206 protein-coding genes, 3 tRNA genes, 2 other RNA genes and 1 pseudogene (2 of these 212 only partly in view) are annotated in these 229,360 nt (G+C 67.5%); 101 read left to right on the top strand and 111 right to left on the bottom strand.

Annotation, left to right across the window (positions count from 1 at the left end; genetic code table 11):
- From mrdA to IFT71_RS08185, 3 genes are all read left to right on the top strand, one after another.
- Positions 1-2,015, top strand: partial view of a penicillin-binding protein 2 gene (mrdA, locus tag IFT71_RS08195; protein WP_192140140.1) — the 3' portion only. It extends 58 nt beyond the left edge of the window; only the last 2,015 of its 2,073 coding nucleotides appear in the window; its start codon lies beyond the left edge, outside the window; the stop codon is at positions 2,013-2,015.
- Positions 2,012-3,121 (top strand): rod shape-determining protein RodA, encoded by a 1,110-nt coding sequence (rodA, locus tag IFT71_RS08190; RefSeq protein ID WP_192140138.1) that lies wholly within the window; start codon positions 2,012-2,014, stop codon positions 3,119-3,121. The genes mrdA and rodA overlap by 4 nt, the downstream gene beginning before the upstream one ends.
- Before the next feature lie 117 nt (positions 3,122-3,238).
- Positions 3,239-3,314: transfer RNA gene (locus IFT71_RS08185), tRNA-Lys, on the top strand.
- A 758-nt stretch (positions 3,315-4,072) separates the two neighbouring features.
- Here IFT71_RS08185 and IFT71_RS08180 read toward each other — a convergent pair.
- Positions 4,073-4,249, bottom strand: coding sequence for a hypothetical protein (locus IFT71_RS08180; protein WP_192140135.1), 177 nt, complete (start codon positions 4,247-4,249; stop codon positions 4,073-4,075).
- Positions 4,250-4,623: 374 nt separating this feature from the next.
- On the opposite strand from IFT71_RS08180, the gene IFT71_RS08175 reads away from it, so the two are divergent.
- Positions 4,624-5,133 (top strand): DUF6265 family protein, encoded by a 510-nt coding sequence (locus tag IFT71_RS08175; protein ID WP_192140133.1) that lies wholly within the window; start codon positions 4,624-4,626, stop codon positions 5,131-5,133.
- 96 nt (positions 5,134-5,229) lie between these two features.
- On the opposite strand, the gene IFT71_RS08170 is transcribed toward IFT71_RS08175, so the two are convergent.
- The 6 genes from IFT71_RS08170 to IFT71_RS08145 all read right to left on the bottom strand — a co-directional run bounded on the left by IFT71_RS08170 (position 5,230) and on the right by IFT71_RS08145 (position 9,687).
- Positions 5,230-5,727, bottom strand: coding sequence for a hypothetical protein (locus tag IFT71_RS08170; protein WP_192140131.1), 498 nt, complete (start codon positions 5,725-5,727; stop codon positions 5,230-5,232).
- 147 nt (positions 5,728-5,874) lie between these two features.
- On the bottom strand, positions 5,875-6,567 hold the full coding sequence (locus IFT71_RS08165; protein WP_192140129.1) for a hypothetical protein: 693 nt from the start codon (positions 6,565-6,567) through the stop codon (positions 5,875-5,877).
- Between the two features lie 101 nt (positions 6,568-6,668).
- Positions 6,669-7,265, bottom strand: a complete 597-nt coding sequence (locus tag IFT71_RS08160) for a hypothetical protein (protein WP_192140127.1) — start codon at positions 7,263-7,265, stop codon at positions 6,669-6,671.
- A complete protein-coding gene (locus IFT71_RS08155) occupies positions 7,262-7,441 on the bottom strand; it encodes a hypothetical protein (protein WP_192140125.1) in 180 nt (59 codons plus the stop codon). The genes IFT71_RS08160 and IFT71_RS08155 overlap by 4 nt, the downstream gene beginning before the upstream one ends.
- A gap of 485 nt (positions 7,442-7,926) precedes the next feature.
- Positions 7,927-9,177, bottom strand: a complete 1,251-nt coding sequence (locus tag IFT71_RS08150; RefSeq protein WP_206757443.1) for a hypothetical protein — start codon at positions 9,175-9,177, stop codon at positions 7,927-7,929.
- Positions 9,178-9,432: 255 nt separating this feature from the next.
- Positions 9,433-9,687: a hypothetical protein gene (locus IFT71_RS08145; RefSeq protein ID WP_192140121.1), complete on the bottom strand. Its 255-nt coding sequence runs from the start codon at positions 9,685-9,687 to the stop codon at positions 9,433-9,435.
- 255 nt (positions 9,688-9,942) lie between these two features.
- Between IFT71_RS08145 and IFT71_RS08140 the strand changes: the two genes are divergently transcribed.
- Positions 9,943-10,935 carry a cellulase family glycosylhydrolase gene (locus IFT71_RS08140; protein ID WP_192140119.1) on the top strand — a complete coding sequence of 331 codons (993 nt, stop codon included), beginning with the start codon at positions 9,943-9,945 and terminating at the stop codon, positions 10,933-10,935.
- 62 nt (positions 10,936-10,997) lie between these two features.
- On the opposite strand, the gene IFT71_RS08135 is transcribed toward IFT71_RS08140, so the two are convergent.
- Positions 10,998-12,206, bottom strand: a complete 1,209-nt coding sequence (locus IFT71_RS08135) for an ROK family transcriptional regulator (RefSeq protein WP_192140117.1) — start codon at positions 12,204-12,206, stop codon at positions 10,998-11,000.
- Positions 12,207-12,601: 395 nt separating this feature from the next.
- On the opposite strand from IFT71_RS08135, the gene IFT71_RS08130 reads away from it, so the two are divergent.
- Both IFT71_RS08130 and IFT71_RS08125 read left to right on the top strand, forming a co-directional pair.
- Positions 12,602-14,086: a glycoside hydrolase family 125 protein gene (locus IFT71_RS08130; protein ID WP_192140115.1), complete on the top strand. Its 1,485-nt coding sequence runs from the start codon at positions 12,602-12,604 to the stop codon at positions 14,084-14,086.
- A 35-nt stretch (positions 14,087-14,121) separates the two neighbouring features.
- Complete coding sequence (locus IFT71_RS08125; protein WP_192140113.1) at positions 14,122-16,434, top strand: GH92 family glycosyl hydrolase; 2,313 nt, start codon at positions 14,122-14,124, stop codon at positions 16,432-16,434.
- A 21-nt stretch (positions 16,435-16,455) separates the two neighbouring features.
- On the opposite strand, the gene IFT71_RS08120 is transcribed toward IFT71_RS08125, so the two are convergent.
- On the bottom strand, positions 16,456-17,694 hold the full coding sequence (locus IFT71_RS08120) for an alanine racemase (RefSeq protein ID WP_197976056.1): 1,239 nt from the start codon (positions 17,692-17,694) through the stop codon (positions 16,456-16,458).
- Positions 17,695-17,815: 121 nt separating this feature from the next.
- Between IFT71_RS08120 and IFT71_RS08115 the strand changes: the two genes are divergently transcribed.
- Genes IFT71_RS08115 through IFT71_RS08105 form a run of 3 tightly spaced genes read left to right on the top strand, consistent with a single transcriptional unit; the run spans position 17,816 to position 21,004 of the window.
- Positions 17,816-19,261, top strand: a complete 1,446-nt coding sequence (locus IFT71_RS08115; RefSeq protein WP_197976055.1) for an N-acyl-D-amino-acid deacylase family protein — start codon at positions 17,816-17,818, stop codon at positions 19,259-19,261.
- Between the two features lie 12 nt (positions 19,262-19,273).
- A complete protein-coding gene (locus IFT71_RS08110) occupies positions 19,274-19,666 on the top strand; it encodes a RidA family protein (protein ID WP_037531717.1) in 393 nt (130 codons plus the stop codon).
- Entirely contained in the window at positions 19,667-21,004 is a 1,338-nt protein-coding gene (locus IFT71_RS08105; protein ID WP_192140109.1) for a GntT/GntP/DsdX family permease, read from the top strand. It abuts the gene before it with no gap.
- A 1-nt stretch (position 21,005) separates the two neighbouring features.
- On the opposite strand, the gene IFT71_RS08100 is transcribed toward IFT71_RS08105, so the two are convergent.
- The 3 genes from IFT71_RS08100 to IFT71_RS08090 all read right to left on the bottom strand — a co-directional run bounded on the left by IFT71_RS08100 (position 21,006) and on the right by IFT71_RS08090 (position 30,201).
- Positions 21,006-24,482, bottom strand: a complete 3,477-nt coding sequence (locus tag IFT71_RS08100) for a glycosyl hydrolase 2 galactose-binding domain-containing protein (protein ID WP_192140106.1) — start codon at positions 24,480-24,482, stop codon at positions 21,006-21,008.
- A gap of 30 nt (positions 24,483-24,512) precedes the next feature.
- The gene (locus IFT71_RS08095) at positions 24,513-27,098 is read right to left on the bottom strand and encodes a glycoside hydrolase family 3 protein (protein WP_192140104.1); all 2,586 of its coding nucleotides are present in this window, start codon (positions 27,096-27,098) and stop codon (positions 24,513-24,515) included.
- Between the two features lie 70 nt (positions 27,099-27,168).
- The gene (locus tag IFT71_RS08090; protein ID WP_197976054.1) at positions 27,169-30,201 is read right to left on the bottom strand and encodes a TonB-dependent receptor plug domain-containing protein; all 3,033 of its coding nucleotides are present in this window, start codon (positions 30,199-30,201) and stop codon (positions 27,169-27,171) included.
- Positions 30,202-30,740: 539 nt separating this feature from the next.
- Here IFT71_RS08090 and IFT71_RS08085 point away from each other — a divergent pair.
- The 4 genes from IFT71_RS08085 to IFT71_RS08070 all read left to right on the top strand — a co-directional run bounded on the left by IFT71_RS08085 (position 30,741) and on the right by IFT71_RS08070 (position 40,343).
- The gene (locus IFT71_RS08085) at positions 30,741-33,980 is read left to right on the top strand and encodes a TonB-dependent receptor (protein ID WP_192140102.1); all 3,240 of its coding nucleotides are present in this window, start codon (positions 30,741-30,743) and stop codon (positions 33,978-33,980) included.
- Positions 33,981-34,012: 32 nt separating this feature from the next.
- Positions 34,013-36,319 carry a beta-N-acetylhexosaminidase gene (locus tag IFT71_RS08080; RefSeq protein ID WP_244654804.1) on the top strand — a complete coding sequence of 769 codons (2,307 nt, stop codon included), beginning with the start codon at positions 34,013-34,015 and terminating at the stop codon, positions 36,317-36,319.
- Positions 36,316-38,451, top strand: a complete 2,136-nt coding sequence (locus IFT71_RS08075) for an alpha-L-fucosidase (protein ID WP_197976053.1) — start codon at positions 36,316-36,318, stop codon at positions 38,449-38,451. The genes IFT71_RS08080 and IFT71_RS08075 overlap by 4 nt, the downstream gene beginning before the upstream one ends.
- A gap of 68 nt (positions 38,452-38,519) precedes the next feature.
- A complete protein-coding gene (locus tag IFT71_RS08070) occupies positions 38,520-40,343 on the top strand; it encodes a diguanylate cyclase (protein WP_031396208.1) in 1,824 nt (607 codons plus the stop codon).
- Between the two features lie 45 nt (positions 40,344-40,388).
- On the opposite strand, the gene IFT71_RS08065 is transcribed toward IFT71_RS08070, so the two are convergent.
- A complete protein-coding gene (locus IFT71_RS08065; protein ID WP_197976052.1) occupies positions 40,389-42,959 on the bottom strand; it encodes a TonB-dependent receptor domain-containing protein in 2,571 nt (856 codons plus the stop codon).
- Between the two features lie 313 nt (positions 42,960-43,272).
- Here IFT71_RS08065 and IFT71_RS08060 point away from each other — a divergent pair, with 313 nt between their 5' ends.
- From IFT71_RS08060 to IFT71_RS08035, 6 genes are all read left to right on the top strand, one after another.
- Positions 43,273-43,881 carry an alpha/beta hydrolase gene (locus IFT71_RS08060; RefSeq protein ID WP_192140098.1) on the top strand — a complete coding sequence of 203 codons (609 nt, stop codon included), beginning with the start codon at positions 43,273-43,275 and terminating at the stop codon, positions 43,879-43,881.
- 289 nt (positions 43,882-44,170) lie between these two features.
- Positions 44,171-45,076 (top strand): ATP-grasp domain-containing protein, encoded by a 906-nt coding sequence (locus IFT71_RS08055; protein ID WP_192140092.1) that lies wholly within the window; start codon positions 44,171-44,173, stop codon positions 45,074-45,076.
- Positions 45,076-46,092: an LLM class flavin-dependent oxidoreductase gene (locus IFT71_RS08050; protein WP_192140090.1), complete on the top strand. Its 1,017-nt coding sequence runs from the start codon at positions 45,076-45,078 to the stop codon at positions 46,090-46,092. The genes IFT71_RS08055 and IFT71_RS08050 overlap by 1 nt, the downstream gene beginning before the upstream one ends.
- Positions 46,089-46,823 carry a methionine ABC transporter ATP-binding protein gene (locus IFT71_RS08045; RefSeq protein ID WP_192140088.1) on the top strand — a complete coding sequence of 245 codons (735 nt, stop codon included), beginning with the start codon at positions 46,089-46,091 and terminating at the stop codon, positions 46,821-46,823. The genes IFT71_RS08050 and IFT71_RS08045 overlap by 4 nt, the downstream gene beginning before the upstream one ends.
- Positions 46,820-47,482, top strand: coding sequence for a methionine ABC transporter permease (locus tag IFT71_RS08040; RefSeq protein ID WP_192140086.1), 663 nt, complete (start codon positions 46,820-46,822; stop codon positions 47,480-47,482). Before IFT71_RS08045 ends, IFT71_RS08040 begins: the two co-directional genes overlap by 4 nt.
- An 8-nt stretch (positions 47,483-47,490) precedes the next feature.
- Positions 47,491-48,285, top strand: a complete 795-nt coding sequence (locus IFT71_RS08035) for a MetQ/NlpA family ABC transporter substrate-binding protein (protein WP_056405600.1) — start codon at positions 47,491-47,493, stop codon at positions 48,283-48,285.
- On the opposite strand, the gene IFT71_RS08030 is transcribed toward IFT71_RS08035, so the two are convergent.
- From IFT71_RS08030 to IFT71_RS08015, 4 genes are all read right to left on the bottom strand, one after another.
- On the bottom strand, positions 48,255-50,375 hold the full coding sequence (locus tag IFT71_RS08030) for a phosphocholine-specific phospholipase C (RefSeq protein ID WP_192140083.1): 2,121 nt from the start codon (positions 50,373-50,375) through the stop codon (positions 48,255-48,257). The genes IFT71_RS08035 and IFT71_RS08030 overlap by 31 nt on opposite strands.
- A 176-nt stretch (positions 50,376-50,551) precedes the next feature.
- Positions 50,552-50,815 carry a hypothetical protein gene (locus tag IFT71_RS08025; protein ID WP_056405598.1) on the bottom strand — a complete coding sequence of 88 codons (264 nt, stop codon included), beginning with the start codon at positions 50,813-50,815 and terminating at the stop codon, positions 50,552-50,554.
- Positions 50,812-51,387 carry an SAM-dependent methyltransferase gene (locus IFT71_RS08020; protein ID WP_244654803.1) on the bottom strand — a complete coding sequence of 192 codons (576 nt, stop codon included), beginning with the start codon at positions 51,385-51,387 and terminating at the stop codon, positions 50,812-50,814. Before IFT71_RS08020 ends, IFT71_RS08025 begins: the two co-directional genes overlap by 4 nt.
- A 135-nt stretch (positions 51,388-51,522) precedes the next feature.
- Entirely contained in the window at positions 51,523-51,801 is a 279-nt protein-coding gene (locus tag IFT71_RS08015) for a hypothetical protein (protein WP_192140082.1), read from the bottom strand.
- Between the two features lie 177 nt (positions 51,802-51,978).
- Here IFT71_RS08015 and IFT71_RS08010 point away from each other — a divergent pair, with 177 nt between their 5' ends.
- Positions 51,979-52,941 carry a 2-hydroxyacid dehydrogenase gene (locus tag IFT71_RS08010; protein ID WP_192140081.1) on the top strand — a complete coding sequence of 321 codons (963 nt, stop codon included), beginning with the start codon at positions 51,979-51,981 and terminating at the stop codon, positions 52,939-52,941.
- A 6-nt stretch (positions 52,942-52,947) separates the two neighbouring features.
- On the opposite strand, the gene IFT71_RS08005 is transcribed toward IFT71_RS08010, so the two are convergent.
- From IFT71_RS08005 to IFT71_RS07980, 6 genes are read right to left on the bottom strand one after another with little or no spacing between them, the layout of a single operon-like run.
- Entirely contained in the window at positions 52,948-53,952 is a 1,005-nt protein-coding gene (locus IFT71_RS08005; protein ID WP_192140080.1) for a sugar kinase, read from the bottom strand.
- Complete coding sequence (locus IFT71_RS08000; RefSeq protein ID WP_192140079.1) at positions 53,949-55,394, bottom strand: mannitol dehydrogenase family protein; 1,446 nt, start codon at positions 55,392-55,394, stop codon at positions 53,949-53,951. Before IFT71_RS08000 ends, IFT71_RS08005 begins: the two co-directional genes overlap by 4 nt.
- On the bottom strand, positions 55,391-56,803 hold the full coding sequence (gene uxaC, locus IFT71_RS07995) for a glucuronate isomerase (protein WP_192140078.1): 1,413 nt from the start codon (positions 56,801-56,803) through the stop codon (positions 55,391-55,393). The genes IFT71_RS08000 and uxaC overlap by 4 nt, the downstream gene beginning before the upstream one ends.
- A complete protein-coding gene (uxuA, locus tag IFT71_RS07990; protein ID WP_197976051.1) occupies positions 56,800-57,969 on the bottom strand; it encodes a mannonate dehydratase in 1,170 nt (389 codons plus the stop codon). The genes uxaC and uxuA overlap by 4 nt, the downstream gene beginning before the upstream one ends.
- A gap of 19 nt (positions 57,970-57,988) precedes the next feature.
- Positions 57,989-59,272 carry an MFS transporter gene (locus IFT71_RS07985; protein ID WP_107045161.1) on the bottom strand — a complete coding sequence of 428 codons (1,284 nt, stop codon included), beginning with the start codon at positions 59,270-59,272 and terminating at the stop codon, positions 57,989-57,991.
- Positions 59,269-61,926: a glycoside hydrolase family 2 TIM barrel-domain containing protein gene (locus tag IFT71_RS07980; protein WP_192140070.1), complete on the bottom strand. Its 2,658-nt coding sequence runs from the start codon at positions 61,924-61,926 to the stop codon at positions 59,269-59,271. Before IFT71_RS07980 ends, IFT71_RS07985 begins: the two co-directional genes overlap by 4 nt.
- Before the next feature lie 543 nt (positions 61,927-62,469).
- Between IFT71_RS07980 and IFT71_RS07975 the strand changes: the two genes are divergently transcribed.
- From IFT71_RS07975 to IFT71_RS07965, 3 genes are all read left to right on the top strand, one after another.
- Positions 62,470-64,107: a ShlB/FhaC/HecB family hemolysin secretion/activation protein gene (locus IFT71_RS07975; RefSeq protein ID WP_244654802.1), complete on the top strand. Its 1,638-nt coding sequence runs from the start codon at positions 62,470-62,472 to the stop codon at positions 64,105-64,107.
- A gap of 69 nt (positions 64,108-64,176) precedes the next feature.
- Positions 64,177-66,837, top strand: coding sequence for a two-partner secretion domain-containing protein (locus IFT71_RS07970; RefSeq protein WP_192140066.1), 2,661 nt, complete (start codon positions 64,177-64,179; stop codon positions 66,835-66,837).
- 1 nt (position 66,838) lies between these two features.
- A complete protein-coding gene (locus IFT71_RS07965) occupies positions 66,839-67,534 on the top strand; it encodes a L,D-transpeptidase (protein ID WP_192140064.1) in 696 nt (231 codons plus the stop codon).
- Here the strand turns inward: IFT71_RS07965 and IFT71_RS07960 are convergent.
- The gene (locus tag IFT71_RS07960) at positions 67,528-68,238 is read right to left on the bottom strand and encodes a prolyl hydroxylase family protein (protein ID WP_192140062.1); all 711 of its coding nucleotides are present in this window, start codon (positions 68,236-68,238) and stop codon (positions 67,528-67,530) included. The two genes, IFT71_RS07965 and IFT71_RS07960, sit on opposite strands and share 7 nt — an antisense overlap.
- A 212-nt stretch (positions 68,239-68,450) precedes the next feature.
- Between IFT71_RS07960 and IFT71_RS07955 the strand changes: the two genes are divergently transcribed.
- Positions 68,451-68,897 (top strand): PA2169 family four-helix-bundle protein, encoded by a 447-nt coding sequence (locus tag IFT71_RS07955; protein WP_244654801.1) that lies wholly within the window; start codon positions 68,451-68,453, stop codon positions 68,895-68,897.
- A gap of 46 nt (positions 68,898-68,943) precedes the next feature.
- On the opposite strand, the gene IFT71_RS07950 is transcribed toward IFT71_RS07955, so the two are convergent.
- Positions 68,944-71,532 carry a PAS domain-containing protein gene (locus IFT71_RS07950; protein ID WP_244654800.1) on the bottom strand — a complete coding sequence of 863 codons (2,589 nt, stop codon included), beginning with the start codon at positions 71,530-71,532 and terminating at the stop codon, positions 68,944-68,946.
- A gap of 141 nt (positions 71,533-71,673) precedes the next feature.
- On the bottom strand, positions 71,674-71,943 hold the full coding sequence (locus IFT71_RS07945; RefSeq protein ID WP_031393553.1) for a GlsB/YeaQ/YmgE family stress response membrane protein: 270 nt from the start codon (positions 71,941-71,943) through the stop codon (positions 71,674-71,676).
- 170 nt (positions 71,944-72,113) lie between these two features.
- Between IFT71_RS07945 and IFT71_RS07940 the strand changes: the two genes are divergently transcribed.
- Positions 72,114-73,589: a helix-turn-helix transcriptional regulator gene (locus IFT71_RS07940; protein ID WP_192140058.1), complete on the top strand. Its 1,476-nt coding sequence runs from the start codon at positions 72,114-72,116 to the stop codon at positions 73,587-73,589.
- Positions 73,590-73,629: 40 nt separating this feature from the next.
- On the opposite strand, the gene IFT71_RS07935 is transcribed toward IFT71_RS07940, so the two are convergent.
- A complete protein-coding gene (locus IFT71_RS07935) occupies positions 73,630-74,748 on the bottom strand; it encodes a Gfo/Idh/MocA family protein (RefSeq protein ID WP_192140056.1) in 1,119 nt (372 codons plus the stop codon).
- A gap of 196 nt (positions 74,749-74,944) precedes the next feature.
- Between IFT71_RS07935 and IFT71_RS07930 the strand changes: the two genes are divergently transcribed.
- Complete coding sequence (locus tag IFT71_RS07930; RefSeq protein ID WP_192140054.1) at positions 74,945-75,787, top strand: glutamine amidotransferase-related protein; 843 nt, start codon at positions 74,945-74,947, stop codon at positions 75,785-75,787.
- A 96-nt stretch (positions 75,788-75,883) separates the two neighbouring features.
- On the top strand, positions 75,884-76,360 hold the full coding sequence (locus IFT71_RS07925; RefSeq protein ID WP_192140052.1) for a GAF domain-containing protein: 477 nt from the start codon (positions 75,884-75,886) through the stop codon (positions 76,358-76,360).
- Between the two features lie 10 nt (positions 76,361-76,370).
- Here IFT71_RS07925 and IFT71_RS07920 read toward each other — a convergent pair whose 3' ends face one another.
- The 5 genes from IFT71_RS07920 to IFT71_RS07900 form a co-directional block, all read right to left on the bottom strand.
- The gene (locus tag IFT71_RS07920) at positions 76,371-77,774 is read right to left on the bottom strand and encodes a PepSY-associated TM helix domain-containing protein (protein WP_192140050.1); all 1,404 of its coding nucleotides are present in this window, start codon (positions 77,772-77,774) and stop codon (positions 76,371-76,373) included.
- On the bottom strand, positions 77,774-80,155 hold the full coding sequence (locus tag IFT71_RS07915) for a TonB-dependent receptor family protein (protein ID WP_192140048.1): 2,382 nt from the start codon (positions 80,153-80,155) through the stop codon (positions 77,774-77,776). The genes IFT71_RS07920 and IFT71_RS07915 overlap by 1 nt, the downstream gene beginning before the upstream one ends.
- Positions 80,156-80,307: 152 nt before the next feature.
- Positions 80,308-80,733 carry a DUF2946 family protein gene (locus IFT71_RS07910; RefSeq protein WP_192140046.1) on the bottom strand — a complete coding sequence of 142 codons (426 nt, stop codon included), beginning with the start codon at positions 80,731-80,733 and terminating at the stop codon, positions 80,308-80,310.
- A gap of 9 nt (positions 80,734-80,742) precedes the next feature.
- A complete protein-coding gene (locus tag IFT71_RS07905) occupies positions 80,743-81,915 on the bottom strand; it encodes an endonuclease/exonuclease/phosphatase family protein (protein WP_192140044.1) in 1,173 nt (390 codons plus the stop codon).
- On the bottom strand, positions 81,916-84,366 hold the full coding sequence (locus tag IFT71_RS07900; protein WP_192140042.1) for a TonB-dependent receptor plug domain-containing protein: 2,451 nt from the start codon (positions 84,364-84,366) through the stop codon (positions 81,916-81,918).
- Positions 84,367-84,616: 250 nt separating this feature from the next.
- On the opposite strand from IFT71_RS07900, the gene IFT71_RS07895 reads away from it, so the two are divergent.
- Complete coding sequence (locus IFT71_RS07895; RefSeq protein ID WP_192140040.1) at positions 84,617-86,983, top strand: TonB-dependent receptor; 2,367 nt, start codon at positions 84,617-84,619, stop codon at positions 86,981-86,983.
- Positions 86,984-87,030: 47 nt separating this feature from the next.
- Here the strand turns inward: IFT71_RS07895 and IFT71_RS07890 are convergent, their stop codons facing one another.
- Positions 87,031-88,824, bottom strand: a complete 1,794-nt coding sequence (locus IFT71_RS07890; RefSeq protein ID WP_192140038.1) for an autotransporter domain-containing protein — start codon at positions 88,822-88,824, stop codon at positions 87,031-87,033.
- A 95-nt stretch (positions 88,825-88,919) separates the two neighbouring features.
- Positions 88,920-89,402 carry a hypothetical protein gene (locus IFT71_RS07885; protein WP_192140033.1) on the bottom strand — a complete coding sequence of 161 codons (483 nt, stop codon included), beginning with the start codon at positions 89,400-89,402 and terminating at the stop codon, positions 88,920-88,922.
- A gap of 358 nt (positions 89,403-89,760) precedes the next feature.
- On the opposite strand from IFT71_RS07885, the gene IFT71_RS07880 reads away from it, so the two are divergent.
- The 7 genes from IFT71_RS07880 (at position 89,761) to IFT71_RS07850 (ending at position 95,306) form a co-directional block, all read left to right on the top strand.
- The gene (locus IFT71_RS07880; RefSeq protein ID WP_192140031.1) at positions 89,761-90,342 is read left to right on the top strand and encodes an SRPBCC family protein; all 582 of its coding nucleotides are present in this window, start codon (positions 89,761-89,763) and stop codon (positions 90,340-90,342) included.
- Positions 90,342-91,520: a zinc-dependent alcohol dehydrogenase gene (locus IFT71_RS07875; RefSeq protein ID WP_037530290.1), complete on the top strand. Its 1,179-nt coding sequence runs from the start codon at positions 90,342-90,344 to the stop codon at positions 91,518-91,520. Before IFT71_RS07880 ends, IFT71_RS07875 begins: the two co-directional genes overlap by 1 nt.
- Before the next feature lie 14 nt (positions 91,521-91,534).
- Entirely contained in the window at positions 91,535-92,335 is an 801-nt protein-coding gene (locus IFT71_RS07870) for an SDR family NAD(P)-dependent oxidoreductase (protein WP_192140029.1), read from the top strand.
- A gap of 99 nt (positions 92,336-92,434) precedes the next feature.
- Positions 92,435-92,914 (top strand): MarR family winged helix-turn-helix transcriptional regulator, encoded by a 480-nt coding sequence (locus tag IFT71_RS07865; RefSeq protein WP_342212617.1) that lies wholly within the window; start codon positions 92,435-92,437, stop codon positions 92,912-92,914.
- A 98-nt stretch (positions 92,915-93,012) separates the two neighbouring features.
- Positions 93,013-93,273 carry a DksA/TraR family C4-type zinc finger protein gene (locus IFT71_RS07860; protein WP_031439716.1) on the top strand — a complete coding sequence of 87 codons (261 nt, stop codon included), beginning with the start codon at positions 93,013-93,015 and terminating at the stop codon, positions 93,271-93,273.
- Positions 93,274-93,328: 55 nt separating this feature from the next.
- Positions 93,329-94,201, top strand: coding sequence for an exonuclease domain-containing protein (locus IFT71_RS07855; protein ID WP_192140027.1), 873 nt, complete (start codon positions 93,329-93,331; stop codon positions 94,199-94,201).
- Positions 94,202-94,298: 97 nt separating this feature from the next.
- On the top strand, positions 94,299-95,306 hold the full coding sequence (locus IFT71_RS07850) for a zinc-dependent alcohol dehydrogenase family protein (RefSeq protein ID WP_192140025.1): 1,008 nt from the start codon (positions 94,299-94,301) through the stop codon (positions 95,304-95,306).
- A gap of 17 nt (positions 95,307-95,323) precedes the next feature.
- Here the strand turns inward: IFT71_RS07850 and IFT71_RS07845 are convergent, their stop codons facing one another.
- Positions 95,324-95,758 (bottom strand): DUF3291 domain-containing protein, encoded by a 435-nt coding sequence (locus IFT71_RS07845; RefSeq protein WP_192140023.1) that lies wholly within the window; start codon positions 95,756-95,758, stop codon positions 95,324-95,326.
- A gap of 126 nt (positions 95,759-95,884) precedes the next feature.
- Between IFT71_RS07845 and IFT71_RS07840 the strand changes: the two genes are divergently transcribed.
- From IFT71_RS07840 to IFT71_RS07830, 3 genes are read left to right on the top strand one after another with little or no spacing between them, the layout of a single operon-like run.
- Positions 95,885-96,757: an SDR family oxidoreductase gene (locus IFT71_RS07840; RefSeq protein ID WP_197976050.1), complete on the top strand. Its 873-nt coding sequence runs from the start codon at positions 95,885-95,887 to the stop codon at positions 96,755-96,757.
- Complete coding sequence (locus tag IFT71_RS07835) at positions 96,754-96,966, top strand: hypothetical protein (protein WP_037529043.1); 213 nt, start codon at positions 96,754-96,756, stop codon at positions 96,964-96,966. Before IFT71_RS07840 ends, IFT71_RS07835 begins: the two co-directional genes overlap by 4 nt.
- Before the next feature lie 38 nt (positions 96,967-97,004).
- Positions 97,005-97,919, top strand: a complete 915-nt coding sequence (locus tag IFT71_RS07830; protein ID WP_192140021.1) for a hypothetical protein — start codon at positions 97,005-97,007, stop codon at positions 97,917-97,919.
- A 24-nt stretch (positions 97,920-97,943) separates the two neighbouring features.
- On the opposite strand, the gene IFT71_RS07825 is transcribed toward IFT71_RS07830, so the two are convergent.
- Both IFT71_RS07825 and IFT71_RS07820 read right to left on the bottom strand, forming a co-directional pair.
- A complete protein-coding gene (locus IFT71_RS07825) occupies positions 97,944-98,750 on the bottom strand; it encodes a universal stress protein (RefSeq protein ID WP_107932523.1) in 807 nt (268 codons plus the stop codon).
- Positions 98,751-98,806: 56 nt separating this feature from the next.
- A complete protein-coding gene (locus tag IFT71_RS07820; protein WP_192140019.1) occupies positions 98,807-99,289 on the bottom strand; it encodes a potassium channel family protein in 483 nt (160 codons plus the stop codon).
- A 132-nt stretch (positions 99,290-99,421) separates the two neighbouring features.
- Here IFT71_RS07820 and IFT71_RS07815 point away from each other — a divergent pair, with 132 nt between their 5' ends.
- Complete coding sequence (locus tag IFT71_RS07815; RefSeq protein ID WP_192140017.1) at positions 99,422-99,994, top strand: cytochrome b; 573 nt, start codon at positions 99,422-99,424, stop codon at positions 99,992-99,994.
- Between the two features lie 16 nt (positions 99,995-100,010).
- Here the strand turns inward: IFT71_RS07815 and IFT71_RS07810 are convergent, their stop codons facing one another.
- The 3 genes from IFT71_RS07810 to IFT71_RS07800 are packed head-to-tail and all read right to left on the bottom strand — an operon-like array spanning position 100,011 to position 102,801.
- A complete protein-coding gene (locus tag IFT71_RS07810; RefSeq protein WP_192140015.1) occupies positions 100,011-100,586 on the bottom strand; it encodes a RidA family protein in 576 nt (191 codons plus the stop codon).
- Positions 100,587-100,621: 35 nt separating this feature from the next.
- Positions 100,622-101,194 carry a GNAT family N-acetyltransferase gene (locus IFT71_RS07805; RefSeq protein WP_244654799.1) on the bottom strand — a complete coding sequence of 191 codons (573 nt, stop codon included), beginning with the start codon at positions 101,192-101,194 and terminating at the stop codon, positions 100,622-100,624.
- Between the two features lie 5 nt (positions 101,195-101,199).
- Positions 101,200-102,801 carry a flavin monoamine oxidase family protein gene (locus IFT71_RS07800; RefSeq protein WP_274602312.1) on the bottom strand — a complete coding sequence of 534 codons (1,602 nt, stop codon included), beginning with the start codon at positions 102,799-102,801 and terminating at the stop codon, positions 101,200-101,202.
- 381 nt (positions 102,802-103,182) lie between these two features.
- Between IFT71_RS07800 and IFT71_RS07795 the strand changes: the two genes are divergently transcribed.
- From IFT71_RS07795 to IFT71_RS07750, 10 genes are all read left to right on the top strand, one after another.
- Positions 103,183-103,878 carry an endonuclease/exonuclease/phosphatase family protein gene (locus IFT71_RS07795; protein ID WP_031441229.1) on the top strand — a complete coding sequence of 232 codons (696 nt, stop codon included), beginning with the start codon at positions 103,183-103,185 and terminating at the stop codon, positions 103,876-103,878.
- 51 nt (positions 103,879-103,929) lie between these two features.
- Positions 103,930-106,218: a patatin-like protein gene (locus IFT71_RS07790; protein WP_192140013.1), complete on the top strand. Its 2,289-nt coding sequence runs from the start codon at positions 103,930-103,932 to the stop codon at positions 106,216-106,218.
- 110 nt (positions 106,219-106,328) lie between these two features.
- The gene (locus IFT71_RS07785) at positions 106,329-106,709 is read left to right on the top strand and encodes a LapA family protein (protein ID WP_192140011.1); all 381 of its coding nucleotides are present in this window, start codon (positions 106,329-106,331) and stop codon (positions 106,707-106,709) included.
- Positions 106,709-107,383, top strand: coding sequence for an orotidine-5'-phosphate decarboxylase (pyrF, locus tag IFT71_RS07780; RefSeq protein ID WP_192140009.1), 675 nt, complete (start codon positions 106,709-106,711; stop codon positions 107,381-107,383). The genes IFT71_RS07785 and pyrF overlap by 1 nt, the downstream gene beginning before the upstream one ends.
- Positions 107,384-107,475: 92 nt before the next feature.
- The gene (locus tag IFT71_RS07775) at positions 107,476-108,111 is read left to right on the top strand and encodes a phosphoribosylanthranilate isomerase (protein WP_197976049.1); all 636 of its coding nucleotides are present in this window, start codon (positions 107,476-107,478) and stop codon (positions 108,109-108,111) included.
- A 159-nt stretch (positions 108,112-108,270) separates the two neighbouring features.
- Positions 108,271-109,500 (top strand): tryptophan synthase subunit beta, encoded by a 1,230-nt coding sequence (gene trpB / locus IFT71_RS07770; protein WP_031441224.1) that lies wholly within the window; start codon positions 108,271-108,273, stop codon positions 109,498-109,500.
- The gene (gene trpA, locus IFT71_RS07765) at positions 109,497-110,324 is read left to right on the top strand and encodes a tryptophan synthase subunit alpha (RefSeq protein ID WP_031441223.1); all 828 of its coding nucleotides are present in this window, start codon (positions 109,497-109,499) and stop codon (positions 110,322-110,324) included. Before trpB ends, trpA begins: the two co-directional genes overlap by 4 nt.
- A complete protein-coding gene (accD, locus tag IFT71_RS07760; protein ID WP_031395022.1) occupies positions 110,321-111,172 on the top strand; it encodes an acetyl-CoA carboxylase, carboxyltransferase subunit beta in 852 nt (283 codons plus the stop codon). Before trpA ends, accD begins: the two co-directional genes overlap by 4 nt.
- A 44-nt stretch (positions 111,173-111,216) precedes the next feature.
- Positions 111,217-112,536, top strand: coding sequence for a bifunctional folylpolyglutamate synthase/dihydrofolate synthase (locus IFT71_RS07755; protein ID WP_192140007.1), 1,320 nt, complete (start codon positions 111,217-111,219; stop codon positions 112,534-112,536).
- A 68-nt stretch (positions 112,537-112,604) separates the two neighbouring features.
- Positions 112,605-113,057, top strand: a complete 453-nt coding sequence (locus IFT71_RS07750) for a DUF6628 family protein (protein ID WP_192140005.1) — start codon at positions 112,605-112,607, stop codon at positions 113,055-113,057.
- A gap of 6 nt (positions 113,058-113,063) precedes the next feature.
- On the opposite strand, the gene IFT71_RS07745 is transcribed toward IFT71_RS07750, so the two are convergent.
- Positions 113,064-114,395, bottom strand: coding sequence for an AmpG family muropeptide MFS transporter (locus IFT71_RS07745; protein WP_192140003.1), 1,332 nt, complete (start codon positions 114,393-114,395; stop codon positions 113,064-113,066).
- Between the two features lie 89 nt (positions 114,396-114,484).
- Positions 114,485-114,916 (bottom strand): response regulator, encoded by a 432-nt coding sequence (locus tag IFT71_RS07740; RefSeq protein WP_107932863.1) that lies wholly within the window; start codon positions 114,914-114,916, stop codon positions 114,485-114,487.
- 119 nt (positions 114,917-115,035) lie between these two features.
- On the opposite strand from IFT71_RS07740, the gene IFT71_RS07735 reads away from it, so the two are divergent.
- The gene (locus IFT71_RS07735; protein WP_192140001.1) at positions 115,036-116,649 is read left to right on the top strand and encodes a pseudouridine synthase; all 1,614 of its coding nucleotides are present in this window, start codon (positions 115,036-115,038) and stop codon (positions 116,647-116,649) included.
- Complete coding sequence (gene rsmD, locus IFT71_RS07730) at positions 116,649-117,185, top strand: 16S rRNA (guanine(966)-N(2))-methyltransferase RsmD (RefSeq protein ID WP_056680517.1); 537 nt, start codon at positions 116,649-116,651, stop codon at positions 117,183-117,185. Before IFT71_RS07735 ends, rsmD begins: the two co-directional genes overlap by 1 nt.
- Before the next feature lie 35 nt (positions 117,186-117,220).
- On the opposite strand, the gene IFT71_RS07725 is transcribed toward rsmD, so the two are convergent.
- The 4 genes from IFT71_RS07725 to IFT71_RS07710 all read right to left on the bottom strand — a co-directional run bounded on the left by IFT71_RS07725 (position 117,221) and on the right by IFT71_RS07710 (position 121,348).
- Positions 117,221-118,480, bottom strand: a complete 1,260-nt coding sequence (locus IFT71_RS07725) for an MFS transporter (RefSeq protein WP_107045145.1) — start codon at positions 118,478-118,480, stop codon at positions 117,221-117,223.
- 49 nt (positions 118,481-118,529) lie between these two features.
- Positions 118,530-120,176 carry an inorganic phosphate transporter gene (locus tag IFT71_RS07720; RefSeq protein ID WP_192139999.1) on the bottom strand — a complete coding sequence of 549 codons (1,647 nt, stop codon included), beginning with the start codon at positions 120,174-120,176 and terminating at the stop codon, positions 118,530-118,532.
- A 225-nt stretch (positions 120,177-120,401) separates the two neighbouring features.
- Positions 120,402-120,728 (bottom strand): UrcA family protein, encoded by a 327-nt coding sequence (locus IFT71_RS07715; RefSeq protein ID WP_037530699.1) that lies wholly within the window; start codon positions 120,726-120,728, stop codon positions 120,402-120,404.
- Positions 120,729-120,952: 224 nt separating this feature from the next.
- Positions 120,953-121,348 carry a GFA family protein gene (locus IFT71_RS07710; protein ID WP_192070049.1) on the bottom strand — a complete coding sequence of 132 codons (396 nt, stop codon included), beginning with the start codon at positions 121,346-121,348 and terminating at the stop codon, positions 120,953-120,955.
- A gap of 110 nt (positions 121,349-121,458) precedes the next feature.
- Here IFT71_RS07710 and IFT71_RS07705 point away from each other — a divergent pair, with 110 nt between their 5' ends.
- The 3 genes from IFT71_RS07705 to IFT71_RS07695 all read left to right on the top strand — a co-directional run bounded on the left by IFT71_RS07705 (position 121,459) and on the right by IFT71_RS07695 (position 124,779).
- Positions 121,459-123,741 carry an ATP-dependent helicase gene (locus tag IFT71_RS07705; RefSeq protein WP_056680943.1) on the top strand — a complete coding sequence of 761 codons (2,283 nt, stop codon included), beginning with the start codon at positions 121,459-121,461 and terminating at the stop codon, positions 123,739-123,741.
- Positions 123,742-123,851: 110 nt separating this feature from the next.
- Positions 123,852-124,142, top strand: a complete 291-nt coding sequence (locus IFT71_RS07700; RefSeq protein ID WP_107045143.1) for a hypothetical protein — start codon at positions 123,852-123,854, stop codon at positions 124,140-124,142.
- A gap of 82 nt (positions 124,143-124,224) precedes the next feature.
- Positions 124,225-124,779, top strand: coding sequence for a glycine zipper 2TM domain-containing protein (locus tag IFT71_RS07695; RefSeq protein ID WP_031440853.1), 555 nt, complete (start codon positions 124,225-124,227; stop codon positions 124,777-124,779).
- 152 nt (positions 124,780-124,931) lie between these two features.
- On the opposite strand, the gene IFT71_RS07690 is transcribed toward IFT71_RS07695, so the two are convergent.
- A complete protein-coding gene (locus IFT71_RS07690) occupies positions 124,932-127,019 on the bottom strand; it encodes a prolyl oligopeptidase family serine peptidase (RefSeq protein WP_192140265.1) in 2,088 nt (695 codons plus the stop codon).
- A gap of 147 nt (positions 127,020-127,166) precedes the next feature.
- On the opposite strand from IFT71_RS07690, the gene IFT71_RS07685 reads away from it, so the two are divergent.
- Entirely contained in the window at positions 127,167-128,582 is a 1,416-nt protein-coding gene (locus IFT71_RS07685) for an MFS transporter (protein ID WP_192139997.1), read from the top strand.
- Positions 128,583-128,594: 12 nt separating this feature from the next.
- Here IFT71_RS07685 and IFT71_RS07680 read toward each other — a convergent pair whose 3' ends face one another.
- The gene (locus IFT71_RS07680) at positions 128,595-130,355 is read right to left on the bottom strand and encodes a DUF885 domain-containing protein (RefSeq protein WP_192139995.1); all 1,761 of its coding nucleotides are present in this window, start codon (positions 130,353-130,355) and stop codon (positions 128,595-128,597) included.
- Between the two features lie 128 nt (positions 130,356-130,483).
- Here IFT71_RS07680 and IFT71_RS07675 point away from each other — a divergent pair, with 128 nt between their 5' ends.
- Positions 130,484-131,308: an alpha/beta fold hydrolase gene (locus IFT71_RS07675; protein ID WP_192139993.1), complete on the top strand. Its 825-nt coding sequence runs from the start codon at positions 130,484-130,486 to the stop codon at positions 131,306-131,308.
- 42 nt (positions 131,309-131,350) lie between these two features.
- Here IFT71_RS07675 and IFT71_RS07670 read toward each other — a convergent pair whose 3' ends face one another.
- A complete protein-coding gene (locus tag IFT71_RS07670; protein ID WP_042466854.1) occupies positions 131,351-131,683 on the bottom strand; it encodes an FtsB family cell division protein in 333 nt (110 codons plus the stop codon).
- A gap of 23 nt (positions 131,684-131,706) precedes the next feature.
- Positions 131,707-132,987: a phosphopyruvate hydratase gene (eno, locus tag IFT71_RS07665; protein ID WP_031393148.1), complete on the bottom strand. Its 1,281-nt coding sequence runs from the start codon at positions 132,985-132,987 to the stop codon at positions 131,707-131,709.
- A 153-nt stretch (positions 132,988-133,140) separates the two neighbouring features.
- Here eno and IFT71_RS07660 point away from each other — a divergent pair, with 153 nt between their 5' ends.
- The 5 genes from IFT71_RS07660 (at position 133,141) to IFT71_RS07640 (ending at position 135,123) form a co-directional block, all read left to right on the top strand.
- Positions 133,141-133,650, top strand: a complete 510-nt coding sequence (locus IFT71_RS07660; protein WP_192139991.1) for a hypothetical protein — start codon at positions 133,141-133,143, stop codon at positions 133,648-133,650.
- Between the two features lie 4 nt (positions 133,651-133,654).
- Entirely contained in the window at positions 133,655-134,008 is a 354-nt protein-coding gene (locus tag IFT71_RS07655) for a phage holin family protein (protein ID WP_244654797.1), read from the top strand.
- Positions 134,005-134,277 (top strand): hypothetical protein, encoded by a 273-nt coding sequence (locus IFT71_RS07650; protein WP_052149343.1) that lies wholly within the window; start codon positions 134,005-134,007, stop codon positions 134,275-134,277. The genes IFT71_RS07655 and IFT71_RS07650 overlap by 4 nt, the downstream gene beginning before the upstream one ends.
- Before the next feature lie 67 nt (positions 134,278-134,344).
- Positions 134,345-134,812, top strand: coding sequence for a hypothetical protein (locus tag IFT71_RS07645; protein WP_192139987.1), 468 nt, complete (start codon positions 134,345-134,347; stop codon positions 134,810-134,812).
- Positions 134,813-134,892: 80 nt separating this feature from the next.
- Positions 134,893-135,123, top strand: a complete 231-nt coding sequence (locus IFT71_RS07640; protein WP_192139985.1) for a DUF4170 domain-containing protein — start codon at positions 134,893-134,895, stop codon at positions 135,121-135,123.
- Between the two features lie 310 nt (positions 135,124-135,433).
- Here the strand turns inward: IFT71_RS07640 and IFT71_RS07635 are convergent, their stop codons facing one another.
- From IFT71_RS07635 to carA, 5 genes are all read right to left on the bottom strand, one after another.
- Positions 135,434-136,084, bottom strand: a complete 651-nt coding sequence (locus IFT71_RS07635) for a rhomboid family intramembrane serine protease (RefSeq protein WP_192139983.1) — start codon at positions 136,082-136,084, stop codon at positions 135,434-135,436.
- A 5-nt stretch (positions 136,085-136,089) separates the two neighbouring features.
- Entirely contained in the window at positions 136,090-136,566 is a 477-nt protein-coding gene (greA, locus tag IFT71_RS07630) for a transcription elongation factor GreA (protein ID WP_031394601.1), read from the bottom strand.
- A 73-nt stretch (positions 136,567-136,639) separates the two neighbouring features.
- Positions 136,640-139,972, bottom strand: a complete 3,333-nt coding sequence (gene carB / locus IFT71_RS07625; protein ID WP_192139981.1) for a carbamoyl-phosphate synthase large subunit — start codon at positions 139,970-139,972, stop codon at positions 136,640-136,642.
- Position 139,973: 1 nt separating this feature from the next.
- Positions 139,974-140,402, bottom strand: coding sequence for a hypothetical protein (locus tag IFT71_RS07620; RefSeq protein WP_192139977.1), 429 nt, complete (start codon positions 140,400-140,402; stop codon positions 139,974-139,976).
- Entirely contained in the window at positions 140,399-141,670 is a 1,272-nt protein-coding gene (gene carA / locus IFT71_RS07615) for a glutamine-hydrolyzing carbamoyl-phosphate synthase small subunit (RefSeq protein ID WP_192139975.1), read from the bottom strand. Before carA ends, IFT71_RS07620 begins: the two co-directional genes overlap by 4 nt.
- 140 nt (positions 141,671-141,810) lie before the next feature.
- Here carA and IFT71_RS07610 point away from each other — a divergent pair, with 140 nt between their 5' ends.
- The 5 genes from IFT71_RS07610 to IFT71_RS07590 all read left to right on the top strand — a co-directional run bounded on the left by IFT71_RS07610 (position 141,811) and on the right by IFT71_RS07590 (position 148,806).
- On the top strand, positions 141,811-142,263 hold the full coding sequence (locus IFT71_RS07610; RefSeq protein ID WP_031440182.1) for a GatB/YqeY domain-containing protein: 453 nt from the start codon (positions 141,811-141,813) through the stop codon (positions 142,261-142,263).
- A 239-nt stretch (positions 142,264-142,502) separates the two neighbouring features.
- On the top strand, positions 142,503-144,365 hold the full coding sequence (gene dnaG / locus IFT71_RS07605) for a DNA primase (RefSeq protein WP_192139973.1): 1,863 nt from the start codon (positions 142,503-142,505) through the stop codon (positions 144,363-144,365).
- A complete protein-coding gene (rpoD, locus tag IFT71_RS07600; RefSeq protein ID WP_031440180.1) occupies positions 144,365-146,392 on the top strand; it encodes an RNA polymerase sigma factor RpoD in 2,028 nt (675 codons plus the stop codon). Before dnaG ends, rpoD begins: the two co-directional genes overlap by 1 nt.
- Before the next feature lie 544 nt (positions 146,393-146,936).
- A complete protein-coding gene (locus IFT71_RS07595) occupies positions 146,937-148,064 on the top strand; it encodes an FRG domain-containing protein (RefSeq protein WP_192139971.1) in 1,128 nt (375 codons plus the stop codon).
- Positions 148,065-148,263: 199 nt separating this feature from the next.
- Positions 148,264-148,806, top strand: coding sequence for a pseudouridine synthase (locus IFT71_RS07590; protein ID WP_192139969.1), 543 nt, complete (start codon positions 148,264-148,266; stop codon positions 148,804-148,806).
- Positions 148,807-149,288: 482 nt separating this feature from the next.
- Here IFT71_RS07590 and rplS read toward each other — a convergent pair whose 3' ends face one another.
- Positions 149,289-149,681, bottom strand: coding sequence for a 50S ribosomal protein L19 (gene rplS / locus IFT71_RS07585; protein ID WP_031395442.1), 393 nt, complete (start codon positions 149,679-149,681; stop codon positions 149,289-149,291).
- A gap of 2 nt (positions 149,682-149,683) precedes the next feature.
- Complete coding sequence (gene trmD, locus IFT71_RS07580) at positions 149,684-150,409, bottom strand: tRNA (guanosine(37)-N1)-methyltransferase TrmD (RefSeq protein WP_166747793.1); 726 nt, start codon at positions 150,407-150,409, stop codon at positions 149,684-149,686.
- Between the two features lie 363 nt (positions 150,410-150,772).
- Between trmD and IFT71_RS07575 the strand changes: the two genes are divergently transcribed.
- A complete protein-coding gene (locus tag IFT71_RS07575; RefSeq protein ID WP_031439659.1) occupies positions 150,773-151,678 on the top strand; it encodes an NAD(P)/FAD-dependent oxidoreductase in 906 nt (301 codons plus the stop codon).
- A gap of 63 nt (positions 151,679-151,741) precedes the next feature.
- Here the strand turns inward: IFT71_RS07575 and rimM are convergent, their stop codons facing one another.
- The 3 genes from rimM to ffh all read right to left on the bottom strand — a co-directional run bounded on the left by rimM (position 151,742) and on the right by ffh (position 154,536).
- On the bottom strand, positions 151,742-152,284 hold the full coding sequence (gene rimM, locus IFT71_RS07570) for a ribosome maturation factor RimM (RefSeq protein WP_192139967.1): 543 nt from the start codon (positions 152,282-152,284) through the stop codon (positions 151,742-151,744).
- 233 nt (positions 152,285-152,517) lie between these two features.
- A complete protein-coding gene (rpsP, locus tag IFT71_RS07565; RefSeq protein WP_031439660.1) occupies positions 152,518-152,940 on the bottom strand; it encodes a 30S ribosomal protein S16 in 423 nt (140 codons plus the stop codon).
- 66 nt (positions 152,941-153,006) lie between these two features.
- The gene (ffh, locus tag IFT71_RS07560; protein WP_192139965.1) at positions 153,007-154,536 is read right to left on the bottom strand and encodes a signal recognition particle protein; all 1,530 of its coding nucleotides are present in this window, start codon (positions 154,534-154,536) and stop codon (positions 153,007-153,009) included.
- Positions 154,537-154,842: 306 nt separating this feature from the next.
- Here ffh and IFT71_RS07555 point away from each other — a divergent pair, with 306 nt between their 5' ends.
- From IFT71_RS07555 to IFT71_RS07540, 4 genes are all read left to right on the top strand, one after another.
- Positions 154,843-156,468 (top strand): putative bifunctional diguanylate cyclase/phosphodiesterase, encoded by a 1,626-nt coding sequence (locus IFT71_RS07555; RefSeq protein ID WP_192139963.1) that lies wholly within the window; start codon positions 154,843-154,845, stop codon positions 156,466-156,468.
- Between the two features lie 116 nt (positions 156,469-156,584).
- On the top strand, positions 156,585-157,832 hold the full coding sequence (gene mtaB / locus IFT71_RS07550) for a tRNA (N(6)-L-threonylcarbamoyladenosine(37)-C(2))-methylthiotransferase MtaB (RefSeq protein ID WP_192139961.1): 1,248 nt from the start codon (positions 156,585-156,587) through the stop codon (positions 157,830-157,832).
- Positions 157,829-158,764, top strand: coding sequence for a signal recognition particle-docking protein FtsY (gene ftsY, locus IFT71_RS07545; RefSeq protein WP_031396330.1), 936 nt, complete (start codon positions 157,829-157,831; stop codon positions 158,762-158,764). Before mtaB ends, ftsY begins: the two co-directional genes overlap by 4 nt.
- Before the next feature lie 46 nt (positions 158,765-158,810).
- Positions 158,811-159,422 carry a septation protein A gene (locus IFT71_RS07540; RefSeq protein ID WP_342212616.1) on the top strand — a complete coding sequence of 204 codons (612 nt, stop codon included), beginning with the start codon at positions 158,811-158,813 and terminating at the stop codon, positions 159,420-159,422.
- A 49-nt stretch (positions 159,423-159,471) separates the two neighbouring features.
- On the opposite strand, the gene IFT71_RS07535 is transcribed toward IFT71_RS07540, so the two are convergent.
- Positions 159,472-160,086 carry a superoxide dismutase gene (locus IFT71_RS07535; RefSeq protein WP_031396332.1) on the bottom strand — a complete coding sequence of 205 codons (615 nt, stop codon included), beginning with the start codon at positions 160,084-160,086 and terminating at the stop codon, positions 159,472-159,474.
- A 104-nt stretch (positions 160,087-160,190) separates the two neighbouring features.
- Complete coding sequence (gene pspF, locus IFT71_RS07530) at positions 160,191-161,252, bottom strand: phage shock protein operon transcriptional activator (RefSeq protein ID WP_192139959.1); 1,062 nt, start codon at positions 161,250-161,252, stop codon at positions 160,191-160,193.
- A 174-nt stretch (positions 161,253-161,426) separates the two neighbouring features.
- Between pspF and IFT71_RS21695 the strand changes: the two genes are divergently transcribed.
- The 9 genes from IFT71_RS21695 (at position 161,427) to IFT71_RS07490 (ending at position 164,561) form a co-directional block, all read left to right on the top strand.
- Positions 161,427-161,561, top strand: a complete 135-nt coding sequence (locus tag IFT71_RS21695; RefSeq protein WP_260171278.1) for a hypothetical protein — start codon at positions 161,427-161,429, stop codon at positions 161,559-161,561.
- A 39-nt stretch (positions 161,562-161,600) separates the two neighbouring features.
- Positions 161,601-162,266: a phage shock protein PspA gene (gene pspA / locus IFT71_RS07525; RefSeq protein ID WP_031396334.1), complete on the top strand. Its 666-nt coding sequence runs from the start codon at positions 161,601-161,603 to the stop codon at positions 162,264-162,266.
- Position 162,267: 1 nt separating this feature from the next.
- Complete coding sequence (gene pspB / locus IFT71_RS07520) at positions 162,268-162,576, top strand: envelope stress response membrane protein PspB (RefSeq protein ID WP_192139957.1); 309 nt, start codon at positions 162,268-162,270, stop codon at positions 162,574-162,576.
- 1 nt (position 162,577) lies between these two features.
- A complete protein-coding gene (gene pspC / locus IFT71_RS07515) occupies positions 162,578-162,961 on the top strand; it encodes an envelope stress response membrane protein PspC (protein WP_031396336.1) in 384 nt (127 codons plus the stop codon).
- A 27-nt stretch (positions 162,962-162,988) separates the two neighbouring features.
- Complete coding sequence (locus IFT71_RS07510) at positions 162,989-163,291, top strand: hypothetical protein (protein WP_192070161.1); 303 nt, start codon at positions 162,989-162,991, stop codon at positions 163,289-163,291.
- An 11-nt stretch (positions 163,292-163,302) separates the two neighbouring features.
- Positions 163,303-163,572: a hypothetical protein gene (locus IFT71_RS07505; RefSeq protein ID WP_031396338.1), complete on the top strand. Its 270-nt coding sequence runs from the start codon at positions 163,303-163,305 to the stop codon at positions 163,570-163,572.
- Between the two features lie 21 nt (positions 163,573-163,593).
- Entirely contained in the window at positions 163,594-163,833 is a 240-nt protein-coding gene (locus IFT71_RS07500; protein WP_031396339.1) for a hypothetical protein, read from the top strand.
- Positions 163,834-163,845: 12 nt separating this feature from the next.
- The gene (locus IFT71_RS07495; protein ID WP_192139955.1) at positions 163,846-164,085 is read left to right on the top strand and encodes a hypothetical protein; all 240 of its coding nucleotides are present in this window, start codon (positions 163,846-163,848) and stop codon (positions 164,083-164,085) included.
- 68 nt (positions 164,086-164,153) lie between these two features.
- On the top strand, positions 164,154-164,561 hold the full coding sequence (locus IFT71_RS07490; RefSeq protein WP_107932859.1) for a SufE family protein: 408 nt from the start codon (positions 164,154-164,156) through the stop codon (positions 164,559-164,561).
- Here the strand turns inward: IFT71_RS07490 and IFT71_RS07485 are convergent.
- Together IFT71_RS07485 and IFT71_RS07480 are read right to left on the bottom strand one after the other, a co-directional pair.
- Positions 164,558-164,908 carry a (2Fe-2S) ferredoxin domain-containing protein gene (locus tag IFT71_RS07485; RefSeq protein ID WP_342212615.1) on the bottom strand — a complete coding sequence of 117 codons (351 nt, stop codon included), beginning with the start codon at positions 164,906-164,908 and terminating at the stop codon, positions 164,558-164,560. The two genes, IFT71_RS07490 and IFT71_RS07485, sit on opposite strands and share 4 nt — an antisense overlap.
- Positions 164,905-165,444: a J domain-containing protein gene (locus tag IFT71_RS07480; protein ID WP_031439670.1), complete on the bottom strand. Its 540-nt coding sequence runs from the start codon at positions 165,442-165,444 to the stop codon at positions 164,905-164,907. The genes IFT71_RS07485 and IFT71_RS07480 overlap by 4 nt, the downstream gene beginning before the upstream one ends.
- A gap of 216 nt (positions 165,445-165,660) precedes the next feature.
- Here IFT71_RS07480 and IFT71_RS07475 point away from each other — a divergent pair, with 216 nt between their 5' ends.
- Both IFT71_RS07475 and IFT71_RS07470 read left to right on the top strand, forming a co-directional pair.
- Complete coding sequence (locus IFT71_RS07475; RefSeq protein ID WP_051916675.1) at positions 165,661-167,241, top strand: SulP family inorganic anion transporter; 1,581 nt, start codon at positions 165,661-165,663, stop codon at positions 167,239-167,241.
- Positions 167,238-167,876 (top strand): carbonic anhydrase, encoded by a 639-nt coding sequence (locus IFT71_RS07470; RefSeq protein WP_192139953.1) that lies wholly within the window; start codon positions 167,238-167,240, stop codon positions 167,874-167,876. The genes IFT71_RS07475 and IFT71_RS07470 overlap by 4 nt, the downstream gene beginning before the upstream one ends.
- 32 nt (positions 167,877-167,908) lie before the next feature.
- Here the strand turns inward: IFT71_RS07470 and IFT71_RS07465 are convergent, their stop codons facing one another.
- The 11 genes from IFT71_RS07465 to IFT71_RS07415 form a co-directional block, all read right to left on the bottom strand.
- A complete protein-coding gene (locus IFT71_RS07465) occupies positions 167,909-169,876 on the bottom strand; it encodes a hypothetical protein (RefSeq protein ID WP_192139951.1) in 1,968 nt (655 codons plus the stop codon).
- A 45-nt stretch (positions 169,877-169,921) separates the two neighbouring features.
- Positions 169,922-170,310: RNase P RNA component class A (rnpB, locus tag IFT71_RS07460), an RNA gene on the bottom strand.
- An 11-nt stretch (positions 170,311-170,321) separates the two neighbouring features.
- A complete protein-coding gene (locus IFT71_RS07455; RefSeq protein WP_081874152.1) occupies positions 170,322-170,954 on the bottom strand; it encodes an N-acetylmuramoyl-L-alanine amidase in 633 nt (210 codons plus the stop codon).
- A gap of 53 nt (positions 170,955-171,007) precedes the next feature.
- Positions 171,008-171,922: a DMT family transporter gene (locus IFT71_RS07450; RefSeq protein ID WP_031439674.1), complete on the bottom strand. Its 915-nt coding sequence runs from the start codon at positions 171,920-171,922 to the stop codon at positions 171,008-171,010.
- A gap of 60 nt (positions 171,923-171,982) precedes the next feature.
- On the bottom strand, positions 171,983-172,861 hold the full coding sequence (locus IFT71_RS07445; protein ID WP_244654796.1) for a CheR family methyltransferase: 879 nt from the start codon (positions 172,859-172,861) through the stop codon (positions 171,983-171,985).
- A 29-nt stretch (positions 172,862-172,890) separates the two neighbouring features.
- Positions 172,891-174,030 (bottom strand): chemotaxis-specific protein-glutamate methyltransferase CheB, encoded by a 1,140-nt coding sequence (gene cheB, locus IFT71_RS07440; protein ID WP_342212614.1) that lies wholly within the window; start codon positions 174,028-174,030, stop codon positions 172,891-172,893.
- A gap of 17 nt (positions 174,031-174,047) precedes the next feature.
- Positions 174,048-174,413 carry a response regulator gene (locus IFT71_RS07435; protein WP_031396352.1) on the bottom strand — a complete coding sequence of 122 codons (366 nt, stop codon included), beginning with the start codon at positions 174,411-174,413 and terminating at the stop codon, positions 174,048-174,050.
- An 85-nt stretch (positions 174,414-174,498) separates the two neighbouring features.
- A complete protein-coding gene (locus IFT71_RS07430; protein ID WP_031396353.1) occupies positions 174,499-174,930 on the bottom strand; it encodes a chemotaxis protein CheW in 432 nt (143 codons plus the stop codon).
- Positions 174,930-177,284, bottom strand: a complete 2,355-nt coding sequence (locus IFT71_RS07425) for a chemotaxis protein CheA (protein ID WP_192139947.1) — start codon at positions 177,282-177,284, stop codon at positions 174,930-174,932. The genes IFT71_RS07430 and IFT71_RS07425 overlap by 1 nt, the downstream gene beginning before the upstream one ends.
- Before the next feature lie 100 nt (positions 177,285-177,384).
- Positions 177,385-178,029, bottom strand: a complete 645-nt coding sequence (locus IFT71_RS07420) for a histidine phosphotransferase family protein (protein ID WP_192139945.1) — start codon at positions 178,027-178,029, stop codon at positions 177,385-177,387.
- Positions 178,030-178,133: 104 nt separating this feature from the next.
- Entirely contained in the window at positions 178,134-178,526 is a 393-nt protein-coding gene (locus IFT71_RS07415; protein ID WP_192139943.1) for a Mov34/MPN/PAD-1 family protein, read from the bottom strand.
- Positions 178,527-178,543: 17 nt separating this feature from the next.
- Between IFT71_RS07415 and IFT71_RS07410 the strand changes: the two genes are divergently transcribed.
- Genes IFT71_RS07410 through mtgA form a run of 4 tightly spaced genes read left to right on the top strand, consistent with a single transcriptional unit; the run spans position 178,544 to position 182,400 of the window.
- Entirely contained in the window at positions 178,544-179,491 is a 948-nt protein-coding gene (locus tag IFT71_RS07410; protein ID WP_192139941.1) for an RluA family pseudouridine synthase, read from the top strand.
- A 52-nt stretch (positions 179,492-179,543) separates the two neighbouring features.
- Positions 179,544-180,446, top strand: coding sequence for an RNA polymerase sigma factor RpoH (rpoH, locus tag IFT71_RS07405; RefSeq protein ID WP_031396358.1), 903 nt, complete (start codon positions 179,544-179,546; stop codon positions 180,444-180,446).
- Between the two features lie 4 nt (positions 180,447-180,450).
- On the top strand, positions 180,451-181,719 hold the full coding sequence (locus IFT71_RS07400; protein WP_192139939.1) for an FAD-dependent oxidoreductase: 1,269 nt from the start codon (positions 180,451-180,453) through the stop codon (positions 181,717-181,719).
- Between the two features lie 9 nt (positions 181,720-181,728).
- Positions 181,729-182,400 (top strand): monofunctional biosynthetic peptidoglycan transglycosylase, encoded by a 672-nt coding sequence (mtgA, locus tag IFT71_RS07395; RefSeq protein ID WP_183935314.1) that lies wholly within the window; start codon positions 181,729-181,731, stop codon positions 182,398-182,400.
- 27 nt (positions 182,401-182,427) lie between these two features.
- Here mtgA and IFT71_RS07390 read toward each other — a convergent pair whose 3' ends face one another.
- The 8 genes from IFT71_RS07390 to IFT71_RS07355 all read right to left on the bottom strand — a co-directional run bounded on the left by IFT71_RS07390 (position 182,428) and on the right by IFT71_RS07355 (position 188,151).
- Positions 182,428-182,751 (bottom strand): YbaB/EbfC family nucleoid-associated protein, encoded by a 324-nt coding sequence (locus IFT71_RS07390; protein WP_031395321.1) that lies wholly within the window; start codon positions 182,749-182,751, stop codon positions 182,428-182,430.
- A complete protein-coding gene (locus tag IFT71_RS07385; RefSeq protein WP_192139938.1) occupies positions 182,748-184,445 on the bottom strand; it encodes a DNA polymerase III subunit gamma/tau in 1,698 nt (565 codons plus the stop codon). The genes IFT71_RS07390 and IFT71_RS07385 overlap by 4 nt, the downstream gene beginning before the upstream one ends.
- Positions 184,446-184,825: 380 nt before the next feature.
- Positions 184,826-184,919: signal recognition particle sRNA small type (ffs, locus tag IFT71_RS07380), an RNA gene on the bottom strand.
- A gap of 70 nt (positions 184,920-184,989) precedes the next feature.
- Positions 184,990-185,226: a hypothetical protein gene (locus IFT71_RS07375; protein ID WP_031441523.1), complete on the bottom strand. Its 237-nt coding sequence runs from the start codon at positions 185,224-185,226 to the stop codon at positions 184,990-184,992.
- Positions 185,227-185,309: 83 nt separating this feature from the next.
- Positions 185,310-185,660, bottom strand: coding sequence for a hypothetical protein (locus IFT71_RS07370; RefSeq protein ID WP_052380984.1), 351 nt, complete (start codon positions 185,658-185,660; stop codon positions 185,310-185,312).
- A 139-nt stretch (positions 185,661-185,799) separates the two neighbouring features.
- Positions 185,800-186,105, bottom strand: a complete 306-nt coding sequence (locus IFT71_RS07365) for a 2Fe-2S iron-sulfur cluster-binding protein (protein WP_192139937.1) — start codon at positions 186,103-186,105, stop codon at positions 185,800-185,802.
- 13 nt (positions 186,106-186,118) lie between these two features.
- Positions 186,119-187,189, bottom strand: coding sequence for a cysteine desulfurase family protein (locus IFT71_RS07360; protein WP_192139935.1), 1,071 nt, complete (start codon positions 187,187-187,189; stop codon positions 186,119-186,121).
- A complete protein-coding gene (locus IFT71_RS07355) occupies positions 187,186-188,151 on the bottom strand; it encodes an aminotransferase class V-fold PLP-dependent enzyme (RefSeq protein WP_244654795.1) in 966 nt (321 codons plus the stop codon). Before IFT71_RS07355 ends, IFT71_RS07360 begins: the two co-directional genes overlap by 4 nt.
- Positions 188,152-188,295: 144 nt before the next feature.
- Between IFT71_RS07355 and IFT71_RS07350 the strand changes: the two genes are divergently transcribed.
- Positions 188,296-188,952: an alpha/beta hydrolase gene (locus IFT71_RS07350; protein WP_192139931.1), complete on the top strand. Its 657-nt coding sequence runs from the start codon at positions 188,296-188,298 to the stop codon at positions 188,950-188,952.
- A gap of 141 nt (positions 188,953-189,093) precedes the next feature.
- Here IFT71_RS07350 and IFT71_RS07345 read toward each other — a convergent pair whose 3' ends face one another.
- On the bottom strand, positions 189,094-189,273 hold the full coding sequence (locus tag IFT71_RS07345; protein WP_056405521.1) for a hypothetical protein: 180 nt from the start codon (positions 189,271-189,273) through the stop codon (positions 189,094-189,096).
- A gap of 110 nt (positions 189,274-189,383) precedes the next feature.
- Between IFT71_RS07345 and IFT71_RS07340 the strand changes: the two genes are divergently transcribed.
- Complete coding sequence (locus IFT71_RS07340; protein WP_197975088.1) at positions 189,384-189,983, top strand: hypothetical protein; 600 nt, start codon at positions 189,384-189,386, stop codon at positions 189,981-189,983.
- Positions 189,984-189,985: 2 nt separating this feature from the next.
- Here IFT71_RS07340 and IFT71_RS07335 read toward each other — a convergent pair whose 3' ends face one another.
- Positions 189,986-190,948, bottom strand: a complete 963-nt coding sequence (locus tag IFT71_RS07335) for a pyridoxal-phosphate dependent enzyme (protein WP_192139929.1) — start codon at positions 190,946-190,948, stop codon at positions 189,986-189,988.
- Between the two features lie 137 nt (positions 190,949-191,085).
- Between IFT71_RS07335 and IFT71_RS07330 the strand changes: the two genes are divergently transcribed.
- The 4 genes from IFT71_RS07330 (at position 191,086) to IFT71_RS07315 (ending at position 195,165) form a co-directional block, all read left to right on the top strand.
- Entirely contained in the window at positions 191,086-192,321 is a 1,236-nt protein-coding gene (locus IFT71_RS07330; protein ID WP_031440749.1) for a type III PLP-dependent enzyme, read from the top strand.
- Positions 192,322-192,453: 132 nt separating this feature from the next.
- Positions 192,454-193,515 carry a 1,9-bis(guanidino)-5-aza-nonane synthase gene (locus IFT71_RS07325; RefSeq protein ID WP_031396469.1) on the top strand — a complete coding sequence of 354 codons (1,062 nt, stop codon included), beginning with the start codon at positions 192,454-192,456 and terminating at the stop codon, positions 193,513-193,515.
- A 116-nt stretch (positions 193,516-193,631) separates the two neighbouring features.
- Complete coding sequence (locus tag IFT71_RS07320) at positions 193,632-194,057, top strand: MAPEG family protein (protein WP_192140259.1); 426 nt, start codon at positions 193,632-193,634, stop codon at positions 194,055-194,057.
- A gap of 73 nt (positions 194,058-194,130) precedes the next feature.
- Positions 194,131-195,165 (top strand): alpha/beta hydrolase, encoded by a 1,035-nt coding sequence (locus IFT71_RS07315; protein WP_183935307.1) that lies wholly within the window; start codon positions 194,131-194,133, stop codon positions 195,163-195,165.
- 22 nt (positions 195,166-195,187) lie between these two features.
- On the opposite strand, the gene IFT71_RS07310 is transcribed toward IFT71_RS07315, so the two are convergent.
- From IFT71_RS07310 to IFT71_RS07255, 12 genes and pseudogenes are all read right to left on the bottom strand, one after another.
- Entirely contained in the window at positions 195,188-197,074 is a 1,887-nt protein-coding gene (locus IFT71_RS07310) for an XrtA/PEP-CTERM system amidotransferase (RefSeq protein ID WP_192139927.1), read from the bottom strand.
- On the bottom strand, positions 197,075-198,580 hold the full coding sequence (xrtA, locus tag IFT71_RS07305; RefSeq protein ID WP_342212613.1) for an exosortase A: 1,506 nt from the start codon (positions 198,578-198,580) through the stop codon (positions 197,075-197,077).
- Positions 198,577-199,113 (bottom strand): annotated as a pseudogene (locus tag IFT71_RS07300) (glycosyltransferase); the annotation flags it as partial. The pseudogene IFT71_RS07300 and the gene xrtA, both read right to left, overlap by 4 nt.
- A gap of 1,178 nt (positions 199,114-200,291) precedes the next feature.
- On the bottom strand, positions 200,292-201,323 hold the full coding sequence (locus IFT71_RS07295; protein ID WP_192139925.1) for a FemAB family XrtA/PEP-CTERM system-associated protein: 1,032 nt from the start codon (positions 201,321-201,323) through the stop codon (positions 200,292-200,294).
- A complete protein-coding gene (locus IFT71_RS07290) occupies positions 201,320-202,147 on the bottom strand; it encodes an XrtA system polysaccharide deacetylase (RefSeq protein WP_192140253.1) in 828 nt (275 codons plus the stop codon). The genes IFT71_RS07295 and IFT71_RS07290 overlap by 4 nt, the downstream gene beginning before the upstream one ends.
- Positions 202,148-202,190: 43 nt before the next feature.
- A complete protein-coding gene (locus IFT71_RS07285; RefSeq protein WP_192139923.1) occupies positions 202,191-203,264 on the bottom strand; it encodes an ExeA family protein in 1,074 nt (357 codons plus the stop codon).
- Between the two features lie 12 nt (positions 203,265-203,276).
- Positions 203,277-204,929, bottom strand: coding sequence for a hypothetical protein (locus IFT71_RS07280; protein ID WP_192139921.1), 1,653 nt, complete (start codon positions 204,927-204,929; stop codon positions 203,277-203,279).
- Positions 204,926-205,957 (bottom strand): AAA family ATPase, encoded by a 1,032-nt coding sequence (locus IFT71_RS07275; protein ID WP_192139919.1) that lies wholly within the window; start codon positions 205,955-205,957, stop codon positions 204,926-204,928. The genes IFT71_RS07280 and IFT71_RS07275 overlap by 4 nt, the downstream gene beginning before the upstream one ends.
- Positions 205,958-205,967: 10 nt before the next feature.
- Positions 205,968-207,491 (bottom strand): XrtA system polysaccharide chain length determinant, encoded by a 1,524-nt coding sequence (locus tag IFT71_RS07270; protein ID WP_192139918.1) that lies wholly within the window; start codon positions 207,489-207,491, stop codon positions 205,968-205,970.
- 11 nt (positions 207,492-207,502) lie between these two features.
- Positions 207,503-208,147, bottom strand: coding sequence for an XrtA/PEP-CTERM system exopolysaccharide export protein (locus IFT71_RS07265; protein ID WP_192139916.1), 645 nt, complete (start codon positions 208,145-208,147; stop codon positions 207,503-207,505).
- A gap of 128 nt (positions 208,148-208,275) precedes the next feature.
- Positions 208,276-209,514, bottom strand: coding sequence for a pyridoxal-dependent decarboxylase, exosortase A system-associated (locus IFT71_RS07260; RefSeq protein ID WP_192140251.1), 1,239 nt, complete (start codon positions 209,512-209,514; stop codon positions 208,276-208,278).
- Entirely contained in the window at positions 209,514-211,040 is a 1,527-nt protein-coding gene (locus IFT71_RS07255; protein WP_192139914.1) for an acyl-CoA ligase (AMP-forming), exosortase A system-associated, read from the bottom strand. The genes IFT71_RS07260 and IFT71_RS07255 overlap by 1 nt, the downstream gene beginning before the upstream one ends.
- A gap of 77 nt (positions 211,041-211,117) precedes the next feature.
- Here IFT71_RS07255 and IFT71_RS07250 point away from each other — a divergent pair, with 77 nt between their 5' ends.
- The 3 genes from IFT71_RS07250 to IFT71_RS07240 are packed head-to-tail and all read left to right on the top strand — an operon-like array spanning position 211,118 to position 212,873.
- Positions 211,118-211,396 (top strand): acyl carrier protein, encoded by a 279-nt coding sequence (locus IFT71_RS07250; protein WP_031441379.1) that lies wholly within the window; start codon positions 211,118-211,120, stop codon positions 211,394-211,396.
- An 11-nt stretch (positions 211,397-211,407) separates the two neighbouring features.
- A complete protein-coding gene (locus IFT71_RS07245) occupies positions 211,408-212,070 on the top strand; it encodes a hypothetical protein (RefSeq protein WP_244654794.1) in 663 nt (220 codons plus the stop codon).
- Complete coding sequence (locus IFT71_RS07240) at positions 212,058-212,873, top strand: hydrolase 1, exosortase A system-associated (RefSeq protein WP_192139912.1); 816 nt, start codon at positions 212,058-212,060, stop codon at positions 212,871-212,873. The genes IFT71_RS07245 and IFT71_RS07240 overlap by 13 nt, the downstream gene beginning before the upstream one ends.
- A gap of 312 nt (positions 212,874-213,185) precedes the next feature.
- On the opposite strand, the gene trxB is transcribed toward IFT71_RS07240, so the two are convergent.
- Positions 213,186-214,154, bottom strand: a complete 969-nt coding sequence (gene trxB, locus IFT71_RS07235) for a thioredoxin-disulfide reductase (RefSeq protein ID WP_031395129.1) — start codon at positions 214,152-214,154, stop codon at positions 213,186-213,188.
- Positions 214,155-214,279: 125 nt separating this feature from the next.
- On the opposite strand from trxB, the gene IFT71_RS07230 reads away from it, so the two are divergent.
- The 3 genes from IFT71_RS07230 to fdhD are packed head-to-tail and all read left to right on the top strand — an operon-like array spanning position 214,280 to position 217,889.
- On the top strand, positions 214,280-216,568 hold the full coding sequence (locus tag IFT71_RS07230) for an FdhF/YdeP family oxidoreductase (protein WP_192139910.1): 2,289 nt from the start codon (positions 214,280-214,282) through the stop codon (positions 216,566-216,568).
- A complete protein-coding gene (mobA, locus tag IFT71_RS07225; RefSeq protein ID WP_192140247.1) occupies positions 216,565-217,080 on the top strand; it encodes a molybdenum cofactor guanylyltransferase in 516 nt (171 codons plus the stop codon). Before IFT71_RS07230 ends, mobA begins: the two co-directional genes overlap by 4 nt.
- Positions 217,077-217,889: a formate dehydrogenase accessory sulfurtransferase FdhD gene (fdhD, locus tag IFT71_RS07220; protein WP_192139908.1), complete on the top strand. Its 813-nt coding sequence runs from the start codon at positions 217,077-217,079 to the stop codon at positions 217,887-217,889. Before mobA ends, fdhD begins: the two co-directional genes overlap by 4 nt.
- Here the strand turns inward: fdhD and IFT71_RS07215 are convergent.
- The 4 genes from IFT71_RS07215 to IFT71_RS07200 all read right to left on the bottom strand — a co-directional run bounded on the left by IFT71_RS07215 (position 217,868) and on the right by IFT71_RS07200 (position 221,266).
- Positions 217,868-217,944: transfer RNA gene (locus IFT71_RS07215), tRNA-Met, on the bottom strand. The genes fdhD and IFT71_RS07215 overlap by 22 nt on opposite strands.
- 65 nt (positions 217,945-218,009) lie before the next feature.
- Positions 218,010-218,528: a 2'-5' RNA ligase family protein gene (locus tag IFT71_RS07210; RefSeq protein WP_192070151.1), complete on the bottom strand. Its 519-nt coding sequence runs from the start codon at positions 218,526-218,528 to the stop codon at positions 218,010-218,012.
- 138 nt (positions 218,529-218,666) lie between these two features.
- A complete protein-coding gene (locus IFT71_RS07205; RefSeq protein WP_192140245.1) occupies positions 218,667-220,514 on the bottom strand; it encodes a potassium transporter Kup in 1,848 nt (615 codons plus the stop codon).
- Positions 220,515-220,825: 311 nt separating this feature from the next.
- Positions 220,826-221,266: an Lrp/AsnC ligand binding domain-containing protein gene (locus IFT71_RS07200; protein WP_166747635.1), complete on the bottom strand. Its 441-nt coding sequence runs from the start codon at positions 221,264-221,266 to the stop codon at positions 220,826-220,828.
- Positions 221,267-221,393: 127 nt separating this feature from the next.
- On the opposite strand from IFT71_RS07200, the gene ald reads away from it, so the two are divergent.
- Together ald and IFT71_RS07190 are read left to right on the top strand one after the other, a co-directional pair.
- Positions 221,394-222,500 carry an alanine dehydrogenase gene (gene ald, locus IFT71_RS07195; protein WP_037532307.1) on the top strand — a complete coding sequence of 369 codons (1,107 nt, stop codon included), beginning with the start codon at positions 221,394-221,396 and terminating at the stop codon, positions 222,498-222,500.
- Positions 222,501-222,552: 52 nt separating this feature from the next.
- Complete coding sequence (locus IFT71_RS07190) at positions 222,553-222,771, top strand: DUF3072 domain-containing protein (RefSeq protein ID WP_031440730.1); 219 nt, start codon at positions 222,553-222,555, stop codon at positions 222,769-222,771.
- A gap of 78 nt (positions 222,772-222,849) precedes the next feature.
- Here the strand turns inward: IFT71_RS07190 and IFT71_RS07185 are convergent, their stop codons facing one another.
- The 9 genes from IFT71_RS07185 to gspN all read right to left on the bottom strand — a co-directional run.
- Positions 222,850-223,527 carry a tetratricopeptide repeat protein gene (locus IFT71_RS07185; RefSeq protein WP_342212612.1) on the bottom strand — a complete coding sequence of 226 codons (678 nt, stop codon included), beginning with the start codon at positions 223,525-223,527 and terminating at the stop codon, positions 222,850-222,852.
- Entirely contained in the window at positions 223,488-223,922 is a 435-nt protein-coding gene (locus tag IFT71_RS07180) for a cytochrome c-type biogenesis protein (RefSeq protein ID WP_192139906.1), read from the bottom strand. Before IFT71_RS07180 ends, IFT71_RS07185 begins: the two co-directional genes overlap by 40 nt.
- Complete coding sequence (locus IFT71_RS07175; RefSeq protein ID WP_031440727.1) at positions 223,919-224,446, bottom strand: redoxin family protein; 528 nt, start codon at positions 224,444-224,446, stop codon at positions 223,919-223,921. Before IFT71_RS07175 ends, IFT71_RS07180 begins: the two co-directional genes overlap by 4 nt.
- Positions 224,443-226,356: a heme lyase CcmF/NrfE family subunit gene (locus tag IFT71_RS07170; protein ID WP_192139904.1), complete on the bottom strand. Its 1,914-nt coding sequence runs from the start codon at positions 226,354-226,356 to the stop codon at positions 224,443-224,445. Before IFT71_RS07170 ends, IFT71_RS07175 begins: the two co-directional genes overlap by 4 nt.
- On the bottom strand, positions 226,353-226,799 hold the full coding sequence (gene ccmE / locus IFT71_RS07165; protein ID WP_031395338.1) for a cytochrome c maturation protein CcmE: 447 nt from the start codon (positions 226,797-226,799) through the stop codon (positions 226,353-226,355). The genes IFT71_RS07170 and ccmE overlap by 4 nt, the downstream gene beginning before the upstream one ends.
- A gap of 111 nt (positions 226,800-226,910) precedes the next feature.
- Entirely contained in the window at positions 226,911-227,636 is a 726-nt protein-coding gene (ccmC, locus tag IFT71_RS07160; protein WP_107932387.1) for a heme ABC transporter permease CcmC, read from the bottom strand.
- 106 nt (positions 227,637-227,742) lie between these two features.
- Positions 227,743-228,792 carry a Leu/Phe/Val dehydrogenase gene (locus tag IFT71_RS07155; protein ID WP_192007233.1) on the bottom strand — a complete coding sequence of 350 codons (1,050 nt, stop codon included), beginning with the start codon at positions 228,790-228,792 and terminating at the stop codon, positions 227,743-227,745.
- Between the two features lie 105 nt (positions 228,793-228,897).
- Positions 228,898-228,974, bottom strand: a tRNA-His gene (locus IFT71_RS07150).
- A gap of 74 nt (positions 228,975-229,048) precedes the next feature.
- On the bottom strand, positions 229,049-229,360 hold the final stretch of the coding sequence (gspN, locus tag IFT71_RS07145; RefSeq protein WP_192139902.1) for a type II secretion system protein N. Its footprint extends 453 nt past the window's final position; the window shows 312 of its 765 coding nt (coding positions 454-765); its start codon lies off the right edge, out of view; the stop codon is at positions 229,049-229,051.

The following is a 229,360-nucleotide window of genomic DNA, read 5'->3' as shown; positions in this document are numbered from 1 at the left end:
GTGCCTGGATGCTGGGCGCGGTGCAGGGTGGCGTCGGGCTGATGCTGGCCGGGCGGATGGCCTGGCTGTCGATCGCGCAGAACGAACGCTACACGATGCTGTCCGAGAGCAACCGCGTGAACATGACGCTGTTGCCGCCGCGACGCGGCTGGATCGTCGACCGCCACGGCGTGCCGATCGCGAACAACCGCACCGATTTCCGCGTCGACATCATCCCCGACCGGCTGCGCGACAAGGAACGCGTGCTGCCGCTGCTCGGCCGCATCCTCCAGCTGCCGCCCGAGGAGATCGAGCGGATCGCGATCGACCTCGATCATGCCGCCGGGTTCCAGCCGGTCCAGGTCGCGGAGAATCTCGACTGGGAGCGGTTCGCCGCGGTCAGCGTGCGGCTGCCCGAGCTGCCCGGCGTCGCGCCGACGCGCGGCTTTGCGCGCAACTATCCCGCGGGCGCCGCGGTCGCGCATCTGACCGGCTATGTCGGCGTGCCCAATGCCGAACAATACAAGAAGACGCGCGACCCGCTGCTCGTCACCCCCGGCTTCAAGCTCGGCAAGGACGGGCTCGAGAAGATGCTCGAACCCGCGCTGCGCGGCGAGGCGGGCGCGAAGCGGGTCGAGGTCACCGCGCGCGGCAAGCTGGTCGCCGAGCTCGCGACCAAACCCGACGTGCCGGGCAAGACCGCGCGGCTGACGATCGACGCGGGGCTGCAGGAATATGCCGCACGCCGGCTGGGCACCAATTCGGGGTCGGTGGTCGTCATCGACTGTCGCACCGGCGAGATGCTCGCGATGGTGTCGATGCCCGCCTATGACCCCAACAGCTTTTCGGACGGGATCAGCCATCTCGAATGGCAGATGCTGAGCGACGACGATCACGTGCCGCTGATGAACAAGGTGACGCAGGGGCTGTATCCGCCGGGCTCGACGGTCAAGCCGATGAACGGGCTCGCGCTGCTCCACGCCGGCGTTCCGGCCGACGCGCGGGTCAATTGTTCGGGCGCGATGCGGCTGGGGACGAGCGTGTTCCATTGCCACAAGCGCGGCGGGCACGGGCCGCTCGACCTCAAGAACGCGATCATGCAGAGCTGCGACATCTATTTCTACGAGATGGCGCGGCGGGTCGGCTATGCCGCGATCGCGCCGATCGCGCGGACGCTGGGCATGGGGCAGAAGTTCGACCTGCCCTTTTCGACGCAGCGGTTCGGGACGATGCCCGACCCCGACTGGAAGCTGCACAAGTACAAGCGGCCCTGGACGGTCGCGGATTCGCTCAACGCGTCGATCGGCCAGGGCTATGTGCTCGCCAACCCGCTCCAGCTCGCGGTGATGGCGGCGCGGATCGCGTCGGGTCGCGACCTGCAGCCGAGCATTCTTGCCAGCCAGGTCCACCGCGACGCGCCCGCGCTGGCGATCGATTCGGAAAATTTGGCGCGGGTGCGCGAGGCGATGTTCGGCGTGATCAACCAGGGCGGCACCGGCGGCGCGGCCAAGCTGCTGATCCCGGGCGTCGCGATCGCGGGCAAGACCGGCACCGCGCAGGTCCGCCGCATCACCATGGCGGAGCGGCGCTCGGGCGTGCTCAAGAACGGCCAGCTGCCGTTCAAGCTGCGCGACCATGCGCTGTTCATCGGCTTCGCGCCCGCGGACAACCCGCGCTACGCGCTCGCCGTGGTGCTCGAGCATAACGGGCACACGGTGCGCAACCTCGACACGCCGATGATCGGGCGCGACATCATGACCTATATGCTCGACCGCGAGCGCGCGCTGAAGACGCTCGCCGAGGTCGAACCGACCTGGGGCGGCGACATCAGGACGCGGATGGCGGCAACCGCGGCGAGCTATCGCGCGGCGCAGAGCGCCCCGCCCGCCGCGATCGCGACCAAGACCGACGCGACCGTACCGAGCGACGCCCCGGCGGTCGAGAACGCCACCGACGTCGCCAACCGGACGCAGGCGGATCTCGCAGGCGGCGGCGGCGGGGTCGCGGAAGACGGAACCACGGAGCGCGGCCAATGACATCGCGGATCATCCCCGAACAGCTTGCCACCCTGCCCTGGCGAACCTTGCTGCTGGTCACGGCGATCGGGACCTTCGGGCTGGTCGTGCTCTATTCGGCGGCGGGCGGCTCGCTGCGCCCCTGGACGCTGCCGCAGGGCATCCGCTTCTTCATCCTCCTGGCGGGCTCGGTCGTGCTCTCGCGCATCCCCGAGCGTGTCTGGAAGGCGGCGGCGTGGCCGACCTATGGTGCGCTCGTCCTCGCGCTCGTGCTCGTCGAGCTGCTCGGCGCGGTGCGTGGCGGCAGTCAGCGCTGGCTCGACCTCGGCTTCATCCGGCTGCAGCCGTCCGAATTGATGAAGCCGGCGATCGTGCTCGCCTGTGCGCGCTTCTACGACATGCTGCCGCCCAACGAGACGCGGCGGTTCGCGGCCGTCTGGCCCGCCGCGGTGCTGATCGGCATCCCCGCGGCGATCGTGATGAAACAGCCCGATCTGGGCACCGCGCTGATGATCTGCGCGGGCGGCGCGACGGTGATTTTCCTGGCGGGCATTCCACTCAGGCTGTTCGTCGGCGGTGCGGTGGCCGCGTCGGTCGCGATCCCGCTCGCGATCAACTTCGCGCTGCACGACTATCAGCGCAACCGGATCCTGATCTTCCTCGATCCCGAAAGCGATCCGCTGGGCACCGGCTATCATATCAGCCAGTCGAAGATCGCGATCGGATCGGGCGGGCTGTGGGGCAAGGGGTTCCTCAACGGCACGCAGAGCCATCTCGACTATCTCCCCGAGGGGCATACCGACTTCGTGTTCGCGACGATGGCCGAGGAATGGGGGCTGGTCGGCGGCTGCCTGCTGATCCTCGCCTTCCTGCTGGTGATCCGCTGGGGGATCGAGGTCGGCCAGCGCGCGCAGTCGCGGTTCGCGCGGCTGGCCGCTGCGGGGCTCGCCACGACGATCTTCTTCTATGTCGCGATCAACCTGATGATGGTGATGGGCCTCGCCCCCGTGGTGGGCATCCCGCTGCCGCTGTTCAGCTATGGTGGATCGTCGCAGATGACGGTGCTGCTGTGCCTGGGGATATTGATGTCGATCGACCGGGAAAATCGCAAGACGACCCGCTGGTAAGCAGAAAAAGACAGCAATTTGGACGAAAGGGGGTTGCGGCCCCCGATGAGTCTGCTAACAGCGCGCCTCCAGCAGCGGGGCGCCACACCAGGGCGCCACTCAAAACCGCCCCGGAATGGACGCATAGCTCAGTTGGTAGAGCAGCTGACTCTTAATCAGCGGGTCCTTGGTTCGAGCCCAAGTGCGTCCACCATTCTCCACCGCAGAAAACAAATGTTTTCCACTGCGGCGGAGTCATGTCTGTTCGACATGGCTGATCTGTCTTCCGACAGTTTCTCTCCCAGCTGAATGATATGCGCCCGTCGCGCGACCGCGATCTTTCGCGACTGTTCGCGATCGGCTCGCTGCAGGTTCGCATGACGTTGAGCATTGCGTGACCGGAGATCGGCCGTACGGCCGGGTTGGCCGTCTTGGACTGTATAAGGGGGCCTGCTCGCCTAGCTAAGCCCCTGCCCGCGCGATCGCGCGGCACCCGGTGCCTGTGACATCCTTGTAGCCGAATACGTCCCGGACGGGCCGGCAGCGGTCGCCGAGACGCGCTCATTTTTCAACAGTCCCTGCCCGTCCCAGCTGGGGCGGCATCGTGACGAGCAGGGAACCCTTGCGGGGAGGCGAGGCCTCATCGGCCGGATGAGGCTTTGTGGTTAAGAAATGGTTAACGCCGTGGGTCGAGGCGTCGTTTGTACGCACGGCGACACTGGTCGAAGGCCGCGGTCCCTCGGCACGGATCGACTTCGGTGATGTCCCGATCATGACGGGACAGATGATGTGGAGCGATAGGCTCTTGCGCACCGCTCATCGGGCATCCCTTGCGGGTAGTCGAAAGCATGCGTGCATGTCCGGCAATCACGATGGTTGAACCGCTTGTACGGCTCACCGTCGCTGACCTTGCCGATCTCTCAGATATGCGCCCGACGTCTGTTGCCAGTGACAGCCGAGCTCGACGTTGACTTAGATATAGGCCGGCGTCGTACCATGGCCCTGGTATTTCTCGCCTTTCACGCTGCTGCGATTGAACATGCCGAGATCTCGGTTGCCCGCCATCACACTGCTCGGCATCCGCTGGCAGTAACCACGATCCTGGTTTGCTGATCCAGCACCATGTGGTGTCGAGGCCTTGTCGCGCATCGTGAACTCCTATTAACCCTATTGTTTAACTCTTTTCACATTCGCGTTAATTGCGACGTAACTGAGTTCGTGAGAGTCCAAGAACTGAGCGGCGCATTGGTTCCGACCTAAAATTCCGGTAAATTTTGCGAGCAACCAAAGTACCATAGTGCCCTTGGTGCCGTGATACCCAGGGCCGAGGACGGGTTGGGCCGGGCATGGCCGAAAGGTCGCAACGAGCGCCTGTTTGAGCAGGCCGAGCATGCCGCGATCGACCCGGGGACAAATTTTCGCGTGATCGTGCTGGTCGACGCGGCCGCGTTCCAGGCACGAAAGACACGGTGGATTCCGTCGGCCGAGCCGCTAGGCTGCGCCTGATCACAGGGAGACGTGCCGTGATACGGACCTTGGCCGCAATTGGTCTTGCGATGGCCGTTCCAGCGACCGCGCAGCACACGCGCTCACTGGGGACCGGCACGTCGCCACCCGCGTCAATCGATCAACTGGCCTGGCTGGCAGGCAGCTGGGTCGGCACGGGAATGGGTTCCGACGTGACGGAAACCTACTCCGCGCCGCTGGGAGGCCGGATCACGGGCCATTTCGCGATGGCAGACGGCAAGGGCGGCGTATCGTTTACCGAACTCGTGGACTACGTCCCGCTCCGGGAATCGCTGGCCTATCGGGTTCGTCACTTCAGCCCGGACATGACGGGCTGGGAAGATGGGACGGGCAAACCCGTAATCTTCCCGCTGGTGGCGGTAGAGAAGGATCGATGGTTTTTCGACGGCATGACGATCGAACGCACGAGCCCGAGCGCGCTCACTATGTGGGTAAGGATCACCGAAAAGGGCACGACGAACGAGGTTCCCTTCAAACTGGTCCGGACGCGCTCGGTGGTTCGATAGGTTAGCGGGATTGGTGCTGGAGTGTCGGTGACGTCGATTTCGACAGATGTCTGTGTTGGGGCTGGAAGCGGAATGGCCGGGATTGGTGGAAAGCGGTCATACCTTCATGGATTTTGCCGTAGTTGCCACCGCTGCGAGCAAATGCTCAAATTCCTCGATTTCAACAGGTGAGACGCCAAACTTCGTCAATAAGGAAGATGTGGTTCGTATGCCGCCTACGTACGCATCCACTTGGTCATCGAACTCTCCACCGACGAATGTTTCATAATGGAGTTGCGGGGAGCAATCCAAAACTCGCTGTTTGATTCGTGCCTTCGAGCGCGAAGGATAGCGATCAAGCATTTCAGTCGGCATGATGACAGGAATGTAACGCAGGAGAAGCTCAACAGCGGCGAAGCGAGAGTTTCTCAATTGATGATTTAATAAGGGTTCGATTACACGGCGCACCGCCTCGCTCGCTTGATCGGCTGGTCCGTAAATCTCGCTCGACGCCCAAAATTCCACGACCGACTCCTGCAAAGCTTCCTCACCTTGTAGAAAAACGGGGATGTCCACAATTGGGCGTAAGCGGACGAGCAGGCTGGCATGATCCATCTCTGGAATCGGCTGACCATATTACGGCCTGCCGGTGCATCGGTAAGCTCCGTCGCGGCATAGGCTGCTTGCCGATCGCGAGTTGCTGTGAACTGTGATCGGCCGCGGCGGAGGGTGTCTCCGCCATGAGAGGGCAACGGCTCGCGATCAGTCGCGACGTCGGCGTGTCAATTTTCTCAGCTGGGCTTGATTGAGTTCCCGGGTCCGCTTGCGATCGGCGATCAACGCCCGCCGAAGCGCTGCACCGTGCAGAGGCTGTGCAATCCACCTTGACGACCGCGCGCGCGCAGGCCGTACCTTACGTTTCGCGGGCGAAAGCCTCCGTGCCTTTTTGGGCATTGCCGGTCGAGCCTGGCTCGGTGCGGCATTGGCCTTTGGCGCTACCGGAGTGTTGCCACCTTCAGCTGGAACTGCGGTCGAGATAGCGGCCGGCTGCGGCGTGACAGGCGGTGCGATGGGGGCATTTGGGGTTTGGGCGACGGGAGCCTTGACCAGAGCCGGGCGGGGATCTGCCTGGCGGGTGTAATAGGCTGCGCCAACCGTGCTCATGATCCCCAGAACGACCGCGGCGATCGCCGAATATCGTGCCGTACGGATGCTTCGTTGGTTACGGGCCGTGAGGACCGCCAAACGTTTGTCGATGTCCTGACGCTGGTTCGCGAGCGCCCAGAGCGCCGCGTTGCTCCCGATCCTTGCGCCGTAGTGCGAACCCGGAATCGTGCTCGCGGCGACCAGATATTCCCGATCGGCCGGCTCGATGGCCGGCGGTTGCAGGGGAGAATCGTCGGGGAGTGTTTCCGCAGACCGGGTTGCCGTTGAGGGAGATTCGCTGCTTGCCATGGAAAAGCTACGTATCAGATTGAATTAGGTTTTATGCAGCCAATCGGTCCCGACATAGCACACCGACGCCAATACTCCCCGGATGCAGGCCGGGTCCTGCTTCAGGCCGCGATCGATCCTCGTGGCGCGAGGCCATTCGGTCGCGACGTCTGGAGCTTGGGCGCGGTGGCCGCCATATAGCCAACCAGCATCCACAAGGGGGCGGCGACCTTCATCGAGAAGATCGCGGTGCCGCCGATCATCATGTTGGCGAAGAGATAGACCGCGGTCGCCCAGGCGCAGCGCTTCGAGGCGGTGTCCGTCGCACGCTGGCCGAGCGAGAAGAACAGCCAGATCGCGATGAGCCCGAAGATCGAACTCGACGCGGTGACATAGCCGAAGCCGGTGTCCATCAGATGCCGCGCCTTCATCGCATTCGCACCGAATATGGTCGGAATGTCCAGCTTGCGCAGCGCCTCGGTGGTGATGCCCAGCCGGCCGATCAGATCGTCGGTATGCTCAACATTGTCACCGACGACGAGAAACGCCAGCAGGACCAGGACCGGTGCGATCAGGAGGGTGAACCACCGCGACAGATGGGGAAATATGAAATATCCCATCATCGTCACCACCGCCAGCGCCGACGACGTCCGCGTGTTGTTCGAGAGCAGGATCAGCAGGATCGTCGCCACCATCGTCGTCCGGATGGCGACGCTCAACCGCCCCATGTGGCGACAAGGAACACGCAGAGGATACCGGCGAAGTTCGCGTTCGAAACCTGCTCCAGGAACACCGACGAGGTCCGCGCGCCCGAAAACACCCCAAAGGAAAAGCGCGATTCGAACCCCGCCGCGTTGTTGAACAGGCCGGTCTCGTTGAACTCGCTCACCTCCATGCCGCGCGTCGCCGCAACGCTCTAGAAGATGGATGACCTCGCGACGCGTCAAAGCATGCATTCCCAGGTTCGGAATTCGTATCTAAACCATAGGTACCGTGACTGATAGATATGTCGCCCGCTTTAACACCGAAGATACAATCCTATGCCGTAAGCTTATCGTCAAAAGGTCTTGTCAATTTTTATTCGGCATGCGCGCAGAACATACCGAAGGGATGCATGTTGCATATTCCAGTAATATCCGCCTTGATTACACCACGGACGATTGCATCATATTGCACTGCGTGCTGAGGAAGGTGCTGCTGGATCGGGCACAGATTGTTATGATCATCCCAGAGCCACACTGATCACCCTGGCAAGATTTTTGCGATACGGCGGGTCACCATTCTTGCTTCCCAAGTCAAATCCTTTGACTGAGCTGTTTGGTGCACAATTTTCGGTATCATCGCCATTTCCCGTTGGTAGGCAGCACCCGCCCGAACCAACTAAGACATTGCCGCCGCCGGCTTGATCGCAACCGTCGCTGACGGCTTACTCAAACAACCAATGAACGACCATAACAGTGCTGCAGTTTTTATCGAGAATGTCGCGGTTCCGCCCACGGTTAGCCAGGCAAGGATATAAATCGCGAGACTCCACGAAGCCCTTCGCTGCTCGTCGGTTTCATGCCTTGGATAATACACCAAAAACAGAAGGTAGGCAAAACCGCCAAACAAGCCGATTGAGGCCATGATAAAAGCATAACCACTATCAAACGTTTTCTCTACTACGAGCGGATTTCCTGCAAACAGGTCTGTCAACTTAACGTTGTCGAGAAGGCGATACGTGACACCTAGCCGGCCAGTTATATCGTCTCCAACAGCATTCTGAAGGTAAGAGGATAATGCGAATATTGTACCTACAATTACGAACGGTATTGCAAATATAAAATTACGATTAAGCCACGGAAATACAAAATATCCGATTGGCATAACCAGGCACATCAACGCGCCCATTCTCGCATTATTACTGGTAATAATGAGAATAATAGTCGCAATCTGCAAAGCCTTTTCCGCAAACGTCAGGCGACCCCACAAACCATTCAAAAATGCCATACAAACGATAGCGTATGAATTGATTGAAACCTGCTCAAGAAATATTGACGAGGTGCGGCGTCCAGAGAAAATCCCCAAACTGAAACGCCCCTCGAAAACAATAGTCCCTACGCTAAGGCCGGATTCGTCAAATTCGCTTCTCGCAGTCCCCCGCGTCAGCTCGTAATAGAGTGCTGGCGAGAAAAACGATGCATAGCTTTCCACGGATGCAATTTCCCATATCAAAACAACAAGGGTCATTGCAGATGCAATAAAAAAGGCCTTTCGAATGAAATTCATATCCATTCTCTGACCCAGCATACCAAAGACAGCTATCAGCGCGAAGTTTCGAATACTACCAATGTATATCTTATTAAAAGATATCGATGCAATTAAAGCAAGTGCGACAATAAACCAAAGCAGGGCGAGTGGCATAACGTCACGACTAGAAACACCAGTCGAAAGCGAAAGTGCCAAACAACTGAACGTTATCAAAACCTCAACCGCTGCTACACTGGAGTAGCCTAACGGCACACCTCGCGCGACCAATGTTGCTAAAACCGCATTGTATAAGACAGCTACCAGAATCAGCGCCACGGCGACATAATTGCCCTTGACGCTAAGCGGCATAGATTCGGCTGCAACCGTGCTGCCAACCGACACGTTTGATTGGACGCGCCCTGCCCTCACCATGGGTCGCACTCGACGGAAAGCCTTTTACCCTTCGACTTTTCCTGTCCACGGTTACAGGTTTCCGATCCGATCGGCGCGCGATCATCCGCAGCATTCTTATCAGAGAGTTTTCCGGGCCATAGGAACACCTTTCTGACCATTTCTCGGAATAGCATACCGGTCTCCAGCTGAGCCTAAAACACGCAAAGCGCTGTCCCCACCCCCTATGCCCTCCCCGTCTGCAGATCAACGACGCGACCCGATGGTCGCCAGAATACCCTCTCCTGACCAAGATGGTGAATGAGGCGAAAAGCCTCCGGCCTGGCAATCGCGTGTTGGCTGATAAAACGCTGGCATCGCCATGGGCCGCACCTCTTTGATCGTATCGACAGCTGCCGCGATGCGCAGCCACTCAAGGTGGCTGTAGATTATCTCATGAATTTTAACCAACCTGGACATCACGCACGCCTTCATCGCAACAGGTGCCACAACAAAGGCCACGGCTTTCCGCTTGGGTCACAGTCGCTCATCATCGAGGTATTCCGCGCGGGTCCTGCCACGCGAGAACACTGTCGGCATGGTTAACTTTAAAGCCTAAGTCATCGCCCCCCCCCGTATGAACATCTCTGACCTTAAATTCCGCGCCAACGTCTTGTTGCGGAAGAAAAATTTAACACAAATTGGCTATTGGAAGGATCGCACTGTGCTTCACATCGAGAGCACGGCATTCCATCCAAACCTCGTAGGTGAAGTAAGATGATTCTTCCTCGCGTCATCGCCGCTGCCACGGCCCTGCTGTCCTTCGCCACGGCTGCCGAGGCCGCGCCGCGGTTCGGCGTCAATCTCGCGGGATGTTCGTTCGTCGCGAACGGCGCCCTGTGCCCGACCGTCGCCGACGTCGCCTGGTACGTCGACAAGGCCGGATTTCGCAGCATCCGCCTGCCGTTCAACGGCAGCCAGATGAATGACCCCGTCGTCCTCCAGCGGGTGGTCGACGTGGTCAAGGCGGCCAGCGCCCGCAACGTGCCCGTGATCCTCGACCGCCATGACTATAAATGGCCGACGCCGGCCGAGCAGATCGCATTCTGGCTGCCGATCCTGCGCAAACTCGACAATTCCGAAATGGTCATGATCGATCTCATGAACGAGCCGCGCTTCTTTACCGATCCCGTGGTGACGAACGACTGGATGCAATGGGTTCGCGATACCAACCAGATCGTCGCGGGCATTCGCAAGGCGGGGTTCAAGCACCGCATCCTCGTCGAGTGGCCACAATGGTCCGCGTCATTCCGGTTCGACAAGAACGAACCGGCCAGCCGGGACTGCGAGAGCGCTGCATGCGCGATCGATCGCTCGGGTGGCCTCATCGATCCGCTGAACCGCATCGTCCTGTCGCCGCATCGCTATTTCGACACCGGTTCCAGCGGTACCAATGCCGAGTGCGTCAGCGAACCGGCGGGCGACGGCGGACTGAAGATCTTCGCCGCCGCTGCCCGGAAGCGGGGATATCGGGCGATCCTGGGCGAATATGCACTGGGAAGCTCGAAGGGGCTGCCCGCATCCTGCACCGCGATCGCGGCGAACGTCGTCAAGTCGATCAAGACCGATAGCGACGTCTGGCTCGATGCGATGGCCTGGGGCGGCGGTCGCGCGTGGACGGAATCCTATTTCTTCAAGATCGAACCGACCAAGGGCACGCGGGAATCGGTGCCGGTGGCGGCCTACACGAAGCTGATCGCGGGACAGTAATCCGCGGGGGCCCCTCCCTCGCAGACGCGGCGTGAAGGGCCGTATTCCGGCTCTTCACGCCCCTACCGGCCAACCTGCATCAGGATGGCGTCGGAGGGGAGCAGCTTGTCGAGGAAGGGTAGCAGCGCGGCGCCGATGACCGGTGCGTCGGCGGCGAGCGCGCCGCGGATGATCGTGGTCATCGGGGGCTGTACGGTGACCGCCAACGCGCCGGCGAGGCGGGCGATCAGGCGGTCGAGCAGCGCGGTGTCGAGCCGGCCGCCGATGACGATGGCGTCGGGATCGATCAGGCAGGTGATGTTGATCAGCGGCGCGATCAGCGCCTTGGCGGCGAGATCGACCCAGCGTTCGAGCACCCGGTCGGTCTGCGGATCGGCGGGCCGGATGTCCTTCTGGCTTTCGACATCGAGGCCGGCCTCCTTCAGCATCTGCAGCAGCGCCGAGATCGAGACGATGTCCTGCACGACCGCGCCCGGCGCCGGGTTGGTCGCGTCGGGCAGCAATCCCAGTTCGGCGCTGCGCTTGTTCGCGCCCTCGACGAAATGGCGGTCGATCATCAACCCGCCGCCGAGCCCGGAATTGATCAGGATATAGAAGAAGCTCGCCAGCGGTGACCCCGCCCCCGCCTGCGCCTCGCCGATCGCCGCCGCGGCGGCGTCGTTCTCGATCACGGTCGGCCAGGGCATGACCGGGGCGAGCAGCGCGGGGATCGAGAGGCCCGCCCAGCGATCATAATCCGACGGCCGCCCGGGCAGCGTGATGACGCCCAGATCATTGGGCACCGCGACCCCGACGCCGATCACGCGGTCGCGTCCGACCCCGGCCTCCGCGAGCAGCGATTCGAGGTTGTGCGCGACGAACGCGACGACGTCCTCGGGCATCGCAAAGGCGATATCCTGCGCGATCCGGCTGCGCACCTGACCCGCAAGATCGAGCGCGACCAGCGTCAGGTGATCGCGATCGATGTTGAGGCCGATCGCGACGCAGCCCAGCGGCTCGATCGTTAGCTGGATCGCCGGTTGCCCGCGCGGCCCCTGAAGGCGGCCGACCTCCTTCACCAGACCCGCGTCGATTAGCCGGCGCGTGATGTTGGCGATCGTCGGCGCGGTCAGCCCGGTCGTCCGGCTCAGCTCGACACGGCTGGTCTCCGGGCTGAGCCGGATGGCCTGCAGAACCACGCGCTGATTATAGTCGCTCGCACGCGCCAGGTTCGTGCCCGACAACGACACTGCGAGGCGCGCACCGCGCGCTTCCCGTATCGGTTTGTCCATCGTGATATGCCCCTCCGACGTATTCTTACACGTCCGGCGAAAGAAAAGTCGATGGGCCCGGCCGGGCTCATCGATCCGCCCGGGCCCTATCACGCGCCACCCCGCTGCAACTGCATGGAAAACCGACCGCGTGAAAGAAAATTAAATTTCTTAATCTGCTTGCGCCCCGGTATGTCGACCCCTAGCCTCGCCCCCAGCACATCAGGTCGCGCCGCCGTTCAATGGTGCGACAGTATCTTTCCGGCAATCCCGACGAGGACGCCGGCCCCGGACGTGTATTGGAGAGGCGCATTGGCAGCATCACGAGGCATCGCCTGCAAGGACAACGGGCGATTGGTGAAGCGTGTACGGAGCAATGTTCATCCCGGACTTGCGTGTGCGGAGATGTCGGCCGCATGATCGGGGTGTCATCTGCTGCACTACTTCGCCGCGACATGCTGAAGGCCGGCGCTGCGGCGCTGTGCACGGCAGCGGCGACGCCCGCGTTCGGGGTCGCGGCGGCGGCGCCCGTTGCTGGCGGCGCCCGGCCGCCGCGCGATCAGCGTCGCTTCGTCAGCCCGGCGGTCGAGCAGGAGATCGTGCGGGTGAAGGCGAGGATCGCGGATCCTGCGCTGCGCCATCTGTTCGAGACCTGTTATCCCAACACGCTCGACACGACGGTCCGGTTGGGGATCGTCGACGGCAAGCCGGACGGGTTCGTCATAACCGGCGATATCGAGGCGATGTGGCTGCGCGACAGCTCGGCGCAGATGCAGACCTATGTCCATCTCTGCCGCCGCGACCCGGCGCTGCGCCGCCTGTTCCACGGCGTCATCCAGCGCCAGGCGCGGTGCATCCTGATCGATTCCTACGCCAATGCCTTCATGGCGGATCCGCAGGCCAAGTCCAACCTGGGCGCGATCGACGATCTGACCGAGATGCGCGCGGGCGTTGCCGAACGCAAATGGGAGCTCGATTCGCTCTGCTATCCGATGCGGCTCGCCTATGGCTACTGGAGCGAGACGCGCGATACCGCGCCGTTCGACGCGCTCTGGGCCAAGGCGATGGCGCGGGCGGTGGCGACGATGCGCGAGCAGCAGCGCAAGACCGATGACGGCCCGTACCGGTTCGAGCGCGTCAATCGCCACGCGACCGAAACGCTGATGCTGAAAGGCGTCGGTGCGCCGACACGCAAGGTCGGGCTGATCCATTCGATGTTCCGCCCCTCGGACGATGCCTGCACGCTGCCCTTCCTGATCCCGTCGAATCTGTTCGCGGTGTCGGCGCTGCGCATGCTCGCCAAGGTTCATGTCGAGGCGCGGCACGACAGCGCGGCGGCGGCGGAGTGCGTTGCGCTCGCCGACGAGGTCGACGCGGCGCTGCGCACGCATGGCCGGATGGCGGATCGCGCAAGCGGCACGGGCGGCACGGGCACGGGCGGGGACGTCTGGGCGTTCGAGGTGGACGGGTTCGGCAATGCGATCTTCATGGACGATGCGAACGTGCCGAGCCTGTCGGCGCTGCCGCTGCTCGGCGCCGCGTCGCGCACCGATCCGCTGTACCGCCGGACCCGGGCAGCCGCTTGGAGCGCGCGCAACCCGTATTTCTTCACCGGCAGCGCGGCGGACGGGATCGGCGGCCCGCACAAGGGGCTGGGCATGATCTGGCCGATGTCGATCATCGTCCGCGCGATGACCAGCGATGACGATGCGGAAATCCGGCAATGCCTGCGCTGGCTCAAGACCACCGACGCGGGCACCGGCTTCATCCACGAATCGTTCAACAAGGATGACCCGAAACGGTTTTCGCGGCCCTGGTTCGCCTGGGCGAACGGGCTGTTCGGCGACCTGATCCTCGATCTCGAGCGGCGCCGCCCCGCCCTGCTGCGCGAGACCTTCTGATTCCCCCGACCGTCCGACCTTTAGGAGACCACCGCGTGATCCGCGCCACCCGTCGCGAGCTGCTTGCCGGCTCGACCCTTGCCGCGTTCGGCACGGCCCTTCCCCTTGCCGCACGCGCGCAGTCGCCGGCAGTCACCAAGCCCGACCTGTTCATCGGCACGGGCGGGCATGGGCACACCTTCCCCGGCGCGACCCTGCCGTTCGGGATGGTCCAGCTTTCGCCGGATACCAACAATCATGGCTGGGATGCCTGTTCGGGCTATCACCAGTCCGACCGTTCGATCATGGGCTTCTCGCACACGCATTTGTCGGGGACCGGGATCGGCGACATGCTCGACGTGCTGCTCGTGCCGACGCGCAAGCCGCTGAAGCTCGTCGCGGGGCCGCGCGAGACGCCGTCCAACGGCTATCGGCAACGCTATACCGACGAACATGCCGAGCCGGGCTATTACCGCGTCAAGCTCGAGTCGGGCGTGCTCGCGGAGCTGACCGCGACCGAGCGGACCGGGCTGCACCGCTACACCTTTGCCAAGGGTCCGGGGCATATCCTGATCGACCTGACGCACTGCAAGCAGGAGACCGCGGAGGAGGCGATCCGGATCGAGGACGCGTCGCTGTCGATCGGCGAGGACGGCCTGCTGACGGGCAGCCGCCAGGTCTTCCGCTGGGCGGAGGGGCGCCGCATCCATTTCGCGATGCAGCTGTCGCGCAAACCCGACCGCGTGCAATTCTATGGCGACGGCGACACGCCGGTCGCGGGCGGCGGGCGCGGCGTGACCGGGCACCGGCTGAAGGTTGCGCTGTTCTTCGACGATGCGGGCGCGGCACCGATCCTGGTCAAGACCGGCATCTCGGCAGTCGACGTCGCAGGCGCGCGGGGCGCGCTGGCCGAGGCACCGGGCTGGACGTTCGACGCGACCTGCGCCGCCGCGCGGCGGAACTGGGCGAAGGAACTGGACATGGTCCGGGTTGCGGGCGGGACGCCGGCGCAGCGGACGATCATGGCGAGCGCGCTCTACCACACGCTGATGGGCCCGACCTTGTTCAGCGACCGCGACGGTCGCTATGTCGGGCTCGACCAGCAGGTCCATACCCTGCCCGCGACCGAACGCGCGTACAGCGCCTATTCGCTGTGGGACACGTATCGCGCGCTGCATCCGTTGATGACGCTGGTCCGTCCCGACATGGCGGAGCGCTTCGTCCACGATCTCATCCGCCAGACGCAGCAGAGCCCCTATGGCCCGCCGACCTGGCCGTTGCAGGGGTTCGAGACCGGGTGCATGAACGGCTGGCATTCGGTCGCGGTGCTCGCCGAGGCGCATGCCAAGGGGATCAAGGCCGATTATGCGGCGGCCTGGCCCAATATCCGCCGGCGTGCCTTCGACCCGCAGTACAAGGACAGCCTCGCGACGCTCGGCCGCGATCATTACATGCGGCTCGGCTATATCCCCGCGGACAAGATCAAGGAGTCGGTCAGCCGGACGCAGGAATATGCGTATGACGATCATGCGATGGCGTTGCTCGCCGACGCGATCGGCAAGACCGACGATGCGGCGCTGCTCCGCAAGCGCAGCGGCAACTGGCGCAACGTGATCGACCCGAAGATCGGCTTTGCCCGGCCGCGCTTCGCCGACGGAAGCTGGTGGGCGGCCTATGATCCGATCCAGCTCGGCCACATGCCGCAGCCGCGGTGGCGGGACTATACCGAGGCAAATGGCTGGCAGGCGACCTTCCTGAACCAGCACGACATATACGGGCTGATCGCGCATTTCGGGGGCGATGCGGCGTATGACGCGAAGATCGATTCCTTCTTCAACGCACCCTCGACGCTGCCCGCCAACGCGCCACCCGACATTGCCGGGCTGGTCGGGCAATATGCGCACGGCAACGAGCCCGGGCATCATGTGGCGTATCTCTATGCCTATGTCGGGACGCCGTGGAAAACCCAGGCGATGGTCCGCCGGCTGTGTACGGAGATGTACAAGGACGATCCCGACGGCGTGATCGGCAATGACGATTGCGGCCAGATGAGCGCGTGGTTCATCCTGTCGTCGCTCGGCTTCTATCCGGTCGATCCGACAACGGGGATCTATGTCTTCGGGTCGCCGCTGTTCGACAGCGGCGAGATGCGCGTCGGCGCGGGCAAGACGCTCCGGGTGCGCGCGATCGGCAATGCGCCCGACCGGCCCTATGTCCAGTCGGTGCGCTGGAACGGCAAGCCCTGGACCCGCAACTGGATCGCGCATGCCGACCTGATCCAGGGCGGCGAGCTGGAATTCACGATGGGCGCGAAGCCGTCGCGCTTCGGCACGCGTGCCGAGGACCGTCCGCCCTCGGCGCCGCGCTGACGCCCGCTGTCGAGGTCGGGATCAGAAGAAGGTCTCGACCACCTCGACGCAGGTGAAATCGTCGTCGACCACCAGCACCCACCGCCATTTGTCGAAGGTGAGGCAGGGGTGCGAGATGTCGAAGGCGATGACGTCGCCGACCGCGATGTCATCGCCGGGGGTGATCGCCAGATAGGCATGCTGGTCCATCAGCCCGGTCACCGCCCAGTGCGCGGGGGCGTCGACCGGGCGGCTGTCGCGCGCCTTGCGGAACAGCGTCGCGGGCCGGGGAAGCCCGGCATCGAAGGCGACGTCGCGCTTGCCCATCGCGATGACCGCGCGCGCCGGATCGGGGATCGACTGCACCACCGCCCATACGCGCAGCGCGGGCAGCAGCGCGTCGCCAAAGCTTGGCGCGACCGGATTGCGCTTGAGGATCTGTTCCTGCGCGATGCGGTACAGGCCGTCGTCATGGCTGATGTAGCAGCCGGGGCGCAGCACGACCTGGACATCGCCGGCCTTTGCCAGCGCGGCGGTTTCCTCTGCGACCACGTCGTACCAGGCCGAGCCCGCCCCCGACAGGATCGCGGGCGTCCGCGCGATCCGCCCCGTCGCGAGCAGATCGCGCGTGATCGTGACCGCACGACGGATGAAGTGCCGGACCTCGGCCTCGTCGCTCAGCACCCCTTCGTAGAATTCGACCCCGGCGAGATGGAGATGCCCCGGCCAGCACGCGATCGCGTCGAGCACCCCGGCGAGCGCGGCGGCATCGCGGACGCCGGTCCGGAACCCCGACTGGTCGGGTTCGGGGGCGAGTTCGACGAGCAGGTCGAGCGACACGTCGGCAGCGCGGCAGGCCTCCCCGAGCAGCGCCACCCCGGCGGCGGAGTCGACGATGCAGATCAGCCGCAGCGCAGGATCGGCGAGCAGTTCGACGATCGCGGCGATATTGGCGTCGCCGACGATCTGGTTCGCGATCAGGATGGTGTCGATGCCATGCGCGGCCGCGACCTGCGCCTGCTGGCTGGTGGCGACCGTGATGCCCCACGCGCCGGCATCGATCTGGCGCTTGAACAGCGCGGGCGCCATCGTCGTCTTGCCATGCGGTGCGAGCGACACGCCATAGGCATCGATGAACGCGCGCATCCAGTCGAGATTATGCTGCATCCGCCGCGCATCGAGCACCGCCGCCGGAAACATGACGTCCCCCGCGAGCAGGTTCCAGCGCGCGGCCGCATCCCGACCGATACCCTTGTGCAGCTTCACACCGACGTCGCTCACGGCAGACCTCCCAGATAAAGAAAATTGTTTACATTATTTCGACCCGCGGTGACAGTGTCGATCCAGCCCGGCCACGACAGACGCGTGGCACTGACCTCTGGAACCTCTGGGAGGTGAAATGATGGCGACAGTCATTGCCGGTGTCGACGTATATGACGGCAGCGGCGGCGCGGCCTTCCGCGCCGACGTCGAGATAGGCGACGGGATCATCGCGCGGGTCGCGGCAGCCGCCGCGTCGCCGCCGCCGGGCGCGATCGACGGGCGGGGCCTGGCGCTCGCACCCGGGTTCATCGACGCGCATACGCATGACGATCTGGTCGTGATCGCGGCGCCCGCGATGACCGCGAAGGTGACGCAGGGCGTGACGACGGTGGTGGTCGGCAATTGCGGGATCAGCGCAGGCAGTGATCTGAGCGCGCATGCCCCCCTGCCCGACCCGCTGGTGCTGCTCGGCGGCGCGCACGAATTCCGCTATTCCGATTTCGCGGCCTATGCGCGGGCGGTCGACGCCGCGGTCCCGGCCACCAATGTCGTCGCGCTGATCGGCCATACCGCGCTGCGTGCGCGACACATGGACGGGTTCGACCGCGATGCGAGCGACGGCGAACGCGCGGCGATGCGCCGCGACCTGGAGGACGGGCTGGCGGCGGGGGCGTTCGGGCTGTCGACCGGGCTCGCCTATGCCAATGCCAACGCCGCATCGACCGCGGAGGTGATGGCGATCGCCGAGGCGTTGCGCGGTACCGGCGCGCTCTATTGCACGCATCTGCGCAGCGAGGCGGCGGCGATCGTCCCCGCGCTGGACGAGGCGTTCGCGATCGGCCGGCACGCCGCCGCACGCGTGATCGTGTCGCATCTCAAATGCGCGGGCGCACCGCAATATGGTCGCAGCGGCGAAATCCTCGCGATGATCGAGGACGCCGATGCGCATCAGCCGGTCGGGTGCGACTGCTACCCCTATACGGCAAGCTCCTCGACGCTCGATCTGAAGCAGGTCGTGCCGGAGACGCCGATCCGGATCACCTGGTCGGACGCCGAGCCCGCCCAGGCGGGGCGGATGCTCGCGGACATCGCGGCCGATTGGGGCGTCGACCTGCGCGCCGCCGCAACGCGGCTGCAACCGGCGGGTGCGGTGTATCACTGCATGACCGACAGCGATGTCGACCGGATCCTCGCGCATCCGCTGACGATGGTCGGGTCGGACGGCCTGCCCTGCGATCCCCGGCCGCATCCGCGGCTATGGGGCAGTTTCCCGCGCGTGCTCGGCCATTATGCGCGCGACCGCGGCCTGTTTCCGCTGGCGACCGCGATCCGCAAGATGACCGGGCTTCCCGCCGATCGCTTCGGCCTACACGACCGCGGCTATGTCCGCGAAGGGCTCGCCGCGGATCTCGTATTGTTCGACCCCGCGCGCATCGCCGACCGTGCGACCTATGACGAGCCGACGACCGCAGCCGATGGCGTGGTCGGTGTCTGGGTCAACGGCGTCGCGACGCTCGCGCTCGGCCGACCGACCGGCGCCCGCGCGGGCCGCCTGCTGCGCCGCGCAAACCCCATTACCCAGTGAAGGAATGATCAGATGACGGACGGACTCAAGCGTTATGGCGTCGAAGGCGGCAGCGGCACCGGTGGCCAGCATCTGCCGTTCGCGCGCGCGGTCGGCGCAGATGGCTGGCTGTTCGTATCGGGCCAGGTGCCGATGGTCGATGGCGAGGTGATCGACGGCGGCATCATCCCGCAGACGCATCAGGCGATCCGCAACGTGCTGAAGATCCTAGAAGAAGCCGGATACGGTCCCGAGCATGTCGTACGCTGTGGCGTATGGCTGGACGACGCGCGCGACTTCATGTCGTTCAACCGCGTGTTCAAGGAGTATTTCGGCGCGCATCCCCCCGCGCGCGCCTGCGTCGTGTCGCAGATGGTCGTCGACTGCAAGGTCGAGGTCGACTGCGTCGCCTGGAAGAAACCGTAAATGCAGCCGGGCGGCATGCTGCTGACCGAGGCGGCGATCGCGGTCGCCGCGCTCATCGTGCTGATCGTGCGGGTGCGGCTCAGCCCGTTCATCGCGCTGACGCTGGTGTCGCTCGCGCTCGCGCTGGTCGTCGGCATCCCGCTCGGATCGATCGTCAAGAGCTTCGAGGCGGGCGTCGGTGGTGCGCTCGGGCATATCGCGCTGGTCGTCGGGCTCGGCACGATCCTCGGCAAGATGATGGTCGAAAGCCGCGGCGCGGAGCGGATCGCCGACAGCGTGATCGGCTTTTTCGGCCCTGCGCGCGCCGACTGGGCGATGATGACGGTCGCGCTGATCGTCGGCCTGCCGGTGTTCTTCGAGGTCGGCTTCGTCCTGCTGGTGCCGATCGTCTTCACGCTGGCGCGGCGGCTCGGGCAGCATCCGATGCGGATGGGGCTGCCGATGGCGGCGGGGCTGTCGGTGGTGCATGCGATGGTCCCGCCGCACCCCGCCGCGTTGCTGGCGACGCAGGCGTATAATGCGGATGTCGGGCTCACCGTGCTGTTCGCGCTGATCGTCGGCATCCCGACCGCCGCGATCGCCGGACCGCTTTATGGCCGGCTGGTGATCCGGCACCTCGCACCGCAGCCGATCGCCCCCGCAGCGGTCGTCGAGGCCGAGGACACGCGGAGCCTGCCCGGCTTCGGCATCACGCTTGCGACATTGCTGCTGCCCGTCGTGCTGATGCTCGCCGGCAGCCTCGCGACGATGATCGCGCTGCCCGGATCGCGGCTCGACGGCATCCTGCGCTTCGTCGGCACGCCGGTCGTCGCGCTGCTCGCCGCGGTGCTCGTCAGCTACTGGACGCTGGGGCTCGCGCGCGGGATGAACCTCGGGACGATCCAGAAGTTCACCAACGACTGCCTCGCGCCGACCGCGATGATCACGCTGGTGGTCGGCGTGGGCGCAGGATTCGGCCGCGTCCTGATCGACAGCGGCGTATCCGACGCGATCGTCGCCGCAGCGACCAGCGTCCATATGCCGATCGTCCTGCTCGCCTGGCTGATCGCGGCGCTGATGCGCGTGGCGACCGGGTCGGCGACGGTGTCGATGGCGACCGCCGCGGGGATCATCGCGCCGCTGGCCGCGGCGAATCCCGGCATCCGGCCCGAACTGCTGGTGCTCGCGACCGGCGCCGGATCGGTGATTCTCAGCCACGTCAACGATGGCGGCTTCTGGCTCGTGAAGGAGTATTTCGGGCTGAGCGTCGCCGACACGATCCGCAGCTGGACCGTGTGCGAGACGCTGATCTCGGTGGTCGGGCTATTGCTGACGCTTCTGCTGTCGCTGGTCGTCTAGCCTATTTGCCCCCGATCGTCGTCGCGGGGCTGTTCCACCCGCGCAGCCGCACCGTGGCGACGCCGCGGTCGCCGGGATAGGCGACGGTGACGTCACGCGTCTCTCCGGGCAGCAGCGAGACGTAATTGTCGCTGAAATAGGCCGGCAGGATCTGCACGCCCTTGCCGTCGAACAGCGTCAGCTTGGTCTGCAATGCGGGAGTCGTACCCGGATTGGACAGCGTGACGCGGAGCGATCGCTCGCCCGCCGCCGCCGTTCCTGCCGCCACGTCAGCCCGGAGCGTGGCCTGCGGCATCGCCGACAGCGCGCGCAGATCCGTGGGGTTTGCCGCCTGCCAGTAGAAATTCTCCGACACGCGGCTCCCGTCGGAGGCGGATGCGTCGAGCCGGACGAGCACCGGCCCCTTCGCCAGCGCCGCATCGAGCGCCAGCGGGAAGAGCGCGACGGTGGCGTTGGCGGGCAGGTCGACGGTCTGCGCGTGGGTCGCGACGGTCGCGCCGGTCAGATCGGTGACCCGCGCGGTGGCCTTCACCCCGGTCAGCGGCTGGCGCGTGGTGTTGACCATCACGACCTGACGGCCCGGCTGGTTCATCTGGATATGAACCGGCTCCGCCCCCTTCTTGGTGCCGTAGAACGCGGCGTGCGTGTCATAGTCCGACGAGTAGATCTGGAAATCGCTCGAGGGCCAGGCAGGGTGCGTCATCCACAGCATCCGGGCGCTGTTGGTGGTCCACAGCCCGGCATTGAACCCTTCGAAGATCGCGCGGTGCGATTCGTAGTTGAGCATCTGCGCCTTGCGCTCGAAATCGGCGAGATCGCGGGCCGGACCGAATTCGGTGTCCATCGCGCGCACGAAGCTCGCCATCGAGACGCCGCGTTCCTGGTGCCAGTCGTGATAGACCCAAGTGTCGCTGATCGGCCAGCGATCCTCGACGGGAACGGTGCGCTGCCACGACTCCAGCGTCGGAAAGCTCGCCGTGCCGACCTCGATCGCGAAGCCGTGCGGATAGCCGGTGAAATAATCCTCCGGCGGGTGCCATTCATAGGGCCCCGATCCGCCGAGATTGATGACGCGCGAATTGCCCTTGTAGAGCCGGGTGCCGTCCTCCTGCCAGACCATGTCCTGCAGCGCGGTCTGCAGGATCGGCTGCGGCACGCCTTCGTTGCGGCCGAACCAGAGGATGATCGACGGGTGGGTGCGATAGCGCCGCACCACGTCACGCGCATTGGCGACGAACAGCGGCACGTCCTGCGCCTCCGCGTCATTGTCCTGCGTCGATTCCCAGAAGTCGTTGAGCACCATCAGCCCGTGGCGGTCAGCGAGCGCGTAGAACGCCTCTTCGGTGCTCTGCCCCATCCAGTTGCGGATGATGTTCATCCCCGCCTCGCGGTGGAGCCGGAAATAGGGGGTCAGCCGGTCGGTGCCGACCCGCTTCATCATGTCGTCCATGCCCCAGTTGCCGCCGCGCGCGGCGATGCGGACGCCGTTGACGCGCAGCACCATCTGCGGCGACAGCGGATCGTCGGGCAATGCAGTGACCGCAGGCGATGTCTCCGCCCCCGGCATCAGCGAATTCGCCCAGCCGCCACGGACCTTGCGCAGCGCCGGGTGGCGTTCGTCGATCACCGGCGTGCCGAGATCATGCGCGAGCGCGGTATCGACCAGCACACGCCGCAGCGCCCCCGCGGTGTCGAGCGACGACAGTTCATACGTCACGCTGCGCATCCCGAAATCAAGACTGCGGCGGTCGGACACGACCCGGTCGCTCGCCACCGTCAGATCGAGCCGGTGCAGCGCCGGGTCGCCATAGCCGTTGGGCCACCAGAGTTTCGGCTTCTGCACCGCGAGTTGCGGGAAGCTGCTAGGGGTGAAGCGCACGACCTGGCTGGCACCGGCCGGAAGCGTCACACGCTGTTCGACCGCGACATCGTCGAACGCCGCGCGCACGGTCGCCGAGGCCGGCGCGGTGCCGTGGTTCGTCACCGGGACCTCGATCGACACCTCTGCGACCGCATTGTCGGGCCGCGGCAGACGGGTCGAGACCGCCGGATCGCCGATCGTCACGAACCCGGTCGCAGCGAGATCTACACCCTGCCACAGCCCGGTGTTGCGATCGCGTACGCCGGGGATCCAGTCCCACCCCTCGCTTGCGCCGAAGGTCGGACCGTCGCTCATCAATGCGCCGCCATTGTCGCCGCGCCCGCCGGCGAGCGACTGTTCGTGCGCGATGCCGGGATGCGGCGGCGGCGCGACGAGCACCGCGATGCTGTTGCGCTGCCCGGGCCGGAGCCGGTCGGTCACGTCGAACCGCCCGCGGATAAAGGCGCCCTTCACGTCGCCGATCGCGGTGCCGTTGACCCAGACCTGCGCCGCATAGTTGACGCCCTCGAACGTCAGCGTCAGCCGCCTGGCGGGGGTCGCGGGCAGCGTGAATTCGCTGCGATACCACCAGGATTGCCGCGACAGGCTTTCGGGGATCGCCATGTTGTTCAGGCCGATCGTCGGATCGGGATAGACGCCGCGATCGACGAGCGTCGTCAGCACCGTGCCCGGCACGGTCGCGGCATGCCATGAGCCCGCATCGAACCCTGGCTGCGAGATCGCAGCCCCGTTCGCCGCCACGGTCGGCGCCGCGACCAGGCGCCAGGCGTTGACGGCGTAGTGCCCCTCGCGCGTCGGCGCGAGCGCGGGGGCGGTCGATACGGGGCTTGCGACGGGCTTCGAGAAGGGCGCCTTGCCGGTCGGGAGTTCCCAGGCCGGTTGCGGGGCGGTCAGGCCATATTGCGTCTTCACCTGCAGCGGCCAGGACCGGCTGGCATCCTCGAACCGGATCAGCGCCGCGTCGGGCTGACGCCGGGCGAGCGATGCGATCGCGGGTGCGCCGAGCAGCACGGGATCGAGCGCGAACGCAGCGATCCGCCCTGCAAACCCGGGCTGGCCGAGCAGGCGCGGTCCAAGCGCGACGACGCCGGTGGCCGGCGGCATCGCCGCGGCGGTGGCGGTGCCGACGAGCCGCCCGTCGACGAAGAAGCGCACCCGCCCCGCATCCGCGGTCGCGGTCAGCAGGTGCCAGGACTCGCGGGTGATCGCCGCAGCGGCGCGGATCATCGTCGCGCCCATCTGGAAAACGGGCTTGCCATCGTCGAGCGCGAACATCCGGGCGGCCGCGCCGGCGGGGTTGCCGATCGCCGCGACCGGCACGCGTCCCTTGGGCAGCAGCGTCGGGTTGATCCATGCGCGCATCGTCCATTGCGGCATCGGCGGCAGTGCCTCGTCGGCGGCATAGCCCTGTACCGGGCGTTCGAGACCGTCGGAGCCGGCGAGGAACACCGCGTTATACGGCCCGATCGCCGCCCGCTTCGGGTGCGCGATCCGCGACGAGGGCCAGTCGACCTGCTGTGCCGCCGCCTGCGCCGGCCCCTGCATGGCCGCGACGCCGGCGCACAGCGACGCCGTATAGATCCTGATGGCACTCATCTCGCAGGCTCCCCTTGGGTGTCGTTCGCGTTATTTCGGCAGCACGGTCCGCGTCCCGGTGATCGTCACGTCCGTCCAGATCCCCGCCGCGTCCCCGGGCTGCCCGCCGCCGACAAACAGCCGGTAGCGACCCGGCACGACGGCATGCGTGCCGTCATGCTCGACCATGCCGAGGCTGCGCGGGTCGATGGCGAAGTCGACGGTGCGGGTTTCGCCGGCGTGCAGCGGGATCCGGCGGAACCCGACGAGCTGGCGTTGCAGCACGGGAATCGTCCGCCCCTGTTCCTGCGCGTCGACGGGTGCGAGATAGGCCTGGACCACCTCGTCCCCGGCGAGCTTGCCGGTGTTGGTCACGGTGACGCTGACCGCCAGCGGCTGTCCCGCGGTCACACTCGCTGAAGGTGCCGTCCTGGGGGCGTAGGCGAAGCGCGTGTAGCTGAGGCCGTGGCCGAACGGGTAGAGCGGCGTACCACTGAAAAAGCGGTAGGTCCGGTTCTTCATGCTGTAATCGATATAGGCGGGCAGATCGCGCGTCGTGGCATAGACCGTCACCGGCAGACGCCCGCCCGGATTGATATCGCCTGCCAGCATCCGCGCGATCGCGGTCCCGCCGGACTGGCCCGGATACCAGGCGGCGACGACCGCATCGGCATGGTCCCTGCTCCACGGATCGGCGATCGCGGAGCCGGTCAGCTGCACGACCACGATCGGCTTCCCGGCGGTGGCGAGCGTTTCCAGAAGCGCGCGCTGCGGCTCGGGCAGTTCGATCGCGGTGCGGTCGCCGCCGAGGAAGCCCGGCACGTCGAGCCGCAGCGCCTCGCCCTCGAGCGTCGGCGACAGGCCGGTGAACACCACGACCACATCCGCACCGCGGGCGGCGGCGAGCGCCTCGCCGCGCTGCGCGTCGATCGGCGCGACCCAGCGCAGGCCGATCCCGCCGTCCTCGCTTGCGTGCACATAGTCGATGCGGAGGTCGTGCGGTTTGGCGTCGGTGACGGTGACCTCCGCCTCGACCGCGCTATCGCTGCCGTCGTCGGTGATCAGCGGCTTGCCGTCGAGCCACAGCTTCACCGGATCATGGCCTTCGCAGTCGAAGCAGCGGGGGACGTCGAGCCGCAGCCGGTAGCGGCCGGGGCCCGGCGGCGTCAGTTGCCCGGTCCAGCGGACACCGTAGCCTTTGCCCGACAATCCTGGAACGGGCGGCGCGCGATCCCAGTCGAAGTCGATCGTGCGATCCTGCCTGGTCGCGACCCGCCGGGTCATCGCGCCGTCGCTGAAATACTCGCCCTTCAGCCCCGGCCTGCCGTTCGCGGACAGGGCGGTTTCGGGGACGGGCAAGGCGACGCCCGCCGCCAGCCCGCTGCCCTGCGCATAGCTGACGCGATCGGCGCCGAAACGCGCGCGAATGCCCTGCAACGGCGTGACCGGCGCGCTGGCAGTGCCGTGGTAATTCGCCTCGAGCACGTCGAGCGAGTCGGCATTGGGCCCGATCACCGCGATCCGGGTCCCGGGCTTGAGCGGCAGCCGGTCCTTGTTGGTGAGCAGCACCAGCGACTTTTCCGCCGCGGTCTGCGCGAGCGCGCGGTGCGCGGGCGTGTCGACCTGCGACGGCGCGATGCGCGTCCAGGGGCTGCGCTGGCCAAAGGCGATGCCGAGCGCCGCGCGCGACGCGAGGACACGACGCAGCGACGTGTCGATCGCGGCTTCGGGTACCAGACCCTTGCGAACCGCGGCGGGCAGCGCATCATAGCTCGGCCCGCAATCGAGATCGGTGCCCGCCTGCAACGCCGCCGCGGCCGCCGAGGGCAGATCGGGGCGGTAATAATGGAAGACGGAGATATAGCCGACCGCATCGCAGTCCGACACGACCATGCCGTCGAACCCCCAGTCGCCGCGCGCGCGGTCGGTCAGCAACGCGGACGACGCGCAGGCGGGTACGCCGTGAAGCGAGTTATAGGCGCACATGATCGACTGCGCGCGGCCTTCGGTCACCGCCATGCGGAAGGCCGCCGTATAGGTCCCGGCCATGTCGCGCGGGGAGATATCCGCGTCGAAGCTGTTGCGCCCCGCCTCCGGCCCCGAATGCGCCGCGAAATGCTTCGGCGTCGCGATCGCCCTGGGATGCGCAGCGTCGGGCCCCTGGATGCCGCGAACGAACGCGACGCCCAGCTTGCCCGTCAGATAGGGATCCTCGCCATAGGTCTCCTGCCCCCGCCCCCAGCGCGGATCGCGGAAGATGTTCAAATTGGGCGACCAGATGTGCAGCCCCGCGAAACGCCGCCGGTCGCGCGTCGAGCGCACGCCGTTGTATTTCGCCCGCGCCTCGGTCGAGACGACCGTGCCGACCTGATCGAGCAGCGCGGTATCCCAGCTCGCCGCCAGACCGATCGCCTGTGGAAAGACGGTCGCGATCCCGTTGCGCGCGAGGCCGTGCAGCCCCTCGCTCCAGTAATCATATGCGGGCAGATCGAGCCTGGGCAGCGCCGGCGCGCTGCTGCCGAGCTGCGCGGCCTTCTCCTCCAGCGTCATCGCCGCGATCGCCGTCTCGACGGCGGGTGGCGTCGCTTGAAGATCAGGCGCCTGGATATCGGCGGCCATCAGCAGGAACGGCAGCATCGGCTTTCCCCAGTTAATCGGATCCGATGACCGACCCGGTCATGCTCAACGGCATACCGGGCCGGGGTCATCAGAAGTTCGCGCGCATGCCGACCCGAAACGCGCGTCCGACGACGTCGTAGAGACCGGGGTTGGTGATATCGCTGGGGACGGTGGCGGCGTCCTTGTTGAACATGTTGTCCACCTTGACATAGCCCTGCACCGCGTCGGTGAATTTGTACGAGGCGCTGATGTCGACGTAGAAGGCGCTATCGAGGTGATTGCGATCGATCGTCGGGTGATCGATCGTCGAGACCGGGCAGTTGGTCTGGCAGACGATATATTCGTTGCTGATCACGCCCGCGCTGATCCACCGCTCCTGCAGCGTCATGCTGAAGAGGTCGGTCGTCCAGTCCTGGACCGCGAGAACCTTCCAGCTCGGCGTCGCACCCTGCCCCAGATTCACGCCCGCACCCTGAATGGGGATCGTGTTGGGCAGACCGCGATCCGAGACGAAGTTCTTCACATGCGTCGCCAGACCACGCAGCGACGCCTGGCCGGGCAGGCCGATGCCCGACAACGGGACCTGGTAGCTTGCCTCGATGTCGAAGCCGTCGGTGAAGATCGACGCGAAGTTGAACGGCTGGACGGTCACCGACGCGTTGTTCGGATCGCTGATGTCGAAGCTGTTGCAGGTGAAGGTCACGCCGGCGAAGCAGAGGTTGATCTGGGTCTGCGCATCGAGCGCCGCGATCGCGCTCTTGATCTTGATGCGGTAGTAATCGACCGAGATGTTCAGCCGCGGCGCCCAGGACGGACGCGACAGGATCACGCCGAATTCGGTATTGCGCGCGACTTCGGGGCGCAGCGCGGTGTTCCCCGTGGTCGTCTGCAGCACGGTGAGCGTGCGACCCGGATTGAACGGATCGGTCGTGCCGGTGCGATTGCTCGTGACCGGCGCGGCGAAGAGCTCGCTGAGATTGGGCGCGCGGATATCGCGCGAGGTCACGCCGCGGAAACGGATGCCGTCGACCGGCGTGTCCCAGGTCGCGCCGACCTTCCACGTATAGACCGTCCCCGACGTGCTGTAGTTTGTCGCGCGCCCGGCGGCATTGAGGTTCGCCTTGCCGACCCCGTCCGAGTTGAACAGCGGGGCATTCACCTCGAGGAAGGATTCATAGACGCTATAGGCGCCGCGGCCGTCGCGGTAATTGCCCGCATACCAGTTGCCGCCCTGCGGGTTCAGCAGCGGGTCGCTGGGGTATTGCGCATCGTACGCGCCGCTGGTCACGACGCCGTTGCCGTAAGGATCGGCATTCACCTGATAGAATTCATGCCGATATTCGCTGCCGAACGCGACCGACAGCGCGCCGGCGGGCAGTTGCAGCGGCTCGCCGCTGACGGAGAAGCTCGCGACGTCCTGGGTCTGGCGCGTATGCTGATATGGTCCGTTGCCCGGAAGGATATAGGCGAGCGCCGCGGCGCTGGGCGTCTGGCCGCCGATGATGTTGAGCGGGACGCAGCCGCTGGCGACCGCGGCGGGATTGGCGCAGGTGATGCTGCCATCGGGCGCGCGGACCGCCTGGATCGCGGCATTGTAGCGCGGCATCAGCGGGATATCGCGGACGGTGATGTCGGTGATGCCCGTGCCGTGCTGATAATAGGCGTCATAGCGCCAGTCGCCGCCGAACGCCTGGATCTTGCCCTTCGCGCCGGCGACGAAGCGATATTGCTCGCGCTCGGTACGGACGCTGATCGAGTCGGGGAAGATCGCGTTGTCGACGCCGTAGCGGAACTGGGTGATCCCGTTCGCCGCGCAGGCCTCCTGGATCGAGGCGGGCACATAGGGGTTGGCGCATTGCAGCGTCAGGTTGCCGAACTGCGCGGATCCGACATTGGGAATATTGCCCGTCGTCACCCGGGCGACGTTGACGGTGGTGTAGAGTTCATTGTCGGGATCGATGTCGAAGCCGATCCGGCCATAGCCGCTGAGCCGCGTGATCGTCGACTTGAGCGAATTGGCGTTGGTCACGTTGCCCGACCGGTCGCCGCCTTCGCACACGCCGTTGTAGCAGCCGAGCACGTTGCCGTTCGCATCCTTCAGCGGCACGCCGTTCGAGCCATATTCGAACTGCCGCGGATTGCCGTTCACGTCGAACGCGGTGCCCTGAAGCGGGCCGGCGGTGATCAGCCCGTAGAGCGCGGTGTTGTTGGCCTGGGTGAAGCTGCGATCGAGATATTGCGGGCCGCCGTCATTGGTGATGCCGCGGTTGATCAGGTTGCGCGAGACCAGCCAGTTGCGCCCGCCCGGGCCGCTGCCGTCGGGGTCCGATCCGACACCGAAGCCGGCCGATCCGATCCCGTCCTCGTGACTGTATTCGCCGCTGCCGATGAGATGCAGCCGGTCGTTGAACAGCGATTTTCCGACCGCCGCTTGGACCGTGTAGTTGCCGTCATCGCCGTAGGTGCTGATGCCCGACTGAAGATTGGCCTTGAAGCCGGTGAAGCGGGTGTTGGTCACGAAATTGACCACACCGCCGACCGCGTCGGAGCCGTAGGAGGCGGAGGCACCCCCGGTCACGACGTCGACCCGTTCGATCAGCAATTGCGGGAACAGGCTGACATCGGCGACGCCGGTGACGTTCGCGCCGACGACCCGCTGGCCATCGATCAGGGTGAGCGTGCGGATCGGTTGAAGGCCGCGAAGACTGAGCGCGCTCAGCCCCTGCACGCCGGTCGAGGTGCCGTTGGCGCCGACGGTGGCGCCCGTACTGCCCTGGAGCGAGGGCAATTGCGCGACGGTCGTGAAGACGTTGGGCTGCGCGTTCTTGGCGATCGACTCGGCGCTCAGCACCTGGGTCGGGGTTGGTGCGGTGAAGCCCGACGAGATGATCCGCGAGCCGGTGACGACGATGTCGGACTGCGGGGTGGCGGGCGCAGGAGCCGCTTCGGTTGCGGGCGCGGCGTCCGGTGTCGGGGCCGCCTGCGCCGCGGGGGTCTGGCTCTCGGCGGGCACCGGCTTCGTCGCGTCCTGCAGCACGTCCTGCGCAAAGGCCGGTGTCGCCAGCATCGTCGATGCCGCCAGAACCGAGCGCAGCACTGCAAAATTGATCACTTGGCGCATCACATACTCCCCACATCAACCGGGGCGCTTGCTGGCCCAATGTCGTTTCGGGGGTCGGCTTAAGTCGATCAATGTCCCTGCGCAACATAAGTTTCATAAAATGTCTTTTTATATTTTGATCCGTCTTTTCAGGCTTTTTTGGTAATATATTGGTACCCTGCAACTGATAGTTGTCTGGAATTAACCTTATTTGTGAGCGGCTTGCAGCATGTTGTCGATACATAACATGGATTAGATATGTTCAGTCCGCTGCGGCGCGCGGTTGGCCTTTCGAGGGGCTAGATACGCCATCAGGATTCGGAAAATCGGGTGGCACGCTAACGATCAACCGATGTGCCAGACGGGACAGTATCGGGAGGGTGAACCCCGTCCTCATCCGTGCGAATGCGCCTTCCGTTAAGCGCACCGAAAAGACCAACAACAGACATAAACAATACCAGATCGACCCATCTGGATAAAAAGATTATAAAAATATCAATGTCGGTGAGCGTTTCGCAATGTCGCCCGTCATATTAGCGTAATAACAGGGGGGCGAGATCATGGTTGGGCATTCTTTCGGATCGATGTTGGTGCGGACCAGCGTCGTCGCAATCGCCGCGGTGGCAGCGACGCCGCTCGCTGCACAGTCGGCGATGGTCCGCGTCGACGTCGCGCCGCAGCCGCTGGCCCAGGCACTGCAGACGCTGGCGCAGCAGGCCCATGTCCAGGTCGTGTTCGATCAGGCGCGGGTGGGCACCCGCCGGTCGACCGCGCTGGCCGGGTCGATGACCGCCGCCGACGCGTTTCAGCGCCTGTTGCGCGACACCGGCCTTGCGGTCTCGCAGACCACGCAGGGCGTGTTCGTGGTGGCGGCGCAGGATAGCGCAGCCCCCGCCCCGCCCACCGGGTCCGCCCCCGTCACGCTCGACCCCACGTCCGAAACGCCAGCGCCGGCACCGGCGGACATCATGGTCACCGGCACGCGCATCACCCGGCCCAATCTGAAGTCGGCGAGCCCGATCACCAGCATCGGTGCCGCGGAGATCAAGGCGCAGGGCGCGGTCAATCTCGAGGAGGTGACGAACCGGCTGGGTCAGGTGCAGCCCGATGCGCAGCAGAATTATCAGCAGAGCAACGGCCAGCAGCGCGGCGTCAAATTGCGCGGGCTGGATTTCAACCGCACGCTGTCGCTGATCGACGGCCAGCGGATCGCCGGGACCGAATCCGTCGATACCAACCTGATCCCGGTATCGCTGGTCGAGCGCATCGACCTGCTGACCGGCGGCGCATCCTCGGTCTATGGGTCGGACGCGATCGCGGGCGTCGTGAACTATGTGATCCGACGCGATTTCGAAGGGTTGCAGCTGTCGGGCAATTACAGCTTCTACAATCACGACAACCGCGCCAACGCCTCGACACCCGTCGCCCAGCGCTACGGGATCGCCACGCCGACGGGGCTGACCAACGATGGCGGCCGCGCGGATCTGAGCGCGACCTACGGTCACAACTTCCTCGACGACCGGCTGAATGTCTCGGTCTACGGCACCTACCGGACCGCGGACGGCATCTTCTTTCGCGATCGCGACGCGTCGGGCTGTCAGCTGCGCCGCGACACGGGCAACCCGCTCAGGGTCAACAATCTGATCTGCGGCGTGACCGCGGCGTCGCCCAACGGGACGCTGACGGCGAACGGCGTGAATTATTCGAACGTCACCGGCAGCCCCGGCGTCTTCGCGCCCGCATCGACGATTCCGGGCTATGCGAACCAGGCGGACCGCCTCGCGGCGCGTGGTTATGAGCGCTTCAACGGCGGCGGCTTCATCAACTTCAAGGCGTCGCCCGCGGCCGAGTTTTCGGCGGGCGTGATGTACCTTCGCGATACATCGGAGAACCTGCTCTACGGCCCCTATGTCCAGGGCAGCTACCGGGTGAACTGCGACAATCCGCTGATGTCCGCATCGCAGGCGCAGACGATCTGCGGCGCGAATGCCGGGTCCGGCGCGTCGGCGCCGCTCGGCGTCCAGTACGGTTTTCCGGGGCTGGCCGGCGACCGCGACAAGGAAAGCTTCAGGAACACGCAGACGCGCATCAACGCGTCGGTCCGCGGCGAGATCGCCGAGGGCTGGCGGTATGACGTCGGCGGCGTCTACAGCACCAGCCGGCAATTATGGGAGCCCGGCGGCAACCCGGTCGCCGCCAAGGTCAGCCGCGCGCTCGACGTCGTCAACGTGAACGGCGTGCCGACGTGCCGGTCGGTGGTCAACGGCACCGACCCCGCCTGCGTACCGCTCAACGTGTTCACCGCCAACAATCCCGGCAGCGCCGCGCTCAGCGACTATCTGTTCGACGAGGGGCTCGGCGTGCAGGACCTGCGCGCCAAATTCTATGACGTGACCGCCAATCTGACGGCGGATTTCACGCGCTACGGCATCCGGTCGCCATTCGCCGAACAGGGCCTGGCGGTGGCGGTCGGCGGGGAATATCGCCGGCAGGAAGAGCGGACGACGCGCAACACCCGCTTCATCGAAGTCTATGGCGGCGTACCCGACAGCCTGACCACGCAGGACGTCGTCGAGGGCAATGCCGAAGCCCAGCTGCCGCTGGTGCAGAACGTGCCGTTCTTCAAACTGCTGCAGGTCAATGGCGGCTATCGCCTGTCGAAATACAGCACCAATCCCCAGACCTTCAACACATGGAAGATCGAGGCGGTCTATTCGCCGAGCGAGGACGTCACGTTCCGCGTCGGCCGGAACCGGGCCGCGCGCGCGCCCGGCCTGAGGGAGGCCGATCAGGTCGTCGGCTATCAGAATGCAACGATCGTCGACCCCTGTGCCAGCGTCAACGGCGTCGCACCAAGGGCCAGCATCGAGGCGTGTCGCCTGACCGGATTGCCCGACGCGCAATATGGCAATGGTCTGGCCGCGGGTATTCCCGGCAGCCTGCGCTGCGTCGACGATGTCTGCCGCCAGCGCAACAACGGCACGCCGATCGATCCCGAGGACGCGCAGACGCTGACCTATGGCCTGGTGCTGACGCCCCGGTTCCTGCCGCGGTTCAGCTTCTCGGTCGACCGGTACAAGATCCGCGTCGACAACGTGATCAGCTATCTGGGTGCAAGCTTTGCGGTCGATGGCTGCGTGATCACCGGCGACCCCTATTATTGCAGCCGGCTGGTGCGCGATCCGACGACCTATCAGCTGAACGGCACGGGCACGACGGCGGGCTATATCCAGGGCGGCAATCTGAATGCGTACCGGCTCTATGCGAGCGGCTATGATTTCCAGGCGCAATATTCGGCGCGGCTGGGCGGGACGGCGGGCAAGCTCGACTTCCTGATGAACGGCACGCTGACCACCGACCAGGGCGGCCAGGCCGCGCCCGATCAGCCGCGGACCAATTGCGTCGGCTATTTCGGCGGATCCTGCCCGCAGCCGACGCCGCGCTGGATCCATAATGTCCGCACCACCTATTCGAGCGACGACGGGATCTTCAGCGCGTCGGTCGCGTGGCGCTATATCGGTGGCACGACCGCGGGTCAGAATGGCGGCCCGAACTCGACGCCGGCGACCGAGGTCTCCGACTTCACGCGGATCCCCGCCTATCATTATTTCGATCTGTCGCTGGGCGTGAACATCGCCAAGCGGATGACGCTGACCGCGGCGGTCAACAACATCTTCGACCGCCAGCAGCCGATCCTGACGAACACCTATGATTACGCGCTGTCGCGCGGGAACACGATTCCCCAGCGTTACGACACACTGGGACGCCAGATCTCGATTTCGGCAACGACGCGCTTTTGATGCGCGTGGTCCAAGGGGCGGTCCGCCGGCGCATGGCCCTCGTCATCGCGCCGTGCGTTGCCGCGGCGCTCCTGCCGGTCGGCCAGCCCGCGGTTGCCGGCCCCTCCCCGCTGCTGCCGCTGCCCGCGCACGCGACAGCGGGTACGGGCAGCGTCCGCATCGACGATGGTGCGCGGATCCTCGTCCCTGCCGGCGACACGGGCGCTGCCAGTGCGGCGCGGCGCGCGGTCGAGATCGTCGCCCGGACGCGCGGCATCACGCTGAACGTGGCCGACCGCGGACCAGGGGCGATCAGTTTCGTGCGGCTGCCCGCCGCAAATGGGGGGAGCAGCGAGCGATACCGGCTCGACGTGACGCCCGCGGGGATCCGCGTCGCCGCGGCGACCGACGCCGGGCTGTTCTATGGCGCGATGACGCTGGCGCAGATGCTGTCCCCCGATGCGCGGTTCGGGACGGGCGTCGCAGTCCCCGTCGTGGCGATCGACGATGCCCCGCGCTTTGCGTGGCGCGGGGTGATGCTGGACGTCGCGCGCCACATGCAGCCGATCGCATCGATCGAGCGCGTCATCGACATGATGGCGCAGCACAAGCTGAACCGCCTGCAACTGCATCTGACCGATGACCAGGGCTGGCGGATCGAGATCAAGCGTCATCCCGAGCTGACGCGGATGGGCGCCTGGCGCGCCTCGTCCACGCCCAACGCGGGCGCGCCGGCGGGCCGCTATGGCGGCTTCTACACGCAGGACGAGCTGCGCGCGCTGGTCGCCTATGCCGCGGCCCGCGCGGTGACGATCGTGCCGGAGATCGACCTGCCCGGCCACGCACAGGCAGCGGTCGCCGCCTATCCGCAGATCGGCGTGACGGGGGACCGGCCGCCGGTGTCGGGCGACTGGGGCATCAACCCCTATCTGTTTAACGTCGACGATCGAACCATCACGTTCGTCAAACAGGTGCTCGACGAGGTCATGGCGATCTTCCCGTCGACCTATATCCATATCGGCGGTGACGAGGCACTGAAGGAGCAGTGGCAGGCGTCGGCCGCGGTCCAGGCGAAGATGCGCACGCTCGGCATCGCCGATGAAAAGGGCCTGCAGAGCTGGTTCGTCGGTCAGCTCGGCGCGCACCTCGCCAAGCGCGGGCGCCGCCTGATCGGCTGGGACGAGATCCTCGAGGGTGGGCTGCCACCGACCGCGTCGGTGATGTCATGGCGCGGCGAGGCGGGCGCGATCGAGGCGGCGAACATGGGGCACGACGTCGTGCTGTCGCCGGGCCCGGTCCTGTATCTCGACAATCTGCAAAGCGGGCGCGACGACGAGCCGCCGGGACGCATGGCGGTACAGACGCTCGCTGACGTCTATGCCTATGACCCCCTGCCCGCCGGGATCGCCGCGGCAAAGGCGCATCACGTGCTGGGGCCGCAGGCCAATCTGTGGGCCGAATATATGGTCACCCCCGCGCAGCGCGAACATGCGCTGTTTCCGCGCATCGCGGCGCTGGCGGAGATGGCCTGGTCGCCGCGCGCCGCGCGCGACTGGCCGGGCTTCCTCGCGCGGCTCGATCCCCAGCTCAACCGCTATCAGCGGCAGGGGATCGCCGCCGCGGACAGCGCCTTCGCGGTCGACTACACCGTGGTCGGCGGGGTCGGTCCGGCGGTGCGCGGCAAGACGGTCACGATCGGCATGGCGAACCAAGCCGGCTATGGCACGATCCGGTACACGACCGACGGCGCGGCGCCGTCATCGACCTCGCGCGCCTATGCACGACCGCTGAGCGTGGCGCCGGACACGGTGGTCCGCGCAGTGACGTTCGCACCCGACGGCCGCGCGCTCGCCGCCGTGCGCAGCTTCGATACCGCACCCGCCGCGCTGTTGACGCGGGCGAGTGCAAGCCTCGAAACCTGTGCCGGCGCGGGGATCCGGCTGCGCCTGCCGCTGACGCCGGATGCGACGGGCGGCGGGCCGGCGTACAGCATGAACATCTATGACGGCTGCTGGCTGTACCGCGCCGCGCCGCTCGGACAGGTCCGGGGCATCACGGTCTCGCTCGGTCGGCTGCCGCGCAACTTCGCGCTGCGCCAGCCGCAGCGACAGATGGTCGCGTGGCGCTACAACCCGACATATTTCGGGACGCTGATGGTGCATGCGCGGACCTGCGACGGGCCCGCGCTGGCGATGGTGCCGCTGCCCGATCCGGCGACCACGCCGAACCGGTTCACGCTGACCGCGCCGCTGGCGGGCGGCACGACCGACACGGACCTGTGCCTGATCGTCGCGCCGCCGGTCGGTGGACCGCTCTACGGCGTCGACACGGTACGCTTTACGCTGAAGGACATTCGATGACCGATCCCCTGCGCCCATCGCGGCGCGACGCAATCGCCTTCACGGCCGGAACGCTTGGCGCAGCGATGGCCTTTCCCGGCGGCACGTTCGCGACGACCATTGGCGCGGCGACCACCGGTGCGGCGCTCGTCCCCTTCGGTGCCACGCCGTCGAAGCGGCAACTGGCGTGGCACCGGCTGGAACAGACCGCGTTCGTCCACTTCACGATCAATACCTTCACCGACCGCGAATGGGGCTATGGCGACGAGGATCCCGCGATCTTCGACCCCAAGCAGTTCGATGCCGACCAGATCGTCGCCGCGGCAAAGGCGGCGAACCTGCGCGGCCTGATCGTCACCGCCAAGCACCACGACGGCTTCTGCCTGTGGCCGAGCAAGTTCACGAAACACAGCATCGCGAGCAGCCCCTACAAGAACGGCAAGGGCGACATCGTCGGCGAACTGGCCGCCGCATGCCGGCGGCAGGGTCTGAAGTTCGGGATCTACCTGTCGCCCTGGGATCGCAACCATCCGGACTATGGCCGGCCCGAATACATCACTTTCTTCCGCAACCAGCTGCGCGAACTGCTGACGCAATACGGACCGATCTACGAGGTATTCTTCGACGGCGCGAACGGCGGCGACGGCTATTATGGTGGTGCGCGCGAAGTGCGGAAGATCGACGCGGTCCCCTATTATGACTGGCCGTCGATCATCGCCTTCGTCCACGCGCTGCAGCCGATGGCCTGCACCTTCGATCCGGTCGGCGCGGACCTGCGCTGGGTCGGCAACGAGGAGGGCGAGGCCGGCGACCCGTGCTGGGCGACGATGGACGACAAGGGCTTCACCGAGGAAAAGGGCAATGCTGGCGTTCGCGGCGGCGCGATCTGGTGGCCGGCCGAGGCGGATGTCTCGACCCGCTATGGCTGGTTCTGGCACGCCTATGAGGACGGGCAGAGCCGCAGCCCCGCCAATCTGATGAAGATCTATTTCGAGACGGTCGGGCGCAGCGCCGGGCTGTTGCTCAACCTGGCCCCGGATACGCGCGGGCTGGTGACCGACGAGGATGTCGCGAACCTGACCGCGTTCGGCACGGCGATGCGCGCGATGTACGCCACCGACCTGAGCAAGGGTGCGATCGCCTCTGCGAGCAGCGTGCGCGCCGGGCATGACGCATCGCATGTGCTCGACGGCAATCCCGAAAGCTTCTGGGTCAGCGCCGATCGGGCGCCGGTCCCGACGCTGACGCTCGACCTGAAACAGCCACGGCTGTTCGACGTCGTCAGGCTGGCGGAGCATCTCCCGCTCGGGTTGCGCGTCGACCGTTTCGCGATCGACGCGCAGGGCCCGACCGGCTGGACCGAAATCGCCAGCAAGCAGGGCATCGGATCGCAGCGGCTGATCCGGCTCGACGCGCCGATCACCGCGCGGCGGGTCAGGCTGCGGATCACCGCAGCCGCCGCGGCGCCGGCGATCACCGAATTCGGCGTGTATCTCGCGCCCGTGCTACTCGATCCGCCGCACATCGTCCGCGACCGCGAGGGCGTGGTCACGCTGACCAGCGATTCCCCCGGGCTGGCGATCGCCTACACCACCGACGGCAGCGCGCCGACGATCGCATCGCCGCGCTACACGGCGCCGTTTACGATGCGCGATGCGGGGATCGTCCAGGCGATCAGCATCCACGCGGCCAAGGGTGCGGTCAGCAGCGTGGGGCGCCGCACTTTCGACATCCGCAAGAGCGACTGGAAAATCCTGCGGGCGAGCGCGCCGCTGGCCGAGCTGCTGATCGACGAGAAGAACCGCACCGACTGGGTCGCGCCGCTGACCGGTGCGGACGGCAAGCCGTGTTCGGTGACGATCGATCTCGGACGCAGCGTAGAGCTGCGCGGGTTCGTGCTGAAGCCCGGCTGGCACGCGCCGCAGGGGGCCGGCGACCCCGCCGCCTGGCGCGTGCGCATCGGCGACGACCCGGGGCTGGCCGACGCGCCGCAGGAGCAGGGCGAGTTCTCGAACATTGCCGCCAACCAGGCGCCGCAACGCCTCGCCTTCGCGCGGCCGCACCGTGGCCGCTACATCGAGATCGCCTTCACGCGGACCGCCAAGGGCGAGACGCGGCTGGCCATCGCGGAGCTCGGGGTATTGACGCAGTAGACCGTGCCCGGCGCGGCGTGTGATGGCGAGTAACCAAAAGCTAAGTCTTTGTTGTTTAACATAGCGCAATGTTCATATCGCTTACTGCGCGGATCGTCGCGATCGGCCTCATCGTGGTCCTGGCACTGGGGTCGCTGGCCGGGCTGCTCGCCGACGCCTCGTACCAGGCCAGCCAGAGCTTCCAATGGGCCGCCCATTCCGCGCAGGTCATCGAAACGACCGAGGCGGCGCTGAACGATCTGCGCGAGGCCGAATCGGGCCAGCGCGGGTTCGTCATCACGCGGGATCCGGCTTATGCCCGGTCCTTCGCCAAGCGCCTGGACAGCGCCGCCCGGACCATCGCGCGGGTTGCGGGCCAGACCCGCGACAACCCGCGCCAGCATGCCCGTGCGCGCGAAATGGCATTGCTGATGAAGGAGCGGTCCGCCTTTCTGCGCCAGCCGCTCGACCTTGCCCGCCGGGGCAATTTTGCGGGAGCGGTCACGATCATCGCCAGCGGCCGTGGTCGCGACCTGATGGATGCGATCAGCGTGCGCGGGGAGGCCTTTCTCGAAGAGGAACGCGCGTTGCAGACCACGCGGCAGGATGCGGCGGCGCAGCGCCTGCGCCGCGGCAAGCGGCTTGCCATCTTCGGCGCGATCGCCGTCGCGCTGATCGTCATCGGCGGCTTTACCTTGCTGGTGCAAGGTATCCGCCGCCCGCTGGAAACCATGTTGCGCGCGATGACCGCGCTCGGCAGCGGGGACGAGCAGACGCGGATCGATACCGCGATGGGATCGCGCGAATTCAACCGCCTCGCGATCGGCTATAATGCGATGGCCGACCGGCTGGAGGGCGCGGTTTCCGATCGGGGCACGAGCGAGCGCCAGCTGCAGGTCGTCAACGCCGAGCTCGAGCGCAATACCAAGACGCTGCGCGAACGCGGCGACGTGATCGAGCTGCTTGGCGGCATGGCGCATCGCATGCAGGCCGCGCGCACCGACGACGAGCTGGCCCAGATCATCCGGGTGTTCGTACCGCAGGTCCTGCCCGATATTCCCGGCGCGCTGTACGCGCACAACAACTCGCGCAACTGCCTGGTCCCGGTCGCCAGCTGGGGAGACATCGTCGTGCCGGACGACGGCTTCGCGCCGGAGCGGTGCTGGGCACTGCGCCGTGGCCAGAGCCATTCGGTCGTGGATCCGCGCCGCGACATCGTCTGCGCGCATGTCGCCGAGGGCGAGGTCTATCACTGCGAACCGCTGCTCGCGGGCGGCGAGGTCATCGGCGTGCTCTATCTGCGCGGCCGGATCGAGGCCGAGAACCGCTTTCGGATGAACGTGCTGACCGAGAACATTGCCTCGGCGCTGGTCAACCATCGCCTGCAGCGGTCGCTGCGCGAACAGACGATCCGCGATCCGCTGACCAGCCTGTTCAATCGCCGCTACATGGAGGAGGCGCTCAAGCTGGAGATCGCCCGCGCCTCGCGGTCGGGCAATCCGCTCAGCCTGGTCATGTGCGACGTCGATCACTTCAAGCGGTTCAACGACGAGTTCGGTCACGACGCGGGGGACGCGGTGCTCCAGCAGGTCGCGGCCGAGATGCGCAGCCGGTTCCGCGACGGCGATGTCGTCTGTCGCTTCGGCGGCGAGGAGTTCACCATCATCGCGCCGGGCACGACCGCCGAGGCGCTGGCCAAGCGTGTCGATATCGTCCGGCAGGCGATCTCCGAGATCGCCGTCCGCCACGGCAACCGCGCGCTGGGATCGACCAGCATGTCGTTCGGCATCGCGACCTGGACGGACATCATGGACCGGGAGGGCGCGACGCTGATCCAGGCGGCGGACATGGCGCTGTATCAATCCAAGCGCGACGGCCGCAACCGCGCGACGATCAGCGCGCTCGCGGCCTGATCAGGGCGCTCCGGAGATCGATATCCTCCGCCGTACCGGGCGGTGTCAGAAGAGCTTGCGCAGGCCCAGCCTGACGGACCGGCCGACCGGATCGATATACGCCGCCTGGAACCGGTTCGGCGTCCGCCCGAGCCGATCGCGAACCGCGATACGGTCGTTGAGCAGGTTTTCGACCGTCAGCTGCAGCGTCATGTTGCTTGCCCAGGGACGTTTGACGATCTGGTCGACCTTGAGCGAGCTATAGGGCACCAGCCAGGTACGGCCTGAAAAGCGCAGATCCGACGCCGCCAGGTCGCTGCGGATCCGGGTCGGCCCCTGAAGACGGCCGTACACGCCGATGCTCGCAGCCCCGAGCGATCCGCTGAGGTTCAGCTCGGTTTCCCAGCGCGGTCGTCCGCCGGTGCCGGTCAGCGTGTCGCCATCGAGGAGATCGAGTGCCGGCCCCCCGCTCCGCAACAACAGGCGATCGTCGAGCCGCCACGTCGTGGTCATCGACATGTTGAGGTGCGGCCGGGGCCGGGGTGGCGCCGGCGGTGGCACATCCTTCGCGGCGATGCCGACGGGCGGCGTCAGCGGCGCAGGCGCACGCCCGATCGGCGTCGACAGGCTGATCGTCGCCTGCACCTTCGTTTCGCGTTCGCGGGCGATGTTGACCGGCCGCAGATCGGCGCTGACGAGCTGTCCTGTTGCATCACGCTGGAACGCCCCGGCAAATGCGGTCTGGAAGGCCTGGGTGGCGCTGCCCAGCGTCGCAGTCTGATTGTCGATGCGCGTCTGGAGGTAATTGAGCGTGAGCCGCAGATCGCGGGCCTTGATCGGCGACACGGCGACACCCAGCGTGACGAGCCGCCGGCGTTCCGGGTCGAGCGCGGGATTCCCGCCGGCGATCGTCGTGACGAGCACGCTGGTGCCGGTGGTGAAATCGAAAAACGGCGTGTTCGGGGTGGTCACCGTCGGGTTGGTCAGCAGTGCGATTGCCGGCGGGGTCTGCGCGGCATTGACCGAGGCGATCAGCTGGACCGGCCGCACCGGCGACCATGTCAGGCCGTAGTTGGAACTGAGCAGCCGGCCGTAATCGGACACGTCCGAGACGCCGATCATGCCGTTGACCGACAGCTGTCCGAGAAACGCGAGAACGTCCTGATTGGCAGAGGCGATCGGCAGATCCGCGTTGACGCTGGCCCCCCCGGTGGTGCGCGTCAGATCGAGCGTCGTGTCGCGCAAGCCCGGCAGGCTGCCCGAACTGCTCGACCGGGCATAATCCCCCGAGAGCGTGATCTGCGCGTCGCCGGCCGGCAACCGGACCAGCGGGCCGTTTGCGACCGCCTTTGTCAGCAATGTGCCGGTAACGGTCCGGCTGCGATCGGCCAGCCGAAGCGCCGCCGCCTCGGGACTCACGCGCGCCAACGGATCGCCCCCCGCATCGATCGCGGCCTGCAGATCGTCGATCGGCACGCCGCGTTCGGACCGCGCCACCCCCTGCACCCGGTCATAGCTGGTCGTGACGTTCCACCCCCAGCGCCGGATACTGCCCTGGACCATGCCCGATCCATGCAGCGTCAGGCTGGTGCTCCGCTGCCGGAGCACCGCATCGGGCAGGTAGCGATAAAGCACGACATCATCCGCAAAGGGCAGCGCGCCGCGTCCTCCCGGCACACTCAACAGCGCGGGCGCCAGGCCGTTCACGCCGATGTTACGCTGCGCCTCCATCGACAGGTTGAGCGATCCGCTCATCGTCCGCCCGATCGGCGCCGCGAGCGTTCCGTCGACCGAAATCCTGTCGCTGCGCTGCTGGAGAGAGCGATAACGCCCGATATCGGTGACCGCGGGTGCGCCGGCGCCGGCGGCATAGCCCGCCAGAGTGTCGCGCCCCGCCGGGTCGTCCGGCACCGCGGCGATCGTGACCGGGGCCCCGACGAGCGCATCGAGCGCGGGATCGATACTGGCCCCGCCTATTCCCGTAACGGTGCCGCCAAGCGCATAGAGCGTGTCCGGATCGGGCAGGATCGCGCGTTCGCTCTGCAGGATCGGGTTGAGCCGAAGATGCGACAGCGTCAGCGTCGCGCGGCGCGGCCCGTCGATCCGCGCGGCGGTCACCTCGGCATAGCTTGTCTCGCCCCCGCCTTCGGTCGTGACCCCCGTGGCCTGCTGGTAGGTGACCGCGCGAAACCGCTTCTTGGTGATGAAGTTCATCACCCGGACGGTGGCCGGAAACCCGAAGCGTGCGGCCTCGGACTCGGGCAGGACCTCGATCTTCTCCATCGCCTCCTGCGGCAGGCTGTAGAGTTCGTTCATGCTCGACATGCGTCGACCGTTGAGCAGATAGACCGGATCGCCGCCGCTCGCCGACGTCGTCAGTGGTTTCAGGCGTTCGAGCAGCGTCTTGAGATCGGTCGCACCCAGCGACTGGATCCCGGCCTGATCGAGGGTCGCGGTCGGATCGATCGCCCCGACCGCGCTGCCCGCGCTCCGCTGGCCCGTGATGACGATGTCGTCGCCCGACGCCGATGCCGGCACGGGGATCGCCTGCGTCGATCCGGCCGCGGGACAGACCACGCCGCCCCCGAGGCAGACGAGCATCGACGGGTACAGGCGGACCGGCGCGTGAACCCTCACGAACGGCGGATCGGGATGGCGGGGGGATCGATCATCGTCACACTCTCACGCAGCGGGCGACATCGAGTGGAGCGGTATTATATGTCGGGAATAGGGCGGCTTACGAAAGCAGGCAGGGCAGAATGCTTGAAGGCAGCGCGGTCACGCTGCGGAGCGGGGCGTCGGGACGCGATCCGGCGCATCGGCGGCATGGGATGCCGCAAGACTATTGCCTATCGTCCGGGCCGGATTACGCTTCGTAACCGTAGCGCGAGACTGCGAGTCGGAGATCGATGGTCGCGCGCTGCTGCAGGTCTATCCGAGGTGATCCGCTATGGCCGTCAGGGACAAGGCTTCGATCGATACCCAGCATGCCGTGATCGTCGTGATCCGGGGCGATCCGGTCCCCGACGCCGCGATCCCGACGATCGAACTGGATCTCGCGAAATTTCAGAGCGGTCGCTGGGCGTTGCAGCTCGATGCGGCATTTGCCCGGCGCGAGGAGCCGGCGGTGATCCTGGCGCAGGGGGTCGCCTGTCTGGCGGTCGCGTGGTGGGCGCAATTGTCGCCGCGCAGCTATCTGCAGGCGATCGAGGGCGCGGTGCTGCTGTCGCCGCTGTCGGTCGGTTTCGGTCAGGAGGCGATCGCGGCGGCGGCGCGGCCAGGGCCGACAACGCGCCTGCCCTTCCCGTCGGTCGTCGCCTGTGCCCCGGGCCCGTTCATCGACCGGGTGCTGGCGCTGGCCGATCGCTGGGGCAGTCATTTCGTCGAGCGCGGATCGATCGCCGCTCCGGCGCCGACGACGCGCACCGCCACCCCGACCGAGGATGAGGCAAGGCTGATCGCGCTGCTCCCGCTGCTCGAGCACCGGGTGCCGGGCGATGCCTTCGCGCCCGGATCCCGCCCTTCGCGGCGCCTCCGCCGACCCGCCGCGATCGACTGAGCGCGCCGCAGACCAGCGGCGCCCTGCGCGACCGGAACCGGTCGCGGATCCACTCGCCGAACGGCTGGGTGAGCGCATCGGGATAGGAGAAGGTCGAGGCGGCAAGTCCGACGCAAGGTGGCAAAGCGTGCTGCGTCGAGATCGCGCAGGTCGATCCCGCGGATTGATTGAAGCGACGGTCGGCGCCGGCGCCGTTCGCTAAACCCAGGCTTGATCGGGCCAAAGCCGCTATCGATGGCGGTCCGCGCATCGGCGTGGCAGAGGGAGCGCTCAATTCATCCGAGGCTTCATGACCGATCTCGCCGTCCTTTACGAACATCCCGCCTGGTTCGTGCCGCTGTTCGCAGCGCTCGACGCGCGCGGCGTCGATTTCTCGCGCGCCACGCCGGACGGGTTCTGGAACCCCGCGGACCAGACTGCGCCGGCGCGCGTCGTGTTCAACCGCATCGCGATGTCGAGCTTCCTGCGCAGCGACGAGCATCCGATCTTCGACACGATGGCGATGCTCGATCACTGGCGCCGCACCGGTGCGCGCGTGATCAACGGCGCCGACGTGCTCGCGATCGACGCCTCCAAGGCACGGCAATTGTCGCTGATCGCGTCGCTTGGGCTCGCAATCCCCGAGACGCGCGTCGTCCACCGCGCCGCCGACGTCGTCGCCGCGGCGCAGACGCTGCGCTTCCCGCTGGTCGTGAAGGCCAATATCGGCGGTTCGGGCGCGGGGATCATTCGCTTCGACAGTCTCGACGAACTGCGCACCGCGGTCGCCGATAGCGGCCTGCCGAGCAGCGTCGACGGCGTGTTGCTGGTGCAGGAATATGTCCCCGTCCGGGGTGGCGCGATCACCCGGATCGAGACGCTCGACCGCAAGTTCCTCTATGCGATCGACGTCGCGGGCGGCGGCGCGTTCGATCTCTGCCCTGCGGATGCGTGCGTCGTCCCCGGCTCGGGGATCAAGATGGCCGCGGTCGAGCCGTCGCAGGTGCTGAAGGATGCCGCCGAGGCGATCGCGCGCGCGGTCGATCTCGATGTCGGCGGGGTCGAGGTGATGATCGACGACCGCGACGGCGTCGCGCGCTTCTACGACATCAACGCGCTGTCGAACTTCGTCGCCAGGCCGCTCGACGTCCTCGGCTGGGATCCGCATGACCGGCTCGTCGATTACCTGATCGAACAGATTGGGAAGAATCGTTGATGCGCTATGGCTATTGGACTCCGGTTTTCGGCGGCTGGCTTCGCAATGTCCCCGACGAGGGGATGGAGGCGAGCTGGGCCTATACCAAGGCGCTGACGCAGAATGCGGAGCGCTGGGGCTATGATCTGACGCTGATCGCCGAGCTGAACCTTAACGACATCAAGGGCGTAGAACAGCCCGCGCTCGATGCGTGGTCGACCGCGGCGGCGCTGGCGGCGGTGACCGACAGCATCGAGCTGATGGTCGCGGTGCGCCCCAATTTCCACCACCCCGCGCTGTTCGCCAAGGCGGCCGCCAATATCGACCGGATCTCGGGCGGGCGGCTCGCGCTCAACGTCGTGTCGTCCTGGTGGGCGGACGAGGCGAAGCAATATGGCCTGCAGTTCGACCAGCATGACGATCGCTATGCGCGGACCGACGAATGGCTGACCGTGGTCGACGGGTTGTGGACGCAGGACCGGTTCGACTTTGCCGGGCAGTTCTACACTACCGAGCAGGCGATCTGTTCGCCCAAGCCCGTCAAGCGCCCGACGGTCTATGCCGGCGGCGAGAGCGAGAAGGCCAAGGCCATGATCGCGGCCAAGTGCGACGCCTATGTCATGCACGGCGACCCCGCCGCGGCGATCGCGCCGAAGATCGCCGACATGGCAGCACGACGCGAAGCCGCGGGCGGTACGCCGATGCAGTACGGCATGGCCGCCTATGCGATCGTCCGTGACAGCGAGGCCGAGGCGAAGCGCGAGCTCGAGCGCATCACCAGCGTCACCGAACTGCCCGCGGGCTATGCCAATTTCGACCAGTGGCTGTCGGGCACGCAGCTCGAACGCGAGCTGAAGATCCAGGAATATTCGGTCTCCAACCGCGGGCTGCGCCCGAATCTGGTCGGCACCCCCGAACAGCTGAAGGAGCGGATCGCAGAATATGAAGCCGCCGGGCTCGACCTGCTGCTGCTCCAGATGAGCCCGCAGGCCGAGGAAATGGAGCGGTTCGCGGTGCAGGTGATGGGGTCCGCATGATCCGCCTGCGCGACGTTTCCAAAACTTACCGGGCCAGCGATGCGGCCGCACTCGACGGCGTGTCGCTGGAGATCCCGGCGCGCGGCGTGTTCGGGGTGATCGGTCAGTCGGGCGCGGGCAAGTCGACGCTGATCCGGCTGATCAATGCGCTCGAACGGCCGACGTCCGGGCGCGTCGAGGTCGACGGGATCGACGTCGCAGGCCTGTCGGCGGCGGAGCTGCGCGCACTCCGGCGGCGGATCGGCATGATCTTCCAGAATTTCGGGCTGCTCTCCTCGCGCACGGTCGCGGCGAACGTCGCCTTCCCGCTGGTGCTCGCGGGCGTCGCGAAAGCGACGCGCGAGAGCAAGGTCGCCGCCTTGCTCGACCGGGTCGGCTTGTCGGATCACGCCGCCAAATACCCCGCCCAGCTGTCGGGCGGGCAGAAGCAGCGCGTCGGCATCGCCCGCGCGCTCGCCACCGACCCCGACATCCTGCTGTGCGATGAGGCGACGAGCGCGCTCGACCCCGAAACCACGCGCTCGGTGCTGACGCTGCTGCGTGACCTCAACCGCGACCTCGGCCTAACGATCGTCCTGATCACGCACGAGATGGACGTCGTCCGCTACGTCTGCGACCGCGTCGCGGTGCTGGAACGGGGCCAGGTCGTCGAGACCGGCAGCGTCACCGATATCTTCGCCAACGCCGCGCATCCGGCGACCCGGCGCATGCTGGCGGCCCTCGCCGCATGACGTTCTTTTCGAACATAGACTGGTCCGATATCGGCCAGGCGTGCCTCGACACGCTCATCATGCTCGGCGGGTCGCTGGTGCTGACGATCCTGCTCGGCCTGCCGCTCGGCGTGCTGCTGTATCTGACCGGCAAGGGGCGGCTGATCGAGAACCGGCTTGCCAATGGCGCGCTCGGGATCGCCGTCAACATCCTGCGCTCGGTGCCGTTCATCATCCTGCTGATCGTGATGATCCCGCTGACCGTCCTGCTGGTCGGCACGTCGCTGGGCGTCGCGGGCGCGATCCCGCCGCTGGTGGTGGGGGCCGCGCCCTTCTACGCACGCCTTGTCGAGGGATCGCTGAAGGAGATCGACCGGACGACGATCGAGGCGGTGCAGGCAATGGGCGCGACGACCCGCCAGATCGTGACGCGCGCGCTGATCCCCGAGGCGATGCCGGGGCTGATCTCGGGCGCCACCGTCACCGCGGTCGCGCTCGTCTCGTTCACCGCGATGGCCGGCGTGGTCGGCGCGGGCGGGCTCGGCGATCTCGCGATCCGCTTCGGCTATCAGCGCTTCCAGACCGACGTGATGGTCGTCACCGTCGTCCTGCTGGTCGTCCTCGTCCAGATCATCCAATATGCCGGCGACGCGCTCGCCCGCCACTTTACCCGCCGCTAGGAAATGCCATGAACCGCCGCACCCTGCTCGCCTCGCTCTCGCTGCTCGCGCTCGCCGCATGCGGTGGCGCCAAGACGGATGACGGCACGGCGCTGACCGTCGCCGCGACCGCGGTGCCGCATGCCGAGATCCTCGAATCGATCAAGCCCGCGCTCGCCAAGCAGGGCGTCGACCTCAAGATCCGCGTCTTCAACGATTATGTGCAGCCCAACCTTCAGGTCGAGCAGAAGCAGATCGACGTTAGTTATTTCGAGACCAAGCCCTATCTCGACGAGTTCAATGCTTCGCGCGGCACGCATCTGGTTCCCTATGCGGGTGTCCATGTCGAGCCGCTGGGCGCCTATTCGCGCAAGTGGAAGACGATCGCGCAGGTCCCGAACGGCGCGACCGTCGCGATCCCGAACGAGCCGAGCAATGGCGGCCGCGCGCTGCTGCTGTTGCAAAAGGCCGGGCTGATCACGCTGAAGAACCCGACCAACCCGCTGTCGAGCCTCAACGACATCGCGACCAACCCCAAGAACCTCAAGTTCAAGGAGCTGGAGGGCGCCACCCTGCCCCGCACGCTCGGCGAGGTCGATCTGGCGCTGATCAACACCAACTATGCTCTCGATGCGAAGCTCAACCCGGTGCGCGACGCGCTCGCGATCGAGGACAAGAACAGTCCCTATGTCAATTTCGTCGTCGGCCTGCCCGGTGGTGACAAGGATCCCCGCGTCGTCAAGTTGATCGCCGCGTTGCGAAGCCCCGAGACGCGGCGCTTCATCGCGGACCGTTATGCGGGCGCGGTGCTGCCGGCGTTCTGAGCCGCGGTGACGAACGGATCGCTGCACGTCATCCGTCCGGGCGCGTCGACCCGCCCCGAGACACGGCGGCGATAGGTCGGCGCCGACGCCGCCGTGATCGTGACGTCGTACCAGCCATGGCTGTTGCGGAGCGGCCAGCGGTAGCGCGTGTCGACCAGCCCGGTCGTCAGCGCCGCCGCCCCGACGCGTTCGACCTGCGCGACCAGCCCGTGCGCGCGGTGTCCGGCGGGGAGCACTAATGCCAGCTCTGTCGGTGTCGTGCGCCAGACGAGCTGCGATACCAACGCGGCATCGTCACGATGCCCCGTGAAATGCCGATGGAATCCGTTGGGGCCGAGCACCCAGAGATCATAGCGACCGTCCGCGTCGAATCCCCATTGCCCGTCGAGCGTGCGCCCGGGCTCGACCGTGAAGCGGCGGGGCGGCTGGTCCAGGCCCCGGCGGTCATAGACGTGGAAGACCGCGGCCTGCGTGCCGTCGGCCGCGAAGTGCAGCCGGATCGCGTCACCCGTGATCGTCTCGCCGATGCGCAGCGCATAGGGTAGCGGGCGGGAGCGGCGGATGCCGGGCTCCTGCCACGGGAGTGACTCGCCCGGTGGTGCCTGCGGGCTGACCTGCCGCGGGATCGCCGCGGCGCGCGCGGCATCGGCGCGCGGATCGGGCAACGCCACGAAGGGCGCGACGTCGGCGGCGGTGAAGTCGAACGCTGAGGTCAGGTCGCCGCAGACCGCGCGGCGCCACGGCGTGATGTTGGGCTCGTGGACATCGAACCGCTGTTCGAGGAAGCGGATCACCGAGCTGTGGTCGAACACCTGCGAATTGACCCACCCGCCCCGGCTCCAGGGCGAGACGACGTACATCGGCACGCGCGGCCCCAGGCCATAGGCGCGGCCGCGATAGGCGGGGAGGTCGAGCGCCGCGTCGCCCTTGCTCGGATTGCGGTGATAGCTGCCGGTCAGGTCGACCGTCGATCCGCCGAGCAGCGTGCCGTCGGCAGCGCGCGACGGCGGCGCGGGCGGCGGGACATGATCGAAAAAGCCGTCATTCTCGTCGAACATGACGAACAAGGCGGTCCGCGCCCAGATCTTCGGATCAGCGGTGAGCGCGTCGAGCAGCTCGGCGGTATAGGCCGCACCCTGTGCCGGGCTCGACGGGCCGGGATGCTCGGATCCCTTGGCGGTGGCGATGACATACGAAACCTGCGGCAGTCGCCCGGCCAGCACGTCGGCACGCAGCGCGTCGAGCCCGCGCGTCGTCAGCGCGCGGTCGCGCAGATCCGCATCGCCAGCCGCATGATGCGCCGCGCGGAAGGTGGCGAACCCGACCAGCGGGTTGTCGGTGAAATTGTCGGCCATGTCCTGATAGATGCGCCAGTCGACCCCCTTGGCCTGCAACCGCTCGACGATCGTGGTCCAGCGATAGGGGTCGGGATCGCCGCCATCCTGCGGGAAATTGTCATGCGAATTGCCGATCGCCGGACCGCCCAGCGTGCCGCCGGGATCGTTGGTGCCGCTCCACAGGAACAGCCGGTTCGTGTTGGTCCCCGTCTGCACCGAACAGTGATAGGCGTCGCACAGCGTGAATGCCTCGGCGAGTGCGAACTGGAACGGCAGGTCCTCGCGCCGGTAATGGCCCATCGCCCGCTGGCTCTTCGCCTCGGGCCAGTGCGCCATCCGCCCCTCGTCCCAGCCGCGCTGCGCATCGGGCCAGCTGTGCGGCGTACCCTCCATCCGCATCAACTCGAAATTGGTGCGGGTGGCGAGATGGAAGGGCAGCACGGTCCGCGCGCCGCCCGGTGCCGTCCGGTCGCGCTGATACCAGACCGGCACCGCCGCCCCTCCCGCAGCTGTTGCCGGCACGGGGATCGGCAACCGGTCGGCAAAGCCGCGGACGCCGCGCAACGTGCCGAAATAATGATCGAAACCGCGATTTTCCTGCATCAGGATGACGACATGCTCGACATCCATGATCGAGCCCGTCTTCACATCGGGCGCGATCGCCGCGGCGCGCGCGATCGCCGCGGGAAACGCGGACAGCGCGGCACCGGTGGCGCCTGCACCGAGCAGTGTACGACGGGAGACATCGGTCATCGGGGCAACCCACAGGAGGAGCGCATGGTCCGCAAACGCCCGCGGACCATGCCCGGTTCAGATCAGACGTCGAGCGACAGCGGCGACGGCGTGTTCATCCAGGATCGCTAAAGCCGACAGGTTGCACGAGCGTGACATGCGATCGTCGACGATGTCCGTAACAGGTCCTCTGCTGGTCAGCGGCCGAAGCCATCGCTGCCCTGTCCGCGCCGACGTCTGCGCGCGGCATGGACGGCGTCGACCGTGTGGCTGTGCCCGCGGCGTTCCGCCCGGACCATCTGCCCGACGCGTTTGCCATGGATCATCAGCGGCAACCCGAGCAGCGCGAGCGGGAAGAAGAGGAGCATCAGCGGCGATCCGTCGACCGCCATGCACAGCGCACAGGAGACGGCCATCAACGCGAAGCCGCCCGCCTTCCATTGCAGGTCGCGCCGCGTCATGCCGCCTCACTCCGCACGCGCGTCGCGACGGGATCGGCGATCACGAGGGTGCCCGCAGCCGCCAGCAGCCGCGCGATGCCGCCGTCCTGGTCGTGGCACAGCACGATGTCGGCGGGGAAATCGGCTTCGCGGGCGAGCACCTGCGCCAGACCGCCGCCTTCGAAGTCGAGCCCGATCGCGGGATCGTGCAGCCGCGCTGCAGCGGCGCGGGCGCGGCCGATCAGCGCCGGCGCATCGGCGACGCCCTGCCCCTCGATCGCGGTGAAGCCGAGCGCGCGGGCGTAACGCACGGTCTCGATCAGCAGCGTCCCGCATGCACAGTCGGCATCGACGATCCGGACCGCGTGGCGATGCCGTTCGCGCAGATCGGCGAGCGCCGCCGCGATATGTGGCCAGCGCGGATCGCGCGTCGCGCGGCGTGCGCAGGCTCGGGTCATGGTGGCGGGCATGTCCGCCTTCGCTTCAGCCGTGGCGCCGCGTGCCGGGGTCACACGCCCGTGGCCCGCCTTGTTCTGGCCGAGAGGAATGACGCGCCCGCGTGCGCGGGGCTCCGGCGTGGGTTCAGACGACATGTTCGCGTTTTTGCCTGTGTGATCGGGCGTCCAGGCGCCCGCAAACCCGAATTACGAACCGCGGCATAGGGATTCGAGAGCGATTCCCCGAAACCCCATAGTGGCGCCATAGTGGCCGCAACAGCTCGTCGCATTTCACCGCATGCTCGCTGCCGTGGCGCGGACGCGGGGCCGCCAGCGCTCGCTGACCGCGATACCGTCGAACAGGTGATGCCCGAGTAGCACCATGACACTGCCCGCGCTCGCCCCCAGAAAGCCGATCGCGGCGAGCGCGAAGGCCAACGCACCCGAGCCGTGAGGGGAAAGCGCGAGGGCGGACAGGCGCCACACCGCGATGTACGCCATTGCGCAGAGGAGAAGTCCCACCGCGCGCAGACCAAGATCCGCGCACCGCGAACGATGCCACGCTGCCATGCCATTCTCCTTGTCGTGGCCCTCCAGCTATCGGCCGCGGCATAGCAATTCGAGAGCGATCCCGGCCTTTTGCGTAGCGGCGGCATAGGGTTGGGTAGTTTTCTCACATGCGGCGGCCGCCGCGAGGGGCCCCGGAAGGGGGTGTCTGCCCGCGCAGTTTGTGCGTACACCCCCGGCATGAACCGACCCGAAATCCTGATCCCCGCCCCCATGCTGCCGAGCGTCGTCGACGCGCTGGGCGAGCGGTTCGTCGTGCACCGGCTATGGGAGCAGGAAGACCCCGACGCGTTCCTTGCGACGGTGGCGCCGCGCGTCCGCGGGCTTGCGGCGAGCTCGCTCGCGGGGCGGATCGACGCGTCCTGGTACGAGCGGCTGCCCGCGCTCGAGATCGTCGCCAATTTCGGCGTGGGCTATGACGGGATCGACGCGGACGCCGCCGCGACGCGCGGGATCGTCGTGACCAATACGCCCGGCGTGCTCGACGAGGAGGTCGCCGATCTGACCATCGGACTGCTGCTGGCGACGCTGCGCGGGATTCCGCAGGCCGATCGCCATGTCCGTGACGGCACCTGGGCGGAAAAGTCGTTTCCGCTGTCGCCGAGCCTGCGCGGACGGCGGATCGGGATCTTGGGGCTTGGCGCGATCGGCAAGGCGGTGGCGCGGCGGCTCGAGGCGTTCGACGTGCCGATCGCCTATCACGGCCGGTCGCGGCAGGCGGATATCGGCTATGACTATCACGAAACGCCGGTCGCGCTGGCGGCGGCGTGCGACGTGCTGATCGCGATCGTGCCCGGCGGTCAGGGGACGCAGCACCTGGTCGACGCCGCGGTCCTCAAGGCGCTGGGCGCGCAGGGCGTGTTCATCAACGTCGCTCGCGGCAGCGTCGTCGATCAGGACGCGCTGATCGCGGCGTTGCAGCAGGGCACGATCCTGGCCGCCGGGCTCGACGTCTATGAGGACGAGCCCAATGTCCCCGTCAGCCTGCGCGCGCTGCCGAACACGGTGCTGCTGCCGCATATCGGCTCGGCGTCGAAGCGGACGCGCGCGGCTATGGGCGGGCTGGTGGTCGACAATCTGCGCGAATGGTTCGAGACCGGCCGCGCGCTCACCCCCGTCGCGGAGACGCCGAACCCCGGCTGAGCCCGGTCACCGCCGCACGTCGGCGGGCGCGCCGGTGAAGTCGGCGAGATCGGTCAGCGTCGTCCGGCTGTGATCGCCCGCGGTGCCGTGCTTGAGCGCGGCGAGCGCGAGGCCGCAGCGCGCGGCCGCCTCGCACCCGTCGTCGAGGCAGGAGAGCACGCCCGCGGCGAACGCGTCGCCGGTGCCGATCCGGTCGACGATCTGCGTGACGAGGATCGTCTCGGTCTCGAACGAGTCGTCGCGGCGATCGACGCGGGCTGACAGCGCATGCGTATCGGCATCGATCACGCGGCGTGCAGTCGAGGCGATGCAGGCGAGCGTCGGAAACCGCGCAAACGCGGCCTCGCATGCGCGACGCCGCGCGTCCGGCGTGTCGCCGGCATGGTCCTCGCCGAGCAGCAGCGAGATGTCGCGGTGACTGCCGAACAGCAGGTCCGCACCGTCGACGTGATCGACCAGCACGCCCTGCGGATCGGCGCACCAGCGCGCCCACATGCTCGCGCGGAAATTGCCGTCGAACGAGACCCTGACCCCCGCCGCCCGCGCCGCCGCGATCGCATCGAGCGACAGTTGCGCGGCACCCGGACCGATGGCGGGAATGATCCCCGACAGATGCAGCCAGCCGACGCCGTCCAGCAGCGCAGGCCAGTCATAGGCGCTCGACGGGGTGGCGGCGAAGCTGCTGTCGAGGCGGTCGTAGACGATCTGCGCGCCGCGCGACCCGCTCGGCGGCGACAGGAAATACAGGCCGAGCCGACCGTCCGCGCGCACCACCCGCGACACGTCGACGCCCGCGGCGCGGACCGAGTCGAGCGCCGCATTGCCGATCAGGCCATGCGGCAGCGTCGTGACGACCGCGGCGGGCACGTCGATCCGCGCGAGCGCGACCGCGACGTTCGCCTCCGCGCCGCCGAAATGCGCGTCGAGCCGGGCGTCCTGGAACAGATGCCCGCGGTCGGGCGCGGCGAGCCGCAACAGCATCTCGCCGAAACACACTATCGTACCAGTCATGCGACGGGCTCTCCGATGGCGCCGCGCAGTGCGGCCTCTGGCCCCTGCGCCTGCCACGTTACCACCGCATCGCCCAGCGCCGCGTGGTCGAAATCGGCGGGGAATATGCCGAGTTCGTCGACGAACCGCGCGACGACCTGCCGCGCGTCGCCCGCGGCGTCCGCCCAGATTGCGGCGTAGCGATTCCGCAGCGGATCATCGGCCATCGCAGGCGCGGCGGCGGTATAGGCGATCCACGCGGCGAGGCTGAGCCGATGCTTCGGGCTGTCGAGCCCCTGCGCCTGCCGCTCGGCGACGGTCGCGATCCAGCGCTGTGGCAGCTTCTGCGATCCGTCCATCGCGATCTGGTCGAGCCGGTGGTGAAGATCGGCATTGGCGAAGCGGTCGAGGATCGCGTCGATATACGCCGCCGGGTCGAGCCCCGCCGCCGCGGTCAGGCTCGGCACCGCCTCCTCCTGCATCTGCGCGATCACGAACGCGCGCAGCGCCGGATCGGCGATCGCCTCATGGACGAAGGCGTGGCCCCGTTGCAGCCCGACATAGGCGAGCGTCGAATGGCTGGCGTTCAACAGCCGCAGCTTGGCGAGTTCGAACGGCGCGACGTCGTCGACGATCTGCGCCCCCGCCGCCTCCCAGCGCGGGCGCGGGCCGGCGAAGCGGTCCTCGATCACCCATTGCCGGAACGGTTCTGTGACAAGGGCGGCGGCGTCGTCGACCCCGATCGCGGTCGCGACGCCCGCGCGGTCGGCCTCGGTCGAGGCGGGCACGATCCGGTCGACCATCGTGTCGGGCGCGGTCACGTGCGCGCGCACCCAGGCGGCCAGATCCGCATCGCGGCGCTCGACGAACGCGAGCAGCAGGCGCATCAACAGCGCGCCATTGCCCGACAGATTGTCGCACGACACCAGCGTCAGTCCCCCTGCCCCCGCGCCGCGCCGCCGATCGAGCGCCGCCGCCAGAAAGCCGAAGATCGTCCGCGGCACGCCGCCGCTCAAATCGTGCGCGATCGCCGGGTCGTCGACGAGCAGCGCGCCGGTCGCCGGATGCCGGTAATAGCCCTTTTCGGTGACGGTCAGCGTCACGACCCAGGTCTCAGGGTCGGCGAGCGCGGCGATCACCGCGTCGGGATCCTCCGCGGCGACCAGCAGCGTGTCGATCACGTCGATCAGCCGGGTCGCGCTGGCGCCGTTCGACCGTTCGGTCACGGTGTAGAGCCCATCCTGCGGCGCGAGCGTATCGCGCACCTGCGGCGAGCGCAGCGACACGCCGGTGATCCGCCACCCTACGTCCGGCGTCGACGCATCCTGCGTATAGACCGCCTGATGCGCGCGGTGGAACGCGCCGATCCCGAGATGGACGATCCGCCCGACGGTGACGGCGGAGGATGCGGGCTGCGTCACGTCGGCGGCGAGCGCGGATCGCGTGGCCCTGGACAGCTTCACAACCGGTACGCCTTGCGGACCAGATCGCTCGTCAGTTCGCGCGCGAGCTCTGCCGCCTCCCAATCCTCCAGCCGGTGCTCGGCGACCAGCCGCGCGAGATAGCCGCAGTCGATGCGGCGCGCGACGTCGTGCCGCGCCGGGATCGACAGGAAGGCGCGCGTATCGTCGTTGAAGCCGACGGTGTTGTAGAAGCCCGCAGTCTCGGTGGTCATCTCGCGGAACCGCCACATGCCCTCGGGACTGTCGTGGAACCACCAGGCGGGGCCGAGCTTCAGGCACGGATAATGCCCCGCCAACGGTGCCAGCTCGCGCGCATAGACCGTCTCGTCGAGCGTGAAGAGGATAATCGACAGCTCGGTCGAGGTCCCGAACCGGTCGAGCAGCGGCTTGAGGGCGTGGACATAGTCGGTGCGCCCGGGAATGTCCGCGCCCTTGTCGCGGCCATGGCTGGCGAACAGCCCGGCATTGTGATTGCGCACCGAGCCGGGATGGATCTGCATGACCATGCCGTCCTCGACGCTCATCGCCGCCATCTCGGTCAGCATCTGCGCGCGGAAGAGCTCGGCGTCGGCGGCGGTCCAGTCGTCACCGGTGATGCGCGCGAACAGCGCCTCGCATTCGGGGGTCGACAGGTTCGCGGTCGCTGCGGTCGGATGGCCGTGATCGGTCGCGGTGGCGCCCGCCGCGCGGAAATCGGCGCGGCGCTTGCGGTGCGCGGCGAGATAGCCCTGCCAGCCATAGACGTCCTCGCCGGTCAGTTCGCCGAAGCGGCGCAGCGCGCCGGCGAATTGCTCGTGCTCGACATCGATCACGCCGTCGGGGCGATAGGTGGTGACGACACGGCCGTTCCAGCCGCTCTCGCGGATCCGGTGATGCGCGTCGAGGCTGTCGTGCGCGCCTTCGGTGGTGGCGAGGAAATCGATCCGGAACCGGTCGAACAACGCGCGCGGGCGGAACGCCGCGGTCGCGAGCTTTTCGCCGATCGTGTCGAAATACAGGTCCGCGGTCGCCGGCTCGAACGCGACGTCGAACCCGAACACCTCGGCGAAGACATGGTCGAGCCACATTCGCGACGGCGTGCCGCGGAACAGCGCATAATGGTCGGCGAGCAGCCGCCACGCCGCGCGCGGGTCGGCGCTCCGCGTACCATCGCGGCGCGCGATCGTCAGCGCGTCCAGATCGACGCCCTGGCTGTAGAGCATGCGGAACAGATAATGGTCGGGCGCGAGCAGCAGCGACGTCGCATCGGTCCAGTTGGCATTGTCGGCGAACCAGGTCGGATCGGTATGGCCGTGCGGGCTGACGATCGGCAGGTCGGCGATCTCCGCATAGAGCGTGCGGGCGATCGCGCGGGTCGTCGGATCGGCGGGAAACAGCCGGTCGGGATGAAGCTCGAGAGGACGGGTCATGCAAGGGCTCCTGCCGCAAAGGCGATACCGCGTTCAAGTCCGCGCAGTTCGGCGAGCCCGCGCATCCGGCCGAGCAGCGAATAGCCCGGATTGGTCGTGCGCGTCAGGTCGTCGAGCATCTGATGACCATGGTCGGGGCGCATCGGGATGCTGCGCCCTTCGCGGACCGACAGCCGGTGGACCGCCGCCATAACCGCCGCCATGCCGGCATCGCCCTCCAGATGATCGGCTTCGTGGAACGCGCCATCGGCCTCGCGCTGGACCGAGCGCAGATGGAGGAAGCCGATCCGCGAGCCGAGCCGGTCGACCATGCCGGGCAGGTCGTTGTCGGCGCGCACGCCGAACGACCCGGTACACAGGCACAGCCCGTTCGAGACGTTGGGCACGCGCGTGAAGAGATCGGTCACGTCGGCCTCGGTGCTGACGACGCGCGGCAGGCCGAAGATCGGAAACGGCGGATCGTCGGGATGGACGACCAGCGCGATACCGAGCTCGTCGGCCAGCGGGCACACCGCCTCGAGGAACGCGACATGGTTGTCGCGCAGCCGCGCCGCGTCGATCGCGTCGTAGCGGCCGATCGCCTCGAGGAACGCGGCCGAGGTGAAGCCCTCCTCGCTGCCCGGCAGGCCCGCGAGGATCGTCCGTTCGAGATCCGCGCGTGCCGCTGTGTCCATGCCGGCAAAGCGCGCCGCCGCCGCGTCGCGAACCGCAGGCGCATAGCTCTGCTCCGCGCCCGGCCGCTGCAGCATGAACAGGTCATAGGCGGCCACCACGATCGCCTCGTACCGCAGCGCGCGCGATCCGTCGGGCAGTTCCCAGGCGAGATCGGTGCGCGTCCAGTCGAGCAACGGCATGAAATTATAGGTGACGACGCGAATGCCGCAGGCCGCGAGATTGCGCAGGCTCTCGCGGTACGCCTCGATCAGCCTGTCCCATGCGCCCGAGCGGGTCTTGATGCCCTCGTCGACCGGCAGGCTTTCGACCACCGTCCAGTCGAGCCCGGCGTCGCGCACCATCTGCTTGCGCGCGGCGATCGCCTCGCGCGTCCAGACCTCGCCGTTCGGAACCTCGTGCAGCGCGGTCACCACCTCGGTCGCGCCGGATTGCCGGATGCTGTCCAGCCGCACCGGATCGTTCGGCCCGAACCAGCGCATCGTCTGCGTCATCAACACACTCGTCATCCTCTTAAACCCTCAACCCCGTGCGCGGCGTAGCGCGCAGCAAACTCCACAAGACGACCGCCGCGAGCAGATCGAGCGCCGCCAACGCCGCGAACAGCGGGTCATATCCCCACGCATCGGCGCTCTGCCCGATCAGCAGCGTGAACAGCATCCCGCCGACCCAGGCCGACGTCCCCGCCATCCCGGTCGCGGTGCCGACCGTCCGGCTGTCGAACATGTCGGAACACAGCGTCACCAGCGCGCCGCTCAGCATCTGGTGCGCGAAGCCACCGATGCAGAACAGGATGATCGCGACACCGGGCGAGTGCGCAAGACCGATGCACGCCGGCCCGATCATGCACATCGCGCCGATCGTCATCGTGATCTTGCGCGACGCGACCAGCGGCACGCCGCGCTTCATCAGCCAGCTCGGCAGCACGCCTGCGGCCAGGCTGCCGAAATCGGCGGCGAGGAACGGCATCCACGCCCATAAGGCGATACTCTTCAGATCGAGCTTCCACACCGACACCAGATAGAGCGGGATGAAGAAGTTGAACGTCTGCCACGCCGGTTCGGCCAGGAATTTCGGGACCGCGATTCCCCAGAAGCTGCGGCTGCGCAACAGGTCGCCACGCGTCGCGGGCTTGGCGGTGACGTCCTCGCCGCGGGTCTCGATGATCGCGGCGCGCTCGTCCTCGCTCAGCGCGGGATGATCGGCGGGGCTGCGATAGCCCCAATACCACAGGAACGCCCAGACCAGGCTGAGCCCGCCGGTCACGATGAATGCCGCCTGCCAGTTCCAGGCGAGGATGCAGAAGGCGACGAGCGGCGGCGCGATCATGTTGCCGACGCTGGTGCCCATCTGGAACACGCTGGTCGCGAGCGACCGCTCGCGCGGGGGAAACCATTCGGACACCGTCTTGGCGCCCGCGGGGATCGCCGCCGCCTCGCTCGCGCCGAGCAATGCGCGGAACAGCGCGAGGCTCGGCCAGCCGGTCGCCAGCGCATGCGCCATGTTGGCGAGCGCCCAGCCGACCGCGAACAGGAAGAATCCGAGCCGCGTGCCGAGCAGGTCGAGAACGCTGCCCGCGACGGTCTGCATCACCGTGTAGCTGGCCTGGAACGCCAGCACGACCCAGCTGTAATCCTCGGTCGACATGCCGAATTCGGTCTTCAGCTGCGGTGCGGCCACCGACAGCGTCGAGCGCGCGAGATAGTTGAGGATCGTCCCCAGCGTCACCAGCGCGATCAGCCGCCAGCGCAGCGGCACGCTGCGCCAGCCGCGCCGCGGGGTGCCCGGCGCGCTCATCGCGTGATCTCGATACCGGACACGATCGCGTCGCCCTTGATCGGCACGAATTTCAGGTCGAGCATGCCGTCGGTGACGCCCACGACGATCCGCCGCGTGACGCGCGTGAGCGGCGCGCCCGCGACCGCGGCGATGTCCAGCGCGGCGATCGCGCGCTTGCCGTTGGCGACGACGTCGAACTGTCGGGCGCCGGCCGCGAGCGCGGGTTCGACGAAGCTCAGCTCGACCGTGTAGCGCCCGTTGGCGAGCGGCACGCGGTAGCTGAACCGGCCTTCGCGGTAGGTTTCGGCGACCGCGCCTTCGGGCGTCCCCGCGACGACCTTCTTCTCGGGGCGCGGCCCATAGCCCGAATAGGCGTTGATATCGCCGAAACTGCCGCCGGCGAAGAACGCGTCCGAGCCATAACGCTTGCCCGCGATCTCCGGTGCGACCAGTGCGCCGCTGTCGATCCGGATCGACCGCGCGGCATCCGCCGCCACCCGCCATTCGATCGCGTCGTCGACCGCCCCGGTCGGGAAGACGCCGCGCGCGACGACGCGGTTCGCCCCCGCCGCCAGCGCGACGTTCGACCAGGCGCAGACCATCTGCGGACAGGCGCTCAGCGTGCCGACAACGCGGTCGTTGACCAGCAGGTCGGTACGCGGCGCGTTGCTGTACACGCGGACGTCGGCGACCTGATAGGCGCGGTCGACATAGCGCCGCCCGGCGACGTGCACGGTCGGCGTCGCGGTCCAGTTCGCCTTGTAGAAATAATAGGCGTCCTTGCGGATCTTCCGGTCGTAGGTGACCAGCCCCTTGGTGTTGATGTCGATCGCATCGCCCTCGCGCCGGACGGTCGTCGCGAAGTCGAACGAATTCCACAGCCATGTCCCCCAGAGATAGGGTTTGGCGGACAGCGTCGCCCAGGCGGTTTCGTGGATGTAGCTCTCATATTCCTCGGGCTGGTTGCGCCCGCGCTGGTCGACCTTGCCGCCGAGCGGGTTGTCGGTGTGGATCGTCGTCGCGCCGCCCGCGCCATATTCGGTCACCGACACGGGCTGGTTCGGGCGCAGCGCGCGGAGCGAGTCGAGATGCTTGCCGAGATCGCCGGGCTGTCCGTAATACCAGCCGAAATAGCGGTTGGCCCCGCCGAGATCGGCGGCCTCCGCGGTGATCGGAATGTCCGCGAAGCCGAGCAGCCGGCCTTCGCAACAGGTCGCCAGCGCGGTCGCGCGGGACGGATCCTCGCTTTTCGCCAGCGCGTTCAGTTCGCGCAGCAGCGGCAGCGGATCAGGCGCAGGCGTGTCCTTGCTGGTGGTGATGAACGCCGGCAGCGACTTGCCGAAATCGACCTCGTTCGCGATGCCCCAGTTGAACACCGACGCGTGGTTGCCATTCTGGCGGATCAGCTCGCGCAGCTGCTGGCGCGCATCGTCGCGCAGCCCGGCAGTCGCGACCGCATCGTCGCCCCAGGTCCAGCGCGACACCAGCGGGATCTCGTCCCACAGCACCATGCCGTACCGGTCGGCGAGGTCGTGGATCACCTGGCCGTGCTGATAATGCGTCAGCCGGATGCTGTTCACGCCCATTTCGCGCATGATCGCGACATCCTGCTCGATATCCGCAGGCGCGGTCGCCCAGCCCTTGCCCTCGCGATCCTGGTGATAGCCGACGCCCTGGAGCCGCAGCGGCTTGCCGTTGAGCATGAAGCCGCGGGCCGGGTCGGCGCGCATCTCGCGGATGCCGAACGCCTGCTCGACCCGGTCGAGCACCGCGCCCGACGGCGTCGCGATCTCGACCACCAGACGGTGCAGATACGGATCGGCGACCCCGTTCCACAGATGCGGCGTCGCGACCGACAGCGACTGGACGCTCTCGGACGCGGTGTCGGCGCGCAGGGGGATGCGGCGGGTTCCGGTCGCGACCGTCTTGCCGCCCGCGTCGATCAGCCTGACCACCGCGTTGACCGCCTGAGCCTTGGTCCCGTCGTTCCGGATCCGCACGCGGACGTCGACCTTTGCCATCGCCGCGTCGATCGACTTGGTCGTCGCGAAGATCCCGCTGCCACCGGCATCGAGCATGTCGACATGGACCGCGTTCGTGACGATCAGGCTAACCGGCCGATACAGCCCGCCATGGACGAAGAAATCGCCCGCGAGCGGCAGGATGTCCGCGGTCGAGGAACCCTGCGCCGGTTGCGTATTGTCGACCTTGACCAGCAGCGTGTTCGCCTGCCCGGCGCGGAGCACGCGCGTGGCATCGAGCCGGAAGCGTGAAAACCCGCCCTTGTGCCCGCCGATCCGCTGGCCGTTGAGCCAGACCTCGGCGGTGCGGCTCGCCGCGTCGAACTGGAGCCAGGCGCGCTGACCTGCGTCCATCGCGGGCGGGGTGAAGGTCATACGGTACCAGCCGACGCCCTGATATTTGTCGACCGACTCGGCACGGTTCAGATGGGTCTGGGGGTCGGGCATGTAATAGCCGACGCGGTTCCAGGTGTGCGGCACGCTGACCCGCTCCCAGGATCCGGGGGCCTGCGCCGCCTGCGCCGGATCGACGTCGCCGCCGCGCTGGAACTCCCAGCCCTGCGCCAGGGGGACGACCGATCGCTCGCTCTGTGCGGCAGCGGGCGCGGCCATGACGGCGATGACGGCCGCCGCGACATATCTGGTCTGCATAACCCTCTCCCTGATCTTTTTTTGGCAGCTTAATTCCTGACAATTGGCCTGACCAGTTAATTTTTGGGTTTGGCCTGGTTTTTGGACGGTTTTTGGAAGGTCGGGTTACAGGGTGGCGCGTCTCTGATGCCCCCGGCCATCTGCGTGTCAGGACAATAAGGCTGTCGCGGCTTGGCATGTGATCGGGTTTGCCGCCGTCCGGTAAGGCAGGTCGCGCGTCCAGCATCAGCCGGTGCACGAACCTATTTTTTGATTCAGATCAAGAACAGAGATCAACGTTAAGAGAAAGGTAACGGAATCGGGGTATATTTTAGTTGTATTCGAAGGACTAAGCCATCGCGGCCGTTCGTTTTATACAACGATCGACCTTCTTCTCATCAAGACCTTCGCCACCGACATTGCCGCATCAGCGGCTCTTCCGACGCCTTGCTACTACGACTCCCGCTGCTGCGGATGGGAGGTTCGTAGCGTCCATCCGCGGTGACTTTCGAGGTATATCCAATGACGTCGATCCTTCGGGCAGCCGCGTGTGCGGCGGTGAGTATGGCTGCGCTCGTGGCAGGCGGCGGGGCCGCGCAGGCACAGGTACCGGTCGGCGCCGGTGGCCAGCTGCAGCAGATCCCGCCCGTGCCGCTGAGCGATACGCCCGATCCCGAGCTCGGCCTGACGCGCAAGACGCCGGTCGCGATCCCGGCCGCGGGCGGACCCTCGGCCCGCGTGGATGCGATCCGCGTCACCGGCGCGACGTTGTTCCCCGAAGCGACGCTGGTCGCCGCAACGGGGTTCGCGCCCGGTGCCAACCTCGATCTCGCGGGCCTGAAGACGCTCGCGGCGCGGATCACCGACTATTATACCAGCCGCGGCTATTTCGTCGCGCAGGCCTATCTGCCCGCCCAGGACGTGCAGAGCGGAACGGTGACGATCGCGGTCGTCGAGGGCCGCCTCGGCGCGGTCGGGCTGCGCAACGAATCCCGCCTCGCGGACAGCGTCGCGAACGGCATGCTCGACGGGCTCGAGGTCGGTGATCCGGTCGCGGTCGCGCCGATCGAACGCCGGCTGCTGATGCTGTCCGACCTGCCCGGCGTGCGCGTGCGCTCGACGCTGGGCCCCGGCACCGCGGTCGGCACGTCGGACCTGCTGGTCGACATCACCCCGGGCCGCAGCATCACGGGCAGCGTCGAGGCCGACAATGCGGGCAACCGCTACACCGGCGCCTACCGCGTCGGCGGGTCGGTCAACTGGAACAACCCGACCGGCTCGGGCGACGTGCTCGGCTTTCGCGCGCTGACGTCCTTCTCGGGGCTCGCCTATGGCCGCGCCTCCTATCAGGCGCCGATCGGCAAGGTCACGCTCGGCGTCGCCTATGCGCATCTCGACTATGAACTCGGCAAGGAATTCGACAGCCTCGACGGCAGCGGCAATGCCGAGATCGCCAGCGTCTATGCCAGCTACCCGCTGATCCGGTCGCGCGACAGCAACCTGTACGTAACGGTGGCGGGCGATGCGAAATGGTTCGACGACCGGTTCGGGATCGTCGACACGGTCACCTATCGCCGTGCGCAGGTCGTCACCGGGGGCCTCAGCAGCGACTCGCACGACACGCTGCTCGGCGGCGGCTGGAACGCCTATTCGCTGAGCGTCTCGGTCGGTACGCTCGACATTCGCGGCACCTATGAGCGGTCGGTCGACGCACTGACCGCGCGGACCGATGGGCGCTACGGCAAGATGCAGTTCAGCCTGGCGCGGCTGCAGACGATCAGCGGGCCGGTCTCGGTGTTCGGCTCGGTCCGCGGGCAGGTCGCGTTCAACAATCTCGACATTTCCGAGAAGATGGAGCTGGGCGGCGCCTATGCGGTGCGCGCCTATCCCGAGGGCGAGGCCTATGGCGACCAGGGCTATGTCGCGACCGCCGAAGCGCGGCTCGCGCTGCCGCGGGTCATCCCGGGCGCGCTGCAGCTGTTCGCCTTCGTCGATGTCGGCGAGGTCGATTATGTGAAGCGGCGCTATTTCGACGGATCGAACCATGCGGTCCGCAGCGCCTATGGCGCGGGCGCGACCTGGACCGCGCCGTACGACATCGTGTTGCGCGCGACCTATGCGCGCAAGCTGGGCAGCGCCGATGCGACCGCCGCCCCCGACCGGTCCGGCCGCGCCTGGTTCCAGATCGCCAAGAGCTTCTAGGTCCGCGCGCGCCCCAGCGACCAGCACCGACATTTCGCGGCCATCCGCCGCCACCCGAGGATACCGCCCATGACCCCGATCCCCGCATCGATCCGCCATCGCCCCGCCGCCGCTCCCTCCACCGCCGCCTCCACCGCACCGACGCGCCAGCGCCGCGGCGGGCTGTTCGGCACGACCGGGCTCGCGCGGTTCGCGTGGCTGATCGGCATCAGCCTTGCCGGCACGGTCGCCGCGCGCCCCGCCACGGCGCAGACGCTGCCGACCGGGGGCGAGCTGGCCGCGGGGCAGGCGAGCATCGCGACGCGCGGGCCGGCGATGACGGTCACCCAGACCAGCGACCGCGCGGTGCTGAATTGGCAGTCCTTCTCGATCGGCAAGGACGCGAGCGTGACCTTCGACCAGCCGGGCACGAGCTCGGTCGCGCTCAACCGCGTGGTCGGGTCGGATCCATCGTCGATCCTCGGCAGCCTCTCGTCCAACGGCAAGGTTTTCCTGGTCAACGGCAACGGCATCGTGTTCGGCAAGACCGCCAACGTGAACGTCGGCGGGCTGGTCGCATCGACGCTGAACATCACCGATGCGGATTTCATGGCCGGCCAGTCGCGCTTTGCCGGGACCAGCACCGCGGGCGTCCAGAATGACGGCACGATCACCGCCAAGGGCGGCTATGTCGCGCTGCTCGGCGCGCAGGTCGGCAACAGCGGCGTGATCCGCGCCAATTTCGGCACGGTCGTGCTGGCGGCGGGCGAGGCGATCACGCTCGACGTCGCGGGCGACGGGCTGCTCAACGTCGCGGTCGACAAGGGCGCGGTGGGCGCGCTGGTCCGCAACGGCGGGCTGATCCGCGCGGATGGCGGCAAGGTCGTGATGACCGCGCAGGGTGCGGGCGACCTGCTCCACACCGCGGTCAACAATAGCGGCATCATCGAGGCGCGGACGCTGCAGAACCGCAGCGGCACGATCCTGCTGCTCGGCGACATGCAGACCGGCACCACCAATCTCAGCGGTACGCTCGACGCGAGCGCACCGGTCGGCGGCAATGGCGGCTTCATCGAGACGTCGGCGGCGACCGTCAACATCGCCGATGGGGCCAAGGTCTCGACGCTGGCGCGATCGGGCATGACCGGCACGTGGCTGATCGATCCGCAGGATTATGTGATTGGTGCGGGCGGCAACATCTCGGGCTCGACGCTGTCGGCGCAGCTCGTGACGACCAGCATCACGATCAGCACGCTGCCCGCGGCGGGCGACACGACGACGGGCAATGGCGACATCTTCGTCAACGACGCGGTCGCGTGGACGGCATCGGGCGTACCGACGACGCTGACGTTGAACGCGTTTCGCGACGTCGTGATCAACGCGCCGATCAGCGCGACCAACGGCAACATCGTCGCCTGCTGCGGCCGCGACGTGAACGTCAACGCCGACCTGACGACGGTCAATGGCAGCATCCTGCTCAACGCCGGGCGCAACGTGAACGTCTATCATGCGATCACGACGACCGACGGCAACATCGCGCTGTGCGCGGGGCATGACGTGATGATCGACGCCGCCGTCACGCTGACGCGCGGCACGACGATCCCGGCGCAGAGCCTGGGCCTTCCGGTCGGGCTGACGCTGATCGCGGGCGCGGACGGCACCGGGCCGGGCGTCAACGGCGGCACAATCGTGTTCTCCGCGCTGTCGCCGCCGACGACGGTGACCGCGGCGCCGGTGTCGATCACCTACAACCCGGTTTCCTATACGACACCGACCGACTTCTCGAGCGAGTTCGTGCTGGCCGAGGGTGCGGCGATTGCGCAGCGGATGCTGGTCTTCCCGTCCGCGCAGAAGGTCGCGGATGGCACCAATGCGGCGGTGCTGAGCGGCTTCAACGCGTCGGACACGTCGGGGCTGCCGAGTGGCGTCACGCTCGTCGCGGGCAGCAACGCCACGGCGACGTTCGACAGCGCCGATGCCGGAGCGGGCATCGGCGTCAGCTATAGCGGCTATACGCTGACCGGCGCGAATGCCGACCAATATGCGCTGGCGGGATCGTGCTGCACGGCGGGCTTCCGGACTACGGGGACGATCACGGCTGCTCCAGCGCCTGCGCCTGCGCCTGCGCCTGCGCCATCGCCAGCACCAGCACCAGCACCAGCACCAGCACCAGCACCTTCGCCAGCACCGGCACCGGCTCCGGCTCCGGCTCCGGCTCCGGCACCGGCACCGGCACCTGCTCCTTCCCCAGCACCAGCCCCAGCTCCAGCGCCTGCGCCTGCGCCGGCTCCTGCACCGGCCCCGGCTCCCGCCCCTGCTCCCGCTCCGGCTCCCGCGCCAGCACCAGCACCAGCACCGGCTCCAGCGCCAGCCCCGTCGCCAGCACCCGCACCCGCACCAGCACCAGCACCAGCACCCGCGCCGTCGCCAGCACCCTCGCCTTCGCCAACGCCGATACTGACGCCGACGCCGACGCCGACGCCGACACCGGTGATCGTCACCGTCCTGCCGACCGCGACGCGGCCGTTCCTCGAGGTGCCACCAGCCCAAGTCCGGCGGCCGAACGTGCCGGTCGGGACGGTGGTCGATGGCGGTGTGAGCGTGCCGCCGGAGGGTCCGGGACCGTTCCCGGTCCCCGTGACGCCGGTCCCCGTGACGCCGCCGACGCAATCGTCGCTGGGGGAGCTGACGCAGCCCGTGCCGCGGACGCCCGTCGTCCCGGTCTATCCGCGCAAGCAGGCGCGCCACTGATATGGCAGGCTTCGGGCCGCGAGCAGCGCGGCACGGCGTGCTGCTCGCGGTCGCCCTGGCGGCTGGGGTCGCGTCCGCCGCCGGCGCGCGGCCAGTCGCGGCCGGCACAGCTGCGACGGCGCGCTTCGGGACTGCCGCTGTCTCGAACGATGCCCGCGACACCGTCGACTGGGTGATGCAATCGCGCGACAACCAGGCGTTGCCGTTCGTCGTGATCGACAAGGTGAACGCGGTGGTCTTCGCGTTCGATGGCGCGGGGGTGCTGCGCGGCACGGCGCCCGCGCTGCTCGGGCTCGCCCGCGGTGACGACAGCGTGCCGGGGATCGGCCAGCGCAAGCTCGCGACGATCACCCCCGCCGAACGGACCACTCCCGCGGGACGGTTCCAGGCGTCCATCGGCGCCGATTTCGAGCAGGATATCCTGTGGATCGACTATGCCGCTGCGCTGTCGCTGCACCGCGTCATCGCCGGTCGCCGGGTCGACGACCGCGCCGGACGGCTGGCCTCGCCGACGCCGGGCGACAACCGGATCTCCTATGGCTGCGTCAACGTGCCCGCGCGCTTCTATGACGGGGTGATCAAGCCGTTGTTCACGGGCACGGTCGGGATCGTCTATATCCTGCCCGAGACCCGGCCGCTGCGCAGCGTCTTTGCGATAACGACGGCATCGTCAGCGCCGGACGCCGTGCCTCACTGACCCCAGGGGCGCTCGCGATACCATTTGGTCAGCACATATTTGACCCCCTGTTCGACCGGCATGCCCTGATGCACCGACCCCGAATTGGGCGCGCCATAGTCGTCCATGTTGTTCCAGATCACCAGATTGCCCGCCTTCGGCGCGATGATCACGTCCGCCGCCGGGAAATTGGTCCGCCCGCCCGCCACGGGCTCGTTGAGGAAGGTCATCGCCGACCAGGTCCGCTGTCCGCCGACCGCAATTTGGTCCTGCCAGTAGAGCTGGCTGGTATCGAAGAAGTCGTGATGCGGCTTGAACTCCTGCCCGACCGCATAACGCTGGCCCTGCAGCGCCTCGCCGAAGCGCGGTTCCAGCCCGGTCAGCGCGTCGAGCCGGGTCTCGACCGCGGTGACCGCGTCGGGCCCCGCATAGAGGTAACAGGTCTCGCTGGTCCGGTAGGCGGGGCGCGGATCGTCGGCGACGACCGGCGACGGCACGCGATCCGCATCGATCAGTGCGATCAGCGCCGCGCACACGTCGAGCGGCAGGAAATCGCGGACGACGTACAGCTCGATCCCGGGTGCCGGAATGCGAACGGCGCCGGGATAGCACAGGATCTGCTCGCGGACCTGTGCCGCGGACTCCGCGCGCGCGAGCGCTTCGACCGGGCCGTCGCGTCGGTCGGTGGCGGATAAGGGCGATGCGGCGGACGGAACGGCGACCATGGGCACTCCAGACTGTCGGGCGCGTCGGTGGCGGACCGGCGGTCCGGCCCCGTGGCCAGACCATCACATAGATCAAGCCGTACAGGCGCAAAAGCCGTTTCACCGCCGAATTCGGCCGCAATGCTCGATACTTGTCCGCGCAGACGGCAAAATCCGGGTGCGACTTAATCGCGTGACGATCGTTGAGCCGCCATTCCCAAAGGAGACGAATGATGAGCAACGACACCGACGTGTCCGTCCTGAACGGCCTGATCAAGACGACCCTCGACAGCATGAAGGGCTATGAGGACGCGGCCAAGGACGCCGAGAGCACGCAGTATGCGACGATGTTCGCCGACTTCGCGCGCGATCGCGCCCAGGTCGCGACGAACCTGCAGGCGCAGGTCCGCACACTCGGCAGCGAGCCCGAGATGGATTCGAGCATGCTCGCCGCAGCGCATCGCACCTTCATGGACCTGAAGCAGGCGCTGACCGGCAAGGACGACAAGGCGATCATCCTCGAGGTCGAGCGTGGCGAGGACCACATCAAGGCCAAGTATGAGGACGCGATGAAGGACGGCCAGCTGTCGCCCGCATCGCTCGACGCGGTCACCAAGGGCTATGCCTCGGTCCGCGAAGGCCATGACAAGATGAGCGCGCTCAAGCACAGCCTCACCTGATCCGAAGGGGCGACCGGTTTCGGCCGGTCGCCCTTTTTCCTGCGCGCTATCCTGCCGCCTTGCGCAGGATCCGCGACAGGTCCTCGACCGAATAGGGTTTGTGCAGCAGCTCGAACCCGTCGGTACCATCCTGCGCCAGCACGTTGCTGTAGCCCGACGTCAGCACCACCGGCAGTCCGGGATGCGATGCCCGGATCGCCTTGGCCAGGTCGATGCCGTTCATCCCCGGCATCACGACATCCGAAAACACGATGTCGAAGCGGGCCGCGTCCTCGCCCAGCACCGCCAACGCTTCCTGCGCATCCGCCGCCCAGACCGTCACATAACCGAGCTCGGCAAGCGACTGGGTCGTGAACGTGCCGACGTCCTTGTTGTCCTCGACCACCAGCACACAGGTGCCATGGCCATCCGCCAGCCCCTCCGGGACCGCCCCCGGCAGGTTCGCGGTGCGCTCCTCCGCGCGCGGCAGATAGAGCGTGAAGACCGTGCCGCAGCCGACTTCGCTCTCGACGATGATGTCGCCGTCGGACTGTTTGGCAAAACCGAACACCTGGCTGAGCCCAAGGCCGGTGCCCTGCCCGACCCCCTTGGTCGTGAAGAACGGCTCGAAGATCCGCTCGAGCTTTTCGGGCGGAATGCCCGACCCGGTGTCGCGCATCGAGATCGCAACGAACTGCCCCTCGACCGCCGGATGCGAGCGCACCGCCGGGATCATCGTGGCGGTCCGCAGCGCGATGTCGATCCGTCCGGCGCCGTCCATCGCGTCGCGCGCATTGACCGCCATGTTGACCAGGGCGGTGTCGAGCTGGCTCGGGTCGACATTGGTGAAGCAGGGCGTGTCGGGTACGTCGATCGCGATCGTGATCCGCGATCCGGTCAGCGTGCCGAGCATGTCGGCGATGCTGCCGAGACTCTGGCCGACGTCGATCACCTCGGGCTGGAGCGCCTGCCGCCGTGCGAAGGCGAGCAGCTGCCCGGTCAGCTTGGCCGCGCGATCGGCGGTGTCCGAGATCGCGTCGATGTAACGCTCGCGCCGTTCGGGCGGGAGGTCGGGGCGCTTGAGCAAGTCGGTCGCCGACCGGATCACGGTGAGCAGGTTGTTGAAGTCGTGCGCGACACCACCGGTAAGCTGGCCCACCGCCTCCATCTTCTGCGACTGGCGCAGCGCATCCTCGGCGGTCTGCAACTCGCTCGTCCGCGCGATGACCTGCTGTTCGAGCGAGGCGGCGAGCGCGGCGAGCGCCTGTTCGGTGCGACGGCGCTCGGTAGCGATGCGGGTCCGATCCGCGACCTCGCGCGCGAACGCGACCTCGTCCGCGCGCCAATGCCGCGCCCAGCCGCTGGCGAGATACAGCATCGCCACGATCCGGCCGTTTTCGGTGATCGGCATGTTGATGATCGCGCGGGCCTGCACCGCTTCGAGCGCGGCGCTGGTCGCGTAGGTCCGCGGGTCGGCACGCGCATCGGTCACGCAGACCTCCTCGCCGCGCTTGAGGTCGTCGATATAGGTGCCGAAGTCGCGCAGCCTGAACGTGCCCGAAAGCTGGCCGACCCCTGGCGCGGTCCAGTCTCTGTGCACCGTCACGGTCTCGGCGTCCGGATCGATCTCGCCATAGCCGGTGCGGCTGAGGTCGATCGTCCGGCCGATGATCTGGACGGCCTGGTAGGAGATGTCGTCGGGGCAGTCGGTGTCGCGGAACATGTCGCCCAGCTCGACCAGCGCCGCGCGCATCATCTCCCCGCGGCGCTGGTCGGTGATGTCGGTCGACACGCCAGCGATCCGCAGCGCCTCGCCGGTGGCAGAATAGAAGGGCTGTCCGCGCGATCCGATCCACCGCAGTTCGCCGTCCTGGCGGTAGATGCGGTAGACGACCTCGTAATCCGTCCCCTCCTCGACGCAGCGCCGGACCTCGGCGACGCTCAGCGCGCGATCGTCGGGATGGATCGCTTCCAGCCGGTCGTCATAGGAAAACGGCGCGTCCGTCGGACGACCGAAGATCTCCTTGCAGGTATCCGATGCGGTCAGCCGCTTCGTCGCGATCTCGAGGCTCCAGGTCCCGAACCGCGCGGCCTTGAGCGTGAAGGCGAGCTCACGCTCATGCTCCTGCTGCTGTCGCAACCGGTCGGTCAGTTCCGCCATGAGCGAGGCGTTGCTGCTCTCCAGTCCCTTCAGCCGCTCACGCTCGAGCGTCACGTCGACCTGGCTGGCGAAGAAATAGGCGAGCACGCCGTGCGTGTCGAAGACCGGCGCCATCAGCAGCCGGTTCCAGAACGTCTCGCCGTCCCTGCGGTGGTTCTGGATCTCGATCTCGATCGATTCGACCCGGCGGACCGCGTCGCGGATCCGGTCGATCGTCGCGGGATCGGTTTCCGGCCCCTGGAGGAACCGGCAGTTGCGCCCGAGTATGTCCTCGCGCGGATAGCCGGTGAGCCGACAGAACGCGTCGTTGGTGAACACGATCGGATTGTCGGGCAGGCGCGGATCGGTGATGATCATCGGCATCCGCGTCGCTCGCACCGCCGCGACGAAAGGGTCGGTGCCAAGGTCCTGCCCGATCAGCTCGGCGGCGATTCGCTCGGCATCGGCCGTCAACGGACGAGCGCCGGGGTCGGCGCGGTCGGGTGTATCGTTCAAGACCGTCTACTCGCCCTTTGCACTAAGTCGCTGATATCTAGGCTACGCGCAAAGACACCGCAATGTTGGGCTGGCGTGACGAATAATCGAGATCAATATGCGACGAAGGGCGACCGCGTGGTGCGGCCGCCCCTCCCCTCATCAGCGCACCGAACCGCGGCGCACCATGTTGACGATCGCGAGCAGGATCACCGCGCCGACCAGCGAGATCAGGATCGACTGGATGTTGAGCGCGCCGTCCATGATCGAGGCGCCACCGATGAGCGGCGTGATCAGGAAGCCTGCGAGCAACGCGCCGACAATGCCGACGACGATGTTGAGGAAAACGCCCTGCTGTGCGTCGGTCCGCATGATCATGCTGGCGACCCAGCCGATGAGTCCGCCGACGACGAGAAGGATGATGAGGTTCATGATGAGGCTCCTGTTGATACTGGTACAGGCTGCTCAACGGACCGGGTGCTGCTAACGTTCAGTTCGGCCGCGCATAGTGCTTTGTGACATTGGTATAGGGGCACTAGTCCGGTTGGTAGGTCGGGGTTGGCCGTGACGGAACCGGTCGTGCGCTCCAGCGCTGAGGAGGCATGACCAGTACCCCCGGCAAGCCGCTGCATGCGCCCACCCTGCATCATCTCGAACAGCTCATGGCCGGATTGCTCGACGGGGTGATCCTGATCGACCCGACCGGCGTGATCCTGAGCGCCAACCCCGCCGCGCTCAAGATGCACGGCGTCCGCGGCGTCGGCGAGCTGGGTGCGACGGCGGACGATTATGCCGCGCGGTTCGCCCTGCGCTACCGCGACGGGCGCAAGGTGCCGCGGCGCGAATATCCGCTGCTCCGGCTGCTCGCGGGCGAGAGCTTCCCCGACCTGATCGTCGAAGTCACGCCGCGCGATGCGGACGAACCATGCTGGGTCCATCAGGTCCGTGACATCGTCATGGGCGAGGATGGCGGCGAGCCCGACTGCCTCGCGCTGGTGATCAGCGACGTGTCCGAGCGGTTCGACGCGGAGGACCGGTTCGAGGCGATGTTCCATGCCAATCCCGCCCCCGCGCTGATCATCCGCATCGCCGACCAGCGTTTCGTCCTGGTCAATCAGGGGTTTCTCGACCTGTCGGGTTATGACCGCGACGCGATCATCGGCAAGACGCTGTTCGATTTCGACTTTCTCGCTGATGTCGAGCGCAAGGCGTTCGTCAAGGCGTGCGTCGCGCGCGGCGAGGTCGTGCCACAGCTCGAGGCGGAGCTGCCGCTCGCGGGCGGCGACACGACACTGGTCATCCTGGCGGGGCAGCCGATCGAGGTCGGCAACCGCGACTGCCTGTTGTTCACCTTCGCCGACCTCGAACCGCGGCGGCGCGCGGAACATGCGCTGAAGGCGAGCGAGCGGCATTTCGCCGCGGTCTTCGAGATGGCACCGGTGGCGATGGTCGTGACCCAGACCGACGACAATCGCATCCTGCAGGTGAACGCGGCGTTCAAGACGCTGACCGGCTATGACGATCGCGCGGTGATCGGCCGGGTCGCCGACGACCTGCAATTGTGGAACGATGCGGGCCAGCGCGAACAGTTGGAAACCGAGATCCGCGCGCAGGGCGGGTTCCGCGGACAGGACGTCCGCCTGCTCCACAAGAATGGCGAGGCGCTCGACTGTCTCGCCTCCGCCGAAAACATGCGGATCGACGGCGATGCCTGCGTGCTCTGGCTCTATCAGGATATTACCGCGCGGCGGCGCGGCGAGCTCGAGCTGGTCGAGGCGATCGAGGCGGTGATGAAGGACGCCAACTGGCTCGGCCGGTCGATCATGGACAAGCTGGCGACGCTGCGGAACCCGCGCCCCGGCGCCGCCTCGGACGCGCCGTTGCTCGATCTCAGCAAGCGCGAGCGCGAGGTGCTCGAGCTGATCTGCCAGGATCTCGACGATGCCGCGATCGCCGAGCGGCTCGAATTGTCACGCAACACCGTGCGCAACCATGTCGCGCGACTTTATGCCAAGATCGGCGTCAACCGGCGCAGCGCCGCGGTGGTCTGGGCGCATGAACGCGGGGTCGGCGCCTGAGACTGCGTGCGCCGCCCCGAAGGGCGGCGCACGCCGGTGGTCAGGCGGACTGCGGAATGATGCTGATCATCGCGTCCTCGCTCGGCTCCTTGGCGGGCTTGAGCTTGAGCGCCTGATCCGCGGTCACGTGCCGCGTGCGCGTCGCGGGCTCGAGCGTTACGGTCTCGCCCGTTTCGAGCGACCGCTCGACCGCTGCCAGCACGCGCATGTCGAACAGGCCCTCCTGCCCGTCGGCTTCGGGATGACGGTCGTTGAGGATGCAGTTGGAGAAATACTGCGTCTCGTTGCCGAACTGCTCGACGGGATCGAAGGCGTGCGTCTTCTCCTTGCCGTCCGCGGTGCGCTCGACATAGGTGATGCTCGTCGTCGGGCCGAACATGAAGGCGGGCGCGGCGTGGATGCTCGCCTTGGTGCCGACCAGTTCGAACCCCTCGGACGAGGCGGTCGCATAGCTGACGGTGAACTGCGCGATGCGGTCGTCGGCAAACTTCAGCGTCACCGCGACGGTGTCGTGGAAGTTGAAGCGGCGACCCGGCGTCTTCGTCCCGACCGCATGGACCGCGATCGGCTCCTGCCCGAACAGGTTGCGCACCGCGTTCAGCGGATAGGTGCCCATGTCGGGGACGGGCCCGCCCCAATAGCCGTTATGCCCGCGCGAATTCTCCTCGCGGACATTCTGCATGAAGGTCGACGAGAAGGCGCGCAGGTCGCCGAATTCGCCCGCCCGTGCGCGTGTGATCATCTCGACCGTGCCGGGTTCGTGATGCAGCCGATAGGCGATCATCAGCTTGGCGCCGCCCTTCTTCTCGGCGGCGATGATCTGCTCGGCCTCCGCGACGCTCGACGCCATCGGCTTTTCGAGCAGGACATGGATGCCCGCCTCGAGCGCGGGGACGGCATATTGCATGTGCAGGAAATTGGGCGTCGCGATATAGACCGCGTCGATCTCGCCCGAGGCCAGCAGCTCGCCATATTGCTCATAGGAATAGGCCTTGAGCTTGTAGAGCTTGGCCAGCTTGTCCGCCTTGACCGGGTCACCGGTGACCAGCGCGGTCATTTCCGAATTATTGGTCCGCGCGATCCCCGGCATGAACGCCTGCTGCGAAATCTGCCCGCCGCCGACGACGGCGTAGCGCACCTTCTTGGTAAGTCCGAACATGACAGTCTCCGTGGTTCAGGAAGGATGGAATGACGCTGGCAACTCCGCGCGACGGGGTTTTGTTGCACTGCACCCTGCGCAACGAAGCTGGCGAGCGAGGTCGTTACGGACGCGCGCGGATTATCTGCCGACGGTCTTGGGCTAACCGCCAGCGCGCGCGTTATCCTGTCGGCCATTTGCGGTCAGAGGACTGATAGTGCTGAAGTTTCTAGTGGCCGAAAGCGAAACACCCGAACAGCGCGACGCCCGCCGCGAGCATGCGGGAAAGAGCTCGGGCGAGACCTATGCGGCGACGCTCGAACAGCTCAGGCCCGATGCGCAGATCACGATCGTCGCACCCGCGGACGACGACGCGCGCGTGCTCGCGGCGGGCGAGATCGGCGATTTCGACGCGGTGTTCGTCACCGGCTCGCCGCTCCACGTCTATGACGACTCGCCCGAGGTGCAGCGCCAGCTCGCCTTCATGCGCGCAGTGTTCGCATCAGGGACACCGTCCTTCGGCTCGTGCGCGGGGCTGCAGCTCGCGGTTGCCGCAGCAGGGGGCACCGTCCGCAAGATGCCACGGACGATGGAGGCCGGGATCGCGCGCCGGATCACGCGCACACAGGCGGGTCGCGATCACCCGCTGCTGGCCGGCCGCACCGACAGCTGGGATGCGCCTGCGATCCACGGCGACGAGGTCGAGCGGCTGCCCGACGATGCGACATTGCTCGCGAGCAACGCGGTCACCGCGATCCAGGCGGCCGAGATCCGGCATGCCGGCGGGATTTTCTGGGGCGTGCAATATCACCCCGAGCTGGCCCCGCGCGAGATCGCGATCGCGCTCCGCCGCCAGGCGGGCAGCATGATCGAGGCGGGGCTCGCCGAGCGCGAGGCCGATGTCGAACAGCGCGCGGCGCAGCTCGATGCGCTGCACGACGATCCTAACCGCCGGTCGCTGCTCTGGCTGCTCGGCGTCGGCGACGATTTCGCGCAGGAGGCGGGTCGGCGGCTCGAACTCACCAATTTCCTGACGCATCTGGTCGAGCGGGGCGACTGACCCCTGCCCTTGCATTCTCACGCCGCGCCCACATCTGCCGTAGCGTAAGCAGCGCGATCTCCGGGGGGATCGTGCGCCGAACGGGGAATGGGGCGGATGTACGATCAACTGGCCGAGAGCGTCATGCTCGAGGGCGACAATGGCGACGTGCGGGCGATCCTTGAAAAGGTCGCGGCGCTGACCGGCATGGGGTTCGTCGCGGTCGCGCGCGTCACCGACACGCGCTGGATCGCCTGCCAGGTCCTCGACCAGATCGATTTCGGCATGTCGCCCGGCGACGAGCTGCGGATCTCGACGACGATCTGCGACGACATCCGCCAGTCGGGCAAGGCCGTCGTCATCGACGATGTGTCGACGAATGATCGCTGGCTGACGCATCCCGCGCCGTCGCTCTATGGCTTCAAGAGCTATGTCTCCTTCCCGATCACGCTCGCCGACGGATCGTTCTACGGCACGCTGTGCGCGATCGATCCGCGCCCGCGCCAGCTGAGCGGACGCGAGACCGCCGCGGCGTTGGCGGGGTTCGCCGCGGAAGTCGGCGCGGTGCTGTCGCGAAGCGCGCCCGCGGGCTGAGCAGGCCGGATCACCGCAGACCCAGCCAGCGTCGCGCCGCCGTCCAGTCGCGCAGCACCAGCCGCTCGACCATCAGCACCAGCAGCATCGACACGCCGAACAGCGGCAGTGCGAGACCCAGCAGGATCAGCAGCACCACGAACCCCGCCGCGACGCGCGGTCGCGGCCGCGCGGGTGGTGCGCCGAGCGTGTCGGCAGGCCGACGCCGCCACCACAGCACGACGCTGCTGACCGACACCAGCGCCAGCCCGATCGCGGTCAGCAGCCCGAGCAGCTGGTTCGCCCAGCCGAACAGCTGTCCCTCATGCGCGGCGACGCCGTAACCGACGATCCGGTCGATCAGCCGGCGGTGCGCGAAATCCTTGCGCGTCAGGATCGCGCCCGTAGCGCCGTCGAGCGTCAGATCGGTGCGCAGCGGCCGGTTCGCGGCATCGGACTTGGCGGTCCAGGGCTGGCCCATGCCCGTCGGCGGCGCGATCAGGACCGGCGGCGCCAGCGCGAGCGGGCGGACGGTCGCGATCAGCTGGTCGAGCGGCACGTCCGAGACCGCGGGGTGCGCCATCGTCATCCCGCCATGTTCGGCATGCGCGCCCACCATCGCGCGGGTACCGGCATCGGCGGCACCGCGCGCGCGCAGCTCCGCGGCCTGCCCCGCCGACCAGTCCTGCCTGACCACCCGCCCCTCGGCGACCGTCCGGATCGCCTTCAGGTAACTCCCCCAGCTCGCGGCCCAGGGCAGCCCCGATATGAGCAATGCGAGTGCGAAGACCGATACCCAGAGCCCGGTGACGCCGTGCAGGTCGCGCCAGAACCGCCGCCCGCCCGAACGCAGCCGCGGATAGACCACTCCCGCCAGCCCGCTGCCGCGCGGCCACCACAGGACGAGCCCCGACAGGATCATGACGATCGCCCAGGAGGCGGCGAGCTCGACCAGATAGGAGCCGAGCGTGCCGATCAGCAATTCGCCGTGGAGGCGGAAGATGATCCGCATCAGCCGGCTGTCCTCGTCGACCTTGTGGAGGATCGCCAATGTGTTCGGATGGACATAGACGCGCGTCTCGGTGGTGCCGGCGCCGACGATCAACTGCACTGCCTCGTCGGGACGCTCGGGCAGCTGATAGCGGTGGAGCACCGATCCCGGCACCGCGCGCACCGCCGCCTCGGCCTGACGCGCCGCCGATGCGCGTGCGCCGTCGAGCGGCAGATGCGTATAGGGCCGATCGATCAGCGCCTCGATCTGCGGGCGGAACAGGTAGATCGAGCCGGTGACCGACAGCCACAGCACGAACGGCAGGCAGAACAACCCGGCATAGAAATGCCAGCGCCAGATCGTCGGATAGCCCGGCCAGCCGCGGCCGGGACCGAGTCCGCCCGAACGTGCGGAAGCGGCGGAATGTGGAGTGGTCGCACGCATCAGAACCGCGCCTTCACGCCGGCATAGACGGTGCGCGGGACACCGGCATAGATCGACCCGGTTGCGGTGCTGAGCACGGCCGCCGGATTCTGCTGCCCGGTCGCCGCGTTCAGGCTGTTCGCGATCACCGATGCCGAGCCGACATAGGTCGTGTCGAACAGGTTCTGCACCGAGGCGAACAGCCGCAATCGCGACCACACCCCCTCCCCCCTAGGTGGATCATAATGGAGGTTGAGATTGGCGAGCGTATAGCCCGCCACACTCAGCAAATTGCCGTTGTCGATCGCATAGCGATCGCGGTGGGTCAGCTCGACGAACCCGCCCAGCCCCGCCACCGCGCCACCCGGCTGGTCATAGCCGAACCGCACGTTGACGAAGGTCGGGATGACCCCGGGGATGCGGTTGCCCGCGCGGTCGAACGTCGCCGACGCCGCACCCGAGGTCAGCCGCTCGACGAACTCGGTATAGTGGTGGTCGTTATAGCTGTAGCTCGCATCGATCCGCGCGCCCGGCAGGACGGCTGGCAGCGGCGTCCAGCTGAGCCCGAGCTCGATGCCGCGGTGCACCGAGCGCGGCGCGTTGGTGGTATAGGCGAGCAGGTTGACGCCCGCCGACTGGCTGACCTGTTCGTTGCGGAACCATTCGTAATAGCCCGTCACCTCCGCCTTCAGATTGGTCCCGAGCGCGACTTCGGCGCCGAGGTCGATCCCGGTGTTGCGCTGGGTCTTTAGCGTCACATTGTTGCCCGGCACCCCTGCCGCGGTCACGAACAGCGCGCCGGCCTGCGGGATGCCATAGCCGGTGCCGACGCGCGCGTGCAGGCGGACCGCGTCGATCGCCTGCCAGACGAGCGAAGCCTCGGGTGCGACGTTCCAGAAATGGCGCTCGGCGGGGATCACGCTCAGCACCGGGTTCGCGCCGGGCGGATAGGCATAGCCGGTCTGCGTCACGCTGATGATCGATCGCTCCGCGCCGATGCCCGCGATGAACTGGAGCCGCGACGTCAGGCTCAACTCCTCGCGGGCGCGGGCGCCCAGGTTGCGGACGTCGCCGAACACCGTCTGCGTCGGCGCGCCGATCCCGTCGCGGCCCGCGGGCGTCTTGTTAAAGCTGAAGCTCTGGTTATCGAGATAATTGTAGAAGACGCCGACAAAGCTCGTCGCCGCCATCCCGAACAGCGTGCCGCGATGCGTGACGTCGCTGGTGATGTTGTAGCTGTCGAGAGTCCCCTTGAACGGCGTCGCGCTGGTCGGCTGGTTGACGACGCGGCTGTCGAACGTCGCCTGCGTCCGCCACGTCGCGGTCGTGCTCAGGTCATGCTCGTAGCGGGTGCCGATGATCGTCCGGCGATCGTTGCGCGCAAGGTCGGCCTCGGCCGCGGTCTGCGCGATCCGCGCGCCGTTGACGCCGTTGGCGAGCACCGAGATCGTGCCGCAACCCGCCGCCGCGCCGACCCGCGTCGCGCAGCCGCGCTGATAGGGATTGGCGCGATACTGGTCGAGCGAGAGCCGCGTCGAGAGCGCGAATTCGCCCTCATTGTAGATGATCTTCGCGGTCAGCCGGTCGCGGTCCGATATGGCATAGGTCGCCAGCGCGTTGATCGTGCCCGTCTCATACCCCGTATGCCCGGTCGACCCGTTCGCGCGGACGAAGCTGCCGAACAGCGCATAGTCGAAATCCGTGCCGGCATCGCCGATCGTCGCATAGACATTGGCATAGCCGTCGCTGCCCGTGTCGATCCCGATCTCGGCGCCGTCGATGTCGCGACCGCGTCGGGTGCGGAAATTGACCGCGCCACCGATCGCGTAATTGCCATAGCGTGCCGAAGACGGCCCGCGGACCACGTCGACCGCGCCGTAAGCATGCGGATCGGTCAGGTCGAACCGCGCCAGCCCGTCGGGCTGGGTGACGGGGAAGTCATCCTCGAACACCTGGATGTTGCGCGCGCCGAAGCTGTTGCGCGCGTTCGAGCCGCGGATCGACACGCCGACGTCGCGCGGGCCGTTGCCCTGGATGACGACGACGCCGGGCGACAGCTTGACGATGTCGGCGATCGTCGTCGCGGGGGTGTTGCGGAACGCGGCGTCGTCGATCGTCGTGACGGTCTGCCCGGTCACGCGCGTCGTCAGCGACAATGCGTTGCCGGTGACGATGATGTCGTCACCGGCAATCGCCACGGGGGCGGTACGACGCGGCGCGTCTGTCGGGCTGCTCGGTTCGTCGAGCAGGCGCAGTTCGGCATCGATCGCGGCACGATCGCGCAGCAGCGCCGCGCGCCGGGCTGCGATATCGGCATTCTGGGCGGCAGGGAGAGGCGCAGCCGCGATCGGCGCGGCACAGGCGATCGCGGAGATCGCCGCCATGAGATGGCATCGGGACATGAAGAGTTCCTGGTCGGACGCGGCCGGGTCCCGTCGGGACCGGGTCATGTAAGGGTCGCGGGCAGCCGCCACCGGCCCGCGCTCCGGCGGACAGGGTCGGCATCGCATCGGGTCACCGCGCGGCCCGTTCGGGGCGCCGCGCCGGCAACCGCTCAACCGCGGACCGGGGGACCTCGCAAGGGGGGACGCAAAAAGTCGGGGGCGCGGGCGACGACGGGGGGCGCGATGCGGAAGACGGTGGCGACGACGAACGCGATCGCCAGCGCGAGCAGCACCGGATCGGCCGCTGCCAGCCCCGCCGTCGTCAGGCCGGAAAAGGCGCAGGGCATCTCGCGGCCCGCATGCTGAGTCTTGTCCGGGTCATGCGTCATGCCCGGCATTGCCGCATGCGTCGTCTGCGACGTCGCCGTCGCAAGGGGGGAAGGCCCCGCTCCGGCACATAACTGGATAGTAAGTACGCCGTTCGCCACGACCGGCATGAATCCGCCGGGGACGAGGATCTTCATCGCCAGCGCGATCACGACCAGCCATGCGGCAAGCGCAGGATGATCGCGGAGCAGGCGGCGGAGCGGTGTCACGCGCCTGTCCTAGCCGGTCGGCGCGGATCTGTCGCCGGTCGTCGCGCGGGTCGGGCCATCCGGCTGTCCCGCCGCTGGACGCCCCGCTCCGCGCAGCTCGGCGATCCGCGCACAGACGCCTGCGGGCGGCGCATCGCCGGTCCAGCTGAGCCGGTAGCGGACGAGCAGCCCGTCATGATCGGACAGCTTCGGACTGCCCGGCGCGCCATCGAACATCGCGCGGACTTCGATCGGCACGATCCGCACGCGCGTGCCCTGCGCGAAGAACTGCAGATCCTGTGTGTCGAGCCACGGCGCGTCGCCGTCCCAGGACAGCGATACCGCACAGGCTGCGCGCGCCTGGCAATATTCGTGCACCAGACCGAACGGGTGATGAAGCCGGAAATCGTCGAACCGCGCGGGCGAGCGGCGCATGTTGAAGTCGCCGCCCAGGATCATCGGCCGCGACGGCGTGCGGCGCGCGGCGAGAAACGCCTCGAGCTCGCGGGTCTGCGCGCGGTGCGCGGCGCGATGCCGCGCGGGTGCGACCTTCGACGCCTTGCGCGCATTCATGTGCGTGTTGGCGATGTCTATTCCTTCGGGAACGCCGGGCACCGCAAGTGTCGCCAGCACCACGCCCTTGTTGGACAGACAGTCGAACCCTGCACAGGCCCGGCGCGAATAGGGATCGCGCGCGACGCCGGTGATCGCGAAGCGGCTGGCGATGACCAGTCCTGAGCTCATCAGCCGCACGCCGAGCTCGCCCTTGGCCAGCTTGGCACGCCCGGGCAGCCGGTCGTCCTGCGAATAGACGCTGCGCCGCGTCCGCGACGGTCCGCTCGCGAGCGATGGATAGCCCGTGGCGACCACCCCGCGCACCGCCGCGCGCGAGAAGACCTCCTGGAACAGCACCACGTCGGGCGCGGTCCCGGCCACGCGCAGATCGCGCAGGATCCGCCCGATCGCCGCGAGATCGCGCCCGCGCCCCGACCGCGCGGGCCATTGCAGCCCCTCGATATTATAGGTCAGCACGTCGATCGTCGTGCTGCGTTCGCCCGATGCCGCGATCTGGATCGCAGGCGGCCCGCCGCCCTCCCCGGCGTCGACGCCGCCACAGGGCAGCGTCCGGAACCGCGGCAAGCTGCCGCACCCTGCGAGGCCGAGCGTGAGCGCGACCCCCAGCAGGATGCGGCCTGGAATCACCTACCAGCTCAGCCCGGCGCGGGCGTAGAGATAGCGGCCGTTGAAGCCGAACGGCGAGTAATAGGGGAAGCCGATCACGCCGGTCGTGTTGTTCGCCGTGACGGTCGCATCGGGATAGACGTCGAACAGGTTGCTGACGCCCAGCCCGAGCTGCGCGCCCTTGGTCGCCTGATAGCGGAGCTCGACATCGGTGATGACGTGCTTGCCGCTGTGCACGTCCGCGGCGGGCGTCGTCCCCGGCTGGTTGACGTCGCCATAATAGGTGACGCGGGCGAGCGCGCCGAGCTGATCGAGCGACCAGTCGATCGAGCCGGTGACCTTCTCGCCCGGCGTGCCGTCCTCCAGCGTCAGGATCCGGCTGCGCGCGAACAGCGTCGGCGCGGGATCGAGCGTCGAGGTCGAGGTCGGGACGCGGGTCACCTTGCCGTCGTTGATGTTCCCCGCCACCGTCAGGTCGAAATTGCCCGCCGCCACGGTCCGCACGCGGTAATGCGCGACCGCGTCGATGCCCTTGGTGGTCGAGGCGAGACCGTTGATGAAGAACCGCGCCGCGGTCGCGCCCGATCCGGCGAGCAGCGTGGCGATCTGCGCGTTGACCTCGGGGGACTGGCTCGCCGCGGTGGTGATGTTCTCCGACAGGCCGATCTGGTTGCGGATGTGGATGCGATAGGCGTCGACGGTCAGGTCGAACCCGCCGAACCGCAGCACCGTGCCGAGCGACAGGTTGGTCGATTTCTCGGGCTCGAGCGGCAGTCCGCCGAGCCGCGCCGCGACCGGGCTGACCGAGGGGAAGGTGCCGGTCTGGATCGGCGCGCCATTCTGGATCACGGTCGAGATCGAGGTGAAATATTGCTGTTGCAGCGCGGGCGCGCGGAAGCCGGTCGAGGCCGTGCCACGCACCGCGATCCACGGTGCGACGTCATAGCGTGCGGAGATCTTGCCCGTCCCGGTCGAGCCGAAGTCGGAATAATCCTCACCGCGCCCCGCCAGCCCGATCAGCAGCGCGTCGGTCACCTGCGCCTCGAGATCGAGATAGGCGCTGAAGTTGCGGCGGTTGCGGTCGACGACATTGTCGGGCGAGAAGCCGCCAAACCCCTGCGCCCCCACCGCCGCGCCCGCGACGGCGCCCGTCACGGGCGTGGTGTAGGAGGCGCGTTCGCCCGCCTGGATCTCGAAGCTCTCGCGCCGCGCCTCGAGCCCGAAGGCGGCGTTGAGCCCCTGCAGCACGTCGAGCTTGCGGTTGACGTCGAGCCCGGCGACCAGCTGGCCATAGATCAGCGCGCCGTCGGAAAAGTCCTGCGGCGTCGCGGCGCCATAGGCATAGTTGGCGGAGTTGAGCGTGCGGAAACCGATCTTGTTGCGGCCATAGCTGACGTTCAGGTCGACGCTCCAGTCCGCGACCTCGCCCTTGATCCCGACCGCCGAATTGATGTCGCGCGACTTGGTGTTGATCAGCGGCAGGAAGCCGTCGGGATAGCCGGCCAGTGCGGTCGTCGCGCTCGCCAGCCGCGGGAAGGCCGCGCTGCGCGTGTCGCGGTCCTGATAGCCGAACCAGCCATAGAGACCCCAGCTGCCCGTCAGCGTCGTGCCGGCATTGGCAAAGACGCTATATTGCTCGACCTGCGGATCGCCGAAGCGTCCGGTGACGCGGGTCGGGGTGACGCGCGGATCGAAATCAGCGCGGTTGGTCGCCTGGCGGTTCAGATATTCGCCCGACAGCGTCAGGAACCCGTCCTCGCCAAAGCCCAGCCCCTGCCAGCCCGAGACGGTCACCGCATGCTCCCCGGTCGTGCTGCGGCTGCCGCGCGCGGTATCGATGTCGGTGTTGTAGAAGCCGTAATTGACCGTCGCGCCGCCGCCCGAACGCGCTTCGCGCAGCCGCAGGTTGACGACGCCCGCGATCGCATCGGACCCATATTGCGCCGATGCACCGTCGCGCAGCACCTCGATCCGGTCGAGCGCGACGGTCGGGATGGTGTTCAGATCGACCGCCGCCGAGCCGCGGCCGACCGAACCGCCGATGTTGAGCAGCGCCGCGGTATGTCCGCGCACGCCGTTGATCAGCACCAGCGTCTGGTCGGGCGACAGGCCACGCAGCGTCGCCGGGCGGATCGCATCGGTGCCGTCGACCGCGGAGGCGCGCGGGAAGTCGATCGACGGCGCGATCGCCGACAGCGCGGCGCCGAGCTCGGTCGTGCCCTGGCGCTGGAGCGACGCGCCGCTCAGCACGTCGACCGGCGACACGCTGTCGAGCCGCGACCGGCCGACCGCGCGCGTCCCCGTGACGATGATCTCGTCCTGCGCGACCGGCGCTGCGCCGTCAGGCTCCGCGGCGGCGGGTGCATCCTGCACGGTTTCCGCAGGCGCAGGCGCGACCTGCGCGTCGGCCTGCGCCGCGGCGAAGGCGAGGGTAGAGGCGGCCAGCGCCAGCGCGGTACGATAGGCAGTCATGTCGAAGTCCCTGTTGGCGATCGTTCTGTGACGATCTTTCGCGTGCACGAAGATGCACAACGCATTCACCCGGCCCGATAGGTCCCAAGCGACTGGCCGATAAGTGAAAAGAATGCGCGACCGGATGCGCGGGCTGCAACGGGGCATCGCGGCGGCGACATCGAACCGTCACCGTAACGACGCGGCCACGTCACGGATCTGGTTAATGGATCCCCCCGAGGCTGCGCGGTCGCGGCCAAGGGGACGCTTCATGACCTATCTCTCCACCTTGCTCACGGGCGTCGCCACGGTCGCGATCGCGATCACGGCGCCGGCGGCCGCGCAGACCGCGGGCGACCCTGCATCGCTGCCGGTCGCGACGCCCACCGCCGACGCGCCGCCGGGTGACGAGATCGTCGTGCTCGGCTTTGGCGAAAGCCGTCAGGTGCAGAGCGTGACCGCCGCCGATCTCTCGCGGCTGACGCCGGGGTCGAGCCCGTTAAAGGCGATCGAGAAGCTGCCGGGCGTCAATTTCCAGGCCGCCGATCCGTTCGGTGCCTATGAATGGGCGGTCCGTATCTCGCTGCGCGGGTTCAACCAGAACCAGCTCGGCTTCACGCTCGACGGCGTGCCGCTCGGCGACATGAGCTATGGCAACGTCAACGGCCTGCACATCAGCCGCGCGATCATTTCGGAAAACGTCGCGCGGACCGACGTGGCGCAGGGGGCGGGCGCGCTCGGCACCGCCTCGACCAGCAATCTGGGCGGTACGATTGAGTTCTTCAGCGACAAACCGCGCGACACGCTGAACGTCACCGGCGGCGGCACCTATGGCTCGAACGACACCTATCGCGGCTTCGCACGGATCGACAGCGGCGATCTCGGCGGCGGGCTGAAGGGCTATCTGAGCTACGGCTTTCTCACCACCGACAAGTGGAAGGGCGCGGGCGTCCAGCGCCAGCACCAGGCGAACGGCAAGATCGTCAAGGATCTGGGCAGCCTCGGCAGCCTGTCGGCGTTCCTCAACTTCTCCGACCGGCGCGAGCAGGATTACCAGGATCTGAGCTACGACATCATCCGCCGCCGCGGGCTCGGCAACGACAACATCGCCGACAATTATCCGCTCGCGCTGCAGATCGCGAAGGTCGCGCAGAACCAGGCGGCAGCAGCGGCCGGCGCCACGCAGCCCTGGGCGGGCGTCGGCACGGCGTTTCCCGCCGGGATCGGCACGGTCGACGACGTCTATTTCGACGCCGCGGGCGTCCGTCGCGATTATCTGGGCGGGGTCACGTTCGACGCCAACCTCACCCCCGGGCTGACGCTCAGGACCACCGGCTATTATCACGACAACAAGGGTCAGGGATCGTGGATCACGCCCTATTCGCCGACGCCAGCCGGCGCCGCCAATGCCGATGGCACGCCGATCGGCGCCGCCAGCCCGCTCGGCTTCCGCACCACCGAATATGCGATCAAGCGCGGCGGGGCACTCAGCAACCTGGCCTATGAAACCGGCGCGAACACGCTCGAACTCGGCGGCTGGTATGAGAGCAATACCTTCACCCAGGCACGCCGCTTCTACAGCATGACCGATACCGCGACGCCGAACCGCGACGTGCTGAAGTTCCAGGACAATCCCTATGCGACGCAATGGGACGGCAAATACACCACCGACACGATCCAGTATCATGTCGGCGACACGCTCCGCCTCGCCGACGACCGGCTGACCCTCAATGCCGGGTGGAAGGGCTTCACCGTCACCAACCGTGCGATCATGCTGCCCGCGACGACCTCGCCGCTCGCGGTCGGGCGGATCTCCGCCAAGGACTGGTTCCAGCCCCAGGCCGGGCTGCTCTTCAAGCTCGCGCCGGGCACCGAGCTGTTCGCGGACTATAAGGAAAACGTCCGCGCCTATGTCTCGTCGGCGACGACCGGGCCGTTCTCGACCACGCAGGCCGGGTTCAACGCGATCCGCGACCGGCTGAAGCCCGAACGCTCGAAGACCGCGGAAGGCGGGCTGCGCTTCCGCCAGGGCCCGGTCCAGGCCTCAGCGGTCGGCTATTATATCGACTTCTCGAACCGACTGCTCGGCTTTGCCAATGGCGCGGGGATCATCGGCAACCCGGCGACGCTCAACAATGTCGGCAGCGTCCGCACCTATGGCGCGGAGGTCGCGCTGACTTACCGGGTGTTCACGCCGCTGTCGCTGTTCGCGAGCTATTCGTACAACAACTCGCAATATGCCGACGACGTGCTCGACGCGCGCGGCGCCGTGCTGGTCGCGACCGACGGCAAGACCGCGGTCGACAGCCCCGAGCACATGGTCAAGGGCGAGATCGTGTTCGAACAGTCGGGCGTCACCGCACGCGTCGGCGCGGACTATATGAGCAAGCGCTACTTCACCTATCTGAACGACCAGTCGGTGCCGGGCCGCGTGCTCGTCGATGCCAGCATCGGCTACCGCTTCGAGGGGGACGGCCCGCTTCACGGCGTGTCGATCGAGGGCAGCGTCACCAACCTGACCGACAAGGGCTATATCTCGACGATCGGCTCGAACGGCTTCACCGCCAGCGGCGACAACCAGACGCTGCTGGCCGGTGCACCGCGCCAGGTGTTCGTGTCACTGAAGAAGGGGTTCTGACGCGCGGGCCGGATCGGGACTTGGGCGCCCCGATCCGGCCTTTGCCATCAGAACGCCGCGGACAGCCCCGCGAACGCGGTCACGCTGTCGCGGTCGTCGCGCAGCGCATAGCCCGCGACGCCCGCGCGCAGCGACAGCGCGCCGGCGACCTGTCCGTCGACCCCCATCGCATAGCTCATGTAATTGCGATCGGCGCGCTCGACGCTGCTGGTGAAGCGGATCGGCGCGCCGGTCGGGGTCATCGTCAGGGTCCGGGGATCGTCGTCGAACTCGCGCTCATAGCCTGCCCGCACGAACACGCGGACCGGCTCGCCCGGCAGCGACCGCACGACCGCGCCGAACCGGCCGGTCAGGCTCTCGATCTGCTGGCGACCGAACGCCGCCGCGGTCGACAGCCCGCCCGCCTCGGCATAGCCCGCCAGCCGGACGCGGTCATATTGCACCGCCAGATCGGGCCCGAAGGCAAGGCCGCCGGTGCGGACCAGGTCGAGCGCGCCCGTGATCCGGCCCGCGACGTAATTGCCGTCGGTCTCGCCGTCATGCGTGCGGATCGTCGGCCCGAGCTGCACGCTGCGCCGGATCTGGCGATAGTCGATCTCGCCATAGGTCCCGTCCGCCAGCAGCCGGACCGGCCCCAGCTCGCCGCGCGCATAGCCGCTCGCGGACCAGGCGCGCGGCTTGTAGCGTCCCGCACCGTTCTGGAAATCGCCCGTGCCGTCCGAATAGGCACCCGCGATCCCGACGCCCGAGGCCGCGCCGATCGCGAGGTCCGCGCCGAGCGTCCCGCTGAAGCCCCGCTCGGTGATGCCGACGCGCTGCGCCGAGTTGCCGCTGGCGTAATAATGATAGGCCGCCCCGCCGAACACCGACAGCGCGCGACCGTCACGCTGCGACCCGCCGCGTTCGGGCCCCTCGAGCAGATCACGTTGCGCGCGGAACATCGCCTGCGCGGCATAGCCGAGCCCCGCGATCTGCTCGGGCGCCTGGACGAGGCTGGCGATCGCCTGCCCCTGGATCCGCTGGGTGATGCCCGCGGGGTGGACGCTGTCGGCGAGGATATAGGTCTCGTTCGCATTGGGCGTGACCAGGGTCGCGCGCGTGCAGGCGAGCGACGAGGGCACGGTGCAGGCGACCCCGGTGATGTTGGTGTAGCCATAGGTCGCCGGGCTCGTCACCAGTTCGTTGAACAGCCGGTCGGTATCGAAATACAGCGCGTTGACGTTCGCCGCCGCGAGCGCTGCCGCATAGGTCCGGTTGAACAGCGCGAGCCCCGCCGCGCCGCCGGTCTGCACCGCGAGCGTCACGATCCGCTGCGCGCCTGCGCTTTGCAGCCGGCTGACCTGCGTGGCGAGCTCGGTCGCGGCGGTGGTCAGGATCGCATTGTTGGTGCTGCCGCCGGCCTGGAACGCGAAATAGTCGTTGCCGCCGCCCTGCACATAGACGAGGTCGCGCGGCCCGAACGTGCCACCTGCGCCGAGGAAGTTGGTGATCTGAGTCGTGATCGGGATCGACAGCGCGTTCGCCGCGGTCACGCGGGCGCCGCCGACCGCATAGTTGGTCCCGCCCTGGCCATAGACCGGGGTCAGCGGCAGCCCGAGCCGCGCCGCGACCACTTCGGGGGCGACCGGATCGGGGTTGGTCGTGAAGCTGCCCGCGTCGCGCGGCAGCCGCGGGTCGAGCGTCAGATAATAGCCCCCGTCGGCGAGGCTGTCGCCGAACACGACCATGCGGTTGACCGGTGCGGCGGCGGCGGTCGCACCGCTCGCGGTCTGGGCCTGCGCGGGGGATGCGATCGCCAGGGTCGTGCCCAGCAGCGCCGCGACGGCGGACGTCGTTTTCATAGATCCTCTCCTGTGCGGCAAGGGGTCGTTGCCCCCTGCTCTGGCACCGTCGTGGATCTGTCACATTGTGACGTCAAGCCGTCTCGCGCGGGGTATCAGCCGTCGAGCTGCGCGCGGGTCGTCGCACCGACGCGCATCCCTGTGACGCTGACGACCAGCGTTTCGATCTGCGCCTCGACGAACCCCGCGGCGAGGAACGCGCGGATCTCGGTCATCGGCAGCGCGAAACCGCGGCGCCACGCATAGACCGCCATCCGCCGCAGCGCCTCGAGCCGCGGATCGGCGAGCTGCGACCGGCTGCCCAGCCCGAACAGCCCGCCCATCGCGCGCGACACCGCACCGGGGCTGGCAAGACTGCGCAGCGTGTCGCGCTTGGCGAGCGCGATGACGCTCCATTCGAGCGCAGAAAACCCCGCCGTCTCGTCGGCGGCGTCACCTGCGAGATCGACCACCAGATCGGCGGCCAGATCCGCGGCGAGGTTCGCGGCCGGATTTACTGGCGCGGCGGCTGCAACCCGCGCGGTGTTGCGCGTGCCACAGGGTGCGGCGAAATGCGTGTCGAGGTCGAGATAGGCCATGAATATCCCCTTTCGGATCGGGCAGCACCGGACCTGCGTCGATGGAGGGTCCATCGGCACGGCATGGGGCGGCGCGGGTGCGGTCGTGGTGACGGTGTCGTTCCGACGTCGGAGCAACCTTCGATACCGAGCGGTATACAAACCGATCGCCCCGAACGTCAACCGCCTTCTGTACCGGGCGGTAGTTTTTATGCGTCGGGGTTCCCCGCCGCATCGCCGAGAGAAATCTACTGAGCGACATCAATTTCCCCGGTGGCTGACGACGAACCGTCGCCCTGTTGCGACGAACCGCCCGGCGCCCGCCGGCTCCCCGCCAGACTGACGCGTTGGGACAGCATCTTTGGACAGGAGAACGGACATGTCGCAGTCCCCTACCGACCATACCGACGACGCGCCCCCGACGACTTGGAAGAAGGGCGACCCGATCGCCGCCGAGGGCCTGCCGACCACGACCGGGGACAGCATCGTCGGCCGCACGGTGACGATCAATCGCCCGGCGGCCGAGCTGTTCGCCTATTTCCGCGACTTCACCAACCTGCCGCGCTTCATGGAAAACGTCGTGTCGATCGCCCCGATCGACGCCACGCGGTCGCATTGGGTGGTCAAGGCGCCGGCCGGCCGCACGGTCGAATGGGACGCGGTCGTGACCGACGAGACGCCCGACCGGGTGATCGCCTGGACCTCCGAACCGGGCGCCGATGTCGCGAACAGCGGCCGGGTCGAGTTCCGCGACGCCGGCGCGCGCGGCACCATCGTCACCGCGACGATCGTCTATGATCCGCCCGCCGGCATCGTCGGCAAGATCGTCGCCAAGATGTTCCAGCGCGAACCCGCGATTCAGGCGCGCCGCGACCTGCGCCGGTTCAAGCAACTGATGGAGACCGGGGAGATCGCGACCGGCTCCTTCACCCGCAAACAGCATGACGAGGAGTTCGCCTGATGCGCGCATTGGCATGGCATGGCCGCCACGACGTCCGCGTCGATACGGTCGACGACCCCGAGATCCTCAACCCGCGCGACTGCATCATCAAGGTGACGTCGACCGCGATCTGCGGCTCCGACCTGCATCTCTATGACGGCTATATCCCGACGATGCAGGCGGGCGACATTCTCGGCCATGAATTCATGGGCGAGGTCGTCGAGACCGGCCCCAAATCGACGCTGAAGAAGGGCCAGCGCGTCGTCGTGCCGTTCACGATCGCGTGCGGCAGCTGCTATCACTGCGGCAAGCATCAATATTCGGCCTGCGACAACGGCCTGCCCGCGGACAATCAGGACATCGCGCAGGAGCTGTACGGCCAGCCGATGAGCGGGCTGTTCGGCTATAGCCACATGACCGGGGGCTATGCGGGCGGCCAGGCGGAATATGTCCGCGTGCCGTTCAGCGACGTCGGCCCGATCGTCATCCCCGACGGGATCGAGGACGACAAGGTGCTGTTCCTGTCCGACATCCTGCCGACCGGCTGGCAGGCGGCGGAGAATGCGCAGATCGAGCCCGGCGACACCGTCGCGGTCTGGGGCTGCGGCCCGGTCGGGCTGTTCGCGGTCCAGTCGGCGTTCCTGATGGGCGCCGAGCGCGTGATCGCGATCGATCATTTCCCCAAGCGGCTCGCGCTCGCCAAGCGCTTCGGCGCGGAGACGATCAACTTCGAGGAAAGCGCGGTCTATGAGGCGCTGATGGCAATGACCGGCGGGATCGGGCCCGATGCGGTGATCGACAGCGTCGGACTGGAGGCGCACGGGTTCTTCGTCGACAACGTCATCGACCAGATCAAAAAGTCGACCTTCCTCGGCACAGACCGCGCGCATGCGATCCGCCAGGCCATCATCGCGTGCCGCAAGGGCGGCCGCGTCTCGATGCCCGCGGTCTATGGCGGGCTCGTCGACAAGTTCCCGCTCGGCGCGTTCATGGAGAAGGGGCTGACGCTCAAGACCGGGCAGACGCACGTCCAGCATTACATGCCCGCGCTGCTCAACGCGATCCTCGAGGAGAAGATCGACACGACCTTCCTTATCTCGCACCGGATGGATCTCGAGGAGGCGCCGCAGGGCTACAAGATGTTCCACGACGATCAGAACGAAGTGACCAAGGTCGTGCTCAAGCCCGGCTTCAACTGAGAGGATATCGACCCATGGCTACAGCATCACCACACGGCAAATTCGCCGTCATCACCGGCGCCTCGACGGGCATCGGCTTCGAGCTCGCGACGATCGCGGCGCAGGACGGCTATGACATCCTCGTCGTCGCGGACGAGGCGCTGATCGAGGCGGCGGCGGCCGACTTCCGCCAGTTCGGGACCACGGTAACGGCGCTCGAGGCCGACCTGTCGACCACCGACGGCGTCGACGCGCTGCTCGCCGCGACCAACGGGCGCCAGATCGACATATTGTGCGCCAATGCCGGCCGCGGGCTGGGACACGGTTTCCTCGACCAGTGCGTCGCCGACTGGCGCGCGGTGATCGACACTAACATCACGGGCACGCTGTATCTGGTACAGAAGGTGCTGCCCGCGATGGTCGCGCGCAACGACGGCAAGCTGCTCGTGACCGGCTCGGTCGCGGGCTATATCCCCGGCGCGTTCCAGGCGGTGTATAACGGGTCGAAGGCGTTCATCGACAGCTTCACCGAAGCGCTCCGCAACGAGATCAAGGATGCGGACGGCGTCACGCTGACCACGCTGATGCCGGGGCCGGTCGACACCGAATTCTTCGACCGCGCCGACATGAACGACACCGATGTCGGCACCGATCCCAACAAGCGCTCGCCCGCCGATGTCGCACGCGACGGTTGGGACGCGCTGATGGCGGGCAAGGGCTCGGTGTTCTCGGGCTGGATGACCAAGCTGCAGGGCGTGATCGCCAATGTCGTTCCCGGCTCGGTCCTCGCCGAGCAGCATCGCAAGATGGCCGAACCCGGCAGTGCGAAGGACTGATCGCCGCCTGACGGAACGCGGCGGGCTTCGGTCCGCCGCGTCGTTTGCCACGATAAAGATCGGCATGGTAGGTCGTCGGCTCAGCCAGGAGCCCCTTTCGTGCCCGATCAGCCGCCATCGTCCGATACCGTCCCCCCGCCGCTACCGCTCGACGAGCAGCTCTGTTTCTCGCTCTACGCCGCGACGATCGCGGTCAACCGCGCGTACAAGCCGATGCTCGACCGGCTCGGCATCACCTATCCGCAGTTCCTCGTGCTCCAGACGCTGCACGAGGCGGAGGATGGCCGGACGATCGGTGCGATCGCCGAACGGCTCGCGCTCGAACCCAGCACGATCACGCCGCTCGCCAAGCGGCTGGAGGCCGCGGGGCTGGTCACGCGGCTGCGCAATCCGGCGGACGAACGGCAGATGCATGTCCGCCTCACCCCGGCGGGCCGGACCTGCTGGGCGGGTACGGGGTGCCTCGGGCCGATGATCGTCGACCGCAGCGGGATGACGCCCGACCGGCTGCGCGCGCTCAACACCGAGGTCACCGCGCTGCGCCGCGCGCTCGGCGATCCGGATAGCGCAGGACGCTAACTGGCGCCGCCGCCGGACCCGGCGACGTGCAATGACGCCGGTGCTTTCCCATATAGGTCAGGCACCTGACACGATCGGGGCATGAACGGAGACGAAGCATGGCAGGCGGCTGGACGCGCGATGGCGCGGTGCAGGATCAGATCGACGATACCGTGATGGATGCGGTGATGGCGGCGCGTGCGCGGATGCCGGTCGGCGAGAGCGAGGAACAGTGCATCGCCTGTGGCGACGACATTCCGGAGGGCCGGCGCCAGGCCGTGCCGGGCGTACGGACGTGCATCGCCTGCCAGAGCGGTCGCGATCGGCCCGCGGCCTCGCTGTTCAACCGCCGTGGCAGCAAGGACAGCCAGCTTCGCTGATGCGGATGGTGACCGGGGATCGCGTGCCGCCTGGGTCGGCGCTAAGGGTGACGCCATGCTGACGACGACCGCGCTGCAACCGCTGGCCCATGACCTTGACGAGACCGTGCCCGATTTCGTCGTGATCGACGTCGAGACCGCCTGCGCGCGCGTCAGCAGCATCTGCCAGGTCGGGATCGTCGGCTTCCGGAACGGTGCCGAGGTGTTCGCCTATGAGACGCTGGTCGATCCGCGCGACGAGTTCCACGCGTTCAACACGCGGATCCACGGCATCGCCGCGCATCATGTCGTCGGCCAGCCGAGCTTCGCGGACATCCATGCGACGGTGACCGCGCATCTGTCGGGGCGAACGACGGTCGCGCATTCCTATTTCGACAAGGGCGCGCTCGCCGCCGCGTGCCGCGTGCACGATCGCCCGGCGATCGAGACGACCTGGCTCGACAGCGTGCGCGTCGCCAAGCGTGCCTGGCCCGATCTGGCGAACCACAAGCTCGGGCAGCTCGCGCGCTATCTCGGGATCGAGCATCGCCACCACGACGCGCTGAGCGATGCGCGCGCCGCGGGCTGGGTGATCGTCAAGGCGATCGACCATACCGGGCTGACGCTCGCCGACTGGCTCGCCCCGCCGCGCGTCGCCGGCCCCGCCCCCGCCGCGGCGCTCGACGGGCCCTTGCGCGGCGAACGGATCGCACTGCTCGGCCAGCCCCGCGACGGGCCGCTCGCGCACCGTGTCGCCGCGCTCGGCGCGCGGGTGATGACCTCGGTCGGCGCGACCACGACGATCCTGCTCGTCGCCGGCCCCGACCCGCAGGCGCGCGCGCTGCGCACGCATCCCGCCCGGCTGAAGGCGGACGCCTATCGCCGCGACGGTGGCGCGATCCGGATCCTGGGCGAGGCCGACCTGGACGCACTGCTCCACCGGGTCTGACGTCGGGACGTGCCGGGGATCGGGTAAAGCTTCCGACATCGCATGCGGCTGTTTGCCCGGCTCGGCCGTTGGGGCCGCGAACATCAGGAGTTTGACGATGAAGGCCATGACGCTGCGATCGCCCGCGGGGCTCGACACGCTGCAGAGCGAAGACCGTGCGGATCCGGGCGTGCCGGGCGCGGGAATGATCCGTGTCGCGCTGCACGGCAGTTCGCTCAACTACCATGATCTGGGCGTCGTCACCGGCCGGATGCCGACCGAGGACGGCCGCATCCCGCTGTCCGACGGCGCAGGCGTGGTCGAGAGCATCGGCGACGGCGTGACCGAATTCGCGGTCGGCGATCAGGTCGTGTCGTGTTTCTTCCCCGACTGGCAGACCGGCACGCCGACGATCGGCGATTTCTCGCGGACGCCCGGCGACGGCATCGACGGCTTTGCGCAGCACCATGTCGTCCTGCCCGCGACCGCGTTCACGCACACGCCCAAGGGCTATGACGCGGTCGAGGCGGCGACGATCACGACCGCCGGGCTGACCGCGTGGCGTGCGCTCGTCGTCGACGGCAAGCTGAAGGCGGGCGAAACCGTGCTGCTGCTGGGCACCGGCGGCGTCTCAATCTGGGCGTTGCAGATCGCCAAGGCGATGGGTGCGCGTGTCGCGATCACCTCGTCATCGGATGAGAAGCTCGACCGCGCGCGCGCGCTCGGTGCCGACTTCACGCTCAACTACCGCGACGAGGCCGATTGGGGACGCAAGGTCGTCGACTGGACCGGCGGGCGCGGCGTCGACCATGTCGTCGAGGTCGGCGGCCCGGGCACGCTGGCGCAGTCGATCACAGCGGTCCGTGTCGGCGGGCACATCTCGCTGATCGGCGTGCTGACCGGTAACAGCGGCGAGGTCCCGACCGCCGCGCTGATGGGCAAGCAGGCGCGGCTCCAGGGCCTGATCGTCGGCAGTCGTCAGGAACAGCAGGACTTCGTCCGCGCGATCGACGCGACCGGGATCAAGCCGGTGGTCGACCGCCGCTTCCCGCTCGAGCAGCTTGCCGAGGCGTTCGCCCTCCAGCAGAGCGGCGCGCATTTCGGCAAGATCGGCATCGAATGGTAAGCGCAACGATTGGGTAATTACCCCCGGCGCGGCGGGATCGCTGCCGCGCCGGTCAGCCGCGGCGGGCGGTAGTCGAGCGCGGCGTGGTCCGCGCTCGGATACCGGACCTTGGACGGCCGCCCCTCCCCGCGCATCCGCCGATCCGCCTCGTCCCAGCTGGGCAGGTTCGCGGTCTCGGTGGTCCAGTGGGCGATGCTCGCCTCGTTACACCAGTGCATCAGCTTCGGCATCGCCTTCAGATGCGACCCGTCGGTAATATAGCGCTTCATGTCCGCGGCATCGCGCCAGACCGTCATCGTCCAGAAGGTCAGTGCACGGTCGCGCAGGATGGCCCCGGTGAGATACCCGTCGGCACGCCGCACCTGCGCGGTGGTCCTGAGCGCATCGAGCACGAACAGCGGCAGGAACCGCAGCGCGCGCAACCGAAGCCGGGTGATGCTGACAAACGCCATGCGCGACACCTACGCCTGCCCGCAACGCCCAGCAACTTCGCGATCGGCCTCCCGCGGCGGAGCGATGCGCGTGCTGGTTCGTTCGACCCGCATATCCCCCCTAAACTCCATGCAGGACACGAGATTATGAGCGATCCCCGCAGCAGCGCCCCCACGTCCTTTCCGAACGAGCCGCAGCAGCCGAGCCCTGGTCTCGAGGTCGAGATGCGCAACAAGCCCGATCACGGCGAGGACAGCTATGTCGGCAAGGGGCTGCTGAAAGACCGCGTCGCGCTGATCACCGGCGGCGATTCGGGGATCGGTCGCGCGGTTGCGATCGCCTATGCGCGCGAAGGCGCCGACGTCGCGATCTCCTATCTCGCCGACGAACAGGCCGATGCGGACGAGACCAAGGCCTGGGTCGAGAAGGCCGGCCGCCGCTGCATCCTGCTGCCCGGCGACATTCGCGACCGCGATCACTGCGCGGCTTTGGTCGAGCGCACCGTCGCGGATCTCGGCAAGCTCGACATCCTCGTCAACAACGCCGCCGCGCAGACGATGAACGAAACGCTCGACGATATCGACGACGACGAGATGCAGGATGCGTTCTCCGCCAATGTCTTCGCGATGATCCGCCTCGCCAAGGCCGCGGTGCCGCACATGAAGCCGGGGGCCGCGATCGTGAATTCGACCAGCGTGCAGGCGAAGATCGCGACCGAGAACATGATCGTCTATTCGACCACCAAGGGCGCGATCGCGAGCCTGACGATCGGACTGTCCAACCTGCTCGCGCCCAAGGGCATCCGCGTCAACTGTGTCGCCCCCGGCCCCGTCTGGACGCCGATCCAGCCGATCGCCAAGGGCGGCGACGAGCTCGAGACGCTCGGCCAGAACACGCCGCTTGGCCGCGCGGGCCAGCCGGGCGAGCTCGCCCCGGCCTATGTCCTGCTCGCCTCCGACGAAGGCAGCTACATGTCGGGCGCGCTGCTGCCGGTGACGGGCGGCATGCCGATGCTGTGAGCGCCCGCCCCGCGCTGCACTTTGTCGGGTTTCGCGGCGACGAATATAGCGCCGCGCTGCGCATCTTCGGCCCGCCGGATTTCATCCATATCGGATGGGACCGGTGGGCCCGGCAGGAGGTGATGCCGGGCGACATCGCCGTCTTCGCGCGCGGCACCGCCGACGACGAACCCTCTGTCTACAGCGTCCCCGATCTCCGCGAGCGCTGACGCTGCTCCCCCGATTTCTCCAGAACAAAGATCCTTCCATGTCAGACCCCAGCGTCACGACCGACTATTCCGCGCGCGATGCGCGGATCGCGATCAACACCTTCACGACGGTGCTGCGCCGTCCGCAGGTCCCGCATGAGGTCTTCGCGACCTATTGGCGCGACGTGCACGGACCGCTCTGCTCGCGCATTCCGGGGCTTGGCTGGTACGTCCAGATGCATCTCGATCGCGCGCAGGACGCGCATCTCTGGCCGGCGATCGACGGGATCGCGCCGTTCGACGACTATGTGCTCGATGGCGGGGTCGAGATCGGCTTTGCCAGCGCCGCGGATCAGGAAATTTTCAACGCCGCCTGCCCGATCCTGTTCGCCGACGAACAGAACATGTTCGCCGCGACCGTCGCCTATGCGCTGCCGCAGGGGTCGCGGACGCTGGTCGACCGGATCGCCAACCCGGTGCCCAATGGCGGGGAGAGCAGCGACCGGATGCACGTCCATTTCGGGATCGGCGACACCGATGCGGCCGAGTTTGCGGACTTCATGACGCAGTTCGCCGAGACGCTCGCGGCCGATCCGGCGGTGCTCAAGGTCCGGCTGCATCTGCCCGAGCGCTACGACAATGCGGACCCCGCGCCGCCCGCACCCGACGTCGCGCACAGCGTGCCGCCCGAGCGTGAACAGGTCGCGATCCTCGAGCTGGCCTTCGAGACGCCGATGACCCGCCGCCGCTTCTTCGCCTCGGACCGCTTCACCGCCACGATCGACGGACAGAAGGCACATATCGGCCATGTCGCGGCGTTCGCCGTCAGCGGCGTCTACACCTATGTCCGCGACGGCGAGCTGACCGTCGCGGGCTTGCGCGGCAGCCGTCCCGCGCAGCTGATCGAGCGGCTGGGCGCCGCCAACCAGGTGCAGGACGACGTCCGCAAGCTGCTGCTGACCGGGGCGCTCTGACCGCCAGCCCCCGACTATTGGGCGTCAATGTGCGAGGAAGACGGGGATCGGGCTGCTGGTCAGCATGGTCCGCGTCACCCCGCCGAACAGCGCTTCGGTAAAGCGCAGATGCCCGAACCCGCCCATCACGACATAGCCATATTGCCCGCTCGCGGCGGCGGCGAGCAGCTGTTTGGGCGCGCCGCCGGGCTGGACCTCGATCCGGCGGATGACGGGGTGGATGTCGTAGCGCGACAGATAGGTGGCGGCGTCCTCGATCGGCGACGCCATCGCCCCGTCGTCGACCGAGAACAGCGTGACCTGGTCCGCGAGCCTGAGCATCGGCACCGCCGCGCGCAGCGCCGCCGCGGCGCAGGGCGACCCGTCCCACGCGACCAGTGCGGTCGCCAGGTCGATCCCCCGGGACTCGCCCGGCACCGCAAGCACCGGCTTGCCCGACTTGACGATCAGCTCGCTTGCGGTGCGACGCATGTCGATCACCGACGGGTTGTCGAGCCGACGGTTGAGGACGATGACATCGGCGAGCGCGGCGGCGCGGACGATGCACGCCGCCGCCTCCCCGGTCGCATCGACCCAGTTCCACGCGACATCCTCGCGCGCGAACCGAGCCTCTAGCGTCACCTTGTTGGCACGCTCGCGCGTCGTTTCGTCCGCCAGCACCGCCGCCATAGCATAGCCCGCCTCGCTATAGTCGTTGCCCAGGATCGGCGGAATATAGGTCACGTCGAGACAGGTGATATGTCCCGTCAGCGCCCGCCCGAGATCGAGCGCGGCCTGGAGCCGGGCTTCCTGGCCCTCGTCGTCATGCGCCAGCACCAGAATGTTTTTCATCGGACGCCTTTCGGGTTGGATACAGCCCCGGTGCTAGGCCGTCCGGCGTGCGCGCGTTATTGCGGTTTATACGGATCCGCCCCGGGTCGCGGGGTCGCGGGCCGCTCGGTGAATTCGCGCTCGACGATCGTGATGCGCGCGACCATGGCGACGAAGAAGGCGGTCGACCAGCCGAGCAGGATCACGCCATTGGCGCCCTCGATCGCGCCGACGATCCGCCACGATTCCCCGAGCAGCACGTCGCCATACCCGATCGTCGTATAGGTCGAGGTCGAGAAATACAGCGCGGTGCCGAAATCGGCGAGCGCGCCGGTCCCGCTGTACAGCAGCGCATAGGCCCAGATCTCGATCCCGTGGACCACGAACAGCGCGGTCGCGGCGCCGACGATGCCGATCACGTCATGCCAGCGCCGCCGCACCCCGGTCCTGCGCCCCTGCCGCCGGATCACCAGCAACAGCCCGGCCAGCCCGGCAAGATGGACCAGGATGGTGGCCAGCACCATGCCCGTCGCCACCGCGAGCTGGACAAAGAGGTTCATCGGCCGAGCCTAGGGCGGCTACCTGCGCTTTCCCATGCGGGTATCTACCTAGACCGGCCCCGGTGCCGGCGGGATGACCACTGTACGCCGATGGCCGCGCGGCGTAGAACCGGGCGACCGGGGAGACAGCAGATGACGGCACAACGCGATGGCGCACGGCGCTACAATTTGGGTGCGATCGCGTTCCACTGGATCATCGCAGCGCTGGTCTTCATCCAGCTCTATGTCGGCTGGACCTTTGCCGACATGCCGCGCGGCGACCTGCGCACCGGCTGGTTCGACTGGCACAAGACGCTCGGTTTCACGATCCTGCTGCTCAGCATCGCCCGGCTGATCTGGCGGATCGCCAATCCGCCGCCGCCCTTCCCCACTGCACTACAGACCTGGGAACGCGTGCTCGCCCGCGCCAACCATGCGCTGTTCTACATCATCCTGATCGGCCTGCCCGCGACCGGGTGGATGTATCTGTCGACGGGCAAGCCCGCGCTGACCAGCAGCACCACCTCGCTGATCGGCGGCTTGAGCTGGCCGTTCATCCCCGGCCTGCCGCGCGGCGCGCATGAGGGGTTCGAAGAGGCGCACGGCCTGCTCGTCTGGCTGACCTGCGCGCTGCTCGTCCTGCATGTCGGCGCCGCGCTGAAGCACCAGTTCGTCGACCGTATCGGCAACCGGATGCTGCCGTCGGGCGCGCGGGGCGACGGCTGACCGCCGCCCCGCCGCCTCAGCGACGCGGCATCCGTGCCGCGGTCGCCTCGATCTCGACGAGGTAATTGGGGCCTGCGAGCGCCGCGACCTGCACCGTCGACCGCGCGACCGTATTGGGGTTGTCCGCGCTCCCGAAGAACTGCTTGAAGCCGTCGTTCATGCCGGCAAAGTCCATCTTGCCGTCGCCGCGCTTCGGATCGGCGGTAACGAACACCGTCAGCTTGTAGACATCGGCCATCGTATAGCCATGCTCCGCCAAGATCGCCTTGATCTTCGTGAAGACGCTGACCGTCTGAGTCTTGGTGTCGCCGAACGACTCGACGCCGGTGACCGGTTTCGTCGGATCGATCGGCGCGGCGAGCTGTCCCGACAGCACCAGCGTTTCCGCGCCCGCGGGGATCGTCACGCTCTGCAGGATCAGCGACGGCCCCGGCCCCGGATTGGCGTGGCGGACGATCTGCGCGGAGGCCGGCGTCGCGAGCGTCGCCGCCGCCGCCGCCGCCGCCGCCGCCGCCGCCGCCGCCGCCGCTAGGCCCAGACCGGCACGGGTCAATGTACGCGAGACGCGGTTCACGATCGGTCGCACTGGCATGGTCGTCTCTCCCAAATATTCGGTGATTGCGCGCGTCAGGACGCGTCGGGTGTGTGAAGCGCCTTGGTCATCGGCACGAACGGAACCGCGATCCCGTCCGCGTCAACGGTGATCCCGGGCTCCGCGACGAAGCCGTGGCTTTCGTAGAAGGGGACCCCCGACAGCGTCGCCATCAGCGCAAGCTTGTCGAAGCCCGCCTTCCGCGCGGCCGCCTCGCTCGCCGCCATGATCGCCGATCCCACCCCGCGCCGCGCAAAGCCGGGGGCGGTGAACATCGCGCGGATCCGCGCCGCATCCTGCCCCGGTACCAGCAGAGCGGCGGACCGGTCGGCATAGCGATCGCCACCGAACAGCGTGGCGAAGCGGCTCCACCCCCCGCACCCCGCCAGCGCGCCGTCGATCTCCGCGACCAGATAGCTGCCGTCGTCGACGAGATCGGTGTCGACGCCGAAGATCGTCCGGATCGCACTCGCCAGCGCATCGGGAGCGTAGAAGCCCTGCCCCAAAGTCGCCGCCGACGTCGCGATCAGCTGCTCCAGCGCGGGGACATCCTCGCGCCGGGCCGCCCGGATCGTCACCCCGCCCGTCGTCGCCGTGCTCATTCTCATGCCGATCACGCCGCTACCCGGTCCGGCCGCGCGCCCAGATCGGCCCGCTGAAGCCCCGCGATCGCGGCGATCGCGTGATGCGCGGACTGGACCGCGCCTTCCTGCCATCCCGGCGTCTGGCTCAGCGCGGCGCTGGCAAAGACGGTGCGGCCCGCGGGCTGGCACAACAGACGATAGCCTTCGGTATCGATATCACCCTCCTGATGTCCCGCCATCCCGACGAACCAGTTCGGCCATGGCCCCAGGCTGTACGGAATCTTGTTCCAGTTGACCGCGACGCCGTTGACCAGGTCCTTGCCATGCCCCGGGTGCAGCCGCTCGACCGCCGCGCGCGCCCGCTCGACCTGGTCTGCGATCGGCAGCTTCGCAAAGCCTTCCGCCCGCTCGCCCGAGGTATAGCAGGCCAGCAGCATCCCGCGCGGACTGAACAGCCCCGCGCTCGGATACCAGATCAGCGACGTCTCGCCGCCGACGAACGAGATGCCGCCATAGATCTGGTCCTGTTCCCAGAAGCGCGGCGAATCGAACGCGACCTTGTTCGAATGGTCGTACACCACGCCCGCAATCGCCTGCGCGACGGGCTTGGCGAAGTCGCAGTCGACCTTGGCGAGCACCGGAAAGGGGATGGTGCAGACCGCGAAATCGGCGCGCGCGATCCGGCCCGCGCCCGTCTTGGTATCGCGCCAGGCGATCTCGACGCCATCGGGGCGGTTACGGATCCGAGTCACGTCCGCGCCGCGCACCACCTTGCGGGTCAGCGCGCGCTCGAACCCCGCCGGGATCCGGTCCATCCCGCCGACCGGCTGGAACATCGTCGCCTGCATGTAGACATTGTCCTCGAACAGCATCGCCGGCAGCTGTTCGTTGGCGAGCAGCCGGTCGAGCGGCATCGGCGCGGGCGGTCGCGCGAAGACGCCGACGCCTGCATCGGGAAACGCCTGGAACCCCGATCGCAACGTCCCTGCGAAATGCCCCGTCGCATCCAGATCGCCGTACGTCTTGAGGAACGGCAGCAACGCCTGCTTGTCCGCCGCGCTGAGACTCTGGTCGAGCGCGCCCTGATTGACCGCCTTCATCAGCAGTTCGGCGACATGCCCACGCGTGTCGTTGATCGCGGTGCGCATCCGCACCTTGTCGCCCTTCTGCCCCATCAGGAAGGCGCTGCGGCTCGAATTGATCTCGACCTCGAGCGGAACGCCGAGCTTGCCGCAATAGCCGAGGATGCGGTGGTGGAAGCTCGGCAGCCGCGCCGGCCCGGCATTGAAATAGGCGCCGTCGGAGAAGCGCGCGACCTGGTCCGCCTCGCCGTCCATCACGATCCGGTCGCCGTCGCGCACCGTCCAGTTGCGCCCGCCGACCCGGTCGCGCGCCTCGAGCACGGTGACGTCGAACCCCGCCTGCTGCAGTTCATAGGCGGCGACCAGCCCGGCGATGCCAGCCCCCAGCACGATCACCGACCGCCCCTTGCCAAAGCCGGCGGGCAGATCGGGCATCGGCGCCGCCGCCGCGACATTGCCCGCGATCCCCAGCGCCTCCATCGCGCCGAAGGTCGCGGCCGCGCCGCCCGCCATGCCGATATGCTGTAGGATCGATCGCCGCGTGATCATCTGTGAGTCCGCCCCGTTTGCGCGGCCTCGACCGCGCGTCCCCTGGAAAGTCGCTCACCTTCGCGTCGTCCGTCCTGTTGGCTCGGATCCGCGGCACACTCCCCCGGCGACCGGCGCGTTGCCCGCACCAGCTCGTTATCGTTCGTCCCTGCGTTTTGTTATGACCCCATGACACCCCAATTGAATCGATCGCGCAAGCAGTTTTTGTCCTGTTTCGCGCGCATCCCGGTGCTATTGTTGCGCGCAAGGAGATTGCGGTATTCCAATCCATCGCTCCGCCGCTGTGCGGTGCCGGTCCGTCCAACATGCACGGCGCAGGCCGGGGCAATCGGCAGAGCCCGCGGCAACCCGCACCCGCCATCCCGCGTTAAGCCCGCGCACATGATCAAGGTCGCCAGCTATAATATCCACAAGGGCATCGGTCTCGACCGCCGCCGGAACCCCGAACGCGTGGTCGAGGTGCTGCGCGAGATCGACGCCGACGTCATCGCGCTGCAGGAGGCGGATCGCCGGTTCGGCACGCGCGCCTGCGTGCTGCCCTATCACCTGCTCGAGGAGCATAGCGACTGGAAGCCGATCCCCGTCAGCCTCAGCGCGCTCAGCATGGGATGGCACGGCAATGTCGTACTGGTGCGCAAGTCGGCGGTGATCGTCGACAGCGAGGCGATCCACCTGCCCTCGCTCGAGCCGCGCGGCGCGGTGATGGCGGACGTGCGGACCACAGGCGGGATGATCCGCGTCGTCGGCATGCATCTCGATCTGTCGGGGCTGTGGCGACGGCGTCAGGCGGCAGCGGTGCTCGCGCATGTCGACGCCTGTGCGACCCGCCACCCTACCGTGCTGATGGGCGACCTCAACGAATGGAGCGCGGGCTCGGGCTGTCTGCGCGACTTCGGCCGCGACTTCGCGTTTGCCGATACCGGCGCGAGCTTCCATTCGCGCCGCGCGATCGCCCGGCTCGACCGGATCATGGCGTCGCGCGACCTGCGCATCGCCAGCTGCGGCGTGCACAGCAGCGCCGCCGCGCGCAAGGCGTCGGATCACCTGCCGATCTGGGCGACGCTGGAACCCGCATGATCCGGACCGGCGCCGTCAGCTATCATCATTGCCCGGTCGGGGGCTGAGCGGGTGCGCGAGAAGGAACTTCGCCTCGCGCTGGTCTGCTATGGCGGGATCAGCCTGGCCGTCTACATGCACGGGATCACCAAGGAGATCTGGCATCTCGTCCGCGCCAGCCACGGCCATCATGCCGGTGGTGACCGCGGGACCGGCAGCCAGGCGGTCTACCGCGACCTGCTTGACGAGATCGAGGCGCAGGGTGCGCTCAAGGTCCGCGTGCTCGCCGACATCATTGCGGGTGCCAGCGCGGGCGGGATCAACGGCATCTTCCTCGCCCAGGCGATCGCGACCGGGCAGAGCCTCGATCCGCTCACCGATCTCTGGCTGAGCTCGGCCGATGTCGAGGCGCTGATCGATCCCCATGCCGCGCCGCATTCGCGCTTCTCGAAGGCCTGGGCGCTGCCGCTCGCCTGGATGGCGGCGGGGCGCAGCGCGGACAAGGTCCAGACGCTCGACGACACGACGCGCGAGGAGGTGAAGGCCAAGCTGTCGCATTTCGTCCGCTCGCGCTGGTTCGAGCCTCCGTTCGGCGGTGCGACCTTTACCGGGCTGCTGCTCGACGCGTTCGACGCGATGGCCGCCAGCGAGCGCGGGCCGCGGCTGTTGCCGCCGGGCCAGCCGCTCGACCTGTTCGTGACGGTGACCGATTTCACCGGCCATCCCGAACGGCTCAAACTCAATTCGCCGCCCGAGGTGGTCGAGACCGAGCACCGCGTCGTCGTCGACTTTTCCGATCACGGCGCGCCGACCGACAGCCTGGCGGGCATCCCCGAACTCGCCTTTGCCGCACGCGCGACGTCGAGCTTTCCGGGTGCGTTCCCGCCGTTCATGGTCGCCGAGCTCGACGGCGTGCTCGCCGATCGCAAGACGCCCTGGGCGTCGCGCGATGCCTTCCTCAAGCGCATCCTGCCCCGTCAGTCGGCGACCAACGGCGCGGATCAGGTCGTGCTCATCGACGGGTCGGTGCTCGCCAACGCGCCGTTCCGCCCCGCGATCGACGCGCTGAAGGAACGCCCCGCGCGTCGCCAGATCGACCGCCGCTTCGTCTATATCGATCCGTCGCCGGGGATGAAGTTCCGCCTCCCGCCACAGAATGGCACGCCGGGCTTCTTCCAGACGATCATCGGCGCGATCAGCGAATTGCCGCGCCAGCAGCCGATCCGCGACAATCTCGACGCGATCGCCGCGCGCTCGGCGCAGATCGACCGCATGCGCGCGATCATCGATGCGATCCGCCCCGATGTCGAGGCGGAGGTCGAACAGCTGTTCGGGCATACGCTGTTCCTCAACAGCCCGACCGCGGCGCGGCTCGCCAACTGGCGCGCGCGTGCGCAAAAGGCCGCGGCGGCCAGCGCGGGCTATGGCTATGCCGCCTATGGCCATCTGAAGGTCGCGGGCGTGGTCGAGACGCTGACCTCGCTGCTGTTCCACGCCGGCGGCGAACCCGGGCCGCAGCGCTGGGACCGGATCCGCGCGGCGATCGCGACCGCGGTGACGGCGAGCGGTGCCGAGGAGATCGGCGCGGTGCATGGCGGCGGCGCGAGCCCCGCGACGATCGCGTTCCTGCGACGCTTCGACCTCGGCTTCCGGATCCGCCGGCTGCGCCTGATGGCACGCCGCCTGACGGTGCTCGAGGCCGAGGTCGAGGAGGTCGCACTCGCGCCGATCCGCGATGCGATCTACGCGTCGCTGTCGGACTATCTCGAATGCCAGCGGACCGATGCGCATGCCGCGCTGCGCCGCGAGGTCCGCACGCTGCGCGACGACGCGATGCCGCTGCTCGACGCGCTGGCCGCCTCGCTCGACCTCAACCGCCGCGATGCCGAGACCGATGTGCGGCTCGCGGAGGCGTTCGTCGCGCTCGACCGGCCGGTGCGCCGCTCGATGCTGCTCGCCTATCTCGGCTTCCCCTATTTCGACACCGCGACGCTGCCGCTGTTGCAGGGCGAGGGGCTCGACGAATTCGACCCGATCAAGGTCGACCGGATCGCCCCCGACGACGCGGTCGCGATTCGCTCGGGCGGCGCGGAGGCGACGCTGAAAGGGATCCAGTTCAACAGCTTCGGCGCGTTCTTCAGCCGCGCCTACCGCGAGAACGACTATCTCTGGGGCCGGCTGCACGGCGCCGAGCGTATGATCGACATCACCGTCTCGACGCTGCCCCCGTCGGTGCGGATGAAGCCCGGCCGCGTCGCCGCGATCAAGCGCGCCGCGTTCCTCGCCATCCTCGACGAGGAGGAGGAACGGCTGACCGCGGTGCCCGGCCTGTTCGCGGATCTGCGCCGCGAGATCGGCTGAAACGCACCGTCCGTGACCACCGGCCCGGTCCGGAACAGGGTTAAGTTGGCGCAAGGCTGGCCAAAAGCGGACGGCGGCTTTACCCCCGGGCGGATGCAAGGGGATAAGTCATGCAGTTCCTGAAGATCCTGTTCTGGTGCCTGCTGGCGTTCATCGCCGCAGTCTTCACCATCGCCAACTGGGCGACCGTGCCGATCCGGCTCTGGGGCGGCCTGATCGCCGACGTGAATCTGCCGATGCTGTTGCTGGTCACGTTCCTGATCGGGTTCCTGCCGACCTTGCTCTACAATCTCGCGATGCGCTGGCGCCTGCGTCAGCGGCTCGCGACCGCGGAGCGGACGATCCTCGACCTGCGCGCCGCGCATGCCGTGCCGCCCGTGGCCTATCCGACGCCGTCCTATTCGACCCCGTCCTACTCCGAAGAACCGGCCATCGCGCCGACCATCCCGCCCGCCGCCGCGCCGACCGCGGTCCCGCCGGGAGTCGCATGATGAGCAGCCCGATCTATGTCGCGATCGACACCCCCGATCTGGCCCGCGCCAAGGCGATCGCCGGTCGCGTCCGCCACCATGTCGGCGGGATCAAGCTCGGCCTCGAATTCTTCTGCGCGCACGGCCAGCCCGGCGTGCATGCGATGGCCGAGTTCGAGCTGCCGATCTTCCTCGATCTCAAGCTGCACGACATTCCCAATACCGTCGCCAAGGCGGTGCAGGCGCTCGGCGGGCTCGCGCCGGCGATCCTGACCGTCCATGCCAGCGGCGGTCGCGCGATGCTCGAGGATGCGAAGGCCGCCGCGCCGGTCGGGACCAAGGTGATCGCGGTGACGATGCTCACCAGCCTCGATGCCGCCGATCTCACCGCCACCGGGATCACCGGCAGCGCGCACGACCATGTCGCACGGCTGACTGAACTGGCGCGCGACTCCGGGGTCGACGGCATCGTCTGCTCGGGCGCCGAAGTCGCCGCGGCCAAGGCGATCTGGCCCAAGGGGTTCTTCGTCGTGCCCGGCGTCCGCCTGCCCGACGGCCATGTCGGCGACCAGAAGCGCGTCGTCACCCCGCGCGCGGCGCTTGACGCCGGCGCCTCGATCCTCGTGGTCGGTCGCCCGATTACCCAGGCCGAAGACCCCGACACCGCCGCCCGCGCGATCGCCGCGACGCTCTGACCCCCACCGTCCACCGTCATCCCGACGCGCTACCCCCGTCATCCTGACGGAGAATGTGGGAATGCACAGGCCGCCGGGATCTAAGGAACATCATGACTACCGCCAAGATTTGCGGCCTTTCGACCCCCGCGACGCTCGACGCCGCGATCCGGCACAGGGCGAGCCATGTCGGCTTCGTCTTCTTCCCCGCCTCGCCGCGCCACGTAACCTTCGACAAGGCCGCCGAACTCGCCGCGCGCGTGCCGGGCCATGTCGCCAAGGTCGGCGTGTTCGTCGATCCCGAGGACGAGATGCTCGAACAGGCGATCGCCTCCGCGGCGCTCGACGTGCTGCAGCTCCACAAGGTCACGCCCGCACGCGCCGCCGCGATCCGCGCGCGGTTCGGGATCGAGCTATGGGTCGCCGTGGCGGTGCGCACGCGCGGCGATCTCGACGGTGCGCACGCGTTCGTCGGCGTCGCCGACCGCATCCTCTACGACGCGAAAACTCCCGATTCGGCCGCGCTGCCGGGCGGGATGGGTCTGCGCTTCGACTGGGACCTGCTCGACGGGTTCCGGCATCCGCTGCGCTGGGCGCTGTCGGGCGGGCTCGACCCGGCGAATGTCGCCGAGGCGATCCGGCGGACCGGCGCGGAGCTGGTCGACGTGTCGTCGGGGGTGGAGAGCGAACCCGGCACGAAGGACGAAGCGAGGATCGCGGCTTTCCTGAAGGCGGTCGCTGCGCTCTAGCACCACCCCGGCGAAGGCCGCGGCCCAGCTGGGGACGGTGCATTGCCGGGTCCTGCCAGTCGCCACGACCTTCCCGACTGGACCCCGGCCTTCGCCGGGGTGGTGCGTATCGGAAACGCTAGGGGTGACAGCGTTTTCCGAAATGCTAAAGCGCTCCGCATGAACGCTCCCAATTCCTACCGCGCCCAGCCCGACGAACGCGGCCATTTCGGCGATTTCGGCGGCCGTTACGTCGCCGAGACGCTGATGCCGCTCGTCCTCGAACTCGACGAGGCGTACCGCGCCGCCAAGGCCGACCCTGCGTTCAAGGCGCAGTTCGACGACCTGCTCGAACATTATGTCGGTCGCCCGAGCCCGCTCTACTACGCCGAACGCCTGACCGAAGCACTGCGCGAATCCGCAGAACCCGGCATGGGTGCGCAGATCTGGTTCAAGCGCGACGAGCTCAACCACACCGGCGCACACAAGATCAACAACTGCATCGGCCAGATCCTGCTCGCCATCCGCATGGGCAAGACGCGGATCATCGCGGAGACGGGCGCGGGCCAGCACGGCGTCGCCACCGCGACCGTCTGCGCACGCTTCGGCCTGCCCTGCGTGATCTACATGGGCGCCAAGGACGTCGAGCGTCAGGCGCCCAACGTGTTCCGCATGAAGCTGCTCGGCGCCGAGGTCCGCCCCGTGACCAGCGGCGCGCACACGCTGAAGGACGCGATGAACGAGGGGATGCGCGACTGGGTCGCGAACGTCCACGACACCTTCTACATCATCGGCACCGCGGCGGGCCCGCACCCCTATCCCGAGATGGTCCGCGATTTCCAGAGCGTGATCGGCACCGAGGCGCGCGCGCAGATGCTCGACCGCGTTGGTCGCCTGCCCGACCTGCTCGTCGCCGCGATCGGTGGCGGATCGAACGCGATCGGGCTGTTCCACCCGTTCCTCGACGATGCCGATGTCGCGATGCTCGGCGTCGAGGCGGCGGGCCACGGGCTCGACAAGCAGCATGCGGCGAGCCTCGCGGGCGGCTTCCCCGGCGTGCTCCACGGCAACAAGACCTATCTGCTGCAGGACGAGGACGGCCAGATCACCGAGGCGCATTCGATCTCGGCGGGGCTCGACTATCCGGGCATCGGCCCCGAGCATGCCTGGCTGCGCGACATCGGCCGCGTCGACTATGACAGCGCGACCGATCAGGAAGCGCTCGACGCGTTCCAGCTGCTCTGCCGGACCGAGGGCATCATCCCCGCGCTCGAACCATCGCATGCCATCGCCACAGTGACCAAGAAGGCGCGCACGATGCGGCAGGACCAGATCATCCTGGCGAACCTGTGCGGCCGCGGCGACAAGGACATCTTCACCGTCGCCGAAGCGCTCGGGGTGGCGATTTGAGCCGCCTCGCCGCCACCTTCGCGCGTACCGCGGCCGAGAACCGCGCCGCGCTCGTCGCTTTCGTCACCGCGGGCGATCCCTCGACTGCCGCGACGCCGGCGATCCTCGACGCGCTCGTCGCGGGCGGCGCGGATGCGATCGAGCTCGGCATGCCGTTCACCGATCCGATGGCCGATGGCCCCGCGATCCAGGCCGCCAATATCCGCAGCCTCGCACAAGGGACGCGCACCGCGGACATCCTCGCGATCGCCACCGCCTTCCGCGCGCGCCATCCCGAGACGCCGCTGGTGCTGATGGGCTATGGCAACCCGATGCTGCGGCGCGGCGCGGACTGGTTCGCGCAGGCCGCGGCGGCGGCGGGCGTCGACGGCGTGATCTGCGTCGATGTGCCGCCTGAGGAGGATGATGCGCTTGGGCCCCAGCTGCGCGCCGCCGGGATCGACCTGATCCGGCTCGCTACGCCCACCACCGACGCGGCGCGGCTGCCGACCGTGCTCGATGGCGCGAGCGGGTTCCTCTATTACGTCTCGGTCGCGGGGATCACCGGGCTGCAACAGGCACAGCAATCCTCGATCGAGGATGCGGTCGCGCGGCTGAAATCGCAGACCGACATCCCGGTCGCGGTCGGCTTCGGCATCCGCACCCCCGAACAGGCGGCCAACGTCGCGCGCGTCGCCGATGGAGTCGTGGTCGGCTCGGCGATCGTCGAGCTGGTCGCCCAGCACGGCACCGCTGCGGCCGAGCCCGTCCGCGCCTATATCACGTCTCTCGCCGATGCCGTCGCGTCCGCCAGAAAGGAAATTCGCATGGAGATCGGGGCATGAGCTGGCTCAACAGCGTCCGCAACGTCCTGCCGTTCGTCGCCAAGCGCGAGACGCCCGAAAATCTCTGGCACAAGTGCAAGGGCTGCGGGCAGATGGTCTTCACCAAGGAGCTGGAGGAAAATCTCCACGTCTGCCCGAAATGCGACCATCACGACCGCATCGGCCCGAAGATCCGCTTCGCGCAGCTGTTCGACGAAGGCAGCTGCAGCGAACTGCCCGCGCCCCCGGTGCCCGAGGATCCGCTCAAGTTCCGCGACCAGAAGCGCTATACCGATCGCCTGAAGGCCGCACGGACCGACAACAGCGAGCGTGACGCGCTGGTCAATGCCCGCGGCGCGATCGACGGTCACCGCGTCGTCGTCGGCGTGCAGGATTTCGGCTTCATGGGCGGATCGATGGGCCTCGCGGTCGGCGAAGCGTTCGTCCGCGGCGTCGAGGCGGCGATCGAGGATCGCGTCCCCTATGTGATCTTCACCGCCAGCGGCGGCGCGCGCATGCAAGAGGGCATTCTCAGCCTGATGCAGATGCCGCGGAGCACGGTCGCGATCCAGATGCTCCACGACGCCGGCCTGCCCTATATCGTCGTGCTGACCGATCCGACCTCGGGCGGCGTGATGGCGGCCTATGCGATGCTCGGCGACGTCCAGATCGCCGAGCCCAAGGCGACGCTGGCCTTCACCGGCCGCCGCGTGATCGAGAGCACGATCCGCGAGAAGCTGCCCGAGGATTTCCAGACGTCGGAATATTATCTCGAACACGGGATGATCGACATGGTCGTCCACCGGAAAGACCTGCGCGAACAGCTCGGCACCGTCATCGGCTATCTGAGCGCCCGCGAAGCGGCGTAAATCCGATCCTCCCCCGCCAGGGGGAGGATCGTGAGGAGCCAAGAATGCCCGACCACGCCACCTCCTCCTCCCCCGCCGTCCAGGCGCAGCTCGACCGGCTGACCGCGCTGTCCCCCGGCGCGGACATTCTCGGCCTCGAGCGCATCACCGCGCTGCTGGCGCGGCTCGGCGACCCGCATCGGTCGCTGCCGCCCGTGTTCCATGTCGCGGGCACCAACGGCAAGGGATCGACCTGCGCGTTCCTGCGCGCCGCGATCGAGGCGGCGGGGCTCGACGTCCATGTCTATTCGAGCCCGCACCTCGTCCGCTTCAACGAACGCATCCGTCTCGCCGGCCGGCTGATCGACGACGATGCGCTCGCCGCACTGCTGTCCGAGGTGCTCGACCACGCCTCGGACCTGCAGGCGAGCTTCTTCGAGGTCACTACCGCCGCCGCCTTCCTCGCCTTCGCGCGGACGCCCGCCGCGGCGACGATCGTCGAGGTCGGGCTGGGCGGCCGGCTCGATGCGACCAACGTCATCCCGAACCCCGTCGCTACCGGCATCGCCGCGCTCGGGATCGACCATCAGGCGTTTCTCGGCGACACGCTGCTCGCGATCGCGGGCGAGAAGGCGGGCATCGCCAAGCGCGGCGTGCCGCTCGTGACGATGGATTATGCCCGGCCACTGCGTGCGCGGATCGCCGGAATCGCCGGGGCGGCGGGCGCCCCCGTCCTCGCGCGCGGCACCGCCTGGACGAGCGAGACGACGCGCACCACGATGCGCTACACCGATGCGGGCGGCACGCTCGTCACCAACCGCCCGCGGCTCGTCGGCCTCCACCAGTCGCGCAATCTCGCGCTCGCGATCGCGATGCTGCGGCATCAATCCGCGCTCACGCTTCCCGACGCCGCGATGCGCGCCGCCGCGGACGCCGCGCACTGGCCCGCGCGGATGCAGCGCCTGTCCGACGGCCCGCTCCACGCGCGACTGCCCGCCGGCAGCGACCTGTGGCTCGACGGCGCGCACAATCCCAATGCCGCACAGCCGGTCGCGCGCGTGCTGCGGACGCTGGCGGCAGGGCGGCCCGCGACGCTCGTGCTCGGCATGCTCGCCAACAAGGATGCCGACGCGGTGCTCGACATTCTCGGCCCGCAGGTCGGCCACGTCGTCGCGCTCCCCGTCCCGGGTCATGCGCACCACGCCCCCGACGCGCTGGCGGCGATCGCCCGCCGCGCCGGGTGCAGCGCAGAGACCGCCACAAGCCCCGCCGAGGCGCTCGACCGCATCGCCGCGCAGAGTGACGTACCGCAATTCGTGCTGATCGCCGGTTCGCTCTACCTCGCGGGCGAAGTGCTCGCCGGGAACGACGAGCTGCCGCACTGATCCCTTATTGCTATTGACTATCAATAACGAACAAGCGACCTTGGTCTTGTAACCACGGAGTCGCGTATATGACCGATGCCAACCGCTTTGCCGGCACGACGCTTGCCAGCATGACGACGGTGCTGCCGCATCCGCTGCCGCCCTGCGAGAATGCGCGGATCGCGCTGTTCGCGATGCGGCGGATGGGTGCGAACGGGCTTGGCGACGCGCGCGCCGCGCACACGCTGTTCACCGCCTTCGGACAGGGGTTTCGCCGGCCTTTAGTCTTGATGCGCGCGCTGATGGCCGATCTGGCGGGCAGCGCGGCGGGGACGATCGCGATCGCACCCTGCTGCTGCGCGCGGATGACGCCCGCGGAGGCGGCGTTGCTTTCGATCCTCGCGCGCGTCGAGACCGCGCCCGACACCGCGCGGCTGCTGATGACCGACCTGCTCGGCGTCCGCCGCGTCGACGGCGTCCTCACCAGCGCCGCCGCAGTCGCCGCCGCCTTCGCGGACGAGGGGCGCCCGGTTACGAGTTGAGCCGGGCTAGACCGGCTCGCCCGCGCGTGCGTCGCCTTCCCCCTCGACGCCGGCGCTGCCGATCGAGCGATCGATCATGCCCGAACGGCACATCCACCAGAACAGCGCCACGCCCGGGAGAGCGAGCGCCGTCGTCAGCAGATAGAAGTCGACATAGCCGATCGCTTCGATCAGCGCGCCCGCCGTCGTGCCCGTGACGATCCGGCCGACGATGCTGGCGGCCGCCGAAATCAGCGCGAACTGGGCAGCGGTGAAGCGCAGGTCGCACAGCGCGGAGAAATAGGCGATCACCACGACTCCGCCAAAGCCGCTTGCGGCATTCTCGAAACCGATCGCGGCCGCCATGCCGAGATTGGAATGGCCCGATGCCGCCAGCGCCGCGAACGACAGGTTCGATACCCCCATTAGCACCAGCGAAAGCAGGACGGACCGCTTCATGCCCATCCGCGCATAGAGGATACCACCGATCAGGATCCCGACGAGATAGGCGATGAAGCCGATGCCGACGTCATAGAAGGCGATCTCGTCGCCGGTGAAGCCGAGATCGTCGAACAACAGTCGCAGCGTCAGGTTCGCCAGCGTGTCGCCGACCTTGAAGATCAGGATGAAGGCGAGGACGACGAACGCGCCCTCCCGCGAAAAGAACTGGACGAAAGGCCCCCAGATCGCCCGAAGCCCCTCGGCAAGGCCGCGGCGTTCGATCGTCGGACGACGGCGCTGCGGCTCGCCGAGCACTAGCCCGGCAATGACCGCAGGCAGTGCGAACATGGCGCAGGCTAGGTAGGCGGCGCTCCATCCGGCCCGCTCGGCTACGACCAGCGCCAGCGCACCTGCCCCTGCGGAGCCGATCCGCCAGCCATATTGGCTCATGCCGGACCCGACGCCGAGCTGCCGCGGCTCGAGGATCTCGATCCGGAACGCATCGATCACGATGTCGAACGTCGCCCCGGCTGCGCCGACCAGGATCGCGGCGGTGGCGGTCTGCGCGATGCTCGCCGCCGGATCGACCAGAGCGAGATTGACCAGCGCCGCGACGACCAGCGCTGCGGTCAGGATCAACCACGATACCCGCTGCCCCAGCCGGCCGATCACGGGCAACCGCACGCCGTCGACCATCCAGGCCCAGAGGAATTTGAGGTTATAGACGAGGAAGGCGAGACTGAACGCGGTCACCGTCTTCTTGTCGATGCCGCTTGCCGCGAGGCGCGTCGTCAGCGTCGCGCCGATCATCGCATAGGGAAAGCCCGACGAGATCCCCAATGCCAGTGCCGCCAGCGGCGCTCGCTCGAAATAGGGCCGCAAGCCGTTACCCCAGCTCTTGGCTGCCATCTCGTCCATCGCCCTACGCTCCCACTCACTTGGGCGGGACCCTAGCGGCAATTTGCGGATGCGCTACCCGTCAGCCGGTCAGGCCGCCGCGCGCGCCGTCAGACGGGCGCGCTGAACAGCCGCAGGCCCGAAGGCAGCTTCTTCGGCTCGCTCCCCGCCATCCGCGCCTCGATCGCCGCGATCGCGGCGAGCAGGTCGCGCTGCGAATAGGGTTTGGAAAGACAGCCCGCGGCCAGCGTCGTCGCCTCGACCGGGCAGTTGCCCGTGACGAACAGCACCGGCACCCCGCGCTCCAAGGCAGCACGGGCAACGTCGAGCCCCGATCCGTCGCTCAGGCTGACATCGGCAAGGATGAGGTCGATCGCAGACTCGCTTTCGATCACCGCCAGTGCATCGCTGACCCGGTCGACCGTCGCGACCACGGTGAATTTCGATTCGGTCAGGAAATATTCGGTGTCGAACGCGACCAGCGGTTCGTCCTCGACGACCAGCAAGCGGATGATCAGCCGCTTCTTCTTTCCGAACAGCATCGACATCACGCCCCTTCGCGCAACGAATGGTCGTTACGCCCATGCGACATAACGCACCGCACCACGAAGGGTCGCAAATATTTTCGCGCTGCACCCCGATCCATAGTATCAGCCGCGCCATGACGACTTCAAAAGACGATAACCCGACTGCCAGCCCGTCGAACGACGCGCCTGCAACAGCCCCCGCAGCCCCCATCAAGGGCGACCGCATCGCCAAGCTGCTCGCCCGCGCGGGCGTCGCATCGCGCCGCGACATCGAACGGATGATTGCCGAAGGACGCGTCGCGCTCAACGGCACCACGCTCGACACGCCCGCGACGATCCTGCGCAACCTTGCCGGCGTCACCGTCGACGGCGATCCGGTCGAGGCGCCCAGCGCGGCGCGGCTGTTCCTCTATCACAAGCCGACCGGGCTGCTCGTCACCGAGCGCGACCCTGCTGGCCGGACGACGATCTACGACCGCCTGCCGCGCGAACTGCCGCGACTCGTCCCCGTCGGCCGGCTCGATCTCAACACCGAGGGGCTGTTGCTGATGACCACCGACGGTGGTCTCAAGCGCCAGCTCGAACTCCCCGCGACCGGCGTCGAGCGCGCCTATCGCGCCCGCGCCTATGGCAACATCACCCAGCCGCAGCTCGAGGAGCTGATCGAGGGGATCGAGATCGAGGGCGTCCGCTACGGCTCGATCAACGCGAATATCGAACGCCGCACCGGCGCGAACGTCTGGATCGAGATGATCCTGACCGAGGGCAAGAATCGCGAAGTCCGCCGCGTGCTCGAACATCTGGGTCTCCAGGTCTCGCGCCTGATCCGCACCCGCTACGGCCCGTTCGTGCTCGGTGATCTCGCCCCCGGCCAGATCGGCGAAGTGCTCCAGCACGACGTCGTCGCCTTCCAGAAGGAGCTCGCGCGCGGCAAGCCCGAGGGCCCCGGCGCGCGTCCGAACATCGGCATCAGCGCCAGTGCCGGCGCGGGTGCGGGGATCGGCGCCAAGTCGCCCCAGCGTGGCGCCAACGCCCCCCGTCCTGCCCCACGCCCGGCCCCCTCGGCCCGGCCCGCGACCGCGGCACCGCGCCAGCCCGCGCGCAGCCCCTATGCGGCGCCCGCAAGCTCGGGCTTTTCGAGCGGCGCACCACCGGTCGATCGCGCCGCACGGCCCGCCCGCCCGGCCCGGCCCGAGCGCATCCGCCCGACCGCGGCGATGGTCCGCGGCGACGTCACCGATCCCTGGGCCAAGCCCGATGCACGCGGCGGCAATCGGGCGGCCGCGACGCATCACGCCCAGCCGACCGGCGCCGGCACCGGTCGCCCGACCTATCGCCAGGAGCGCGCGGACCGCGGCGAGGAACTGAGCACCAGCCCCAAGATCAAGCATTTCCGCGCCGCCAAGCCGCCCCGCGACCGCGCCGCCCCGACCCGCGTCGGCGGCGGTGGTAGCGGTGGCGGTAGCGGGGGCACGGCAGCTCCGCGCCGTCCCGACCCGCCCCAGCGTCAGGACCAGCGCCAGGACCAGCAACGCGGTTTCCGTCCCCAGGCGGACGATTCCCGCGCGCGGACCGGTCCCGACAAGCGCGCCGCGCGCAGTGCCGCCGGTCGCCCCGGTGCGGATCCCCGCCCGCCGCGCGACGCCGCACCGCGCCCCGAACGCGGCAGTCGTCCGCCCGCACCCGGCAAGGGACCATCAGGGGGGCGCGGTCATCCGCCCCGCGCACCACGCGGAGGTAAACGCTGATGCGGATCATCGCAGGCCAGTATCGCGGCCGCCAGATCGTCGCGCCCAAGGGTGACGCGACCCGCCCGACCGCCGATCGCATGCGCGAGGCGCTGTTCTCGATGCTGACCAGCCGCGTCGGCAGTTTCGAAGGCCTCGCGGTCGCCGATCTCTTCGCAGGCTCGGGTGCGCTCGGGATCGAGGCCTTGTCGCGCGGTGCGGGATCGTGCCTGTTCGTCGAGCAGGACAAGCCCGCGCTCGATGCGCTGAAGGCCAATCTCGCCAAGCTCGGCATTCGCGGCGACGTCCGCGCGACGTCGGTGATGGCGATGGGCCCTGCGCCCGCGCCGCTCGACATCATCCTGATGGATCCGCCTTATGACACCGGTGCGGGCCTCGTCGCGCTCGACAAGCTCGCGCGGCTCGGCTGGACCAGCCCGGCGACGTGGATCAGTCTCGAGACGGCGAAGGCGGAGGTCGTCGAACTGGCGGGCTTCGAGGTCGACGCCACGCGCGTCCACGGCAAGGCGCGGCTGACGCTGCTGCGCCCCGCCTGACGTAACGGTCTCCCGCGCAAGCGGGAGACCCCGTCCTAGGCGGCGGCGCGGCGCCCGACGATCAGCAGCCCGCCAAGGCTCAGCACCCCCGCGGCCATCAGATACACCCCGACCAGCCCCAGCCCGCGCGGCGCCAGCGCCTCCGCCACGATCGGCGCGAGCGCCCCGCCCAGCACGCCGCCAAGGTTGAACGTCATCGACACGCCGGTATAGCGCACCCCCGCCGGAAACAGGCTCGGCAGCCACCCGCCGAGCGGGCCATAGGCGAACCCCATCACGAACAGCGCGCCCGACAGCCAGAGCGACACCGTGACCAGCGATCCCGATCCCAGCATCGGCCCCATCAGCGCCCCGACGACGATGCAGCCCGCAAACCCGATGCCGAGCATCCGCGCCGCCGAATAGCGATCCGCCAGCACGCTCGCGAGGATCACCCCCGCCGCGAGGAACCAGATCGCGACCAGCTCGACGCCGAGGAACGCCTCGCGCGAATAGCCGAGCGTCTTGGTGCCGTAGCCGAGCGCAAACGCGGTCGCGAGATAGAAGAGCGCGAAACACGCGATCACCCCGAACGTCCCCGCCAGCGTCGCGCGCAGATGCCGCGTCAGCAGCTCGGCGATCGGCACGCGCGGGATCGCCTCGGTCTTCTCCGCTTCCAGAAACGCGGGCGTCTCGGTCAGCTTCAGCCGCACCCACAGCCCCAGCCCGACCAGCACTGCGCTGACCAGGAACGGGATCCGCCAGCCCCAGGCGAGGAACTGCGCCTCGTCGAGGACCAGCCCGATGATCAGGAACAGCCCGTTGGCCGCCAGAAACCCGACCGGCGCGCCGAGCGGCGGGAACATCCCGAACGTGTTGCGGCGGTGCGGCGGCGCATTCTCGACCGCGAGCAGCGCGGCGCCACCCCATTCGCCGCCCAGCCCCAGCCCCTGCCCCAGCCGCATCAGGCAGAGCAGGGCCGGCGCCCACCAGCCGACCTGCGCATAGGTCGGCAGGAACGCGATCGCGACGGTCGATCCGCCCATCAGCAGCAGCGACGCGACCAGGGTCGACTTGCGCCCGACCCGGTCGCCGAAATGCCCGAACAGCACCGCGCCCACCGGCCGCGCGACGAACGCCAGCCCGAACGTCGCATAGCTCAGCAGCAGCTGCGCCGACGCCGACTGGCCCGCGAAGAACAGCGGCCCGAACACGAGCGCCGCGGCGGTCGCGTAGATGTAGAAGTCGTAAAATTCGACCGCGGTGCCGACCAGGCTGGCGGCGAGGATGCGGCGGCTGGACCTAAGCGTGCTCATGCCGCGTGCATCGCCGCCCGCCGCCGCCCCGTCAATCGCGCGCTCGGCTTTAGCGCCCCAAGGCGTGCGCCACCCCGAGCAGCATCCAGTAAAGCCCGCCCGACAACAGCATCGCGACCGGCAGCGTCATGATCCACGCCAGCCCCATGTTCACCAGCGTCCGCCGCTGCAGCCCGCCGCCATTGGCGACGCTCGCGCCCGCGACGCCCGACGACAGGATATGCGTCGTCGACACGGGTAGGCCGAACCGGTCCGCCATCAGGATCGTCGCCGCCGCGACCAGCTCCGCCGACGCACCCATGCCATAGGTCAGGTGCGACTTGCCGATCCGTTCGCCGACGGTGACGACGATCCGCTTCCACCCGACCATCGTGCCGAGCCCGAGCGCGAGCGCGACCGTGACCTTCACCCAGATCGGGATGTAGCGCGTCCCCTGCTCGAGCCCGCCGCCATAGGTTTTAAGCTCCGTGATCTCCTGCGCGGTAAAGCGCGCCTGCGCGGTCTTGTCGGCCGCGACCAGCTTGGTGGTGTCGAGCACGAGGTACATGTCGTTGCGCAGGTTCGACGTCGCCGCCGCGGGCACCTTGCCGAGCGAGCCATAGCCCTCGATCCGGCGGGTGACGTCGTTCGACAGCGTAGCGAGCGCGCCATAGACGACGGGCTCGGCGACCTGCTTCGATTTCAGCGCGGTGGTGACGCGCGCGCGCGCGGCCTCGACCGTCGAAGGCGTGCCGTCGGCATGCGCGGCATAGGCCGACGACGCCGCACGGGCGGTCTGGACGAACGCCGGCGTCGCGCTTTCGGGCATCGTCCGGTTCAGCGCATAGGCGGTCGGCGCGCAGCCGATCAGGATAAGCATGATCAGCCCCATCCCCTTCTGGCCGTCATTGCTGCCATGCGCGAAGCTGACCGCGGTGCAGGTGCCGATCAGCAGCGCACGGATCCCGCGTGGCGGCGGCGTATCGCTCTCGGGCGCCTCGTACAGCTTGCGATCGCGCAGGAAGCGCTTCATCACCAAGAGCATCAGCAGCGCGCCGACAAAGCCGACCACCGGGCTGAACGCGAGCGCGGAGAGCACCTTGGTCACTTGCGCCATGTCGACGCCCGACGTGCCGTCCGCGCCGCCGTTGATCAGCTGGTTGGCGAGCCCGACGCCGAGGATCGAGCCGATCAGCGCATGGCTCGACGAATTGGGCAGCCCGACCGCCCAGGTCGCGAGGTTCCACAGGATCGCCGCGAGCAGCAGCGCGAAGATCATCGCGAACCCGCCGGCGCTGCCGACGTTGAGGATGAGGTCGACCGGCAGCAGCGTGATGATCGAATAGGCGACCGCACCCGACGACGTCATCACGCCGACGAAGTTGAAGAAGCCCGACCAGACCACCGCGAGCGGCGCGGGCATCGAATGCGTGTAGATGACCGTCGCGACCGCATTGGCGGTGTCGTGGAAGCCGTTGACGAATTCGAACCCGAGCGCGATCAGCAGCGCGAGCCCGAGGAACGCGAACGCACCGACCGCGAGCGTCTCGCCAACCTGCGCGGTATCGGTGGCAATGCTGAACCCCGCATAGGCCAGCCCCCCCAGCAATATTGCCAGAAAGATCCAGCGCCCGGCCGGATGCAGATCATGATCGAGCCGCGGTCCGCTGCGCGGTGCGCGGTCGATCGCGTCGACCGTTAATGGGGAAGTAGCCATGATCGCGCAGTCGGCCCTAACGATTACAACTTTATGACAACGCGATGCATCGCCGCGCGGCGATACCAGAATGACACAGTGACGAACCCCACCCAGAGCGCAACCGCCCATGACCCTCCCCCGCCAGGGGGAGGTGGCAGGCCCAGCCTGACGGAGGGGGAGGACCGCCGCGCCTCTGACAGAGCGGTCCTCCTTCAATCGCGCATCGGATCGAGCGCGACGACGCTACCGCCCCGCGAGGCTTGCCAGCTGCGTCCCGTTGCGCGTCAGCAACGCGGCGGTCTGGACCGTGGCGTCCTGCATCATTTCCGTACGGCACCGGCGCGACTCGGCAAAGGCATTCAGCCCGCCGGTCCGCGGGGCGCAGGTCCGGTTGACCGCCGACTGCACGCGACGCGCAAGCACGCGCCGCCCGGCGTCGCTGGCCAGGTCGAGCCCGGCATGCGAGACACGGATCGTGACGGGGTCGCGCACCGGATCGGCGGCAGCGCCGGTCGCAAAAAGGCACGCGGAAGCGATCGCCGCCGAAGCGACGCTGTGGAGGATCTTCATGATGACGTCCTTTGCTGGTCCTGCGGTCCGCAGGCACACCGCCTGCGCGCGACTAAGCCTGACCGTCGGGAGGACCGTCTCTGCGCGGCCTCTCCGACGAAGACCCTCGTCGCTGCGCACGCCCTACGCCCGGATCGTTACGCTCCCGCGACGGTTTGGCGACGGTTCGTCGGTCGCCCCGCGATTTCGATCACCCCGCAGCCGGACGACGACGGCACGCCCGTTCACATCCCCGGATAGCGCGCGAATTCGGGCAGGCTCGCCAGGTCCGCCATCCACGCCAGCCGCTCCGCGACCTGGATTTGCGCGCCCGGTGCGACCGACTCGGGATCGTCGAGCGTGCACGACTGGATGTCGATGATCCCCGGCAGCGCGACCGGGTTGGTGTAGAACAGGCCCGTCCCGCACGTTCCGCAGAACAGCCGCCGCCCGTGCTCGGACGACGCATAGGTCACCGGATCGCCCGAAATCGTCACCTGCTCGGTCCTGAACGCGATCCAGCCGACCATCGGCGCGCCTGCGCTGCGTCGGCAATCCTCACAGTGGCACAGCGCGTGATGCGCCGCCTCGCCCGTCGCGACATAGTGGATCGCTCCGCAGTGGCATCGTCCCGACAACATGCACGCCTCCTGTTGATATTCTCGATTTGTTCCACACATCGCTGCGCCGTGCAAGCCTTAGCCGCTTGCCCGATCGCGCCCCGTTCCCTACCTGTTCACCGGTGAACCAGATCGCCCATCCGTCCGACGCAAACCGCCAGCCGCCCTATCTCCGCGGCCTCAACGATCCCCAGCGCGAGGCGGTGCTGACCACCGACGGCCCCGTCCTGATCATCGCCGGCGCGGGCACCGGCAAGACCGCGGCGCTGACCGCGCGACTCGCGCATCTGATCTTCACCAAGAAGGCGTGGCCGTCGGAGATCCTCAGCGTCACCTTCACCAACAAGGCCGCGCGCGAGATGCGCGAGCGCGTCGGGCGTCTGGTCGGCGACGCGGTCGAGGGGATGCCGTGGCTCGGCACCTTCCACGCGATCGCCGCCAAGATGCTGCGCCGCCATGCCGAGCTTGTCGGGCTGCAGTCCAATTTCACGATCCTCGATACCGACGACCAGCTGCGGTTGCTCAAACAGCTCATCCTCGCCGCCGATATCGACGAGAAGCGTTTCCCGACGCGCAGCCTCGCCGGGCTGATCGACCAGTGGAAGAACAAGGGCCTCGTCCCCGCCGATATCGATGCGGGCGAGAGCGAGCGCTACGCCAATGGCCGCGGCGGCGAGCTGTACGAGCAATACCAGACCCGGCTGCGCGCGCTCAACGCGTGCGATTTCGGCGACCTGCTGCTCCACATGCTCGTCATCCTGAAGACGCACCGCGACGTGCTGGCGCAGTATCAGCAGCGCTTCAAATACATCATGGTCGACGAGTATCAGGACACCAACTCGTCGCAATATCTCTGGCTGCGGCTGCTCGCGCAGGAGCGCAAGAACATCGCCTGTGTCGGCGACGACGACCAGTCGATCTATTCGTGGCGCGGCGCGCAGGTCGAGAACATCCTGAAGTTCGAGCGCGACTTTCCGGGCGCGAAGGTCATCCGCCTCGAACAGAATTACCGCAGCACGCCGCATATCCTCGGCGCGGCCTCGGGCGTGATCGCCAACAATGGCGGTCGCCTCGGCAAACAGCTCTGGACCGAGCTCGACGTCGGCGAGAAGGTCAAGGTCATCGGCGTCTGGGACGGCCCCGAGGAAGCGCGCCGCGTCGGCGAGGAAATCGAGAGCGTCCGTCGCACGGGCAAGAGCCTCGACGAGGTCGCGATCCTCGTCCGCGCGCAGCACCAGACGCGCGAGTTCGAGGACCGCTTCATCGCGATCGGCATGCCGTACAAGATCGTCGGCGGCTTCCGCTTCTACGAACGCGCCGAGATCCGCGACGCGCTGGCGTATCTGCGCGTCGTCAATCAGCCCGCGGACGACCTGGCGTTCGAACGCATCGTCAACGTCCCCAAGCGCGGCCTCGGCGACAAGGCGGTCGCGCGCATCCACCAGCTCGCGCGCGCCACCGGCACCCCGCTGACGACCGCCGCCGCGCGCATCCTCGACACCGACGAACTGACCGGCGCCGCGAAGAAGTCGCTCGGGCGCCTCGTCGGCGACATCGCGCGCTGGCGCGACATGGCGACCAGCCTGCCCCACGCCGAACTCGCACGGCAGCTGCTCGACGAGAGCGGCTACACCGCGATGTACCAGGCCGAGAAATCGGTCGAGGCGACCGGCCGGCTCGAGAATCTGAGCGAACTCGTCCGCGCGATGGAGGAATATGACTCGCTCGGCGCGTTCCTCGAACACGTCTCGCTGGTGATGGACAATGAGGGCGGCGCGCAGGATCCGCAGGTCACGATCATGACCATCCACGCCGCCAAGGGCCTCGAATACGACACCGTGTTCTGCGTCGGCTGGGAGGAAGGACTGTTCCCGTCGCAGCGCTCGCTCGACGAGGGCGGCGTGAAGAGTCTCGAGGAGGAACGCCGCCTCGCCTATGTCGCGATCACGCGCGCGCGGCGCCTGGCCGTCATCCTCCACGCCGCCAATCGCCGCATCTACGGCCAGTGGAATTCGTCGATCCCCTCGCGCTTCGTCGCCGAGCTTCCCGACGAGCATACCGACACCGAGACGACGATGTCGGGCGGCGCGAGCCTCTGGCAGGCGAACTGGTCCGACCGCGCCGATCCGTTCGCCGACGTCGCACGCGGCACCGGCCGCGGCCCCGGCTGGCAGCGCGCCGCCACGCCCGGCGGCGGCTTCTCGACCAAGCCCGCCCGCGTCGTTGAAAGCCGGTCCAGCGCGATCAGCCTCGGCAACAAGGGCCGCGACGACCTGTCGCTCGGCCAGCGCGTGTTCCACCAGAAATTCGGCTATGGCGCGATCGCCGAGATCGAGGGCAACAAGCTCGAGATCGACTTCGAACAGGCCGGCCGCAAGCGCGTCATGGACAGCTTCGTCACGATCGCGCCGTAGGACGACCGGTCGGCGCCAACCTGTACGGGAGCCGACAACCTCGTTCAGGAACGATGCCGAACCATGATCGTATCGTCCTTCCAGCCCGATCTCGGGCAAGAGGACACGTCATGAAGTTTACGAATCTCATCGCCGCCGGGCTCGCCTTCGCCACGCTCGGCCTCGGCGTGGCCGCGCCCGCCGAAGCCCAGCGCGATCGGGGCCATAGCCAGCAGTATCGCGACAACGATCATCGCGGTGATCATCGTGCCGATCGTCGCGACTATCGCCGCAACGACCATCGTGGTCGCCACGACGGTCGCCGCTTCCGCGGTCGCGACAATGACCGCCGCAACTGGAACAACAATCGCCGCTGCCGCACCGAATGGCGCAACCATCGTCGCGTCCAGATCTGTCGTTGACGAAAGCCGGGTGGCGGCGCGATGTCGCCACCCGTTACCGGGACGCTCCCCCGGGACACCCTACCGTGAAAGGATTTCGATCATGAAGCGTTCTCTCGGCCTCGCGACGATGATCGCCGCGACCTGCCTGTCCGCCGCCGCCCCCGCCGTCGCGCAGACCAGTGCCGACAACGCCCGTTTCGCCGCCGCCCAGGCGCGCCTCGACAGCGAGTTGCAGATCTTCCGCGAGGAATTCGATCGCTACCAGTCGCTGCGCGGCAATCGTGGCGGCAGCTATGTTCCGCCGGCACCGCAGGGCGGCTATCGCCAGGCGCCCGACCGGTATGAGGGCGGTTATCCCGATGAGCGCGACGAGGGCAATTACGACCCGGCCCGCGACTATCGCGTCGGCCCGAATTATCAGGAGCGCACCCTGTCCGCCAACGACCGCGTCTATGCGGGGCAGGACGGCCGCTATTACTGCAAGCGCAACGACGGCACGACCGGGCTGATCATCGGCGCGGCAGGTGGCGGCATTCTCGGCAACGTGATCGACGGCGGCCGCTCGCGGATCGTCGGTTCGCTGCTGGGCGCGGCCGCGGGCGGCCTCGCCGGCCGCGCGGTCGAACAGAACAACAGCCAGATCCGCTGCCGCTGATCGGGTGCGGCGACCGGGCGTCCATCACGCCCGCCGCCGTGAATCACTTCTCCCCCAAACCCCCGTCATCCTGACGAAAGTCAGGATCCAGAGCCACGAGCGACACCGCCTCCGGCTCTGGATCCTGGATCAAGTCCAGGATGACGGGTCCCCTACTTCGCCGGCCCCATAAGCTTCTGCGCGAAATAGGTCATCTGCAGCGCCTGCATCCGCGCCCCCTGCTCGATGTCCGCATCGCCCGAATGCCCGCCCGCGGTATCCTCGTAGAACAGATACGGCAGGCCATATTCCTTCAGCCGCGCGGCGAACTTGCGCGCATGCTGCGGCCCGACCCGGTCGTCCTTGGTCGTCGTCCAGATATAGGGCTCGGGGTAAGCCCCGCCGCGCTTGATGTTCTGATAGGGCGAGATCGTCTCGAGAAACGCCTTCTCCGCAGGAATCTTCACCGACCCATATTCATCGACCCAGGACGCACCCGCGGCGATCTGTTCGTAGCGGATCATGTCGAGCAGCGGCACCTGGATCGTCACCGCCTTCCACAGATCGGGATGCTGGTTGAACTCGACCCCCATCAGCAGCCCGCCATTCGACCCGCCATAGATGCCGAGCGTCGCCGGGCTGGTCAGCTTGCGCGCGATCAGGTCCTGCCCGACCGCGGCGAAATCGTCATAGATGATCTGCCGCTTGGTCTTGCGCCCGGCATCGTGCCATTTCGGCCCGAACTCGCCGCCGCCGCGGATATTGGCGAGCACGAAGCTGCCCCCGCGCTCGAGCCACAGCTTGCCCATCACCCCCGAATAATAGGGCGTCATCGACGATTCGAACCCGCCATAGGCGGTCATGATCGTCGGCGTGGTGCCGTCGAGCGGCACGTCCTTCCGGTGGACGATGAAATAGGGGATCTTCGTCCCGTCGGTCGACACCGCCTCGAACTGCTCGACGACGTCGCGCGACGCATCGAACTTCGCCGGCAGCGCCTTGATCTGCTTGGGCACGCCGCCAGGCCCCGCATCGAGCGTCCACAAGGTCGTCGGCGCAAGGAACCCCGTCACCTGCACGAACGTCGCATTGCTGCGATCGGTCGTGCTCGCGACATCGACCGAGGCATTGTCGGGCAGCGCGACCGCGCGCGACGTCCAGCCCGCCTTGCCGTGCGTGAACACCATCGCCCGCCCGCGGACATTGTCATAGACGCTGGCGACCACGTGATCGCGCGTCACCGACACGCCGTCGACCGACTGGCGATCGGTCGGCGCGAAGACCAGGGTCGGTGTGAACTTGCCCTTGCGCACCTCGGCGAGCGGCGCCGAGGCGATCGCGCCGGCGGGGATCTGCCCCCAAGCCTCACTGGTCGAGAAGATCACCTGTCCGTCGACCATGCCCGACGGAAAGACGCGGTCGGGAACGTCGAGCTTCACCAGCCCGGCCGGCGTGACGACATGCTTCTCGCCGCCGAAAAAGGTCGGGCGCCGCTGGATCATCGTCACGCGGTTGCCCTGCCCGTCGGTCATCACGCTGGCATAGGTGCCGAGCTGGTCCGACGCCTCGCCGCGGAAGATCTCGCGCGCGGCGCTCAGCGGCTGGCCGCGCTTCACCTCCTTGACCACGAACGGATAACCCGACGCGGTCATCGACCCCGCGCCCCAGTCACGCGCGACCAGCAGCGTGTCCTTGTCGACCCAGCTCGCGCCCTGCTTCGACGTCGACAGCGCAAAGCCGTTCGCGACGAACTGCCCGGTCTGCAGATCGAATTCGCGGTAGGACACCGCATCCTCGCCGCCCTCGGACAGCGAGACGAGACACATCCGCTCGTCGGGCTGAAGGCAGGTCGCACCCTTCCACACCCATTTCTTGCCCTCGGCCTTGCTCAGCGCGTCGAGGTCGAGCGCGGTCGTCCAGGCAGGATTGGCCTGCGCGTAGCCCGCCTCGCTCGTCCAGCGCCAGATGCCCTGCGGATGCTCGGCATCGCGCCAGAAATTGTAGATCCGGCCAAAGCGCTGGTCGGGCATCGGGATCCGGTCCTTCGCCGCCGCGATTGCCAGCGCCTCGGCATAGAAGCTCTTGTAGCGCGGATCGTTCTGCAACCGGGGAAGCGTCTTGGCATTCTCCGCCTCGACCCAGGCGAGCGGCTTGGCGCCATCCTTGTCCTCGAGCCAGATATAGGGGTCGGCGGCGGTGTCCGCGGCCGGGGTCGGGGTTGGGGTTGGGGTTGGGGTCGGGGCAGGCTTTGTGTTCGTCATCGGTGCGACTTGGGCGAGCGCACTGCCCGCCGCAAGGCCAGCGCCGCCCGTCAATATCGTCGCCGCAAGCGCAGCCGTAAGAACCCGCATCGTCCATTTCCCCGAATAGCTTGGCGTCATTCATGACGGTGTCTATCGCGGTCCGCAATGCAGTCCGACCAGACAACGGCCCTGGATGGCCTTCCCAAGCCCCGCCGCTTCCTCGCGATCGCCGCCATCTCGGCGGGCACCGCGCTGACCATCATCGACGGCGGCGTCGCCAATGTCGCGCTGCCGACGATCGCACGCGACCTGGGCGTCGACAGCAGCGCGGTGGTGACCGTGGTTACCGTCTATCAGCTGATCCTGGCGATGGCGCTGCTCCCCTTTTCGGGGCTCGGCGACCGGATCGGGCTGAAGCGCATGTATCAATATGGCCAGCTCGTCTTCACCGTCGCGACCCTGCTCTGTTTCTTTGCCAAGAGCCTGCCCTTCCTGCTCGTCGTCCGCGCCGCCCAGGCGCTCGGCGCGGCGGCGGCGCTCAGCGTCTCGTCCGCGCTGATCCGCTCGATCTATCCCGCCAAGCAGCTCGGCCGCGGCCTCGGGATCAATTCGGTGGTGGTATCGAGTTCGGCCGCGCTCGCGCCGACGCTGGGCGGGCTGGTCCTCGCGGTCGCGCCCTGGCCCTGGGTCTTTGCCAGCGCGGTGCCGTTCGCGATCCTCAGCCTGTTTCTCGGGCGCGCCTTGCCCGATCCCAGCCCGCGGAGCGAACCGTTCGACGTGCTCGGCGCGGTCATGTGCGCGGCGATGATTGGGCTCGTCATCGGCGGGTCGGAGACCGCGGTGCACGGTGACAGCCCCGTCGTCTCGGCGGCGATCGTGCTGACCGGGGTGGCGATCGGCTGGATCTTCGTCAGGCGCGAACGCGGCGAGACCAAGCCGATCCTGCCGATCGACCTGCTCGCCCGCCCGGTGCTCGCGCTGTCGGCGATCGGCGCCTTCACCGCGTTCATCGCACAGATGACGCTGCTGCTGTCGACGCCGTTCCGACTCACCCAGGCTTACGGCTTTTCCGCCGCCGAGGTCGGCGCGGCGATCGCGCCATGGCCGCTCGCCAACATGGTCGTGGCACCGCTGTCCGGATGGCTGTCCGATCGCTATCCCGCCGGGCTGCTCGGCGGGATCGGCATGGCCGTCTCGATCGCCGCGCTGTTGCTGCTCGCGTTCATGCCTGCCGATCCGAGCTATTTCGCCATCGCCTGGCGGATGGCGCTCTGCGGCTCGGGGTTCGGGATGTTCATGGCGCCGAACGCGCGGCTGATCATCGGCTCGGCCCCGCGCGAGCGGGCCGCCGCTGCCGGGGGGCTGATCTCGACGGTCCGGCTGGTCGGCCAGACGACCGGCGCCACCGTGGTCGCAGCGCTGCTCGCCATCGGGGTCGGCGCGGGCACGACGCCGCCGCTGGTCGCAGCCGGCATGGCCCTGGTCGCGGGCCTGTGCAGCGTGTCGCGCCTGCGCCCTTCGATCCGCAACCCGCCGATCGACGAGACGCGCGACGTCCAGCCCGCCGCGCAGGCGCGCTAGCCGCCCGATCGCTCAGAACGCCGCGATCGGCCTCGGCTCGCCCAGCATCGCCTGCCGGACCAGCGGGATCGGCGGCCCGCCATAGCGCAGCAGCCGGTCGTGGAACGCCTTCCACGCACGCCGCCCACCCCGGCCCGCGGTCCAGTCCTCGCGCAACCGGCGGATCATCAGCTTGCCCATCGTGTAGTTGAGATAGGCCGGATCATAGGTGCCGCGCAGCGCCTGCTGCCGCGCATTGCCCTCGTCCTGGTAACATTGGTCGACGAACAGCGTGAACGCCTCCGCCTGGGTCATGCCGCGCGCATGCATCCCGATCGCGGCGAGGAACCGGCAGTCACGCAGCAGCGCGTTCGACAGCTGGCCGATATGGATGTCCGCGCGGCCGCCGCCCAGCCCCGCCTCCCACATCATCTCCTCGGCATAATGCGCCCAGCCCTCGGCATAGCCATAGCCGACGAACACCCGCCCGATCAGCGACGGCACGCGATTGGCGTGGAGGAAATGGACGAAATGCCCGGGCATCGCCTCGTGGATCGAGGTGAAGAGCAGGTCTGCCTTGCCCGGCACGAACGCATCCCGCACCGCTGGCGTCCAGCGCGGATCGGGGGGCGAGATGTAATAGACCGACGGCACACCGCGGTCGAACGGGCCCGGCGGATCGATATAGGCGAGATTCTGCCGGCTATAGGGCGGGCTCTCCTCGACCAGCGCCTGTTCGTTGCCGGCGAGCGTCAGCAGGTCGCGCCGCAGGATGAACGCGCGCAGCATCGGGATCTGGCGGCGCGCCTCGGCGACCGGTCCGTCGACCGGCTTGTCCGCATTCACCTGCGCCAGACAGTCGCGGACCGTCAGGCCGAACGCGAACCGGGCACAGGCCGCGGCGAGCGCACGCTGGTTGCGCGCCAGATCGGCCCGCCCCGCCGCCTCGAGCGTCGCGATCGGCGTGTCGACCCCCTCGGTCTCGCGCAGCATCTGCGAGAACAGCGCGGGCCCCAGCGCGAACGACCGGGTCGCGCCCGGCCGCTGCGCCTCGACCCAGAGCGCCAGGTCGCGCATCGCCTCCGACGCGGTCATCGCCGCGTCGGCGAGCTCGCGCTGCAACCCCTCGTCGGCGACCCCGGCGAACGCCTTGACCGAATCGTCCATGTAATAGGACGCAAAGCCGCGGAACGCATTGGTAGCATAGTCGACATGGCTGATCGGCATCGGCGTCGCGAGGTTCGCGCGGATCTGCAGCGTCGCCCCCGGGATCCGGCGCAGCAGCGCGATCAGCGCGCGCATCCGCCGGACCGGGTCGGCATAGGCGCGCACGACATAGACATTGGGGTCGAGCCCGCCCGCGACATACCAGGCCGGGTTGCGATGCGGCGCGTCCGCGGCCTCGAGCCAGAACAGCTTGTCGCGCGCGACCATCACCAGATAGTCGCGCTCGAACCGCTGCTCGGGGCTGAGCGCCGCCGCCTCGAACCGTCCCGCCGCCGCGATCGACCGGTGCAGGAACGCCGCCTGCCGACCCAGCCCGTCCGCGCTCCAGTCGGGCAGCCCGCCATCATGCTCATGCCGCCCCTGATAGACCGCAAAGGCCGGGTCGAGCGCGAACCACGTCGCGACGAACCGGTCGCGGAACGCGGTCCACGCATCGGGCGCGATCGCAGCGACGGGGGCGGTGACGGGCTTGGCGGCGACGCGGTCCCGCGTCTGCGGATCGTCGGGCGTACAGCTGCCCAGCGCCAGCAGCAGCGCCGCCGTCCTCGCCGGGAACCTCGTCCGCATCAATCTCCCCCCTCACGCCGTAGCGTGCCCGCAATGCTGCCAGCGGAATCGCGCGGACGCCAGAGTTGGAACGGCCAATAGCCCGGACCGTTGACGTAAGGACTTTGGCGACAACCCCGGAGATTGACATGCCCTTCATTAAAACCCGCGACGGTACAGACATTTACGTCAAGGACTCGGGCAGTGGGCGGCCCGTCATCTTGACGCATGGCTGGCCATTAAACGCCGACAGCTGGGATGCGCAGGCGATGGCGCTCGCCGAGGCGGGCTTCCGCGCGATCGCCTATGACCGCCGCGGCTTCGGCCGGTCGGGCCAGCCCTGGTCGGGCTATGACTATGATACGCTGACCGACGATCTCGCCGATGTCATGGCCGCGACCGGCGCGACCGAGGACGCGACGCTGGTCGGCTTCTCGATGGGCGGCGGCGAGGTCGCCCGCTACATGAGCCGCCACGACGGCAAGGGCGTGATCGCCGCCGGGCTGATCGCCTCGGTCGTGCCCTATATGCTCAAGACCGACGACAATCCCAACGGTGTCCCCGAAGCGACGCTCGCCAGCATCGGCAACGGGATCAAGGAGGATCGCCCCGCCTTCTTCCGCACCTTCCTGCAGCAGTTCTTGGGCGTCGGGTTCATCACCTCGCCGGTCAGCGACGAGATGGTCGACTGGGTCTGGGGTCTGGCGATGCAGGCGGGGCTGCGCCCGACGCTCGCCTGCGCCGAGTCGTTCGGCCATACCGACTTCCGCGCCGATCTCGCCGCCTTCCGCGTGCCGACGCTGATCGTCCATGGCACCGCCGACAAGACCGTCCCGATCGACGCCACCGGCCGCGCCGCGGCCAAGGGCATCGCGGGTTCGCAGCTGGTCGAATATGACGGCGCCCCGCACGGGCTGACGCTCACCGAAAGCGACCGCTTCACGCAGGACCTGCTGCGCTTCCTCGGCCGGTAACCCCGCCTGCCAATCCTCCCCCGCAAGGGGGAGGATCGTAGTTCAGTTCCCCAGCGGCACGATCACCTCGTCCGGGTGCGCAACGTTCAGCTCCTTGCGGACCATCTCGTCGACCATGTCCGGATTGGCATGATCCGGGTTGAGCAGCGCTACCCGGTTCTTGAGCACCTCGCGCTTGCGGTCGAGCACGGCATAGTCGCGCTCCCGCTTCGCCAGTTGCCGCTTGTAGTCGCCGTACGCGAACATCCCGTTCGGCCCGAGCACGGCATAAGCGCCGAAGAACGCCATCAGCGTCAGCCCCAGCGCAGGCCAGGCGGCCTTGCGCATCGTCCGCCGCAATTTGGTGCTCTTCGTCGTGCTCGTCGTGCGCGCCATGGGGTCCTCCGGGTCTTAGCCTATCAGCCGCCGATCAGGATGTCGCGACCCGCATAGCGTGCCGCGTCGCCCAGCTCTTCCTCGATCCGGATCAGCTGGTTGTACTTGGCGAGCCGGTCCGACCGTGCAAGGCTGCCCGTCTTGATCTGCCCGCAATTGGTCGCGACCGCGAGGTCGGCGATCGTCGAATCCTCGGTTTCGCCCGAGCGATGCGACATGACCGCGGTGTACTTGGCGCGCTGTGCCATCGACACGGCTTCCAGCGTCTCGGTCAGCGTGCCGATCTGGTTGACCTTCACCAGCAACGAGTTGGCATAGCCACCCTCGATCCCGCGCTTCAGCCGCTTCGGGTTGGTGACGAACAGATCGTCGCCGACGAGCTGGACCTTGTCGCCGATCAGGTCGGTGAGCGTCTTCCAGCCCTCCCAATCGTCCTCACCCATGCCGTCCTCGATCGAGAAGATCGGATAGCGGCGCGTCAGGTCGGCCAGATACTCGGCCATCTCGGCGCTCTCGAGGATCTTCCCCTCGCCCGAAATGTCGTACTTGCCGTTCTTGTAGAACTCGGTCGCGGCGCAATCGAGCGCGAGCATCACGTCCTCGCCGGGCTTGTAGCCGGCCTTCTCGATGCTCGACATGATGAAGTCGAGCGCCTCGGTCGTGCTGCCGATGTTCGGCGCGAAACCGCCCTCGTCGCCGACGCTGGTCGACAGGCCCTTCGCGCTCAAGCCCTTCTTCAGCGTATGGAAGATCTCCGAGCCGCAACGCACCGCCTCGAGGATGTTCGACGCGCCGACTGGCACGATCATGAATTCCTGGAAATCGATCGGGTTGTCGGCATGCTCGCCGCCGTTGATGATGTTCATCATCGGCACCGGCAACAGATGCGCCTGGACGCCGCCGACATAGCGGTACAGCGGCAGGCCGCGCGCTTCGGCGGCCGCCTTGGCCGCGGCCAGGCTGACGCCCAGGATCGCGTTCGCGCCCAGCCGTGCCTTGTTCTCGGTACCGTCGAGCTCGATCATCGCGCGGTCGAGGTCCGATTGGTCCTCCGCGTCCATGCCCAGCACCGTGTCGGTGATCTCGTCGTTGACCGCGTCGACCGCGCTATCGACGCCCTTGCCGCCCCAGCGCGTGGCGTCGCCGTCGCGCTTCTCGACCGCCTCGTGCGCACCGGTCGAGGCGCCCGACGGCACCGCGGCGCGGCCGAAGCTGCCATCCTCGAGCAGGACGTCGACCTCGATCGTCGGATTGCCCCGGCTATCGAGGATCTGGCGGGCGTGAATGTCGATGATTGCGGTCACGTAACGATGCTCCTACAAATCCCCAAGCTGGTCGATCGCCCGGGACGTTCGCGCTGCCTCTACCGCCTCGCGTCATATCGGGCAATCGGGCCGACTAGGGGAACCGTGCCTGCGCACCGGTGTTGAGGGCGTAGCATTTCGAAAGGGACGACCATGGCCGATACCGACGCACAGCCGATGACCACAGGCGATGTCGCCGCCGCCGGCACTGCCACCATCGCAGAGCCGCTGAAGGGCGGCGTCACGCGTCTCGACGACGCCGCTGACACCACCGGCACCAAGGCGACCGAGGCCAAGCAGGTGATCAAGGACAATGCCAGCAAATATGGCCAGCAGGCCGCCGACAAGGCGCGTCTGTTCGCCGAGGACGGCAAGGCCCGCGCCGGAACCGCGCTCGAGCAGGTCGCACAGTTGCTGACCGACGCCGCGGCGCAGGTCGATGACAAGCTCGGCGCGCAATATGGCGGCTATGCCCGCAGCGCCGCCGACAGCGTCTCGGGCTTCGCCGAGCAGGTCCGCGCCAAGGATATCGAGGCGCTGGTCGACGACGTCACTGCGCTCGTCCGCAAGTCGCCCGCCGTCGCGGTCGGTGCGGCCGCGGCCCTCGGCTTCGTCGTAGCACGACTGGTCCAGTCGGGCATCGATGCAAACCCGAAGGACTGACGTCTTGGCGGATCCCATCCCCTTGGCGCTCGATGGTGACGAAAGCCTGACCGCGGTCGTCGGCCGTCTGGCCGGCGAGACGCGCGCGCTCGCGACCGCGGAAATCGCGGTGTACAAGGCGAAGTTCGGCGAGACGGCGACGGCATACAAATCGGCGGCGATGTTCTTCGCCATTGCCGGGGTGTTGGCGCTGGCCGCGTTGATCGCACTTCTGGTCGGTGCGATCTTGACGCTGGCAACGCTGGTGGGGCCAGGATGGGCGACGGCCATCGTCGTCCTTGTCGTGCTGGCGATCGCCGGCGCGCTCGCGATGGTCGGCAAGTCGAAGCTCAAGCCCGAAAGCGAGCCCGCCACATGACATCCGCCAAAGTCGCCGCCGCAGAGATCGAAGCGGCCCTCGCCCGCCAGCGCGTCATGATGACGATCGGGCAGTTGCAGGACCGCCTCAATCCGCGTCGGCTGGCGCTCAACGCGAGCCGCGACGTTGCCGATGTCGGCACCGCCGCGCTCAATGCCAGTGTCGAGACGGTACGCCGCAACCCCGGTCCCGCCGCGGGCGCTGCAGCTGTGGCGGGACTGTTTCTCGCCCGTCACCGCATCGTCGGACTGTTTCGCCGCGGGCGCTGATCGCGCCCCAACCATATTGTCCCGGCCGCGTCCCGATGGCGCCGCCGGAAATCAGAAGGACCGTCCCATGACCGACGCCCACACCAAGATCGAAAACGCCGAACATCGTCTGCGCGAGGGTCTCGATACCGTCCGTGACACCGCCGCAAAGGTCTATCACGACGCCGGCGATAAGGCCGCCGAGGCGCTCGACGCCTCGAAGGAAACCGCACGTCGCACCGTCAACAGCCTCGAATCCAACCCGCTCGGCATTATCGTCGTCGGTCTGGTCGTCGGTGCGCTCGCGGGTGTGCTGATCCCGCGCTCGGCGCGTGAGAAGTCGTTGCTCGCGCCGCTCGGCAAGCGTCTCGGCGAGACCGCGATCGCCGCCACCGCCGCCGCCAAGGCGGCCGGCCAGTCGGAGCTCGGCGAGCTCGGCCTGACCAAGGACAATGCCCGTGGCCAGGCCAAGGGCCTTGTCGAGGGTATCGTCAAGGCGCTGACCACCGCGGGTACCGCAGGTGCGAAGGCCGTTTCGCAAAAGACCCCCGGCTAAAGGACCGGTCCGCAAAGGGTTCAAAGCGCGGGTCGAACACGCTAGGGCGTCTGCAACCCCCATTCCAAGGACAGCAGCGCATGAGCAAGCTTCATCTCGTATTCGGCGGCCGCGTCAGCGACCCGCGCACCCTGGATTTCAACGACCTCAGCAAGATCGAATTCGTCGGTGTGTTCCCCGACTATGCCAGTGCCGAAAAGGCCTGGCGTGCTGCAGCGCAGCGCACGGTCGACGATGCCGAGATGAAGTTCGTCGTCGTGCATCTCCACCGCATGCTCGAACCGAACCTGACGGCTAACCCGACGGCGTAACACGCCGCACGGCGACGAGGCGGCCCGGACAGCGGTCAGCACCCGGTGCCCGGCCGCCCACCGCCTCTACCCGCTATAGCTGGCAAAATACGGCCAACCACCTCCCGTCATCCCGACGAAAGTCGGGACCCAGAGCCACAAACGCCGTCCGGCGTCACCTGACCGGCTCGTCCCCACCCCCGTCATCCTGACGAAAGTCAGGATCCAGGGTTACGGGGCGTGTCGCTTGTGGCTCTGGATCCTGACTTTCGTCAGGATGACGGAAGCGTTTGAGGCGACTGCAACACGCAAACCGCCAGCACCCGGCCTCTCAAGCCATCCGGTACCGCCACAACAACAACGGCCGCGCGAGCACCAGTCCCGCCAGAAACCCGCCGATATGCGCGCCGACCGCGATCGAGCCATTGGCCCCGACCGACGCGCCGAACCCCGCGACCCCCATCATCAGCTGGATGCCGATCCACGCCGCGGCCAGCCACAGCACGTGTACGACCCCCGCCGGCACCGGCCCGATCGCGCGCGCGCGTCGCTCGCCATAGAGCAGCGCATAGGCGCCCACGACCGCCGAGATCGCGCCGCTGGCGCCGACCATCGGTGCGATCGATCGCGGATCGAGCACCCATTGCCCGGCGGCCGCGAAATACGCGCCGACGATGTAGAGGACGACGATCTGTGCGGTACCGATCGCGCGCTCGACGAACTGTCCGCAATAGACCAGCATGACGAGGTTGAGCGCGAGATGCGCCCAGCCGCCATGCAGCAGCGCCGCGGTCAGCGGCGTCGCCCAGGCGGGGATCGCGAAGTCGTGACCGCCCGCCATGCCCAGCTCGGTCAGCCGGAGCGGGATGAAGCCCGCATTCACCACCCAATAGGGCAGCGCGCCGGTCACCAGCAAAAGCCCCGAGACCACGACCGTCACGATCGTGATGATCGCCGTCGCCCGCGTCTCGAAAAATGTCATGATGCCTAGATGAACTCGATCTTGGAGACGACGTAATAGCGCTCGCCGGCGGGCACCGTGACCTCGACCTCTTCGTCGAGCTTGCGCCCGATCAGCCCGCGGCCCAGCGGCGAGTTGTACGAGATCCGGCCGGTCTTGGCGTTCGCCTCGGTCTGGCCGACGATCTGGTACTTCACCGGCTTGTCGTTCTCGTCGAGCAGCGTGACGGTCGCGCCGAACACGACCTTGTCGCCCGAAAGCTCCTTGGGGTCGATGATCTGCGCGCGGCTCAGCTTGTCCTCGATGTCCGAGATCGAGGCCTCGACCTGGCCCTGACGCTCCTTGGCGGCGTGATATTCGGCGTTCTCCGACAGGTCGCCATGCGCCCGCGCTTCCTCGATCGCATCGACGATCGTCGGGCGTTCGGCCTTGAGGCGCTTCAGATCCGCCGACAGCGTCTCATAGCCCTCTTGCAGCATTGGCATCTTTTCGACGGTCGCCATATCTCGTCCCCAATTCATTACCCAACGCAAGCCGTTACGCGGCCCGCTCACACATCACGCTCTCATGTCGGGATCAGTTGTGCGACTGCGAATAATAGGATTGCAAGGGCCGTACTTCAAGGCTGTGCGTCGAAAGCTTCGCGATCGCCTTGGCCGCCTCGAGCGAGGCGGGGGCGGTCGTGAAGTAGGGAATCCGCTGGCCGAGCGCGGACGCACGGATCGGCTGCGAGTCCTTCAGGCTCTGCCACCCCTCGGTCGTGTTGAAGATCAGCGCGATGTCGCCGTCCTTGATCCGGTCGACGATATGCGGCCGCCCCTGCGCGACCTTGTTGACCGTCTCCACCGGCAGGCCGGCGCGGGCGAGATGCTCCGCGGTGCCCCCGGTCGCGACGATCGAGAAGCCGGTGTCGACCAGCGCCTTCACCGCCTCGACGATCATCGCCTTGTCGCTGTCCTTCACGCTGACGAAGACGCTCCCCTTGGTCGGCAGGATCGTCCCCGCCCCCAGCTGCGCCTTGGCGAAGGCGATCGTGAAATCGGGATCAATTCCCATGACTTCGCCGGTCGACTTCATTTCGGGTGACAGCACGGGATCGACGCCCGGGAACTTGTTGAAGGGGAACACCGCCTCCTTCACCGCATAATAATCGATATGCCGGTCGATCTTGGGCAGGTCCTTCAGCTGCTCGCCCGCCATCACGCGCGCGGCGATCTTGGCGATCGGCGCACCGATCGCCTTGGCGACGAACGGCACGGTCCGCGACGCGCGCGGATTGACCTCGATGAGGTAGACCAGCCCGTCCTTGACCGCGAACTGGATGTTCATCAGCCCGACGACCGACAGCGCATGCGCGAGCGCGACCGTCTGCCGCTCGATCTCGGCGACGATCTCCGCCGACAGCGAATAAGGCGGGATCGAACAGGCGCTGTCGCCCGAATGGACGCCCGCCTCCTCGATATGCTGCAGCACGCCCGCGACGACGACATCGGTCCCGTCGCAGATCGCGTCGACATCGACCTCGATCGCATCGCGCAGATACTGGTCGATGAGCACCGGCGAGTCGCCCGACACCTGCACCGCAGTCGCGATATAGTGTTCGAGCTGCCCCAGCGTGTCGACGATCTCCATCGCCCGCCCGCCGAGCACATAGCTCGGCCGCATCAGCACCGGATAGCCGATCCGCTCGGCCGCCGCGACCGCCTCGTCGCGGCTGCGCGCAAGGCCATTGGCAGGCTGCAGCAGCCCCAGCTTGGTGATCAGCGCCGCGAACCGCTCGCGGTCCTCCGCCAGATCGATCGCGTCGGGCGTCGTCCCCAGGATCGGGATCCCGGCGGCTTCCAGCGCACGCGCGAGGTTCAGCGGGGTCTGCCCGCCAAACTGCACGATCACGCCGACCAGCTCGCCCTTCGACGCCTCGACATGCAGGATCTCGAGCACGTCCTCGGCGGTCAGCGGCTCGAAATACAGCCGGTCGCTGGTGTCGTAATCGGTCGACACGGTCTCCGGGTTGCAGTTGACCATGATCGTCTCATAGCCCGCATCGGCGAGCGCGAAGCATGCATGGCAGCAGCAATAATCGAACTCGATCCCCTGCCCGATCCGGTTCGGCCCGCCGCCGAGAATGACGATCTTTTTCCGGTCGGTCGGCGCCGACTCGTTCTCGGGCTCGCCGAAGCTCGGCGCCTCGTAGGTCGAATACATATACGGCGTCTTGGCGTCGAATTCCGCCGCGCAGGTATCGATCCGCTTGAACACCGGCCGGACGCCGAGCTTCAGGCGATGCTGGCGCACCTCCTCCTCGGTCACGCCGCCGGTCATCGCCTTGACGACCTCATGGATCAGCCCCGACCCGCGCGCGATCCCGCGGTTCATGCCGCGTAGATTGGCGGATTGCAGCGCGAGCCAGGCGAGCCTTTTGTCGCTGAACCCCATGCTCTTCAGACGCCGCATGCCCGCCGCGTCGATCGGCAGCCCGTCCTTCATCACCTCGGTCTCGGCCGCGATGATCTCGGCGATCCGCTCGAGGAACCACGGATCATACTTGGCGATCGCGTGCACCTCGGCGACGGTGAAGCCCTCGCGCAACGCCTGCGCGGCGACCAGCAGCCGGTCGGGGGTCGCGACGGCCAGTGCCGCCTCGATCTCCGCGCGCGGCGCGCCAACCAGATGGTCGACCTGGTTGAAGCCCGACAGCCCGGTCTCGAGCCCGCGCAACGCCTTCTGCATCGATTCATGGATGTTGCGACCGATCGCCATCACCTCGCCGACCGACTTCATCGCGGTGCCGAGCGTGCTCGACGCACCCTTGAACTTCTCGAACGCGAAGCGCGGGATCTTGGTGACGACGTAATCGATCGTCGGCTCGAAGCTCGCGGGCGTCGCGCCGGTGATGTCGTTCTCGATCTCGTCGAGCGTGTACCCGACCGCGAGCTTGGCCGCGACCTTGGCGATCGGGAAGCCCGTCGCCTTCGACGCCAGCGCCGACGAGCGCGACACGCGCGGGTTCATCTCGATGACGACCAGCCGGCCGTCCTTCGGATTGACTGCGAACTGGACGTTCGAACCGCCTGTTTCGACACCGATTTCCCGCAGCACCGCGATCGATGCATTGCGCATGATCTGGTATTCCTTGTCGGTCAGCGTCAGCGCCGGCGCGACCGTGATCGAATCGCCGGTGTGAACGCCCATCGGATCGACATTCTCGATCGAGCAGATGATGATCGCGTTGTCCTTGCGGTCGCGCACCACCTCCATCTCATACTCTTTCCAGCCGAGCAGCGATTCCTCGATCAGCACCTCGGTGGTCGGCGACAGGTCGAGCCCGTTGCGGACGATCGCGATGAACTCCTCGCGGTTATACGCGATGCCGCCGCCCGATCCGCCCATCGTGAAGCTCGGCCGGATGATCGACGGAAGCCCCGTCTTTTCAAGCCCTTCCAGCGCTTCCTCGACAGTATGTGCGATCGCCGAGCGCGCGCTTTCCAACCCGATCCGGTCCATCGCGTCGCGGAACTTCAGCCGGTCCTCCGCCATGTCGATCGCATCGGCATCCGCGCCGATCATCGTCACGCCGAACTTTTCGAGCGTACCGTCATGGAACAGCGCGAGCGCGGTGTTCAGCGCGGTCTGGCCGCCCATCGTCGGCAGGATCGCGTCAGGACGCTCCTTCTCGATGATCTTGGCGACGATCGCGGGCGTGATCGGCTCGACATAGGTCGCGTCGGCCAGCTCGGGATCGGTCATGATCGTGGCGGGGTTCGAATTGACGAGGACGATCCGGTAACCCTCCTCCTTCAACGCCTTGATCGCCTGCGTGCCCGAATAATCGAACTCGCACGCCTGGCCGATGACGATGGGTCCTGCGCCGATGACGAGGATCGAGGTGATGTCGGTGCGTTTTGGCATGTTAGTTATAGCTTTCAAAAGGCGGTATCGCACGGGCGATAATCCGTATCGGTCCGCAGTTTTGAGCGACCGCTTCAACATTCTTTGGATCGAAGCGATGCAGGATCAGCAACGTGTTGGCGTCTTTCCAGACAAGGTGAACTTTCGCCTCACCGTTGCCCCAAAATGCTCGGCAACTTAGCAGGGGCGTATCGCTGACGTTCCACCTGTACTTCACAAATACTAATCGCGCGAACCCGCTTACAGCGCCCCCATCATCGAACTGCACGCGAGCTTCGTGCCACCCATCCGGAGATTTCACACGCTGATAGATCGTTCGTTCCGATCCGAGGATCAGCAAGCCACCCAAGAGAAATACGGGTGCAACCAACGCGATGATCAACGCGAAACCAATGCCACCAGCGATTTTGGCGACAAGGCTCGCTTTCATTTTGTTAACGACCCGACGAACTTCTCAAACAGGTACAGGCTATCTTGCGGCCCCGGGCTCGCTTCCGGATGATACTGCACCGAGAAGGCCGGCTTGTCGGTCAGCTCGAGCCCCGCATTCGACCCGTCGAACAGCGACACATGCGTCTCGCGGACGTTCGCCGGCAGGCTGTCGCGCTCGACCGAGAAGCCGTGGTTCATGCTGGTGATCTCGACCGCGCCATCGGACAGGCGCTTGACCGGATGGTTGGCGCCGCGGTGGCCCTGGAACATCTTGGTCGTGGTCGCGCCGACCGCGAGGCCGAGCAGCTGATGGCCAAGACAGATGCCGAACAGCGGCTTGCCCGTCTCGAGCAGCGCGCGGATCACCGGCACGGCATATTCGGCCGTAGCGGCGGGGTCGCCCGGGCCGTTCGACAGGAAGATGCCGTCGGGGGCTAGCGCCATCACCTCGTCATAGCTCGCGGTGGCAGGCACGACGGATACCTTCGCGCCCGCGGCGACGAGGTTGCGGAAGATGTTGCGCTTCGAGCCGTAATCGATCGCGACGACATGCGGGCGGGCCTTGCTCGCGACGGGGGCATCGCCTTCGCCCGGCGCGAACGATTGGGGCGACGCACCCCCTTCCCCGTTCGTGCTGAGCGCAGTCGAAGCACCGCTCTCCCCATAGCCGAACCCAAGCCGCCACGTGCCGCCGGGCGCCTGATCACCCCAGCCATAATGCATCTCGGTCGACACACCCTTGGCGAGGTCCATGCCCTCGAGCCCCGGCCAGCCCCGCGCCATCGCCAGCAATGCGGCGACGTCGAATTCGCCGCTCGCCGAATGCGCGATCACGCCGTTGGGCGCGCCGCCGACGCGGATCCGCCGCGTCAGCGCGCGCGTGTCGATCCCCGACAGGCCGATCCGCGCATGCCGCTTCATCCAGCCGTCGAGGCCCTCGACGGCGCGGAAGCTGGACGGCTGCGTCACGTCCTCGCGGACGATGATGCCGAGCGCGTGCGGGTCGTCCGCCTCGATATCGTCGGGGTTCGCGCCGACATTGCCGATATGCGGAAAGGTGAAGCAGATCATCTGCCCGGCGAAGGACGGATCGGTCAGCACCTCCTGATAGCCGGTCATCGCGGTGTGGAAGCACACCTCGCCAACCGCCTCGCCCTCGGCGCCGAACCCGCGCCCCCAGATCACGTCGCCATTGGCAAGCACGAGCACGCCGGTCGCACCGGCGGGCTTTGCCGAAGACATGGGTGTAGGCTGGGCGTCGGCCATCAGGCTGGGCACTCTCTTTACGTTGACGATGTCGCTAAGTGGTGTCCGCTAAGGCCGGCGTGCCGCAGCGTCAATCTGTTAAACCTTGGCTCGACGCGCTATCGCGTCCGGCTATCCCGAACCGCCTGAAAGACCCGTATATGATTCGCGACGACATCAAGGCCGCGCAGCTCACCGCGATGAAGGCCGGCGACAAGGAGAGCCGCAACGCCATCTCGTTGATCCAGGCCGCAATCAAGAACCGCGACATCGAGGCGCGGACCGGCAAGGCACCCGAAAGCGACGACGCGCTGGTGATCGAAGTGCTGCAGAAGATGGTCAAGCAGCGCCGCGAGTCGATCGAAATGTTTTCGAACGGCGGCCGCCAGGAACTCGCCGACGCCGAGGCCGCCGAGGTCGCGGTGATCGAACGATTCCTGCCAGCCCAGATGAACGAGGCGGAAACGACGGCCGCGATCCTCAAGATCAAGGACGAACTCGGCGCGACCGGCATGAAGGACATGGGCCGCGTCATGGCCGAACTGAAGGCGCGTCATGCGAGCGAGCTGGACATGAGCAAGGCGAGCGGCCTGGTTAAGGCGGCGCTGTCTTAAGAAGTTTTTGTGCGCGCGGAGGCGCGGAGGCGCGGAGGGGGTTGCGCTCGGGGCTTCTGCTGCGCGTCAGCGCAAATATTGCTCTTATCTGCCGCTGCGCGGCGATAGTGGTGTGCACCCGCTCCCGGCGGACGCACCCCCTCCGCGCCTCCGCGCCTCCGCGCGAACAAACCCTGCTTCTTCTCCTCTTCGGATTGCAGGTATCACTCCAATAGTGATACCGAGCTATACTCGCGCGCATGGCCCTGACCCCGCAATTTCTGGACGAGCTGCGCGGCCGCACGTCGCTGTCGGCGCTGATCGGCAAGGCCACCAAGCTCACCAAGGCCGGGCGCGAGCACAAGGGCTGCTGCCCGTTCCATAACGAGAAGACGCCCAGCTTCTACGTCAACGACGACAAGGGCTTCTACCACTGCTTCGGCTGCTCCGCGCATGGCGACGCGATCAAGTGGATGACCGACCAGCGCGGCCTGCCGTTCATGGACGCGGTCAAGGAGCTCGCCCAGGCCGCCGGGCTCGACATGCCCGCGATGGACCGCCAGTCCGCCGCCAAGGCCGAACGCGCCAAGGGTCTGCACGAGGTCATGTCCGACGCCGCGGACTGGTTCGTCGAGCAATTGAACGGCCTCGCGGGCAACGACGCCCGCGCCCTCCTCGACCGCCGCGGCATCACGCCCGAAACCGCGCGCGCGTTCGGCATGGGGTTCGCCCCCGACAGCCGCGGCAAGCTGAAAGCCGCGCTGAAGACCTACGGCGACCCGATGCTCGTCGAATCGGGCATGCTGATCAACGTCGAGGGCAAGGATCCCTATGACCGGTTCCGCGGCCGGCTGATGATCCCGATCCGCGATCCCCGCGGCCGGACGATCGCGTTCGGCGGGCGCGTGCTCGACGGCGGGGAGCCCAAATATCTCAACTCCCCCGACACCCCGCTCTTCGACAAGGGCCGCACGCTCTACAATCTAGACCGCGCCGCCCCCGCGTCGCGCAAGTCGGGCCGCGTGCTAGTGGTCGAGGGCTATATGGACGTCATCGCACTAGCCCAGGCAGGCTTTGGCGAAGCGGTCGCCCCGCTCGGCACCGCGCTGACCGAGGCACAGCTCGAACGGCTGTGGCGGATGGTCGACGTCCCCCTCCTCTGCTTCGACGGCGACTCTGCCGGCCAGAAGGCAGCCCTGCGCGCCGCCCACCGCGCGCTCCCCCTGCTCGCCCCCGGCCGCAGCCTCGCCTTCGTCACGCTCCCGCAAGGCCAGGACCCCGACGATCTCGTCCGCGCGGGCGGCCCCGGCGCGTTCGAGGCGCTGCTGAAAACCCCCGAACCGCTCGTCGACCGCCTCTGGGCGACCGAAGTCGCCGCCGAGGCCCTCGACACCCCCGAACAGCGCGCCGGCCTCAAGCGCCGTCTCCACGAGCTTGCCGAAGGGATCGCCGATCCGTCGGTGAAGCAGGAATATCAGTCCGAGTTTAAGGACCGCTTCTACAAGCATTTCAAACCCGTCCGCGCGCCCTTCCTCCCCCGCGGCGAACGCCCCAAGGGCGGGTGGAAGCCGCCTTCCGCGCCGGTCACCGAGGACGCAAAGGCCTTCCTCGCCACGGGAATCGACCGCGTGCTGGCAAAAGCCGTGCTCGCCGGGCTGATCCGCCATCCGGTCGAGATCGCCCGCCACATGGAGGTGCTGGGCCCGCTGCAACTCATCGACGGCGCGCTCGGCCGGCTGTTCGAGGCGGTCGTCGATGTTGCACTTGAGGACCAGAAGCTTGATAGCGGCCGCTTGCTCACCATATTGGCGAGGTCCGGTTTCAATTCAGTCGCGAGTGACCTGTTGCGAGCCGATACGATGCCCTACTCGTTCACGCAGACCACGGCCGATCCCGCCCGCGTCCGCGCCGACCTAGACGAGGCGATCGCGATCATGGTCGCGCGTCCCGAGGTCGATGCGGCGCTCAAACAGGCGACCGCGGCGATGCAGACGCACTTCACCGAAGATGCGTTCGAACGACAAGTGGCAATGGTAAGAGAGAAACAGGCGTTGGAAGTCCGACTTGCAAATCTTGTACAGTCGAACGAAGACGCCCGAGCGTTGGGTACCGAGGGCGATTGATGGCTAAGGCGAACATGGCGGAACCCGCCGAGACGAACGACACCGGCGATGCGCCACTGATCGACATGAACGATGCGTCGATCAAGAAGGTCATCGCGCGCGCCAAGAAGCGTGGCTACATCACCTATGATCAGCTCAACGAGGCCTTGCCGCAGGGCGAGATGTCGTCCGACCAGATCGAGGACATCAGCGCCGCGCTGAGCGAGATGGGCATCAACATCGTCGACAACGACGAAGCCGGCGAGGAAGGCGAGGCCGAGCCCGCCAAGGACGACGACGACGAGCCCGAGGCCGCCGACGCCGAAGCCGACACAGGCCCCGCGATCGAGAAGAAGAAGGAGACCGTCGATCGCACCGACGATCCGGTCCGCATGTATCTTCGCGAGATGGGCGCGGTCGAGCTGCTCAGCCGCGAGGGCGAGATCGCGATCGCCAAGCGGATCGAGGCGGGTCGCGACACGATGATCCTGGGTCTGTGCGAATCGCCGATCACCTTCAACGCGATCATCGACTGGTCGACCGCGCTCAACGAGGGCACGATGCAGCTGCGCGAGATCATGGATCTCGACGCGATGCTCTCCAAGGACCCCGCGCCGGAGGCAATGGCCGAGGACGGCGAAGCCGACGACGGCGAGATCAGCGAGAAGAACGCCGGCCCCTCGTTCAAGGAAGAGGCCGAGCCCGAAGAGCCGTCCGCCGACGAGGACGAGGATGGCGAGCGCCGCGCCCCGCGCGCGTCGGACGACGAGGAGGAGGACAACACCCTCAGCCTCGCGCAGATGGAGGAACAGCTCAAGCCGATCGCGCTCGAGCGCTTCGCCAACATCACCGCGCTCTACAAGAAGTTCAGCAAGATCCAGCAGAGCCGCGTCGACGCGATGGGCATCGGCGGCGATTTCTCCGCCGCCGACGAGCGCAAGTATCAGAAGCTGCGCGAGGAACTCACCGCCGAGGTCGAGAGCGTCCAGTTCCACAACGCCAAGATCGAATATCTCGTCGATCAGCTCTATGCCTATAACCGCCGCCTGACCGCGCTGGGCGGCCAGATGCTGCGCCTCGCCGAGCGCCACAAGGTGCCGCGCAAGGACTTCCTCGATCGCTATATCGGTCACGAGATCGACGAGAACTGGCTGGCGACGGTCAACAAGGTCGACAAGAAGTGGACCGCGTTCGTCGCCAACGAGAGCGAGGCGGTCGAACGCATCCGCGCCGAGATCGCCGACATCACGCAGCAGACCGGCATGGCGCTCACCGAGTTCCGCCGGATCGTCAACATGGTCCAGAAGGGCGAGCGCGAGGCGCGTATCGCCAAGAAGGAAATGGTCGAGGCGAACCTGCGTCTGGTGATCTCGATCGCCAAGAAATACACGAACCGCGGGCTTCAGTTCCTGGATCTCATCCAGGAGGGCAATATCGGCCTGATGAAGGCGGTCGACAAGTTCGAGTATCGCCGCGGCTACAAGTTCAGCACCTATGCGACCTGGTGGATCCGCCAGGCGATCACCCGCTCGATCGCCGACCAGGCGCGCACGATCCGCATCCCGGTCCACATGATCGAGACGATCAACAAGCTGGTCCGCACCAGCCGCCAGTTCCTCCACGAGCAGGGCCGCGAGCCCACGCCCGAGGAAATGGCCGAGCGCCTCTCCATGCCGCTCGAGAAGGTCCGCAAGGTGATGAAGATCGCCAAGGAGCCGATCAGCCTCGAAACGCCGATCGGCGACGAGGAGGATTCGCATCTCGGCGACTTCATCGAGGACAAGAACGCGATCATCCCCGTCGATGCCGCGATCCAGGCCAACCTCAAGGAAACCGTCACGCGCGTGCTGGCGAGCCTCACCCCGCGTGAGGAACGCGTGCTGCGCATGCGCTTCGGCATCGGCATGAACACCGATCACACCCTCGAGGAAGTCGGCCAGCAGTTCAGCGTGACCCGCGAGCGCATCCGCCAGATCGAGGCGAAGGCACTGCGCAAGCTGAAGCATCCGTCGCGCAGCCGGAAAATGCGGAGCTTCCTCGACCAGTAAGGGTTGCGGAATTTCTGATCGAACGAACGGGCCGCGGTGGAAACACTGCGGCCCTTTTTGTTATAGGACCGGGGTCAATGCGAGAAAGCATCGGCTCCCATATCCCCCGAACAACGACGAGCCGGCGCTCGCAAGACACCATGCCCTCCCCTGTTCTCCCGCGAAGGCGGGAGCCCAGTCTGGATCCCCGCCTTCGCGGGGAAACAAATCTAATTGCAAGAAAGGGATAGCCGCCGAGAGCATCCGCACTAGCTTGCGTGAGCTTAACGCCACCCTCGGGCTACCGGCGCTTTTCACAGTCCGTTGGGTTATCCTGGACAGTTCCGAAGGTGGATCGTTTGCCGACTGTGACACGTCATGCAGAGATGGAGAACCACGCGCGATAATGCAGGTCGCGCTAGGCGTGTCATAATCGACTGAGGCTGGGAATGGGCATACGGATAACCTGCTCAATCTTGTCTGAATTGCCCTCACGCAAGTCTATATCATTCTTCGGCCGCAGGCGGGTAGGCTCGCAAATCGAACAGGTACGAGGGAGCGGTGTGTGCAAGGGCAATGGATCGGCGACATTGACGGGCAAGTTAAGGGTACACTGAGAGTTGAGCTAGAGCGTCGGGGCAGCGTAATATCTGGCAACGCCTACCTGTTTTATGAGCCTCAGCATCAATTGCCCGGCTTCAAGTTCCTGATCCGTATGCCCAACGTCGCTCCACACAAGACGGAAGTGACAACAATCTACTGCTACCCTGATGGGGGAATCATGACCTCTGATGATCGAGTTAGAGGGGAAAAAGACATTGCTGAGAGATTTGGCGAACCCCCCGTTCCTGCAAAGATCAATGCCACCTTCACGGAACATGGAGACGGTAGCCTACAAGTGGATTGGAGCGGAGGGGAGCAATCGGGCTCCGCGACGATATCCGCGTCGTCAGCGTTGGGAGAGTCGCAGCTAACAAGCCGTGGTGATCTAAAGACATGGAGCGATTTCCGGCAATGGGCTATCGATCAGGACCCAAGAAGGTATATCTTTCGAGGGCAGGCTAATCCGTTTAAGTTGACCACTACCTTTCATCGTACATGGCGCAGTGATTTAAACACATGGGTTTTAGAGGACGTTCGACGGCTCTACGGTGCTATTATTGAGAAAGTATCGTTTCCGCTCCAACTCGGAAATCTAGAGCATAACGGCGTTATATGGAGCATTTTGCAACATCATGGCTATCCTACTCCGCTCTTAGATTGGTCTTTTTCGCCATTTGTGTCGGCGTTCTTCGCCTTCCAATCGGTCAAGGCAGATAACAATTGCCGCCCGCGCATATTCATATTCGATAAGGCAGCTTGGGAAGAAAGCTACGGTCGGCAGGCGTTTATAGTCGATGCAGCGCCTCCCCAGCTTGTAACCGTCGAAAACATGGCCGTAGGCAATCCTCGGCATGCGCCACAACAGGCTTTAGCGGCTGTGTCTAACGTGACCGATATTGAAGCATTCATACGCAAGCGAGAACAGGCAGATGGAAAAAGTTACCTAGAGGTTTGCGATCTATCTCCCGCCGAAGGCCCCCGCATCCTGAGGGAGCTAGAGCTTATGGGTATCACGTTCGGTTCGCTGTTCCCCGGCCTCGACGGCATCTGTAAAGACCTTAAGGATCGCCTGTTCGCTAACCCGATATGATTCCCTTTAGGGTTCAGGTCGACTAGTTCCTGCCCCAGCTAGCACAAGGGCCAACACAAAGGTCCCGACGCCGACGATATATTCTTTGTTTTTATAACCGTACGGGGATTTTAACCGATCCCCCTCGGCTTCATCGATACCTCCTTGCGAAGCGACAACTGCGGTCGAAACCAATTCGGAATCCCCCTAAAGCCCCGCCATGCCCCGCCTGATCCTCTTCAACAAACCCTACGACGTCCTCAGCCAGTTCACCGACGAGAAGTCGCCCACCCCGCGCGCGACGCTGTCGCAGTTCGTCGCGGTGCCCGGCGTCTATCCGGCGGGGCGGCTCGATCGGGACAGCGAGGGGCTGTTGCTGCTGACCGACGACGGTCGCCTCCAGGCGCGGATCGCGGATCCGAAGTTCAAGCTGGCCAAGACCTATCTTGTGCAGGTCGAGGGCGAGGCGGGCGAGGCCGCGCTCGATGCCCTGCGCGACGGCGTCGTGCTGAAGGACGGCCCCACCCGCCCCGCCGAGGTCGAACGGATCGACGCGCCCGACCTCTGGCCGCGCGTGCCGCCGATCCGCGTGCGCGCGAGCATCCCCGATTGCTGGCTGAGGATCACGATCCGCGAAGGCCGCAACCGCCAGGTCCGCCGGATGACCGCCGCGATCGGCCACCCGACGCTCCGCCTCGTCCGCTGGAGCATCGGCGACTGGACCCTGGCGGATCTCGCCCCCGGCCGCTGGCGCGACGCCTGACCCGGCCCTGCGCCGCCCGCCTCAACACCACGGCCCACGATCCACACGGGCCACCACCCCACCCACACCGTCATCCTGACGAACGTCAGGACCCAGGGCCACAAGCGCCGCCGCCCCCCCCCCACGCCGTCATCCTGACGAAAATTAGGACCCAGGGTCACAAGGGCGGCCCTCCCTGGCGCGCGTCACCGTCCGGCCCGCTGTAAGGAACGCTGCTGGCCAAAATGCCGCAAAAGGCGCAGCCTGCCCGCATGGCCTGGTCTGATCCAGCCTCGACTCGCACCCCCGCCTCCGCGGCCGTCGGGTCATGCCCGACAGGGGGTCGTCACCCCCACGCGAAAAAACGCGTTATCGTCTCAACATTCGCAACATTCGCGGTCCCCGCCCTCGCCCCTGCTCTCGCCGGACGCCGAACGCCGCGCACGAAAAAGGGCGCGGGGACCATCGCCCCCGCGCCCTTGATCGCGTCTCGCAGGATCCGATTACTCGGCGGCTGCGGTGCCCTTGGCGGGGCGCATGTCGCGACGCTCGGCGATACGCGCTGCCTTGCCGGTGCGGCCACGCAGGTAATACAGCTTGGCGCGACGCACGGCGCCCTTGCGGACGACTTCGATCGAATCGACGTTCGGCGAGTAGAGCGGGAAGACGCGCTCAACGCCCTCGCCGAAGCTCATCTTGCGCACGGTGAAGTTGCTGCCCATGCCCTTGTTCGAGCGCGCGATGCACACGCCCTCATAGTTCTGAATACGGGTGCGCTCGCCTTCGACGACCTTCACGCCGACCTTCAGCGTATCACCGGGGCGGAAATCGGGGATCGTCTTGTTGGCCAGGAACTTCGCGATGTTCTCGGCTTCGATCGTCTGCAACAGGTTCATAGTCAGTCCTCGTGTCGCCGCGCGCCAGAGGGCGACTGGACCCGAGCGCCCTCATGGCGCTCCCAAAGGTCCGGTCGCCGTGACCGTGTATCGATCTCCGCGCGGCGTTTGCGCCATGCGTCGATCTTCGCATGATCCCCCGATCGCAGCACCTGCGGGATCGTGCGCCCTTCCCATATCTGAGGTCGGGTATAATGCGGATATTCGAGAAGCCCCGTTTCGAAGCTCTCGTCATCCCCACTAGAAGCCGCGCCCATTACGCCGGGCAGCAGCCGAATGCAAGCATCGAGCAGCACCAGCGCGCCCATCTCGCCGCCCGACAGGATATAGTCGCCGATCGACACCTCCTCGATGGCGCGCGCCTCGAACAGGCGCTCGTCGAACCCCTCGAACCGCCCGCACAGCACGGTGACGCCGGGGCCTGCTGCGAGCGCACGGACGCGCTCCTGCGTCAGCGGCCTGCCGCGCGGCGTCATCGCCAGCACCGGCCGGCCGTCCGCGACGCTGTCGATCGCCGCGGCGACCACGTCCGCGCGCAGCACCATGCCCGCGCCGCCACCCGCCGGCGTGTCGTCGACCGAGCGATGCTTGTCGGTCGCGAAGTCGCGCAGCTGGACGGGCTCGCATGACCACCGCCCCTCCCCCAGCGCCCGCCCGGCCAGCGACGTGCCGAGCGGCCCGGGGAACATTTCGGGGTACAGCGTCACGATCGTCGCCGCCCAGGGCAGCTCGCCCGCCGCCAGCCGCGCCAGCCGCGCCTCTTCCTGCGCCGCGGCGAGGATTTGGGGGACGACGTCGGCGGGGAATTCGCACCCCCGCGCCTTCAGCCATTTCAGGCGTGCAAGGAACGCGTCGGCGCTGTCCTCGACATACTCCGCCTCCACCCCGCACCGTTCGATGGCAGGCTCGGCGACCTGCGCGACGTACCGGCGCGCACCCTCCTGGGTTTGCGACGCATAGGCGTGGAGATCGCCTTCCGACCAACGACAATAGCTCATGCCGCACGCCGCTATCACTCCCGCGCCCGGCTTGCGATAGCGATCGAGCGTTTCGCCACCGGAACGGATTCGCCGCGCCGCGCTTATAGCGGGATGGACGATTGCATCATCATCGGCGCCGGGCCCGCAGGCCTCACCGCCGCGATCTATCTCGCGCGGTTCCACCTCTCGATCCGGCTGTTCGACTGCGGCAGCAGCCGCGCCGCGCTGATCCCGTGCACGCACAACCATGCCGGCTACCCCGAAGGCATCCGCGGCACCGACCTCCTCGCCCGGATGTTGGCCCAGGCGGAGACCTACGGGGCGGTACGCGAGGCCGCTCGGGTCGATGCGATCGAGGTGGACGACGACGGCTTCACCGTCCGTTTGGGCGACCGCCGCGCCCGCGCCCGCAGCGTCCTGCTGGCAACAGGCGTCGTCAACAACCGCCCCGCCATGCCCGATGCGCTCCATGACGAGGCTTTGGAGGCGGGGCTGCTCCGCTACTGCCCGATCTGCGACGGCTATGAGGTCACCGACAAGCGCGTCGGCGTGATCGGTACCGGCGACCACGGCATGCGCGAGGCGCTGTTCCTGCGCGGCTACACCGCCGACGTCACCCTGATCGCCCCGGACGGCGGCCATGATCTTGATCCCGCCTGCGAGGCAGCCCTCGACGACGCCGGTATCGTCCGCGTCGGCGGCCCCTGCGGCAACTACGCGATCGAAGACGGCCGGTTCGCGCTCGACACGGTCGACGGGCGGCTGTCGTTCGACAGCGTCTATCCGGCGTTAGGCTCGGTGATCCGCTCGGAACTCGCCGTCGCCGCCGGCGCGCGCGCGACGGACGAAGGCTGCCTAGAGGTCGACGACCATCAGCGCACCTCGATCCCCGGGCTGTTCGCGGCGGGCGATGTCGTGAAGGGGCTCGACCAGATCAGCCACGCGATGGGCGAAGCCGGCGTGGCCGCAACGACCATCCGCAACATGCTGTCGGAACAGCGCCCGATCCGGCGCTGACTTTGGATGTATCCCCGCGAAGGCCGGGACCCCGCTCGCGAGAGCACAATAAGCCCGAAGGAACTATTCGGTAGCGAAGGACGCCTCGACCACGAGTCGCTCGGCATCCCATTCTGGAACCGCCTCGACGCGCATCGGCACCATGAACCGCTTGGCAGTCGGCCGTTCGATCTCGATCACGTCGCCCGCACCAAAATTATCAATCGCGACAACACGCCCGATCGCCTCGCCATCGGTAGAGACGACGGAGAGCCCGATCAGATCGGTGTGGTAATATTCGCCATCCTCGAGCGGCGGCAACGACGATCGCGGCACCGTCAATTCGGTCCCGCGCATCGCTTCTGCAGCGTTCCGATCGGCGACCTCGGCAAAGCGGGCGATCGTGCCGTTGTTGCCAGGGCGCGCGGACTTGAGCGTCAGCGTACCGTCGTTGAAACTCTTATAGCCCGACATGGTCTCGGCAAAGACCTTCAGCCGCACCTCGCCGCCGATGCCGTGCGCGCCGATCACGACGGCGAGCGTAACCTTATCCCTGCGCGGAGCCGGTATCGGGTCCAGGGGTGTCGTCGGCGCCTTCTGCGGGGTCGTCGGCGGAGACGCCTTCATTGCTGGCATCTTCGATGTCCTCGGGTGCGGGGGCTGTTCTGGGATTTGGATCGGGGGTCATCATGCGCTCCTTGTGGGTGATGGACCGACAAAGAACGCATGAACCGCCATTCGGGTGCGGGCGTGGCCCACTCCAAACCGTCATCCTGCGCTAGACCCAGGATTCAAGCCAAGGACGCTGCCGTCTCTGGCTCTGGATCCCAGCCTTCGCTGGGATGACGGGGAAGACGATCTTACGAAGCGGCTTCTTCGGTCTCAGCAGGAGCATCCGCGTCGGCAGCAGGTGCCGCCTTTGCAGCCGCTTCTGCCTCGGCAGCTTCGGCCGCCTTGGTCGCACGCTCTTCAGCGCGCTCGGTGGCTTTCTCGCCGGGCTTGCCCTTGTTCGGGTTGTTGCGTGCCGAACGCTCGAGAACGCCTGCTGCGTCGAGGAAGCGTGCGACGCGGTCGGTCGGCTGCGCGCCGACGCTCAGCCAATGCTTCGCGCGGTCAGCGTCGAGCTGCACGCGCTGCTCGTTGTCCTTGGCGAGGAGCGGGTTGTAGTTGCCGATCTTCTCGATGAAGCGGCCATCACGCGGGCTGCGCGCATCGGCAACGACGATCTTGTAATAAGGACGCTTCTTGGAGCCGCCACGTGCGAGACGAATGTTGATTGCCATGATATTTTCCTTCGTTTTCTAATATTTCGCCCGGCAAACGCCGGGGTAATGGGGTTAAGTAAGAGGTTATTTCTTCTTCAGAAAATCGTCGAAGCCCGCAGGCAGCTGGGGCATCTTGCCGCCCAGGCCCGGCAGGCCACCCCCGGAATTGCCCCCAGGGAGCCCACCTGTGCCGGCCTTGTTGAGCATATCGCCCATCTGCGGCCCGCCGATCGCGTTACCGATGCCGCCCAGACCGCCGCCCATGCCGCCCTTGCCGAGCATCGCCATCATGCCCTTCATGCCGCCCATCTTCTTGATCTTCTTCATGGCGGTCGACATTTCGAGGTGCATCTTGAGCAGCTTGTTGACCTCCTGCACCGTGGTGCCGGAACCCTTGGCGATGCGGATCTTGCGCTTGGCGTTAATCAGCTCGGGCTTGGCGCGCTCCTTGATGGTCATCGAACCGATCATCGCATCCATGTGGACGAGAACTTTCTCACCGCCGACCGAAGCGACCGCGCCCTGCGCCTTCTTCATGCCGGGGATCATACCCGCCAGCGCACCGAGCCCGCCCATCCGCTGCATCTGCGCCAGCTGAGCACGCAGGTCGTTCATGTCGAACTGACCCTTGGCCATCTTGGCCGCCATCCGCTCGGCGTCTTCGGCCTGGATCGACTCCGCGGCGCGCTCGACGAGGCTGACGACGTCGCCCATGCCAAGGATACGCCCGGCGACCCGCTCGGGATGGAACGCCTCGAGCGCATCGAGCTTCTCGCCGGTACCCGCAAACTTGATTGGCTTGCCGGTAACCGCACGCATCGACAGCGCCGCACCGCCGCGCGCATCGCCGTCCATCCGGGTCAGCACGATACCCGTCAGCGGCACCTGGTCGGAGAAGTTCTGCGCGACGTTGACCGCATCCTGACCCGTCAGCGAATCGACGACGAGAAGGATCTCGGCCGGGTTCGCGACGTCGGCGACCGCCTTCATCTCGTCCATCAGCGCCTGATCGACATGGAGGCGACCTGCGGTATCGAGCATCAGGACGTCGAAGCCCTGCAGCTTGGCCGCCTGCATCGCGCGCCGTGCGATATCGACCGGCTGCTGGCCGGCGACGATCGGCAAGGTCGCGACCGATATCTGCGTGCCGAGCGTCGCGAGCTGTTCCTGCGCGTTCGGGCGATTAACGTCGAGCGACGCCATCAGCACCTTCTTGCGATCACGCCCACCCGGCCCTGCCGACAGCCGCTTGGCGATCTTGGCGGTGGTGGTCGTCTTGCCCGAGCCCTGAAGCCCGACCATCATGATGATCGCGGGCGGCGTGACGCCCAGATCGAGCTCGGACGCATCCGCACCCAGCATCTCGACCAGCGCATCGCTGACGATCTTGACGACCTGCTGCCCCGGCGTGACCGAGCGCAGGACGTTCTGGCCGATCGCCTTCTCGGTCGCCTTCTCGACGAACTCGCGCGCGACGGGCAGCGCGACGTCGGCTTCGAGCAGCGCGACGCGCACCTCGCGCATTGCCGCGCGCACGTCCGCTTCGGTCAGCGCACCCCGGCCGCGCAGGCGGTCGAAGACGCCGCCAAGACGATCGCTCAGGCTTTCGAACATCGAGACACTCCCAATCACCATTACCGGACACATGACGACGCCCAACGCAAAAGCGCCGGCGGGCGAAACCTCGCCGGCCAGCGTGCATCCTTGGATGCTCGTCACATGTGCCCCGTAACGGAACGTGGCGTGCTGCTTACGCGACCCGGGCCGCCGACGCAAGCGACCTGTCCGTCGATGCGCTGCGACGGCGTCCAACGTCAAAGCCCCTCCCTGCCATATTGGACGGATCGACGCTCTTAACCGGTCCTACACTTATGCTATGTCATATGTGTGTCCGCCCCGACCTCACAGGCGATCCAGCCCATGACCGCACCGCCGGCGGCGACCCGTTCGCCCCGCACCATCAACCGGGAATTCGTCACCGGCGCCGTGACCGGGGCTGCAGCGTTGATGCTCGTCGGTACCGGCGGCGCCGTTCTGGTCGGCATCTTTGCCCGTCTGACGGGACGCAGTTCGGGTATCGACCAAGGTCTGGTTGTCGCCGTGCTGCTCAACGTCGCGCTGTTGCTGTTTGGCTGCCTGCGCTATCGCGCGCTCACTGCCGAGCTCAACGAGGCGACCGATGCGGGTCATCGCGCCCGCGTTCTGGCACAGCGGGATTCGCTGACCGGATTCCTCAATCGCCGCAGTCTGTCCGAAGATGGCGCGACCCTGTTCGGCAGCGCGAGACGCCGGGGCAAGGTGGTGGCGATGCTCACGATCGACGTCGACTTCTTCAAGAGCGTCAACGACATGCACGGCTATGCCGTCGGCGACCAGGTGCTCGTCCATGTCGCGGAAACGATCGCGGCCATCGCCCCCACATCAAGCCTTCTGGCACGCCTGGGCGCGGACGAGTTCGCCTGCGCCTTCGTCTTCGATCCGGCGCATCAAGGGGTGGCAGATCGGATTGCGGAGCGTCTCGTCACCGGCTTCGCGCGGCCCTTCCGTGCGAACGGCGTCGACATTCACGCCACCGTGTCGATCGGCGTCGCCCGCTCGGACGCAGACTGTGCCTCGATCGACGCGCTGCTGCGCAATGCGGACATCGCCCTCCACGCGGCCAAGACGGCGGGCCGCAATCGCCACGTCTGGTTTAACACCGCGATGGAGCAGTCGCTGCAGGTGCGTGGCGAGCTCGAGTCCGGACTTCGCCTCGCGGTCGCCGCGCAGGACATCATTCCTTATTTCGAACAGCAGGTGGATCTCGCCACGGGTCTTACCACCGGGTTCGAGGTTCTGGCGCGCTGGGACCATCCGACGCGCGGCATGATCCCCCCGGACGTCTTCATCCCGATCGCCGAGGAGATTGGCGTCATCGGCGACCTGTCGCTTTCGCTCATGCGCCAGGCCTGTACTGCGGCACGCGACTGGGATTCGGCGCTGACGCTGTCGATCAACATTTCCTCGGTCCAGCTGCGCGACGCGTGGCTGGCGCAAAAGATCATCAAGACGCTGGTCGAGACGGGCTTTCCCGCCAGCCGGCTCGAGATCGAGGTTACCGAAAGCGCGCTGTTCGACAATCTGGCGCTTGCCCAATCGATCGTCGGCAGCCTGAAGAATCAGGGCATCCGACTGGCGCTCGACGATTTCGGCACCGGCTTTTCCAGCCTCGCACATCTGCGCGCGCTGCCGTTCGACCGTATCAAGATCGACCACAGCTTCGTCGCGTCGATCCTCGACAATGCGGAGAGCATGGCGATCGTCAACACGATCGTCCGGCTTGGCGACAGCCTGAACCTGCCGGTCACCGCCGAGGGCATCGAGGACGCCGCGGTCGAGGAGCGGCTGCGCGCGCTCGGCTGCGCCAAGGGACAGGGCTATCTCTACGGCCGCCCCATGAACGCCGCGCAGCTGCGCCGGCTGCTCGCCGAACAGCGCCTGCTCGCACACCAGCCCGATGGCGATTTCCCCCCGGTCCGCGGCATAGCGCCACGACTCGCTGGTTGACGGCGGCCCCGCCGCAGCCTGACCACGGACGTGCCGACTGCCGAGCCGCCATCCTTACTCCAGCCCGGCGCTGCAAGCCGTGGACTTTGCCCCCCGCCCCTCCTAGATCGCGCATCATGCCGTCTGCCCCGCTGCCAGAGGTCGTCAGCCTCGGCTGCCGTCTCAACATCGCCGAAAGCGAGACCATCCGCGCGCTCGTCGCCGGGCGGGACATGGTCGTGGTCAACAGCTGCGCCGTCACCAACGCGGCAGTGAAGGCGACGCGGGTTGCGATCCGCCGGGCCCGGCGCGATCGCCCGGATGCGCAGATTGTCGTCACCGGATGCGCAGCGCAGATCGACCCGGGTGCCTTTGCCGCGATGCCCGAGGTCGATCGCGTGATCGGCAATGCCGACAAGCTCTCCGCCGCAGCTTGGGACATGCCCGCCCCCGTCGTCGTCAGCGACATCATGCAGATTCGCGAAACCGCGCCGCATCTGGCCGCGAGCTTTTCGGCGCATGCCCGCGCCTTTGTCGAGGTCCAGAATGGCTGCGATCATCGCTGCACCTTCTGCGCGATCCCGTTCGGACGCGGACCAAGCCGCTCGGTCCCCGCAGGCGCAGTCGTCGACCGGATTGCCGGGCTGGTCGATGCAGGACACCGCGAGATCGTGCTGACCGGCGTCGACCTGACCAGCTATGGCCCCGATCTTCCCGGCGCCCCCACGCTCGGCCAGCTTGTCGAGCGCATTCTGCACGCGGTGCCGCGGCTCGAGCGGCTCCGTCTGTCGTCCCTCGACGGCATCGAGATCGACGACCGGCTCTTCGCGCTTCTGACGACCGAGCCCCGCATCATGCCGCACGTCCACCTCTCGCTCCAGGCGGGCGACGACATGGTGTTGAAGCGGATGAAGCGACGTCATTCGCGCGCCGAGAGCGTGGCGCTCGTCCAGCGGCTCAAGACCGCCCGTCCCGACATCGCGATCGGCGCGGACCTGATCGCCGGGTTCCCGACCGAAGACGAGGCAATGTTCCAGAACACGCATGCGCTGATCGCTGACTGCGACATCGTCCATTCGCACATCTTTCCCTATTCGCCACGCGCCGGTACGCCCGCTGCCCGGATGCCGCAGGTCGAACCCGAGATCCGCCGCCGACGCGCTGCAATCCTCCGCGAAACGGGCCAGGCTGTTCGCGCGGCATGGTTGCAGACGCTGGTCGGGACGACGCAGCACCTGCTGGTCGAACGTCCGGGCGACTCCGGCCATGTCGGAAATTTCGCGGAAGTCCTGCTGGACGCGCCTGCAGCACCGGGCGACATCCTCCGAATCACGATCACCGGCGTTCTGGGCGAGCGCCTGAGCGCAACACGGGAATCCCTATGAGCACCACCCCAAGCTGGCACGACAAACTCATCGGCGGCTTCAAGCGTACCTCTGACCGGCTCGTCGGCAATCTCGCGGGCCTCAGCGGCGCGCGGCTCGACGATGCGACGCTCGACGAGATCGAGGAGGCGCTGATCGCATCGGACCTCGGTCCCGAAACCGCCGGCCGCATCCGCCATCGTCTTGCCGAGGGCAGTTTCGAGCGGAACATGGAAGAGCTCGGCATCCGCGTCATCGTCGCGGAAGAGGTCGAAAAGGTCCTCGCCAAGGTCGCCAAGCCGCTCGAGATCGATGCCTTCCCACGCCCGCAGGTAATCCTGGTGATCGGCGTCAACGGGTCGGGCAAGACCACCACCATCGCCAAGCTCGCGCATCTGCTGATGGAACAGGATTACGGCGTCATGCTGGCGGCGGGCGACACGTTCCGCGCTGCCGCGATCGGCCAGTTGCGGACCTGGGCCGAACGCGTCGGCGTGCCGATCGTCACCGGACCGGAAGGTGGCGACGCAGCAGGCGTCGTCTGGGATGCGGTGAAGAAGGCGACCGAGACGGGCATCGACGTGCTGATCGTCGACACCGCGGGCCGCCTGCAGAACAAGCGTGAACTGATGGACGAGCTCGCCAAGATCCGTCGCGTGCTCGGCCGTATCAATCCCGAGAGCCCGCACGACATCGTCCTAGTTCTCGATGCGACGACCGGGCAGAATGCGCTCCAGCAGATTGAAGTCTTCAAGGAGGTGGCGGGCGTGACCGGCGTCGTGATGACCAAGCTCGACGGCACCGCCCGTGGCGGCGTGCTGGTCGCAGCGGCGGAGAAATACGGCCTGCCGATCCACGCGATCGGTATCGGCGAAGGCATGACGGACCTGCGCCCGTTCGACGCAAACGAGGTCAGCCGGATCATCGCGGGCGTCGAAAGCGTCCGAAAATAACACGCCGCCCCGCTCTCCGGTCTTACCGCAATTCCTGGATACAATAGTGACCAAGCCCCCCCTGTCCCCCGGCCTGCGCATGGCGATCGATTATGGTCCGCTCGCGATCTTTTTCGCGGTGAACTTCCTCACCCCCGGCGCACCGATCGCGCGCGTGGTCACCGCGACAACCGCGTTCATCGTCGGGACGATCGTTGCGATGATCGTCTCGAAGGTAAAGGCGGGACATATCTCGCCGATGCTGTGGATGTCGGGTGCCCTGATCGTCGTATTCGGTGGCCTGACGATCTATTTCCATGACCAGCGCTTTATCCAGATGAAGCCCACAATCATCTACGCGATGTTCGCTGCCATCCTGACCTTCGGGCTGGTGACCGGACGCCCGCTGCTTCAGTCGCTGCTGGGCACCGCCTATCCAGGACTGACCGCCGAGGGCTGGCGCAAGCTCACGCGCAACTGGATGGTGTTCTTCGTGTTCATGGCAGTATTGAACGAAGTCGTCTGGCGGAACACCACGTGGGATTTCTGGGTCGGCTTCAAGCTCTGGGGCGCGATCCCGATGACGTTGATCTTCGCCTTTGCCAACATTCCGATGCTGCTGAAGCATGGATTGCAAACGGGCGACAAGGCCGTCACCGACCTGCCGCCCGAAGGGTAATTATAAACCGTCATCCCGGTAAGGCCGGGATGACGGTAACGGGATCGGCTCAGCCAGCGACCTTCGCGTAGCGCTCGCCGACGACGTCCCAGTTCACGATATCCCACCACGCCTTCAGATAGCCCGGACGATCATTCTTGTACGTCAGGTAATAGGCGTGCTCCCAGACGTCGTTGCCGAGCAGCGGCGTACCGGGCTCCTTGGCATCGTCCATCAACGGGTTGTCCTGATTCGGCGTGCTCGTGACCTTCAGCTTGCCGCTGTCATCGGCGATCAGCCATGCCCAGCCCGATCCGAACTGCCCCGCACCCTTGGTGTTGAACTCGTCCTTGAGCTTGTCGAGGCTACCGAAGTCGCGATCGATCGCTTCGGCGAGCTTGCCCGACGGCGCCTGCCCCGTCTTGGCTGCCATCGTCTTCCAGAAGAAGTCGTGGTTCCAGAAACCGCCGCCATTGTTGCGCACGAGCGGCGGCTGCGACGAGATCATGCCGAGGATATCCTCGATCGACTTGCCCGCGAGCGCGGAGTCCTTCTCGACGCCCTCGTTCAGCTTGGCCGTGTATGCCGCATGATGCTTGTCGTGATGAAACTTCATCGTTTCCTGATCGATCACGGGCTCGAGCGCGTCATAGGCGTAAGGCAGCGGGGGAAGTTCGAAAGCCATCAGGAGTCTCCTCAAAGACAATGGGTGAATGGGGTCGGACGTCAAACGCCCGCGGCCCCCAAATGGTCCCCGGACGGTCGTTACACAAGCGGACCGGACCTCGATCAGGCGCCGGCGTGCAACAGCTCGTGGCGCTTGAGGGCATGCCGCAGCTGGTCATAGCTGAGGCCGAGCGCCTCGGCGGTGGCGCGCTGGTTGAACCGATGCTCGGCCAGCGCACGCGACAGCAGGTCGCGCTCGAACCGGGACACGCGCGACTTGAAATCCGACGGCCCGTCCTCGCACGCGACGACCGGATCGTCGGCGTCATCGTCTGCCGCGTTACCAGTCCCGCCGGCAGACGGCGCCATCGCGGCCGGCGTCTGGACCGGCTTGCGGTCCGCAGCGCCCGGCCTGTGCGGCGACTGGAATGGATCGATCTCGATCGCATCGATCGGCCCCTCATGCTCCCAGCGATAGACCGCGCGTTCGACGACGTTACGCAACTCGCGGACATTGCCCGGCCAGTCATAGTCCGCCAGCGCAGCGCGTGCCGAGGGTCCGAACCCCTCCCACCGCTCGCGTCCGAGCTCGGACGCCATCCGTCGACCGAAATGGTCCGCCAGCACCATCACGTCGCCGGCGCGCGCTCGCAGCGGGGGCAGTGTGACGACCTCGAATGACAACCGATCGAGAAGGTCGGCGCGAAATTCATGCCGCATCACCTTGTCGGGCAGATGCTCGTTCGTCGCAGCCACGATCCGGACGTCAACGCGCAGCGGCCGCGATGAGCCGATCCGGGTGATCTCGCCATATTCGACGGCGCGCAGCAATCGGTCCTGCGCCGCCATCGACAGCGTGCCCAGCTCGTCAAGGAACAGGGTTCCACCATCTGCCTCCTCGAACCGCCCGACCCGTGCCTTGGTCGCACCGGTGAACGCGCCTGCCTCATGTCCGAACAATTCTGCCTCGATCAGCGTCTCGGGCAGCGCGGCGCAGTTCATGATCACGAGGGGCTGGTCCCAGCGCGGGCTCAGCCGGTGGAGCCGCTCGGCGACCAGTTCCTTGCCCGTGCCGCGTTCGCCGATCACGAGCACCGGTCGGTCGAGCGCCGCCGCGCGCGACGCACGTTCGAGCGCTCCCATGAACGCGCCGGACTGGCCGATGACCTGCGTTGTTCTCTCCATTGCCAAAGTGTGGCGGAAATTCCCAACGCATAGCAAGGAACAATCTGCCCGCTCGACGCCCTGCCGGCACAACCGCATGATTTCCGGGCTTTTCTAAAACTGGCACGACTGATGCAATGCTTTGAACAACCCGCCCAAAGGCGGAACTTACCATCGCCTCAAAGGGGACACATCATGATCAAGACCGACATCGTCCGCACCGTCGCCACGCTCGCCTGCACCTTCGTCGTCAGCGCCACCTTCATTCTTGCGGCGGTGGCGCCCGCACATCAGGCGCCCGCTACGCGACACACCGCAATCGTGGCATAAGGTTCGTCCGCCGCACGAAGACCCTGGAGTAGAATTTACATGGGCATTTTTTCCCGCACCCGCGACATCGTTGCCGCCAACTTCGCCGACCTCATCGAGAAGGCGGAGGATCCGGCCAAGATGATCCGGATGATCATCCTGGAGATGGAGGAAACGCTGGTCGAGGTTCGCGCTTCCGCCGCGCGCACCATCGCTGATCAGAAGGAGATGCGCCGCCATATCGCCAAGCTGGAACAGCTCCAGGAAAACTGGACCGAGAAGGCCGAGCTCGCGCTGAGCAAGGACCGCGAGGATCTTGCCAAGGCTGCACTGGTCGAACGCCAGAAGGCGTCCGACATGGCCGAGCAGCTCAAGGCGGAAGTCGGCGTCCTCGACGATGCACTCAGCGCGTCCGAGGCGGACATCGCCAAGCTGCAGACCAAATTGCGGGAGGCGCGGACCAAGCAGAATGCAGTGCAGACGCGGCTTGAAAGCGCGAACAACCGCACCCGGCTTCGCGAGATGTACAACGGCCCGAAGACGCACGAGGCTTTCAGCCGCTTCGACATTCTCGACCGCCGCGTCGACGAGGCCGAGGGTCGCGCCGACGCGATGGGGCTCGGTGTCGTCAAGACGCTAGAGGAGGAGATTGCCGAATTGCGCAGCAACGACAAGGTCGATGCCCAGCTCGCCGCGCTCAAGGCCCGCCTGAAGAAGGACGACTGAAATGGATTTCGAAGGACTCGTCGCCATTCTCGGCGCGCTCGTCGGGCTGCCCTGGCTGATCCTGCATTATGTCACCAAGTGGAAGACCGCACCCAAGATCACCGATGAGGACGAGCGACTGCTCGACGAGATGCAGCTTCTCGCCCGCCGGCTCGAGGACCGGGTGCTGACGGTCGAGCGGATCATTGCCGCCGACAATCCCGACTGGAAGCCGGGCCTCGGCACCAGCCAGTCGTCCTACCTGTCCGATCGTCAGGCTGAACGCCCGATCGACACCCGCTTTGAACGCAACATGGATCGGAGGAACTGAAATGTCCGCCAGCCGCACCCAATTCTACCTCGACAAGCAGAACGCCAAATGGAAGGGCGTCTGCGCCGGGATCGCCGACTATACCGGGATCGATGTACTCATCGTCCGCGTCTCGGTCGTCCTGCTGACGCTCGCGGGGGGCTTTCCCTGGACGCTGATCGCCTATTGGCTAGTCGCGTGGATGGGACAGCCCAAGCCGTTCGGGCTGTACGAAACGCCCGACGACGCGAAGTTCTGGCAAGGCGTCCGCTCGAACCCGAAGCGCTCGACCGCAGAGGTCCGCAGCAAGTTCCGCGACATCGATCGTCGTCTCGCCGACATCGAGACGCACTATACCAGCCGGAGCAGCAGCAGCCTCGCGGCAGAGATCGACAGCCTGCGCTGAGACGCGGCGTAGACGGGGAGAATGACGATGAATTGGGGTGGACCGGGTTTCGTCGTTGCGATCATCGCGATCACGACGGTGGGATGGGTGATCAACAACTGGATCCGCGCAAAGCATGGCTATGCGCTGGAGGATGAGTGGAGCGGGAAGACGCACCGGGTCGACCCGAAGGACGCCCGCAAGCTGGAACTGCTTTCCGGCGAGAACGAGCGCCTGACCGGTCAGGTTTCCCGTCTCGAAGAGCGGATTGCCGTTCTTGAGCGCATCGCCACCGATCCCGCGGAGCGTACCGCCCGCGAGATCGAGGCTCTCCGCCTCCAGCCGCGATAGAGGACGCCGCCATGATCAGCCCCCTGCTCATCCCCATCCTCGGCATATCCTGCGGCCTGCTCGCGATCTTCGGCGGCGTCTTCGTGAAGCCCTGGTTCGCCTATCGGCAGCGCCGGATGGAAATCGATGCCCAGCTCGTCGCTGAAAAGTCCGCGCAATATGCGGCACAGAATGAACGTCTCGAACAGCGCGTGAGGGTGCTGGAACGGATCGTCACCGACCGCGGGATCGGCCTGGCGGACGAGATCGACCTGCTCCGCGACGAGCGCCCCTTAAACTAATCCGTATTCAGGAGCTGACCGATGAATCCCTTCACGATGGTCGTCTGTATCGTTTTGATCGTGGCGGTCTCCCGCGTGCTCCGGGCGCGATACCATGCGCAAGGATCGCTCTCCGCCCCGGCGGATACCGCCGACACGCTGCGACTGCGCGACGAGGTGCGCCAGATGAAGGAGCGCATCCAGGTGCTCGAACGCGTCATCACCGACAACCACAAGAGCGTCGATCTCGACCGAGAGATCGAGCGGCTCCGCGACCGCTAGGAGGAGGCGGACATGACCGAACCGAACGTCTATATCACGCTCGCACTGACCAGCCTGGTGGCGCTGGCGATGATCGTCACCGCTGGACTCGCCGGCTGGCGCGGATGGCTGTCGCTCAGGCGCTTGGAGCTCGACCAGGCGCACGACACCGGCCTGCCCGTTGCGGTGTCGACCGGTGCGCGCATCGAGGTCGCCGACCTGAAGGAACGCATCAAGAAGCTGGAGGCGATCGCCGCCGGGGTCGACCTGTAGCGCGGCAATCGTGTCCCGCGACACGCGCAGCGGTTGCGGGCGAGATGACGCGGGAGTACCGCGACGCCATGCCCAAGCTAGCCGATATCCATGAGGAATATGACTTCCTCGAACCCGACGACCGCTACCGCCTGCTGATCGACCTCGGACGCGATCTCGAACCCATGCCCGATGCCCTGAAGACGGATGCGACGCTGGTTCGCGGCTGCTCGGCATCCGTGTGGGTCTATCCGATGAAGACCGACGACGGCCGGCTCCATTTCCTCGCGGACTCGAACGCCGCGATCACCAAGGGTATCATCGCGCTCGTCCTGCAAGCAGTGCAGGACCGACCGCCGGCGGCGATCGTCGCGACCGACATCGGTGCGGAACTGGCGCCGTTCGATCTCGGCAAGCAACTCAGTTCGAACCGGACGCAGGGAATCCCGAACATGATCGCGTTGATCCGCGAGACCGCCGAACGCTACGCCAGCTAGGCGGCCTTGAGGCCGTCTTCCACCCGGGAAGGGGACGGCGGAGCGGCATCACCCCCGCGCAGCGTCGTTACGATCTCGCCAGCGTCGGCGCCGGCGGGGACTAGCATCCACCGATCGGGCCTGGCCGCATCAATCATCACGACCGCATTCTTGGGGCATACCCCAAGACACTTGACTTCGACCACGCCGCGGTCGGCCTTGCGGCCTTTCTTAAACCCGAGCGTGGCGCGCAATAGCTTGGCGAGCGGCGTGCGGCGCTTGTCGCCGAACCCGCCTGCAAGCTTCTTCGAACATTTGCCGCAAACCATCACGCTGCCCTGCCAGCGGCTGGCCAGCACACGGATCACGCCGGCTTCCACGTCCGTGCATCCTCTGCGGCGCGCAGGACCTCGTAAGCGGCCTGAACACCCTGGAACCGCGTTGCTGCGTCCTTGTCGCCCGGACGCACATCGGGGTGATTGGCCTTGGCCATCCGCCGCCATGCGGCACGGACATCTTCGAACGTCGCATCGGGTTCGAGCTGCAGCACTTCAAGCGCACGCATCTCGTCGCGCGACCGACTGCCGTCGCCCGATCCCGCCCAGGCATAATGCTTCGGATCCGCATAGCCGTCCGCAGTGCGCGTCTCCGCCGCCTCGCGCTCGGCGGCTTCCTCGGCGCTCAGACCTTCGAAATAATTCCAGCCGCGATTATACTCGCCCGCATGCGTCATGCAGAAATACCAGCGGTCCGGGCTGTTGGGCGATTTCGGCGCCGGGCAATTGCCGGGTTCGTTGCAGCCGTGCCGGTCGCACAATCGTACCGTCACCGCTTCGCTGCTCGAGCCATAGCCGCGCCACCGCGGAAATCCCCAATCGGGTGTACGTGTCGTGCTTCGCGCCATAGCAGTTCGAGATAGGCGTCCCCACCGACAACGCAACCGCGTACCGCACCGCCAAACGATCAAGCCACGCGGCCGCACCTGCGGCCGGGACCGACATTGCGCCTTGAGTCAGGAGGCGTTCATCGCCTAATGAACATGAATAAATTGTCATCTGGCATAGGGTAAAGCGTCTGCTCCGGGCGCATCCCGGCCGACGTCGCGGCGACAGGAGCCCTGGTGCAAACTCTCATTCCGAAGCTAAGCACGTGGCGGGCCGATCTTCCCGCGTCGATTGTGGTCGCCCTTGTCGCCCTGCCCCTGTGTCTGGGCGTTGCGCTAGCGTCAGGTGCGCCACTGTTCGCGGGTGTCATCGCCGGGATCGTCGGCGGCATCGCCGTCGGGCTCTTCTCGAAATCTCCTTTGTCGGTCAGCGGACCGGCTGCAGGCTTGACCGTGATCGTCCTCGCGGCGATCGAAAGCATGCCGAGCTACCAGATGTTCCTGATGGCCGTCGTGCTGGCGGGCGTGCTTCAGATCGGCTTTTCGCTGACGCGCGCGGGTATCCTCAGCGAATTCGTGCCTTCCTCGGTGATCACCGGGATGCTGGCCGCGATCGGCCTGATCCTTATCCTCAAGCAGATTCCGCACGCGGTCGGCTTCGACCGCGAGGCCGAGGGGATCTTCGAATTCTCCACCGCCAACGGCGTCAACACCTTCTCGCGAATCATCGACAGCCTGAGCGCGAGCGTGACCCCCGGTGCGATCCTGATTGCCGGGATCAGCCTGGCATTCCTGTTCTGGTGGGACGGCGCGAAACCGAAGAATGGCCCGCTCCGGTTTGTCCCCGGCCCGCTCGTCGTCGTCCTGATCGGCGTGCTCGGCAACGCGCTGCTGGGCGCGGTCAAGCCTGATTGGCAGCTCCAGGCGACACATCTCGTCCAGGTACCCGTCACGCAGAAGCTTTCCGAATTTCCCACGCTGTTCACGCTCCCGGACTTTTCCGGCATCAGCATGGGCATTGTCTGGACGACTGCGGTTACGCTCGCAATCGTCGCGAGCTTGGAGTCGCTGCTCAGCGTGAAAGCGGTCGACGAGATCGATCCGCGCCGTCGCTCCACCGACAAGAACTGGGAGTTGCTCGCGCAGGGCGGGGGTAACATCCTGTCGGGCATGATCGGCGGGCTTCCCGTCACGTCGGTGATCGTCCGATCGTCCGCCAATGTCGACGCCAAGGCGGAGAGCAAGCTTTCGACCATGCTCCACGGCTTCTGGCTGCTGATCAGCGTTGCACTGATCCCGTCGCTGCTGAACCTGATCCCGCTCTCCGCGCTTGCCGCGGTGCTGATCGCGACCGGTTACAAGCTGACCAAGCCGAAGCTGTTTCTGGAACGCTACAAGCAGGGCTGGACGCAGTTCATCCCCTTCGTCGTCACGGTCGGCGCGATCCTGTTCACCGATTTGCTCGAGGGCATCGTGATTGGCATCGTTGTCGGCTTCGTGTTCGTCATTGCGCGCAACTTCCGTACCGCGATCACCTTTGCCTGCGATGGCGATGACTGCCTCGTCCGTGCGCGCCGCAACCTGTATTTCATCCACAAATATGAATTGCAGAAGTCGCTGAACCGCGTGCCCGACAATACGCAGGTGCTGATCGACCTGTCGTCGACCAGCTACGTCGACCTCGACAATATCGACATCATCAACGCGTTCATCAAAGGCGCGGAATATCGCGGTATCACCGTCAGCCTGCGCGGCGATATCGCCGGCAAGCGTGCTGCGTTGATCAACGCGCCATCGAGCGAGGTTCTGTACACATGAGACGCTACAAACAGCTGCTGCTCGCCAACAAGGCCTGGGTTGCAGAGCATACCGACGAGAATCCCGACTTCTTCAGCCGCCAGACGGTCGGCCAGAAGCCGGAATTCCTGTGGATTGGCTGCTCAGACAGCCGCGTCAGCCCCGAACAGATGACGATGACTCAGCCCGGCGGGATGTTCATTCATCGTAACATCGCCAATCTCGTCAACGAGCACGACCTCAACCTGATGTCGGTGCTGCAATATGCGGTCGACGTGCTAAAGGTAAAACATGTCATCGTCTGCGGCCATCACGGTTGCGGCGGCATCATGGGTACGCTGCAAGGTGGCCTGGACGGTCCCGTCGACGAGTGGCTCGACACTGCGCGCGAAGTGCTGCGCGATCACCGCGACGAGATCGATGCGCAGCCTACCCAGGAAGCGAAGGTCAACCGCTTCGTCGAGGTCAACGTCCGCGACCAGCTCGTTCGCCTCGCGCGTACCAAGACGGTGCAGGATGCATTCGCCAAGGGCCAAGAACTGGCGCTCCACGGCTGGGTGTACGACATGCGCGACGGCCACATCAAACCGCTGATGGAGATCGCCGCCGATACGGTTCTCGACGAGATCGGCCGGCCGGAGAAGGTGCTGGTGTGACGTCAGTCCCTCCCCCTACGGGGAGGGCAGAATCATCCCGGCATCTTGAACCGGACATTCTGGGAAAGCCCGCCGCAGCCGACACCGCCATCGGGGCGAAACGTCTTCGTATATCGGGCGCCCGCGACGGTCTGTGTGCCGGCCTTGGTGAAAACGAACGGCGGATAGCTGAGCACGGCGCGCTCGTTCAGCACCTTGCCGTCCGGCCCCACATCGAACTGTGTCCGGGTCCAGCCTTCAAATCCCCAGATGCGGGCCTCATCCGGGAACGTGCCGCCGGCCGAAAGGAATCGGGGCGGGGCATCGAGGATCGCGCACTGGCTGGCCGCCAGCCCCGACCGGTCGAACGTGGCACGTGCCGCCACCGGATCCCCCGCCTGCTGCTGTAGCGACGCCAGCCGGATCAGCGCACCGACACGCATCGGGTCGTTCGCTGCCAAACCCTTGTCGTCCGCGACCGCCTGTAACGGCGCCACACGCCGGCTTCGGCTTCTGGTCGAGTCCGCTATGAGCAGTTGCAGCGCCGATCGCGCTTGCGGATCCTGCGCATAACCGGGCTTCGACAGCAGCGGCGTGATAGCGCGGGCATAGGCACCCTGCTTCCAGCTATCAGCACTTTCAGTCTCACGCACACGGATGTCGAGCGGGAGCAGCGCGATCGGCGGGGCGCCGTTTGCCTGAGCAATAGCGAACGCCCGCTGCGCCAGCTCATGCGCCTCCTCACGACCCACGACCGCATTGCCGACGAGCTGGTACAAGGGTGGCAGCGTGGCGAGCGATGTCGGCCCCGACTTGCCCTCCGCCGCCGCGAGTGCGGCACGTTGCCCGACGATGGCGGCGGCATCCGCGCCACGTTCGCGTACCGGTATCGAAAACCCCTTGGACTCGAGCCAGGCCGCCATGTCCGCGTCGAGAAACTTGGTGATCGACGGCCGCTCGAACGCGGTCGAGCAGCGCATCTCGACGCGGATATTGTAGCGGAAGAACGCGGGAAAGGACTTGGTCTGCTCGGGCGTCCATGACCAGTCGCGGACGGCACGCGCAAATTCGAGCGCCACCGCGCCACCGCCTGCGGCATAGATGGGCGAGATGCCGCGTACCACGCCGTCATTGTCGATCGTGAATTCGACGACCGCCATGTCCGCAGGCCTCAGATCGGCCTCGCCACCGCAGGCGGGTACCTCCATCTGTACCGCCGGATCAAACTCCCCCTTGCTCAACCGGCCCGCGCCGGTCATCGCCATGTACCGGCGGGCCTCTTCGCTCTTGCCCGCCAACAGTGACGCGATCGCCGCATCTGACCGCGCGGAAACGTCGCGCGAATCGGTCTGCGACGTCATCCCGCCATAAAATTTGACCGCCTCAACCGCTTGCGTCCGCGCCTGTTCATACTGCCCCCGGTTCAGCGCCAGGATCGCGCGCCGCCGCGCGATCAGAGCCTTTACATCCGCATCGGCAGGCGCCGTCCGGACGAGCGCATCGACCTTCGCAAGGGCTGCATCCGCGGCGGCGGGATCAGTAAACGTCGTCGTGTCAGCTAGGGACAACAGCGCCGCGACCTTCAGCGACGCTCCGTCCGCCGCAGCGGCGGCGCTCGCAAACGAAACGCTCGCCCCCGCATAATCGAGCGCATTCTGCGCAATGAGGCCCAGATCAAAATAGGCCCGCCACCGATCCTCGGCGAGCGTCGCGTCGCTTGCAGGCAACAGGGCAAGGCCGTCGCGTGCCGCGGTCACCGCATCGTCTGAGCGATCGAGCTTGAACAGTGCCGCACTCTTGCGGATCAGCGCAATGCCCCGGCTCCGCGATCCCGGCTTAGTTCGTGCTTCAAGCGTCGTCCAGGCCGCAAGCGCAGCGGTACTGTCGCCCTTCGCATCCAGCGCCGCGGCCGCTTCGAAATCCTGCTGCACCGTGGTTGCGGGCCCCTGTGCCGCGACCTGCGCAGCGATCGCCGCCATCACGATGCCTGCACCCATCAGTCCTGCCCGGTCGATACGCATCACATCCCCCACGTCTTTCGGGCAGTCTGCATGCGATCAGGCGAGGATGCCAGAGGGTCTGTAAGCCGGGTTCTGTCCATTTCCGACCCTTCGGTCGAAAGTTGGGCGACCATTCCTCTAGGACGACGGTTGCCCGCCGCCTCAAGCAATCAACCCGGGTGACGAGCCGGAACGAAGCCCATGTGCCACCCCTATTCGATCTTGCTCCCGGTGGGGTTTGCCGTGCCGCCCCTGTTGCCAGGCGCGCGGTGCGCTCTTACCGCACCCTTTCACTCTGACCGCCCCGGCTTGCGCCGAGGGTTGGCCGTCTGCTCTCTGTGGCACTGTCCCTGGGGTCACCCCCGCCGGGCGTTACCCGGCACCGTCGTTCCGCGGAGCCCGGACTTTCCTCGCGGATGCCATTACAACACCCCCGCGGCCGCCCGACCCTCTGGCGCGCCGATCCCTAGTCGTCACCCATCGGTTTGGGAAGCAGCAAAGCGAGCAGGATGCACCGGCATTCGGCATCGATCTCGCCGTCTACAAGCTCGGGGCGAAACCGGCGTTGGAACGCCATGATCGCCGCCATCCGGTTCTCCACGTCATAGCCGAACCGTTCGAGCGCGAGGCAGAACCCGCCCTCCGTCCAGCCGGGATCCATCAGATTCTTGGTCGGCCGCGGCAGCGCCAGCCGTCGACGCGCAAGTTCGTGCCACGGGAACAGTTCACCCGGATCGCGCTTCCGCGTCGGCGCGATGTCGGAATGACCGACGATGTTACCCCGCGTGATCTCGTGGCGGTCCTTGATCTGCGCCACCAACGGCAGCAGCGCGGCGATCTGTTCGGGCGGGAACGGGCGATAGCCGAACTCATGCCCAGGATTGACGATCTCGATGCCGATGCTTGCCGAATTGACGTCCTCGATCCCGCGCCAGTGTGACCGTCCCGCGTGCCACGCCCGCTTGTCCTCGGCGACCATCCGCAGGACGGTACCGTCCTCCTCGATCAAATAATGCGCCGACACCTTCGCGTCCGGATCGCGCAGGCGGGCAATCGCGGACGGGCCGTCCTGCATGCCGGTATAGTGCAATACGATCATGCTGACAGGCAGCGTTCGGTCGTCGAAATTCGGTGACGGCGTCTCGATGATCGTCAAGCCAGCTTCCCCTCCAGCCGGTCCGCGCGTGCGGTCCGGATCGTGACGATCGCGACGCCGAGCATCGCTACGCCTCCGCCTGCAAGCATCAATAGCGTCAACGGGTTGCCGAAGTAATAGGCCGCGGCGAACACAGAGATAATTGGTGCGGCGAGCGTCATCGGCGTGACAACGCTAACCGAATGACGCTGCAACAGCCACGACATCGAGCCCTGGCCGATCACCGTCGATCCGATCGCGGAAAACGCCACCCAGCCGACCGTGCGGAGCGGCAGGTCAGGGATCGCGCGCATCGCTACGGGCTCGGTGATCATCGCGACGACCGCCATTACCAGGCTACCCATCAGCCCAACCCAGGCATAGATCGTCAGGACCGGCACGCCGACGAGCCGCCGCTGGATCAGCGAAGTGATCGCCCAGATCAGGCTTGCCAGCGCGGTCAGCGCCAGACCCGCGCCCTCGCGCGCCGCCGACGGATCGAAGACCAGCAGCACCACTCCCAGGATCGAAAGGCCGATCCCCAGCATCCGGGGCCAGTGGATCCGTTCGCGAAAGACGACGATCGCGAGCAGCAGCGCGAACGGGACGCCAAGCTGGCCCGCGATCGCCAAAGCGCCGATATTCGTCGCGACCGACAGCGACAGATTGATCACCAGATAGAAGATGCCGCCCGACAACAGTCCGAGCAGTGCCAGCGTCGCGGTCCGTCCCGGCACCAGCCGGAACCAGCTCGCGCAGACCGCAAACACGATGACCTGGCGCAGGAACCCGGCCGTCATCGGCGCGATTTCTGTCACCGCCATCTTCACGGCGATGATGTTGAGCCCCCACAGAACGTTCATCACGACGACGATCGCAAAGTCGCGCAGGCCGAACCGATGCGTCGCTGGAGGTGCGGCTTGGATCGTCATTCCCCAACGCTTGCCGGGATCGTGCCGCGATGTAAACTGCCGCAGCACTCTATCGCGGGATCACGGCGCGGACGAGCGAAGCCCCGGATCGGCAGGGTTTGACGACGGCGTTTCGTAGAAGCCGCGATAGCGCTGGCTCGGCTCGAACAACGGGGTCTGCCCGCTCACCGTCTCCCCCGCGCCCATGACGAACAGGCCGCCGGGCCGCAGCGTCCGTGCGATCGTCGAGAACACCCGCAATTTCGTCTCCGCCGTCAGGTACAACAGGACATTGCGGCACAGGACCAGGTCGAAACGTCCTGCCGGCGCCGCATCGGACACCAGATTTACCCGCCGAAACGTGACCAGCTTCACCAGCTCGGGCTTGGCGACCCAGTCCGCGCCGACACCGTCGAACCACCGCATCATCCGACGGATCGGCAACCCGCGCTGAATCTCGAACTGCGTGAAACGGCCCGACCGTGCGCGCGCGATTGCGGCGCCCGAAACGTCGGTCGCGATGATGTCCGGAACCGGCGCACCCGTCATCTCGTGCCGCTCGGCGAACAACATCGCCAGCGACAGCGGCTCCTGCCCGGTCGAACATCCCGCGCACCAGATCCGGATGCGATGACCGGCGGTCTCGGCATCCGCGATCGCCGCGACGAGGTGCTCGAAGACCTGCGCGTCCCGGTAGAAGGACGTTTCCTGGTTCAGCAGCGCGTCGACGATATGCTCGCCGATCTCCCGATCCTTTCCGGCCAGCAACTGCGCAACCAGATCATCCAGGCTGCCGAGCTGGCGTTCACGCAACAGCGGCTTGAGCGCTGTATCGAGGCGCCAGGAGCGATAGGCCGCGATCTGTTGTCCCGTCCGCGCTTCCAGCAGCGCGGTCAGCACGTTGATCGTCGCCTGGGAGGCCGCCGGGGTCGGTGAGGACGACGGAGCCGCGGTTGGCATGCTCCGCCCGCGCAACGCTGACGCGCCCATCATGGACGGCGCTGCGACGCGATGAGCCGCCCGATCGCCTCGGGGGGCAGTATCGCCGCCGCGACACCCGACGACACGACTGCGCCCGGCATGCCCCAGACAACCGACGTCGTCTGATCCTGAGCGATCACGCTGCCGCCGGCGTCGTGGACCTGTCGGGCCCCCTCCGCACCGTCGCGGCCCATGCCGCTCAGCATGATAGCCAGCGCGCGCGCGCCAAAGACTTGGGCGACCGATTCCAGCATCGGATCGACCGAGGGCAGGCAACCGCTGCCGACGACGCCCTGCCTGAGGCGGATCGCGGCACCGCCATCGCTCAGCCGTACGCAGGTCATGTGGGCGTCGCCGGGGGCGATGAACAGGCGGCCGGGGCGGATCCGCAGGCGGTCGGTCGCGACGTCGCACGGCCGGCCGGACAGGACCGTGAGTTGTGCCGCGAAATACGGCATGAACGACGCGGGCAAATGTTGCGTGATCAGGATCGGCAGCTGGAACGTGGAGGGCAACTCACGCAGCAACTGGCTCAGCGCGTGGATCCCGCCGGTCGATGCACCGATCGCGACGATGTCATAGGCGTCGCCGGCCGCGACGGAACGGCCCTGATCCGCAGCACCCCGGCCGCACAGCGGCTCAACCGCGGCCGTGACGTTGCGCGCGCTTCTCAGTCCCGACGCGCGGGTAGGCACGATCGCGGCCGGGGCTTCGCACAGGCGTTCGAGCTTTTCGACAAGTGCGGTTGCAAAGCGGCCAGACATGCCGCTGGCGCCCGGCTTCACCAGCGTTTCCGCCGCCCCCAGCGCGAGCGCCTGGACCGCTGCCGCACCGCCCTCATCGGCGGAGGAGGAGACGATCAGGATCTTGGCACCCTGCCCCGCGGCGATGAGGTCCGGCAGCGCGGTCAGCCCATCGACCCCCGGCATTTCGATATCGAGCAGGATGAAATCGACCTCGGCGGAGCGCAGGAACTCAAGTGCGGCTCCCGCATTGGCGACCGCGCCGACGACGGTGAACTGCGCGCTCGCGTCGATCAGCCGCGCCATCACCGCGCGGGCGACCACTGAATCATCGACGATCAGGACACGCGCGACGGCGGACAATGGCGACCGGGGCAGCGGCGGAAGGGGCAGCGAGGCGGCCACGGCGTCGTAAGACCCGCTCAGGCCATGCCGACGATTTGCAACTTCGATGCGAGGGTTTCGCGATCGAACGGCTTCATGACATATTCGTCGGCGCCAGCCTCGATCGCCGCGCGGATATAGGCCATGCCGTTCTCGGTCGTGCAGAAGACGACCTTGGGACGCTGCGTGATATCGCTGTCGCGCAGCGCTCGCAGGAAATCCATGCCGCTCATGACGGGCATGTTCCAGTCGAGCAGGATCACGTCCGGAACCGACTCCAGACAGCATTGGAGCGCCTCCTGGCCGTCACATGCCTCGCGAACGGTAAAATCAAGCGTCTCGAGGATGTGACGCGCAACCTTGCGGATCACCTTCGAATCATCAACGACAAGACAGGTCTTCATGGAAAGCCTTCCGGGGTGATCATGGCGCCCGCCTTAGCCGGCAAAGCGTAAGCACCGGGTTAAGCGTGCGCGCGTTGGCCGCTGTTCAGGCGACGAGCGCGGGCAAGGACGACGGCACCACCGCGGCCAAGTCGAGCACCAACATCGGCTCGCCATCGCGATCGACCAGTCCCGACGCCGCCGCCGCCCAGCCGTGGTTGAGCGCCAGCCCCGACGACAGCGGCAGCCGCTCGAACGGTGCGACATCCTCGAGTGAGTCGACCAGGATCGCATAGTCATGCCCGTCGACCTGCGTGATGACCGCGCGCCTGGCGGTTTCGGGCGTCGGCGCGAGGCCCAGTGCAGTGCCGGTATCGATCACCGTCACGACCCGACTGCGAAGCGCGGTCAGCCCGCGGATCGCCGCCTCCGCCTGCGGCACAGCGACGACATCACCGATATCGACGACCGAGCCAACCTGTTCTGCCGGAATCGCGACGCCGCGTCCGGCAATATGCGCGATCAGAAACAATTCCATCAGCGCGCTCCCCCACTCGTCACGGCGCGAATATATGGAGCTGAATCGTCCTGCGCCGCGCCGGCCTGCGCCGCGACCCGCCGCGCGAGTTCCTCGATCAGCGCCGGACGGTCATAGCGATAGATGCTGTGGTCCTGCGCACCCGCGCCCTCCCGATTGCGGCGCAGCGTGACGATCGGGGCGGCAACCGCCTCGACCGGTCCATCCTCCATCGCCAGCGCGACCGCAGGCGTCTCGCCCGCGGCAAGGCGTGTCACACACCGATAGCCCGACGCCTCGAGCGCGGGTTTGAGGAACGTCTCCATCCACCCGCTGCTGTCGCTCTGCAACAGGCAGACCGGGCGCGAGGCGCGCCGGACCGGCTCGCCCGCGAACAACGCGTGCGGATCGATCAGCTCGACCTGCTCACCGCCGATGATCACGACGCCCGCGATCGGCCCGCCGCCATTAGCCGGCGCCATTTCGGGCGGCAATTCGACGATCTCGATCGCCTCCGCGATCGCATAGGCCATCTCGCTGTCGCCATCGGTCAGACGGAGTACGGCGACCTCTTCCCGGTCGCCGATCGTGCCCACCGAATGCAACGGCACGATCGCCCCGCCGATCGCGAGACGCAGCGCGCCCGCCGTAAAGCTGATCGCCGACGTCGCCACCGGTTCGACCCGGTCGATCACCGCCAGCGCGATCACGCGGCGCTTGCCGTCCAGATCGTCGAACAGCAGCGCCTGTACGCCGGCAACGCTGTCCGCCGCCGCCTCGTCGTGCGCGACCGCGAGGGCGGAAAACCGCAGCCCTGCGACATGCGCGATCCCCGCTCCGTCGAGCAGCAGCATCGGCAGGCCACTGTCGGGCAGCGTCTGGCCGGCATAGACGCCGGTCGCCATCACGTGCGGCGAGGCAGGTTTGACGACCAGTTCCTCCGCGTCGAGCACATCGTCGACGCCGAGCGCATAATCGCCTTCGCGGGTCGACACGATCACGAGCGTGCCCGGGTCATGGTCGCCCAGCCCGAACAGCGCGGCCAGCGAGACCAGCGGCATCCGCCGTCCCCGGACCGCGACGGCAGATGCATCTCCGATCGTGTCGATCCGCACCTGCGTTCCACGTACCCTGACGATCTCCTCGATCGACTGCCGCGCCAGCGCGAAACGCTGCGTCCCCACGCTGACGATGATCGTCGACAGGATCGATAGCGTCAGCGGCACGTGAATGACGATCCGCAACCCGCGGCCGGGCATGTTGCACAGTGCGATGCGTCCGCCGATATGCTCGATATTGGCGCGCACGACATCCATGCCGACGCCGCGTCCCGAGACTGTCGTGACCGTGTCGCGGCTCGACAGTCCCGCTTCGAATACGAGATCGAGCTTTGCGTCCTCATCCATCGCGCCGATCTGCGCTTCGGTACGCACGGCCTGGTCCTTGGCCTTGCTGACGATCCGCGCAACGTCGATGCCACGTCCGTCGTCGCTGATCTCGACGAGGATCTGGTTGCCCGACTGGCGTGCGGACACGACGAGTCGCCCCGCCGCGGGCTTGCCCGCGGCCAGACGGTCGGCCGGCGACTCGATCCCGTGATCGACGGCGTTGCGGATGATATGTGCCAGCGGATCGCGGATCAGCTCGATCAGTTCGCGGTCGAGCTCGACGTCAGAGCCCTCGATCACCAGGTTGACCGCCTTGCCCAGTTCCGCGCTGGTATCGCGGACCATGCGCGGCAGCGCCGAGAACAGCGCATCGATCTTCTGCATCCGGGTCCGCGTCACCGTGTCTCGCATATCGGCGACGGTCAGCGAAAGCCGTTCGAGCGCAGCTTCGACATGCGGATCGCTGACGTTATCTCGCAATCGCCGCGCCAGTTCGTTGCGCGCGAGCACCATGTCGGACATGCCGCTCATCATCCGGTCGAGCAGATCGACGTTCAGACGGACACTGCGGTTGCTGGCCCGCACGGTTGCGACATGTACGGGCACAGCCGCCGGCGTGGCGTCCTCCGCCAGCGCCGTTATCAGCAGTTCCTCGCTTGCATCATCCAGCGCCGCGCCGGCATCGATCGCCTCGACGATCTCGCCGATCCGGTCGACGATCGCGAGCACGGCATTCACCAGCGCGGTGTCGGGCACCCGCTTGTTGTCCCGAACCGCCGCAAGCACGTCTTCAGCGGCGTGGCTCAGCCGGGCCAGCCGGGGGATGTCGAGAAACCCACAGCTGCCCTTCACCGTGTGAACGAAGCGGAAGATTGCATCGAGCCGCGCGCGATCCGTCGGCGCAGCCTCCCAGGCGACAATCTCGCCCGACAGTGCCTCCAGCGTCTCGCGCGTCTCGGCTATGAATTCCTGTAGAAGATCGTCCATGCGGGCCCCGGAACGCGTGCGTCGGGCCCGTCATGACGAACAGGGGTTAAGGCCGCGTTAGGATCGCTCCTCCCCCACCGCACCACCGTATCCAGCCAAGTTATCGCGCGTTGAACACCGCACCGAAGATCATGACGCCGTCGGACGGTTCGAAGATCTGCATGCTGCCCCCGCTCTCGGCGACGAGCGTGTGCACCATATAGGCGGCGGCCGCGCGCGGCGTTACCGCCGTATCGCCAGGACCGTCGACCAGCGTCCGACGTATCTCGGGGTCCAGGACGAGCCGCGGCCCCTCGACTTTCACAACCACCTCGAGATGGCCGGCATTGTCCTCGCCGCCAACCTCCATCCGGCCGCCGCGCACCAGCGATTCGCTGCCGATCAGCACCAAGTTGAGCAGGACCTTGATCGCGGCCTTGGGCATCGTTTCCTCGTCCACGAGCCAGGCGAGCTCGATCCGCTTGTTCTCGGCGATGAGCCCTTCGATCGCGGACTTGGCCTCGCGGGTTGCGACCTCCTCGCCGAAGCCCCCCGCAGCACCGAAGGCCAGGCGAAAGAATTTCAGCTTGCTCGCCGATGCGCGTGCGCTGTCCGCCAGCAGCTCCATGCACCGCGCACGCATTGCCGGATCGGTTTCGTCTGCCAGCAGTTCGAGCCCGTTGTTGAGCGCGCCGACCGGCGACAGCAGGTCGTGACACAGCCGCGAACACAACAGGCTGGCAAAATCGACCGGGCTGACAGTCATGAATATCCTCTCGAAAACATGTGCCGTTCTGACCTCGCCACGATTAGCTGGCAAGCGGCAAGGCGCATAGGCGGCGCTTCACACTCGATGCTCGACGGATCACGTCAATTCAGCACAATGGCAACCTCGGCAAATGCGTTGGGGGCGTGAGAGCGCCAAGCGCGGGCTTGCCTGCCGCCAATGATCAGCCAGATCGCTCCGTCGCCCATCGCCTGCGCGGCGTCGCGCGGCGACGGCACGGGTTTGCCCGTGGGATGCGAGTGGTAATGGCCGATGACCGCGGGGCCGCCGTGGCGCGCGCGACGATGCGCGGCCAGCAGCGCTGCAGGATCGATTTCGAAGCTGTGGGCGGGATGGTCCGCGACATTCTCGCAAGGCTCTGCCGTCGCGATGGCACCCGGCGTACCGAACAGCAGTCCGCAAACCTCCTTCGCCGGCGATGCCGCCGCCCGTGCAAGGATCCGATCGAGGACGCCGCTTGAAATCGTAACGCTCATCGCCACATCGCTATCGCATGGACCGGGGGGTTGCCACGATTGAAGCGAGAATTGCCGCGGCGGCCGATGGATGGCGTCTGGACCGCGCGCTCGCGGATGCCGTCCCGACGATGTCGCGCGAACGTCTGAAGACGTTGATCGCCGCTGGCGCGGTATCGCAGGCAGGTCAGCCCTGGCGTGATTCGTCGAAAAAGGCGTCTGCCGGTCAGACCTTCGCGATCGCCGTGCCGCCACCGACGCCGCTGCATAACGAGGCGCAGGACATCCCGCTCGTCATCGCCTATGAAGACGAGCATCTGATCGTCGTCGACAAGCAGGCGGGTCTGGTCGTGCATCCTGCAGCAGGTAATTTCGACGGCACGCTCGTCAACGCGCTGCTTCACCATTGCGCGGGCAATCTGTCGGGGATCGGTGGGGTCGCGCGTCCGGGCATCGTCCACCGGATCGACAAGGATACCTCCGGGTTGATGATCGCCGCGAAGAGCGACCGCGCGCACGAGGGACTGGCCAAGCAGTTCCACGATCACAGCATCGACCGTCGTTACCGCGCGATCGTCGGCGGGATCCCGCGCCCTGCCTCAGGGACCGTCGATGCCCCGCTGGCGCGCAGTCCGCAAAACCGGAAGAAGATCGCCATCGTCCAGGGCGGCAAACGCGCCGTCACGCATTTCACGACGCTGCAGCCGCTTCGCGATGCCGCGCTGGTCGAGTGCCGGCTCGAAACGGGTCGCACGCATCAGGTGCGCGTCCACATGGCCTCGATCGGGCACGCCTTGCTCGGCGACCCGGTCTACGGTAGAAACCGGCCCGGTCAGAAGACGCTGCTCGAAACGCTTGGTTTCCGCCGTCAGGCCTTGCACGCCGCGTATCTCGGGTTCATCCATCCTATAAATAGTAACGCTTTGGCGTTCGAAAGCAGGATGCCTGCGGACATGCAGGAACTGTTCAGCGAGCTTCACGTATAGATATCGGACCCTGCCGCAGTGCGGTATGGTTTCGCAGAAAGGGAAGACTACCATGGCAGCCCGCTCCAACGTTCCAGCGACGATCCCTGCGCTCGGCAGCGAGGCGGGTCTCAATCGCTATCTCGCCGAGATCAAGAAATTTCCCATCCTGCAACCCGAGCAGGAATATATGCTCGCCAAGCGGTTCCAGGAGCATGGCGACACCGATGCTGCGGCGCAGCTGGTGACGTCGCATCTCCGTCTCGTGGCGAAGATCGCCATGGGCTATCGTGGTTACGGCCTGCCCACGTCCGAGTTGATCTCGGAGGGCAATATCGGCCTGATGCAGGGCGTGAAGAAATTTGAGCCGGAGCGCGGCTTCCGCCTCGCGACCTATGCGATGTGGTGGATCCGCGCGTCGATCCAGGAATATATCCTGCGCAGCTGGTCGCTTGTGAAGATGGGCACCACCGCAGCGCAGAAAAAGCTGTTCTTTAATCTGCGCCGGATGAAGAGCCGCCTCGATGCATTCGAGGACGGTGATCTGCGCCCTGAGCACGTGACGAAGATCGCGACCGATCTCGGTGTTGCCGAGACTGACGTCGTCAGCATGAACCGCCGCATGGCGATGGGCGGTGACACCTCGCTCAACGTGCCGATGCGCGAGGACGGCGAAGGCCAGTGGCAGGATTGGCTGCAGGACGACGCACCGCTCCAGGACAAGATCGTCGCCGACGCACAGGAGGCCGATGTCCGTCACTCGATGCTGGTTTCCGCGATGGACGACCTGAATGATCGCGAGCAGCATATCCTCACCGAACGCCGCCTGACCGACGATCCCAAGACGCTCGAGGAATTGTCGCAGGTCTACGGCGTATCGCGCGAACGCGTCCGCCAGATCGAGGTACGCGCGTTCGAGAAGCTGCAAAAGGCGATGATGCGCATCGCCGGCGAAAAGCGCCTGCTCGCCGCCTGACGCCGTGCGCGCCGTCGTCATCGGCGGCGGTGCGGCCGGTATTGCGGCGGCGCGAACGCTGCATGACGCCGCGCATGATGTGTTGCTGGTCGAGGCGAGTGACCGTCTTGGTGGTCGGGCGCATAGTCTATCGATAGACGCGTTACTAACCCGCGAGGGCAGTAAGGCAGAGGCGAATCCTTTCCCTGCGGGGTCTAATGTCGATGCCGGTTGCGGGTGGCTCCACTCCGCGCAGCGCAACCCATGGACCGCGATTGCGGAGCTTTCGGGTTTCAGCGTCGACCGGTCGGACGCGAACTGGCGCACGCAATGGCGTAACCTCAGTTTTTCACCCGAAGAGCAGGCGTCTTCGTCTACCGCCTATCAGGAATGGAACGCCCGCGCATTGGCGGCAGTCGAAGGTCCCGACCGCGCCCTGTCCGAGTTTGTCGGTGTGAACGATCCGTGGCGGTCGAGGATCGACGCGATCTCCGGCTATGCGAATGGCGCGAACCTGTCGCAGGTGTCGCTCCATGACTGGGCCGCGTATGAAAATGCGGCGTCGGACCATAATTGGACCGTGAAGCAAGGCTATGGCACGCTGGTCACCAGTCATGCTGCCGGTCTTCCGATCCGCCTCTCCACCCCGGTCACCCGTATCGACCATGGCGGTCGGCGGATCAGGCTCGACACGCCGTCCGGGACGATCGACGCGGATCATGTCATCGTCTGCGTGCCCACCACCGTGCTTGCCCGATCGCAGATCAGGTTCGACCCGCCCTTGCCTGACAAGCATGCCGCCGCCGCCGACCTCCCACTCGGGCTGGCAGACAAGGTGTTCCTGCATGTCGATCGACCGGAATGGCCTGCGAATGCGCATCTCGTCGGCAACCCCTATGCCGCGTGCACCGCCAGCCACCGGCTGTCGCCGTTCGGCTGGCCGATCATCGAGAGTTTCTTCGGCGGCGACTGCGCGGAGATGCTGGAGGATGGCGACGCCGCGACGTTCGCGATCGATGAGCTGGTCGCCCTGCTCGGGAGCGACTGGCGCCGGCGCTTCACGCCGCTTGCCGCGACGCGCTGGCGCCGAGAGCCGTGGATCGGCGGTAGCTATAGCCATGCGCGGATCGGGTGCGCGGGCCAGCGTGCGGTGCTCGCCGAGCCGGTCGACGGCCGGATCTTCTTCGCCGGCGAGGCCTGTCACCGTGAGGATTTCTCTACGGCGCACGGTGCGTATGAGACCGGTGTCGCGGCGGCGCGGGCGATCATTGGCGGGGACGCGGTGATCGCATAAGGAGCGGCGATGGGCCTTATCCGCATCCTCGCCAAATTCGCGTTCGTCTTCGTCGTCGTGACGGTCGCCTGGGTCGGCCTGTACCGGTTCGTCCCGCCGCCCTTCACCTTCACGATGATGGGCGACCTGCTGTCCGGGCATACGGTGACGAAGGACTGGATGCCGTTGTCGGAGATGGATCCCGACATGGCGCGCGCCGCGATTGCGGGCGAGGATTCGGGGTTCTGTTCGCACAGCGGCTTCGACTTCAAGGCGATTGCCGGGGCTGCGGCGCGCAATGCGCAGGGCGGGCGGATCCGTGGCGGGTCGACGATCAGCCAGCAGACCGCGAAGAACGCGTTCCTGTTCCAGGGCGGCGGCTATATCCGCAAGGCGTTCGAGGCGTATTTCACCGTGCTGATCGAGACGCTGTGGCCGAAGCGGCGGATCATGGAGGTGTATCTCAACATCGCCGAGACCGGAATCGGCACCTATGGCGCCAATGCCGGGGCGATCCGGTATTTCAACCACGATGCGTCGCGGCTGTCGGCGACCGAGGCGGGGCGGATCGCGGCGGTGTTGCCGCTGCCGAAGAAGCGGGCGGCGATCGCGCCGCGCGGTTTCGTCCGCCGCCACGGCAACACGCTGTCGCGCCGCGTCTCGACCGTTCGCACCCAGGGGCTCGACGGCTGCCTCCGCTAGGGGCCGGCAGCCGCCGCACCCGGCAGATCAGAACGGCAGCTTGAAGCCCGGCGGGAGCTGCAGGCCGCTGGTCATCTTGGACATTTCGGTGCCCGACACCGCATCCGCCTTGGCGCGGGCATCGTTGAACGCGGCGGTCAGCAGATCCTCGAGCATCTGCTTCTCGCCGACCTGCATCAGCGAATCGTCGATCGCGATGCCGATGATCCGGCCCTTGGCGGACGCCTTGACCTTGACCAGCCCGCCGCCCGACGCGCCCTCGACCTCGATCGTGTCGAGATTGGCCTGCGCCTTTTCGAGCTCGGTCTGGACGTTCTGCGCCATGGCGAGGATTTCGTCGATATTCTTCATGCGTTGCTCCTTTGACCCGGCCACGATTCAAGCTTGGCGTCGGGAAACGCTGCCACCGCGGCCTTCATGATGGGGGATTCGAGTATGGCCTGCTTCACCGCCTCGTCGGCGGCGTCCTGCGCCTCGCGCAGCGTCGGTTCGCCCGGCGCGTCGACGATCGACACCTTCCAGGCGGTCCGTGTGACCGACTTCAGCAGCGTGCCCAGTTCCGCCAGCGTGTCCGCCGAGACCGGCCGGCTGCCGCTGAGCGCAAGTTCGGGCGGCGCATAGGAGACGATCCGCGCGCCGTGTCGCAGCCGCGCGGCGATCGCCAGCCCGCCCGAATCGTCGAGCAGATCGACCAGAGCCGCGAAGGTTGGCGGCAGGATCGGTCCGGTGTCGACCGGTGCCGGCGCAGCGGATGCCCCCGCCCCGGCCCAGGGCGGGGCCTCGCCAGAGGGTGCGGGAGCGGGCGCCTGGGTCGACGCGGCGGCGGGCGCAGCGGGTGCGGGACCGCCAGCGAGCTGCCGCGCGAGTTCGCCCGGATCGGGCAGCGTCGAGGCGTAGATCGTCCGCAGCAGCGCCATTTCCGCCGCCTCGATCGGCAACACAGCCTTGGCGACCTCGTCATGGCCCTTGAGGAACAGCTGCCAGAGGCGGTGCAGCGCGGGGTAGGACAGGTTGGCCGCCCACTCCTCGCGCGCGGCGCGCTCTTCCGCGGGCTGCGCGGCGTCGGCCGGCGTCCCGACCTTGGTCAGCGTGATGCCGTGAACGGTTTCGAGCAGTGACCGGAGCACCGACAGCGGATCGACGCCATAATCATATTGCCGCCGCAGCGAGCCGAGCGCCCCCGCCCCGTCACCCGCCAGGATCAGGGCGAGCAGGTCGCGCACTGCGCCGCGATCGGACAGGCCGAGCATCTGCCGCACCGCGTCCGCGGTGACGCCGCCGCCTTCGAGCCCGGCATGCGCGATCGCCTGGTCGAGGATCGACAGGCCGTCGCGCGCCGACCCTTCGGCGGCGCGTGCGATCAGCATCAGCGCCTCGGGCTCGGCGACGACGCCTTCCTCGGTCGACACCCAGGCGAAGTGCCTGGCGAGCTGTTCCGCCGAGATGCGGCGCAAGTCGAAACGCTGGCAGCGCGACAGGACCGTCACCGGCACCTTGTTCACTTCGGTCGTCGCGAACAGGAACTTCACATGCGCGGGCGGTTCCTCCAGCGTCTTCAGAAGCGCGTTGAACGCGTTCTTCGACAACATGTGGACTTCGTCGATGATGTAGATCTTGAAGCGCGCGGTGACCGCCGAATAGCGCGACGCGTCGATGATCTCGCGGACGTCGTCGACGCCGGTATGACTCGCGGCGTCCATCTCGATCACGTCGATATGGCGGCCCTCGGCGATCGCGCGGCAGGGTTCGCAGACGCCGCACGGGTCGATCGTCGGACCGCCCTGCCCGTCCGGACCGATGCAGTTGAGCGCCTTGGCGATCAGGCGCGCGGTCGACGTCTTGCCGACCCCGCGGACCCCGGTCATCAGAAAGGCATGCGCCAGCCGGTCGCGCTTGATCGCGTTGCCGAGCGTCTGGACCATCGCGTCCTGCCCGATGAGCTCGGAAAAGGTCTGCGGACGATATTTGCGCGCGAGCACGCGGTACGCGACATCCGCCTTAGCAGCCGGCTGCGGCGGTTCGCCCAGGTCGAAGGAATCTGACATTGCGGTCGTCATAGCGGCTGTCGGGTCCGGTGTCGAAGGGCATGGCCGGGACCGCGAATGTTGCGAATGTTGAGACGATAGCGCGATTCAGCATTGGGCGTCGGGTCGACACTGAGCGTCGTCGCGGTGCAGCCCGAGGTCGGGGTGCGGCCGTTCGGGACGGCGTATCGGGGGCCGGAACTGAGAGCGATCTGGGCCATGGTGCGGCGTACCACAAACGCGGGCAGATTTACAGCGAAATGGAACGTTTCGGGAACGTCATTGTGAAAGCTGTTTGGGATCAGGGGTTTGGCGGGGAGGTAGGGGCGCCACGGCTGAGCCGTGTCGTCAGACGGCGCTGTGCGCCGCTGGCCGCGCTCACATTTGCCTGCAAATGTTCGCGGTGGGAGCCGGGACGACCCGGGGCGAAATCGTTGTGGCTGCTTCCTTCCGGATCTGACCAAGTTGGCGACGACCCCGTCCGCCCGACTCCCGCTGCGCATATGGCGGGGTCGGACGGGATGATCAAGCCGCTTTACGGCCTGACCCGGGGGAAGGCCCGTTCTTAGCGGTTGACGCGGACCGTGCGGCAGACGCGCTGGCGATGATGGTTGCGGACCACGTTGCGGCAGACCTGACGCGTGCGCGTACGATGACGGACGCCGGGGCGGTTGTCGTTGTGACGGACGACGGTCCGCTCATGGACGACGGTGCGCTGTGCGGATGCCTCGGCGGCGAAGCCGACGGGCGCGAGGCCGGTGAGCGCAACGAGACCGGCGGCGGCGAGGGTAAACAACTTCATGGAAAGTCTCCTGAGCGGTCTGGATTCGCGTGAATCCCATAACCTATGTTAGCAAACTCGCGCCGCCTCATTACGGTTCCGTATCAACGACGGAAACAGCGGCGAACCGGGCCGTAATAGCCGCGCTGGATGCGGCACACGACGCGTGAGCGGCCATAGCCACGCGGCCCGCCATAGCCGTAATGCGCGCGATAGCCGCCGTGGTGCCCGCGATAGCCGCCGCGATATCCATCCCGGTACCCGCCCCGGTAGCCGCCCCGGTAACCGCCATCCCGATAGCCGTCATAGCGATGGCGCGGGCCATGCCAGCCGCGGTCATGATGCCCGCCGCCGCGCGGCCCGTCCCAGCCGTAACGCTGTGCGTCCGCGGGGGCCGCGGCAACCAGGGTACCGGCGGCCAGGGCGCCGGCGGCGAAGAAAGCGATGATCCTCATGAGAGCTACTCCACTCGAGCCCCGGGCAGCGGGGCCGTATCAATGCCCCGTATACTGGGGCGGTGGAGGCTTGATCGCCGAACCGCCGTGGATCGACGCTGAACCGGCCGTTGTCATTCTGTAAGGTTCGCCCGGCCGGTCAGCCGGGGACGCGCACCGTCAGTCCGTCGAGCGCCTCGGTCAGGCGGATCTGGCAGGCGAGCCGGCTGGTCCGGGTCGCGTCGGGGGCGAGATCGAGCATGTCCTCCTCGTCCGCGCTCGCCGGCGGCAACCGGGCGACATCGGCGGCGTCGACGATGACATGGCAGGTCGCGCAGGCAAGCTGGCCCTCGCACGTGCCCTCGAGCGGCTGGCCGTCCGCCTGTGCGGCGTCGAGCAGCCGGTCGCCGGGGGTGGCGACGACGCTGCGCATGCTGCCGTCGCGGGCGATGAAGTGGACGATCATGGAAAACGGACGATCATGGCCATTGCCCTTCCGCCGCGGCCGCGATCGCGTCGATCGCGGCGGCGAGCTCTGTTTTGGTGGTGTAGCGGCCGAAGCCGAGACGGATGCTCGACCGGGCCTGGGTCTCGCTCAGGCCGATCGCGCGGAGCACATGGCTCGACCGCCCCGACCCGCTCGCACAGGCGGAGCCCGCGGAAAAGGCGATGTCGCGCAGGTCGGACATCAGCCGGTTCACGTCGAGCCCCTCGCGGCGGATGTTGAGATTGCCGTGATAGCGCGGGTCGGTGGCGCCGTTGATCATCCAGCCGGGGCCGAGCCGGTTGCGGGCGAGCGACCAGAGGCGGTCGACATGGGCGGCGTCCTGGTTCTTGCGGTCGGCCATCAGCTGCGCGGCGACGCCGAAGCCGGCGCACAGGGCGGGCGACAGCGTGCCCGAACGGCCGGGCGCCTCCTGCCCGCCGCCGTGGAGCAGCGGGGCGAGCGTGACGCCGTCGCGGATCCACAGCGCACCGATGCCCTTGGGGCCGTGGATCTTGTGCGCGGAGATGGCGATCAGGTCGACGGTGTCGGGGATCGCGACCCGGCCATAGCCCTGGACCGCGTCGCACAGCAGCAGCGCGCCGGCAGCGTGCGCGGCGGCGGCGAGCGCGGCGATCGGCTGGATCACGCCGATCTCGTTGTTGACGAGCATCGCCGCGACCAGACCCGTGCGGGCGACGGCATCGGGATCGACGATGCCGTCTGCGCCGACCGGCAGGATCGTCACGTCGCGCCCCTGCGCCGCTTCCGCCGCCGCGGTGTCGAGCACGGCGGCGTGTTCGGTGGCGAGCGTCGTGATCGGCCCGGCGGTGCCCTTGATCGCCCAGTTCAGCGCCTCGGTCGCGCCGCTGGTGAAGGCGACGCGACCGCCGGGGGGAAGCAGCGCCGCGACCTGATCGCGCGCAAACTCGACGGCGGCCTTCGCGCGGCGGCCTTCGCGGTGGGGCGAATGCGGGTTGGCGTGCTGCGATTCGAGCCAGGGTAGCATCGCGGCGAGCGCCTCGGGCGCGAGCGGAGTGGTCGCCTGGTAGTCGAGATAGCTCATGCGGCCGCCCTGATGTCGCGGGCGATCCGCGTCCAGGCCTCGGCGAAGCGCGCGACGTCGTCGGCGGTGGTGGTCCAGCCGAAGCTGACGCGGACGACCTGCGCGGCGGCGTCGGCGGGATAGCCCATCGCGGCGAGGACATGGCTCGGCCGCATGCTGCCCGACGAACAGGCACTGCCCGCCGAGACCGCGAACCCGGCCATGTCGAGGCGGATCAGCTGCGCCGCCGCGCCGACGCCGGGCATGCGGTAGGAGGCGATGGTCGGAATGCGGGGGCTGGCCTGCGCGACGATCTCGCCGCCATGTGCGAGGATCGCGGCGTCGAGTTCGGCGCGGAGGTCGGCGAGCGGCGCGAACCAGTCGCGCGGGGCTTCGAGTGCGGCGGCGAATCCGAGCGCGCCGGGGAGGTTCTCGGTGCCGCCACGATAGCCGCGCTCCTGCCCGCCGGTCGGATCGAGCAGGCCGAGGTCGCGGACGAGCAGCGCGCCGATCCCGGGCGGACCGCCGAGCTTGTGCGCGGAGACGATGATCATGTCGGCGTCGGGGAGCGGGAGCTTGCCCGCGGTCTGCGCGCAGTCGGCGATGCGCGGGCTGGCGGCCGCGGGCTGGAGGACGCCGGTTTCGCTGTTGGCGGACTGGAGCGCGGTCCAGTCCCGCCCCTCGGTCCTGACGATACCGCCCGCATCGACGTCGAGCATGACCGGGCGGTCCGCCGCGCGCAGGACCGCGTCATGCTCGACCGCGGCCACGCCGATGCCCGGCCGGCCGCGCAGTGCTAGCCCTGCGGATTCGCTCGCGCCGCTCGTCAGGATCACGTGGTGCGGCCAGTCGAGCGCCTGCGCGATCCGGCGCCGCGCATCCTCCAGCGCCGCCCGTGCCGCCCGCCCCTCGGCATGCGGCGAGGACGGGTTCGCCCAGCGCGCCATGCCCTCGATCACCGCCGCGACGGCCTCCGGACGCATCGGCGTCGTGGCGGCGTGATCGAGGTAGATGCGAGGTTCGTTACGGGACAGGGTCGGTTCCAATTGCGAAAAGGGGTGCATTACCTATATAGCGCGCATCGTCCGGCACTCCACCCGAGTGCGTATCCCAGCTCGCGAGTGCCCATGCCAGAAGTCATTTTTCCCGGTCCCGAAGGCCGTCTCGAAGGTCGTTTTGCGCCGGGTCCGCGCCCGCGCGCGCCCGTTGCGATGATCCTCCACCCGCACCCGTCGGCGGGCGGCACGATGAACAACGCGATCGTGCAGCAGCTCTACAAGACCTTCCAGCGGCGCGGTTTTGCGACGCTCCGCTTCAACTTCCGCGGGGTCGGCAAGAGCCAGGGCGTGTTCGATAACGGCGTCGGCGAGCTCTCCGATGCGGCGAGCGCGCTCGACTGGGTGCAGAGCTTCCATCCCGAGGCGCAGACGACGTGGATCGCGGGCGTCAGCTTCGGCGCGTGGATCGGCATGCAGCTGCTGATGCGTCGCCCCGAGATCCGCGGCTTCATCTCGATCGCGCCGCCGGCGAACCTGTACGACTTCACGTTCCTGGCCCCCTGCCCGTCGAGCGGGATCATCATCCAGGGCGAGGGCGACGAGGTTGCGACGCCGGGGGCGACGCAGAAACTGGTCGACAAGCTGCGCACGCAGAAGCACATCACGATCCATCACGACACGATCCCGAAGGCGAACCACTTCTTCGAGCACGAGATGGCCGAGCTGATGGGGTCGGTGGACAAGTATCTCGACATGCGGCTGGATCCGAATTCGCCGATCCGGTGAGCCCCTTCCCTTCTCCCCTCGGGGAGCAGGTGGCGCGTTAGCGCCGGATGAGGGCACTTTGTGAGCGTTGCGGTTCACGACGTGCCCTCACCCTCCCACCGCTGCGCGGCGGGCCCCTCCCTCTCCCCCGGGGGGAGAGGGTTAGAGGGTCCAGATTGCTACGTTGGCTAGCAGTACCGCGGCCATCACGAGCATGAGGATGCCTTTGCGGCGGTCGTGGTTCTTCACGATCAGCGTGATGCCGCCGATCAGGCAGGCGAACATGCCGAGCATGGCGATGGCGGGCGCGGCGGCGGCGATGGCGGTCAGGGCGGCGGTCATGCGCCAGCGTTACGCCGAGCCGCGCCGATAGGGAAACCGGACGTGCCGCATTGACTTGATCGTCCGCGAAAATAGCATGGCCCCCGTCCCTTCCGGACCTGGGAGCCGCCATGCCGATCCTGATCGCCCTGCTCGTCGCGCAGGCCGCACCCACGCCCCCTGCCCCCGCGAATTGCCGCTATGACGAGGCGGCGATGCTCGCGCTCGACGAACGCGCGTTCGACCAGACACCGACCAGCGGCTGGCGACCACTCGCCGCCGCGGGATGCGATCTGGTCGCGGCGGATGCGATCGCGGCGTGGCGAGCGAGCCATGCGGGCGATCCGCGTACGGCGGGCCTGCTCAACTGGCACGAGGGACAGTTGCGCGCCAATGCCGGCCAGACCGCGCCCGCGATCGCGCTGTTCGAGGCCGCGCGCAAACCGCTGCCTGAGGATATGGGGTTCGGCTGGAACCTGTATGTCGACGGCAGCATCGCCTTTCTGCGCCGAGATCTGGCGGGCCTCGATACCGCCCGCGCCAAGCTCGCCGCACTCCCCCGGCCGGCGGGCTATGCCCCGGTCGGCGTCGACGGCAAGCCGCGCGCCTATGCCTGGCCGATGAACCTCAATATCCTCGACGGCTTCGTCGCCTGCTGGAACCGCGGCTACAAACAGGCCTATGCCTGCGCGAAGCCCGCGGTCCGCACGCTGCCGCCCGCGACCGGCTGAGATCAGCCCGCCAGCACCGCCGCATAGGCGGCGCGGTCGACATTGCCGCCTGACAGGATGACGAGCAGCCCGGGTTCGGGATGCACCTTGCCCGCCAGCAGCGCGGCGAGCGCGACCGCGCCGCCGGGTTCGATCACCAGCCGCAGCCGCTCCGCCGCCCAGCGCTGCGCCGCCGCGGTCTCCCCCTCGCTGACCGCGACGCCGGTCGCATCGCGGCGCGACAGCACGTCGAAGGTCAGCGGCGACACGCGCTGCGTCTGGAGCGAATCGCATGCGGTCGGCGGCGGGTTCGGCCCGACCGGCTCGATCCACGACGCTTCGAGCGACCGCCGCATGTCGTCCCACCCCTCGGGTTCGACCACCGTGATCGCCGCGTCCTTGACCGCCAGCGCGATCCCCGCCGCAAGCCCGCCGCCACCACACGGGACGACGATGCGGGAGGGCGACCCCAGGCCGAACGCCGCCATCTGCGCATGCGCCTCGATCCCCGCGCTGCCCTGCCCCTCGATGATCCACGGGTCGTCGAAGCTGGGCACCAAAGTCGCGCCGCGCGCCTTGGCGAGGCGTGCGGCGATCGCCTCGCGGCTCTCGGTCGCGCGGTCATAGGCGACGACCTCCGCACCGAGCGCCAGCGTCGCGTCGCGCTTCGTGCGCGGGGCGTCCGACGGCATAACGATCGTCGCGGCGATACCGAGTCGCCGCGCCGCCCACGCCACGCCCTGCGCATGATTGCCCGACGAGAAGGCGACGACGCCGCGCGCGCGGATCTGATCGGGAATCGCGGTCAGCCGGTGCCAGGCGCCGCGAATCTTGAACGCGCCGACCGGCTGCAAGGATTCCGCCTTGAACGCGACCGCTATCCCCCGGATTTCGGCCACGAACAGCGGCGTCGGCGGCAGGATGCGCGCGATCTTCTCTGCCGCGTCACGGACCCCGGCCCGTGTCGGCTGTCGCAAAATCGTCACACGTCGTCTCCTGTGGTGCAGATGCTATTTACATGGGGGGCGTGCGCCCCTAAATCGCGCTTCCGCTGCCCCATGGGACTTCCAACCGCAAGGCAGTGTTTTCGTAATTTGTCTCAGGACATTGGAGGTCCCTTGAATTGGTCAAGCATCATATCGCGCTGGGGTTAGCGAAAGCCCATTCGACCGCCGACACTCCCCTCATCGGGGGCGGCATCGACATCGCTAAGGGGCGCCCGGTCAATCCGGTCACGCTCGTTCGTCCGCACGCTGCTGCGCGCGCCGCTCGGTTCTTCGTCGAGAAGTTCCCGGGCCGCTCGATGTATGCGGTAAAGGCGAATCCATCTCCCGAACTCCTGCAGATCCTGTGGGACAATGGCATCACGCATTACGACGTGGCGTCGATCGCCGAAGTGCGCCTGGTCGCGCGGACGCTGCCAGAGGCGACCCTGTGCTTCATGCACCCGGTCAAGGCCGAGGAAGCGATCGCCGAGGCGTATTTCACGCACGGCGTCCGCACCTTCAGCCTCGACAGCCTGGAAGAGCTGGACAAGGTCGTGCGCGCCACCCGCGAAGCCACCGACCTGACGCTGTGCGTCCGGCTGCGCGTGTCGTCCGAGCATTCGAAGCTGAGCCTCGCGTCGAAGTTCGGTGCCGCACCGCATGAAGCCAAGGAACTGCTGTTCGCGGCCCGCCAGGCGGCGGACGCACTGGGCATCTGCTTCCATGTCGGCAGCCAGGCGATGACTCCGGAAGCCTATTCCAACGCGATGGAGCGCGTCCGCGCGGCGATCGTCGAGGCGGCGGTCACGGTCGACGTGATCGACGTCGGCGGCGGCTTCCCGTCCTCCTATCCGGGGATGGAGCCTCCTCCGCTCGAGCGTTTCTTCGAGACGATCCACCGTGCGTTCGAATCGCTGCCCGTCAGCTATTCGTCCGAGCTGTGGTGCGAGCCCGGCCGGGCGCTGTGCGCGGAATATTCGTCGATCATCGTGCGCGTCGAAAAGCGCCGCGGGACCGAGCTGTACATCAATGACGGCGCGTATGGCGCGCTGTTCGATGCGGCGCATATCGGCTGGCGCTTTCCGGTCGAGCTCCTCCGCGAGCCGGACAGCCGTGCCAAGGACATGGAGTTCAGCTTCTATGGTCCGACGTGCGACGACATGGATCACATGGCCGGGCCGTTCCTGCTGCCCGCCGACATCCAGGCCGGCGACTATATCGAGATCGGCATGCTCGGTGCCTACGGCTCGGCGATGCGGACCGCGTTCAACGGGTTCGGATCGGACGAGACGGTGATCGTCACCGACGAGCCGATGGTCTCGCTGTACGACGAACGGTACCAGGACCTCGCGTCCAACGTCGTCACGCTGTAACCACTAGCTATTATTTCTACCGTCATTCCCGCGCAGGCGGGAATCCATAAACGCTATCGGCGCGGCTCCATCTGCCCCCGAGTTTATGGATCCCCGCCTGCGCGGGGATGACGACGTTTGAGGATGATGACCATGACCGAAGACACCCGCATCGACGCGCAGCGCAAGGCTGAGCTCCTGTCCACTACCGTCGAGCATATCGACATCACCAGCTTCGACGCGCGGCCGATCGTCGACGCGATGAAGAAGATGTCGTTCACCAGCCGCGACCTCGGCCGTGCGACCGACATCTACAACCAGATGCTCGCCGACAAGGACTGCACGATCTTCCTCGTGATCGCAGGCAGCACGAGCGCTGGCGGTTGCATGGACCTCTATGCCGAGCTGCTGCGCAACAACATGATCGACGGCATCGTCGCGACCGGCGCGACGATCGTCGACATGGATTTCTTCGAGGGCCTCGGCCACAAGCATTACCAGGCGCTCGAGGTGCCGCACGACGACGTGCTGCGCTCGCTGATGATCGACCGGATCTACGACACCTATATCGACGAGGAAGAGCTCCAGCACGTCGACCACACGATCTTCGAGATCGCCGAGACGCTGGAACCCCGCCCCTATTCGAGCCGTGAGTTCATCCGCGAGATGGGCAAGTATCTGGTCGAGCACGGCAAGAAGGAGAACAGCCTCGTCAAGCTCGCCTATGAGCATGACGTGCCGATCTTCTGCCCGGCGTTCGTCGACAGCTCGGCGGGCTTCGGTCTGGTCAAGCATCAGGTCGACGCGGCGAAGGCGGGCAAGCCGTACATGGTCCTCGACGCGATCGCGGATTTCCGCGAGCTGACCGAGATCAAGATCAAGGCAGGCACCACCGGCCTGCTGATGATCGGTGGCGGCGTGCCGAAGAACTTCATCCAAGACACGGTCGTCTGCGCCGAGATCCTCGGCCATGACGACGTCCAGGTCCACAAGTACGCGGTGCAGATCACGGTCGCCGACGTGCGCGACGGTGCGTGCTCGTCGTCGACGCTGCAGGAGGCGGCTTCGTGGGGCAAGGTCAACACCGGCATCGAGCAGATGGTGTTCGCCGAAGCAGGTTCGGTCATGCCGCTGCTCGCGTCGGACGCGTATCACCGTGGCCTGTGGAAGGACCGTCCGGTCCGCAAGTGGGGCGCGAGCTTCGACAAGGCCTGAGGCGGACGCGCTGATCCTTCCCCGCAAGGGGGAGGATTCCGCGATTGCTCCCGATGCGTGATTGATGCAGCCTCCTCCGGGGAACCGGGGGAGGCTTTTTCATGCATGACGACCTGATCCACAGCGAGATCCTGCGGCCGATGGTCGCGCTGATCGCCTGGACGCTGGTGATGCTGCTCTGGATGCTGGCGACCCGGCTGCCCGCGATGAAGGCGGCGGGCGTCAACCTCAGCCAGCTCGTCGGCACGCGCGCCGCCGACGCGGACCGTTCGCTGCCCGCGAGTGCGCAGTGGAAGGCGCATAACTACAACCATCTGATGGAGCAGCCGACGCTGTTCTACGCGGTGTGTGCGGTGCTTGCGCTCAGCCATACCGGCGACGGGGTCAACGCGTGGATCGCCTGGGCCTATGTCGGCTTGCGGGTCGCACACAGCATCGCGCAGGCGACGACCAACCGGGTGCAGACGCGGTTCATCCTGTTCCTGCTGTCGAGCCTCGCGCTGATCGCGCTCACGCTGCACGCGGCGATGGCGGTATTCTGACGGGACCATTGCCGGCGGATGCGTGTCGATCGCCCCTTCCCCTGCGCGATCGGGATCGGCTAGCTACCGCGCCATGACCTTCGACCGCCGAACCTTGCTCGCCCTGCCGCTCGCGGCCGGGATCGCCCCCGCCGCCCTGCTCTCCGACGCCGCCGGCCAGTCCGCGACGAACGGGAGCGCAAGTCGCGGCGCGCGTCTCGCCGGCGATCCGGTCTGGCCGCCCGCCGAGCGGTTCGCGCTGTGGCCCGGCATTCCGGCGGGCGCACCGACCCCGCTGCCGCGCCCGCGCCCGATGATCACCGGACGCCCGGGCGGCTACCGCGACGTGCAGATGCGCGGGGTCGTCCAGCCCGAGGTCGGCGTGTTCCGCGCCGCCCGCCCCGATGGCCGCGCGGTGCTGGTCTGCCCCGGCGGCGGCTATTCGATCACCTCGCTGCGCAACGAAGGGATCGACGTCGCGCGGGTGCTGAACGGCTTCGGCATCACCGTGTTCGTGCTCAGCTACCGGATGCCGGGCGAAGGCTGGGCGGACCGCGCCAACGTGCCGCTGTCCGACGTGCAGCGCGCGATGCGGCTGATCCGCGCCAATGCGCGGCGCTATGCGATCAACCCCGAGACGCTGGGCGTGCTCGGCTTCTCGGCGGGCGGGCATCTCGCCGGCTCGCTCGAGATCCATCATGGCCTCGAGGTCTATCGCCCGGTCGATGCCGCGGACCGGCTGTCGGCGCGGCCGGCCTTTGCCGGGCTGATGTACGCGGTGTCGAACATGGATCCGGGGCGCAGCCATGGCGGCTCGCGCGCGCAGCTGCTCGGCCCCAATCCCGACCCGGCGATGCAGGCGCGCTATGCGATCGACCGCAATCTGCGCAGCGGTGATGCGCCGCTGTTCCTGGTCCATGCCGAGGATGACGACACGGTGCCGGTCGCTAACAGCCTCGACATGCTCGCCGCCGCGCGTCGCGTCGACATTCCGGTCGAGGCGCATATCCTGCGTCGTGGGCGCCACGGGTTCGGCACGCGGCTGCCCGCGAGCTCGCCGGGTTCGCTCTGGCCGCAGCTGTTCGACCGCTGGATGCGCGAGGCGATCGGGCCCGAAGCGCCGCTCTGACGGCGGGTGTGAGTACCCGGGGTTAGCCGAACACCCGCTTCAGCGACCGTTCGAGCATCATCAGCTGCCACAGCGTGCGGCCATGCTCGGCGCGCCCGCCGCGATGTGCCTCGGCGAGCGCGGTGATCGCGGCCATGTCGAACCAGCCCGTCTCGGCGAGCATCCGCGACGATCCGAGCGCGCTCGCCTCGCCCGCCAGCGCGCCGCGGAACCACGCGCTGATCGGCGTCACGAAGCCCATTTTCGGGCGGTAGAGGATCTCTTTCGGCAGATAGGGCTCCATCGCCTTCTTCATCAGCCATTTGCCCTCGCCGTGGCGGAGCCGCATGCCGACGGGCAAGGTCGCGCAGAACTCGACCAGCCGGTGGTCGAGCAGCGGTTCGCGCGCTTCCAGCCCGACCGCCATGCTGGTGCGGTCGACCTTGGTCAGGATGTCGCCGGGCAGCCAGTGCTTGAGATCGGCATATTGCGCGCGGTCGATCGCGTCGCGCGCGGGGGCATTCGCCATCGTCGCGACATAGCGTTCCTCCGCGCGGTAGCCGCCCAGCGCGGCTTTCGCGGCGCCCGAGAACAGCCGCGCGCGGACTTCGGGCGTCGTGACCCCGACCGAGCGGGCATAGGCCTCGCCACCCCCTGCCGCGAGCGCGAGCAGGGTCGATTTCGCGCGGAACGGTCGCGGTGCCCAGTCGGCCTTGGGGTAATGCCGGCCGAGTGCGCCGAATATATGCGTCCTGAGATGCGCGGGGAGCAGGCCGCGCACGCGTTCCTCCGCCGCCTGGAAGCGGTAGCGCCTGTAGCCCGCCAGCGCCTCGTCCGCACCGTCGCCCGACAGCGCGACCGTCACCCGCTCGCGGGCCAGCGCGCAGACCTGATAGGTGGCGAGCGCTGATCCATCGGCGAACGGCTCGTCGAACGCGGCGACCAGCGTGTCGATCAGCGCGAAATCGTCGGGATCGACTACCCGCTCGGCATGATCGGTGGCGAAGCGGCGTGCGATCGTCGTCGCATGGCCGCGCTCGTCATGCCCCGCCTCGTCGAAACCGATCGTGCAGGTGCGGACCGCGCGCGGGCTCGCCTCCGCCATCAGCGCGACCACCGCCGAGCTGTCGACCCCGCCCGACAGGAACGCGCCGAGCGGCACGTCCGCGACCATCCGCGACCGCACGCCCGCGCGCATCCGCTCGACCAGTTCCTCGCCCAGCGCCTTGGTGGAGCCGGTCGCACGGTTGGAGAAGTCGACGTCCCACCAGCGGCGCGGCGCGGGCATGCCGCGCCCGCGCTCGATCAGCAGGAAATGCCCGGCCGCGAGCTTCTTCACGCCCGCGACCAGACAGGCGTCGTCGGGGACGTAGCCGAGCGCCATGTAATCCTCGACCGCGGACAGATCGGGCGCGCGCCGGACCAGCGGGTTGGCGAGCAGGCCCTTCAGCTCGGAGGCGAACGCGACCGAGCCGTCCGCCAGCTCGACATAATGAAGCGGCTTCACCCCCAGCCGGTCGCGCGCGAGGAACAGCGCGCGGGCGCCGGCGTCGTGGATCGCGAAGGCGAACATGCCGTTCAGCCGGTCGAGCATCGACGGCCCCCAGGCGCGCCAGCCGTGGAGCAGCACCTCGGTATCGCCCCTGGTGCGGAACCGCGCGCCGGCCGCGATCAGGTCGGCGCGCAGCTCGGCGAAATTGTAGATCTCGCCATTATAGCTGATCGTCAGGTCGCCGTCGGACATCGGCTGCGGCGAGCCTTCGAGGTCGATGATCGACAGCCGGCGATGCCCCAGCCCGACGCCCGGCGCGGTCCAGATGCCGTCGCCATCGGGACCACGATGCGCGAGCGCGGCGATCATCGCCTGGATGCGGTTCGGATCGACCGGCTTTGGCGTGCCCGGGTGAAAGATCCCGGCAATCCCGCACATTCAGCGCAGGCCCGCGGCGTGATCGGCGACAATGCCCACCGGCCCGAGCGCGGCGAGGAAGCGCGCCATCGGTCGCGGATCGCCGCCCTCGACCGACAGATGCACCGCAACCGCGCGCTGCGGTCCGCCGAACAGCCGCGCCTTCATCGTCTCGATCTTCACGATCATCCCGTCATCGGTGGTAGCATCGCCGACCCGGTACCACGTCGCGACGATGCGCTCCACGGGTCCCGGCGCGGTAATCCGCATCGCCGAACCGCGCACGCCCGCGGCGTCCGCGACCGGGGGAAGATCGGCGACGCGGACCCAGCGATCCTCCTCGCGCAGCACCCCCGTGCCGAACGCGATCAGCTCGTGCCCGTCGCCCTGCCGGCCGAACACCGCGAGCGCCATGTCGACGGTCGCGCCCGACGCGTCGGCATAGCGGCCGAACAGATAATGGTCGGCGCCCGGATACCAGGGCATCCACGGCGCGCGGACGCTGACATCAACGCGGTGCCAGCCGGGCACGTCGGGCAGCGCGATCTGCGCGGGCAGCGCCTCCCGCCGCCCCGCGACCGCCGCGCTCCAGGCGGGAAACGCCGATCCGACCGCCAGCACGAGCAGCGTGACGATGGCGAGATCGCCCCGATAGCGCGGGACCGCCTGCAGCTGCGCGGGATCGAAGGCGGGATCGTCGGGCGCGCGGTCGAACCAGCGCCAGCCGATCGCGAGCACCGCCGCCATCACGAGCGCGAAGAACAGCCAGCCATAGACGATGTGGTCGATCCCCGTCGCCGCCTCGACCGAAGTCAGCTCGGCCGCCCAGATCGTCCCGAACGCGCGGAACCCGTTGGCGACGACCGGCACCACGACCGACACGGCGAGGAACACCGCGCGCCGCCGCCACGACACGAAACATACATTGGCGACGAGCACCGCGAACGCGACCATCGCGATCACGAACTTGGCGCCCGAGCACGCCTCCGCCACCTCGAAATAATAGCGGCCGGCATGGATCAGCACGCCGTCGACGACCGCGGGCACGCCGACCAGATGCAGCAGCGGCATGACGATCGCGACCGTCACCGCCTGCAAGGGCGGCTCGATCCCCTCGCCGAAGGGCACGAGGAACAGCGCATAGCCGAGCGGGAACAGCAATCCGCGTGCTACATTGGGGCCGAGGATCGCGACGACCGCGCCCTGCAGCATCAGCACCAGCCCCAGTTGCCGCGCGAGATTGACCGAGGCCGCATCGCCCATCAGCCACCCTGCCCCGCCGACCGCGACCAGCGCCAGCCCCGGCCACCAGCCGACCGGCGTCAGTTGCGCGAGCTCGCCGCGCCGCTGCCACACCAGCCACGCGATCACCGGGGTAATGAACAGGCAGTGGCCGAAGGTCGTGCTGGTCCACCAGATCGTCGTCAGATCGGCGACGTCGCGGCGGAACAGCGCGAGCAGCAGGGTCGCCGCGATGCCGAGCGCGAGCAGATGCCGGGGCCAGGACGTCGCGGGGCGATCGGTCACGATGGGGACCGGCGCCCTTCGACCCCGAACAGCGCATCGAGCGGTGCGAGCCGCGCGTCCCAGCCATAGCGTCGCAGCACCTGCGCGCGCGCGGCCCGGCCGAGGTCTGCCGCGTCGGCGGGTGCGTCGAGCAGCGCACGGACCTGCGCGGCGAATTCGCTCGCGTCCGCCGCGACGCGGATCGTGCCGGCGTGGTCGATTCCCTCCGCCGCCGCCGCCGAGGCGACGACCGGCCGCGCCATCGCCATCGCCTCCAGCACCTTGTTCTGGATGCCGCGGGCGAGCTTCAGCGGGGCGACGCAGACCTCGGCTGCGGCGAGCCAGCCGCGCACGTCGTCGACCGCGCCGGTGACGATCACCGCGTCGCCTGCCAGCGCCTGCACCGCCGGAGTCGGGGCGCGGCCGACGATCGCGAACCGGGCTGTCGGGTGTTGCGTGCGGATCCGGGGGAGGATGTCGCGGGCGAACCAGGTCACGGCTTCGATATTGGGGCGGTAGTCCATCTGGCCGGTGAAGACGATCAGCGGGTCTGCATGCGCCGCACTCTGTACCGCCCCACTCTTCACCGCCCCGGCGGAGGCCGGGGTCCAGTTGGGGGACGTGGATGACGACGGACTGTCCGGTGTTACTGCGACCTTTCCAACTGGGCCCCGGCCTTCGCCGGGGTGGTGGGATGGAGGTGTGGCTCGCCCAGTATGCGCAGCCGGGTCGAACGTCGCCGAGTCGATACCGTCCTCGACCGCCAGGAAGCGTCCGGTCGCGCCACCCGCGCCGCCCGGCACCTCCCCGGCGGAGGCCGGGGTCCAGTTGGGAGACGTGGATGACGACGGACTGTCCGGTGTTACTGCGACCTTTCCAACTGGGCCCCGGCCTTCGCCGGGGTGGTGGGATGGGGTTGCGGCCTGCCCGCCATGCGCAGCCGGGTCGGGCGCGCCGCCCTTCACCTCCCTGGCGAAGGCCGGGGTCCAGTTGGGGGACGTTGATGGCGGCGGACTGTCCGGTGTTACTGCGGCCTTTCCAACTGGGCCCCGGCCTTCGCCGGGGTGGTGAGATGGGGTTGCTGCCTGCCCAGACTTGTCAGCCTGCCCCGCCGGATCGAACGTGGCCGAGTCGATGCCGTTCTCGACCGCGAGGATGCGGCCGGTGGCGCCGCCGGTGCGGAACAGGGTGGCTTCGGCTTCGCTGACGAACAGGCTGGCGGAGACCCTCGCCGCGATCTCCCGCTCGAACGCGCCGAGCAGCCGTGCCTCGCGGCGCATCATCCAGCGCATCGGGCCGCGGGAGTCGTCCGCGAAGCCTGCGAACTTGGCGGAGTCCATGTCGACGAAGTCCATGACCACGGGTGGCCCGTCATCGGGGAGGTACTGCGCCATCTGACCCGAGAAACAGTAGATGCCCTCGACGCGTGGCAGGATGCGGTCGACGGCGGCCTGCATGGCGGGAGAGGCGAACGCCGTCAGCGAGACGGGCTTGCCGGTGGCCAGCGCCTCGAGTCCGGCGCGCGCCTGCGACTTGCCGCGTGGCAGGATCGTGCAGCTCGCCAGCATGTCTGTGAAGGCCGCAGGCGGATCGAGGTCCGCCGCGTCGTCGGCAAACGCGACGAGATGGACGCGCATGCGTGCGCTGAGATAGCGGAGCACATGAAAGCTGCGGATCTTGTCGCCGCGATCGGGCGGAAACGGCACCCGGTGCGCGAGGAACAGCAGGTCGCTCACCCCAGACCCCGGGAGATCCACGGTCCGGCGAGATTGGCCGCCCAGAGCGGCATCTTCTTCCAGCTGCGCACCATCAGCGCATATCTGGGGTTGAGCGGATTGACCTCGCGCGCGGGCCCGTCGCTGCGCTTGGCATAAAGCCGCGGCACGGGCGTAAACCCCCAGTTCTTCTTGAACGCGGCCGCGCCGGTGCCGGTCTTGGACCGTCCGAAGTCGAACCGCGTGCAGCCGCGCGCGCGGGCATGAGCCATCAGCGCGAAATACATCCGGTCGTTCGCACGCAGGCCGCGCGCCGCCTCGGTCCCGCCGCCCCAATAGGGATAGACCGTCCCGCGGTGATAGAGGCTGAGCACGCTCGCGACCGCGCGGCCGCGGTGGCGGACGGTCAGTACGTCGGCGTCCATCGTCTCGACGACCGAGCGGAAGAGCCGCGCGGGAAAGACCGGCGTCCCCAGATTGCGCACCGATTCGGCATAGACGCGGTAATGCTCGGCGAGCATTGCGCGGTCGCGGCCGGTCGCGATGTCGAGGTCGAAGCCGAGCGCGCGCCGCACCTCGGCGCGCTGCTTGCGCGGGATGGCGAGCAGTTCGGCATCGTCATCCGCCGCCAGATCGCGTGCGAACCCCAGATAGCTGTCCGCGTCGCTGTCCCAACCCGCGGGCACCGCGCCACCGCGAAGCTCGACCGACGGGCAACCGCGCCGCTGCGCCAGATCCCAGGCCGCCGCGGCGAGCGGCTCGACCGCGGCGTCGCCGAGCACGCCGCCATCGACCGCGAACCCCGCCGAGACGAGCGCACGCCCGAACAGCGGCGATCGCATCTCGGTCAGCGGCAGCACGCCGGTGATCGTCCCGCCCCGCTCCGCGACCAGATAGCGTGCGCGCTGGCCGCAACCGCGCGCGACCGCGATGCTCCACGCGGGCAGATGGAACGGCGTCGCCGCCGCCGTCGCATCGACGAACGTCGCGATCCGCGCGCGCTCGTCCGCGTCGGCGAGATCCGCCTCGCGCACGGTGGCCGTCGTCACCGCAGCCGACCCGCCTCGACCGCGACCGCGGCATCGACGCGACCCCAGTCATGCCGGCCGAGCAGTCCGCGCAGCTTGCCCGCCATCGCGCCAAGCCGCGAATAATGCCGGATCTTCGAGCGCAAGGGTGCCGCCGCGACACGCGGCTGGGCGGGGTCGATCTCCCAGGGGTGGAAATAGAACATCGCCGGGTGGTCGGCGGCGTTCACCTGGCGGACCGCGAAATCCATCAGCGCGGCGGGCAGCAGCCGGAAGAACCCGCCCCCCGTGGCGACGCGGCGCGTGCCGAACTGCGCGACGGTGACGGGCACTTCGAGCAATGCGCTGTCGGCCAGCGGGCGGAAGGCGAAGCGCGGTGCGTCGCGCCAGCCATAATGATCGTGGGCGAGCGGTGCGACGCTCGACGAATAGGCATAGCCCGCTTCCGCCAGCACGGCGTGTGCCCAGGGCGTGCGCTGGTCGATCGAGAAGCTCGGCGCGCGGTAGCCCGTGACACGCTGTCCCGCCGCATCCTCGATCGCCGCGCGCGCGCGCGCGAGGTCGGCGCGGAACAGGCCTGCATCCATGGTGAAGACGCGCTGGTGATCCCAGCCATGGCTCGCGATCTCGTGCCCCGCATCGACGATCCGGCGGATCAGTGCGGGATAGCGGTGCGCGACCCAGCCGAGCGTGAAGAAGGTCGCGTGCACGCCGCTTTCGGCAAACAGCGCGAGCACCGCATCGGTGTTCGCCTCGACCCGCGGCTGGAGGCCGTCCCAATCCGCCTTGTCGATCACCGTCTCGAACGCGCCGACCTGGAACCAATCCTCGACATCGACCGACATGCCGTTGCGGATCGGGCCGGCCGTTACCGCCGTCGTCACCGGATCACGCCGCGTCGTGCCAGTGCGACGCGCCGCGGATCGGCTTGTAATCGGGCCTGGGCTCGTCGCCCTCGACCCACTCGACGAGCAAGGTCAGGACGCGGCGCAGCGCCTGGTCCTGCTGCTCGACGCGCGCCTCGAGCATTGCGAGCCGGTCGAGGACCGCGGGGTCGGTGGCGGGGTCGGACGTGCCGCGGGGCTGTGCCTTGGGTTCGGCGGCGGGTTCGGCGGCAGGCTCGGGCGTGGGCGTCGTCGCGAGTGTCGGCAGGTCCGCGGTCAGGTCGCTCTGCACGGCGCGGACGACGGCGCCGTCGATGACGCGCAGATCCTCGATCGCGGCATAGAGCATGACGCGGCCCGCCAGCATGTTGAGGCGGCGGGGGATACCGTCCGACCCGTCGAACAGCGCGGCGACCGCGTCGTCGGTGAACGCCGGATTGCCCTCCCACCCGACCACCGACAGGCGGTGCGCGATATAATCGGCGACCTCGTGTGGCTCCATCGGATCGAGATGGTGGATCGCGATCACCCGCTGGCGGAGCTGTTCGAGCCCGTCGGAGCCGTGGAGCCGGTCGCGGAATTCGGGCTGGCCGAGCAGCAGGATCTGCAGCAGCGCATGGCCGGCGGTCTGGAAATTGGACAGCATCCGCAGTTCCTCGAGCGCGGACACGGGCAGCGCCTGCGCCTCGTCGACGATCAGCAGCGTGCGCTTGCCGGTCCGTGCGACGGCGTGCAGCCCGCGTTCGATCGCGGTCAGCAACTGCGCCTTTTCGAGCCCCGCCGGGTCGACACCGAGCGCGGTCGCGACGATCCGCAGCAGGTCGCTCGCCTCGATCGCGGTCGACACCAGCCGGATCGCGTTCAGGCTCTGATGGTCGATCGTGTCCATCAGATGCCCGACCAGCGTGGTCTTGCCCGCGCCGATATCGCCGGTCATGACGATGAAGCCCTCGCCCTGCGCCAGGCCATAGCCGAGATAGGCCATCGCCTTGCGATGCGTTCCCGATTCGAACCAGAATCGGGGGTCCGGGGTGAGCTGGAACGGGCGTCCCGTCAGTCCGTAATGTTCGTCGTACATCTGCCAAATATCCTAGAACTGATACCGTGCACCGAGCAACGCCTGTGCGGACCAGTCGCTGTCGAAGTCGCCGACCTTGAAGCTGTATAACCCGAGCGACGCGGTCGTGCCGAGCCGTCCGAAATTACGGTAATAGGTGCCGGTCGCGCCATAGGACCAGACCCCGCCATCGCCCGCGGTAACGAAACCGCCGCCGAGCTGGCTGTCGAAATAGTTCACGAACGCGGTCGCACTGATCCCCGATACCGAAGACAGCGACCGCGCGAAATAGAGCTGGCCGTAATAGCTCTCGTCCTCGAGGCCCGTGACGACGAGGCCGGGCGCGCCGCGCGGTGCGAAGAGCCGGCGATTGGCATAGCCGATCCCGCCGCCAAAGGTCGTCCGCCCGCGCGTCGCGACGAGCACCGCGTCGATCCCGCGCGCACGGTAGCTCGAGGTCGAGATCGACTGGAACACGTCGTCGAGGCAGCCGCCCGGCGCTGCGCCGGTCGCACCGAACACGCAGCCGTTGAACTGCTGCGCAAAGCCTTGGTTGGGCGCGAGGAAGCTGGTCGGCAGGTTGGCGAGGCCGGTGCGCAGCTGGCGGCCGAAGGTCTGCACGCCGTCATAGACGTTGACCGCGACGCCGACGTCCTTCGACGCCTGGTAGGTCGCGGTGCCGGTAAAGCTGAGCGAGCCATAGCGTTCGCCGATCCGCGCCTCGACCGAGGTCCGCCGGTTCGGTCGCCAGATCACGCCCGCGTCGTAATAGAGCCCGTCGGTGCGATAGGCGATGCGACGCGGCGATCCCGGCGCGGTCCGGAACCGGCCGTCGCGGTCGAGCACGGGGACGCCCGCGGCATCGACCAGCGCATCCTTCTGGCTCGTCTCGATCCGTTCATAGCCGAGGCCCGCGGTCAGCGCGACATAGGGCGACACCGGCAGCACCGCGTCGCCGCGGCCGAAATAGCCCTGGTAGCGCTGGCTGAGCTGGCCGGCGGTCTCGCGGTCGAACCCCGCGCTTGCGGTCAGCCCGACCGGCAGCAGCGTGCCCGGCCGGAAGCCCGCGCTGGCCGTCGCGGTGTGGCCGATCGAATCGTCGTAATAATCGAGCCGCTGCCCGCCGGTCGCGGCGGTGCCGAAGGTCGGGGTCTCGACCTTGGTATAGCCCAGCCGGTAGTTCGCGTTGACCGCGACGTCGCCCGCCTGCGCGGCGAAATTCGGCCCGCCATAGACGGCATAGACCTGCGCGATGTTCGACACGTTGCCGACCAGCACGCCGGGCGCGGCGCCGCGGATGTCCGAGCGCGAGCGCGTGGCGATCCCGCCCGCTTCCAGCGAGAGGTTGCGCGTCAGTTGCGCCTCGACCCGCGCGAGACCCGAATGGATGTCGGTGTCGCCGATATCGTCGTCATAGGCGAAGCGGCGTTCGTAGCGATAGCTGACCTGCCCGTTGATCCGCGCGGTCGACACCGCCGCATCGACGCCCGCGGCGAGCGAGGTGTAGGTGAGCACGTCGCCGCCGCTGAGATCCGCATCGAGGATCTGCGTCGCCTCGATATAAGGCCGGACCACGACGCGTCGCGTGCCCTGCCCGCTACCGGACGCGGAGTCGGACTGGGCGAGCGCGGGCCCTGCGACGAACAGCGCGGCCGCGCCGCCGAGGATCAGGCGGACGTCGTTCACCGCGCGCCGCCTTGCTCGTAATAGCTGCCGAACCGCGCGCCGCCGGGGACGAACGAGACCGCGTTGAGTACCAGCTGGATATGCTCGCAGCTGTCGAGCCGGTTGACCGCGGCGCGGACCTCGCTCTCGGGCGTATGGTCGGCGCGGACGACGAGCATGACCTGCCCGACCAGCATCGCGAGCACGCCCGCGGGGGACGCGGCGAGCGCGGGCGGCGAATCGAAGATCACGATGCGCCGCGGATCCGCCGCGAGTAGCCGCGCGAGCACCGCGCGGGTCCGCGCGCTGGCGAGCAGTTCGGTGTCCATCGTCGTCCGGTCGCCCGCGGGCAGGATCGAGAGATGCGGCACGTCGGTGCGGATCACCAGCGTCTCGACGTCGATGCTCGTATCGGCCAGAGCATCGAGCAGGCCGGGGCCATCGTCGAGCCCGAGCTGCCGCAGCACGTCGGGCTTGGCGACATCGGCATCGACCAGCAGCACCTCGGTATCGCGTTCCGCGGCGATCGAGAGTGCAAGGTTGATCGCGCAGAAGGTCTTGCCGTCGTTCGGCCGCGCCGAGCAGACGAGGATCGTGCGCGCCTTGTCGGGCATCGTGCTGGCCTCGATCTGCGCGCGCGTGATCAGCAGCTGCCGCTTGATGAGGCGGAACTCCTCCGCCAGCGGGCCGACCGGCGCACCGGGCACCATCATGCCGTTCGCCGCCAGCATCCCGCGATCGATCATCGCCGTGTCGCTGGCGACCAGCGGCAGGTGGAACTCGTCGGGCAATTCCTGCCCGATCGGCGCGCGAAGCTCGGGCGGGATCGCGAGGAAGGTCGCATCGTCGGAGTCCGGCGCGTCGGCCTCGAACGCCGCAACGGGCTCGGCGGCAGGCTCAGGTACGCGTGCCGGTTCGACCGGCGGCACCGGCGGCCGGGCCCGCACGTGCTGGTTGAAGTCATAGACCGTGGCGGCCCGTTCGAGCAGCGACGGCGCGCGTGGCGGCTCGCCGCTGGCTTCGTGCGATTCGGGGATCTTGCTACGCATGGTCACGTCCTCAGGCCGCCAGGCCACGCTGCAGGATCTCGACGCCCAGCAGCAGCACATAGGCGGCGCCGAGTGCTGCCGTGCCGCCGAGGAACATCCGGAACTGCTTGGCGCGCAGTTCGGACTGGGTGCGCGTCACGACTTCGCCGATCGACCCGATCACGGGGATGCCCGCGACGCGTTCGAGCCGGGCGCTGGTCGCGAACGTGCCGCGGAGCTGGCCGAGCAGGAACGCGCCGCCGATCCCGGCACCGAGCCCGGCGACCAGCACGCCGGTCAGCAGCAGCATCCGGTTCGGTGCGCTCGGCTTTTGCGGCGTGGTCGGCGGGTCGATCACGCTGAACTTGACGCGATCGGTCTGCGACTGCGCCTGGCCCCGCAATGCGATCTGCTCGCGCTGGGTCAGCAGCTGGTCATACTGGTCCTTCAGCACCTGATAATCGCGGTCGATCGCGCCCTGTTCGGCGGCGACGGTCGGATCCTCGGAGAGCTTGGCGTTGAGCTGGTCGAGATCGCCCTGCAGCTGCGCGCGACGGATCCTGAGCGACGCGACCGCCGCCTGCTTGTCCGCCATCATCGCCTGCAGCGAGACATAGAGCGGATTGGGCGACGAGCCCGCGCCGCTGCCGCCCGACAATGGTTCGCCGCGCGCCGCCGCGGTCGCCTGGGCGAGCTGCGCGCGCAGTGCGACGACGTCGGGATGGCTTTCGGTATAGCCGCGCGCACGGGCATCAGCGAGCTGTCCCTGAATCGCTGCAAGCCGGGCGCGTGCGGGTCCGGCCGCACCGGCGACGCCGCCGCTGCCCGCGACGGTCCGCGCGACGCCGGCCATCTGTCCCTGCACCGCGGCGAGCCCCGATTGTGCCGCGGCGAGATCGCCGTCGACCTGCGCCATCTGCGACCGCGCAGCGCCGATCCGGTCGGCGACCGACCCGGTGCCGGGCAGCGCGCCGAGATAGCGGTTCTGGAAGTCGGCGCGCTTGGCTTCCGCGTCCTGCAGCTGCTTCTGCCGCTGTGCCAGCTGCTTGTCGAGAAAGCTGAGGCTCTGGCTGGTGCTCGTCCGGTCGCCCGCCAGATTGCCCTCGACGAAGATGTCGATCAGCTTCTGCGTGATCGTCCGCGCCAGCTTCGGACTCGCCGCGGTCGTCGCGATCTCGAACAGATTGTCCTGCGCCGACGTGACCTTGATCGACTGGGCGAGGCTGGCGACGCGGTCGGCGACGTCGCGGTCGCTGGCCACCGTGTTGGCAAGGTCAGTGCCGCGCACGACCTTCTCCAGATTGACCGCGGAGGTCAGCGTCTGGCGGATCGTGTCGATGTCGGTGCGGCTCGAGGCCGACGGCTGGTCCATGCTCGCGGGCAGCAGGTTCTGCATCTGGACGAAGACGCGCGCGCGCGATTCATAGCGGCTCGGGATCTGCGATACGAACAGCCAGCCGAGGACGCACACGCCCCACGCGATCGCGAGCGCAAGCCACCGCCGCGTCCAGATCGCGTGCAGCGCGACCCGCGCCTCGTCATAGATGCCGTTCATACCGCCACGCCTCAGAACATCGATTCGGGGATGATGATGACGTCACCGGGCTCAAGCCTGACATTGGCGGACGAATCGCCCTTTTTCAACAGGTTCGAGATCTGCAGCGAGAACTCGCTCTGCTTGCCGCTTGCCCGGTCGTAGCGCACCAGCCGCGCCTTGTTGCCCGCCGCATACTGGCTGAGCCCGCCGACCGCGATCATCGCGTCGAGCAGCGTCATATTGGCACGATAGGGGATCGAGGCGGGCTTTTCGGTCGCGCCGACGATGCGGACCTGCTGGCTGTAGGTACCGCTGAAATTCTCGACGATGACCGAGACGATCGGGTTTTTGACATATTCGCCGAGCGCCTTCTTCATGTCGTCGGCGAGCTGGGCGGGCGTCTTGCCGACCGCGGGCATGTCGTTGACCAAGGGCGTCGTGATCCGGCCGTCGGGGCGGACCTGGACCTTCGACGACAGTTCGGGATTGCGCCAGACGAAGATGTTGAGCTGATCGAGCGGGCCGATCACATATTCCTCGCCCGGCAGTTCCTTGTTCGCGACATAGGCCGCGGGCGGCAGTTCGGGCGGACCGCCGGTGCTGCTGCAGGCGGCCAGCGACGACGCGGCGAGCCCCAGCGTGAACAGGGAACGGGAAACGGGTCCGGAACGCATGGGCACTGATCTCCTGGCGCCATCCCGGCAACGGGTGTCCGATGGCCGGTTAAACTCGCACGGGCTATGCAGGGAAACAGGTGAAGATAGCGTTTAGGAGCGCCCCGCAACCCCGCCCGCCGCCACGCTCATGGCTGGGGTTGGATTGAAGTAACGATCTCGAGCGCGGGTGGATGCCCGAGAAACGCCGCCGGGCTCGCGCTGGCGCCGTATGCCCCCGCCATGAAGATCGCGATCAGGTCGCCGATAGCTACCGGCGGCAGCGCGACGCGGTCGCCGAGCCGGTCGAGCGGGGTGCACAGCGGTCCCACGACAGACACCGCGTCCGCCCCCGCCTCCCCCATCCGCGCGGCGACCGCGATCGGATAGTTGCGCCGGACCACGGTGCCGAAATTGCCGCTCGCCGCGAGCTGATGATTGAGCCCGCCATCGACCACGACGAAGGTCTCGCCCTGGCTGTGCTTCACGTCGATGACGCGGGTCAGGTACACGCCGGCCTCGGCGACCAGCCACCGCCCCAGCTCGATCGCGAACCGGGTGTCGCGCAGCACGGCCGCGCGGGTCTCCAGCGCCGCGTGCAGCGCCGCGCCGACCCGCTCGACGTCGAGCGCGATGTCGTTGGCGAAATAGGGCACGCCGAACCCGCCGCCCAGATTGACCAGCGGCGGCGCGACGCCCGCCGCGTCGGCGAGCCGCGCGGCGAGGTCGAGCGTGGCCGCCTGCGTCTCGATGATCGCGCCCGCGTCGAGCGCCTGGCTGCCTGCATAGATGTGGAACCCGCGCCAGTCCGCGCCTGCCGCGACGATCTCGCGCACCAGCGCCGCCGCACGCTCCGCATCGACCCCGAAGGGCGAGGCGCGGCCGCCCATCCGCATCCCCGATCCGCGCAGTTCGATATCGGGGTTCACGCGCACCGCCATCCGCGGCGCGATCCCAAGCCGCGCGCCGATCGCGAAGCCGCGGGTGGCCTCGCCCTCCGATTCGACGTTCAAGGTCGCACCCGCGCGGATCGCCGCGGCGAGTTCGTCGTCGCGCTTGCCGGGTCCGGCAAAGCTGATCGCATGCGCCGGCTTGACCGCCAGCGCCATGCCGAGCTCGCCCGCCGACGCGACGTCGAGCCCGTCGACCAGCGGTGCGACCGCCGCGAGCAGCGCCGAATGCGGGTTCGCCTTGATCGCGTAATGCAGGTCGATCGCGGGCATCGCCGCGCGGAACCGCGCGATCCGCGCCGCGACGATGGCGCTGTCATAGACGAACAGCGGCGTGTCGCCGGCCTGTGCGACCCAGGCCGCCCCGGACTGCCCGCCGATCGTCAGCGCGCCCGACTGGTGCGCAAATTCGGGCGGCAACGCCCCCATCGGCTTCATCATGCCCGTCCCTGTTCGTTGGCGGTCGACCATGCCCGGACCTCGGCCGCGATCGCGGACCGGTCGAGCTTGGCGTTGGCGTTGCGCGGCAGCGCGTCGCGCCACAGATAGCCCGCGGGCTGCATGAAGCTCGGCAGCGCGGTGCGCAACCGGGTCCTGAGCGCGGGCTCATCCGCCGCGTCGCCCGCGAGCATCACGACGATCGCCTGCCCCAGCCGCGGATCGGCCACGCCGACCGCGACCGCTTCGCGGGCTTCGTTGCCGGCGAGCACCGCCTCCTCGACCTCGAGCGGGCTGATCCGGTTGCCCGCGCTCTTGATCATCTCGTCGTCGCGGCCGACGAAGCGGAGCAGCCCGTCCGCGCCCTCGACCACGGTATCGCCCGACCAGACCGCCATGCCGTTGCCGTCGGGCGCCGGGCGGAAGCGCTGCGCGGTCCGCTCGGCATCGCGCCAATAACCCTGCGCGACCAGCGGGCCCGCATGCACCAGCTCGCCCGGCTCGCCCGGCGCGGCGCGGGTGCCGTCGGGCCGGATCACCGACACCTGCGCGAACGGGATCGCGCGGCCCATCGCATCGGGATGCGCGTCGATCAGCCCCGGGTCGAGATAGGTCGAGCGGAACGCCTCGGTCAGCCCGTACATCGCGTAGATGTCCGCGCCGGCGAACCGCGCGCGCAACCCTGCGACGAGCCGCGGGGTCAGCGCGCCGCCCGAATTGGTCAGCCGCCGCAGCCGCGCCGCGGTCTCCGCCGGCCAGTCCGCCTCGAGCAGCTGCACCCAGAGCGGCGGCACGCCGGCGAGCGTCGTCGCGCCGACCCGCTCGACCGCCTTCACGACGTCGCGCGCGACCATATAGTCGATCGGCGCGACCGCCGCGCCCGCCGCCCAGGTCGAGAAGAACTGGTTCTGGCCGTAATCGAACGACAGCGGCAGCACGCCCAGCACCCGGTCGTCGCGCGTGAGCTTCAGATAATGCGCGACCGACACCGCGCCGAGCGACAGATTGGCATGGCTCAGCATCACCCCCTTGGGCCGCCCGGTCGATCCCGAGGTGTAAAGGATCGCGGCGAGCCTATCCGGATCGGCATCGGACGGTCCCGGGCCGCCCTCGCCTTGCAGATCGAGCGTGGCCTCGTCGACGATCGCGCAGTCCGCGGGCACGTCGCCCGGCTCGAGCGTCGCCGCGCGCGCGCCCTGCGTCACGAGCAGCGCAGCACCGCTGTCGGCGAGGATATGCGCGACCTGCGCGCGCCGCAGCAGCGGGTTGACCGGGACATGGACCAGCCCCGCGCGCGCCGCCGCGAGCGGCATTACGCAGGCGACCCGCGTCTTGGGCAGCCAGGTCGCGACGCGCGCACCCTTCGCCAGCCCCTGCCCCGCCAGCCAGCCCGCGAGCGTGGCGACCGCGGTTTCGAGGTCGCGGAACGTCATCGTCCCCGCGCGGTCGATCAGCGCAACGTCGTCGACTGCGCCGCGCGAGGTCAGGTGATCGATCGGAAACGGGACGGGGTCGGGCGGGGTCATGGGTCCTCCATAGCGCCAAGCCGTTGCCGAATTCACCCCTACAGGCTAGCGGGGCCCGGTTCGCAACGGTTCAGGCGATGCTCGTGATCTTCGAAGGTACTTCCCAGGTTGAAACGACGGTCCGCGCCGTCCTTGCCGACATCCTTGGCCTCAGCGCCGAGCGAGTCGCGGCATTCACCGACGATACGCCGCTGTTCGGCGCGCTCCCCGAACTCGATTCGATGGCGGTGGCGAGCGTGCTGACCGAGCTCGAGGACCGGCTCGGCATCCTGATCGAGGATGACGAGATCGACGGCGAGATGCTCGAGACGTTCGGCGCGCTCGTCCAGTTTGCGGCGCGCAAGGCGCTGGTCTAGCCTCGGCCGGGATGACCGGCCCCCGCTTCGATCACTATGACTGGGCCGGCGGGCGCGAGGCGATGCTGCGCTTCGGCCCCGATGCCGGACCGCTGGTCGTCGCGGTGCTGCCGCTGTTCGAGGAGGCGAACCGCACGCGTGCGTTCCTCGTCGCGATGCTGCGCGCGCTGGCCGGGCGCGGGATCGGCAGCATCCTGCCTGATCTGCCTGGTACCGGCGAGAGTGTGGTCGAGACGCGCGACCTGCGGTTGCCCGACCTGCGCCAGGCCTTTGCTGCGCTTGTCGGGACGCTTGACGTGCCGGCTTACGCGCTGACGATCCGCAGCGGTGCGCTCGTCGATTGCGACGCCAGTCTTGCCGGGCGGTGGCGGCTCGCACCGCAGGCGGGTGATGACCTGCTGCGCGACCTGAACCGGATCCGCGCCGCGTCGACGATGCCCGATGCGGATGGGTATGCGGGCAACAGCCTGTCCGCCGCGCTGCTCGCCGATCTGCGCGATGCCGTACCTTACGCCGCGTCGCGAACGGTTCGACTCGAGAGCGATCCGCGTCCGGCGGATGCGCGCTATGCCGGGGCGCCGCTGTGGCGGCGGTCGGAGCCGGGCAGCGATGCAACGCTCTCCGACACGCTGGCCGCGGACATCGCCGGGTGGATCGCCACATGCGGCGGCTGATCGCGGTCCCCTGCGAGGGCGAGACGCTGGTCGCGACGCTTGACGAGGCGGCGGGCGCGACCGGGGTGCTGATCGTGTCGGGCGGCAACGAGGTCCGCAGCGGCGCGCACCGCGGCATGGCGATGCTCGCGCGGCGGCTGGCGGCGGGGGGCACGCCGGTGTTCCGCTATGACCGCCGCGGCATCGGCGATTCGAGCGGCGAGAATGGCGGCTTTCTGTCGGGGCAGGCCGATCTGGTCGCCGCCGCCGCCGCGTTTCGCGCGGCTGTGCCGCACGTGACGCGGCTGGTCGGGTTCGGCAATTGCGACGCCGCGAGCGCGCTTGCGCTGTTCGGGGCGGCGGCGGGGATCGACCGGCTGCTCCTCGCCAACCCCTGGGTGATCGCGCCGACCGACGACCTGCCCCCCGCCGCTGCGATCCGCGCGCGCTATGCCGCACGGCTGCGTGATCCGGCCGCGTGGCTCAGCCTGATCCGCGGCGGGATCGATCTGCGCAAGCTGGTCCGGGGTGTGGTGAGGCTGTCGCGAGCGTCGGGGGAGGTCGAGGGCGATCTCGCGAGCCGGGTCTGCGGCGCGATCGACGGCTGGGCGGATCGCGTCGTCATTCTGCTCGCGACCGGTGACGTGACGGCGCAGGTGTTTGCGGCGCGTTACCGCGGCGCGGCGCGGATCGTGCGGCTGGCTACCGGTTCGCACAGCTTTGCTGGTTCCGCCAATGCCGCCGCGCTGGAGGCGGCGCTCAGGGCCGTGATCGACCGCACGCACGACGCAGGCGCCACCGCCTCCCCCCACTCGTCATCCTGACGAAAGTCAGGACCCAGGGTTACGGGCGATGCCGTTCCTGGCTCTGGATCCTGACTTTCGTCAGGATGACGGAGGGTGTGGGGGGACGCTGGCACTCCCCCGTCCGTCATAATGGCGAAAGGTGTGGGGGGAACACCGGCACCTCTACTCTCGTCATCCTGACGAAAGTCAGGACCCAGGGTTACGGGCGCCGCCGTCTTTGGCTCTGGGTCCTGACTTTCGTCAGGATGACGGAGGGTGTGAGGGGGCGAAAGCGCGCCCCCCCCCATCATGCGAACGAGGGGGCGTGAATCGGACGCACGCCCCTCGCCGTTACTCCGCGGCTTCGGCCAGTTCCGCGAATTCCGCCGCCGCCAGGAACCGCTCCGCGTCGAGCGCGGCCATGCAGCCCGTGCCTGCCGCGGTCACCGCCTGGCGGTAGACCTTGTCCGCGACGTCGCCGCACGCGAACACGCCCTCGACGCTGGTACGCGTCGAGCCAGTCTCGACCGAGATATAGCCGTCCGAATCGAGATCGATATGCCCGCGGAACAGCTCGGTCGCGGGGTGGTGGCCGATCGCGACGAAGCCGCCATCGACCGCGAGACGCGAGCGCTCGCCCGTGACGGTGTCCTCGAGTTCGAGCGCGACGAGCCCGGCATTGCCGCCGCCGTCGACGAATTCGCGGACTTCCTTGTTCCACAGCACGGTCACGCCCTTGTGCGCGAACAGCCGCTCCTGGAGGATCTTCTCCGAACGCAGCGAATCGCGGCGATGGATCAGCGTCACGTCGGGCGAATGGTTGGTGAGGTACAGCGCCTCCTCGACCGCGGTGTTGCCGCCGCCGATCACCGCGACCTTCTTGCCGCGGTAGAAGAAGCCGTCGCAGGTCGCACAGGCGCTGACGCCCTTGCCCTTCATCGGCTCCTCGCTGTCGATGCCGAGCCACTTGGCCTGCGCGCCGGTCGCGATGACCAAAGTCTCGCCCTCGTAGACGTCGCCGCTGTCGCCGGTCAGGCGGAACGGGCGGCTGCTGACGTCGACCTTGACGATCGTGTCCCACATCATCCGCGTGCCGACATGTTCGGCCTGCGCCTGCATCTGCTCCATCAGCCACGGGCCCTGGATGACGTCCTTGAAGCCGGGATAGTTCTCGACATCGGTGGTGGTGGTCAGCTGGCCGCCGGGCTGGATCCCCTGGACGACGATCGGCGCCATCCCGGCGCGCGCGCCATAGATCGCGGCCGACAGCCCGGCAGGCCCGGAACCGAGAATGAGCATGCGGGTCGTGTGCGTCGTCATCGTGATATCCTTGGAGTTTCGGATCCCATCTAGGCGATGGAGCATGCGATTTGAACCATCGCCACCGCAATCGGCGTGCATCGTTTGCCGCCCCGCTTCGTTGGAAGGCAAAAGCGGAGAGACGTATGAGCGACGACCGGACCATCGAGATCGAAGACTATACCGCACCCGCCGGCGGCTGGGGGTCGATGAAATCGCTTGTGGAGATATCCGCGCGCGAGAAGATCGGCCCTGAGGCGCTGCGCGAACTCACACGGCAGAACAAGCCCGAGGGCTTTGCGTGCGTCAGCTGCGCCTGGGGCAAGCCTGCGCACCCGCATGCCGCCGAATTCTGCGAGAATGGCGCCAAGGCGACCGCGTGGGAGCTGACATCCTACCGCGTGACGCCGGCGTTCTTCCAGGAGCATACGGTCACCGAGCTGCTCGGCTGGAAGGATTTCGATCTCGAACAGGCCGGCCGCCTGACGCATCCGCTGAAATATGACGCCGCGACGGACAAATATGCCGCGTGCAGCTGGGACGAGGCGTTCGCCGGGATTGGTGCGAAGCTCAAGACCTATGACCCAACCAAGGTCATCTTCTACGCCTCGGGTCGCGCGAGCCTCGAGACCTCGTACATGTACAGCCTGATGGCGCGGATGTACGGCAGCCAGAACCTGCCCGACAGTTCGAACATGTGCCACGAAACGACCTCGGTCGGGCTGAAATCAGCGATCGGCTCGGCGGTCGGGACGATCCACCTCTCGGACTACGAGAAGTGCGACGCGATCTTCTATTTCGGGCAGAATCCGGGCGTGAACAGCCCGCGCTTCCTCCACCCGCTGCGCGACTGCGCCAAGCGGGGAGTCGAGATCGTCGTGTTCAATCCGCTGAAGGAGCGCGGTCTGGAGAAATTCCAGGATCCGCAGAATCCGCTGGAGATGGTGACCGGCAAGTCGACGCCGATCGCCTCGCAATATCACCAGGTGAAGACCGGCGGCGACGTCGGCGCGCTGATGGGGATGTGCAAATATCTGATCGAGGCGGATGATCGCGCGCGCGAACTCAATACGCTGCGCATCCTCGACCACGCCTTCCTCGCCGAGCACACCACCGGGTTCGAGGCGTTCGCGGATGTCGCGCGCGGCACCGACTGGGCGACGATCGAGCATGAGAGCGGGCTGTCGCGCGTCGAGATCGAATCGGCCGCCAAGGTCTATGCGAAGTCGAAGGCGGTGATCGCGGTCTACGGCATGGGGCTGACCCAGCATGTCGGCGGGATCGACAACGTCCACATGCTCGTCAACCTGATGCTGCTGCGCGGCAATATCGGCAAGCCGGGCGCGGGCATGGGCCCCGTCCGCGGGCATTCGAACGTCCAGGGGCAGCGTACCGTCGGGATCACCGAAAAGCCCGAGCTCGCCCCGCTCGACAAGCTCGCCGAGCAATATGGCTTCGAGCCGCCGCGCGAGCTCGGCTGGGACACGGTCGCGTCGTGCGAGGCGGTGCTCGAGGGCGAGGCGCAGGCGTTCATCGGCCTAGGCGGTAATTTCGTCCGCGCGATCCCCGACCATGCGCGGATGGAGCCGGCGTGGCGCGGGATCGACTTGACGGTGCACATCGCCACCAAGCTCAACCGTTCGCACCTGCTGCCCGGCAAGACCTGCTATCTGCTCCCCTGCCTCGGCCGGATCGAGACCGACATGCAGGGTACCGGGCCGCAGAGCGTTTCGGTCGAGGATTCGTTCAGCCAGATCTATGGCTCGAAGGGCAAGGCGACGCCCGCCGCGGAGACGTTGCTGTCCGAGCCTGCGATCCTCGCGGGTATCGCCAAGGCGACGCTGGCGCCCAATCCGAAGCTCGACTGGGATGCGTGGGTGCGCGACTATGCGCGGATCCGCGATGCGATCGCCGAGACCTATCCGGACATGTTCTCCGACTTCAACGCCAAGATGTTCACGCCCGGCGGCTTCTGGAAAGGCGTGCCGGCGGCGCACCGCGAATGGCTGACCGAGAGCGGCAAGGCGGAGATCAACGTCCCCCACTCGCTCAACGTCACCGGGTTCGAGGAGAGCGAGGGGCGGTTCCGGCTGATGACGCTGCGGTCGAACGATCAGTTCAACACCACCGTCTATGGCTATCACGACCGGTTCCGCGGCGTGAAGGGCACGCGCGACATCGTCTTCATGAACCGCAGCGACATGCTGCGCATGGGGCTGACCGATGGTGACGACGTCGATCTGGTCGGCGATGCGGGCGACAATGGCGACCGCCGCTTCAACAAGCTGCGCGTCGTCGAATATTCGATTCCGGAAGGGTGCGTCGGGGCCTATTACCCCGAGTGCAACCTGCTGATGCCGGTCGCGCACCATGCGCGCGAAAGCCATGTGCCTGCCGCCAAGTCGGTGCCGGTGCGGATCGAGAAGACACGCTGAGCACGCCCAGGATCCTCGGCGTCGTCCTGGCGGGCGGGCGATCGTCGCGGTTCGGGTCGGACAAGGCGCAGGCGCTGCTCGCCGGGCGCCGCTTGGCCGACCACGCCTGTGCGCTGCTCGGGCCGCATGTCGATGACGCGGTGGTCGCGGGGCGGGATGGCCTGATCCGCGACCTGCCGGGGCCCGATCTGGGGCCGCTGGGGGGCATAGCGGGGGCGCTGCACCATGCGGCGGGTCTGGGCTACACCTCCGTCCTCACGATCGCCTGCGACGTGCCCGTGCTGCCTGACGGGCTGCTGGCAGCGCTGGCCCGCCGCGCGCCCGCCTTTTGCCCCGACGCGCCCGTGCTGGGGCATTGGGAGACCGCGTCCGCTGCCGCGCTGATCGCGCATATCGAATCGTCGCCGCGCCGGTCGGTGCGCGGCTGGGCGGAGGCGATCGGCGCCTTGCCGATCCCCGCGCATGGGGTCATCCCGAACATCAACACCCCCGAGGACATGGCCGCGCTGTGACGACTGCCCGTACCGAAGCGATCACCATCCTGCGCCCCGACGCCGTCGCGGCGGGCACGCGCGCGATCGCAATCGAGGTGCCCGTCGCGATCGAGGTCGACGGGCTTGGCTATGCGGTGATGATGATGACGCCCGCCGACCTGCCCGCCTTCACCACCGGGTTCCTGCTGACCGAGCGGCTCGCCGACAGCGCCGACGACGTCCGCGACATCGACGTGTTCGAGGCGGAGGCGGGCTGGATCGTCCGGGTCGGCCTGTCGGAGCGGTGCAGGGGGCGGATCCACGACCGCGTCCGCCACCGGACCAGCGACACCAGCTGCGGGCTGTGCGGGATCTCCGGGCTCGAACAGTTGCGCAAGCCGGTGGCGGGCACCCCGCCCCGCCCCGACGTGCCCGTCACCGCGATCTTCGCCGCGCTGGCGGGGCTGCGTGCGCACCAGCCGCTCAACGCCGCGACGGGGGCGATCCATGCCGCCGCCGCCTGCGACCGGTCGGGAGCCGTGCTGGCCGCCTATGAGGATGTCGGACGCCACAATGCGCTCGACAAGCTCGTCGGTGGGCTGGCGATCCGGTCGAGCGAGCCCCCCGCCTTCATCCTCGTCACGTCGCGGATCAGCTTCGAGATGGTCGACAAGGCGCTGGTCGCGGGCGTGGCGATGCTGGTGGGAATCTCCGCGCCGACCAGTCTCGCGATCGATCACGCGCGGGCGCACGGCCTGACGCTGCTCGCGCTCGCCCGGAGCGACGCGATCCTGGTCGTCAACGACCCGTTCGGTGTGTTTGAAAATGGTAGCGAAGGAGGGACTTGAACCCCCGACCCCAGGATTATGATTCCCGTGCTCTAACCAACTGAGCTACTTCGCCGTACCGTCTGCGGGGAAGCATTCTTCCCTGCGAGGCGCGGCCTATAGGAAGCGGATTCGAGGCGGTCAAGCAAACATGTGACGCGAAATCGCTTCCCAGGGTCCGCCGCGATACCACCAGGCGCCGAGCCCGGCGATTTCGACGTCCCGTGCTGCGAAGTCGCGCTGCAGATTGCCGAGCAGCAGCCTGGCGACCGACGGGTTGACCTTGTTCTGGATCGTGACGTGCGGACGCCAGCCGCCCGCGTCCTGCGGCGTCAGCATCCCCGTGAACGCATCCGCCAGCCGCGCGCGGATCCCGACCAGTTCAGGCGATTCGATCCGGTAGGCGACCCCGCGCCCCAGCGACATCAGCCCGCCGATCCGCGCCCGCGGCGCCGGCAATCCGCGCGTCTCCTGGTTGAGCCGGTGCTTGAGCTCGTCGAGGCCCGAGGGCGGCAAATGGTGGAACAGCGTCAGGTGTGAATCGAGCTGGTTGCGCTCGGGCGGGAAATGCTCGCGCCGCATCGCGTCGAAGAACGCGGTGTCCTGGCGGCCGAACAGCGCGGTGACGATGATCGGGGCGACTTCGGTCGTGCTTGCCATCATGCAGATACCTCCCCGGCGCAGGCCGGGGTCCAGTTGGAAAGGTTGATGTAACTTCGTGTGACGTCCGCCATCGACGTCTCCCAACTGGGCCCCGGCCTCCGCCGGGGAGGTGCGGGGTGCCGACCGGCAATCAGATCAAATCTCGATCTGGCTGCCGAGCTCGACGACGCGGTTGGTCGGCAGGCGGAAGAATTCCATCGCGCTTTCGGCGTTGCGCAGCATCCATGCGAACAGCTTTTCGCGCCAGAGCATCATCCCAGGCTTGTCCGAGGCGAGCAGCGTCTGGCGCGAGAGGAAGAAGCTGGTGTCCATCATCTTGAAGTCTGCGCCGCAGCTGTGCACCTGGCGCAGCGCGGCGGGGACATCGGCATCCTCCATGAAACCGTAGCGCAGGATCAGACGGTGGAAGCCGTCGCCCAGCTCGTCGCGCACCGCACGGTCGTGCGCCGGCCAATAGGGCTGGCCGACGATCTTGACGGTCAGCAGGATCACGCGCTCGTGCAGCACCTTGTTGTGCTTGAGGTTGTGGAGCAGCGCATGCGGCACGCCGTCGGAGGTCGAGGTCATGAACACCGCGGTCCCCGGCACGCGCGACGCGGAGTTCGCCGCCGAGCCGATGAACACCTTGATCGGCATCGCCGCCTCGCGCATCCGGTCGATCATCAGCTGCCGCCCCTTCGACCAGGTCGTCAGGAAGGTGAAGATGATGAGGCCGATCAGCAGCGGGAACCAGCCGCCATCGGGCACCTTGGTCAGGTTCGCGGCCAGATAGGCGCCGTCGACCAGGAAGAAGATCGCGAGCAGTGGGACCGCCGCGATCTTCGGCCAGTTCCACAGCCGGAACAGCACGACGCCGAGCAGGCAGGTGTCGATCAGCATCGCTCCCGTCACCGCGATGCCGTAAGCGCTGGTCAGGTTCGACGAGGTGCGGAAGAACAGCACCAGCAGGATCACCATCACCATCAGCGCGCCGTTGACCAGCGGGATGTAGATCTGGCCCGCGGTCGCGGCACTGGTATGCTCGATCCGCAGGCGCGGGATGAAGCCGAGCTGGATCGCCTGCTGCGTGACCGAGAACGCGCCCGAGATCACCGCCTGCGACGCGATCACTGCGGCCATCGTCGCGAGGAGGACGAGCGGCAGCTGGAGGCTTTCGGGGGCGAGATTGTAGAACGGGCTGACGAGCGCCGCCTGCCCGTCGCGGAACAGCAGCGCGCCCTGCCCCATGTAATTGAGGATCAGCGCGGGCAGGACGAAGAACAGCCAGGAGATGCCGATCGGCCGGCGGCCGAAATGCCCCATATCCGCATAGAGCGCCTCCGCGCCGGTGACCGCGAGCACGACCGAGCCGAGCGCGAGGAAGGCGCGGGTCGGGTCGATCAGGAAGAACTCGACCGCGTAATGCGGGGAAAAGGCCCAGAGCACGCCCGGCGTCTGGATGATGCTGAGGATGCCGAGCACCGCGATGACGCTGAAATACACCAGCATGATCGGCCCGAACACCATGCCGATTCGCGCGGTGCCGCTCTTCTGGACCCAGAACAGCGCGATCAGAATCGCGATCACGATCGGCAGGACGAGCCCGGCGAAGCTCGGCGCGGCGACCGCGAGCCCCTCGACCGCGGACAGCACCGAGACCGCGGGGGTGATCATGCTGTCGCCGTAGAACAGCGCGGTCGCGAAGACGCCGAGCAGGATGATCCCCTTGCTCCAGCGCCGCGTCTTAGTCTTGCCCGAGACGAGCGCGAGCAGCGCGAGACTGCCGCCCTCGCCCTTGTTGTCCGCGCGCATGATGATGATGACGTATTTCACCGTCACGACGATCATCATCGACCAGAACATCAGGCTGATGACGCCCATGATGTGCGCCGAATCGAGCGCGAGCTTGTGGTGCCCGGCGAACGTCTCGCGGAATGCGTATAGCGGGCTCGTGCCGATATCGCCGAAGACGATGCCGATCGCGCCAAAGGCGAGTTTCAGCATGCCGTCCGCATGATGGTGGCCGGTATCCGGATCGAGACCGGCGGGGGGCACGGTCGAGGCCGCGGCTGTGGGATCGACGCTCACTGGACGGTGAATCGACCCGGAAGTGCAGCAATCATCATCGAAATTCCGATTTCACCCTGTGCCCCAAGCTGGCGCATTTAGCATGGGGGTTGGAGAGCGGCAACGGGACCGCCGGCAACGTGGATTAACCGGCGCTGATCACGCAACTTCGCCTGTTTGAGGTATGACGCTATTGGTAACGGGCATTGCCGTGCTTGGCCCTGGAGTCCTGCGTGCGCAGAAAAACGTCAACGCGTGACGACTTCGCGAATCACGAAATGCGAGGCCAGCCGCGTGACGCCGGGCAGTTGCGACAGCGTCTCGCGGTGGATCCTCTCGAACGTCTCGCCGCGGCGGAGCTCGACATGCAGCATGTAATCCGCCTCGCCGCTCATCAGGAAGCATTGCACGACCTGCGGGCATCGCACGATCTCCGCCTCGAACGCCGCCATCGTCTCCTTGCGCTGGTCCCGCAGCGTGACGTTGACCAGGACGATGCTCGGATCGCCGCGCGCCGCGCGCGACAGGACCGCGCGATAGCCGGTGATCGCGCCGCTCTCGCGCAGCTGCGCGACGCGGCGATGCGCCGCGCTGGGCGACAGGCCTACCGCCTCGCCCAGCTCGGCGCTGGTCAGGTCGGAATTGGCGGCCAGCAGGTCCAGGATCCTGCGCTCGATCGTGATACTCACAAATTTGCCGCTTCGTCGTTCGTGGATGCAATATTCTCCCAAATCCGATAGGGCAGCGGGACGGCTTTGCGAACCCTTCCCGGTCGATGCGCGCTACACTGCGGTTAAAGATAATGGAGTGGAAATGATGCGCGTCGGTGTTCCCAAGGAAATCAAGAATCACGAATATCGTGTCGGTCTGACCCCGCCTTCGGTCGCCGAACTGGTCGCCGCGGGCCATGAGGTCGTCGTCGAGACTCAGGCCGGGTCGGGCATCGACTTCGAGGACCAGGACTATGTCGACGCGGGCGCGACAATCCTGCCGACCGCCGCCGCGGTGTTCGCCGCCGCCGACATGATCGTGAAGGTCAAGGAGCCGCAGCCGGTCGAGATCGCGATGCTCGAACCGCGCCACCTGCTCTTCACCTATCTCCACCTCGCTGCGGACAAGCCGCAGGCCGAAGGGCTGATGAAGTCGGGCGCGACCTGCATCGCGTATGAGACCGTCACCGACCATCGCCGCGGCCTGCCGCTGCTGAAGCCGATGTCCGAGGTCGCGGGCCGCATGTCGGTGCAGGTCGGCGCGCATTATCTCGAAAAGGAACAGGGCGGTCGCGGCGTCCTGCTCGGCGGCGTCCCCGGTGTCGCGCCTGCCAAGGTCGCGATCCTCGGCGGCGGAGTCTCGGGCGTCAACGCCGCGCAGATGGCGGTCGGGATGCGCGCCGACGTGACGATCTACGACATTTCGAACGATCGCCTTGCCGAGCTCGACATGTTCTTCTCGAGCCAGATCAAGACCGCCTATGCGTCGAAGGCGGCGATCGCGGCGGCGGTGAAGAACGCGCATCTCGTGATCGGCGCGGTGCTCGTCCCCGGCGCGGCGGCCCCCAAGCTGGTCACGCGCGAGATGCTCAAGACGATGAAGCGCGGTTCGGTGCTGGTCGACATCGCGATCGACCAGGGTGGCTGTTTCGAGACGAGCCATGCCACCACGCACGAGGATCCGGTGTTCGAGGTCGACGGCGTGATCCATTACTGCGTCGCCAACATGCCCGGCGCAGTCGCGCGCACCTCGGCCTTCGCGCTCAACAACGCGACGCTGCCGTTCGCGCTGAAGCTCGCCAATCTGGGCGCAGAGGCCGCGATGAAGGCCGACCCGCATCTCGCCAACGGGCTCAACGTCTACAAGGGCAAGATCGCGTACAAGGCGGTCGCGGATGATCTGGGTTTACCTTACGAAGCTTGGTCGAATTAAGCGGGAACGGATGCGGAACACAGGGGTTGGACAGGCGGAAGGAATTTCACGCATGTCCGACACCCCGAACCCCAAGTCCGAGCCCTTTTCGAACGCCGAGAAGGATCCGCACGACTGGACGACCGGCGACGAGAAGATGACCGGCGCACAGGCCAGCTATCTGAAGACGCTGTCCGAAGAGGCGCATGAGGAATTCGACGAATCGCTGTCGAAGGCCGATGCCTCGCTCAAGATCGACGAGCTTCAGGGCAAGACCGGCCGCGGCCAGTAAGCCCTTTTGCGGCACGGAACGGGACCCAGGATCCCCGGCATCGCGCCGGACGATCCGGGTCCCGTTTTGCGTCGGTGCCTAGCTCGCCGGTGCGGCGTCCTGTGCGGCCATCACCTGATCGAGCAGCGCGAGGCGGACCGCGATTTCGTCGTGATAGGACACGCTTTTCGGCGTCAGCGCGAGCGCCCGGGCCCAATAGGGTCGCCCCGCCGCGAAATTACCCGACCGGACATAGGCGAGGCCAAGGAAGAAGGGCGGCGCCGGGTGGCGCGGTGCGATCCGCATCGCCTGCTGGAACGCGAACAGCGCCGGCGGCGAGACCTGATCGCCGTCATGCGCGGCCAGCGCATTGGCGAGCCCGGTCCACAGGACGAGGCTTTTCGGCGCGACGCGGATTCCGCCGAGCAGGACCCTCACCGCCGCACGACGTTCGCCGATCCGCGTCATCGCGTCCGCCGCGACCAGATAGGCGGCGGCACCGGTATAGCGTTCGAGCATCTTGTCGCGCAGCTCGATCATCGACCCGTCATCGGGCGTGATCGTCGTGCCCGTCACGACCGGATGCCCGGCAAGCTCGGGCTCGCCCTGCAGTGCATAGCCCGCCCCACCGAGCATCAGCGCGGCGGCGACCATCGACCAGAGCAGCCGGTCGACTCTCAGCACCGCCAGCAGCGCGAACGCCCCGACCGCGATGATTCCGAGCCAGAGCCAGCCCATCAGCGCGTCCTCCGGCGGAAACTCGACCGCGCGATCCACGCGCCGATCGCCAGCAGCGCGATCGGCGCCAGCCATAGCGGCCAGGTCAGCCCCGACAGCGGCGGGTCATAGGTGACATAGTCGCCATAGCGCGACACCAGCCAGTCGCGGACCGAGGCGGGCGTCTCGCCGCGCGCGATCCGTTCGCGGACCAGCGCGCGCATGTCAGCGGCCATGTCGGCATCGCTGTCGGCGATCGACTGGCCTTGGCAGACGAGGCAGCGCAGCGTCTCCATCAGGGCCTTGGCGGAGGCCTCCTTGGCGGGGTCGGCGAGCTGGACATTGGCGTAATGCGCAGGCGGCGTAACGGGCTGCGCGGTTGCCGGCGCAGTGCAGAACACCAGGGTCGCGACCACCGCGCTTCCCGCCAGCCCAAGGCTCAACCGCCCGCTCATCGGGCTTCCCTCACGGCCTGGACGATCTCGCCGATATTGTCCTCGCGGATGTCGCCGATGATCTGCTTGACGACGATCCCGCGGCCGTCGACCACGAAGGTCTCGGGCACGCCCGACGAGCCGAGCGCGAGCTGGACCCGGCTCGCGGTGTCGCTGCCGATCCGCGCATAGGGATCGCCGTTGCGACGCAGGAAACCGGCGATCGCGGGCGTGGTGTCGCGGATCGCGATCGCGTCGATCGGGATGCCCATCGTCTTCAGCCGCATCAGGTGCGGCGCCTCGGCGATGCAGGGCACGCACCAGCTGGCGAACACGTTGAGCAGCCGCGGCTGACCGCCCTTGAACGACGCGCTGGTCAGCCCCGGCTTGCCGGGCACCATCGCGGGCAGCGCGAAATCGGGCAGCGGCTTGCCGACCATCGCCGAGCGCACGACCTTGTCCGCCGGCCGGAACAGCCCGCTCGCGACCACCGCGAACAGCAAGGCGAAGATCGCGAGCGGCGCCCAGAGCGCGAACCGCTTCATGCCCAGGCCGCCCGGACTGCGCTGCGCCGTTCGCGACGCAGCCGCCCGACCAGCGACAGCGCGCCGCCCAGCGCGATCAGCACGCCGCCGAACCAGATCAGCGTCACGAACGGCTTCCACCACAGCCGCAGCTGCCACCGCCCCTGCCCGTCGGGCTGGCCGAGCACGGTATAGAGCTGGCCGTCGAGCGCGGTCAGGATCGCCGATTCATTGGTGCTGGTCGGCGGGTTGGCGAAGAAGCGGAGCTGCGGGTGGAGCCGCGTGCTGTCATCGCCGCGCGTCGCGGTCAGCTGCGCCTCTAGCGCGGACCAGTTCTCGCCGATCACCGGCGAGATCCCGTCGAGCGTGACGCTGTAGGGCCCCACGCGCGCCGCTTCGCCTGCGCGCACCGCGACCAGCGTTTCCTTGGTGAACGCGCTGTCCGACGCCATCCCAGCCAGGCTGACCGCGATGCCGAGATGCGCGAGGACCATGCCATAGGTGAACATCGGCGTGCGCCGGAGATTGCGTTTCCACAAGGGGGCGACGCTGGCGACTGCGAGGCCTGCCGCGAGGCTGAGCCCTGCCCAGGGCAGCACGCCCGGCCAGACGAACAGCAGCGCGACCGCCGCCACCACGGTCGCGGCGATCGGCAGCGCGACCCGGCCGACGACCGCCCTCGCCTCGTCGCGACGCCAGCGCAGCAGCGGCCCGACCGCCATCACCGCGACCACCAATAGCGCGATCGGTCCTGCGGCCTTGTTGAAGAACGGCGGCCCGACCGACAGCTGCACGCCGAAGCTCGCCGCGACGATTGGGTAGAGCGTGCCGATCAGGACGATGCCGAGGATCACCGACAGCAGCAGATTGTTCGCGACCAGCCCGCCCTCGCGGCTGACCGGATCGAAGGTCGTGCCCGCGCGCACGGTGCCGATCCGCGCCGCGAACAGCGCGAGCGCACCACCGATATAGATGGCGAGCAGCGCGAGGATGAACGCGCCGCGCTCCGGATCGACCGCAAAGGCGTGGACGCTGGTCAGGATGCCCGAGCGCACCAGGAACGTGCCGATCATCGACATCGAGAAGGCGACGACAGCGAGCATGATCGTCCACGCGCGCAGCCCGTCGCGCGTCGCCAGCACCGTCACCGAATGGAGCAGCGCGGTTGCCGCGAGCCACGGCATCAGCGACGCGTTCTCGACCGGATCCCAGAACCACCAGCCGCCCCAGCCGAGCTCGTAATAGGCCCAGTAGCTGCCCGCGGTGATGCCGAGCGTCAGGAAGATCCACGCGATCAGCACCCAGGGCCGCATCGCCTTGGCGAAGCCCGGCCCGACGTCGCGCGTGACCAGCGCACCGACCGCGAACGAGAAGGCGACCGAAAGCCCGACATAGCCGGTGTAGAGCGTCGGCGGGTGGAACGCCAAGCCAGGGTCCTGGAGCAGCGGGTTGAGACCCAGTCCGTCGGGCGCGGCCGGGGTCAGCCGTGCGAACGGATTGGAGGAGAAGAGCAGGAACGCATAGAAGCCGAGCGCGATCGTCGCCTGCGCGCCCAGCGTCGCGACCAGGGTGCGTTCGGGCAGCGACCGTTCGAAGATCGCGACTGCGCCGCCCGCCAGCCCGAGGATCGTCACCCAGAGCAGCATCGACCCCTCGTGATTGCCCCAGGCGCCGGCGAACTTGTAAAGCCAAGGCTTGGCCGAATGGCTGTTCTCGACAACAAGCTTCACCGACATGTCGGAGTTGAGGAACAGGTTGATCAGCAGCGCCATTGCCAGCGCGGCGAGCACGCCCTGGACGATCGCCACCGGCCGCACCGCCGCGGCAACGTCGTCGCGACCGCGCGCGATCCCGATCACCGCCATCGCCAGCTGCAGCGCCGCCAGCGCGCCGGCGAGCCAGAGCGCCGCAAGTCCGGCTTCGGCGATCATGAGCCGCGGTCCGGTGCGAGCGTCTTGGTCTCGTGCATCTTGCCCGCCATTTCGGGGGGCATGTACTTCTCGTCATGCTTGGCGAGCAGGTTTGACGCGACGAAGCGGCCGTCGGGCTGGAACTGCCCCTCGGCGACGACCCCCGATTTCTCGCGGAACAGGTTCGGGACGATCCCGGCGAAGACCACCGGCGTGGTCGCGGCGCCGTCGGTGACGGTGAAGTGGACGGTGACGCCGTCCGCCGCGCGCTTGACCGATCCGTCCGCGACCATGCCGCCAAGCCGGACCGCACGGCCGAGCGGCAATCCGTCGCGCTTCACGTCGGACGGTGCGTAGAAGAACGACGCCTGGTCCTTCAGCGCGGACAAAGCGAGCAGCCCCGCGACGACGACCGCGCCGAGCGCGAGAAGCGCGAGGGTGAGCCGCTGATGCTTGGCCTTCATCGCTCCGCCTTCCGCATCGCGAGATAACTGAGCAGCGCGACGACGGCGCCGCCGCCCAGCGTCACGGCATAGGCGGCAATCACGAACGGCCAGGCGGTCATGCGCGCACCTTCACGCTCTGGCCATCCGACGCATCCGCGCCTCGGCCTTGGCGGTGGCGAGCAGGGTCCGCATCCGCATCAGCACGATTCCCGCGAAGACGAAGGTGAAGCCCGCGAGCATGATCGGCAGCGGCCAGAGGATCGCGCCGTCGATCGTCGACTTGGTCAGCCCGATGCTCGGCCCCTGGTGCAGCGTGTTCCACCAGATCACCGAATAGCGGATGATCGGCAGCAGCACCGATCCGGCCAGGCCGTAGAGCGCGGGCACGCGCCCGTCGCCGCCGCGGTCCGCATCCGCCTTCGCCAACGCCATATAGCCGAGATAGACGAAGAACAGCAGCAGCATCGAGGTCAGCCGCCCGTCCCATTGCCACCACGTCCCCCAGGTCGGCCGCCCCCAGATCGAGCCGGTCATCAGGCACAAAGCCGCGAACACCGCGCCGGGCAGCGCGATCGCGCGCGCGGCGATGCCGGCCAGCGGGTGACGCCAGACGAGCAGCATGATGCTGGAGATCGCGATCCCGCTCCATCCGCCCATGCCGAGCCAGGCGGCGGGGACGTGGATGTAGAGGATCCGCACCGTCTCGCCCTGCAGATAGTCGGGCGGGGTCTGCGTCAGGCCCGCCCAGCAGCCCAGCGCGATCAGCGCGACGCCCGCCCAGAACAACGCAGGCGTCAGCGGCCTGGCGATCTTCAGGAAGCGCGCGGGATTGGCAAGGGCGTGCAGGGTGGCCACTGGGTGTTACCACTATGGCAAGTCGTGACGGACTTAAAGCCCCTCTCCCCACGTGGGGAGAGGGAGCGGGCCGGCGTGTCACCGTCCCCGCGAAAGGGAGAAGGATTTAGCGGCCGATCAGGCGCTTTGCGATCGAATCGGCGACGTCGGACGACGGTTCGCCGCTGCGGTCGCTCTCGTCCCAGACCTGGATCAGCCGCTCTGGGATGCGTGCGATCCGTGCCTTCACTTCGGCTTCGTCGCCCTGGCCGAGATATTCGAGCCCGACATTGATGATGCCGCCCGCGTTGATCACGTAATCCGGCGCATAGAGGATGCCGCGTGCGTGCAGTCGCGCACCGTCCTCGCGGACGCTGAGCTGATTGTTCGCGCCGCCCGCGACGACCTTGGCCTTGAGCGCCGCGATCGACATTTCGGTCAGGATCGCACCCAGCGCGTTCGGGCTGAAGATGTCGGTGTCAGTCGTCAGGATCGCCTCGGCGGGGACTGCGGTCGCGCCAAGCTCACCCGCCAGCGCCTGCGCGCGGCCCTCGTCGACGTCCGCGAGCGTCAGCACCGCGCCGTCCTTGGCGAGCAGCCGGGCGAGCCCGCCGCCGACCGAGCCGACGCCCTGGATCGCGACTCGCACGCCCTTCATGTCGGTTGCGCCGAGCCCGCGCTGCGCCGCCGCCTTGACGCCCAGATAGATGCCGAGCGCCGTATACGGCCCCGGATCGCCGCCCGCCGCGCCGCTCGCGACCGGCAGGCCCGAGACGTAGCGCGTCTGCGTCGCGATCACCTTCATCCGCTCTTCGGACATGCCGACGTCCTCGGCGGTCACGTAGCGGCCGCCGAGCGATTCGACCGCGCGGCCGAACGCCTCGAGCTGTTCGGTGGTGATCACGTCGCCGGGCTTGGCCGCGAGGACCACGCCCTTGCCGCCGCCGAGCTCGAGCCCGGCCATCGCGTTCTTGAAGCTCATGCCGCGCGACAGGCGCAGCGCGTCGGTCACCGCGCGGCCATTGTCCGCATAATGCCAGAATCGCGTGCCGCCCGCTGCGGGGCCGAGCTTGGTCGAATGCAGCGCGATGACGGCGCGGAGACCCGAAACCGGATCGGTGAAGACGTGAACGCCCTCATGGTCGTCGAAATCGGGAAGGTCCCAAACCGCTGTCATCGCCGGCTCCATCAGGAAGAAGAAAATTGCTTAAACCTGAAATATTATTTTCCGGCCGGTTTTACCAGCACAAAGCGGCGCAAGGCCAAGCAGTTGGGAAAATAATGGGGCGACCGACGGGACTTGAACCCGCAACATCCGGCATCACAAGCCGACGCTCTAACCAATTGAACTACGATCGCCGCGAAGGCCCGTGCCCCTAAGCGCGCTGTTCGGGTCCGTCAAGCGCCGCGATCATGCGCGGCGTCGAATGTCGTCAAAAACTGCCTTCGATCGCCTGGCTATAGCCGCCGGCCCCGCGCACGAAGCCGATCGATTCGAGCCGCTGCTGAACGATCGGGTCGGTCGGTTGCAGCGTCAGCATCGCGCGGTAGCGGCCCGTGCCGTCGATCCGCAGCGTGATCCCCTCGGTCCCCGCCTGGCTGGCGAGCGGCACGATGAGCGCGTCGCCCTCGCATTTGGGCGTACCGCTGACCGACTGCGGCAGCGTGATCCCCGCCACCTCGCCGCCCAGCGTCGCGCGCACCCGCCCCTCGGCACGCTCGCACTGGCCATCGGCGAACCGCAC

It is taken from the genome of Sphingomonas sp. CFBP 13733 (assembly GCF_014841795.1).
Taxonomy (GTDB): domain Bacteria; phylum Pseudomonadota; class Alphaproteobacteria; order Sphingomonadales; family Sphingomonadaceae; genus Sphingomonas; species Sphingomonas aerolata.
The sequence above is the reverse complement of the archived record's forward strand: the minus strand, read 5'-3'. Positions and strand labels throughout refer to the sequence as shown.

Bases quoted from the DNA above. Each gene is read 5' to 3' on its own strand.
- IFT71_RS07640 (WP_192139985.1), top strand. From the start codon at position 134,893: ATGAGCAAGCTTCATCTCGTATTCGGCGGCCGCGTCAGCGACCCGCGC.
- IFT71_RS07725 (WP_107045145.1), bottom strand. From the start codon at position 118,480: ATGAGCACGCTTAGGTCCAGCCGCCGCATCCTCGCCGCCAGCCTGGTC.
- IFT71_RS07370 (WP_052380984.1), bottom strand. From the start codon at position 185,660: ATGAGGATCATCGCTTTCTTCGCCGCCGGCGCCCTGGCCGCCGGTACC.
- IFT71_RS07285 (WP_192139923.1), bottom strand. From the start codon at position 203,264: ATGTACGACGAACATTACGGACTGACGGGACGCCCGTTCCAGCTCACC.
- IFT71_RS08010 (WP_192140081.1), top strand. From the start codon at position 51,979: ATGAACCGACCCGAAATCCTGATCCCCGCCCCCATGCTGCCGAGCGTC.
- ccmE (WP_031395338.1), bottom strand. From the start codon at position 226,799: ATGAAGGCCAAGCATCAGCGGCTCACCCTCGCGCTTCTCGCGCTCGGC.
- IFT71_RS07925 (WP_192140052.1), top strand. From the start codon at position 75,884: ATGTACGATCAACTGGCCGAGAGCGTCATGCTCGAGGGCGACAATGGC.
- IFT71_RS08100 (WP_192140106.1), bottom strand. From the start codon at position 24,482: ATGAGTGCCATCAGGATCTATACGGCGTCGCTGTGCGCCGGCGTCGCG.
- IFT71_RS07430 (WP_031396353.1), bottom strand. From the start codon at position 174,930: ATGGAATTGTTTCTGATCGCGCATATTGCCGGACGCGGCGTCGCGATT.
- IFT71_RS07245 (WP_244654794.1), top strand. From the start codon at position 211,408: ATGACCGGCCCCCGCTTCGATCACTATGACTGGGCCGGCGGGCGCGAG.
- IFT71_RS07985 (WP_107045161.1), bottom strand. From the start codon at position 59,272: ATGAGCGCGCCGGGCACCCCGCGGCGCGGCTGGCGCAGCGTGCCGCTG.
- IFT71_RS07840 (WP_197976050.1), top strand. From the start codon at position 95,885: ATGAGCGATCCCCGCAGCAGCGCCCCCACGTCCTTTCCGAACGAGCCG.
- IFT71_RS07955 (WP_244654801.1), top strand. From the start codon at position 68,451: ATGAGCAACGACACCGACGTGTCCGTCCTGAACGGCCTGATCAAGACG.
- mtaB (WP_192139961.1), top strand. From the start codon at position 156,585: ATGCCGTCTGCCCCGCTGCCAGAGGTCGTCAGCCTCGGCTGCCGTCTC.
- IFT71_RS07575 (WP_031439659.1), top strand. From the start codon at position 150,773: ATGGACGATTGCATCATCATCGGCGCCGGGCCCGCAGGCCTCACCGCC.
- IFT71_RS07155 (WP_192007233.1), bottom strand. From the start codon at position 228,792: ATGACAGCGGTTTGGGACCTTCCCGATTTCGACGACCATGAGGGCGTT.
- IFT71_RS07175 (WP_031440727.1), bottom strand. From the start codon at position 224,446: ATGAAGCGGTTCGCGCTCTGGGCGCCGCTCGCGATCTTCGCCTTGCTG.
- IFT71_RS07290 (WP_192140253.1), bottom strand. From the start codon at position 202,147: ATGTCGGTCGATGTCGAGGATTGGTTCCAGGTCGGCGCGTTCGAGACG.
- IFT71_RS07445 (WP_244654796.1), bottom strand. From the start codon at position 172,861: ATGCCAACCGCGGCTCCGTCGTCCTCACCGACCCCGGCGGCCTCCCAG.
- rimM (WP_192139967.1), bottom strand. From the start codon at position 152,284: ATGAAGGCGTCTCCGCCGACGACCCCGCAGAAGGCGCCGACGACACCC.
- IFT71_RS08070 (WP_031396208.1), top strand. From the start codon at position 38,520: ATGTTCATATCGCTTACTGCGCGGATCGTCGCGATCGGCCTCATCGTG.
- IFT71_RS07650 (WP_052149343.1), top strand. From the start codon at position 134,005: ATGACATCCGCCAAAGTCGCCGCCGCAGAGATCGAAGCGGCCCTCGCC.
- IFT71_RS08035 (WP_056405600.1), top strand. From the start codon at position 47,491: ATGAACCGCCGCACCCTGCTCGCCTCGCTCTCGCTGCTCGCGCTCGCC.
- IFT71_RS07830 (WP_192140021.1), top strand. From the start codon at position 97,005: ATGTCAGACCCCAGCGTCACGACCGACTATTCCGCGCGCGATGCGCGG.
- IFT71_RS07805 (WP_244654799.1), bottom strand. From the start codon at position 101,194: ATGAGAATGAGCACGGCGACGACGGGCGGGGTGACGATCCGGGCGGCC.
- IFT71_RS07505 (WP_031396338.1), top strand. From the start codon at position 163,303: ATGATCAGCCCCCTGCTCATCCCCATCCTCGGCATATCCTGCGGCCTG.
- IFT71_RS07675 (WP_192139993.1), top strand. From the start codon at position 130,484: ATGCCCTTCATTAAAACCCGCGACGGTACAGACATTTACGTCAAGGAC.
- IFT71_RS07490 (WP_107932859.1), top strand. From the start codon at position 164,154: ATGCCCAAGCTAGCCGATATCCATGAGGAATATGACTTCCTCGAACCC.
- pspF (WP_192139959.1), bottom strand. From the start codon at position 161,252: ATGGAGAGAACAACGCAGGTCATCGGCCAGTCCGGCGCGTTCATGGGA.
- uxuA (WP_197976051.1), bottom strand. From the start codon at position 57,969: ATGACGCAGACGATGCGCTGGTTCGGGCCGAACGATCCGGTGCGGCTG.
- uxaC (WP_192140078.1), bottom strand. From the start codon at position 56,803: ATGACCCGTCCTCTCGAGCTTCATCCCGACCGGCTGTTTCCCGCCGAT.
- IFT71_RS07800 (WP_274602312.1), bottom strand. From the start codon at position 102,801: ATGATCACGCGGCGATCGATCCTACAGCATATCGGCATGGCGGGCGGC.
- IFT71_RS07590 (WP_192139969.1), top strand. From the start codon at position 148,264: ATGCCCCGCCTGATCCTCTTCAACAAACCCTACGACGTCCTCAGCCAG.
- IFT71_RS08055 (WP_192140092.1), top strand. From the start codon at position 44,171: ATGACCGATCTCGCCGTCCTTTACGAACATCCCGCCTGGTTCGTGCCG.
- IFT71_RS07450 (WP_031439674.1), bottom strand. From the start codon at position 171,922: ATGACGATCCAAGCCGCACCTCCAGCGACGCATCGGTTCGGCCTGCGC.
- IFT71_RS07455 (WP_081874152.1), bottom strand. From the start codon at position 170,954: ATGATCGTATTGCACTATACCGGCATGCAGGACGGCCCGTCCGCGATT.
- IFT71_RS08080 (WP_244654804.1), top strand. From the start codon at position 34,013: ATGGCCCTCGTCATCGCGCCGTGCGTTGCCGCGGCGCTCCTGCCGGTC.
- rpoH (WP_031396358.1), top strand. From the start codon at position 179,544: ATGGCAGCCCGCTCCAACGTTCCAGCGACGATCCCTGCGCTCGGCAGC.
- IFT71_RS07260 (WP_192140251.1), bottom strand. From the start codon at position 209,514: ATGAAGCCGATGGGGGCGTTGCCGCCCGAATTTGCGCACCAGTCGGGC.
- mtgA (WP_183935314.1), top strand. From the start codon at position 181,729: ATGGGCCTTATCCGCATCCTCGCCAAATTCGCGTTCGTCTTCGTCGTC.
- IFT71_RS08025 (WP_056405598.1), bottom strand. From the start codon at position 50,815: ATGACGCGGCGCGACCTGCAATGGAAGGCGGGCGGCTTCGCGTTGATG.
- trxB (WP_031395129.1), bottom strand. From the start codon at position 214,154: ATGACGACGCACACGACCCGCATGCTCATTCTCGGTTCCGGGCCTGCC.
- IFT71_RS08165 (WP_192140129.1), bottom strand. From the start codon at position 6,567: ATGGCAAGCAGCGAATCTCCCTCAACGGCAACCCGGTCTGCGGAAACA.
- trpB (WP_031441224.1), top strand. From the start codon at position 108,271: ATGAACGCTCCCAATTCCTACCGCGCCCAGCCCGACGAACGCGGCCAT.
- pspC (WP_031396336.1), top strand. From the start codon at position 162,578: ATGTCCGCCAGCCGCACCCAATTCTACCTCGACAAGCAGAACGCCAAA.
- IFT71_RS07495 (WP_192139955.1), top strand. From the start codon at position 163,846: ATGACCGAACCGAACGTCTATATCACGCTCGCACTGACCAGCCTGGTG.
- IFT71_RS07385 (WP_192139938.1), bottom strand. From the start codon at position 184,445: ATGTCAGATTCCTTCGACCTGGGCGAACCGCCGCAGCCGGCTGCTAAG.
- IFT71_RS08130 (WP_192140115.1), top strand. From the start codon at position 12,602: ATGATCGGGGTGTCATCTGCTGCACTACTTCGCCGCGACATGCTGAAG.
- pyrF (WP_192140009.1), top strand. From the start codon at position 106,709: ATGAGCAGCCCGATCTATGTCGCGATCGACACCCCCGATCTGGCCCGC.
- IFT71_RS08060 (WP_192140098.1), top strand. From the start codon at position 43,273: ATGGCCGTCAGGGACAAGGCTTCGATCGATACCCAGCATGCCGTGATC.
- IFT71_RS07745 (WP_192140003.1), bottom strand. From the start codon at position 114,395: ATGGACGAGATGGCAGCCAAGAGCTGGGGTAACGGCTTGCGGCCCTAT.
- IFT71_RS07815 (WP_192140017.1), top strand. From the start codon at position 99,422: ATGACGGCACAACGCGATGGCGCACGGCGCTACAATTTGGGTGCGATC.
- IFT71_RS07755 (WP_192140007.1), top strand. From the start codon at position 111,217: ATGCCCGACCACGCCACCTCCTCCTCCCCCGCCGTCCAGGCGCAGCTC.
- IFT71_RS07360 (WP_192139935.1), bottom strand. From the start codon at position 187,189: ATGAGCTATCTCGACTACCAGGCGACCACTCCGCTCGCGCCCGAGGCG.
- IFT71_RS08135 (WP_192140117.1), bottom strand. From the start codon at position 12,206: ATGGACAAACCGATACGGGAAGCGCGCGGTGCGCGCCTCGCAGTGTCG.
- accD (WP_031395022.1), top strand. From the start codon at position 110,321: ATGAGCTGGCTCAACAGCGTCCGCAACGTCCTGCCGTTCGTCGCCAAG.
- IFT71_RS08020 (WP_244654803.1), bottom strand. From the start codon at position 51,387: ATGTCGTCTGAACCCACGCCGGAGCCCCGCGCACGCGGGCGCGTCATT.
- IFT71_RS07465 (WP_192139951.1), bottom strand. From the start codon at position 169,876: ATGCGTATCGACCGGGCAGGACTGATGGGTGCAGGCATCGTGATGGCG.
- IFT71_RS08050 (WP_192140090.1), top strand. From the start codon at position 45,076: ATGCGCTATGGCTATTGGACTCCGGTTTTCGGCGGCTGGCTTCGCAAT.
- ftsY (WP_031396330.1), top strand. From the start codon at position 157,829: ATGAGCACCACCCCAAGCTGGCACGACAAACTCATCGGCGGCTTCAAG.
- IFT71_RS21695 (WP_260171278.1), top strand. From the start codon at position 161,427: ATGATCAAGACCGACATCGTCCGCACCGTCGCCACGCTCGCCTGCACC.
- IFT71_RS07915 (WP_192140048.1), bottom strand. From the start codon at position 80,155: ATGTCCCGATGCCATCTCATGGCGGCGATCTCCGCGATCGCCTGTGCC.
- carB (WP_192139981.1), bottom strand. From the start codon at position 139,972: ATGCCAAAACGCACCGACATCACCTCGATCCTCGTCATCGGCGCAGGA.
- IFT71_RS07785 (WP_192140011.1), top strand. From the start codon at position 106,329: ATGCAGTTCCTGAAGATCCTGTTCTGGTGCCTGCTGGCGTTCATCGCC.
- IFT71_RS08030 (WP_192140083.1), bottom strand. From the start codon at position 50,375: ATGACCGATGTCTCCCGTCGTACACTGCTCGGTGCAGGCGCCACCGGT.
- IFT71_RS07965 (WP_192140064.1), top strand. From the start codon at position 66,839: ATGGCAGGCTTCGGGCCGCGAGCAGCGCGGCACGGCGTGCTGCTCGCG.
- IFT71_RS07880 (WP_192140031.1), top strand. From the start codon at position 89,761: ATGTCGCAGTCCCCTACCGACCATACCGACGACGCGCCCCCGACGACT.
- IFT71_RS07535 (WP_031396332.1), bottom strand. From the start codon at position 160,086: ATGGCTTTCGAACTTCCCCCGCTGCCTTACGCCTATGACGCGCTCGAG.
- IFT71_RS07265 (WP_192139916.1), bottom strand. From the start codon at position 208,147: ATGCGTTCCGGACCCGTTTCCCGTTCCCTGTTCACGCTGGGGCTCGCC.
- IFT71_RS08170 (WP_192140131.1), bottom strand. From the start codon at position 5,727: ATGGATCATGCCAGCCTGCTCGTCCGCTTACGCCCAATTGTGGACATC.
- IFT71_RS07645 (WP_192139987.1), top strand. From the start codon at position 134,345: ATGACCGACGCCCACACCAAGATCGAAAACGCCGAACATCGTCTGCGC.
- IFT71_RS07190 (WP_031440730.1), top strand. From the start codon at position 222,553: ATGTCCGACACCCCGAACCCCAAGTCCGAGCCCTTTTCGAACGCCGAG.
- IFT71_RS07420 (WP_192139945.1), bottom strand. From the start codon at position 178,029: ATGACTGTCAGCCCGGTCGATTTTGCCAGCCTGTTGTGTTCGCGGCTG.
- ald (WP_037532307.1), top strand. From the start codon at position 221,394: ATGCGCGTCGGTGTTCCCAAGGAAATCAAGAATCACGAATATCGTGTC.
- IFT71_RS08115 (WP_197976055.1), top strand. From the start codon at position 17,816: ATGGCGACAGTCATTGCCGGTGTCGACGTATATGACGGCAGCGGCGGC.
- IFT71_RS07680 (WP_192139995.1), bottom strand. From the start codon at position 130,355: ATGCGGACGAGGTTCCCGGCGAGGACGGCGGCGCTGCTGCTGGCGCTG.
- IFT71_RS07720 (WP_192139999.1), bottom strand. From the start codon at position 120,176: ATGGCTACTTCCCCATTAACGGTCGACGCGATCGACCGCGCACCGCGC.
- IFT71_RS07920 (WP_192140050.1), bottom strand. From the start codon at position 77,774: ATGCGTGCGACCACTCCACATTCCGCCGCTTCCGCACGTTCGGGCGGA.
- IFT71_RS07960 (WP_192140062.1), bottom strand. From the start codon at position 68,238: ATGGTCGCCGTTCCGTCCGCCGCATCGCCCTTATCCGCCACCGACCGA.
- IFT71_RS07980 (WP_192140070.1), bottom strand. From the start codon at position 61,926: ATGCAGACCAGATATGTCGCGGCGGCCGTCATCGCCGTCATGGCCGCG.
- IFT71_RS07170 (WP_192139904.1), bottom strand. From the start codon at position 226,356: ATGATCGCCGAAGCCGGACTTGCGGCGCTCTGGCTCGCCGGCGCGCTG.
- IFT71_RS07415 (WP_192139943.1), bottom strand. From the start codon at position 178,526: ATGAGCGTTACGATTTCAAGCGGCGTCCTCGATCGGATCCTTGCACGG.
- IFT71_RS07310 (WP_192139927.1), bottom strand. From the start codon at position 197,074: ATGTGCGGGATTGCCGGGATCTTTCACCCGGGCACGCCAAAGCCGGTC.
- IFT71_RS08110 (WP_037531717.1), top strand. From the start codon at position 19,274: ATGACGGACGGACTCAAGCGTTATGGCGTCGAAGGCGGCAGCGGCACC.
- rsmD (WP_056680517.1), top strand. From the start codon at position 116,649: ATGCGGATCATCGCAGGCCAGTATCGCGGCCGCCAGATCGTCGCGCCC.
- IFT71_RS07425 (WP_192139947.1), bottom strand. From the start codon at position 177,284: ATGGACGATCTTCTACAGGAATTCATAGCCGAGACGCGCGAGACGCTG.
- IFT71_RS07375 (WP_031441523.1), bottom strand. From the start codon at position 185,226: ATGAAGTTGTTTACCCTCGCCGCCGCCGGTCTCGTTGCGCTCACCGGC.
- IFT71_RS07620 (WP_192139977.1), bottom strand. From the start codon at position 140,402: ATGAAAGCGAGCCTTGTCGCCAAAATCGCTGGTGGCATTGGTTTCGCG.
- IFT71_RS07690 (WP_192140265.1), bottom strand. From the start codon at position 127,019: ATGACGAACACAAAGCCTGCCCCGACCCCAACCCCAACCCCAACCCCG.
- IFT71_RS07205 (WP_192140245.1), bottom strand. From the start codon at position 220,514: ATGCTGAAACTCGCCTTTGGCGCGATCGGCATCGTCTTCGGCGATATC.
- rpoD (WP_031440180.1), top strand. From the start codon at position 144,365: ATGGCTAAGGCGAACATGGCGGAACCCGCCGAGACGAACGACACCGGC.
- IFT71_RS07895 (WP_192140040.1), top strand. From the start codon at position 84,617: ATGACCTATCTCTCCACCTTGCTCACGGGCGTCGCCACGGTCGCGATC.
- pspA (WP_031396334.1), top strand. From the start codon at position 161,601: ATGGGCATTTTTTCCCGCACCCGCGACATCGTTGCCGCCAACTTCGCC.
- ffh (WP_192139965.1), bottom strand. From the start codon at position 154,536: ATGTTCGAAAGCCTGAGCGATCGTCTTGGCGGCGTCTTCGACCGCCTG.
- IFT71_RS07315 (WP_183935307.1), top strand. From the start codon at position 194,131: ATGACCTTCGACCGCCGAACCTTGCTCGCCCTGCCGCTCGCGGCCGGG.
- IFT71_RS08180 (WP_192140135.1), bottom strand. From the start codon at position 4,249: ATGCGCGACAAGGCCTCGACACCACATGGTGCTGGATCAGCAAACCAG.
- IFT71_RS07340 (WP_197975088.1), top strand. From the start codon at position 189,384: ATGCCGATCCTGATCGCCCTGCTCGTCGCGCAGGCCGCACCCACGCCC.
- IFT71_RS07970 (WP_192140066.1), top strand. From the start codon at position 64,177: ATGACCCCGATCCCCGCATCGATCCGCCATCGCCCCGCCGCCGCTCCC.
- IFT71_RS07635 (WP_192139983.1), bottom strand. From the start codon at position 136,084: ATGACATTTTTCGAGACGCGGGCGACGGCGATCATCACGATCGTGACG.
- IFT71_RS07700 (WP_107045143.1), top strand. From the start codon at position 123,852: ATGAAGTTTACGAATCTCATCGCCGCCGGGCTCGCCTTCGCCACGCTC.
- IFT71_RS07250 (WP_031441379.1), top strand. From the start codon at position 211,118: ATGCTCGTGATCTTCGAAGGTACTTCCCAGGTTGAAACGACGGTCCGC.
- IFT71_RS08015 (WP_192140082.1), bottom strand. From the start codon at position 51,801: ATGGCAGCGTGGCATCGTTCGCGGTGCGCGGATCTTGGTCTGCGCGCG.
- IFT71_RS07750 (WP_192140005.1), top strand. From the start codon at position 112,605: ATGACCGATGCCAACCGCTTTGCCGGCACGACGCTTGCCAGCATGACG.
- IFT71_RS07275 (WP_192139919.1), bottom strand. From the start codon at position 205,957: ATGCGTAGCAAGATCCCCGAATCGCACGAAGCCAGCGGCGAGCCGCCA.
- IFT71_RS07870 (WP_192140029.1), top strand. From the start codon at position 91,535: ATGGCTACAGCATCACCACACGGCAAATTCGCCGTCATCACCGGCGCC.
- IFT71_RS07715 (WP_037530699.1), bottom strand. From the start codon at position 120,728: ATGAAGATCCTCCACAGCGTCGCTTCGGCGGCGATCGCTTCCGCGTGC.
- dnaG (WP_192139973.1), top strand. From the start codon at position 142,503: ATGGCCCTGACCCCGCAATTTCTGGACGAGCTGCGCGGCCGCACGTCG.
- IFT71_RS07325 (WP_031396469.1), top strand. From the start codon at position 192,454: ATGACCGAAGACACCCGCATCGACGCGCAGCGCAAGGCTGAGCTCCTG.
- IFT71_RS07670 (WP_042466854.1), bottom strand. From the start codon at position 131,683: ATGGCGCGCACGACGAGCACGACGAAGAGCACCAAATTGCGGCGGACG.
- IFT71_RS07855 (WP_192140027.1), top strand. From the start codon at position 93,329: ATGCTGACGACGACCGCGCTGCAACCGCTGGCCCATGACCTTGACGAG.
- IFT71_RS07410 (WP_192139941.1), top strand. From the start codon at position 178,544: ATGGACCGGGGGGTTGCCACGATTGAAGCGAGAATTGCCGCGGCGGCC.
- IFT71_RS07210 (WP_192070151.1), bottom strand. From the start codon at position 218,528: ATGGCAAGCACGACCGAAGTCGCCCCGATCATCGTCACCGCGCTGTTC.
- IFT71_RS07735 (WP_192140001.1), top strand. From the start codon at position 115,036: ATGACGACTTCAAAAGACGATAACCCGACTGCCAGCCCGTCGAACGAC.
- rodA (WP_192140138.1), top strand. From the start codon at position 2,012: ATGACATCGCGGATCATCCCCGAACAGCTTGCCACCCTGCCCTGGCGA.
- IFT71_RS07355 (WP_244654795.1), bottom strand. From the start codon at position 188,151: ATGCGTCCGGAGGCCGTCGCGGCGGTGATCGAGGGCATGGCGCGCTGG.
- IFT71_RS07510 (WP_192070161.1), top strand. From the start codon at position 162,989: ATGAATTGGGGTGGACCGGGTTTCGTCGTTGCGATCATCGCGATCACG.
- IFT71_RS07825 (WP_107932523.1), bottom strand. From the start codon at position 98,750: ATGAAAAACATTCTGGTGCTGGCGCATGACGACGAGGGCCAGGAAGCC.
- IFT71_RS07850 (WP_192140025.1), top strand. From the start codon at position 94,299: ATGAAGGCCATGACGCTGCGATCGCCCGCGGGGCTCGACACGCTGCAG.
- IFT71_RS08155 (WP_192140125.1), bottom strand. From the start codon at position 7,441: ATGGAGGTGAGCGAGTTCAACGAGACCGGCCTGTTCAACAACGCGGCG.
- IFT71_RS07255 (WP_192139914.1), bottom strand. From the start codon at position 211,040: ATGACCCCGCCCGACCCCGTCCCGTTTCCGATCGATCACCTGACCTCG.
- IFT71_RS07390 (WP_031395321.1), bottom strand. From the start codon at position 182,751: ATGAAGAATATCGACGAAATCCTCGCCATGGCGCAGAACGTCCAGACC.
- IFT71_RS07350 (WP_192139931.1), top strand. From the start codon at position 188,296: ATGCCAGAAGTCATTTTTCCCGGTCCCGAAGGCCGTCTCGAAGGTCGT.
- IFT71_RS07435 (WP_031396352.1), bottom strand. From the start codon at position 174,413: ATGAAGACCTGTCTTGTCGTTGATGATTCGAAGGTGATCCGCAAGGTT.
- IFT71_RS07795 (WP_031441229.1), top strand. From the start codon at position 103,183: ATGATCAAGGTCGCCAGCTATAATATCCACAAGGGCATCGGTCTCGAC.
- IFT71_RS07810 (WP_192140015.1), bottom strand. From the start codon at position 100,586: ATGCCAGTGCGACCGATCGTGAACCGCGTCTCGCGTACATTGACCCGT.
- rpsP (WP_031439660.1), bottom strand. From the start codon at position 152,940: ATGGCAATCAACATTCGTCTCGCACGTGGCGGCTCCAAGAAGCGTCCT.
- IFT71_RS07740 (WP_107932863.1), bottom strand. From the start codon at position 114,916: ATGCTGTTCGGAAAGAAGAAGCGGCTGATCATCCGCTTGCTGGTCGTC.
- IFT71_RS08040 (WP_192140086.1), top strand. From the start codon at position 46,820: ATGACGTTCTTTTCGAACATAGACTGGTCCGATATCGGCCAGGCGTGC.
- IFT71_RS08045 (WP_192140088.1), top strand. From the start codon at position 46,089: ATGATCCGCCTGCGCGACGTTTCCAAAACTTACCGGGCCAGCGATGCG.
- pspB (WP_192139957.1), top strand. From the start codon at position 162,268: ATGGATTTCGAAGGACTCGTCGCCATTCTCGGCGCGCTCGTCGGGCTG.
- IFT71_RS07180 (WP_192139906.1), bottom strand. From the start codon at position 223,922: ATGAGCGGGCGGTTGAGCCTTGGGCTGGCGGGAAGCGCGGTGGTCGCG.
- IFT71_RS07555 (WP_192139963.1), top strand. From the start codon at position 154,843: ATGACCGCACCGCCGGCGGCGACCCGTTCGCCCCGCACCATCAACCGG.
- carA (WP_192139975.1), bottom strand. From the start codon at position 141,670: ATGGCCGACGCCCAGCCTACACCCATGTCTTCGGCAAAGCCCGCCGGT.
- IFT71_RS07660 (WP_192139991.1), top strand. From the start codon at position 133,141: ATGGCCGATACCGACGCACAGCCGATGACCACAGGCGATGTCGCCGCC.
- IFT71_RS07890 (WP_192140038.1), bottom strand. From the start codon at position 88,824: ATGAAAACGACGTCCGCCGTCGCGGCGCTGCTGGGCACGACCCTGGCG.
- greA (WP_031394601.1), bottom strand. From the start codon at position 136,566: ATGGCGACCGTCGAAAAGATGCCAATGCTGCAAGAGGGCTATGAGACG.
- IFT71_RS07610 (WP_031440182.1), top strand. From the start codon at position 141,811: ATGATTCGCGACGACATCAAGGCCGCGCAGCTCACCGCGATGAAGGCC.
- IFT71_RS07470 (WP_192139953.1), top strand. From the start codon at position 167,238: ATGAGACGCTACAAACAGCTGCTGCTCGCCAACAAGGCCTGGGTTGCA.
- IFT71_RS08095 (WP_192140104.1), bottom strand. From the start codon at position 27,098: ATGCTGCCGTTCCTGCTGATGGCCGCCGATATCCAGGCGCCTGATCTT.
- IFT71_RS07940 (WP_192140058.1), top strand. From the start codon at position 72,114: ATGACCAGTACCCCCGGCAAGCCGCTGCATGCGCCCACCCTGCATCAT.
- IFT71_RS07885 (WP_192140033.1), bottom strand. From the start codon at position 89,402: ATGGCCTATCTCGACCTCGACACGCATTTCGCCGCACCCTGTGGCACG.
- IFT71_RS07820 (WP_192140019.1), bottom strand. From the start codon at position 99,289: ATGAACCTCTTTGTCCAGCTCGCGGTGGCGACGGGCATGGTGCTGGCC.
- IFT71_RS07900 (WP_192140042.1), bottom strand. From the start codon at position 84,366: ATGACTGCCTATCGTACCGCGCTGGCGCTGGCCGCCTCTACCCTCGCC.
- IFT71_RS07875 (WP_037530290.1), top strand. From the start codon at position 90,342: ATGCGCGCATTGGCATGGCATGGCCGCCACGACGTCCGCGTCGATACG.
- IFT71_RS08140 (WP_192140119.1), top strand. From the start codon at position 9,943: ATGATTCTTCCTCGCGTCATCGCCGCTGCCACGGCCCTGCTGTCCTTC.
- IFT71_RS07935 (WP_192140056.1), bottom strand. From the start codon at position 74,748: ATGTTCGGACTTACCAAGAAGGTGCGCTACGCCGTCGTCGGCGGCGGG.
- IFT71_RS07975 (WP_244654802.1), top strand. From the start codon at position 62,470: ATGGCTGCGCTCGTGGCAGGCGGCGGGGCCGCGCAGGCACAGGTACCG.
- IFT71_RS07345 (WP_056405521.1), bottom strand. From the start codon at position 189,273: ATGACCGCCGCCCTGACCGCCATCGCCGCCGCCGCGCCCGCCATCGCC.
- IFT71_RS07500 (WP_031396339.1), top strand. From the start codon at position 163,594: ATGAATCCCTTCACGATGGTCGTCTGTATCGTTTTGATCGTGGCGGTC.
- IFT71_RS07230 (WP_192139910.1), top strand. From the start codon at position 214,280: ATGAGCGACGACCGGACCATCGAGATCGAAGACTATACCGCACCCGCC.
- IFT71_RS08085 (WP_192140102.1), top strand. From the start codon at position 30,741: ATGGTTGGGCATTCTTTCGGATCGATGTTGGTGCGGACCAGCGTCGTC.
- IFT71_RS07270 (WP_192139918.1), bottom strand. From the start codon at position 207,491: ATGAACGGCATCTATGACGAGGCGCGGGTCGCGCTGCACGCGATCTGG.
- IFT71_RS08090 (WP_197976054.1), bottom strand. From the start codon at position 30,201: ATGCGCCAAGTGATCAATTTTGCAGTGCTGCGCTCGGTTCTGGCGGCA.
- IFT71_RS08105 (WP_192140109.1), top strand. From the start codon at position 19,667: ATGCAGCCGGGCGGCATGCTGCTGACCGAGGCGGCGATCGCGGTCGCC.
- IFT71_RS07710 (WP_192070049.1), bottom strand. From the start codon at position 121,348: ATGTTGTCGGGACGATGCCACTGCGGAGCGATCCACTATGTCGCGACG.
- IFT71_RS07365 (WP_192139937.1), bottom strand. From the start codon at position 186,105: ATGATCGTCCACTTCATCGCCCGCGACGGCAGCATGCGCAGCGTCGTC.
- IFT71_RS07695 (WP_031440853.1), top strand. From the start codon at position 124,225: ATGAAGCGTTCTCTCGGCCTCGCGACGATGATCGCCGCGACCTGCCTG.
- IFT71_RS07860 (WP_031439716.1), top strand. From the start codon at position 93,013: ATGGCAGGCGGCTGGACGCGCGATGGCGCGGTGCAGGATCAGATCGAC.
- IFT71_RS07240 (WP_192139912.1), top strand. From the start codon at position 212,058: ATGCGGCGGCTGATCGCGGTCCCCTGCGAGGGCGAGACGCTGGTCGCG.
- IFT71_RS07775 (WP_197976049.1), top strand. From the start codon at position 107,476: ATGACTACCGCCAAGATTTGCGGCCTTTCGACCCCCGCGACGCTCGAC.
- rplS (WP_031395442.1), bottom strand. From the start codon at position 149,681: ATGAACCTGTTGCAGACGATCGAAGCCGAGAACATCGCGAAGTTCCTG.
- IFT71_RS07845 (WP_192140023.1), bottom strand. From the start codon at position 95,758: ATGGCGTTTGTCAGCATCACCCGGCTTCGGTTGCGCGCGCTGCGGTTC.
- IFT71_RS07685 (WP_192139997.1), top strand. From the start codon at position 127,167: ATGCAGTCCGACCAGACAACGGCCCTGGATGGCCTTCCCAAGCCCCGC.
- IFT71_RS08005 (WP_192140080.1), bottom strand. From the start codon at position 53,952: ATGACTGGTACGATAGTGTGTTTCGGCGAGATGCTGTTGCGGCTCGCC.
- IFT71_RS07480 (WP_031439670.1), bottom strand. From the start codon at position 165,444: ATGGCGCGAAGCACGACACGTACACCCGATTGGGGATTTCCGCGGTGG.
- IFT71_RS07945 (WP_031393553.1), bottom strand. From the start codon at position 71,943: ATGAACCTCATCATCCTTCTCGTCGTCGGCGGACTCATCGGCTGGGTC.
- IFT71_RS08075 (WP_197976053.1), top strand. From the start codon at position 36,316: ATGACCGATCCCCTGCGCCCATCGCGGCGCGACGCAATCGCCTTCACG.